Origin of the sequence: Sphingomonas lutea (genome assembly GCF_014396785.1) — a bacterium.
GTDB classification, from domain to species: Bacteria; Pseudomonadota; Alphaproteobacteria; order Sphingomonadales; family Sphingomonadaceae; genus Sphingomicrobium; species Sphingomicrobium luteum.
Map to the genome: position 1 here is coordinate 1173320 of NZ_CP060718.1, position 222603 is coordinate 1395922.

234 protein-coding genes, 2 tRNA genes, 1 other RNA gene, 4 pseudogenes and 2 riboswitches (2 of these 243 only partly in view) are annotated in these 222603 nt (G+C 64.4%); of the genes and pseudogenes, 136 read left to right on the forward strand and 105 right to left on the reverse strand.

Annotated features, from left to right (window positions below):
• Positions 1-1104 carry the 5' portion of a toxic anion resistance protein gene (locus tag H9L13_RS06045; protein ID WP_187539910.1) on the reverse strand. 102 nt of this gene lie to the left of the window's left edge, so 1104 of the gene's 1206 nt are visible here — the first part of the coding sequence; the start codon lies at positions 1102-1104; the stop codon falls past the left edge of the window.
• A gap of 223 nt (positions 1105-1327) precedes the next feature.
• Between H9L13_RS06045 and H9L13_RS06050 the strand changes: the two genes are divergently transcribed.
• Genes H9L13_RS06050 through H9L13_RS06060 form a run of 3 tightly spaced genes read left to right on the forward strand, consistent with a single transcriptional unit; the run spans position 1328 to position 3509 of the window.
• Complete coding sequence (locus H9L13_RS06050; protein WP_187539912.1) at positions 1328-2599, forward strand: pilus assembly protein TadG-related protein; 1272 nt, start codon at positions 1328-1330, stop codon at positions 2597-2599.
• Positions 2596-3087, forward strand: coding sequence for a TadE/TadG family type IV pilus assembly protein (locus H9L13_RS06055; protein ID WP_187539914.1), 492 nt, complete (start codon positions 2596-2598; stop codon positions 3085-3087). The genes H9L13_RS06050 and H9L13_RS06055 overlap by 4 nt, the downstream gene beginning before the upstream one ends.
• On the forward strand, positions 3084-3509 hold the full coding sequence (locus H9L13_RS06060) for a TadE/TadG family type IV pilus assembly protein (RefSeq protein WP_187539916.1): 426 nt from the start codon (positions 3084-3086) through the stop codon (positions 3507-3509). The genes H9L13_RS06055 and H9L13_RS06060 overlap by 4 nt, the downstream gene beginning before the upstream one ends.
• Here the strand turns inward: H9L13_RS06060 and H9L13_RS06065 are convergent.
• On the reverse strand, positions 3506-4267 hold the full coding sequence (locus tag H9L13_RS06065) for an enoyl-CoA hydratase-related protein (protein WP_187539918.1): 762 nt from the start codon (positions 4265-4267) through the stop codon (positions 3506-3508). The genes H9L13_RS06060 and H9L13_RS06065 overlap by 4 nt on opposite strands.
• Before the next feature lie 84 nt (positions 4268-4351).
• Between H9L13_RS06065 and fsa the strand changes: the two genes are divergently transcribed.
• The 4 genes from fsa (at position 4352) to H9L13_RS06085 (ending at position 6894) form a co-directional block, all read left to right on the forward strand.
• Positions 4352-5002, forward strand: coding sequence for a fructose-6-phosphate aldolase (fsa, locus tag H9L13_RS06070; protein ID WP_187539920.1), 651 nt, complete (start codon positions 4352-4354; stop codon positions 5000-5002).
• A gap of 143 nt (positions 5003-5145) precedes the next feature.
• Positions 5146-5304, forward strand: a complete 159-nt coding sequence (locus H9L13_RS06075) for a Flp family type IVb pilin (protein WP_187539922.1) — start codon at positions 5146-5148, stop codon at positions 5302-5304.
• Between the two features lie 112 nt (positions 5305-5416).
• On the forward strand, positions 5417-5986 hold the full coding sequence (locus H9L13_RS06080; RefSeq protein WP_187539924.1) for a DUF484 domain-containing protein: 570 nt from the start codon (positions 5417-5419) through the stop codon (positions 5984-5986).
• Complete coding sequence (locus H9L13_RS06085; protein ID WP_187539926.1) at positions 5962-6894, forward strand: tyrosine-type recombinase/integrase; 933 nt, start codon at positions 5962-5964, stop codon at positions 6892-6894. Before H9L13_RS06080 ends, H9L13_RS06085 begins: the two co-directional genes overlap by 25 nt.
• On the opposite strand, the gene H9L13_RS06090 is transcribed toward H9L13_RS06085, so the two are convergent.
• From H9L13_RS06090 to rsmI, 4 genes are read right to left on the reverse strand one after another with little or no spacing between them, the layout of a single operon-like run.
• Entirely contained in the window at positions 6895-7497 is a 603-nt protein-coding gene (locus H9L13_RS06090) for a DedA family protein (protein ID WP_187539928.1), read from the reverse strand. It lies immediately after the preceding gene.
• A complete protein-coding gene (gene gshB, locus H9L13_RS06095) occupies positions 7494-8456 on the reverse strand; it encodes a glutathione synthase (RefSeq protein WP_187539930.1) in 963 nt (320 codons plus the stop codon). The genes H9L13_RS06090 and gshB overlap by 4 nt, the downstream gene beginning before the upstream one ends.
• Positions 8457-8488: 32 nt before the next feature.
• Positions 8489-8839, reverse strand: coding sequence for a YraN family protein (locus tag H9L13_RS06100; protein ID WP_187539932.1), 351 nt, complete (start codon positions 8837-8839; stop codon positions 8489-8491).
• Positions 8836-9669 (reverse strand): 16S rRNA (cytidine(1402)-2'-O)-methyltransferase, encoded by an 834-nt coding sequence (rsmI, locus tag H9L13_RS06105; RefSeq protein WP_187539934.1) that lies wholly within the window; start codon positions 9667-9669, stop codon positions 8836-8838. Before rsmI ends, H9L13_RS06100 begins: the two co-directional genes overlap by 4 nt.
• 85 nt (positions 9670-9754) lie before the next feature.
• On the opposite strand from rsmI, the gene H9L13_RS06110 reads away from it, so the two are divergent.
• The gene (locus tag H9L13_RS06110; RefSeq protein WP_187539937.1) at positions 9755-10144 is read left to right on the forward strand and encodes a hypothetical protein; all 390 of its coding nucleotides are present in this window, start codon (positions 9755-9757) and stop codon (positions 10142-10144) included.
• On the opposite strand, the gene hemW is transcribed toward H9L13_RS06110, so the two are convergent.
• The 3 genes from hemW to rph all read right to left on the reverse strand — a co-directional run bounded on the left by hemW (position 10071) and on the right by rph (position 12757).
• A complete protein-coding gene (gene hemW, locus H9L13_RS06115; protein WP_187539939.1) occupies positions 10071-11315 on the reverse strand; it encodes a radical SAM family heme chaperone HemW in 1245 nt (414 codons plus the stop codon). The two genes, H9L13_RS06110 and hemW, sit on opposite strands and share 74 nt — an antisense overlap.
• Before the next feature lie 102 nt (positions 11316-11417).
• Complete coding sequence (gene rdgB, locus H9L13_RS06120) at positions 11418-12044, reverse strand: RdgB/HAM1 family non-canonical purine NTP pyrophosphatase (protein ID WP_187539941.1); 627 nt, start codon at positions 12042-12044, stop codon at positions 11418-11420.
• Positions 12041-12757: a ribonuclease PH gene (gene rph, locus H9L13_RS06125; protein WP_187539944.1), complete on the reverse strand. Its 717-nt coding sequence runs from the start codon at positions 12755-12757 to the stop codon at positions 12041-12043. The genes rdgB and rph overlap by 4 nt, the downstream gene beginning before the upstream one ends.
• Before the next feature lie 191 nt (positions 12758-12948).
• On the opposite strand from rph, the gene hrcA reads away from it, so the two are divergent.
• Both hrcA and grpE read left to right on the forward strand, forming a co-directional pair.
• Positions 12949-13983: a heat-inducible transcriptional repressor HrcA gene (gene hrcA, locus H9L13_RS06130; RefSeq protein ID WP_187539946.1), complete on the forward strand. Its 1035-nt coding sequence runs from the start codon at positions 12949-12951 to the stop codon at positions 13981-13983.
• Positions 13980-14540, forward strand: a complete 561-nt coding sequence (grpE, locus tag H9L13_RS06135; protein ID WP_187539948.1) for a nucleotide exchange factor GrpE — start codon at positions 13980-13982, stop codon at positions 14538-14540. Before hrcA ends, grpE begins: the two co-directional genes overlap by 4 nt.
• Here the strand turns inward: grpE and H9L13_RS06140 are convergent.
• The 4 genes from H9L13_RS06140 to H9L13_RS06155 form a co-directional block, all read right to left on the reverse strand.
• Positions 14537-15697, reverse strand: a complete 1161-nt coding sequence (locus tag H9L13_RS06140; protein WP_187539950.1) for an FAD-dependent oxidoreductase — start codon at positions 15695-15697, stop codon at positions 14537-14539. The two genes, grpE and H9L13_RS06140, sit on opposite strands and share 4 nt — an antisense overlap.
• The gene (locus H9L13_RS06145) at positions 15681-18308 is read right to left on the reverse strand and encodes a TonB-dependent receptor (RefSeq protein WP_223176490.1); all 2628 of its coding nucleotides are present in this window, start codon (positions 18306-18308) and stop codon (positions 15681-15683) included. Before H9L13_RS06145 ends, H9L13_RS06140 begins: the two co-directional genes overlap by 17 nt.
• 136 nt (positions 18309-18444) lie before the next feature.
• On the reverse strand, positions 18445-19128 hold the full coding sequence (locus tag H9L13_RS06150) for an aquaporin (RefSeq protein WP_235091239.1): 684 nt from the start codon (positions 19126-19128) through the stop codon (positions 18445-18447).
• Entirely contained in the window at positions 19125-19589 is a 465-nt protein-coding gene (locus tag H9L13_RS06155; protein ID WP_187539952.1) for a vgr related protein, read from the reverse strand. Before H9L13_RS06155 ends, H9L13_RS06150 begins: the two co-directional genes overlap by 4 nt.
• A gap of 140 nt (positions 19590-19729) precedes the next feature.
• Here H9L13_RS06155 and H9L13_RS06160 point away from each other — a divergent pair, with 140 nt between their 5' ends.
• The 4 genes from H9L13_RS06160 to H9L13_RS06175 all read left to right on the forward strand — a co-directional run bounded on the left by H9L13_RS06160 (position 19730) and on the right by H9L13_RS06175 (position 22646).
• On the forward strand, positions 19730-19966 hold the full coding sequence (locus H9L13_RS06160; protein ID WP_187539954.1) for an acyl carrier protein: 237 nt from the start codon (positions 19730-19732) through the stop codon (positions 19964-19966).
• A 129-nt stretch (positions 19967-20095) separates the two neighbouring features.
• A complete protein-coding gene (gene fabF, locus H9L13_RS06165) occupies positions 20096-21355 on the forward strand; it encodes a beta-ketoacyl-ACP synthase II (protein ID WP_187539956.1) in 1260 nt (419 codons plus the stop codon).
• Between the two features lie 5 nt (positions 21356-21360).
• Positions 21361-22317, forward strand: a complete 957-nt coding sequence (gene mltG, locus H9L13_RS06170) for an endolytic transglycosylase MltG (protein WP_187540195.1) — start codon at positions 21361-21363, stop codon at positions 22315-22317.
• Positions 22314-22646 (forward strand): hypothetical protein, encoded by a 333-nt coding sequence (locus tag H9L13_RS06175; protein ID WP_187539957.1) that lies wholly within the window; start codon positions 22314-22316, stop codon positions 22644-22646. Before mltG ends, H9L13_RS06175 begins: the two co-directional genes overlap by 4 nt.
• A gap of 8 nt (positions 22647-22654) precedes the next feature.
• On the opposite strand, the gene H9L13_RS06180 is transcribed toward H9L13_RS06175, so the two are convergent.
• The 3 genes from H9L13_RS06180 to H9L13_RS06190 all read right to left on the reverse strand — a co-directional run bounded on the left by H9L13_RS06180 (position 22655) and on the right by H9L13_RS06190 (position 24846).
• Positions 22655-22867, reverse strand: a complete 213-nt coding sequence (locus tag H9L13_RS06180; RefSeq protein WP_187539959.1) for a hypothetical protein — start codon at positions 22865-22867, stop codon at positions 22655-22657.
• A 94-nt stretch (positions 22868-22961) separates the two neighbouring features.
• Positions 22962-23324 carry a MarR family transcriptional regulator gene (locus H9L13_RS06185; protein ID WP_187540197.1) on the reverse strand — a complete coding sequence of 121 codons (363 nt, stop codon included), beginning with the start codon at positions 23322-23324 and terminating at the stop codon, positions 22962-22964.
• Positions 23325-23454: 130 nt separating this feature from the next.
• Positions 23455-24846: a leucyl aminopeptidase family protein gene (locus H9L13_RS06190; protein ID WP_187539961.1), complete on the reverse strand. Its 1392-nt coding sequence runs from the start codon at positions 24844-24846 to the stop codon at positions 23455-23457.
• Positions 24847-25034: 188 nt separating this feature from the next.
• On the opposite strand from H9L13_RS06190, the gene petA reads away from it, so the two are divergent.
• The 4 genes from petA (at position 25035) to H9L13_RS06210 (ending at position 28568) form a co-directional block, all read left to right on the forward strand.
• Positions 25035-25622 carry a ubiquinol-cytochrome c reductase iron-sulfur subunit gene (gene petA / locus H9L13_RS06195; protein ID WP_187539963.1) on the forward strand — a complete coding sequence of 196 codons (588 nt, stop codon included), beginning with the start codon at positions 25035-25037 and terminating at the stop codon, positions 25620-25622.
• A 14-nt stretch (positions 25623-25636) separates the two neighbouring features.
• Positions 25637-26953: a cytochrome b gene (locus tag H9L13_RS06200; protein WP_187539965.1), complete on the forward strand. Its 1317-nt coding sequence runs from the start codon at positions 25637-25639 to the stop codon at positions 26951-26953.
• A 15-nt stretch (positions 26954-26968) separates the two neighbouring features.
• Positions 26969-27892 carry a cytochrome c1 gene (locus tag H9L13_RS06205; protein ID WP_187539967.1) on the forward strand — a complete coding sequence of 308 codons (924 nt, stop codon included), beginning with the start codon at positions 26969-26971 and terminating at the stop codon, positions 27890-27892.
• Positions 27893-27992: 100 nt separating this feature from the next.
• Entirely contained in the window at positions 27993-28568 is a 576-nt protein-coding gene (locus H9L13_RS06210; RefSeq protein ID WP_187539970.1) for a hypothetical protein, read from the forward strand.
• Between the two features lie 3 nt (positions 28569-28571).
• Here the strand turns inward: H9L13_RS06210 and H9L13_RS06215 are convergent, their stop codons facing one another.
• Entirely contained in the window at positions 28572-29033 is a 462-nt protein-coding gene (locus H9L13_RS06215; RefSeq protein ID WP_187539972.1) for a MaoC family dehydratase, read from the reverse strand.
• Between the two features lie 104 nt (positions 29034-29137).
• Here H9L13_RS06215 and H9L13_RS06220 point away from each other — a divergent pair, with 104 nt between their 5' ends.
• The 3 genes from H9L13_RS06220 (at position 29138) to H9L13_RS06230 (ending at position 34092) form a co-directional block, all read left to right on the forward strand.
• A complete protein-coding gene (locus H9L13_RS06220) occupies positions 29138-30679 on the forward strand; it encodes a tetratricopeptide repeat-containing sulfotransferase family protein (RefSeq protein ID WP_187540199.1) in 1542 nt (513 codons plus the stop codon).
• Positions 30680-30767: 88 nt separating this feature from the next.
• The gene (locus H9L13_RS06225) at positions 30768-33476 is read left to right on the forward strand and encodes a TonB-dependent receptor (RefSeq protein WP_223176491.1); all 2709 of its coding nucleotides are present in this window, start codon (positions 30768-30770) and stop codon (positions 33474-33476) included.
• Between the two features lie 46 nt (positions 33477-33522).
• Positions 33523-34092 (forward strand): phosphatase PAP2 family protein, encoded by a 570-nt coding sequence (locus tag H9L13_RS06230; RefSeq protein ID WP_187539974.1) that lies wholly within the window; start codon positions 33523-33525, stop codon positions 34090-34092.
• 25 nt (positions 34093-34117) lie between these two features.
• On the opposite strand, the gene ychF is transcribed toward H9L13_RS06230, so the two are convergent.
• The gene (ychF, locus tag H9L13_RS06235) at positions 34118-35218 is read right to left on the reverse strand and encodes a redox-regulated ATPase YchF (protein ID WP_187539976.1); all 1101 of its coding nucleotides are present in this window, start codon (positions 35216-35218) and stop codon (positions 34118-34120) included.
• Positions 35219-35319: 101 nt separating this feature from the next.
• On the opposite strand from ychF, the gene H9L13_RS06240 reads away from it, so the two are divergent.
• Complete coding sequence (locus tag H9L13_RS06240) at positions 35320-36315, forward strand: DUF4440 domain-containing protein (protein WP_187539978.1); 996 nt, start codon at positions 35320-35322, stop codon at positions 36313-36315.
• Here the strand turns inward: H9L13_RS06240 and H9L13_RS06245 are convergent, their stop codons facing one another.
• Complete coding sequence (locus H9L13_RS06245; RefSeq protein WP_187536927.1) at positions 36316-36888, reverse strand: TIGR02466 family protein; 573 nt, start codon at positions 36886-36888, stop codon at positions 36316-36318.
• A 44-nt stretch (positions 36889-36932) separates the two neighbouring features.
• On the opposite strand from H9L13_RS06245, the gene H9L13_RS06250 reads away from it, so the two are divergent.
• Positions 36933-38717, forward strand: a complete 1785-nt coding sequence (locus H9L13_RS06250) for a TIR domain-containing protein (protein ID WP_187536928.1) — start codon at positions 36933-36935, stop codon at positions 38715-38717.
• Here H9L13_RS06250 and pth read toward each other — a convergent pair.
• From pth to H9L13_RS06270, 4 genes are all read right to left on the reverse strand, one after another.
• Positions 38677-39252: an aminoacyl-tRNA hydrolase gene (gene pth / locus H9L13_RS06255; RefSeq protein WP_187536929.1), complete on the reverse strand. Its 576-nt coding sequence runs from the start codon at positions 39250-39252 to the stop codon at positions 38677-38679. The two genes, H9L13_RS06250 and pth, sit on opposite strands and share 41 nt — an antisense overlap.
• Positions 39253-39377: 125 nt before the next feature.
• Entirely contained in the window at positions 39378-40055 is a 678-nt protein-coding gene (locus tag H9L13_RS06260) for a 50S ribosomal protein L25/general stress protein Ctc (RefSeq protein WP_187536930.1), read from the reverse strand.
• A 120-nt stretch (positions 40056-40175) separates the two neighbouring features.
• The gene (locus tag H9L13_RS06265) at positions 40176-40973 is read right to left on the reverse strand and encodes a TraB/GumN family protein (protein WP_187536931.1); all 798 of its coding nucleotides are present in this window, start codon (positions 40971-40973) and stop codon (positions 40176-40178) included.
• A 238-nt stretch (positions 40974-41211) separates the two neighbouring features.
• Positions 41212-42114 carry a TraB/GumN family protein gene (locus H9L13_RS06270; RefSeq protein WP_187536932.1) on the reverse strand — a complete coding sequence of 301 codons (903 nt, stop codon included), beginning with the start codon at positions 42112-42114 and terminating at the stop codon, positions 41212-41214.
• Positions 42115-42232: 118 nt separating this feature from the next.
• Between H9L13_RS06270 and H9L13_RS06275 the strand changes: the two genes are divergently transcribed.
• Together H9L13_RS06275 and glyS are read left to right on the forward strand one after the other, a co-directional pair.
• Positions 42233-43099, forward strand: coding sequence for a glycine--tRNA ligase subunit alpha (locus tag H9L13_RS06275; RefSeq protein WP_328282568.1), 867 nt, complete (start codon positions 42233-42235; stop codon positions 43097-43099).
• The gene (gene glyS, locus H9L13_RS06280; protein WP_187536934.1) at positions 43099-45102 is read left to right on the forward strand and encodes a glycine--tRNA ligase subunit beta; all 2004 of its coding nucleotides are present in this window, start codon (positions 43099-43101) and stop codon (positions 45100-45102) included. The genes H9L13_RS06275 and glyS overlap by 1 nt, the downstream gene beginning before the upstream one ends.
• Here the strand turns inward: glyS and H9L13_RS06285 are convergent.
• The 8 genes and pseudogenes from H9L13_RS06285 to H9L13_RS06320 all read right to left on the reverse strand — a co-directional run bounded on the left by H9L13_RS06285 (position 45099) and on the right by H9L13_RS06320 (position 52604).
• A complete protein-coding gene (locus H9L13_RS06285) occupies positions 45099-45419 on the reverse strand; it encodes a hypothetical protein (RefSeq protein WP_187536935.1) in 321 nt (106 codons plus the stop codon). The two genes, glyS and H9L13_RS06285, sit on opposite strands and share 4 nt — an antisense overlap.
• A 97-nt stretch (positions 45420-45516) precedes the next feature.
• Positions 45517-46514: pseudogene (locus H9L13_RS06290) on the reverse strand (type II secretion system F family protein).
• Between the two features lie 10 nt (positions 46515-46524).
• Positions 46525-47490 carry a type II secretion system F family protein gene (locus H9L13_RS06295; RefSeq protein ID WP_408022127.1) on the reverse strand — a complete coding sequence of 322 codons (966 nt, stop codon included), beginning with the start codon at positions 47488-47490 and terminating at the stop codon, positions 46525-46527.
• Between the two features lie 59 nt (positions 47491-47549).
• A complete protein-coding gene (locus tag H9L13_RS06300; protein WP_187536937.1) occupies positions 47550-48818 on the reverse strand; it encodes a pilus assembly protein CpaE in 1269 nt (422 codons plus the stop codon).
• A 2-nt stretch (positions 48819-48820) separates the two neighbouring features.
• Positions 48821-49441: a CpaD family pilus assembly protein gene (locus H9L13_RS06305; protein WP_187536938.1), complete on the reverse strand. Its 621-nt coding sequence runs from the start codon at positions 49439-49441 to the stop codon at positions 48821-48823.
• 29 nt (positions 49442-49470) lie between these two features.
• Positions 49471-51039 carry a type II and III secretion system protein family protein gene (locus H9L13_RS06310; protein WP_235091247.1) on the reverse strand — a complete coding sequence of 523 codons (1569 nt, stop codon included), beginning with the start codon at positions 51037-51039 and terminating at the stop codon, positions 49471-49473.
• A gap of 1 nt (position 51040) precedes the next feature.
• Positions 51041-52087 (reverse strand): Flp pilus assembly protein CpaB, encoded by a 1047-nt coding sequence (cpaB, locus tag H9L13_RS06315; protein WP_187536939.1) that lies wholly within the window; start codon positions 52085-52087, stop codon positions 51041-51043.
• Between the two features lie 46 nt (positions 52088-52133).
• Positions 52134-52604 carry an A24 family peptidase gene (locus H9L13_RS06320; protein ID WP_187536940.1) on the reverse strand — a complete coding sequence of 157 codons (471 nt, stop codon included), beginning with the start codon at positions 52602-52604 and terminating at the stop codon, positions 52134-52136.
• A 51-nt stretch (positions 52605-52655) separates the two neighbouring features.
• Here H9L13_RS06320 and H9L13_RS06325 point away from each other — a divergent pair, with 51 nt between their 5' ends.
• On the forward strand, positions 52656-53729 hold the full coding sequence (locus H9L13_RS06325; RefSeq protein WP_187536941.1) for an NAD(P)/FAD-dependent oxidoreductase: 1074 nt from the start codon (positions 52656-52658) through the stop codon (positions 53727-53729).
• Positions 53730-53776: 47 nt separating this feature from the next.
• Positions 53777-54181, forward strand: a complete 405-nt coding sequence (locus H9L13_RS06330) for a DUF6491 family protein (RefSeq protein ID WP_187536942.1) — start codon at positions 53777-53779, stop codon at positions 54179-54181.
• Here H9L13_RS06330 and rnhA read toward each other — a convergent pair.
• Both rnhA and ispH read right to left on the reverse strand, forming a co-directional pair.
• On the reverse strand, positions 54178-54606 hold the full coding sequence (rnhA, locus tag H9L13_RS06335) for a ribonuclease HI (RefSeq protein ID WP_223176502.1): 429 nt from the start codon (positions 54604-54606) through the stop codon (positions 54178-54180). The two genes, H9L13_RS06330 and rnhA, sit on opposite strands and share 4 nt — an antisense overlap.
• A 25-nt stretch (positions 54607-54631) precedes the next feature.
• Positions 54632-55576 carry a 4-hydroxy-3-methylbut-2-enyl diphosphate reductase gene (gene ispH, locus H9L13_RS06340; RefSeq protein WP_187536944.1) on the reverse strand — a complete coding sequence of 315 codons (945 nt, stop codon included), beginning with the start codon at positions 55574-55576 and terminating at the stop codon, positions 54632-54634.
• Positions 55577-55666: 90 nt separating this feature from the next.
• On the opposite strand from ispH, the gene H9L13_RS06345 reads away from it, so the two are divergent.
• The 9 genes from H9L13_RS06345 (at position 55667) to H9L13_RS06385 (ending at position 63633) form a co-directional block, all read left to right on the forward strand.
• The gene (locus tag H9L13_RS06345; RefSeq protein WP_235091248.1) at positions 55667-56299 is read left to right on the forward strand and encodes a hypothetical protein; all 633 of its coding nucleotides are present in this window, start codon (positions 55667-55669) and stop codon (positions 56297-56299) included.
• Between the two features lie 78 nt (positions 56300-56377).
• Positions 56378-56471: riboswitch (glycine riboswitch) on the forward strand.
• Position 56472: 1 nt separating this feature from the next.
• Positions 56473-56543: riboswitch (glycine riboswitch) on the forward strand.
• A gap of 61 nt (positions 56544-56604) precedes the next feature.
• A complete protein-coding gene (gene gcvT / locus H9L13_RS06350; RefSeq protein WP_187536945.1) occupies positions 56605-57741 on the forward strand; it encodes a glycine cleavage system aminomethyltransferase GcvT in 1137 nt (378 codons plus the stop codon).
• Positions 57741-58112, forward strand: coding sequence for a glycine cleavage system protein GcvH (gcvH, locus tag H9L13_RS06355; protein WP_187536946.1), 372 nt, complete (start codon positions 57741-57743; stop codon positions 58110-58112). The genes gcvT and gcvH overlap by 1 nt, the downstream gene beginning before the upstream one ends.
• A gap of 105 nt (positions 58113-58217) precedes the next feature.
• Positions 58218-58961, forward strand: a complete 744-nt coding sequence (locus H9L13_RS06360) for a class I SAM-dependent methyltransferase (protein WP_187536947.1) — start codon at positions 58218-58220, stop codon at positions 58959-58961.
• On the forward strand, positions 58961-60319 hold the full coding sequence (gene gcvPA, locus H9L13_RS06365; protein WP_187536948.1) for an aminomethyl-transferring glycine dehydrogenase subunit GcvPA: 1359 nt from the start codon (positions 58961-58963) through the stop codon (positions 60317-60319). Before H9L13_RS06360 ends, gcvPA begins: the two co-directional genes overlap by 1 nt.
• Positions 60316-62010 carry an aminomethyl-transferring glycine dehydrogenase subunit GcvPB gene (gene gcvPB / locus H9L13_RS06370; protein WP_187536949.1) on the forward strand — a complete coding sequence of 565 codons (1695 nt, stop codon included), beginning with the start codon at positions 60316-60318 and terminating at the stop codon, positions 62008-62010. Before gcvPA ends, gcvPB begins: the two co-directional genes overlap by 4 nt.
• The gene (locus H9L13_RS06375; RefSeq protein WP_187536950.1) at positions 62007-62489 is read left to right on the forward strand and encodes an ABA4-like family protein; all 483 of its coding nucleotides are present in this window, start codon (positions 62007-62009) and stop codon (positions 62487-62489) included. The genes gcvPB and H9L13_RS06375 overlap by 4 nt, the downstream gene beginning before the upstream one ends.
• A 63-nt stretch (positions 62490-62552) precedes the next feature.
• Positions 62553-63185 (forward strand): DUF938 domain-containing protein, encoded by a 633-nt coding sequence (locus tag H9L13_RS06380; protein WP_187536951.1) that lies wholly within the window; start codon positions 62553-62555, stop codon positions 63183-63185.
• Positions 63186-63219: 34 nt separating this feature from the next.
• Complete coding sequence (locus H9L13_RS06385; protein ID WP_187536952.1) at positions 63220-63633, forward strand: PilZ domain-containing protein; 414 nt, start codon at positions 63220-63222, stop codon at positions 63631-63633.
• Positions 63634-63641: 8 nt separating this feature from the next.
• Here the strand turns inward: H9L13_RS06385 and H9L13_RS06390 are convergent, their stop codons facing one another.
• Complete coding sequence (locus H9L13_RS06390) at positions 63642-64283, reverse strand: PilZ domain-containing protein (RefSeq protein WP_187536953.1); 642 nt, start codon at positions 64281-64283, stop codon at positions 63642-63644.
• Between the two features lie 329 nt (positions 64284-64612).
• Here H9L13_RS06390 and H9L13_RS13045 point away from each other — a divergent pair.
• Positions 64613-64768, forward strand: a pseudogene (locus H9L13_RS13045) (aspartyl protease family protein); the annotation flags it as partial.
• A gap of 55 nt (positions 64769-64823) precedes the next feature.
• The gene (locus tag H9L13_RS06400) at positions 64824-65462 is read left to right on the forward strand and encodes a retropepsin-like aspartic protease (RefSeq protein WP_244954797.1); all 639 of its coding nucleotides are present in this window, start codon (positions 64824-64826) and stop codon (positions 65460-65462) included.
• A gap of 699 nt (positions 65463-66161) precedes the next feature.
• Here H9L13_RS06400 and H9L13_RS06405 read toward each other — a convergent pair.
• From H9L13_RS06405 to H9L13_RS06445, 9 genes are read right to left on the reverse strand one after another with little or no spacing between them, the layout of a single operon-like run.
• Positions 66162-66584, reverse strand: a complete 423-nt coding sequence (locus H9L13_RS06405; RefSeq protein ID WP_187536956.1) for a hypothetical protein — start codon at positions 66582-66584, stop codon at positions 66162-66164.
• A gap of 3 nt (positions 66585-66587) precedes the next feature.
• Positions 66588-67034: a lasso peptide biosynthesis B2 protein gene (locus H9L13_RS13050; protein WP_187536957.1), complete on the reverse strand. Its 447-nt coding sequence runs from the start codon at positions 67032-67034 to the stop codon at positions 66588-66590.
• On the reverse strand, positions 67012-67290 hold the full coding sequence (locus H9L13_RS06415; protein WP_187536958.1) for a PqqD family protein: 279 nt from the start codon (positions 67288-67290) through the stop codon (positions 67012-67014). Before H9L13_RS06415 ends, H9L13_RS13050 begins: the two co-directional genes overlap by 23 nt.
• Positions 67287-68156, reverse strand: a complete 870-nt coding sequence (locus H9L13_RS06420) for a hypothetical protein (RefSeq protein ID WP_187536959.1) — start codon at positions 68154-68156, stop codon at positions 67287-67289. The genes H9L13_RS06415 and H9L13_RS06420 overlap by 4 nt, the downstream gene beginning before the upstream one ends.
• Positions 68153-69274, reverse strand: a complete 1122-nt coding sequence (locus H9L13_RS06425; RefSeq protein ID WP_187536960.1) for a methyltransferase domain-containing protein — start codon at positions 69272-69274, stop codon at positions 68153-68155. The genes H9L13_RS06420 and H9L13_RS06425 overlap by 4 nt, the downstream gene beginning before the upstream one ends.
• A gap of 35 nt (positions 69275-69309) precedes the next feature.
• On the reverse strand, positions 69310-69708 hold the full coding sequence (locus tag H9L13_RS06430; protein WP_187536961.1) for a lasso RiPP family leader peptide-containing protein: 399 nt from the start codon (positions 69706-69708) through the stop codon (positions 69310-69312).
• A gap of 15 nt (positions 69709-69723) precedes the next feature.
• Positions 69724-71610: an asparagine synthetase B family protein gene (locus tag H9L13_RS06435; RefSeq protein ID WP_187536962.1), complete on the reverse strand. Its 1887-nt coding sequence runs from the start codon at positions 71608-71610 to the stop codon at positions 69724-69726.
• A complete protein-coding gene (locus H9L13_RS06440) occupies positions 71607-73367 on the reverse strand; it encodes an ABC transporter ATP-binding protein (protein WP_187536963.1) in 1761 nt (586 codons plus the stop codon). The genes H9L13_RS06435 and H9L13_RS06440 overlap by 4 nt, the downstream gene beginning before the upstream one ends.
• Positions 73300-74412, reverse strand: a complete 1113-nt coding sequence (locus H9L13_RS06445) for a nucleotidyltransferase family protein (protein WP_187536964.1) — start codon at positions 74410-74412, stop codon at positions 73300-73302. Before H9L13_RS06445 ends, H9L13_RS06440 begins: the two co-directional genes overlap by 68 nt.
• A 404-nt stretch (positions 74413-74816) precedes the next feature.
• Between H9L13_RS06445 and H9L13_RS06450 the strand changes: the two genes are divergently transcribed.
• Genes H9L13_RS06450 through H9L13_RS06485 form a run of 8 tightly spaced genes read left to right on the forward strand, consistent with a single transcriptional unit; the run spans position 74817 to position 81711 of the window.
• Positions 74817-75980, forward strand: a complete 1164-nt coding sequence (locus tag H9L13_RS06450) for a glycosyltransferase family 4 protein (RefSeq protein ID WP_187536965.1) — start codon at positions 74817-74819, stop codon at positions 75978-75980.
• A 13-nt stretch (positions 75981-75993) separates the two neighbouring features.
• Positions 75994-77037: an EpsG family protein gene (locus H9L13_RS06455; RefSeq protein WP_187536966.1), complete on the forward strand. Its 1044-nt coding sequence runs from the start codon at positions 75994-75996 to the stop codon at positions 77035-77037.
• A gap of 22 nt (positions 77038-77059) precedes the next feature.
• Positions 77060-77941, forward strand: coding sequence for a glucose-1-phosphate thymidylyltransferase RfbA (gene rfbA, locus H9L13_RS06460; RefSeq protein WP_187536967.1), 882 nt, complete (start codon positions 77060-77062; stop codon positions 77939-77941).
• The gene (rfbC, locus tag H9L13_RS06465) at positions 77934-78485 is read left to right on the forward strand and encodes a dTDP-4-dehydrorhamnose 3,5-epimerase (RefSeq protein WP_187536968.1); all 552 of its coding nucleotides are present in this window, start codon (positions 77934-77936) and stop codon (positions 78483-78485) included. The genes rfbA and rfbC overlap by 8 nt, the downstream gene beginning before the upstream one ends.
• Positions 78486-78488: 3 nt before the next feature.
• Complete coding sequence (gene rfbB / locus H9L13_RS06470) at positions 78489-79556, forward strand: dTDP-glucose 4,6-dehydratase (protein WP_187536969.1); 1068 nt, start codon at positions 78489-78491, stop codon at positions 79554-79556.
• Positions 79553-80440 (forward strand): dTDP-4-dehydrorhamnose reductase, encoded by an 888-nt coding sequence (rfbD, locus tag H9L13_RS06475; RefSeq protein WP_187536970.1) that lies wholly within the window; start codon positions 79553-79555, stop codon positions 80438-80440. Before rfbB ends, rfbD begins: the two co-directional genes overlap by 4 nt.
• A complete protein-coding gene (locus H9L13_RS06480) occupies positions 80437-80634 on the forward strand; it encodes a hypothetical protein (RefSeq protein WP_187536971.1) in 198 nt (65 codons plus the stop codon). Before rfbD ends, H9L13_RS06480 begins: the two co-directional genes overlap by 4 nt.
• Positions 80635-80640: 6 nt before the next feature.
• Positions 80641-81711 carry a glycosyltransferase family 4 protein gene (locus tag H9L13_RS06485; protein ID WP_187536972.1) on the forward strand — a complete coding sequence of 357 codons (1071 nt, stop codon included), beginning with the start codon at positions 80641-80643 and terminating at the stop codon, positions 81709-81711.
• Positions 81712-81715: 4 nt separating this feature from the next.
• Here H9L13_RS06485 and H9L13_RS06490 read toward each other — a convergent pair whose 3' ends face one another.
• Both H9L13_RS06490 and H9L13_RS06495 read right to left on the reverse strand, forming a co-directional pair.
• Entirely contained in the window at positions 81716-81868 is a 153-nt protein-coding gene (locus H9L13_RS06490; protein WP_187536973.1) for a hypothetical protein, read from the reverse strand.
• A 73-nt stretch (positions 81869-81941) separates the two neighbouring features.
• On the reverse strand, positions 81942-82145 hold the full coding sequence (locus H9L13_RS06495; RefSeq protein WP_187536974.1) for a hypothetical protein: 204 nt from the start codon (positions 82143-82145) through the stop codon (positions 81942-81944).
• A 4-nt stretch (positions 82146-82149) separates the two neighbouring features.
• On the opposite strand from H9L13_RS06495, the gene H9L13_RS06500 reads away from it, so the two are divergent.
• The 13 genes from H9L13_RS06500 (at position 82150) to H9L13_RS06560 (ending at position 93061) form a co-directional block, all read left to right on the forward strand.
• Positions 82150-82506, forward strand: a complete 357-nt coding sequence (locus tag H9L13_RS06500; protein ID WP_187536975.1) for a hypothetical protein — start codon at positions 82150-82152, stop codon at positions 82504-82506.
• Between the two features lie 126 nt (positions 82507-82632).
• A complete protein-coding gene (locus tag H9L13_RS13055) occupies positions 82633-82749 on the forward strand; it encodes a cupin domain-containing protein (RefSeq protein ID WP_187536976.1) in 117 nt (38 codons plus the stop codon).
• Between the two features lie 150 nt (positions 82750-82899).
• Entirely contained in the window at positions 82900-83994 is a 1095-nt protein-coding gene (gmd, locus tag H9L13_RS06510) for a GDP-mannose 4,6-dehydratase (RefSeq protein ID WP_187536977.1), read from the forward strand.
• 4 nt (positions 83995-83998) lie between these two features.
• Positions 83999-85531 (forward strand): oligosaccharide flippase family protein, encoded by a 1533-nt coding sequence (locus H9L13_RS06515; protein WP_187536978.1) that lies wholly within the window; start codon positions 83999-84001, stop codon positions 85529-85531.
• Positions 85528-86253: a class I SAM-dependent methyltransferase gene (locus H9L13_RS06520; protein ID WP_187536979.1), complete on the forward strand. Its 726-nt coding sequence runs from the start codon at positions 85528-85530 to the stop codon at positions 86251-86253. Before H9L13_RS06515 ends, H9L13_RS06520 begins: the two co-directional genes overlap by 4 nt.
• A gap of 39 nt (positions 86254-86292) precedes the next feature.
• Positions 86293-87366 (forward strand): glycosyltransferase family 4 protein, encoded by a 1074-nt coding sequence (locus H9L13_RS06525; RefSeq protein ID WP_235091302.1) that lies wholly within the window; start codon positions 86293-86295, stop codon positions 87364-87366.
• On the forward strand, positions 87363-88436 hold the full coding sequence (locus H9L13_RS06530) for a glycosyltransferase family 2 protein (protein WP_187536981.1): 1074 nt from the start codon (positions 87363-87365) through the stop codon (positions 88434-88436). The genes H9L13_RS06525 and H9L13_RS06530 overlap by 4 nt, the downstream gene beginning before the upstream one ends.
• On the forward strand, positions 88433-89470 hold the full coding sequence (locus tag H9L13_RS06535; protein ID WP_187536982.1) for a glycosyltransferase family 2 protein: 1038 nt from the start codon (positions 88433-88435) through the stop codon (positions 89468-89470). Before H9L13_RS06530 ends, H9L13_RS06535 begins: the two co-directional genes overlap by 4 nt.
• A complete protein-coding gene (locus H9L13_RS06540) occupies positions 89467-90441 on the forward strand; it encodes a GDP-mannose 4,6-dehydratase (RefSeq protein WP_187536983.1) in 975 nt (324 codons plus the stop codon). Before H9L13_RS06535 ends, H9L13_RS06540 begins: the two co-directional genes overlap by 4 nt.
• Positions 90442-91686: a class I SAM-dependent methyltransferase gene (locus H9L13_RS06545; protein WP_187536984.1), complete on the forward strand. Its 1245-nt coding sequence runs from the start codon at positions 90442-90444 to the stop codon at positions 91684-91686.
• Between the two features lie 186 nt (positions 91687-91872).
• Positions 91873-92067, forward strand: coding sequence for an asparagine synthase-related protein (locus H9L13_RS06550; RefSeq protein ID WP_235091255.1), 195 nt, complete (start codon positions 91873-91875; stop codon positions 92065-92067).
• A gap of 140 nt (positions 92068-92207) precedes the next feature.
• Positions 92208-92618, forward strand: coding sequence for a hypothetical protein (locus tag H9L13_RS06555; protein ID WP_187536985.1), 411 nt, complete (start codon positions 92208-92210; stop codon positions 92616-92618).
• 41 nt (positions 92619-92659) lie between these two features.
• A complete protein-coding gene (locus H9L13_RS06560; protein WP_187536986.1) occupies positions 92660-93061 on the forward strand; it encodes a hypothetical protein in 402 nt (133 codons plus the stop codon).
• Positions 93062-93100: 39 nt separating this feature from the next.
• Here the strand turns inward: H9L13_RS06560 and surE are convergent, their stop codons facing one another.
• A complete protein-coding gene (gene surE / locus H9L13_RS06565) occupies positions 93101-93874 on the reverse strand; it encodes a 5'/3'-nucleotidase SurE (RefSeq protein ID WP_187536987.1) in 774 nt (257 codons plus the stop codon).
• A gap of 272 nt (positions 93875-94146) precedes the next feature.
• Here surE and dksA point away from each other — a divergent pair, with 272 nt between their 5' ends.
• Entirely contained in the window at positions 94147-94611 is a 465-nt protein-coding gene (gene dksA / locus H9L13_RS06570) for an RNA polymerase-binding protein DksA (protein WP_187536988.1), read from the forward strand.
• Between the two features lie 38 nt (positions 94612-94649).
• Here dksA and H9L13_RS06575 read toward each other — a convergent pair whose 3' ends face one another.
• The gene (locus tag H9L13_RS06575) at positions 94650-94817 is read right to left on the reverse strand and encodes a DUF465 domain-containing protein (RefSeq protein ID WP_187536989.1); all 168 of its coding nucleotides are present in this window, start codon (positions 94815-94817) and stop codon (positions 94650-94652) included.
• A 162-nt stretch (positions 94818-94979) separates the two neighbouring features.
• On the opposite strand from H9L13_RS06575, the gene H9L13_RS06580 reads away from it, so the two are divergent.
• From H9L13_RS06580 to H9L13_RS06595, 4 genes are all read left to right on the forward strand, one after another.
• The gene (locus H9L13_RS06580; protein ID WP_187536990.1) at positions 94980-95177 is read left to right on the forward strand and encodes a DUF465 domain-containing protein; all 198 of its coding nucleotides are present in this window, start codon (positions 94980-94982) and stop codon (positions 95175-95177) included.
• Between the two features lie 88 nt (positions 95178-95265).
• Positions 95266-95772, forward strand: a complete 507-nt coding sequence (locus H9L13_RS06585) for a DUF1465 family protein (protein WP_235091257.1) — start codon at positions 95266-95268, stop codon at positions 95770-95772.
• Positions 95750-96934, forward strand: coding sequence for an iron-containing alcohol dehydrogenase (locus H9L13_RS06590; RefSeq protein ID WP_235091260.1), 1185 nt, complete (start codon positions 95750-95752; stop codon positions 96932-96934). The genes H9L13_RS06585 and H9L13_RS06590 overlap by 23 nt, the downstream gene beginning before the upstream one ends.
• Positions 96931-97365: an acyl-CoA thioesterase gene (locus H9L13_RS06595; RefSeq protein ID WP_187536992.1), complete on the forward strand. Its 435-nt coding sequence runs from the start codon at positions 96931-96933 to the stop codon at positions 97363-97365. The genes H9L13_RS06590 and H9L13_RS06595 overlap by 4 nt, the downstream gene beginning before the upstream one ends.
• On the opposite strand, the gene H9L13_RS06600 is transcribed toward H9L13_RS06595, so the two are convergent.
• Positions 97362-98318: an NAD(P)H-dependent flavin oxidoreductase gene (locus H9L13_RS06600; protein WP_187536993.1), complete on the reverse strand. Its 957-nt coding sequence runs from the start codon at positions 98316-98318 to the stop codon at positions 97362-97364. The two genes, H9L13_RS06595 and H9L13_RS06600, sit on opposite strands and share 4 nt — an antisense overlap.
• On the reverse strand, positions 98315-99310 hold the full coding sequence (locus tag H9L13_RS06605) for a GDP-mannose 4,6-dehydratase (protein WP_187536994.1): 996 nt from the start codon (positions 99308-99310) through the stop codon (positions 98315-98317). The genes H9L13_RS06600 and H9L13_RS06605 overlap by 4 nt, the downstream gene beginning before the upstream one ends.
• A 53-nt stretch (positions 99311-99363) precedes the next feature.
• Here H9L13_RS06605 and H9L13_RS06610 point away from each other — a divergent pair, with 53 nt between their 5' ends.
• From H9L13_RS06610 to H9L13_RS06625, 4 genes are read left to right on the forward strand one after another with little or no spacing between them, the layout of a single operon-like run.
• Positions 99364-102957: a hydantoinase B/oxoprolinase family protein gene (locus H9L13_RS06610; protein WP_187536995.1), complete on the forward strand. Its 3594-nt coding sequence runs from the start codon at positions 99364-99366 to the stop codon at positions 102955-102957.
• A complete protein-coding gene (locus tag H9L13_RS06615) occupies positions 102954-103745 on the forward strand; it encodes a DUF969 domain-containing protein (protein WP_187536996.1) in 792 nt (263 codons plus the stop codon). The genes H9L13_RS06610 and H9L13_RS06615 overlap by 4 nt, the downstream gene beginning before the upstream one ends.
• Positions 103742-104695, forward strand: coding sequence for a DUF979 domain-containing protein (locus tag H9L13_RS06620; RefSeq protein ID WP_187536997.1), 954 nt, complete (start codon positions 103742-103744; stop codon positions 104693-104695). Before H9L13_RS06615 ends, H9L13_RS06620 begins: the two co-directional genes overlap by 4 nt.
• Complete coding sequence (locus H9L13_RS06625; protein WP_187536998.1) at positions 104692-105690, forward strand: DUF2891 domain-containing protein; 999 nt, start codon at positions 104692-104694, stop codon at positions 105688-105690. The genes H9L13_RS06620 and H9L13_RS06625 overlap by 4 nt, the downstream gene beginning before the upstream one ends.
• Here the strand turns inward: H9L13_RS06625 and H9L13_RS06630 are convergent.
• From H9L13_RS06630 to H9L13_RS06640, 3 genes are read right to left on the reverse strand one after another with little or no spacing between them, the layout of a single operon-like run.
• A complete protein-coding gene (locus tag H9L13_RS06630) occupies positions 105669-107063 on the reverse strand; it encodes an efflux transporter outer membrane subunit (RefSeq protein WP_187536999.1) in 1395 nt (464 codons plus the stop codon). The genes H9L13_RS06625 and H9L13_RS06630 overlap by 22 nt on opposite strands.
• Positions 107060-110248, reverse strand: a complete 3189-nt coding sequence (locus H9L13_RS06635; protein ID WP_187537000.1) for an efflux RND transporter permease subunit — start codon at positions 110246-110248, stop codon at positions 107060-107062. Before H9L13_RS06635 ends, H9L13_RS06630 begins: the two co-directional genes overlap by 4 nt.
• A gap of 3 nt (positions 110249-110251) precedes the next feature.
• Positions 110252-111493 (reverse strand): efflux RND transporter periplasmic adaptor subunit, encoded by a 1242-nt coding sequence (locus H9L13_RS06640; RefSeq protein WP_187537001.1) that lies wholly within the window; start codon positions 111491-111493, stop codon positions 110252-110254.
• A 258-nt stretch (positions 111494-111751) separates the two neighbouring features.
• Between H9L13_RS06640 and H9L13_RS06645 the strand changes: the two genes are divergently transcribed.
• Together H9L13_RS06645 and H9L13_RS06650 are read left to right on the forward strand one after the other, a co-directional pair.
• Positions 111752-112249, forward strand: a complete 498-nt coding sequence (locus tag H9L13_RS06645; protein ID WP_187537002.1) for a sterol desaturase family protein — start codon at positions 111752-111754, stop codon at positions 112247-112249.
• A 3-nt stretch (positions 112250-112252) separates the two neighbouring features.
• On the forward strand, positions 112253-112993 hold the full coding sequence (locus H9L13_RS06650) for a sterol desaturase family protein (RefSeq protein ID WP_187537003.1): 741 nt from the start codon (positions 112253-112255) through the stop codon (positions 112991-112993).
• Here the strand turns inward: H9L13_RS06650 and H9L13_RS06655 are convergent.
• The 3 genes from H9L13_RS06655 to crtY are packed head-to-tail and all read right to left on the reverse strand — an operon-like array spanning position 112965 to position 116463.
• Positions 112965-113846, reverse strand: a complete 882-nt coding sequence (locus H9L13_RS06655) for a phytoene/squalene synthase family protein (RefSeq protein WP_187537004.1) — start codon at positions 113844-113846, stop codon at positions 112965-112967. The genes H9L13_RS06650 and H9L13_RS06655 overlap by 29 nt on opposite strands.
• Positions 113843-115321 carry a phytoene desaturase gene (locus H9L13_RS06660; RefSeq protein WP_187537005.1) on the reverse strand — a complete coding sequence of 493 codons (1479 nt, stop codon included), beginning with the start codon at positions 115319-115321 and terminating at the stop codon, positions 113843-113845. Before H9L13_RS06660 ends, H9L13_RS06655 begins: the two co-directional genes overlap by 4 nt.
• Positions 115318-116463: a lycopene beta-cyclase CrtY gene (crtY, locus tag H9L13_RS06665; protein WP_223176434.1), complete on the reverse strand. Its 1146-nt coding sequence runs from the start codon at positions 116461-116463 to the stop codon at positions 115318-115320. The genes H9L13_RS06660 and crtY overlap by 4 nt, the downstream gene beginning before the upstream one ends.
• A 59-nt stretch (positions 116464-116522) precedes the next feature.
• On the opposite strand from crtY, the gene H9L13_RS06670 reads away from it, so the two are divergent.
• Positions 116523-116948 carry a DUF2141 domain-containing protein gene (locus H9L13_RS06670; RefSeq protein ID WP_187537007.1) on the forward strand — a complete coding sequence of 142 codons (426 nt, stop codon included), beginning with the start codon at positions 116523-116525 and terminating at the stop codon, positions 116946-116948.
• Between the two features lie 60 nt (positions 116949-117008).
• Positions 117009-118181, forward strand: coding sequence for a sulfotransferase family protein (locus H9L13_RS06675; RefSeq protein ID WP_187537008.1), 1173 nt, complete (start codon positions 117009-117011; stop codon positions 118179-118181).
• On the opposite strand, the gene H9L13_RS06680 is transcribed toward H9L13_RS06675, so the two are convergent.
• The 4 genes from H9L13_RS06680 to H9L13_RS06695 form a co-directional block, all read right to left on the reverse strand.
• Positions 118178-118822 (reverse strand): response regulator, encoded by a 645-nt coding sequence (locus H9L13_RS06680; protein ID WP_187537009.1) that lies wholly within the window; start codon positions 118820-118822, stop codon positions 118178-118180. The genes H9L13_RS06675 and H9L13_RS06680 overlap by 4 nt on opposite strands.
• The gene (locus H9L13_RS06685) at positions 118819-119967 is read right to left on the reverse strand and encodes a sensor histidine kinase (RefSeq protein WP_187537010.1); all 1149 of its coding nucleotides are present in this window, start codon (positions 119965-119967) and stop codon (positions 118819-118821) included. Before H9L13_RS06685 ends, H9L13_RS06680 begins: the two co-directional genes overlap by 4 nt.
• Positions 119968-120050: 83 nt before the next feature.
• Positions 120051-120659: a redoxin domain-containing protein gene (locus H9L13_RS06690; protein ID WP_187537011.1), complete on the reverse strand. Its 609-nt coding sequence runs from the start codon at positions 120657-120659 to the stop codon at positions 120051-120053.
• Between the two features lie 43 nt (positions 120660-120702).
• Entirely contained in the window at positions 120703-122784 is a 2082-nt protein-coding gene (locus tag H9L13_RS06695; protein ID WP_187537012.1) for a protein-disulfide reductase DsbD family protein, read from the reverse strand.
• Between the two features lie 233 nt (positions 122785-123017).
• On the opposite strand from H9L13_RS06695, the gene H9L13_RS06700 reads away from it, so the two are divergent.
• Positions 123018-124949, forward strand: a complete 1932-nt coding sequence (locus H9L13_RS06700; protein WP_187537013.1) for a TonB-dependent receptor — start codon at positions 123018-123020, stop codon at positions 124947-124949.
• A gap of 9 nt (positions 124950-124958) precedes the next feature.
• Here H9L13_RS06700 and H9L13_RS06705 read toward each other — a convergent pair whose 3' ends face one another.
• The 5 genes from H9L13_RS06705 to H9L13_RS06725 form a co-directional block, all read right to left on the reverse strand.
• Complete coding sequence (locus H9L13_RS06705) at positions 124959-125303, reverse strand: hypothetical protein (RefSeq protein ID WP_187537014.1); 345 nt, start codon at positions 125301-125303, stop codon at positions 124959-124961.
• Between the two features lie 11 nt (positions 125304-125314).
• Positions 125315-126514, reverse strand: coding sequence for a copper resistance protein B (locus H9L13_RS06710; RefSeq protein WP_187537015.1), 1200 nt, complete (start codon positions 126512-126514; stop codon positions 125315-125317).
• Positions 126511-128073, reverse strand: a complete 1563-nt coding sequence (locus tag H9L13_RS06715; RefSeq protein ID WP_187537016.1) for a copper resistance system multicopper oxidase — start codon at positions 128071-128073, stop codon at positions 126511-126513. The genes H9L13_RS06710 and H9L13_RS06715 overlap by 4 nt, the downstream gene beginning before the upstream one ends.
• 87 nt (positions 128074-128160) lie before the next feature.
• Complete coding sequence (locus H9L13_RS06720) at positions 128161-128421, reverse strand: hypothetical protein (RefSeq protein ID WP_187537017.1); 261 nt, start codon at positions 128419-128421, stop codon at positions 128161-128163.
• Between the two features lie 43 nt (positions 128422-128464).
• Entirely contained in the window at positions 128465-128791 is a 327-nt protein-coding gene (locus H9L13_RS06725) for a hypothetical protein (RefSeq protein WP_187537018.1), read from the reverse strand.
• A gap of 339 nt (positions 128792-129130) precedes the next feature.
• Between H9L13_RS06725 and H9L13_RS06730 the strand changes: the two genes are divergently transcribed.
• Genes H9L13_RS06730 through hisIE form a run of 8 tightly spaced genes read left to right on the forward strand, consistent with a single transcriptional unit; the run spans position 129131 to position 135965 of the window.
• Complete coding sequence (locus tag H9L13_RS06730) at positions 129131-129463, forward strand: YerC/YecD family TrpR-related protein (protein ID WP_187537019.1); 333 nt, start codon at positions 129131-129133, stop codon at positions 129461-129463.
• On the forward strand, positions 129453-130343 hold the full coding sequence (gene hisG / locus H9L13_RS06735) for an ATP phosphoribosyltransferase (protein ID WP_187537020.1): 891 nt from the start codon (positions 129453-129455) through the stop codon (positions 130341-130343). Before H9L13_RS06730 ends, hisG begins: the two co-directional genes overlap by 11 nt.
• Positions 130340-131632, forward strand: coding sequence for a histidinol dehydrogenase (hisD, locus tag H9L13_RS06740; protein WP_187537021.1), 1293 nt, complete (start codon positions 130340-130342; stop codon positions 131630-131632). Before hisG ends, hisD begins: the two co-directional genes overlap by 4 nt.
• The gene (gene hisC, locus H9L13_RS12615; RefSeq protein ID WP_223176435.1) at positions 131633-133297 is read left to right on the forward strand and encodes a histidinol-phosphate transaminase; all 1665 of its coding nucleotides are present in this window, start codon (positions 131633-131635) and stop codon (positions 133295-133297) included.
• Positions 133294-133872, forward strand: a complete 579-nt coding sequence (hisH, locus tag H9L13_RS06750) for an imidazole glycerol phosphate synthase subunit HisH (RefSeq protein ID WP_187537022.1) — start codon at positions 133294-133296, stop codon at positions 133870-133872. Before hisC ends, hisH begins: the two co-directional genes overlap by 4 nt.
• Complete coding sequence (locus H9L13_RS06755; RefSeq protein ID WP_187537023.1) at positions 133869-134588, forward strand: 1-(5-phosphoribosyl)-5-[(5-phosphoribosylamino)methylideneamino]imidazole-4-carboxamide isomerase; 720 nt, start codon at positions 133869-133871, stop codon at positions 134586-134588. Before hisH ends, H9L13_RS06755 begins: the two co-directional genes overlap by 4 nt.
• Positions 134575-135339 carry an imidazole glycerol phosphate synthase subunit HisF gene (gene hisF / locus H9L13_RS06760; RefSeq protein ID WP_187537024.1) on the forward strand — a complete coding sequence of 255 codons (765 nt, stop codon included), beginning with the start codon at positions 134575-134577 and terminating at the stop codon, positions 135337-135339. The genes H9L13_RS06755 and hisF overlap by 14 nt, the downstream gene beginning before the upstream one ends.
• Positions 135315-135965, forward strand: coding sequence for a bifunctional phosphoribosyl-AMP cyclohydrolase/phosphoribosyl-ATP diphosphatase HisIE (gene hisIE, locus H9L13_RS06765; RefSeq protein ID WP_187537025.1), 651 nt, complete (start codon positions 135315-135317; stop codon positions 135963-135965). Before hisF ends, hisIE begins: the two co-directional genes overlap by 25 nt.
• Here hisIE and H9L13_RS06770 read toward each other — a convergent pair.
• Positions 135916-136848 (reverse strand): inositol monophosphatase family protein, encoded by a 933-nt coding sequence (locus H9L13_RS06770; RefSeq protein WP_187537026.1) that lies wholly within the window; start codon positions 136846-136848, stop codon positions 135916-135918. The two genes, hisIE and H9L13_RS06770, sit on opposite strands and share 50 nt — an antisense overlap.
• Positions 136849-137128: 280 nt before the next feature.
• Here H9L13_RS06770 and H9L13_RS06775 point away from each other — a divergent pair, with 280 nt between their 5' ends.
• From H9L13_RS06775 to H9L13_RS06825, 11 genes are all read left to right on the forward strand, one after another.
• Positions 137129-138448, forward strand: a complete 1320-nt coding sequence (locus H9L13_RS06775; protein WP_187537027.1) for a tyrosine-type recombinase/integrase — start codon at positions 137129-137131, stop codon at positions 138446-138448.
• Entirely contained in the window at positions 138445-138819 is a 375-nt protein-coding gene (locus H9L13_RS06780) for a hypothetical protein (RefSeq protein ID WP_187537028.1), read from the forward strand. Before H9L13_RS06775 ends, H9L13_RS06780 begins: the two co-directional genes overlap by 4 nt.
• 75 nt (positions 138820-138894) lie before the next feature.
• Complete coding sequence (locus H9L13_RS06785) at positions 138895-139086, forward strand: helix-turn-helix transcriptional regulator (protein WP_187537029.1); 192 nt, start codon at positions 138895-138897, stop codon at positions 139084-139086.
• Position 139087: 1 nt separating this feature from the next.
• Positions 139088-139294 (forward strand): hypothetical protein, encoded by a 207-nt coding sequence (locus H9L13_RS06790; RefSeq protein ID WP_187537030.1) that lies wholly within the window; start codon positions 139088-139090, stop codon positions 139292-139294.
• Positions 139291-140136, forward strand: coding sequence for a bifunctional DNA primase/polymerase (locus tag H9L13_RS06795; RefSeq protein WP_187537031.1), 846 nt, complete (start codon positions 139291-139293; stop codon positions 140134-140136). Before H9L13_RS06790 ends, H9L13_RS06795 begins: the two co-directional genes overlap by 4 nt.
• Positions 140137-140335: 199 nt before the next feature.
• The gene (locus H9L13_RS06800) at positions 140336-141652 is read left to right on the forward strand and encodes a YfjI family protein (protein ID WP_244954836.1); all 1317 of its coding nucleotides are present in this window, start codon (positions 140336-140338) and stop codon (positions 141650-141652) included.
• Positions 141649-142083, forward strand: a complete 435-nt coding sequence (locus H9L13_RS06805) for a hypothetical protein (protein ID WP_187537033.1) — start codon at positions 141649-141651, stop codon at positions 142081-142083. The genes H9L13_RS06800 and H9L13_RS06805 overlap by 4 nt, the downstream gene beginning before the upstream one ends.
• 54 nt (positions 142084-142137) lie before the next feature.
• Positions 142138-142440, forward strand: coding sequence for a hypothetical protein (locus H9L13_RS06810; protein WP_187537034.1), 303 nt, complete (start codon positions 142138-142140; stop codon positions 142438-142440).
• A 162-nt stretch (positions 142441-142602) separates the two neighbouring features.
• The gene (locus H9L13_RS06815) at positions 142603-145137 is read left to right on the forward strand and encodes an MrcB family domain-containing protein (RefSeq protein WP_187537035.1); all 2535 of its coding nucleotides are present in this window, start codon (positions 142603-142605) and stop codon (positions 145135-145137) included.
• Entirely contained in the window at positions 145134-146198 is a 1065-nt protein-coding gene (locus H9L13_RS06820; RefSeq protein WP_187537036.1) for a 5-methylcytosine restriction system specificity protein McrC, read from the forward strand. The genes H9L13_RS06815 and H9L13_RS06820 overlap by 4 nt, the downstream gene beginning before the upstream one ends.
• Before the next feature lie 363 nt (positions 146199-146561).
• Complete coding sequence (locus H9L13_RS06825) at positions 146562-147734, forward strand: ComEC/Rec2 family competence protein (RefSeq protein WP_187537037.1); 1173 nt, start codon at positions 146562-146564, stop codon at positions 147732-147734.
• A 333-nt stretch (positions 147735-148067) separates the two neighbouring features.
• Here H9L13_RS06825 and H9L13_RS06830 read toward each other — a convergent pair whose 3' ends face one another.
• The 3 genes from H9L13_RS06830 to H9L13_RS06840 form a co-directional block, all read right to left on the reverse strand.
• Positions 148068-148679, reverse strand: coding sequence for a DUF2726 domain-containing protein (locus tag H9L13_RS06830; RefSeq protein WP_187537038.1), 612 nt, complete (start codon positions 148677-148679; stop codon positions 148068-148070).
• A gap of 127 nt (positions 148680-148806) precedes the next feature.
• Positions 148807-149640: a hypothetical protein gene (locus tag H9L13_RS06835; RefSeq protein WP_187537039.1), complete on the reverse strand. Its 834-nt coding sequence runs from the start codon at positions 149638-149640 to the stop codon at positions 148807-148809.
• A gap of 16 nt (positions 149641-149656) precedes the next feature.
• A complete protein-coding gene (locus H9L13_RS06840; RefSeq protein ID WP_187537040.1) occupies positions 149657-150298 on the reverse strand; it encodes a hypothetical protein in 642 nt (213 codons plus the stop codon).
• A gap of 108 nt (positions 150299-150406) precedes the next feature.
• Between H9L13_RS06840 and H9L13_RS06845 the strand changes: the two genes are divergently transcribed.
• Both H9L13_RS06845 and H9L13_RS06850 read left to right on the forward strand, forming a co-directional pair.
• A complete protein-coding gene (locus tag H9L13_RS06845) occupies positions 150407-151099 on the forward strand; it encodes a hypothetical protein (RefSeq protein ID WP_187537041.1) in 693 nt (230 codons plus the stop codon).
• Positions 151100-151281: 182 nt separating this feature from the next.
• On the forward strand, positions 151282-152415 hold the full coding sequence (locus H9L13_RS06850) for a hypothetical protein (protein WP_187537042.1): 1134 nt from the start codon (positions 151282-151284) through the stop codon (positions 152413-152415).
• Between the two features lie 62 nt (positions 152416-152477).
• Here H9L13_RS06850 and H9L13_RS06855 read toward each other — a convergent pair whose 3' ends face one another.
• A complete protein-coding gene (locus H9L13_RS06855) occupies positions 152478-153194 on the reverse strand; it encodes a hypothetical protein (RefSeq protein WP_187537043.1) in 717 nt (238 codons plus the stop codon).
• Positions 153195-153270: 76 nt separating this feature from the next.
• Here H9L13_RS06855 and H9L13_RS06860 point away from each other — a divergent pair, with 76 nt between their 5' ends.
• Positions 153271-154188, forward strand: a complete 918-nt coding sequence (locus H9L13_RS06860) for a DUF2971 domain-containing protein (protein ID WP_187537044.1) — start codon at positions 153271-153273, stop codon at positions 154186-154188.
• A gap of 35 nt (positions 154189-154223) precedes the next feature.
• Here H9L13_RS06860 and H9L13_RS06865 read toward each other — a convergent pair whose 3' ends face one another.
• Positions 154224-155084 (reverse strand): DUF2971 domain-containing protein, encoded by an 861-nt coding sequence (locus H9L13_RS06865; protein WP_187537045.1) that lies wholly within the window; start codon positions 155082-155084, stop codon positions 154224-154226.
• Between the two features lie 64 nt (positions 155085-155148).
• On the opposite strand from H9L13_RS06865, the gene H9L13_RS06870 reads away from it, so the two are divergent.
• The gene (locus H9L13_RS06870; RefSeq protein ID WP_187537046.1) at positions 155149-155595 is read left to right on the forward strand and encodes a hypothetical protein; all 447 of its coding nucleotides are present in this window, start codon (positions 155149-155151) and stop codon (positions 155593-155595) included.
• Here H9L13_RS06870 and H9L13_RS06875 read toward each other — a convergent pair.
• The 9 genes from H9L13_RS06875 to H9L13_RS06915 all read right to left on the reverse strand — a co-directional run bounded on the left by H9L13_RS06875 (position 155562) and on the right by H9L13_RS06915 (position 163374).
• Positions 155562-156626 carry an RES family NAD+ phosphorylase gene (locus H9L13_RS06875; RefSeq protein WP_187537047.1) on the reverse strand — a complete coding sequence of 355 codons (1065 nt, stop codon included), beginning with the start codon at positions 156624-156626 and terminating at the stop codon, positions 155562-155564. The genes H9L13_RS06870 and H9L13_RS06875 overlap by 34 nt on opposite strands.
• Before the next feature lie 136 nt (positions 156627-156762).
• Positions 156763-157473 (reverse strand): hypothetical protein, encoded by a 711-nt coding sequence (locus tag H9L13_RS06880; protein ID WP_187537048.1) that lies wholly within the window; start codon positions 157471-157473, stop codon positions 156763-156765.
• A gap of 216 nt (positions 157474-157689) precedes the next feature.
• Positions 157690-157765, reverse strand: a tRNA-Lys gene (locus tag H9L13_RS06885).
• Positions 157766-157875: 110 nt separating this feature from the next.
• Positions 157876-158988, reverse strand: a complete 1113-nt coding sequence (gene rodA, locus H9L13_RS06890) for a rod shape-determining protein RodA (protein WP_187537049.1) — start codon at positions 158986-158988, stop codon at positions 157876-157878.
• Complete coding sequence (gene mrdA, locus H9L13_RS06895; protein ID WP_235090726.1) at positions 158985-160922, reverse strand: penicillin-binding protein 2; 1938 nt, start codon at positions 160920-160922, stop codon at positions 158985-158987. Before mrdA ends, rodA begins: the two co-directional genes overlap by 4 nt.
• Entirely contained in the window at positions 160919-161155 is a 237-nt protein-coding gene (locus tag H9L13_RS06900; protein WP_187537050.1) for a hypothetical protein, read from the reverse strand. Before H9L13_RS06900 ends, mrdA begins: the two co-directional genes overlap by 4 nt.
• A gap of 29 nt (positions 161156-161184) precedes the next feature.
• The gene (locus H9L13_RS06905; protein WP_187537051.1) at positions 161185-161439 is read right to left on the reverse strand and encodes a hypothetical protein; all 255 of its coding nucleotides are present in this window, start codon (positions 161437-161439) and stop codon (positions 161185-161187) included.
• Positions 161439-162317: a rod shape-determining protein MreC gene (locus H9L13_RS06910; RefSeq protein WP_187537052.1), complete on the reverse strand. Its 879-nt coding sequence runs from the start codon at positions 162315-162317 to the stop codon at positions 161439-161441. Before H9L13_RS06910 ends, H9L13_RS06905 begins: the two co-directional genes overlap by 1 nt.
• 13 nt (positions 162318-162330) lie before the next feature.
• Entirely contained in the window at positions 162331-163374 is a 1044-nt protein-coding gene (locus H9L13_RS06915; RefSeq protein WP_187537053.1) for a rod shape-determining protein, read from the reverse strand.
• A 150-nt stretch (positions 163375-163524) separates the two neighbouring features.
• Here H9L13_RS06915 and mutL point away from each other — a divergent pair, with 150 nt between their 5' ends.
• The 4 genes from mutL to H9L13_RS06935 all read left to right on the forward strand — a co-directional run bounded on the left by mutL (position 163525) and on the right by H9L13_RS06935 (position 166918).
• Positions 163525-165312, forward strand: a complete 1788-nt coding sequence (gene mutL / locus H9L13_RS06920) for a DNA mismatch repair endonuclease MutL (protein WP_187537054.1) — start codon at positions 163525-163527, stop codon at positions 165310-165312.
• Positions 165313-165371: 59 nt separating this feature from the next.
• A complete protein-coding gene (locus H9L13_RS06925) occupies positions 165372-166064 on the forward strand; it encodes a hypothetical protein (protein WP_187537055.1) in 693 nt (230 codons plus the stop codon).
• 69 nt (positions 166065-166133) lie between these two features.
• Positions 166134-166679, forward strand: a complete 546-nt coding sequence (ppa, locus tag H9L13_RS06930) for an inorganic diphosphatase (protein WP_187537056.1) — start codon at positions 166134-166136, stop codon at positions 166677-166679.
• A gap of 65 nt (positions 166680-166744) precedes the next feature.
• Positions 166745-166918, forward strand: coding sequence for a hypothetical protein (locus tag H9L13_RS06935; RefSeq protein ID WP_187537057.1), 174 nt, complete (start codon positions 166745-166747; stop codon positions 166916-166918).
• A 9-nt stretch (positions 166919-166927) separates the two neighbouring features.
• Here H9L13_RS06935 and ilvC read toward each other — a convergent pair whose 3' ends face one another.
• Entirely contained in the window at positions 166928-167902 is a 975-nt protein-coding gene (ilvC, locus tag H9L13_RS06940; protein WP_187537058.1) for a ketol-acid reductoisomerase, read from the reverse strand.
• Positions 167903-167913: 11 nt separating this feature from the next.
• A pseudogene (gene miaA, locus H9L13_RS06945) lies at positions 167914-168830 on the reverse strand (tRNA (adenosine(37)-N6)-dimethylallyltransferase MiaA).
• Here miaA and serB point away from each other — a divergent pair.
• Entirely contained in the window at positions 168799-169707 is a 909-nt protein-coding gene (serB, locus tag H9L13_RS06950; protein WP_235090732.1) for a phosphoserine phosphatase SerB, read from the forward strand. The pseudogene miaA and the gene serB overlap by 32 nt on opposite strands.
• On the opposite strand, the gene H9L13_RS06955 is transcribed toward serB, so the two are convergent.
• Entirely contained in the window at positions 169708-170586 is an 879-nt protein-coding gene (locus tag H9L13_RS06955; RefSeq protein ID WP_187537060.1) for an SPOR domain-containing protein, read from the reverse strand. It abuts the gene before it with no gap.
• A 135-nt stretch (positions 170587-170721) separates the two neighbouring features.
• Between H9L13_RS06955 and H9L13_RS06960 the strand changes: the two genes are divergently transcribed.
• The 3 genes from H9L13_RS06960 to H9L13_RS06970 are packed head-to-tail and all read left to right on the forward strand — an operon-like array spanning position 170722 to position 173392.
• Positions 170722-171444 carry a ParA family protein gene (locus tag H9L13_RS06960; protein WP_187537061.1) on the forward strand — a complete coding sequence of 241 codons (723 nt, stop codon included), beginning with the start codon at positions 170722-170724 and terminating at the stop codon, positions 171442-171444.
• A gap of 12 nt (positions 171445-171456) precedes the next feature.
• Positions 171457-172071 carry a hypothetical protein gene (locus tag H9L13_RS06965; protein ID WP_187537062.1) on the forward strand — a complete coding sequence of 205 codons (615 nt, stop codon included), beginning with the start codon at positions 171457-171459 and terminating at the stop codon, positions 172069-172071.
• Between the two features lie 4 nt (positions 172072-172075).
• Positions 172076-173392: an SPOR domain-containing protein gene (locus H9L13_RS06970; protein ID WP_187537063.1), complete on the forward strand. Its 1317-nt coding sequence runs from the start codon at positions 172076-172078 to the stop codon at positions 173390-173392.
• On the opposite strand, the gene H9L13_RS06975 is transcribed toward H9L13_RS06970, so the two are convergent.
• Genes H9L13_RS06975 through H9L13_RS06985 form a run of 3 tightly spaced genes read right to left on the reverse strand, consistent with a single transcriptional unit; the run spans position 173389 to position 175855 of the window.
• Positions 173389-174264 carry an aspartate carbamoyltransferase catalytic subunit gene (locus H9L13_RS06975; RefSeq protein ID WP_187537064.1) on the reverse strand — a complete coding sequence of 292 codons (876 nt, stop codon included), beginning with the start codon at positions 174262-174264 and terminating at the stop codon, positions 173389-173391. The genes H9L13_RS06970 and H9L13_RS06975 overlap by 4 nt on opposite strands.
• An 11-nt stretch (positions 174265-174275) precedes the next feature.
• Positions 174276-174758 carry a Holliday junction resolvase RuvX gene (gene ruvX / locus H9L13_RS06980; RefSeq protein WP_187537065.1) on the reverse strand — a complete coding sequence of 161 codons (483 nt, stop codon included), beginning with the start codon at positions 174756-174758 and terminating at the stop codon, positions 174276-174278.
• Complete coding sequence (locus tag H9L13_RS06985) at positions 174746-175855, reverse strand: DUF3089 domain-containing protein (protein WP_187537066.1); 1110 nt, start codon at positions 175853-175855, stop codon at positions 174746-174748. Before H9L13_RS06985 ends, ruvX begins: the two co-directional genes overlap by 13 nt.
• A 106-nt stretch (positions 175856-175961) precedes the next feature.
• Here H9L13_RS06985 and H9L13_RS06990 point away from each other — a divergent pair, with 106 nt between their 5' ends.
• The 9 genes from H9L13_RS06990 to H9L13_RS07030 all read left to right on the forward strand — a co-directional run bounded on the left by H9L13_RS06990 (position 175962) and on the right by H9L13_RS07030 (position 185076).
• Positions 175962-176357: a DUF3597 domain-containing protein gene (locus tag H9L13_RS06990; RefSeq protein WP_187537067.1), complete on the forward strand. Its 396-nt coding sequence runs from the start codon at positions 175962-175964 to the stop codon at positions 176355-176357.
• A 415-nt stretch (positions 176358-176772) separates the two neighbouring features.
• Complete coding sequence (locus H9L13_RS06995; RefSeq protein WP_187537068.1) at positions 176773-177231, forward strand: MgtC/SapB family protein; 459 nt, start codon at positions 176773-176775, stop codon at positions 177229-177231.
• A gap of 85 nt (positions 177232-177316) precedes the next feature.
• Positions 177317-177604, forward strand: coding sequence for an Asp-tRNA(Asn)/Glu-tRNA(Gln) amidotransferase subunit GatC (gene gatC / locus H9L13_RS07000; RefSeq protein WP_187537069.1), 288 nt, complete (start codon positions 177317-177319; stop codon positions 177602-177604).
• Positions 177601-179064: an Asp-tRNA(Asn)/Glu-tRNA(Gln) amidotransferase subunit GatA gene (gatA, locus tag H9L13_RS07005; protein ID WP_187537070.1), complete on the forward strand. Its 1464-nt coding sequence runs from the start codon at positions 177601-177603 to the stop codon at positions 179062-179064. The genes gatC and gatA overlap by 4 nt, the downstream gene beginning before the upstream one ends.
• Before the next feature lie 91 nt (positions 179065-179155).
• Positions 179156-180625, forward strand: coding sequence for an Asp-tRNA(Asn)/Glu-tRNA(Gln) amidotransferase subunit GatB (gatB, locus tag H9L13_RS07010; protein WP_235090734.1), 1470 nt, complete (start codon positions 179156-179158; stop codon positions 180623-180625).
• Between the two features lie 89 nt (positions 180626-180714).
• A complete protein-coding gene (locus H9L13_RS07015) occupies positions 180715-182331 on the forward strand; it encodes an alkaline phosphatase family protein (RefSeq protein WP_187537072.1) in 1617 nt (538 codons plus the stop codon).
• A gap of 104 nt (positions 182332-182435) precedes the next feature.
• The gene (locus tag H9L13_RS07020) at positions 182436-183215 is read left to right on the forward strand and encodes a hypothetical protein (protein WP_187537073.1); all 780 of its coding nucleotides are present in this window, start codon (positions 182436-182438) and stop codon (positions 183213-183215) included.
• Entirely contained in the window at positions 183215-184432 is a 1218-nt protein-coding gene (locus tag H9L13_RS07025) for a M48 family metallopeptidase (RefSeq protein WP_187537074.1), read from the forward strand. The genes H9L13_RS07020 and H9L13_RS07025 overlap by 1 nt, the downstream gene beginning before the upstream one ends.
• Positions 184433-184443: 11 nt before the next feature.
• Positions 184444-185076 (forward strand): hypothetical protein, encoded by a 633-nt coding sequence (locus tag H9L13_RS07030; protein ID WP_187537075.1) that lies wholly within the window; start codon positions 184444-184446, stop codon positions 185074-185076.
• A 126-nt stretch (positions 185077-185202) separates the two neighbouring features.
• Here the strand turns inward: H9L13_RS07030 and H9L13_RS07035 are convergent, their stop codons facing one another.
• Entirely contained in the window at positions 185203-185421 is a 219-nt protein-coding gene (locus H9L13_RS07035) for a hypothetical protein (protein ID WP_235090736.1), read from the reverse strand.
• Between the two features lie 93 nt (positions 185422-185514).
• Here H9L13_RS07035 and H9L13_RS07040 point away from each other — a divergent pair.
• From H9L13_RS07040 to H9L13_RS07060, 5 genes are all read left to right on the forward strand, one after another.
• Positions 185515-185599 (forward strand) — tRNA-Leu (locus H9L13_RS07040).
• Between the two features lie 84 nt (positions 185600-185683).
• Positions 185684-187306: a trigger factor gene (gene tig, locus H9L13_RS07045; RefSeq protein WP_187540216.1), complete on the forward strand. Its 1623-nt coding sequence runs from the start codon at positions 185684-185686 to the stop codon at positions 187304-187306.
• Positions 187307-187404: 98 nt separating this feature from the next.
• Complete coding sequence (locus H9L13_RS07050) at positions 187405-188388, forward strand: glycosyltransferase family 2 protein (RefSeq protein WP_187537076.1); 984 nt, start codon at positions 187405-187407, stop codon at positions 188386-188388.
• A gap of 78 nt (positions 188389-188466) precedes the next feature.
• The gene (locus H9L13_RS07055) at positions 188467-189141 is read left to right on the forward strand and encodes an ATP-dependent Clp protease proteolytic subunit (RefSeq protein WP_280528180.1); all 675 of its coding nucleotides are present in this window, start codon (positions 188467-188469) and stop codon (positions 189139-189141) included.
• A 385-nt stretch (positions 189142-189526) separates the two neighbouring features.
• Positions 189527-189700, forward strand: a complete 174-nt coding sequence (locus H9L13_RS07060; protein WP_187537077.1) for a hypothetical protein — start codon at positions 189527-189529, stop codon at positions 189698-189700.
• Between the two features lie 90 nt (positions 189701-189790).
• On the opposite strand, the gene H9L13_RS07065 is transcribed toward H9L13_RS07060, so the two are convergent.
• Together H9L13_RS07065 and H9L13_RS07070 are read right to left on the reverse strand one after the other, a co-directional pair.
• A complete protein-coding gene (locus H9L13_RS07065; RefSeq protein WP_187537078.1) occupies positions 189791-191059 on the reverse strand; it encodes a hypothetical protein in 1269 nt (422 codons plus the stop codon).
• Positions 191060-191114: 55 nt separating this feature from the next.
• Positions 191115-192956 carry a tetratricopeptide repeat protein gene (locus H9L13_RS07070; protein ID WP_187537079.1) on the reverse strand — a complete coding sequence of 614 codons (1842 nt, stop codon included), beginning with the start codon at positions 192954-192956 and terminating at the stop codon, positions 191115-191117.
• A 174-nt stretch (positions 192957-193130) separates the two neighbouring features.
• Here H9L13_RS07070 and recA point away from each other — a divergent pair, with 174 nt between their 5' ends.
• A complete protein-coding gene (recA, locus tag H9L13_RS07075) occupies positions 193131-194204 on the forward strand; it encodes a recombinase RecA (protein WP_187537080.1) in 1074 nt (357 codons plus the stop codon).
• Between the two features lie 79 nt (positions 194205-194283).
• Here the strand turns inward: recA and H9L13_RS07080 are convergent, their stop codons facing one another.
• The gene (locus H9L13_RS07080) at positions 194284-195513 is read right to left on the reverse strand and encodes a multidrug effflux MFS transporter (protein WP_223176437.1); all 1230 of its coding nucleotides are present in this window, start codon (positions 195511-195513) and stop codon (positions 194284-194286) included.
• A gap of 105 nt (positions 195514-195618) precedes the next feature.
• Between H9L13_RS07080 and H9L13_RS07085 the strand changes: the two genes are divergently transcribed.
• From H9L13_RS07085 to H9L13_RS07110, 6 genes are read left to right on the forward strand one after another with little or no spacing between them, the layout of a single operon-like run.
• Positions 195619-196446, forward strand: a complete 828-nt coding sequence (locus tag H9L13_RS07085; protein WP_187537082.1) for a class I SAM-dependent methyltransferase — start codon at positions 195619-195621, stop codon at positions 196444-196446.
• On the forward strand, positions 196443-197255 hold the full coding sequence (locus H9L13_RS07090; protein WP_187537083.1) for an agmatinase family protein: 813 nt from the start codon (positions 196443-196445) through the stop codon (positions 197253-197255). The genes H9L13_RS07085 and H9L13_RS07090 overlap by 4 nt, the downstream gene beginning before the upstream one ends.
• A 49-nt stretch (positions 197256-197304) precedes the next feature.
• On the forward strand, positions 197305-198627 hold the full coding sequence (locus H9L13_RS07095) for a dicarboxylate/amino acid:cation symporter (RefSeq protein WP_235090740.1): 1323 nt from the start codon (positions 197305-197307) through the stop codon (positions 198625-198627).
• A complete protein-coding gene (locus H9L13_RS07100) occupies positions 198624-199424 on the forward strand; it encodes a TIGR01459 family HAD-type hydrolase (RefSeq protein ID WP_187537084.1) in 801 nt (266 codons plus the stop codon). Before H9L13_RS07095 ends, H9L13_RS07100 begins: the two co-directional genes overlap by 4 nt.
• On the forward strand, positions 199421-200380 hold the full coding sequence (locus H9L13_RS07105; RefSeq protein ID WP_187537085.1) for a phospholipase D-like domain-containing protein: 960 nt from the start codon (positions 199421-199423) through the stop codon (positions 200378-200380). The genes H9L13_RS07100 and H9L13_RS07105 overlap by 4 nt, the downstream gene beginning before the upstream one ends.
• The gene (locus H9L13_RS07110; protein ID WP_187537086.1) at positions 200377-201498 is read left to right on the forward strand and encodes a glycosyltransferase family 4 protein; all 1122 of its coding nucleotides are present in this window, start codon (positions 200377-200379) and stop codon (positions 201496-201498) included. The genes H9L13_RS07105 and H9L13_RS07110 overlap by 4 nt, the downstream gene beginning before the upstream one ends.
• Here H9L13_RS07110 and H9L13_RS07115 read toward each other — a convergent pair.
• The 5 genes from H9L13_RS07115 to H9L13_RS07135 form a co-directional block, all read right to left on the reverse strand.
• Positions 201495-202853: a lipopolysaccharide biosynthesis protein gene (locus H9L13_RS07115; RefSeq protein WP_187537087.1), complete on the reverse strand. Its 1359-nt coding sequence runs from the start codon at positions 202851-202853 to the stop codon at positions 201495-201497. The two genes, H9L13_RS07110 and H9L13_RS07115, sit on opposite strands and share 4 nt — an antisense overlap.
• A 142-nt stretch (positions 202854-202995) precedes the next feature.
• Positions 202996-205020 (reverse strand): elongation factor G, encoded by a 2025-nt coding sequence (locus tag H9L13_RS07120; protein ID WP_187537088.1) that lies wholly within the window; start codon positions 205018-205020, stop codon positions 202996-202998.
• A gap of 144 nt (positions 205021-205164) precedes the next feature.
• Entirely contained in the window at positions 205165-205995 is an 831-nt protein-coding gene (locus H9L13_RS07125; protein WP_187537089.1) for an alpha/beta hydrolase, read from the reverse strand.
• A gap of 49 nt (positions 205996-206044) precedes the next feature.
• Positions 206045-206953 (reverse strand): RNA polymerase sigma factor RpoH, encoded by a 909-nt coding sequence (gene rpoH / locus H9L13_RS07130; RefSeq protein WP_187537090.1) that lies wholly within the window; start codon positions 206951-206953, stop codon positions 206045-206047.
• 70 nt (positions 206954-207023) lie between these two features.
• Positions 207024-207878: an RluA family pseudouridine synthase gene (locus tag H9L13_RS07135; protein WP_187537091.1), complete on the reverse strand. Its 855-nt coding sequence runs from the start codon at positions 207876-207878 to the stop codon at positions 207024-207026.
• Positions 207879-208158: 280 nt separating this feature from the next.
• On the opposite strand from H9L13_RS07135, the pseudogene H9L13_RS07140 reads away from it, so the two are divergent.
• The 9 genes and pseudogenes from H9L13_RS07140 (at position 208159) to H9L13_RS07180 (ending at position 215775) form a co-directional block, all read left to right on the forward strand.
• Positions 208159-208679 (forward strand): annotated as a pseudogene (locus H9L13_RS07140) (histidine phosphotransferase family protein).
• Between the two features lie 75 nt (positions 208680-208754).
• Complete coding sequence (locus H9L13_RS07145; protein WP_187537092.1) at positions 208755-211088, forward strand: chemotaxis protein CheA; 2334 nt, start codon at positions 208755-208757, stop codon at positions 211086-211088.
• On the forward strand, positions 211085-211525 hold the full coding sequence (locus tag H9L13_RS07150; protein ID WP_187537093.1) for a chemotaxis protein CheW: 441 nt from the start codon (positions 211085-211087) through the stop codon (positions 211523-211525). Before H9L13_RS07145 ends, H9L13_RS07150 begins: the two co-directional genes overlap by 4 nt.
• Before the next feature lie 58 nt (positions 211526-211583).
• Positions 211584-211949 carry a response regulator gene (locus tag H9L13_RS07155; protein ID WP_187537094.1) on the forward strand — a complete coding sequence of 122 codons (366 nt, stop codon included), beginning with the start codon at positions 211584-211586 and terminating at the stop codon, positions 211947-211949.
• A gap of 82 nt (positions 211950-212031) precedes the next feature.
• Positions 212032-213063: a chemotaxis-specific protein-glutamate methyltransferase CheB gene (cheB, locus tag H9L13_RS07160; RefSeq protein ID WP_187537095.1), complete on the forward strand. Its 1032-nt coding sequence runs from the start codon at positions 212032-212034 to the stop codon at positions 213061-213063.
• Positions 213054-213926, forward strand: coding sequence for a CheR family methyltransferase (locus H9L13_RS07165; protein WP_187537096.1), 873 nt, complete (start codon positions 213054-213056; stop codon positions 213924-213926). Before cheB ends, H9L13_RS07165 begins: the two co-directional genes overlap by 10 nt.
• 32 nt (positions 213927-213958) lie before the next feature.
• Positions 213959-214639, forward strand: a complete 681-nt coding sequence (locus H9L13_RS07170) for an N-acetylmuramoyl-L-alanine amidase (RefSeq protein ID WP_187537097.1) — start codon at positions 213959-213961, stop codon at positions 214637-214639.
• A 37-nt stretch (positions 214640-214676) separates the two neighbouring features.
• Positions 214677-215101: RNase P RNA component class A (gene rnpB / locus H9L13_RS07175), an RNA gene on the forward strand.
• A gap of 137 nt (positions 215102-215238) precedes the next feature.
• On the forward strand, positions 215239-215775 hold the full coding sequence (locus tag H9L13_RS07180) for a J domain-containing protein (protein WP_187537098.1): 537 nt from the start codon (positions 215239-215241) through the stop codon (positions 215773-215775).
• On the opposite strand, the gene H9L13_RS07185 is transcribed toward H9L13_RS07180, so the two are convergent.
• The 8 genes from H9L13_RS07185 to pspA all read right to left on the reverse strand — a co-directional run bounded on the left by H9L13_RS07185 (position 215772) and on the right by pspA (position 218878).
• The gene (locus tag H9L13_RS07185) at positions 215772-216188 is read right to left on the reverse strand and encodes a SufE family protein (RefSeq protein WP_187537099.1); all 417 of its coding nucleotides are present in this window, start codon (positions 216186-216188) and stop codon (positions 215772-215774) included. The genes H9L13_RS07180 and H9L13_RS07185 overlap by 4 nt on opposite strands.
• Before the next feature lie 109 nt (positions 216189-216297).
• Positions 216298-216540 carry a hypothetical protein gene (locus H9L13_RS07190; RefSeq protein ID WP_187537100.1) on the reverse strand — a complete coding sequence of 81 codons (243 nt, stop codon included), beginning with the start codon at positions 216538-216540 and terminating at the stop codon, positions 216298-216300.
• Entirely contained in the window at positions 216537-216824 is a 288-nt protein-coding gene (locus H9L13_RS07195; RefSeq protein WP_235090747.1) for a hypothetical protein, read from the reverse strand. The genes H9L13_RS07190 and H9L13_RS07195 overlap by 4 nt, the downstream gene beginning before the upstream one ends.
• Complete coding sequence (locus H9L13_RS07200; RefSeq protein ID WP_235090749.1) at positions 216821-217165, reverse strand: CD20-like domain-containing protein; 345 nt, start codon at positions 217163-217165, stop codon at positions 216821-216823. The genes H9L13_RS07195 and H9L13_RS07200 overlap by 4 nt, the downstream gene beginning before the upstream one ends.
• A gap of 11 nt (positions 217166-217176) precedes the next feature.
• Complete coding sequence (locus tag H9L13_RS07205; RefSeq protein WP_187540222.1) at positions 217177-217464, reverse strand: hypothetical protein; 288 nt, start codon at positions 217462-217464, stop codon at positions 217177-217179.
• A gap of 36 nt (positions 217465-217500) precedes the next feature.
• On the reverse strand, positions 217501-217830 hold the full coding sequence (locus H9L13_RS07210) for a PspC domain-containing protein (RefSeq protein ID WP_235091306.1): 330 nt from the start codon (positions 217828-217830) through the stop codon (positions 217501-217503).
• 79 nt (positions 217831-217909) lie between these two features.
• Positions 217910-218203 (reverse strand): envelope stress response membrane protein PspB, encoded by a 294-nt coding sequence (gene pspB, locus H9L13_RS07215; protein WP_187537102.1) that lies wholly within the window; start codon positions 218201-218203, stop codon positions 217910-217912.
• Between the two features lie 6 nt (positions 218204-218209).
• Positions 218210-218878, reverse strand: a complete 669-nt coding sequence (gene pspA / locus H9L13_RS07220) for a phage shock protein PspA (protein WP_187537103.1) — start codon at positions 218876-218878, stop codon at positions 218210-218212.
• A gap of 166 nt (positions 218879-219044) precedes the next feature.
• On the opposite strand from pspA, the gene pspF reads away from it, so the two are divergent.
• Positions 219045-220091: a phage shock protein operon transcriptional activator gene (pspF, locus tag H9L13_RS07225; protein WP_187540224.1), complete on the forward strand. Its 1047-nt coding sequence runs from the start codon at positions 219045-219047 to the stop codon at positions 220089-220091.
• On the opposite strand, the gene H9L13_RS07230 is transcribed toward pspF, so the two are convergent.
• Positions 220088-220648 carry a urate hydroxylase PuuD gene (locus H9L13_RS07230; protein ID WP_187540227.1) on the reverse strand — a complete coding sequence of 187 codons (561 nt, stop codon included), beginning with the start codon at positions 220646-220648 and terminating at the stop codon, positions 220088-220090. The two genes, pspF and H9L13_RS07230, sit on opposite strands and share 4 nt — an antisense overlap.
• Positions 220649-220788: 140 nt before the next feature.
• Between H9L13_RS07230 and H9L13_RS07235 the strand changes: the two genes are divergently transcribed.
• A complete protein-coding gene (locus H9L13_RS07235; protein ID WP_187537104.1) occupies positions 220789-221442 on the forward strand; it encodes a superoxide dismutase in 654 nt (217 codons plus the stop codon).
• Here the strand turns inward: H9L13_RS07235 and H9L13_RS07240 are convergent.
• Positions 221432-222193: an ABC transporter permease gene (locus tag H9L13_RS07240; RefSeq protein ID WP_187537105.1), complete on the reverse strand. Its 762-nt coding sequence runs from the start codon at positions 222191-222193 to the stop codon at positions 221432-221434. The genes H9L13_RS07235 and H9L13_RS07240 overlap by 11 nt on opposite strands.
• A 120-nt stretch (positions 222194-222313) precedes the next feature.
• A protein-coding gene (locus tag H9L13_RS07245; protein ID WP_187537106.1) for an ABC transporter ATP-binding protein crosses the window boundary here: on the reverse strand, positions 222314-222603 show its 3' end. Its footprint extends 649 nt past the window's final position; the window shows 290 of its 939 coding nt (coding positions 650-939); the start codon falls outside the window, past its right edge — the gene reads right to left on this strand; its stop codon occupies positions 222314-222316.

Sequence of the window (222603 nt, forward strand, 5' to 3'; positions counted from 1 at the left end):
CTTGCCGAGCGTGTCGACGGTCTGCTTCATATTGCCGAGCGCCTGCAGCTTGAACTGATCGATCTGGTCCATCGTGTCGTAGATGTTCTGGAAGGCGCGCTGCAGCGTTTCGAGAGGGATGGTCGAGCTCGCGGCTTGCTCGTGGATTGCACCCGTCTGAGTCCGCAGCATCTCGCCGGTCGAATCGATCATGCCCGCAGTCGTGGTGTTGAGCGCGCTGATTTGCTGAAGCACCAGTTTCTGGTTGGTCATCGCCTGGGCGACGGTCACCGCAGTGCGCAGCGCCGCGACCGTGGTAGTCGACGCGCGGTCGACGCCCTTCACCAACTCGACATTGTTCTTCTTGACCAGGTCGAGGGCGAGATAGCCCTGGACCGTCACCGCCATCTGGGTCAGCAAATCGGTAGTGCGCTGGCGCGTATAGAATAACGCCGTCTCGCGGATCGCCTTGGCCTTGGCCGGATCGGTCGCGTCGAGCTCATTGGCTTTGTCCTCGAGCTTGCGGTCGAGCGAGCGGGAGATGTGCACCATCTGCTCGAGCTTGTGCATCGTCTTCCACAGGCCCGCGCGCTCGGTGTCGATCGCGGCATTGTCCATGAGCAACTCGTCCTTGCCATTGGCGAGGCTGCCGAGGATCTTAGAAATGTGCGTCTGCGAGCTGCGATACTTGTCGAAATATTTGTCGACGCGATTGCCGAACGGGATGATGCCAAGCAGCTTCCGCGTCTTGGTCGCTTCCTTGGGGTCGAGCGATTCGACCGTCCGGCGAAGCTCGGTCAGGTCGGCGCCGATGCCGGTGTCCTTGTCGATCGCCTTCACCGGGCGGTCGAGGAAGCGGTTGGACGCCCCCGCCGCCTCGGCAATCTCCTTGCGGCCCATGGCGGTCAGCTGATCGACCTTCTTGCCGAAATCGGGACTGTTGGAATCGAGCGCGGCGAGTTCATCGACAAACTGGCCGACGCGCTTGTCGAGCTCGGTCGTTTCTTCGGACTTGAGCGGGACCAGGCCGGCGGCTTCCGCGGGCGCGATCGGCTGCAGTACCTCGGGCGGGTCCAGCTTCAGCTTCGTCGCGGTCTTGGTGTCGCTCGCGGGTTCGGTCGCCATCGTCATTCCTTTCGCTGCGCTGCGCAACGTTCCGCCGCCAACGGTGAACGGCCACGGCACGCTGTGCAAGAGCCTTGCCGTGTATTATAGGTGTAAGACACAGTTTCGCAAGGGAACCTCCCGCGGATTCATGGTCAACGGCGATTAACCACAGGCCTCAACGGTTCGCTCACCACAGTCAGGCTAAGTCGCTGCCGAAGCGCACAAAATGTGTGGGGATCCGATGACCTTCTGGAAACGGCTAATCAAGGACAAGCGCGGCAATGCCTTGGTCCTCGCGGGCGCGGCACTGCCGCTGGTGATCGGCTCGGCCGGTCTCGCCAGCGACACCATCCAATGGGCGTTGTGGAAGCGGCAGCTCCAGCGCGCGGCCGACTCCGCGGCACTCGCCGGCACCTACGCGCGCGTCCAGAACAACGCCGGCCAGACCGCCGCCCAGGCGGTGGCGAATGACCTGACGCGAAACAATCACGTCGGCTTCGCCCTGCTCAATCCGCAGGAAGTCACGTTCCCGACCAGCGGCAGCTGGACGAATGGCGTGCGGGTCGAGCTCGAAATCCAGAAAAGGTTGAGCTTCTCATCGCTGTTTCTTCCCAATCCGCCGATCATCCGGGCGGCGGGGACGGCGGCAACGATCGCGACCGGCGTCTATTGCGTCGTCAGTCTGATCGATAGCGGAGTGACGGGGATCACGTCGACCGGCAACAGCACGCTGAACCTGGGCTGCGGCATGATCACCAATTCCAATTCGCTGAGCGCCGCGATTGCGACAGGCTCGTCGCAGGTTCATGCGACCCCCGTCGCGGCGGTGGGCAACGTTCCGCCGAGCTCGCACTGGAATGGGGCGGAACTGCTTCCCTACACGGTCAAGCAGGAAGATCCGTATGCGACGAAGGAGCCGCCCAAACCGTTCGGCCCTTGCCAGGGCAGCGCGAGCCGTCTGCGCAATAATCCGGGGAACACGATCGACCGTACGGCCGACCCCGCGGGAAGCGTACAATGCGTTAGTGAGATCGACATCAAGGGGACGCTCAACCTAGGCAGTGCGACCTACGTTATCGACGGCGGCAACTTCAGCGCCGGAGGTCAGGCCAAGATCAGCTGCACCGGCTGTACGATCATCCTGTCCAACAGCAGCGGCGGTTCCACGGCGAATATCGGCACGGTCGACATCAATGCCGGAGCCGAGATCAAAATGACCGCACCGACAAGCGGAACCTACAAGGAAATCCTGTTTTTCCAGGATCGGCGAGCGCCGCAGTCGACGACGATCACCAACAAGATCAACGGCAATTCCAATTCGGTGATGAGCGGCGCCTTTTATTTTCCGAATCAGGCACTGGACATCAACGGTACCGCCAACCTCAACTTCACGTGCGCCAAATTCGTGTCCTACATCGTGTCCTTCTCCGGCAACGGCAGCATCAACAACACCTGCACCGGGGGTTATGGCGGGGGCGCGATCATGGGCAAGCACGTCCGGCTGGTGGCATGATGCGCGCGCCCTCCTGCATCGGCCGCGACGAGCGCGGCGCATCCGTCATCGAGCTGGCGCTGACCGCGCCCTTCCTGGCCGCGATGGTCATCGGCATGGTCGACATCAGCCGCGGCTACAATGCCAAGCTCGAGCTTGAGCAGGTGGCTCAGCGCGCGATCGAAAAGGCCATGCAAGGGATGCAGGGCGACGAGTCCCAAAGTATCTTCCAGGGGTTGCGGGCTGAAACCGCCGCTGCCGCCGGCGTCCCGACGAACGCGGTGCAGGTGCGATACTGGCTGGAGTGCAACGGCGTTCGCCAGAACAACAATGTCGCCACCCAAGCGGCAGACTATGAGAAGGTCTGCCAAAACGGGCAGGTTTACTCACGTCACCTGAACGTCCGCATCGAAAAAGCCTACGTGCCGATGTTCGAAACGCGCTTCCTGGGGTCGAACGCCGACGGGTCCTTCACCCTGGTGGGCGAAGCGGGGCTGCGAGTCCAATGACCGTCTTGAAGCACTTGCGGCGCGATGAGCGCGGCGCAGCGATCATCGAAATGGCGATCGCGATGCCGACCTTGCTGCTGTTTCTTTACGGCATTTTCCAGGTCGGCGTCGCGTTCCAGGCCAAGGCCGGCATGCAGCATGCGCTCGGTGAAGGGGCGCGTTACGCCACGCTCTGCTACAACCCGACGATTGCCAACGGGTGCACGGTTCCGACCAACGATCAGATCAAGACGCGCATCAACGAACGCGTATTCGGAACGAAGGTCGGTACCTATAGCGACCCCGTCGTGACCAACGGCCCGGCCAACAGCGGGTACCGGACGCTCAGCGTCACCTTCACCATGACGCCCAACTACTTGTTCTTCAACGGGCCGCCGGTCAACATCACGGAGACCAAGCGGGTCTATATCGCCGGCACCTAAGCTTTTGCCCGCGCCGCGAAGAAGGCGGCGATGGCCTGCTTGACCTCGTCCGATTGAAGCCGCTCGGCGAAGTGGCCGTTCTCCAGCTCCATGCGGTCGAGCACCGCGGCCCGGTCGACCCGGCGCAGCAAGGCTTGCGTCTGGCGCATCGCCTCGGCCGGCTTGGCGAGAACAGTGGCGACCAGGCGATCGCGAAGCGCGCGCGCCTCGCCTCTCTCGGCCACATGGCTGGCCAGCCCCATCGTCAGCGCCTCCTCGGCCCCGAACGGCTCGGCCAGCAGCAGATGCCGCGCGGCGCGCCGGCGCCCGGCGAAGTCCGGCATGATCAGACTGCTCGCAGCCTCCGGCACCAGCCCCAGGTCGACGAAGGGCAGATGAAAGCGGCACCCGCGCTCGGCGACGACAAGGTCGCAATGCATCAGCATCGTCGTGCCGATGCCCACCGCATTGCCCTGCACGCAGGCGAGGATCGGCACAGCGTTGTCGGCTAGCGCGCGCAGATAACGCCAGACGGGCAGGTCGCCCACCCCAGGGTCGGGCCGCGCGGAAAGGAAATCGGCGAGGTCGTTGCCGGCGGTGAAGTCCTCCCCGTCGCCCTCCAGCGTAATCAGGCGGACGGTCGGATCGTTCGCGGCGGATTCGACCGCGTCGGCCAGCGCGGCGTACATCGCGACGGTGATCGCGTTGCGCCGCTCAGGCCGGGCGAGGGTGATGGCGAGCACCGCGCCGGCCCGCTCCACCTTCACATGGTCGGTCATCGCACTCTCCTTCGCGAATCACCATGACGGCCTCGCAGGCCGCCGCTATTGGCCCTCTCAGCACGATCACCTCGGGGACCGCAAATGAAGTTCTTCGCCGATACCGCCGAAATCTCCGAAATCCGCGATCTGGCCGCGACCGGCCTGCTCGACGGGGTGACGACCAACCCCAGCCTGATCCACAAGGCGGGGCGCAATTTCCTCGAAGTGGTGCGGGAAATCGCCGATGTCGTCGAAGGGCCGATCTCGGCCGAGGTCGTCGCGCTCGATTATGACGGCATGATGCGCGAGGCCGAGGTGCTGCGGAAGATCGCCAAGCATATCGCGATCAAGGTCCCGTTGACGCCCGATGGCCTCAAGGCGTGCCGTGCGCTGACCTCGGACGGCACGATGGTCAACGTCACCCTGTGCTTTTCGGCGGCGCAGGCGCTGCTTGCGGCCAAGGCCGGCGCGACCTTCATCTCGCCCTTCGTCGGCCGCCACGACGATGTCGCGTTCGACGGGATGCAGCTGATCGCCGACATTCGCCTGATCTACGACCATTACGAATTTGATACGCAAATCCTGGTCGCTTCGGTGCGTCACCCGATGCATGTGGTCGAAGCCGCCAAGATCGGCGCCGACGTAATGACCGCGCCGCCCAAGATCATCTGGCAACTATTCAAGCACCCGCTGACCGACGCGGGCATTGCCAGCTTCCTCAAGGACTGGGAATCGACCGGGCAGAAGATCTGATCGCGGCCAACCGCGCTTAACCTCTCGGAAACCCTTGGAAGTAACGCTTTCTCAACGGCTCACGGCCTAATTTCGTCGCATCCTGCGAAGTGGACTGCAGGTGAGGCGGCAAGCGCCTCTCTTGGAACCAAGGAGCGAAGACCATGAGCAAGTTTCTCAAGCTGATCAAAAATTCGAAGGGTGCGACCGCCATTGAATACGGCCTGATCGCGGCCCTGATCGCCGTTGCTGCCATCGCTGCGATGCAGAACATCGGCACGAAGCTCGGCACGACGTTCAATAACGTTTCGAACGAGCTGTAAGACTTCGCTGCTTCGGCAGCGAGACGGGGGGCGGCGGTGCCGAAAGGCGCCGCCGCTTTTCGTTTGTCTGCCTCAGTAGGAAATTAACTGCTTCGGGCGTATCCAAGGGCAAATGGGGCAGGTGATCCAATTCGAAGAGCGCGCGTTGGCGAGCCTGCAGGCGCGGCTTGGCGCCGCCCAGGAAGCCAATGAGGATTTGATCGCTTTTGCCCGCGGTCATTCTGGCGCGGTAAGCTCGATCCACGCCGCGGTCCTTGCCGCGATCGACGCGGACGGAATGGAGCGCCTGTTCCACGTCGTTGCGCAGGAATGGCCGCTGATCCTGGGCATCGACGCGGTCGCGCTGTCGTTGGTTGTGGGTGAGCAGGGCTTCCGCGCCGACGGCTCCGGCGTGCAGCCGGTCGATCCCAAGATCCTTCTTCGCGCCATCCGTCAGGTCAACGGCGTCGAAATGCGCAGCGTGGCGCGCGGCCACCCCTTGTTCGGCCCGGCGAGCGGATTGATCCGCGCGGAGGCCCTGGTCCGCATCGATTGCGAGCCGCCGCTGCCGTGCGGGCTGCTGGTCCTTGGCCAGCGCGATTCGCTCAGCCTTGACGCGCGGCATGGTTCGGAATTGTTGATGTTCCTTGGCCACAGCCTCGCGTCTATGATCCGACGGTGGCTGATCGACCCGCAGAGCTAGGCGTAGACGAACCCCGCGGCCTCGCGGCCCGATGGGGCGGGCATTTGCAGCATGACCGGCGACGCTCCTTGCACACGGTGCGCGCTTACGTCGCGACCGCGCATCGGCTGATCGATTTCCTCCAGGCGCATCGCGGCGGGCCGGTTTCCACCGCCGATCTTGGCACTTTGGCCGCGGTTGATCTGCGCGCTTTTCTGGCGCACCGGCGCGGCGAGGGGCTTGGCCCTGCCTCGGCCGCGCGCGAGTTGTCGGGGGTGCGCGCCTTCCTGAAATATGTCGCGGAGCAGGACGGTCGGGTCGCGCAGCTGCCGCGAACGCGCGCGCCGCGTCGCCCACGCACCCTCCCGCGGCCTGCATCGCCCGAAGATGCGATGGGCTTGGCCGAGGATGCGGCGGGCGCGGCCAGTCAGGCGTGGATCGGTGCGCGCGACCTTGCCATCCTGCTGCTGCTTTACGGCGCCGGCTTGCGGGTTGCCGAAGCCCTGTCGTTGACTGCCCGCGCGCTGCCGCTGGGCGCGACTCTCCGGGTCACGGGCAAAAGATCAAAGACGCGGATCGTGCCCATCGTCCCCGCGATCCGCGAGGCGATCGACGATTATGTGCGCCAGTGCCCATATCCGCTCAGCGGTGACGCACCCCTGTTCGTCGGCGCGCGCGGCGGGCCGCTGAACCCGGACCTGGTGCGGCGCGCGGTCGCCGCGGCGCGGAAGCGCTTGGGGCTTCCCGACAGCCTGACTCCTCACGCACTGCGCCACAGTTTTGCTACCCATTTGCTCGCGCGCGGCGCGGACCTGCGTGCACTGCAGGAATTGCTCGGCCACGCCAGCCTCTCCTCGACGCAGATCTACACGGCGGTGGACGCGGCGCGCCTGCTCGACGTGTATCGCCACGCGCATCCGCGCGCGTGATTAGTCGAGATCGACTTTGTGCAGGATCAGCCGGAGCAGGTAGCCGCCGACCAGCAACACCAGCACGATGTTCGACACCGGCGTGATCCACTGGTCGATGTCGGCATAATTTTCGCGCAGCTTGTAGCCTGCGACAGCTAGCAGGGTCGTCCAGATCGCGGTGCCGATGGTCGATGCGATGACGAAGTTGCGGAAACGCATGTCGAGCAGACCGGCGGGAACCGAGATGAGCGAGCGGATGGTCGGCATGACGCGCCCGACGAGGACGATCCACACGCCGTAGCGGTCGAACCAGCGATGCGCTTTCTCGACATCCTTCCAGTTGACCGTCAGCCACTTCCCGTGGCGCTTGACGAAGGGCTTGAGGCGGTCGTGGCCGAGAGCGCGGGCGGCAAGGTACCACAGGATGTTGCCGAGCATCGCCCCGGCGGTCCCCGCGGCAATGGCGAAGGGCAGATAGATGCGGCCCTGCGCCGCGGCGATGCCGGTCAGCGACATGATCACTTCAGACGGGATCGGCGGGAAAACGGTTTCCAGAAACATCAGGAAACCAACGCCAAGGTAGCCCGACTGCTCGATCAGGCCGAGAATCCAGTCGCTCATGCGGCGGCGCCGGCATCTACGCGCCGTTCGATCGCGTCCCAGATCATCCCGGCAGTGTCGGTCCCGTTGAACTGGTCGATTGACACGATGCCGGTGGGCGAGGTGACGTTGATTTCGGTCAGCCAGCGGCCGCCGATCACGTCGATGCCGACGAACAGCAGGCCACGGCGCTTGAGCTCGGGCGCAAGCGCGGCGCAAATCTCGCGCTCGCCGTCGGTCAGCTCGGTGCTTTCGGCGGTGCCGCCGGCGGCGAGGTTGGAGCGGATGTCGCCCTTGGCCGGGCGGCGGTTGATCGCGCCGGCGACCTCGCCATCGACAAGGACGATGCGCTTGTCGCCGTCGGACACCTCGGGAAGGAAAGCTTGGAGGACGTGCGGTTCGCGATAGGCGGCGTTGAACAGCTCCAGTAGCGGCGCGAGGTTGGCGCCGTCGCGGCCGATCTTGAACACCGCTTTTCCCGCATTGCCATGCAGGGGCTTCAACACCGCTTCGCCATGCTGGGCGAGAAACTCCCGAGCTACGCCGAGGGAGCGCGTGATCGCGGTCGGCGGCATGAAGCGCGCGTAATCGAGCACCCAGATTTTCTCAGGCGCATTGCGGACGGCAGCAGGGTCGTTGACGACCAAAGTGTCGCCCTGGATTCGTTCGAGCAGGTGCGTCGCGGTGATGTAGCCAAGGTCGAACGGCGGATCCTGGCGCATCAGGACGACGTCGACGTCCTTGCCCAGATCGAGGATTTCGAATGCGCCCAGGCGGAAATGGTCCGCCGCGTCGCGCTTCACGCTAACGGAATGCGCGCCGGCGAAGACGCGGCCGTCCTGATAGGTCAGCGCATCGGCCAAATAATGATGAAGCCGATAACCGCGCTCCTGCGCCGACAGCATCAGTGCAAAGGTCGAATCCCCGGAAATATTGATGCCCTCGAGCGGGTCCATCTGCACGGCGACGCGAAGCGGCATGGACGGGCGCCTAGGCGAGCGATTTTCCTTTGTCACCCTTGCCACACGTCCTTGAGATGCGTCGGCAAGCGGCCCGGGACCATGAACATGGCGTCGATGCGCACATCGTCGTCGGGGCGCATGAAGCGCGGCGCGATCCGCTCGGCGGCGACGGCGACCCGCCGCAAGCGCCAGTCATCGAGCGCGAATTCGGCATCGTTTGATGTGGCGCGCGCTTTCACTTCGACGAAGGCCAGCGTCTTGCCGCGGCGGGCGACGATGTCGACTTCGCCACCCGGAACGCGGGCGCGGCGGGCGAGGATCCGCCAGCCGCGCAGCCGCAGGTACCAGCAGGCAAACGTCTCGGCGCGCCGCCCGCGCTGCTCTGCTGCCTTTCGAGTCATTTGGCGCGTTCGAGCGCGCGAGCGTAGGCGCGTTTGCGGGGGATGTTGAGCAGTTCGGCGACCTCGGCCGCCGCGCGCGACGGGGACAGCCGCGCCAGCGCCTCATCGAGCGCGGCATCGAGCGCGTCGTCGCTGGCTTCGGACGCTGCCGCAGGCGGGGCAACGACGATGACGATCTCACCCTTCGGCGCGGTCGAATCATAACGCGCTGCAAGGTCGGCAAGGGTACCGGTGACGCATTCTTCGTGCAGCTTGGTCAGTTCGCGCGCGACCACTGCTTCGCGCTCGCCCAGGCCATCCGACATTGCGGCGAGGCTTTCGCCCAAGCGCGGGCCGCTTTCGTAGAACACCAATGTCGCGCGAACGCCGGCAAGTTCGGCAATCGCGTCGGCGCGGGCCTTGGCCTTGGCGGGAAGGAAACCGGCGAACAGGAAGCGGTCGCTGGGCAGGCCGGCGATGCTGAGCGCCGCGATCGCTGCACTTGGGCCGGGAACGGCGAAGACCTTGTGACCCGCGGCGCGGGCATCGCGAACCAGCTTATAGCCGGGGTCGGAGATCAGCGGCGTTCCCGCGTCGCTGACCAGTGCCACCGCCTTGCTGCCGAGCCGCGCGACGATCGCTTCGCGACCACGCGCTTCGGCATGATCGTCGTAACGCTGGAGCGGGCGCTTGGCACCGGCATGGGCGAGCAGCTTGCCGGTGACGCGCGTGTCTTCGGCCAGGATCAATTCGGCGCGGCGCAGCACGTCGGCAGCGCGTGGGCTGAGGTCGCCGAGATTGCCGATTGGCGTCGCGACGACATAAAGGCCGGGGGCGAGTTCGCCGGTCATTCGGGCGGCACGGATAAGCCCTTCCAAAGACGCGAAAAAGGAGTCATCGTGCCGACTCTGTAGTCAACGCCTGGGGAGAGGTGCAGTGATTGCAATTTTGGGCGCGTCCGCGCTTGCGCTGGTGGGGCTTCAGGCGGGGATTGCGGCGCCGACCGATGCCTTCCGCGGCTGCCTGCGCGAAGCGAGCGCGAAAGCCAGCAACGAGAAGATCGGGGCGGACGCGATCGAAGGATATTTGCGGACAAATTGCAGCGTGCAGATGGACGCGCTCAAGGCCGCAGTCGTGGCCTTCCGGGTCAAGAACGGAATGGCCAAGAAGGCGGCGGCCGAAGACGCGACAATGACGGTTGACGATTATGTCGCGACCCCGGTCGAGAAGTATAAGTTCATGGCCGAGCAGCTTACCGCAAAACCGCAAGGCGTTGCGATGACTCCGGCTGCGCAGCCCGCGGCGGCGGAGCCGAAGAAGCAATAGGCGCGGCCAACGCGATCTCGCCAAGGATCGCGTCGAGAAGCAAGCGCCCGGCGCCGGTGAGGCGGATGTGCGAGCCCTGCCGTTCAAGATGGCCGGAGGCGGCGAGGCGATCGACCCGCGCCCAGTCGACGATTCCCGCGAAGCCGAAGCGCGCGGCGAGCGCGTCAGCGTCGATCCCCTCGCGCAGGCGCAGCCCCATCACCAGGGCCTCGTCGGCGCTTTCCCCAGGCGATAGCCGTTCTTCCTCGACGATGCCGTGGCCGTTGCGGGCGACGGCGGAGAGGAAATTTTCTGGCTTGCGATGGCGCACCGTGCGCAGGCCGAGCCGGCGGCCGTGCGCGCCGGGGCCGACCCCGACATAATCGCCGTAGCGCCAGTAAGTGAGGTTGTGACGGCTCTCGTGTCCGGGGCGGGCGTGATTGCTGATCTCATAAGCCGGCACGCCCGCGGCCGATGTCATGGCGTCGGTTAGTTCGAACAATGCGGCGGCGGGGTCGGTGTCGAGGGGTAGGAAATCGCCCTTGCCGACCATCGTCGCGAAGCGCGTACCGGGCTCGATCGTCAATTGATAAAGCGAGAGATGCGACGTCCCGAGCGCCAGCGCGCGTTTGAGCGTCGCCGCCCACGCCGCCTCACTGTCACCCGGCAAGGCGTAAATCAGGTCGAAGCTGACCCGGTCGAAATTGCGCTGGGCGATGTCGAGCGCACGCAGCCCTTCGGCCGCCGAATGGGCGCGGCCAAGGAAGGCGAGGGCGGCATCGTCGAAACTCTGCAGGCCGAGCGAGAGGCGGTTGACCCCCGCGGCGGCGAGATCGGCGAAGCGCGCTGCTTCCACCGAATTGGGATTGGCTTCGAGCGTGATCTCGATGTCGGCGGCGGCGGGCCAATGCGCCTGTGCCGCCGCGATCACTGCGGCGACCGTATCGGGCGGCATCAGCGAGGGCGTGCCGCCGCCGAAGAAGATCGAGACCAGCCGCCGCCCGGGCAGCAAGCGCGCTTCGTGAGCAAGGTCCGCGAGGAGCGCATCGCGCCACGAAAGCTGGTCGATTCCGCCCCGAACATGGCTGTTGAAGTCGCAATATGGGCACTTACTGACGCAAAACGGCCAGTGGACGTAGAGCGCGAACGGCGCTGCGCCCTCTGTGGATCGGTCTAACGTCACTGAAGTCATGGTGTGCAGCGCTTTTGGCGTGACTTTAAGCCTGGACGCGCGGGTTCGTTTAAGCGTCGAATTCGACCGCGGGCCATGGACGCGAACGTCGCAGATGAAATCCTATTTTTGAAGAGGATCTTCCCGCAACGCGGCAAGGAATTTGCCGAAGGCGTCGGCGCGGTGGCTCATCGCATGCTTCACCTCGGGATCGAGCTCGCCGAACGTCTGGTCGTGGCCGACGGGGATGAACATGGGGTCGTAGCCGAAACCGCGGTCGCCGCGCGGCGGCCAGACGAGCGTGCCGTCGACGCGGCCCTCGAAGGTCTCGGCCTGACCATCGTTGGGCCAGGCGATCGCCAGCGCGCAGACGAAATGCGCGGCGGGCGCGGCATCGGGCTCGGTCGCTTCGGCTTCGGTCCACACGCGCTCCATCGCGCGCATCCAGTCGCGATTTCCATCCGCGTCCTCGGCCCAGCGGGCAGAAAAGATGCCAGGCCGGCCGTGGAGGGCGTCGACGCACAGGCCGCTGTCGTCGGCCAGCGCGGGCAAGCCGCTGAGGTCGGCCGCCGAGCGCGCCTTCAAGTCGGCATTGTCGGCGAAGCTGTTCCCGATCTCCTCGGGTTCGGGAAGGGCAAGCTCCTCGGCGCCGACGGCTTCGACCCCGAGTGGCGCGACCAACGCGGCAATCTCGCGCAGCTTGCCCGGATTATGGGTGGCGATGACGAGCTTTCCGCCAATCGGCCTCATTTGCCGGTCGCCTTCAGTTGCGCCTGGAAGATCTCCGAGCAGCCGATGCGGGCGAGGCGAAGCAGGCGGAGCAGCCCTTCCTCATCGTAGCATTCGCCTTCTGCCGTGACCTGCGCCTCGACGATCGATCCGTCGGCGGTGAGCACGAAATTGCCGTCGCATCCCGCAGCGCTGTCTTCGATATAATCGAGGTCGAGCACAGCCGTGCCGTTGTGGATGCCGCAACTGACCGCGCCGACCTGCGTGCGGATGGGGTCGCTGGGAAGCGACTTGGCCTCGATCAATTTGTCGACCGCAATCCGCAGCGCGCACCAGGCGCCCGAGATCGCGGCGGTGCGGGTGCCGCCGTCGGCCTGGAGCACGTCGCAGTCGACGACGATCTGGCGTTCGCCCAGCGCCTTCAGGTCGACCACCGCGCGCAGCGAACGGCCGATCAGCCGCTGGATTTCCTGCGTGCGGCCCGATTGCTTGCCCTTGGCTGCCTCTCGATTGCCGCGGGTATGGGTAGCGCGGGGGAGCATGCCATATTCGGCTGTGACCCAGCCCTGGCCCTTGCCGCGCAGGAAGGGCGGCACTTTCTCCTCGACCGAGGCGGTGCACAGGACGCGCGTGTCGCCGAACGAGACGAGGACCGAGCCTTCGGCGTGACGGGTGAAACCGGGTTCGATTCGGATTTCGCGCATCTGGTCGGGTGCGCGGCCGGAAGGTCGCATGGGGTCTCCTGATACTGGTGTGCGCGCCTCCTAGACCGGCGTGCCTATCTGCACAAACCCGCTCATGCTGAGTAGCGGCGTATCCGCGTATTGAAGCACGGACCTTCGATACGGGCCTTTGGCCCTACTCAGGATAAGCGGTGTTCTATTAGCGACCCTAAGCCACTAGGTTCCTCGCAATGACGGACCGCATGACCCAACCCATCGGCGAGCTTAGCGACCGGATGCGCGAAATCTTCGGGCTGGTGGTCGATGCCTATCTGGCGCGTGGGCTGCCGGTGGGGTCGAAGGCGCTGGCGGGGAGCATCAGCCTGTCGCCTGCGTCAATCCGCGGCGTGATGTCGGAACTCGAGGAGCGCGGGTTGCTGACCCATCCGCACACCTCGGCGGGCCGCGTGCCGACCGAGAGCGGACTCCGCCTGTTCGTCGACGGGATAATGCAGGCATCGGCCCCCGATCCGCGCGAGCGCGCGGAGATCGAGCGGCGGATCGTGCGAGACCAGCCGATCGAGGACGCCCTTGCGGCGGCTTCGGCGGCCTTGTCGGGTCTGTCGCAGGCGGCGGGTGTCGTGCTCGCGCCCAAGCATGAGATGCGATTGAAGCAGCTGTCGTTCGTGCTGCTGAGCACGACGCGCGCGCTGGCGGTGCTGGTCGGGTCCGACGGCAGCGTCGAGAACCGCATCGTCTCGCTCGACGCCGGGATGGCGGCGGGCGCGCTGGCCGAGGTCAGCAATTTCATCAATGCGCGGCTGGCCGGACTGACGCTGGCCGAAGCGGGCGAGCGGCTGCGCGCCGAAATCCGCGAGCGCAAGGAAGCAATCGATTCGGCCGCGGCCGAGCTGATCGCTTCGGGGCTTGCCGACTGGAGCCAGGACCAGGCGCGCCGCCCGGTGCTGATCGTGCGCGGCCAGGCAAATCTGATCGACGACCATGCCGCGGAGGACCTTGACCGCGTCCGCCGGCTGCTCGACGAACTCGAGGACAGGCAGGAGATCGCGCGCGTCCTCGACGGTGCGCGCGACGCGCCGGGATGCCGGATCTTCATCGGCTCCGAAAACCGGATGTTCGCGCTGTCGGGCTCTTCGGTGATCGCCGCGCCCTATCGCGGGAGCCAGGGCGAGGTGGTCGGCGTTGTCGGCGTCATTGGGCCAACGCGGTTGAACTACGCGCGCGTGGTGCCCATGGTGGATTTCACTGCGAAAGCCCTGACGAGATTGATGGCATGATCGAGACGACCAAGGACGAACAGGAACTGCATGACGAGGCGGAGGCACTCCGCCAGGAGACGGCCGAGAATTCGCCCGAGCTGCAGGAGCATGACCAGCTGGCCGAGCTCCAGCGCCAGCTCGAGGAGGCCAACAGCAAGGCGCTCTATGCGGCGGCCGAGGTGCAAAATGTGCGCCGCCGGCTGGAGGCGGAGAAGAGCCAAGCGTCGACCTATGCCGCGGCGCAGTTTGCGCGCGACATGCTGGCGATCAAGGACAATCTCGACCGCGCGTTGGCCGCGGTGACGGCGGAGTTGCGCGAGGACAAGGTTGCGAGCCAATTCCTGGCGGGCATCGAAGCGACTTCGCGCGAGCTCGACGCGGTGTTCGCGCGCAACGGCGTGACTCGGATCGAGGCCAAGGGCGAAATGCTGGACCCGCATCGCCACCAGGCGATGATGGAAATGCCGAGCGACGCCGAGCCGGGCACGATCGTCGAGGAAATGCAGCCGGGCTACATGCTCAAGGACCGCCTGCTGCGGCCGGCATTGGTCGGCGTTGCAAAGAAGCCGGACTAATGAACCTCGCGCTGGTGGGTCTCGCTCTTGGTGGCGAGGCTGAAGCGCGGCTCGGGGTCGGCTGACCCAAACAGCCGCGCGGCCGCGTAACGGCCGACCTCCGGCCCGTGCTTGAAGCCGTGGCCCGATCCGCCGCCCACCAGCAGGACATTGTCCCAACGCGGGTGCAGGTCGATCAGGAAATCGCCGTTCGAGCTGTTTTCATACTGGCAAACCTCGGCGCCAATTAGGGGTGCGCCGCGTAGTTCGGGGAAGCGGCGGTCGCGGAAAGAGATGACCTCGGCCAGGGCAGAGTCGCTCGGGCGGCGGTCCTGCGTGTCGGGGTCGACTGGCGGCCCGTGCGCATCATGCGCGAACTTGACGCCGCGCCCTTCGATATCGGGCGTGCCGTAGAACAGGTCGCCGGTGCTGAAGTCCGCCCAGCCGGGCAGGGCGGCGGGGCTGAAGTCATTCTCGCCTGCGCGCGCTGCGAAATAGAACACCTCCTGCCGGGTCGGGCGGATGCGCGCGCCGATGACGTCCGGGAAGAGCTTGGGCAGCCACGGGCCGGCGGCAAAGACGAAGCGGTCACCGCTGATTCGCTCGCCGCCGGCGAGGCGAATGGTGTCGAGGCGATCACCGGCAGGGGGTTCGACCGCGCCTTCGAGAAAGGTCCCGCCATCGCGGACGAAGCGCTCGACGAGGGCCTGCACCGCGCGGCGGGCCATAAGGACGCCGAAGCCGGGTTCGTGCAGGCCAACCGCGACCCCGTCGAAATCGATCATCGGGAAACGCCGCTGCAGCTCGGCGCGGCCCAGCTCCTCGATCGGCAGGCCGAGCTCGCGATGCACCTCGACCGCGCCGTCGAAATAGTCGTCGCGGACGTTCGAAAAGAAGAGGACGCCGCCGGGAATGAAGATCGGCAGGCCGGCCTGATCACTCAGCGCCTTCCACTGCGGCAGACTGTCCCAGGCCATGCGGGTGTAGATGGCGTCGCGGCCGTAGCCAGCGCGGATCAGGCGGGATTCACCGCCGGACGAAGCGCGGCTGTGCGCCGGCGAATGCGCTTCCACCAGCGCGACCCGGTGGCCGCGCTGGTGGAGATGGTGGGCCGTCCACGCGCCGAACGCCCCGGCGCCGACGACGACGATGCGTTCGGCGTTACCGACCGCGCTCACCGCTTGAGGGCGGCGGGGGTGGCGGAGGCGGCGGCGGCGGCGCCGGCTCCATCGCGGGCGGCGGAGGCGGGGGCGGAAGTACCGGCGCGGGCGGCGGCGGAGCGGCCGGCTCGGCACCGAACTTCTTGCGCACGGTCAGCCCGATCGTGCGCGGCTGTCCAACCAGATAGCCGAAGCGGGCGCGCTTGCCGCGTTCGCGGTCGATCGCCAGCTTGGGATTCACGTCGAACAGATTCTTGACGTAAAGTTGCACCTCGAGGCCGTTGTCCCAGTATACGCCGCCCGTCAGATTTGTGACCGTGTAGGACGGCAAACGCAGCGAACCGAAGTCGAGATCGGTCGTGCCGAAAATGCCTGTGGCCGGATCGTAAAAGATCGCCGGGTTGCCGCCAGCGGCAGACAGGGAGCCGGCGCCAGCGACCTGATCCGCAGGCTCGCCAAACCGGTTTCCGATATGCTGCACGCTACCGGTCACGGACCATTCCGCGCTGTCGTTGAGACGCTGACCATAGGTCGCGTTGGCCGAAAGCTGGAACTTGGGCACGGTGGGAAGGCGATTCCCCTCCTCGATGCCCCCGAGGACATCGCCCGCGCCGGTCAGAACGGTGGAGTCGAACTTGGCGCTCTGGATGTTGGCCGCGATCGACAAGTCGAGACCCGGCATCGGACGCGCCGAGAATTCAGCTTCGATGCCGGTCGAGTGCGCCTTGGGGACGTTGAAGACGATCCGCGACGAGCAGCTGCCCGCCGTCTGTGTGACCTGCAGATTCTTGATCTTGTTGTGGAAGACGGCCGAATTGAACGTGATCCCGCCGCGGCTGTATTTGACCCCGGCTTCGTAGTTCCACAGCGTCTCGTCCTTATACGCGCCCTGGCCGCCGAACACGTCGAGATCTTCCGGCGTGCACAATGGAACGTTGAGCGGGTCGTTGGTGCCGCCGAGACGGAAGCCCTTCGCCGCCTGGACGTTCACGCTGAGATTGCGGTTCGGTTCCCACGTGGCGATGACCCGCGGGCTGAAACCATTGGACTTTGCGCGGTCGCCGAGGCTGACGACGAGCCCCGAAAAGAAGCCGCCCGAGATGAAATCACGCTCTTCCTTGAAGCTGTAATAGCGGCCGCCCGCAGTGATCTTGAACTGACCGAAGTCGTAGCTGCCCTCACCGAAGATCGCTCGCTGCCGGATGTCGTAGGGCAGTTCGGCATTATAGGGCGAATTAGCCGCAAAGCCCTGCGACACCTGCGCTTCGGTCTTGGGCACGCCAGGCGACTGGCAGAAGGTCGGATCGCCGGCGATGATGCACAGGCCGTTGATCGCTTGCTGCGAGAATGTGCCTTCGACTCCCGGCGTCGGCAGGGTCTGCGAATAGTCGCGTTTGATGTTCGTCAGGAACCCGCCGACGACCCACTGGAAGGGTCCATTGCCGGTCGAGGCGAGCCGGAGTTCTTGCGTGAATTGCTTGAGCTTAGTGGTGTCCAACAGTTCAGAGTCGAGGTCGATCGCCGCAGGAGAGACGCCAAGTCCGTTGAACGACACGAAGATCGAGTCGGTCAGTGCCGAGGCGTCCCGGCTAACCAGAATGTCGCGATTGAGATAGCTGCTGACACTGGTCAATTCGACCGGGCCAAAGTCATAGCTGGCGACCAGATCGGCGAGCCACGTCTTGTCGCGAAACTTCTCCCGGAACTGGAGATATTGCTCGCGCTCGTCGAGGGTATCGCCGCCGGTCACGAATGCGTTGTTGGAGAGGATGTATTCGTCCTGACGGTTGAACCCGCCGGTATCGACCTTCTGATAGACGATGCGCGGCGTGATTTTGAACTCGGGCGTTGGCTGGAACAGCAGCGCCGCGCGGACGCCGTAGCGATCGCCGTCGTTGACGTTGTTCTTGTCGTACGGCCCGATCGAATCGATGAAGCCGGGGAAATGCGTCCCGTAGGCGACAACGCGCACGGCCGCGGCCGGGCCCATCGGCAAGTTGATCGCGCCTTTTAGCGAGCCGCCGACGCCGCCATCCTTCACCGTATTGATGTCGGCTTCGACCATGCCCTCAAGGCGCTCGACGTTGGGCTGGTTGGTGATGTAGCGGACGGTGCCGCCGACGCTACCCGACCCGAACAGCGTGCCCTGCGGGCCGCGCAGCGTTTCGACGCGGTTGAGGTCGAACAGGTCGAAGTCGGGCGTGAAGAGCGACATCGAGGTCACCGTCTCGTCGAGATAGACGCCGACCTGTTCCTTCACCCCCGGCTGGTCGCGCGCGATCTGGCCGGCGGACACGCCGCGTACAGAAACCTGGCTTTGGCCGGGACCGAGGTTCTGGACGGTGAGGCCGGCGACGTTGCGGCTGATGTCCTCGATCGTCTGGGCATTGGCGCGCTGGAGGTCTTCCTCGGACTGCGCGTTTATCGAAAAGGGAACGTCCTGGACGCGACTTGCGCGCTTGGTCGCGGTGACGATGATTTCGTCTTCCGCAAAGACGTCGGGGGCGGGCTGGGCAGCTTCGGGCGGTTGGGCGGTTTGTGCGATGTCCTCCTGGCCGGTCTGCGCGGCCGCGGGAATCGCGAACGCCAGAACAGAAGTGCCGATGAGCAAGGCTGCCGAAATGCGCATGAGTTCCCCCTTATGTCGTCTGCGCGACTTATGCCCGAAACGATCGGCCGTCAGAAGGGAGAGCGGGGCGTCCGAGCCAGTTCGTTTCGGCTGTGTTGCAAGTTGGTTACAGGGGCGTGGCGTACCCCCAAAGGGCTCAGCGCCGGTCGAACAGCTGCCGCGCGATGACGGCGCCAAACGCGGCACCGAGCAGTTGCGACGCCACGAACATCGGGACATCCGCCAGCGCGATGCCCGCGAAGGTATCCGACAAACTGCGAGCGACAGTGATTGCTGGGTTGGCGAAGCTGGTCGACGAAGTGAACCAATAGCCCGCGGTGATATAGAGCGCGACCGATGCCGGGACCCATGCCGGCCGGTGCCGAACAGTGCCCAAAACGGTCAGCACGAGGCCGAAGGTGGCAACGAACTCGCCCGCCCACTGCCCCACGCCCGTGCGGGTCTTTGCGGACAGTTGGAGGAGCGGGAGATCGAGCATCAGGTGCGCGGCCCACACGCCGAGAATGCCAAAGATGAGCTGGGCCCCAATGTAGGCGGCGGCGTCGCCCCACGGCAATTCACCGCGAGACGCCGCCACAAGGCTCACCGCCGGGTTCATATGCGCGCCCGAAATGGGGCCGAGCATGGTGATCAGCACGAACAGGATTGCGCCGGTGGCAAGCGTGTTGCCGAGAAGCGCAATGGCAACGTTCCCGCCCGCCAGACCCTCCGCCATGATCCCGGAGCCGACCACGGTGGCGAAGAGAAAGAAGGCACCGAGCGCTTCGGCTGTGAGGCGCTGCGACAGTGGCGGTTGATGGGGCAGGTGAGATCTCGTCATGCGCAATTACCCACATCGAAGGGAAGCAAGGTGCGCGGTGGGAAAAGCGGGGGGCGGCCGCCGTTGTGAGCGAGGAAAGCGTGACGGACGATCTCGGCCTGCTGCTCGAGGCCGTAACGGTAGAAGGGGCGGTCGGGGACGAGGTTGTAGCGGTAGCGGCAGAAGGGGTGGCGCATCAGCGGCAGATAGAAGCGGCCGCGCGTCTGCGCCTGCCAGACATGGGTCAGCTCATGGATGAACAGGCCCTGCCGGTGCAGCGGCTCGGCAGCGAAGTCCTCCGACCACAGGTCGTCATGCGGGTGGAAGTGGACGTTGCCGGTGGGCGCCATCACCGTGTTGCGGGGCTGAAACGGCCACCATTTGCGCCGCAGCATTCGGACTCCGGAATAGTCGATCGCGTCGCCGAACACGGTTCGGGCAAGCGCGATTTCGCCGGGCGTCAGGGGGCGGTCGACCGTCATTGCGGGGACCCGGAGGCGGTGGAGCAAGTCATTGCGACGCTGGATTGCTTCGCTGCGCCCGCAATGACAAGTCGGGCCACTTGCCGGGTCAAATCCGCATCGCTAGGGCATCGCCAAAGCAAAAACGGAGGAAACGTCACATGAGCGAGACTGCCGATCGGGTGAAGAAGATCGTCGTCGAACATCTCGGCGTCGAAGCGGACAAGGTGACCGAGGACGCGAGCTTCATCGACGATCTTGGCGCCGACAGCCTCGACATCGTCGAACTGGTCATGGCTTTCGAGGAAGAATTCGGGGTCGAGATCCCGGACGACGCTGCGGAGAAGATCACCACCGTTCGCGATGCGATCGAATATATCGACCAGAACAAGGGCTGAGCGGTCCCCGACCGTTCGTCCTGAGCTCGTCGAAGGACTGCCCTTGATCCGGCGTCACTTTACGGCAAAGCAAGGCTTCGACAGGCTCAGCCCGCACGGGTCTGGGCCTGTTGATTTATGGAGAGCAGGATGCGGCGTGTCGTTGTAACCGGACTGGGCCTCGTCACCCCGCTGGGTGCCGACGTCGAAACCACGTGGAAGAACATCCTGGCGTCCAAGTCCGGCGCGGGGCCGATCACCCGGTTCGACGCGAGCGACCAGAAGTGCCGCATCGCCTGCGAGGTGAAGCCCGCCGACCATGAATATGGCTTCGATCCGGGCAAGCGCGTCGATCACAAGATCCAGCGCCAGGTCGATCCGTTCATCGTCTACGGCATCGATGTCGCAGGCCAGGCGATCGAGGATGCCGGGCTGGAGGACATGCCGGAAGCGATGCGGCTGCGCGCCGGCTGCTCGATCGGGTCGGGCATCGGTGGATTGCCGGGAATCGAATCCGAAAGCCGGGTGCTCGCCGAAAAGGGGCCGGGCCGCGTCTCGCCGCACTTCGTCCACGGGCGGCTAATCAACCTCGTCTCGGGCCAGGTATCGATCAAATACGGGCTGATGGGCCCCAATCATGCGGTCGTCACCGCGTGCTCGACCGGCGCGCATTCGATCGGCGATGCAGCCCGGATGATCAAGGATGACGACGCCGACATCATGCTCGCGGGGGGCGCCGAAGCGACCATCTGCCCGATCGGCATTGCCGGCTTTGCCCAGGCACGCGCGCTCAGCACGGCGTTCAACGACCAGCCCGAAAAGGCAAGCCGCCCGTACGACAAGGACCGCGACGGCTTCGTCATGGGCGAGGGCGCGGGCGTGGTGGTGCTCGAGGAATATGAGCACGCGAAGAAACGCGGCGCGAAAATCTACGCCGAGGTCGTCGGCTATGGCTTGTCGGGCGACGCCTATCACGTGACCGCGCCGCATCCCGAAGGGTCGGGTGCATACCGGTCGATGGAAATGGCGCTCAAGAAGTCCGGGCTGCAGCCCAGCGACATCGATTATATCAACGCCCACGGCACCTCGACCCCGCTCGGCGACGAGCTTGAGCTGGGCGCGGTGCGCAAATTGTTCGGCAATGCCATCGGATCCCTATCCATGAGCTCGACCAAGTCGGCGATCGGCCATTTGCTCGGCGGTGCCGGCGCGGTCGAGAGCATCTTCTGCATCCTGGCCATCCGCGACCAGATCGTGCCGCCGACGCTCAATCTCGACAATCCGAGCGAGGGGACGGCGGGCGTCGACCTCGTCCCGCACAAGGCCAAGGAACGGCCGGTGCGCGCGGTCCTCAATAACAGCTTCGGCTTCGGCGGCACAAACGCCAGCCTGATCATGAAGGCGGTGTGAGGAAGCTGCTGCTGATCGGCGGCGCGGGGCTGGTCCTTGCAGCGCTCGCCGCGCTGTACCTGTTCTGGTGGGCGCCGGGCCCCAAGCCCGGGCCGCACACCATCGTCGTCGAGGAAGGCGCGACGATGACCAGCGTTGCCCGCCAGCTTGAAGGGCAAGGCGCGATCCCCGGGTCGGCGCGCAGCTTCTCGCTGATCGCGCGCGTGCTCGGCTCGGGCGATCCAGTGCAGGCGGGTGAGTTCGAGATCCCGAAAGGCATGAGTGGCGCGAAGGTGCTCGACCTGTTGCAGCATGGCCGCCCGGTGCAGCGCCTGATCACCGTGACCGAGGGGATGCCGTCGATCATCGTCGCGGAAAAGATTGCGGGGGTTCCCTATCTCACGGGCGCGGTGCCGCCGATCGCCGAAGGATCGGTCCTGCCCGACAGCTACGGCTATAAGCGCGGCGAGACGCGCGCGGCGGTGGTCGCGCGGATGCAGGCAGCGATGACGCGGACGCTCGACGCATTATGGGTCAAGCGGACGCAGGATTGCCCGGTGTTGAGCAAGGCGGAAGCGGTCACCCTGGCCTCGATCGTCGAAAAGGAGACGGGCAAGCCCGCCGAACGGCCGACGATTGCCGGCGTTTACTGCAACCGGCTGAAGATCGGCATGAAACTAGATGCCGATCCGACGGTCATTTACCCGATCACCAAGGGCAAGCCGCTGGGCCGCCGAATCCGCCGGTCGGAGCTGATGGACGATAACGGCTACAACACCTACCGCCGTCCCGGCCTGCCGCCGGGACCGATCGCCAATCCGGGGCGCGAGAGCATTGCCGCGGTGCTGAGGCCCGCATCGACCAAGGCGATCTATTTCGTCGCCGACGGGACCGGCGGTCATGTCTTTGCCGAGACCTTCGCACAGCACCAGGCCAACGTCGCGAAATGGTATGCGCTGCGCCGCCAGCGGGGTGAGATGTGAGTAACCGGGGAATCACGCGCGGCCGGATGTTCGTCGGGGCCTTGGTCCTGCTGACCGCAATCATCACCTGGGCTATCGCGACATGGCTCAACCCCTATGGCGAATCGAGCGAAGCCGGCACCGAATATGTGAAATCGACCGTCGCCATCGTCATGCGCAATGGCGCGATCGCGACATTGGGCCTGTGCGCGCTTGCCGCTTATTTGCTGTTCCCGACGCGTCGGCCGCAATGGCCCGCGCGCGACTGGGCAATCCTCGGCATCCTCGCGCTGCTCGTGGTGAGCAGCCTGTATCGCCTGGTGTGGCTCCAGACGTCAGTGATGAATTAGCGTCGCCCCTAGCCGTCCAGCGCGATGCTGGGGACGTAGCCGACGCGGCGGTCGATACCCGCATAGCCCCACGCCCAGCCCAACGTATCGTCGAGCAGGTCGAACGGCTCGCCAGGGGCGAGGTCGCGAATCGCGTCACCCCCGTCGCTCGGCGTGGCTCGCAAGGTGGCGGCGCTGCGCACGGTGCGGTTAACCGGCTCGGCGTAATGGGATGCGATCACTCGGCCGGCGAGCGCGGAGTCGGCGAGATCCTTGCGATAGGCGTGGGTCGTGGGGTCGGGTGGGTCCGATCGGCCGCCCAGCGCGAAATCGATGTCAGCGTTGGTGCGCGAAGGCCGGCGCTTGCCCGATGATCGGCCGGTGCGCGGCGGGGGCGGGGTGTCCGTCGCCGCCTTCGCGGAGGTTGCGCTTGAAGCCTTCAAGGAAATCTGCCCCAGTGCTGGTGCGGACGACAAAAACGTTTCGCCGATCGTCCTGATCGCGTTCGCGGCGCAGATAGCCCAGCGCGCCAAGCGTATTCAAGGCGCGGGTCACGACGGGCTTTGACACGCCAAGAACACGCGCCAGACCTCGAACCGTATGCGGACCAGGCGTAAGATAGACGAGCATGAGCAAGGCCATCTGGCGATTGGTCAAATCGGGCTCGCCAGAGCGGACGTAGGCGATCAAGGCCTTCATCCAGCCGGAAAGCGAAACCTCGGCCATGCCTTAACTCCGTTTATTGTCGCGGTGTGCGATCTAAACCGGCAAGGCGCGAAATTGTTGCACCGCAGTGACGAGTTTTGCCCGATTTTTCGGGCGTTTCGCACTATTGGCGGGGATAAGTCCGCTCGAGATGACGGAAGACGGCACGGAGGCCAAGCGCGTCGCCCCCCTTGGGACGGCCGGGCTTGGCCGAGTCACGCCAGGCGAATGTGTCGAAATGCGCCCAGCGCACCGAATCGGGGACGAAGCGCTTCAGGAACATGGCTGCAGTGATGCTTCCCGCCATCGGCGAGCCCGAGGCGTTGGCGAGGTCGGCCAGGTCGCTTTTCAACATGTCGTCATACGGATCCCACAGCGGCATGCGCCACAGCGGATCCTCAGTTTCCTCCGACGCCTGGCGAAGACTTTCGGCGAGCGCATCGTCGTTGGCGAACATGGCCGGAAGATCGGGGCCAAGCGCGATGCGCGCGGCGCCGGTCAGCGTGGCGAAATCGACGATCAGCTCCGGCTTGCCCTCCGCTGCATGGTCGAGCGCGTCGGCGAGGATGAGGCGGCCTTCGGCGTCGGTATTGTCGATCTCGACGAACAGGCCCTTGCGTGAGCGCACCACGTCGCCGGGGCGGAATGCGTCCGCAGAAACCGAATTTTCAACTGCGGGGATGAGCAGGTGAAGCCGCACCGGCAGGCGCGCCGCCATCACCAGGCGGGCGAGGGCGAGGGCGTGCGCCGCGCCGCCCATGTCCTTCTTCATCAGGCGCATGCCCGAGGCGGGCTTTAGATCGAGGCCGCCGGTGTCGAAGCACACGCCCTTGCCGACGATGGCGATGCGCGGATGGTCCGGCTTGCCCCATTCGAGCTCGATCAGGCGCGGTTCGCGGCCCGGCGCGGCGGCGCGGCCGACGGCGGCGATCAACGGGCAATCGCGCGTGAGATGTGCGCCGGAGGTGACCCGCACCTCCGCTCCGTTGCCGGCATCGCGCACCGCCTGCTCGATCTCGGCCGGGCCGAGATCGCCGGCGGGCGTATCGACGAGGTCGCGGACGAGCGCAGTCGCCTCGGCCAGCTGGACATGCCGCGCGATCCGCGCCGCTTCCCCGGTCACCAGCACCCTCGGCCCGACAGGATCGTCCTTGGGCTTGGCGCGGAAGCGGTCGAACCGGTGCTGGGCGAGAAGCCAGCCGAGCGCTGCCTTGCCGGGGTCGCCCTGCGCCAGCCTGTAGGTGCCCTCGGGCAGGCTCGCGGCGAGCTTGGCCAGGCACCAGGGCGACAGCGCCGCCACGTCCTTGACCGCGCCGACCACTTCGAAGTCGTTGCCGCGCGGCAGGATGGCAAAGGCGCAGCCGGTCTTGCCGTCGAACCGGTGGGCTTCGAGCAAGGCGCGGTCTTCGGCCGGGCGGCGCTTCGCCCAATCGGCGAAACCGTCCTTGTCGACGAGGTGGATCGGCCGGGCGCCCTGGCCACGGTCGGCGACGATCAGCGAGGCGAAATCGGTCATTGCCACCGACTAGCGGAGCGAATGCGCGGGCGACAGCCCGGGATCGGCTGACAGACGTGTTACAGGGCCTTGGCAGCCTTCCAAGTGGCCGCTATCAGGCCCGCCAATCGCACCGGGTCCGCCCGGCGCGCCGTCGCTTAGGACCCTTATTTCCGGGTTCGTGCACAGCAGTGTCAAAAAGGGTGAACATGGCCACGCAGGCACCGTCCGCTGAGGGTTCTCAAGTCACAGGCACAGGTGCGGGCGGTGAAGGCGAAGGCGTTCGTCGCCGCGACTTTCTGAACGTCGCCGCGGTCAGTTTCGCCGGCGTCGGCGCCGTTGCCGCAGTCGCGCCGCTCGTGGTGCAGATGGCGCCGCCGGCCGACGTGCTCGCGCTGTCGACGACCGAAGTGGACATCTCCAAGATTCAGCCGGGACAGGCGATCAAGACCAGCTGGCGCAAACAGCCGGTCTTCATCCGCAACCTCACGCCGGCCGAGATCCAGCAGGCCAATGCGACGCCGCTGGGCGAGCTTCGCGATCCGCAGTCGCTGGCCGACCGGACCAAGCCCGGCCGGCAAAATTGGTTGGTGACGTTGGGCGTGTGCACCCACCTCGGCTGCGTCCCGCTGGGCGTCGGCGAGGGTGAAAACCGCGGGCCGTACGGCGGGTACTTCTGCCCGTGCCACGGTTCCGCCTATGACACCGCCGGCCGCATCCGCACCGGCCCGGCGCCGCTCAACCTGGCGGTTCCGGAATATGCATTCAAATCACCGACTGTCGTTCAGATCGGCTGAGGGGGCAGAGCAGAATGAGCTTTTCCTGGGCAAAGCCGTACGAACCCAAGACGGGACTGGGCCGCTGGTTCGACGAGCGCCTGCCGCTGCCGCGGCTGGTCTATGGCGCCATCGGCGGCGGGTATCCGGTGCCGCGAAACCTTAATTATTTCTGGAACTTCGGCGTCCTTGCCGGTGCCTTCCTGATGATCCAGATCGTCACCGGCATCGTGCTTGCGATGTGGTATTATTCCAGTGTCGACGGCGCCTTCAATTCAGTCGAGCACATCATGCGCGACGTCAATGCGGGGTGGATGATCCGCTACCTGCACATGAACGGCGCCAGCTTCTTCTTCATCGTTACTTATATCCACATCTTCCGCGGCCTTTATTACGGGTCGTACAAGGCGCCGCGCGAACTGGTGTGGATGCTCGGCCTCGTCATCTACCTGCTGATGATGGCCACGGCCTTCATGGGCTATGTGCTGCCGTGGGGCCAGATGAGCTATTGGGGCGCGCAGGTCATCACCGGCTTCTTTTCCGCCTTTCCGGTAGTGGGTGAACCGCTTCGCGTCTTCCTGCTCGGCGGCTTCGCGCCGGACCAGGCAGCGCTGACGCGCTTTTTCTCGCTCCACTATTTGTTGCCGTTCGTGATCGCAGCCGTCGTGATCCTGCACATCTGGGCACTGCACATTCCGGGGTCGAGCAACCCGACCGGGGTCGACGTGAAGACCGAAAAGGACACGTTGCCCTTCCACCCCTTCTACACCGCCAAGGATGGCTGGTTCGCCGCCGCCTTCCTCGCGCTGTTCGCGCTCGTCACCTTCTTCGCGCCGAACATGCTTGGCCACCCGGACAATTACATCCCGGCCGACCCGCTGGCGACGCCGGCGCACATCGTGCCCGAATGGTATTTCTGGCCGTTTTACGCGATCCTGCGCGCCTTCACGGTCGATTTCATCCTGCCGGCCAAGCTATGGGGCGTGCTTGCGATGTTCGCCGCGATCCTGCTGCTGTTCTTCCTTCCGTGGCTCGACAAGTCGCCGGTGCGGTCGGGCAGCTATCGCCCGGTGTTCAAGCGCTTCTTCTGGATCCTGGTCGTCGACGTCATCATCCTTGGGATCTGCGGCGTAAAGCCGGTCGAGCAGCCGTGGATCGCCATCAGCCAGGTCGCGACCATGTACTATTTCCTGCACTTCCTCGTGATCTTGCCGCTGATCGCGAAGTTTGAAACGCCCTTGCCGCTGCCGAATTCGATTACCGAAAGCGTCCTTCACGGCGAGGCGGCGGAGGCAGCCCCCGCCGGGCAATCACCACGGCCGGGATCGGTCGCTACGGCAACGGCCGAATAAGGGGACAGACGGGTCATGGTCCGGTTCATCGGTTTCATCGTCGGCCTCGGTCTGGCCGGCATCCTTCTGATCTCGCTCTTCGTCGGCGCGGCGGACTATTTTTCCACCCCGCATGAGGAGACGGCCCAGCACGCGCTGCACGAGCATGCCAAGCCGCTCAAGCTGGCGAGCGACGGCCCCTTCGGCCATTTCGATAACCAGCAACTGCAGCGCGGCTTCCAGGTGTACAAGGAAGTGTGCGCAGCCTGCCACGGCCTGAGCCTCGTGTCGTTCCGCGACCTGGCGGCGCTCGGCTACGAGGAGCCCGAGATCAAGGCGATCGCCGATCAGTGGGCGACCGAGGTGCCGAGCATCAATCCGGACACCGGCGAAGCGTCAACGCGCAAGGCAATTCCGTCCGACCGTTTCCCGAGCCCCTATGCCAATGCGGTCGCGGCTCGCGCGGCGAACAATAATGCGCTTCCGCCCGACCTGTCGCTGATCACCAAGGCGCGAGAGGGTGGGGCAGCCTACACCTATTCGCTCCTGACCGGCTACCGGCCGCAGACCGCGGACGAGGTCAAGAGGTTCCCCGACGCCAAGACTCCGGCGGGGCTTCACTACAATCCTTATTTCCCGAACCTCAACATCGCCATGCCCCCGCCGCTCACCAGCGAAGGTCAGGTGACGTATGCCGACGGCACGAAGTCGACTGTCGATCAGATGGCGAAGGACGTCACGGCGTTCCTGGTGTGGACCGCCGAGCCGAAGCTTGAGAACCGGCACGCGACGGGCCTTGCCGTGGTGATCTTCCTGATCGTCGCCAGCATCCTTGCCTATTTCGCCTATCGGAACATCTGGGCCGAAGCGAAGCGCAAGGTGCGCGTGACCGGGGCGCTTGACCCCAAGAACCAGGCGAAGAGCCGCGCGGCGAAGGGCGAAGAGGGCATCGCGGGCTGAGCCCGCGCTTCATCTGCGGGAAAGCTGCGCAAGCGTAGAAACAGAGCGAGCACGCGCGAGTCGCCGTGCGCTTTGAACCTTTTACCTGTGCAGGTGTGTCATGCGTAATTTGAAACTTGGTCTGGTCGCTGCGGCGGCGGTCGCGCTCAGCGGCTGCGGCTATGGTTTCGGCCCAGGGCTTGGCGTCGGCGTCGGCTACAACAGCGGCTACGGCGGCTATTACGGCAATTACGGCGGCTATGGATACAGCCCGTATGCCGATCCCTATTTCGGCTACGGCTCCCGTTATTCGTACGGCTACGGCCCATACGGCTATAATTATGGCGGGTACGGATCGCCCTACGGCGGCGGCTGGTACAACGGCTATTATTATCCGGGCAGCGGTTACTACGTCTATGACCGCGACCGCACCCGGCGTCGGTTGAGCGACGCCGAGCTGGCGCAATGGCGCCAGCGCGTGTCGTCGACCCTGGCCGACCGCATCCGCGAACGCCGTGGCGACACGATCGGCACGCAGAGCGTTCGCCGTATCCGCACCGACAGCGTCGAGCGCGCGCCGCGCTCGACCACCCGCATGTCCAACGGCGAAGGTCGTGAACGCGTGCGTGAGTCGCTTCGCCAGCGCATCGAACAGCGTCGCGCCGAGCGCGCCGCTCGCCAGCGCGACGACAATTAAGGACTAATCCGCCGGCGTGCCTTCGGGCCGCCGGCGGATCAGCACGATTGACGTGTAGCGCATGACCGGGACGCCGTCCTGGTTGGTGACCGTCGTTTCTGTGCGGACGGCGCCAATATCGGGCTTGCTGCGCGAGGGCGTCTTTTCGACGATCTTGCCATGCACGGAGAGCGTATCGCCGGGATAGACGGGCTTCAGCCAGCGCAGGTCGTCGATCCCGGGTGAGCCGAGGCCGGCTTGCTCATGATCCACCGAATAGCGTGCCAGCACGGCCATCGTCATCGCGCAGGTGTGCCAGCCGCTCGCCGCGATCCGCCCGAAGTGCGTCTTGGCGGCTGCTTCATCGGATAGGTGGAAGGGCTGCGGATCGTATTTGCGGGCGAACTCCAGCACTTCCTCCCGCGTCACGTGGTAGACGCCGAAGTCGGTTTCCGCGCCCACTTCCAGATCTTCGAAATATCGCATGGTGCTGGCGCATAGCGGGCGCGCCGGCTTCGCGCTACGAAACCGCCGTGGCGAGCGAAATCCAAGCGAACAACCGATGGCATCCGCGCCTGATCGAGGCGGCTATGGCGCTGAACGAAAACCGTCTGGATATCGCCGAGCGCCTGCTCAAGCCGCATCTCAAGGAAGATCCGTTCGACGTGCGTGCGATCCGCATGTTGGCCGAACTTGCGGCGCGAATCGGCCGGCTGAAGGACGCCGAGACCCTGTTGCGCCGCGCGCTCGAGATTGCGCCAGATTTCACTGCCGCCCGCGCCAATCTGGCGATGGTGCTTGGCCGGCTGGGCCGTCCGGCCGAGGCGTTCGAGCTGCTTGACGAGATCCTGCTCGCGGAACCTGACGGACTTGGCCATCTCAACCTCAAGGCGGCGACGCTGGGCCGCCTGGGTGACTTCGAAGAGGCGCTGAAACTTTACGAGGAGGTCCTGCGGCGTGTGCCGCGGCAGCCGCGGCTGCTGATGAGCTATGGCCACATGCTGAAAACGGTGGGCCGGCAGGACGAATCGGTCGATGCCTATCGCAAGGCGATCGCGTTCCAGCCGACGCTTGGCGAGGCTTGGTGGAGCCTCGCCAACCTCAAGACCGTGCGCTTTGGCGCGGACGACATTGCCGCCATGCGTAGCGCGCTGGATGCCCCCGACCTCAAGGACGACGACCGCTTCCACCTCGACTTCGCGCTCGGCAAGGCCCTGCACGATGCCGGCGAGAGCGACGCGGCATTTGCCCACTACGCAGCCGGAAACGCGCGGCGGAGGACCTACCACCCGTTCCATCCGGGTGAGTTGACGGCGCTGGTCGACCGTTCGATCGCGCTCTTCACAAGCGAGTTGCTTGCGAGGCCCGGCGGCTCCGCCGCGCCCGATCCGATCTTCATCCTGGGGATGCCGCGGGCGGGTTCGACGCTGGTCGAGCAGATTCTGTCGTCGCACAGTCAGGTCGAAGGGACGGCGGAATTGCCCGACATGCCTGCGCTTGCGCGGGGACGGGGCAGATATCCCGCGTCCGCGGCCGACATGACGGACGAGGAGCGGAAGGCGACTGGTGAATCCTACCTGGAGCGTACCGCCATCCAGCGGCGGACCGATCGGCCTTTTTTCATCGACAAATTACCCAACAACTGGATGTTCGTGCCCTTCATCCATTGGGTGCTGCCCAATGCCAAGATCGTTGATGCCCGTCGTCACCCGCTGGGCTGCTGCTTTTCCAACTTTCGCCAGCACTTCGCGCGCGGTCAGGACTTCACCTACGACCTCGTCGACCTTGGCCGCTATTACGCCGACTATGTGCGTTTGATGGCGCACGTCGATGCCGTGCTCCCCGGGCGCGTGCACCGCGTGATCTACGAGCGCATGGTCGACGATACTGAAGCCGAGGTCCGGGCGCTGCTCGACTATTGCGGGCTCGAGTTCGAGCAGGCGTGCCTTGATTTCCACAAGACCGAGCGCGCTGTTCGCACACCCAGTTCCGAACAGGTTCGGCAGCCGATCTATCGCGACGCGAAAGACGAATGGCGCGCGTATGAGGCGCACCTGGGACCACTCAAACGGGCTCTGGGTCCCGTCCTCGATACCTATCCGGATGTACCCGCGACCTTATCGCAACGGTAGCGCAACAATCGTTCTGCCGGATGCCGAAGGCATGTTGACAAGGCGCGGCCGCTCTGTCGCAATCCCGACATAAACAGAGGGGAATGGAATGACGGACCGCACGTCGCGTTTGGTTGTGATCGGGTTGCTGGCGTCAACGGCAATGGGCTCCGCAGCCTTCGCCCAGGTCTCCACTTCGCCGGCCGACGCGACGCCCGAGTCGCCGACGACGCAATCGCCCGCGCCGGGGACGAACGCCACCAACGTGACGTCCAACCCCGCCGTTCAGCAAGCGCAGGACGGGCTTGTCCCCGACGAAACCGAGATCATCATCACCGCGACCAAGCGCGAGGAAAACCTGCAGGACGTCCCGATCAGCGTGCAGGCAATCGGCACGCGGCGGCTCGACCAGCTGAACATCTCCAACTTCGAGGATTATACGAAGCAGCTTCCGTCGGTCAGCTTCCAGACCGCGGCGCCGGGCTTCACGACCGTTTACATGCGCGGCGTCGCCACCGGCGGCGACGGCAACCATACGGGGTCGCTTCCGTCGGTTGGCTTCTACCTCGACGAGCAGCCGGTCACGACGATCGGGGGAACGCTCGACGTCCACATCTACGACATTGCCCGGATCGAGAGCCTCGCCGGACCGCAGGGCACGTTGTACGGCGCCTCTTCGCAGGCGGGCACGATCCGCATCATTACCAACAAGCCGGAGATCGGCGTTACCGCGGGCCGCGTGGATGCCGAACTGAATAGCGTCGCGCATGGCGGAGTCGGGGGCAGCCTCGAAGGCATGATCAACTTGCCGATCAGCGACCGCATGGCCTTCCGCGCGAACGTCTTTTACCAGCGCGACGCCGGCTACATCGACAATGTGTTCGGGGAGCGGGCTTATTGCGGAAGCAAGGTCTTTGGCCCGGACGGGGACGATGACGATCTCCTCCCCGATTTGATCGGATGCGATCGCACCGATGGTATCCAAGTCGATAATGCCGCGTTCGTCGACGACGATATCAACGTCAACAAGACCTATGGCGGCCGTGCGGCGCTGAAGATCGATCTTGACGATAATTGGACCGTCACGCCCCAGATCATGCACCAGAACAGCAAGACGCGCGGCGTCTGGTTCTTCGACGATCGTCTGGGCGACCTGGAGACGCAGCGGTTCCGTGAAGAGCCGGCCAAGGACAAGTTCACGCAGGCCGCGCTCACCGTCGAAGGGAAGGTCGGCAACTTCGACATCACCTATGCCGGCGCGTACATGCATCGTCCGAATTCGGGTGTCAGCGACTACACCGACTATGCCGACGCTTATGATGCTTATTACGAGAGCGTCGGCGGCATCGCGAATTACCAGTATTTCGTCGACGATGCGGGCGGTCCCATCGACATCCGCCAGTACATCACCGGCGGCAACAACTTCAAAAAGCTAAGCCAGGAACTGCGCGTCGCATCGCCGCAGGAGAATGCGCTGCGGTTCATCGGCGGCCTGTTTTACCAGCGGCAATCGAATGACATCCTGCAGGAATATCGAGTCGACGACCTTGCCGCGGACCTGTCGGTCAACGGTCGTCCCGGAATTTTGTGGCTGACCAAGCAAAAGCGCATCGACCGGGATTATGCCATCTTCGGAGAGCTGAGCTTCGACGTTACGCCGCAGATCACGCTGACGGGCGGCGGACGCTATTACAAGTTCGACAATACCGTGTTCGGTTTTGCCGGCTTTGGCCGTGACCCCTTGTTCATCCAGGATGCTGACGGGGACCCGCTGCCCGGCTCGCCGCCGCCGAATGCGGTCGGAAGCACCCGGACCGGCGTTGCCCAATGTTTCACCGTCGATGGCGATTCCCTGCGCGAATCACAGATCGGTGGCACCGACACGACCCTCATCCTCGACGGCAAGCTTGATGGGACGCCCTGCATCAACGTCGCCACCTTCGAAAATGGGGAGCTCAAGCCCAAGGCGAGCAAGGACACGGGCTGGACCTATCGTTTCAACGGCACATGGAAGCCGCGCGACGGGCTAATGTTCTATGCGACTCGGTCGAAAGGCTATCGACCGGGCGGCATCAACCGCCAGCCGGGCCTGGCGCCGTACAACGCCGACTTCCTGATCAACAATGAGCTTGGCTGGAAGACGACCTTCGGGCCGTTCCGCTGGAACGGCGCTATCTACCACCAAGTGTGGGAGAAGTTTCAATTCAGCTTCCTCGGCGAAAACAGCCTGACCGTGGTGCAGAACGGGCGCGATGCGCGGATCAACGGCATCGAAACCGACATCAACTATACCGCGGGCGGGCTGACGCTGAATGCCGCGGCGGCCTTCACCGATGCCAAGACCAAGGACAATATCTGCGGAGTCGCCGCAGATCCGGAGCCCGATTGCGACCTCATCCTAGTCGAGGACGACCCACTGACGGTGGAAGATGAGGAGGAGCGGGACGAGATCGTCGCGCCCAAGGGCACGCGCCTGCCGATCACGCCCAAATTCAAATTCTCGGCGACCGCGCGCTACGCCTGGAACATGGGCGCGGGCCGGGCGCATGCGCAAGCCGGTCTGTCATACCAAGGTTCCGCGCGCTCCGCCTTGCGCACGGACGACCAGGCGATCACCGGGACACTTAGATCCTACGCCCTGGTTGACCTGTTCACAGGCTATACGTGGGGCAATTACAACGTCGAACTGTTCGGCACGAACATCTTCGACAAGCGCAACGAATTGTCGCGCGGTGTCGGCTGCAGCATCTGCACCAACGTCCGCATCTATCCCGGGCGACCGCGCACCTTCGGACTGCGCGCGGGGATGAAGTTCTAGCGCCGGTGGTGGACCCATCGCCGTGCTGGCGCGTCTGGCACGGCTGATGGACCGTAACAAAGTTGTCATGTTGGCGGCGCTGCTCGCGCTGTGGCTGGTGATGTTGCTCGGCGGCGCCGGCGATGTCGATCGCGGGCTGCTGCTCAAGGCCTATTCGGCCGACCACGCCGTGCTCGAGCCGGTGGCGCGTTTCATCACCTTTTTCGGTGAGTGGTACACCGCCGTCGCGTTCACGCTGGCGGGCGCGGGGTGGATGGCGTGGCGCGGCCTACGGCGCGAGGCGTTCATCCTGCTCATCGCCTGCGCCACCGGCCGGATCCTCGTCATCCTCGAAAAGGACTGGTTCGCCCGGCTACGCCCCGACGAGCATATGCGCCTGGTTGAAGTCAGCTCGCATTCTTTCCCCAGCGGGCATTCGAGCAACGCGATGATGGTCTATCTGGGGATCGCCCTGCTCGGCTTTACCGGGCGCGCCAGACGGATCGCCATGGGCGTTGCGCTGGCCTTGATAGCCGCCGTCGGGGTCAGCCGGCCGATGCTTGGCGTGCATTGGCCGAGCGACGTCGTGGGTGGCTGGTCGTTCGGGCCTTCTGGCTGCTGTTCATCATCTGGCTGAGCGACTACCTGGCCCCCGCGGGCCGTCAGACGTTGAAGCGGAACAGCATCACGTCGCCGTCCTGAACGACATATTCCTTGCCCTCGGCGCGCATCTTGCCAGCGTCCTTGGCACCCGTTTCGCCGTTGCAGGCGAGATAGTCGGCATAAGCAATCGTCTCGGCGCGGATGAAGCCGCGCTCGAAATCGGTATGGATCGCGCCGGCGGCCTCGGGCGCCTTGGCGCCGTTGCGTACCGTCCAGGCGCGTGATTCCTTGGGGCCCGCGGTGAAGAAGGTGATGAGGCCGAGCAGTTCGTAGCCGGCGCGTATGACGCGCGTCAGGCCGGTTTCCTCAAGGCCGAGGTCGGCGAGGAAAGCCTGGCGCTCCTCCTCGGGCAGGGTGGCAATTTCGGATTCGATCGCGGCGGAGACGACCACGGCCTTGGCGCCTTCCGACGCCGCCTTTTCAAAGACCTTCGCGGAGAGCGCATTGCCGTCGGCCGCATCGCCTTCGTCGACATTGCAGACGTAGAGCACGGGCTTGCCGGTCAGCAGCTGCGCGCGGTGGAGCGCGCGGGCTTCCTCGACATCCTTGGGCTGGGTCAGCCGCGCGGGCTTGGACGCGCGCAACAGCTCGAGCGCTTGACCGAGCACCGAGGCTTCGATCTTGGCGTCCTTGTCGCCCTGCTGGGCCTTCTTGACGAGATTTGGGACGCGCCGCTCGAGGCTGTCGAGGTCGGCGAGCATCAGCTCGGTCTCGACCGTCTCGGCATCGGCGATGGGATCGACGCGGCCCTCGACGTGCGTGACGTCGCCGTCCTCGAAGCAGCGCAAAACGTGGACGATCGCATCCACCTCCCGGATGTTGGCGAGGAACTGGTTGCCGAGCCCTTCGCCCTGGCTGGCGCCGCGAACGAGGCCGGCGATGTCGACGAATTCGATCTGCGTTTCGATCGTCTGGGCCGACTTGGCGATGGCCGAAATCTTCTGCAGCCGCTCGTCCGGCACCGCGACGCGGCCGACATTGGGCTCGATCGTGCAGAATGGATAATTGGCCGCCTGCGCCGCCGCGGTTTCGGTCAGCGCGTTGAAGAGCGTGGATTTGCCGACGTTCGGCAGGCCGACGATGCCGCAGCGAAAGCCCATAAGTGCGAAAAGTCCTAACGGTGGATGAAGCGCGTCGTAACGCGAAGTTCAGCGCCCCCTAGGCAATCCGCAGTACGATTTCCACCATCATGGATTTGTCGATGCGCAACCTGCCTGTCCTGCTTGCCGCCTGCGCCAGCTTTACTGCTGCCGTGCCGGCCGCTGCGACTGTGTCTCCGCCGACCAAGGAAGACATCATCATTTCAGGCAAGCGCCAGGCGCTCGAAGAGCGTGCGCGCGTCGCGTTCAGCGATCGCGGCCTGATCGAGAAATTGCGCGACTGGCGCAAGAATTGGGGCTTCATACTGGTCGGGGACGAACGGTCAAAGGCGCCGCCGCGGCTGCTGATCAAGGACGAATATGGATGGTACGAAGTCCGCCCAGGTCAGACCAAGCGCCTACCGCAGCCGCTGGGCCACGAGCTCAACCGCCTGCTGAGCAAGAGCGACCTGTGGGCCGAGGATCCCTATAACTTCAAGGCGGCATGCCGCGGGACCCCGCGCTATTTCGTCGTCATGCATGGCGGCCAGGACCGGTTCGGGCGGCTGGGTTGCGGCCCGGAAGGTATTGCCGCGCGCGTAGCGCGAACGGCAGAGGCTCTTCGCGTCCTCCCCGGCGAGGTGCGGACGACCGCCACGCCTCAGCCCGAGCAACGGCCGCGTCCGCCCGGCGCCCCGGACGTTTACTGGAAGGCGTCGAGCGAGGTCACGGCACAGATCTTCGAAATGGCCGCGGCGTGGGACCGCAAGACGTTCGCGGGCTTCGTCGAACCTTATGCCGAGGACGCCATCGTCGAGCGCCCCGACGGGGTGACGCGGGGGCGCAAGGCGATCGTCGACTGGGCGCGCTATTTGCAGAATTGGGACGGGCCTTATTCGCCGGACGACCGCAAGTTGGCCGTCCACCAGATCGTGAGCAAGGTGCAGCCGGGCGTCGGCGTGTTCTACACCACGCATGAATTCCGTTGGGAGGAGGGCGGCAAGCCCCTGCGCCAGACCTACAGCACCCTCTGGCGCGATTACGGCGGGCTGTGGCGGATCGCGCATGAGCGGATCAGCGAGGTCAAGCCTGTGACGGCACGCCAGCCGATCCGCTGATCAGCGGAAGTTGAAGCTGACGCTGAGGCGCTCGCTCTTGCTGGTGCCGGAACGCACTTCGTGTCGGAGCCAGCTTTCCCACAGCAGCAACAGGCCGCGGCGCGGCTCGACTGTAACGAAGGTGTCCGGACGCGTCGGTGCGGCCATCATCAAGGGCAGGCGAGGGTCTTCGAAGCGGATCGCGCCCGCGCCGCGCGGGACCTCGACATAAAGGGTGCCCGAGATCACGCTGTGCGGGTGGATGTGTCCACTATGTTGTCCACCGCCTTTCAACAGATTGACCCACAGGCTGTCGAGCTTTGGCTTGGCACCGTCGAATGCGCACTCCTTGGCGAAGGCAGCTGCATGTTTGGTCAGGAGCCTCGCCAAGTCTGCGAAGGCGGGGTCGCGCCGGGGCAGGTCGTCAAGCGAGGCGTAGCTGGTGTAGCCGCGGTAGGCGTGGTCGGCGCTCCAGCGGCGCCCGGCGTCATCGTCGGTCGCCAGGCTTCGAATCGACCGGGCCAGCTCGCCCAACAGCGCGTCGTCGCCGATATCGGCCTCGTACAGCTCGGTAGCGAAAAGTGCCCGCGTCATGACTCCTCGTTAGAGTCCTGATATCCGGTGCGAAAGGGGCAGGGATGGGCCACGTCTTCATCTCCTACGCAAGGCCGGACGAAGCCAGAGCGTCGCGCGTTGCCGATGCGCTTCGCGGACAAGGCTACGAGGTGTGGCGCGACGACGAATTGCCCGCGCACAAGGCCTATACCGAAGTCATCGAAGAGCGGCTGAAATCGGCGCAGGCCGTCGTCGTCCTGTGGTCTGCCGAGGCAGTGAAGTCCGAATGGGTGAGGGCGGAAGCCGATGTTGCCCGCAACGCCGGGACGCTGATCCAGGCGACCCTCGATTCGTCGATGCCCCCGCTGCCGTTCAATCAGATCCATTGCGCGCGGATCGAGGGCTGGACCGGCGATCCCAAAGCCGCCGCCTGGGCCAAGCTGAGCGCGAGTGTCGCGGCGCTTGCCGGGCCAACGGCCGCGCGAGAGGAAGGACGGCGCCCGCCGCGCCGCGAGCGGTCGATCGCCGTGCTGCCCTTCCAGAACATGAGCGGCGACCCGGAGCAGGAATATTTCAGCGACGGGATCAGCGAGGACATTACCACCGACTTGTCCAAGATCTCCGCGCTGCGGGTGGTCGCGCGGAACACTGCCTTTACCTTTAAGGGTCAGTCGGTCGACGTGTGCGAATGCGCGCGCAAGCTGAACGTCAGCCATGTCCTTGAAGGCAGCGTCCGCAAGGCCGGCAACCGGCTGCGCATCACCGCGCAGCTGATCGACGGCGCGACCGGCGACCATCTGTGGGCCGAGCGCTATGACCGGGAATTGACCGACATTTTCGCCATCCAGGACGAGATCACCAAGGAGATCGTCGCAGCGCTGAAGTTGAAGCTGCTGCCCGAAGAAAAGAAGGCGATCGAGGAGCGCGGTACGAGCAGCGCCGAGGCGTACAATTACTATCTGATGGCCAGGCAATATTGGCTGACCGGCAATCATGGCGACAGACGCCGCGAGGAAAGGGTCGTCCGGCTGTGCGGGCGCGCGTTGGAAATCGACCCGCAATATGCACAGGCATTGGCACTCATGGCGCTGGCCCAGATCAGCCTGCGGTTCGGCTTCGGCGATACGACGCAGGACGGCTTGCCCACGGCCGAAAAGGCGCTGGCGATCGATCCCAGCATTGCCGTCGCCCATTCGGCCAAGGCGCGCTTCTTCCTTGAACAAGGAAGGCATGCGGAGGCTAACCGCGAAATCGCCCGAGCGCTCGAGCTTGAGCCTGAGTCATGGGAGGTGAACAAGGAGGCGGGGCGGGTCAGCCTCTCCCAGCGGCGGATCCCTGAAGCGACGCGTTTTTACGAGAAGGCCGCGCAGCTCATGGAAGGCGACTTCCACACCTGGGCGATGCTCCTCACTTGCTATGAGGCCGCCGGCGATCGGGACAAGGCGCGGCACGCCGGCCGAATGATGTTCAGTGAAGCGCAGAAAGCCCTGGAAAAGGATCCGAGCAATGGCGCCGCCCTGGGGATCGCGGCGGGCGGCCTGGCGGCTATGGGCGAGGTCGAGCGCGTCAAGGAGTGGATCGACAAGGCGATGCTGCTCGACGGCGGCAACCTCAACATGCGCTACAATTTCGCCTGCGTCCTCGCGGCGCAGCTAAACGACGTCGAGGGTGCGATCGCATTGCTGGAGACCACCATCACCCGCGCCTTGAGCAGCCAGGTCAGGCTTGCGGCGACCGACCCGGACCTCGACAATCTCCGCGGCAATCCGCGTTTCGAAACGATGCTTGCCGACGCCCAACGCCGCGTCGGTCTGGCACCGGGATCGCCTAATCCGACCCCTGAAGCCGAAGCGCCACCTCGCTCATGAAGCGGGCGTCATTGCCTTCGGCGAGCCAGCCGGCCTCGCTGGCGATCGCGGCGAGGAGGTCCGCCAGCGGCTCCATTTCCGACTTGGCGTAATTGCCGAGGACGTAATTGGTCACCCGATCCTTGTGCCCCGGATGGCCGATGCCGATGCGCACGCGGCGGAAATCGGGGCCGAGCGCGGCATTGATCGAGCGCAGGCCGTTATGGCCCGCGACCCCGCCGCCGACCTTCACCTTGACCTTCATCGGGGCAAGGTCGAGCTCGTCATGGAATACCGTCAGCGCGTCCTCGTCGAGCTTGTAGAAGTGCAGCGCCTGCTGAACTGAATCGCCGCTGACGTTCATGAAGGTCTGGGGCTTGAGCAGGAGGATGCGCTGCTGCGCGATCCGCCCTTCGGACACGAGCCCGCGAAACTTCTTCTGCCACGGGCCGAAGCGATGGGTGTCGGCGATAAGGTCGGCCGCCATGAAGCCGACATTGTGCCGGTGCATCGCATATTGCGCGCCGGGATTTCCAAGGCCGACCCAGATTTGCACGAACTTAACGCCCTCCCCCTCGATGGGGGAGGGTTGGGAGGGGGTGCGGGTGGAGACCGCGCAGCCTATCCGGAGGCGTCACCCACCCCAACCCCTCCCCATCAAGGGGAGGGGCTCGCTCATGATCAGGCGTCTTCGCCGCCTTCTTCCGATCCGCCTTCGGCCCCTTCGCCCTCTTCACCATCGACGGTCGGGACGGCGTCAGCCTCAGCCGCTTCGTCTTCTTCCGACTTCATCGCCGACGGGGCGACGATGGTGGCGACGGTGAAGTCTTCTTCCGTGTTCGCCGGGGTCACCCCGTCCGGAAGCTTGACCGCGCTGATGTGGATCGAATCGCCGATCTCCAGCCCGTCGAGCGGGATGTGGATCTCGCTCGGGATGTTGGCCGCGTCGCAGACGATCTCCAGCTCGTGGATGACCGTGTTGAGCACGCCCCCGCGCTTGAGGCCCGGCGAAGCATCTTCGTTGTCGAAGCGCATCGGCACCGCCACGTTGACCTTGGTGTGCTCACTGATGCGCAGGAAATCGACGTGGATCGGGCGGCTCGACACCGGGTGGAAATCGATCGCCTTGGGCAATGTGCGCGTGGCCTTGCCGCCGACGTCGATCATCACGACCGAGTTCATGAAGTGACCCGACGAAAGCATCTTCGACAGAAGCTTTTCTTCGACGTGGATCGACAGGGGATCCTTCTTCTGGCCGTAAACCACGGCGGGCACCCGTCCGTCACGACGCAGTTCGCGGGAGGCTCCCTTGCCAGCCCGGTCGCGCGTCTCGGCGGGCAGCGTCAGCTGTTCGCTCATTTTTGCGGTATCCTCGAATAAAAGTGACTTCCCGCCACGCCTCCAGGGATGACCACGGCCGGGAAGGGCGCGCCCTAGTCCAGGGCGGCGCAAAAGCAAGTTTGCGGCGGCCCGCGGCGCTTAGTTGAGGCGGGAAGACTCGATGCCCATTTCGGCCAGGCGGACGAGAACGCTGTCCTTGCCCGCGAGATGCCCGGCGCCGACCGCGACGAACACCGTGCCAGGGGTCTGCATCCGCGCCGCGATCCAATCGGCCCAGCGCGAGTTCCGCTCCGCGAACATCATGCGGTAGAGATCGGGCGACGAGCGGCGCAATTGGTCGATCATCTGGACGAAGATCGCCTGGTCGCCACGCTTCCATGCATTCTGCAGTTCGACCATCGCCTTCGACAGCGCAGGCATCGCGCGCTGCTCGGCGGGACGTCCGCCGGGTGCCGCCTTTGCCGGGGCGGTGGCTGGCATGCGCGCAAACATGGCGAGCTGCGATTCCAGGGTCTCCAGGCCTTCGACCGGCTTGCCCGCGTCGTCGGCGGCGCGGCGAAGCACCATGTCGGCACCGTGGGCGACGCTTAGGCCCTGCGACTTGCCGGCCTTGATCGCCATCTTGGTCGTGCCCAGGAAAGAAGCGGAAGTGGTGACTTGCGGGCCCGGAAGCGCCGGCGGCGGACCGGCGAGGGCCGGGTCCGACGCGGGCTCGGGAATGACCGTTTCGAGCACCAGTTCAGCCGATTGATCGAAGGCGGTACGGACGTCGTCGTTGAACCAGTCGGGCTTGCCATCGAGTGCGTGGAAGGTGCCGAAGATGTAAACCCGGGTATCGCCGTCGGCGACTTGGAAGATCGCTGGTTCGGCATCAGGCAGGGACGCCGCCCCGGGAGACGCGGCCGCGATCGCTGCAGCCAGAGTCATGATTCCCATCCGTCAGCCCTCCCTCAAAAGGCCGAGCCGGCACGGTTGGCGAAACGCACAGGAATGGCGCCGCGGACACCCGCTTGCCAGGCGCCCCCACGCCGACATTCCCGTCGCGTATCGAACCCCCCAGCCCGACACCCTCAAGCGAGCATGGTCACTAAGGCGTTAAGAAATGTCTAGCGAATTCCACGCATTGTGAATTTAAAGCGACGAATTGAGACGAGCGCCGCCGCGCCACCGCGAGTTACTGGACGCGGCGCACCTTGAACCCGCCGTCCTTCAGCATGTCGATCAGCGAATCGCGCCCCGCGAGATGCCCTGCGCCCACCGCGACCATGACCGACCCCGGGGTAGCCATCCGCCGCTGCACCCAATTCTTCCAATTGGCATTGCGGCGCTTCATCAGGATTTCCTGCAACGCGGGCGAGGCCGCCATCTGCTCGTTGAAGGTGCGGGCAATTGCCTGGACGTCGCCACGCGACCAGGCGGCGACCATCGCCTGGAATTCCTTGCTCATGTCCTGCGGCGGCTCGATCGCGCCTTCGAGCAAGGCCCGCTGCGCCGGTTCGGGAAGCGCGTCGAAAAAGCTCAACTGATCGCGGTTGGTTTCGAGCTGCCCGACCGTCTTGCCCTGCTGGGTGAAGGTGGTGCGGAGCGCGGGTTCGACCCCCTGGCCGGTCTTGAGGCCCATTTCGCGAAATTGCGTGCCGAGCAGCATGAACGCCGCGGCCCACGTTTCCATGCCGTCGAAATTGGCGCGCGGAATGCCGCTCTTGGCGATGGCGGCCTCCAGCGCAGCGCGCTTGGCGGCGGGAACGCGCGCGGTGATCGGCGGCTGGCCCTTCGAAAAGCCCAGGCCGGCGAGCGCACCGAGCATTTCGTGCGGATTGCTTTCATCGACGATGGTTTCGACGACGAGCTGCTGCGAGCCCGCCACCGCTTGTTCGAAGCGCGGGGTGCGCCAGGCATAATTGTCGGGCAAAAGGTGGATGGTGCCGAACAGATAGACCGTCGTGTCGGAATCGCTGACTGCCCACAACGCCGGCTTGGGCGCGGGCGCCTTGGCCTGTGCGGGGGCCAGTGGCGCAGCGGCGAGGAGGCCCATCGAAACAGCGGCCAAAGCCCGCCGCAGCAGAGATCGGATCACAGGCGTTCGTCCTTTCGCGGCGATACGTGGGGATCAGCGGTAAGGGGCGCAAGCTTAACGGCCAGTTGCACGGCATCGCGGCATCGGCCAAAGCCGCGGCTTCACGCTAACCGTACGGATCGATCGCTTGAGCCTGAGTTTCCAGGACCTGATACTGACGCTGCATCGCTATTGGGGCGAACGCGGCTGCGTCATCCTTCAGCCTTACGACCTGGAAATGGGGGCGGGGACATTCCATCCGGCGACGGTCCTGCGCGCGCTCGGCCCCGATCCGTGGCGCGCCGCCTATGTCCAGCCGTGCCGCCGGCCAACCGACGGTCGCTATGGCGAAAACCCCAACCGCCTGGGGCACTATTACCAATATCAAGTGGTGCTGAAGCCAAGCCCGAAGGATCTGCAAGAGCTTTACCTCGGCAGCCTCGACGCCATCGGCATCGACTTCACCAGGCATGACATCCGCTTCGTCGAGGATGATTGGGAAAGCCCGACGCTGGGTGCCTGGGGCCTCGGCTGGGAAGTGTGGTGCGACGGAATGGAGGTCACCCAGTTCACCTATTTCCAGCAGGTCGGCGGGTTCGAATGCCGGCCGGTCACAGGCGAGCTGACCTACGGGCTCGAGCGGCTGGCGATGTACATCCAGGGCGTCGATAACGTCTTCGACTTGCGCTTCAATGACGCCGGCGTCAGCTACGGCGACGTGTTCCTGGCAAATGAGCGGCAGATGTCCGCTTACCATTTCGAGACCGCGAATACCGAGGCGCTGTTCGACCTGTTCCGCAAGGCAGCCGCGGAATGCGAGAATTGCCTGTCGAGCAACCTGCCGATCCCCGCCTACGAGCAGGCGATCAAGGCCAGCCATGTGTTTAACACGCTGCAGGCGCGCGGCGTGATCTCGGTCGCTGAGCGGCAGGCGTACATCGGCCGTGTGCGCGACCTGGCGAAGGCGGCATGCGGGGCATGGATCGAGCGGGGGAAGGGCGTCTGATGGCCGACTTCCTGCTCGAACTGCTGTCCGAGGAGATCCCGGCGCGGATGCAGGCGCGGGCGCGCAATGATCTGGCGAGGATGTTCGCCGAACGCCTCGACGAGGCGGGCCTGGCGCGGGGCGCGGTGGATGTGCATTCGACCCCGCGGCGGCTGGTGCTCGTCGCGCGCGATGTCGCCGACCGGACCGAGGCGTCGCGCGAAGAGATCAAGGGCCCGCGCACCTCCGCCCCCGATCAGGCGCTCGAGGGCTTCCTGCGCAAGACTGGGCTGACGCGCGACCAACTGGCGGAGCGCGACGGGGTCTGGTTCGCGATAATCGCGCGCGAAGGCCGCGCCGCTGCCGACGTCATTGCCGAGGCGGTGCGGCGGATCGTCACCGATTTCCCCTGGCCCAAGTCGATGCGCTGGGGCGACGGCGACCTGCGCTGGGTGCGGCCGCTGCAGGGAATCGTTGCCTTGCTCGGCGAGGAAATCGTGCGGATCGAAATTGACGGCGTGACTAGCGGCGCGAGCACGGTCGGCCACCGCTTCCACCATCCGGGACCGATCACCATCGGCAGCGCCGACGATTATTTCGAGAAATTGCGCGCCTGCCACGTGATCGTCGACCAGGACGAGCGCGAACGGATGATCCGCGAGGGCGCGGCGAAGGCCGCGGCGGATGCCGGGCTGAGCCTGATCGAGGACGAAGGGCTGGTGGTCGAGAATGCGGGGCTGACCGAATGGCCGGTGCACTTGCTCGGCCGGTTCGATCCCGAATTCCTTGACGTTCCGCGCGAAGTGATCGTGCTCACGATGCGCACCAACCAAAAGTATTTTGCCTGCGCGGGCGCGGATGGCGGGCTGGCCCCGGCGTTCGTGTGCGTCGCCAACATCGACGCGAAGGACGGCGGCGCCTCGATCGTCGAGGGCAACAAGCGCGTGCTCGCCGCGCGCCTCGCCGACGCGCGCTTCTTCTGGGAGCAGGACCTGAAGGTGCCGCTCGAGGAGCAGGCTGCGAAGCTTGAGCAAATGCTGTTCTACGAAGGGCTCGGTTCGCTACATGAGAAGGCGGAACGCGTCGCGCGCCTGTCCCGCGAGATTTGCACGCATTGGTTTAAGGAACGCGATCCCGATACGGCTTATCGTGCCGGACTGCTTGCGAAGGCGGACCTCGCTTCGGCCATGGTTGGAGAGTTTCCCGAACTGCAGGGTGTGATGGGCAGTTACTATGCGGAACGTGGCGGGGAAAAGCCGGGCACCGTCGCTGCTTTGCGCCAGCAGTATCAGCAGTCGGTTGAGGGCTGCATCCCGGCTTGCGTCGCGCTGGCCGACCGGATCGACACACTCGCCGCGTTCTTCGCCAGGGGGATCAAGCCGACGGGATCGAAAGATCCGTTTGCGCTCCGTCGCGCCGCGCTGGGCATCATCCAGACGATCATCGTGAACGGAACGCGGCTACGTCTGCGTGAGGCGTTCGGCATGGCTGAAGCCAAGGTCGACCAAAAGGAGATCATGGATTTCTTCGCCGATCGCCTGAAGGTACAGCAGCGCGAGGCTGGTATTCGGCATGACCTGATCGACGCCGTCTTTGCGCTTGGCGGCGAGGATGACCTCATCCGCTTGCTCGCCCGGGTGAAGGCGCTGCAGGCGTTTGTGGAGACGCCCGAGGGACGAGACCTCCTCGCGGGTTTCAAGCGGGCGGCGAATATCCTGAAGAAAGAAGAGGGCAGTTGGACCCCGGATCAAGTCCGGGGTGACGGTGAAGTCGCGCCAGAGGAGGCGGCGTTGGTTGCAGCGCTTGATGCGGCGGAGCCGAAGGCTTCGGCCGCGATCGAGGCCGAGGACTTTACCGCGGCGATGGCTGCACTCGCGTCGCTGCGCGGGCCGATCGACGACTTTTTCGACAAGGTGACCGTCAACGACCCGGACGCGGGCACACGGGCGCGTCGGCTGGCGCTGCTTGCGCGATTCCGTGACGCGGTGAACCGCGTCGCGGATTTCTCGAGGATCGAGGGCTAGGCTCTCCGATCGTCGGTCGGGCGACGGTCGGCGCTGTCGCGGACGCCGTCACCGTCGATGTCCCGCGAGGTCGGGCCGCCGCGCGCCGCGGCGCCGCGCAGGCTGTCGCGTTCACGCCATTCGCGTTCCTGGTTGGCCCAATTCTGCTCGCGCTCCTGGTGGGCGCGCTCAAGCTCCTTGCGGCGATCGATTTCCGCGTTGTAGCGGGTCTTCCACTTCTTGCGCCCGCCGGCGGTGAGGAACACGCCGACAAGAAGCCCGAGGACGAACACTAGGGCGCAGATCACCCACAGGTTCGGATCGTTCATGATATTCATTCCGCATCCCCAACAGCGCTGGTGTTGAGGCGACTACGCTCGGGCGGGCCGCTGCGTTCCCCAAGCGCCCCCGGGCACGGCCCGGGGGACGAAGGGATCAGCCGTTGATGAAGCTGTCGCTGATCGAGCAGGCAGCCGGCCGAGGATGACGATGAACAGCACCGGCAGGATGAAGCAGATCAGCGGCACGGTCATGATCGCGGGCAAGCGGGCAGCCTTCTCCTCCGCGCGCATCATTCGGGCGTGGCGGAACTCTGCAGACAGCACGCGCAAAGCCGAAGCGAGCGGCGTACCGTACTTTTCGGTCTGGATCATGGTCGTGACCACACCGCGCACGGCCTCCAGGTCGACACGGTTGGCCAGGTTCTCGAACGCCATGCGGCGCTCGTTGAGGAAGCCAAGCTCAATCGCAGTGAGGCCGAATTCGTCGCCAAGCTCAGGATAGGCCTTGCCGAGTTCCTTGGACACACGGGCGAAGGCGGCATCGACGGTAAGGCCCGCCTCGGCGCAGATGACGAGCAGGTCGAGCGCGTCGGGAAGACCCTTGCGGACCGCGTTGCTGCGCTTGGTCACCTTGTTCTTGAGCCAGATGTCCGGTGCCTTGTAGCTGCCGACGAGCGAGCCCGTGACGGTCATGTAGCGGCGCAGCGCCGACCAATCGGGGAAGACGTCGAAGACATAGATAGCGAGGATCGCGCTGATCCCGATCACCACCGGCAGCACGAAGCGCGCGAAGATGATGAAGAACGCCAGGTCCTTGGTGCGGATGCCGGCCTGCATGAGGCGCAGCTGCGTCTTCTTGATCTGGTCGTCCTGCAGCATCTTGAAGCTGCTGAGGATCGAGCGGACCCGGTCGGCCGCTTCGTTCTTGTTGGTCAGCTTCTTGCGCTTGTTGGTCGAGGCAACGATGCCCGCTTTCAGCTGCTCGCGGCGCTCGTTCAGGGCCTTGACGCGGCGCGCCATCGGGTCGCGCACCGTCGTCGCGGCGTAAATGGCGAGGAGCACGGCGAAGGTTGCGACGGCGCTGAGCACCGTCGCGATCCAGATCACGTCGAAGCCGAGAAGGGTAGGGCCAGTTGGCGGCGGTGCTTGCACGTCTTCCCCCTCAGATTTCGAAGTTGACCATCTTGGCCATGATGAGCACCCCGATGCTCATCCATACCAAGCCGCCAAGGCCGGCCACCATCAGCCGCTGGTCGGTGAAAAAGCCGTCCATGTATCCCGGGTTGATGAACCACACGAGGCCAAAGACGATGAAAGGCAGCGAGCCGACGATGTAGGCCGAAGCCTTGGATTCCGAGCTCATCGCGCGGATCTTCAGTTTCATCTGCGCGCGCTTGCGCAGCACGTCGGCAAGGTTGGAAAGGGTCTCGGCCAGGTTGCCGCCGGTCTCGCGCTGGATGGCGAGCGTGATGACAAAGAACTGGAATTCCGGTGTGCCCAGACGATCCGCCGTTTCCTGAAGCGCCGCTTCCATCGTACGGCCAATTTTCATCTTGTCCGACACCGCCCGGAATTCGACGCCGACCGGCCCTGAAACCTCACCGGCAACGATTCCCAGGGTCTCCGTGATCGGAAGGCCCGAGCGAAGTCCGCGCACCATCAGCTCAATGGCGTCAGGGAAGTTCGTATTAAACTTGTTCACACGCCGTTTGATCATCCGGCCGACGACGAAATAGGGCACGCCGATGCCGACGAAGAGGCCGAACATCGCTGACAGCAGGAACGGCGCGCCGCGGAACGTCAGAAGACCCGCGACAACGACGATCACGCCAAGGCAGATCGTGGCATATTTCGCCAGGCTGATTTCCTTGCCGGTCATCTCCAGCCGGCGGCGAAGAAGCGCGGGCTTCGGGATCAGGGTCGAGGCATAACCTTCGATCCGGCTGTTCCGCTGGGCCATGAGCTTGCGAATCTGCGCCTGCGCATTGCCCGCAATGACGTCGCCGTGCCGTTCCTTGACGAGTTCCATGCGGCGCTTGAGCGCCTTTGATGCCGACGGCCCCTGAAACGCCGCAATGGCGAGCAGAAGGGCGCTACCGACGCCAGCCAGGATGATCCAGAAGAGCATGATCGCCTTCGCCTCTCGTCAATTCCGCCAGTGCCTAAGCCCCGGCGAACGGTCACTTGCTAGGCTGCCTGCGCCTTCGGCTTGGACAGCTTGGACATCAGATTGTCGACCAGCGACTTGGCGCCGGCCGCCGCGCTGGATTCCCCCGTCGCACCCTCTTCGCTGCTATGGTTGAGAACCATTCCCGACAGGGTGGAGAAGGGCGCGGCCATCTTGCCGCCGGCGACTTCCGCCATCGGCTTGCCAAGCTTGGCCGCCTGGGCGGCGAGCTTGGCGTCGTACGGGAAGACCAGGTCCACGCCTCGTTCGATCGACTGCTCGAAATCCTTGCGGCTGATTTCCAGAGCGCCGCCTGAGGGGACGCCATTGGCAACCACGATCACCTTGGTCTGCGGCGCGTTCGACTTGAGCCAGGCGAGCACCCGGATGGTGTCACGCGTGGCTGCCAGCGTCAGCTCCGCGACGACGACCGCGACATGCGCGTCGTGAACGAGGTGCGGGTACTGGATCATCATGTGCCGGGGCAGGTCGAGCACCGTCGATTCGAAGGCGTTGCGCATTTCTTCCTGCAACTGGAAGAACGCGGTGCCATCGGTGACCAAGGGCTGGTTGATCGGCGCTTCCGCCGACAACACCGACAGACGCTCGTTGGCGCGAACCATGGCGCGTTCGATGAACAGGCCGTCGATGCGGCTCGGATTCTCGATCGCGTCGGTGAGGCCGCGGCCCGGTTCCAGATCGAGCGCCAGGGCGCCGGTCCCGAAATGGACGTCGAGGTCGAGCAGCGCCGTCGAACGGTGCGCACGTTCCCCAAGCAACCAGGCGATCGAAGTCGCCATGGTCGAGGCGCCAACGCCGCCGCGGACGCCGATCACGGCGGCCATGACGTGCGGCTTGTCGGCCTGTGCTTCACCGCGCGGACCCGACAAGATCATCTGCGCATGCGCGAACGTGTCGCGCAGCTGATCCACCGTGAACGGTTTCAGCAGATAGTCGTGGATGCCGCTGGCGACCAGATCGCGGTACAGGCGCACGTCATTGACGGTACCTGACGCGATGACGATCGTCCCCGGCTCGCACACCTCGGCGAGGGCATTGATGTCGCTGAGCGGATCGCCCGATTCGGACAAGTCCACGAACAGGATGTTCGGGCTGGCCGAGACCGAGAGCGACTGGACCGCGTTTCGCAGTCCGCCCTTGTTGACCTTCTCCGGACTCCAGCCGTGCTCAACCGCGACGGGACGGAGCATGTCCGCCGTCGCATCGTCACAGACGAAGGCGGTGAACGGATCGCGCAGACCAGCGCGTGACTGAAACGGAGCGTTCATGCTTAATTGCCCTTCGTATTGACGCTTTGCAGACCCTTGGCACCGGTCGGCGGAGCGCTGCGATACATCTGGATGGCCCGCGCGGCGGTCGACGCGTCCTGCACGCCGTTGCCCTCGCGCCCATGGATCAGGTCGACCGGATCCGCGATCATCGCCGCCAGATTCGAACTCACGGCGCAGCCGAAGTTGGACATCTGCTTGTTGGCGAAATTCGGCTGGGCCTTCGTATCCCAATTGGGACAGCCGGGGACTTCGGCACGGCGGCGGCTGACAATCACGCGGACTGCGTCCGGGCGCACAGCGCCAGCAACCACGGGGGCCCCGGGTTGGACCATCATGCCGTAACGACCGGCGACCTGGGCAACCCGCGCACGGGCGTCGTCGGAAAACGGCCCGTCGACGTAAAGCGTATCGCCGTAACCAAGACCGAGGCCCTGAAACCAGCCGTCGAGGCGTTCGGCCTCACCTGGGGCGAGCGAACCACCTGGGGCAGCCGCGTCGAACACGAAGTCCTGGCTGGTCACAACCGGCACGTGAACCGTTGCGAGTCCGCGCTCGGGCGTGTCCGTCTTGCACGCCGCGACCGTTGCGCAAAGCGCGATGAGGAGCAGTTTGGAACGCATCGTGGCATCCTTCCTGAAAGAGGCGCGGGTCACAGCTTGAAGCCCGGAGCGACGGCGGCCGCGCCGCCGATTGCAGGGGCGCTGCTCATCGCCGGGGACGGCAGCGGCTGGGCCGGAATGGCCGTCGGCTGGACACCGCGAGGTCCGGAAACCCCGTCGTACGTCTTTCCTTCGAGGATACGATCGGTATCCGTCGGCACCCGGTAGCCGTCCGTCGGCAGCGCAAGCTGCTTGGACGCAGGCCGGACCAGGTACGGCGTCACGATGATGACCAGCTCCGTCTCGTCCCGGCGGTAGGCGGTCGAGCGGAACAGCGAGCCAAGGATCGGCAAGTCGCCGAGGAACGGCGCCTTTTCGACCGTGTTGGTCACGCGGTTGCGAAGGAGGCCGCCGATCATGAACGATTGGCCCGAGCCCAGTTCGACCGTGGTTTCGGCGCGACGCGTGGTCAGCGCCGGGACCAGGAAGTTGTTGAGCCGGACGGCGCCTTCGTTGGACAGTTCGCTGACTTCCGGTCGGACGCGCATCGAAATGCGGCCATCCGCCAGAACGATCGGCGTGAAGGCCAGGCCGACACCATATTGCTTGTATTCGATGGTGATCGATCCAAGCGACTGAGACACCGGGATCGGGAATTCGCCGCCCGCGAGGAAGCTTGCGGTTTCGCCCGACAGCGCAGTCAGGTTCGGCTCCGCCAACGTCTTCACGCTGCCGTCATTTTCGAGCAGGTCGAGGGTGCCGAGCACGTCGAGGCCAAGGATCTTCCCGAACATGCCGATGGACGTGCCGTCGGCGATGGTCTTGAAGCGAACGCTGTCCGTCCCCGGAAGGGCGCCCGTGATCGGATCGATCTCACCGGTGATCGTGCCGCTGATGGGATCATAAACCCCAGGAACGGTGCGGATCGATCCGGGATCGCCGCGGCCGATGCCGCCAAGCAGGCCGCCGCTCCGGTCGCGAGTCAGCAGGTTGACGCCGACCTCCTTGATCAGCGTGCGGTTGATTTCAGCGATGCGGACGCGAAGATTCACCTGCAGCGGAGTCGCCGTCTTCAGTCGGTTGATCGGCACGATGTCGAGCACATCGCCATCTTTCTTGCCGGGATTGAGGTAGGCGGCGACCAGGGCTTGCGCCTGCGCCGCATCTTCCGGCGAAGCGACCGTCCCGTTCATTACCGCGACCTGCCCGATGGGCGTCACAGTGATGTTCGATTCGGGCATTGCGGCGCGAAGCACCTCGTTGACCGATGACAGGTTCTGGCTGACACGGACGTTGGTCGCGTAAACTACCGACCCGTCGGCCGCCGTCGCGATCAGCGTCGCTTCGCCGGATTTCTTCCCGAACAGGTTGAGCTGGCGCGCGTTGGTCACGTGGACATCGGCAACGTCGGGGTTGGATACCCACACGTCGGCAATCTTGCGCGGCGCGTTGACGACCTGGCCTTCGCCGATCGACAGGACCGTCACGCCGCTGGGGCGATAGGTCCGCGACGACTGGGCGTCCGCCGGAAAGGCCGTGCCGACGGTGCCCATGGCGATGGCCAAAGCGGCGAAGGCCGTGCCGAGGCGTGCCCGGCGAGTGATGTTGCGATTGGTCATGTTAGCGAGCTCCCACCGGAACGACGGTGACATTGTTGCCGCGAGTGACTCGGACAGCGGGTCCGGTCGGAGCGGGCGCGGCGCCGGGTGCTCCTGCGATGGCTTGGCCAAGTCCCTTGCCGAAGCCGGCCATGGCTGCCGCCATTTTCGAAGCTTCGTCCTGCTGGCGCGCAGGCACGGTACGGCGCTGGAAGCGCGACACGTCGCCACCCGTGCTGAAGGTCGGGTTGGCATCGAGAGGCCGATTGGCGACGGCGAGCAGCATCTGCCGCTCCTGCGCCGGGTTGACGCCCGCCGGAACCTTGACCTCACCGGCTGCGACTGCACGCTCCAGCTCGGCCGTGCTGTCGGCGATCGAGCGCAGGGACAGCGACAGGGTGCCGACGCTCTGGGCGACGACGATCTTCTCGGCCAGGCGGGGCGTGACTTCGATGGTGACATTGGAGAAGGTCCGGACCTGGGTCTTGCCTTCCGCGTCGGTGCTGCTGATGCGCTGGTCGGTCGCAAGCACGCGAATGTTGCGAACGATGGTTTCGGATACCTTCAGCGGGTCGCCGTCACCGCCACCCTTCACTTCCTGGGTGAGCACCATGTCAACGCGATCGCCCGGGAAGACGAAGCCGGCGACGCCGGTCGAGGCATTCACGGGAACGGTGATGGCGCGCATGCCGGGGCTCAGCGCCGCGGCTAGGAAGCCACGATCGTTGGGACCAACGAGCGAGCCGCGCGTGGCCGGCTGGCCAGCCGTCAGCGCATAGCGGACGACGGTGCCCATCAGCGCCTTGGGGTCGCCGTCGGGCGCGCCTTCGACATAATAGGCACCCTGCATCAGTTCCTTGGGCCACGGCTGATAAGCGAAGCTTTCGGCGTCGATGATCGTGCCGACCGGCAACGACTTCTTCGCGACCAGAACCTTGGGTCCGTCAGGGACGGGCGCGGCCTGAGCCTGCTGCGCCCCAGCACCAGCGAACATATTCTTGGCCATGACCGCGGTGACGACCGCAATGACCAGCGCTCCTACGAGCAGAGCGATCTTCTTTACATTCATGGCGCTATCGCCTCCCCTTCGAGGGCCCCCAGTTCAGCCTCACACATCAGGCAAATTGGTTAAGAAACCGTTGGGCGAGAATGACGAGACCACCGGACGCAATGGCGACCCCATATGGAATTTCGGGCTTTCCCGGCCGATTCTTGAAACGGTGCCAGGCGACGATCCCCAACGTCAGCACGCCGCCCGCGACCGACATCAGGACCAGCATCTTTATGGTCGCATAAGGCGGGAACCACAGCGCGAGCGCTGCCGCGAGCTTGACGTCGCCGCCGCCCATGAGCCCTGCATAGAAGGTCGCGGCGAACAGCAGGAAGACGACGACGGCCGCCGCGACCATCAGCACGATCTGGCCGAAGGTGAATTGCGCCGCATACCAATAGAGTGGCGCGAGCAACGCGACGGCGAGATTCAGCTTGTTGGAAATCGTGAAGGTACGAATGTCGACGACCGCGGCGATCACCAGCAGCAGCGCCAGGATTCCCATCAGAATTCCGGTAAAGGCGACGTTGATCATGACCGCCACCCCTAGACGGCGCGGCTTTCCAATTCGTAACCGGGCCACGCAATGCAGGATTGGGACGTCATCATCATTGGCGGCGGGATCGCCGGAGCGAGCTTGGGCGCGGCCATCGCGGAAGCGCGCCGGACGCTGATCGTCGAGGCGGAGGCGCACTGCGGCTATCATGCCACGGGGCGATCGGCAGCCTTCTGGCTGGAAAGTTACGGGGGGCCGCAGGTGGCGAAGCTCACCGCCGCCTCCCGCACGTTCCTTGAAGCGGGCGGGTTCCTGCGGACACGCGGAGCGCTTCACGTTTCACGGACCGGGCCGCCGGAGGCGCCGGTGGGGGTCGATTCCCGGCCGATCGACCGCAACGCCCTCGAGCGGATGCTACCCGGAATCCGGCCCGAATGGCGGCACGCGATTCTGGAGCCAGGGTGCGCGGATATCGACGTCGCGGCGCTTCACGCTGCCTTCCTGGCCGACTTCCGAGCGTGCGGCGGGATTGTCGAGCCGGGCCGGCGGCTGGCCCGCGCGCATCGCGACGGCGGCCGCTGGACCGCGCACTTCGACGATGGGGACACGCAAACGTCGGCCGTCCTCGTCAATGCCGCCGGCGCGTGGGCCGATGCCGTGGCCGAGGCCTGCGGGGTGCCGCCACTCGGCCTGGCCGCCAAGCGGCGAACGATGGTCCAGCTTCGCGTCGGCCAACCGGGCCTGCGCGACCTGCCGCTGGTCGACGATCCTGAGGGCACCTTTTATTTCAAGGGCGAGGGCGACCGTACGATCTGGCTCAGCCCGCATGACGAGATCGCCACCGACCCATGCGATGCGGCGCCGGAGGAGATCGATGTCGCCATCGCGATCGACCGTTTCGAGCAGGTGGTGGACTGGCCGGTCGAGGCCGTCGAGCGGCGCTGGGCAGGCTTGCGCACCTTCGCGCCCGACCGGCTCCCGGTCTATGGCTTCGACCCCCGCGCCGACGGATTCTTCTGGTGCGCGGGGCAGGGCGGGTTCGGGATTCAGACGTCGCCCGCGGCCGCGCGGATGGCGGCGGCGCTGCTGACCGGCGATCCGCCCGATCCGATGGTCGCGCATATCAATGCGGCGACGTTCGCGCCGGGGCGCTTTGCGCCGTGACGGCACCGGCGGCGACCGTGCGCGTTTCAGACGCGAAGGAGCCGATAATGAGGTGGACCGCAATCACGCTCACCAGCCTGGGCCTGGCCACAGCGTCGCTCGCCGCCGTTGCCGGACTTCCCGCAACGCCGAGCGCAGCCCAGCCGGCGCGGCAATGCTTCAACGCCTCGGCCATTCGCGGGTTTGAAACGCTTCCCGGGGGGCTCGTGCTGATGCGCGCCGGCGGCAACCGCACCTTTGCGCTGCAAACGCTGGGCGACTGTCCCGACTTGAATTGGGCGCGCGGCATCGGGGTGCGGACCTTCGGCGGCGGATCGTGGATCTGTTCGGGCCTCGACGCGCAGCTGGTCGTGCCGAGCCCGATTGGCGCACAATATTGCGCGGTACGCGACGTGCGCTGGATCAGCCGGGAGGAGGCCCGCGCCCTCCGCCAGAGCCGACGCCGGCGCTAGGTCGCCGCTTTCTGCCGGTCGGCCGCCGCGCAGGCGAGGGCATCGACGCGATCGTTTTCCGGATGGCCGCTGTGGCCCTTTACCCAATGCCATTCAACGCGGTGCGGCTCGGACGCCTCGATTAGCGCCTGCCAAAGCTCCGCGTTCTTGACAGGTTTCTTGTCGGAGGTACGCCAACCGTTCTGCCGCCAGCGATGAATCCACTTGGTGATTCCATCACGGACATATTGGCTGTCGGTATGGAGCTGGACACGGCACGGGCGCTTGAGCGCTTCGAGCCCGCGAATGGCGGCGAGCAATTCCATGCGATTGTTAGTCGTCAGCGGCTCCCCGCCCGACAGCTCGCGTTCCTTGGCATCCGTGCGAAGAAGTGCGGCCCAACCGCCCGGTCCCGGATTGCCGCGGCACGCGCCGTCGGTGAACATCTCGACAGCAGGCAGCGACGTCACGTCAGGCGACAAGCTCACGCGGCAGTTTGAAGACCATTCGTTCTGGATTGTGGTCGGCTTCTTCCTCCGTGACGTGGAAGCGCTCCTCGAGCGCTGTCATCACCTCCCGAACGAGAAGCTCGGGGGCGGACGCACCGGCCGTGAGGCCAATCGTGTCGGGCTGGCCGAGCCATTCCCAATCGATATCGCGTGCGCGCTCGATCAGCCGGGCGGGGACGCCGAGCCGCTCAGCGACCTCGGCGAGACGAAGCGAATTGCTGCTATTGGGCGCGCCGATGACCAGGATCCGTTCGCATTTCGCAGCGATCGCCTTGACCGCCGCCTGCCTGTTGGACGTGGCGTAGCAAATGTCCTCGCTGCGCGGCGCCAGAATGTTGGGAAAACGCGCCGTGAGCGCATCCACTATCTCACGCGTATCGTCGACTGAGAGCGTCGTTTGCGTAAGGAAAGACAGATTGTCGGGATCCGCCACCTCGATCTCTGCGACGTCCTCCACCGATTCCACCAAGGTCATCGAACCCGGCGGCACCTGTCCAAACGTGCCGATCACTTCGGGGTGGCCGGCGTGGCCGATGAACATGATGTGCCGCCCGTCCTTGATCAGACGTTCCGCCTGCCGATGCACCTTGGACACAAGCGGACAAGTGGCATCGACGTAAGACAGTCCACGCCCTTCGGCTTCCGCAGGCACTGACTTGGGCACGCCATGCGCGGAGAACACCACCGGACGGCCATCGGGCACGTCGGCCAAGTCCTCAACGAAAATGGCGCCCATGTCGCGCAGGCGATCGACGACGAAGCGGTTGTGGACGATTTCATGCCGGACGTAGACCGGCGCGCCATAACGTTCGAGCGCGAGCTCGACGATCTGGATTGCGCGGTCGACCCCGGCGCAGAAACCGCGCGGGGCCGCGACCAGCACGCGGAGATGGGGAAGCTCAGCCATTGCCGGCCCATGTAAGGCATCGCTTGCAGGCATAGAAGGGGCTTCCTATGAACGCCGCACCGCACCAGGCCGCCAAGGAATTCTCCCACCGTGAAGCTTCGTATCGCCGCTTTTATCGCTTTGACCGTCCTTAGCGGGTGCCGCACCCGCGGCGATTTCGTCGATGGCGGCGTCTATGCCATCCGCAGTTCCTGCCCGATCGCGGCGGTGCCGGCCGGCACGGGCGACGTGACGCTCTTCAATCCCGCTGGAAGCACGGATTCGACCGCGATCGACGTCACAGCGGCAATCAGCGATGTCCGTGCTGTCTGCCAGGAGGCTGGGGCCGATATGGTGTCGACAGTGACCTTCACGGTCACGGCGCTGCGCCGCGATGCTGGGCCGGCGCGGCAGGTGGTGCTGCCTTATTTCGATGTCGCGCTTCAGGGGGGCTCCCGGATCGTCGCCAAGCGCGTCGGCCAAGCCGTCATCAATTTCCCGGCCGGCAGCTTGCACGGCTGGACCCGCGTCCAGGCGAGCATTCGCGTCAACCGCGCCGCGGCGACCCTTCCGGCCAATGTGCGCGCCATCCTGACGCGACCGCGCAAGGCGGGGGATACGCAGGCGGCGGTTGATCCGCTGGCCGATCCCGGTGTGCGCGCGGCGGTTGCCAATGCGACGTTTGAACATTTGGTCGGCTTCCAGCTGACGCAGGACCAGCTTCGCTACAACGCAACGCGCTAGCATTTCACCGAAAGGCCGCGTTGACTCCGTCCGTGGCGCCAGCCAAGGCACCGCGGTCGCCGGACGCGCAAGCGCCCGGAAGGCCGCGCGGGAGAGTTTGCAGCGAAAGCTGCGACGCCGAAGGAGCAACCGCCCCCGGAATCTCTCAGGCACCCAGGACCGCGCGCGCCTGACAGTCTGGAAAGTGTCCCGGTCATTCGGGGCCGCCGAAGGGGTAAAGCTCTCAGGCGCTAGGGACAGACGGGGGCGATGGCCGATGCGCCCGTTTCGGGCGTTGAGCCGTCGTCACCTGATGCGGAGCGCCCATGAGCCAGGACGATCATCACCCGACCGACGCAGCGCCGCTTGCAAAACTGCCGCTCGATGCGTGGCATCGCGCCCACGGCGGGCGGATGGTGCCTTTCGCGGGCTACGAAATGCCTGTGCAATATGAAGGCATCATGGCCGAGCATCTGTGGACGCGCGAAAATGCCGGCCTGTTCGATGTCAGCCATATGGGCCAGCTGCTGATCCACGGCCGCGGCGCCGATGCGGCGCTGGAGAAGCTGCTCCCCGCCGACCTTCTCGGCCTGGGCGACATGAAACCCAAATATTCGCTGCTGCTCGATGACGACGGCGGGATCATCGACGATCTGATGGCGACGCGGCGCGGCGACGATTTCTACGTCGTCGTCAACGGCGCTACCAAGCATGGTGACATCCAGGAATTCGAGCGGCGGCTGCCCGGCGGGGTGGTTGTTGACCACATGAAGGAGCAGGCGCTGCTCGCGCTTCAGGGGCCGAAGGCGGCGGAGTTGCTGGAAGGCATTGTGCCGGGCGTGGGCGAGCTTGGCTTCATGCAGGGCCGCGCATTCCACTGGGACGGACAGCCGCTGTGGATCAGCCGTTCGGGCTATACCGGCGAGGATGGGTTCGAGATTTCGGTGCCCGCAACGCAGGCCGAGAAGCTGGCGGACGCCCTCGTGGCCAACGATGCCGTGAAGCCGATCGGGCTTGGCGCGCGCGATTCGCTGCGGCTCGAGGCAGGATTGCCGCTCTATGGGCACGACCTCGACCGGGCGACGACGCCGGTGATGGCCGGGCTCAACTTCGCGATCAACAAGCGCCGCCGCGCCGAGGGCGGCTTTCCGGGAAGCGTTCGCATCCTCGCCGAGTTGGAGAATGGCCCGATCCAAAAGCGCGTCGGCCTGCTCGTCGAAGGCCGCCAGCCGGTGCGCGAGGGCGCGATGGTCCTCGACCGGGAGGCGAATGAGGTCGGCAAGGTCACCTCGGGCGGTTTCTCGCCCTCGCTGCAGCGACCGATCGCCATGGCCTACGTTCCGGCCGCAATGGCCGAGCCGGGGGCGCAGGTGAAGCTGTCGCAGCGCGGCAAGCTGTTTGCCGCGACCGTCGCGCCGATGCCGTTCGTCCCCCACAAATATCACCGCAAGGGAGCCGCTTGATGAGCCTCTATTTCACCAAGGAGCATGAATGGATCCGGGTCGAGGGCGACACCGCGACCATCGGCATTTCCAACCACGCGCAGGAAGCGCTGGGCGACATCGTCTTCGCCGAGGTGCCCGAAGCCGGCCGCAAGGTCAGCAAGGGGCAGGAGGCCGCGGTGGTGGAGTCGGTCAAAGCCGCAAGCGACGTCTACGCGCCCGTGTCGGGCGAGGTGGTCGAGGGCAATGCCGCGGTTGCCGACGACCCGTCGCTGGTGAACAGCGACCCCGAAGGCGAGGGCTGGTTCTTCAAATTGAAGCTCGACGATCCGGGTGAGGTCGAGGGGTTGATGGACGAGGCCGCCTATCGCGAGTGGATTGCGACGCTGTGATATTTCGCTTGCCCGCCGCCCTTTTCCGTTCGTCCCGAGCGAAGTCGAGGGACGCGCGTGCACAGGTGCCTCGACTGCGCTCGGCACAAACGGAGCGAGGGTGACGTGAGACCAACCTCGACCAGCGATTGGGATGCCGCGGATTATGCGCGGGTGGGTGGTTTCGTGCCCGCGCTCGGCCAGGCCGCGCTCGACCTCCTCGACCCGCAGCCGGGCGAGCATATCCTCGACGTCGGCTGCGGCGACGGGTCGCTGACCTTGAAGATCAAGGAAGCAGGCGCGGATGTCGTCGGCATCGACAACAACCTCTCGATGATCGCTGCGGCCAAGGCAAAGGGCCTCGATGCGCGGCTGATGGATGCCGCCGATCTCAAGTTTGCGGAAGCGTTCGACGCGGTATTCTCCAACGCCACCTTGCACTGGGTGCTCGACAAGGAGCGTGCGGCGCGCGCGATCTGGTTCGCGCTCAAGTTCAAGGGCCGCTTCGCCGGCGAGATGGGCGGGGAGGGCAATCTTGCCCATCTGCGCGAGTCGCTCGACGACGTGCTGGTTGCCAGCGGCTACGGCCCGCCGACCTATGCCGCCAACTGGTATCCGAGCGTCGAGGAGTTCGTCGCAATTTACGAGGCGGCGGGATTCAAGGACATCGACGCGCGGCTGATCGAACGGCCGACTCCACTCGAGCATGGCGTCGCCGGCTGGGTGACGACCTTCCGCAAGGGCTGGCTCGACCGCGCCGGCGTGCCGCAGGCCGAGCGCCAGGCGATCGCCGACGCCGTCGCCGACCGCGCCGGCACCCAAACCGCCGATTACGTCCGCCTCCGCTTTACGATGAGAAAGCCGAACTGATGCGTTACCTGCCCCTCTCTGATGCCGATCGCAGCGCGATGCTACAGGTCGTCGGCGCCGGATCGATCGACGAATTGTTCAAGGACGTGCCGGCCGAAGCGCGGCTGACGGGGCCGATCCACGGCCTGCCGATGCATGCGTCCGAAATGGCGGTTGAGCGGCACATGATCGCTTTGTCGCGCAAGAACATGGCGGCGGGCGACGTGCCCTTCTTCCTGGGTTGCGGGGCGTACAAGCATCACATCCCGGCGAGCGTCGACCATATCATCCAGCGCGGCGAGTTCCTCACCAGCTACACGCCCTATCAGCCCGAAATCGCGCAGGGCACGCTGCAGATGATGTTCGAATTCCAGACGCAGGTCGCACGCCTGCTCGGCTGCGAAGTCGCCAATGCGTCGATGTACGACGGATCGACCGCGATGTGGGAAGCGATCCTGATGGGTCACCGCATCACGCGGCGGAACAAGACGATCGTCTCGTCTGGCGTTCACCCGCATTACGTCAATGTCGCGACGACGATGGCCAAGTTCACCGGCGACGCGCTCGATACGTCGCTGCCCGAACTCGACGCCACCAGCGATGTCGAGCGGCTGCTGGGCAAGATCGACGGCGAGACCAGCGCGGTCGTCGTCCAATATCCCGATATCCTCGGCCGGATCACCGACCTGACGCCGATTGCCGAGGCCGCGCATGCCGCCGGCGCGCTGCTGATCGCGGTGATTACAGAGCCGGTCGCGCTGGGGCTGATCAAGTCGCCGGGCGAGATGGGTGCGGACATCGTTGTCGGCGAGGGGCAAAGCATCGGCGTCGGGCTTCAGTTCGGCGGACCGTACGTCGGCCTGTTCGCCTGTCGCGAAAAGCATGTCCGCCAGATGCCCGGGCGGCTTGCGGGCGAGACGGTCGATGCGGAGGGAAAGCGCGGCTTCGTGCTGACGCTCTCGACGCGCGAGCAGCATATCCGGCGCGAAAAAGCGACGTCGAACATCTGCACCAGCTCGGTGCTGTGCGCGCTCGCCTTCACCGCGCACCTCACCTTGCTCGGCGAGAAAGGGCTGCGGCAGCTGGCACAGTTGAATCACGCGCGCGCGTGCGAGGTGGCGGCCCGGCTCGTCGCGATTCCGGGTGTCGAGCTGGTCAACGACGGCTTCTTCAATGAATTCACGCTCCGGCTTCCGGTCGAAGCGCGGCCCGCAGTGCACGCGATGGTCGAGCGCGGGGTGATCGGGGGGATCTCGCTTGGGCGGCTCTATCCGGGGATCGACGCTCTCCAGAACGGGTTGGTGGTCGCGGTTACGGAGACCGCGACCGACGCGGATATCGATGCGCTGGAAGCCGCGCTGAAGGAGGTGGTGCGATGACCGTCAATCCGTCGGGCTGGCGGCCCTCGACCCCCGCCAATGCTGAAGGCGAAGCGCAGACGGTGACCGGCAATCGCGCGCTGATGCTCGAGGAGCCGTTGATCTTCGAGATGGACGGCGCCGACACGACTGGCGTCGATTTCGACGAATTCCTCCCCGGGACGGGGAGCGGGACCAGCGAAGCTGGGGGAGGGGCCGGCGTGACGGGCTCCAGCCCCCCTCCGTCAGCGCTTCGCGCTGCCACCTCCCCGTCCCGGGGAGGATCGCGCATCGGCGGCCTCGAACGCACCGCGCCCATCGGCCTTCCCGGCCTGTCCGAGCCCGAAACCGTGCGCCACTACACGCGCCTGTCGCGGCAGAATTATGCGATCGACCTGGGCCTGTTCCCGCTCGGATCCTGCACCATGAAGCATAATCCGCGCTTGAACGAGAAGGTCGCGCGGCTGCCCGGCTTTGCCGACGTCCATCCGCTGCAACCGCAGGAGACGGTGCAGGGCGCGCTCCAGGTGATCAACGAGCTGGCCTTCTGGCTGCTCGACCTGACCGGCATGCACGGCGTGGCGATGAGCCCCAAGGCGGGCGCGCATGGCGAGCTGTGCGGGCTGCTGTGCATTCGCGCGGCACTCGAGGCGCGCGGCGACAAGCGCGAAGTCGTGCTCGTCCCCGAAAGCGCGCACGGCACCAATCCCGCGACCGCCGCTTTCGCTGGCTATCGCGTGGAAAACATCCCGGCCAATGCGGCGGGGCGGGTCGATCTTGACGCCTTGACGTCACGGTTGGGGCCGGACGTCGCGGCGGTGATGATCACCAATCCCAACACCTGCGGCCTGTTCGAGCCCGACATGAAGCGGATCAGCGACGCGGTCCACGCCGCGGGCGCGTTCGTCTATTGCGACGGTGCCAATTTCAACGCGATCGTCGGCAAGGTCCGTCCCGGCGACCTTGGCATCGATGCGATGCACATCAACCTCCACAAGACCTTTTCGACCCCGCATGGCGGCGGTGGACCGGGGTCGGGGCCGGTGGTCGTGTCCGAAGCGCTGGCGCCCTACGGTCCGCTGCCCTTCGCGGCCAAGATGCCCGATGGTAGCTTCAAGATCGTGGAGGAGGAAAGCGCGGCCGAGATGCACCCCGAGACATTCGGGCGCATGACTGCGTTCCACGGCCAGATGGGCATGTTCACGCGCGCGCTGACGTACATCCTCAGTCACGGCGCCGACGGCCTTCAGCAGGTGGCCGAGGATGCGGTGCTCAACGCCAATTACATCCTGCGCAGCCTCGAAGACGTGCTCGATGCGCCGTTCGCAGGCAGCGGGCCGTGCATGCATGAGGCCATCTTCTCCGACAAAGGCTTCGCCGACGGCGTCAGCACGCTCGATCTCGCCAAGGCGATGATCGACGAAGGCTTCCACCCGATGACGATGTACTTCCCGCTGGTGGTCCACGGCGCGATGCTGATCGAGCCGACCGAGACCGAGTCGAAGGCTGGCCTCGACCAGTTCATCGCCGCGCTGCGCTCGATCGCCGAACGTGCGCGCGCCGGCGACCCGGCGATGAAGGCCGCGCCCGTGCACGCGCCGCGCCGCCGCCTCGACGAAACACTGGCGGCTAGGAAACCGGTATTGAGCTTCCGACAGCCCGCGCCCGACGCCGCGTCTGCGGGCCTGAAGGAACCGGTGGGCGGCGGGTGAGCTGGGCCGGCCTCTTCGGACTGACGAACGTCATTGCCCTGATCGGTTGGGCGCTGCTTGCGGCGCTGCCGCGCGGGCCCAAGGTCTATTCGACGGTGATGTACGCTGGGGTGGCGATGCTGTGCCTGGCATATGCCGCGATATTCGCGGCGCTGTTCGGCGGGTTCGTCGACCCGGTGCGCGTGCCCGGCGCGCCGGTGCCCGACCTTGGCGATTATTCGGTACGCGGCCTTCGCACCTTGTTCATGAGCGACGGTGCGATCGTGCTCGGCTGGACGCACTATCTGGCGTTCGACCTGTTCGTCGGCCTGTGGATCGCGCGCGATGCCGATTTGAAGGGATTTTCGCGCTGGGTGCAGCTGCCCGTGCTGTTCCTGACCTTCATGGCCGGGCCGATTGGCCTGCTCATTTGGCTCGTGATACGCGAGCGGCGGGCGCAGCAGGCGGCGAGAGCGAATGGCGACCGAGCGGCCCGATAAATTCACCGGCGCGGCCCTACCATTTGCTAGGCCGGTCAGGACGCCGCTTTCTTGCGAATGCGCATGAGCGACGAGCGGCGCTTTTACGAGCAGGAAAAGGCGGGCAAGCGCCGCTCGGCACCCGCTGCGCAGCGCAACCGCGAGCCAATTGCAGAGGTACTTCGCGCCTGGCTGCCGGCGACCGGACTCGTCCTCGAAATCGCGAGCGGCACGGGAGAGCATGCGATGTTTTTTGCCGAGCGCTTTCCTGCGCTCGATTGGCAGCCGAGCGACGTTCACCCGGACGCGCTGGCCTCGATCAACGGCTGGCGCGCCCAGAGCGATGTGAGCAATCTGCGCGGGCCGATCCTGCTCGACGCGGCGGCTCCGGACTGGCCGATCGAGCGGGCCGATGCCGTGCTCAGCATCAACATGGTGCACATCAGCCCGTGGGCCTCGGCGATCGGCTTGATCGACGGCGCCGCGCGGTTGCTCGGGCCGGGGGCGCCGCTGATCCTCTACGGGCCGTGGCTGAAGGACGATCTGCCGACCGCGCCGAGCAACGCAGCGTTCGATGCCGACTTGCGCCGCCGCGACCCAGCTTGGGGGCTGCGCCGGGTCGAGGACTTCGCCGAAGCAGCGGCGCGTGCGTTCGATCTGGTCGAAGTGCGGTCGATGCCCGCCAACAACATGATGCTGCTTTTCAAACGGCGTTAAATGAAGCTTTACCCCCCGCCTGTATGGCGGGCGGATGGACGAGAGCAGCATGTCGCACAATCGGCGGTCGCGCCGGGCACCGGTGCTCCTGGCCGCTACCGTGGAAGTCGCGGGCGTGCCGCAGCGCGTCAACCTGCGTAACCTGTCGTCGGACGGCGCCCTGATCGAGGGCGATCATCTGCCGATCGAAGGATCGACCGCATTCTTCCAGCGCAACGATCTGCGCCTGAAAAGCCAGGTGATCTGGGTCCAGGGCCGCTTTGCCGGTCTGGCCTTTGCCCGCAATCTCGAACCCGAAGAAGTGTTGCGCAATGTGCCCAAGCCCCGTCCGCGTATGCAGCCGGAATTTCGGCGTCCGGGACTTGCCTGTCGGCCATTGACCAACGACGAAAAGCGCATGGTCGAGCGGTGGATGACCATGTCACCGATGGGTTCACCAGGCGATTAAACGTCGCTTCAGGATGCCGCGCGACGGTTGTCCTGCTGCCCGCGAAGCCAGCTCACAAGCATTGGCAGCCCCAACGGACGGGTGAAGTGGATGCCATGCGCCGCGCCATCCTTCCACCGGACGATCCCCTGTGCCGGGGGCAAGTCGATGAGCGTGATCACGACCGATGCATTGACGGTGAGGTTCGCCGCGCCGACAACCATCATTCCCCCCTGCGAGATATTGGCGCCGGTCATCCGATGCACGGTACCGTCTTCCCGAACCCAGGCGGTGCAATTGACCTCAACGCGCGGAATGCGCGGGCGCGGTCCATCTCCCGCCGCGGAAATCAGGTCGACGATGTCGATCGGCGCGTCGAAAGTGACGCCGGCGAAGTCATACTTGATCCATCGGACATAGCCCGAGATCTGCTCGCCCTGCTTAAGTTCGACGGATAACCGCGTACCCGCCGCAATGTCCGAATAGATGCGGATCATCATGCCGCCGGCGGAAACGTTGCGAATCAGGCAGAGCTCGCGCCGGTCGGCGAGGATGAGCGAGCCGACTCGAAGCAGACTCACATGGCGCTCGTCGTGGCGGCGCTTGAGTGGGCACGGCGCGTCTCCGCCCAAGGAATATAGGGTCGTTTCAACCGGCCGTTCGTCCAGCATGCACTCTTCCCCGATATTGCTCGACCCGGCGCGTCGCTTGGTCGAACCGGCCATACGTTACGGGCAAGGCTAGGTTAGGGGTCTTACCAGTTGGTTGCCGTGGCGCCGCCGTGGTGGAAAATGCTTCGATTTCGGCGGGGAAGCGGCGAAAAGGCGGAGAAAGCGAAATGCGAACGATGACAGCACTGGCTTCGCTCGCGATGTCCTGGGGCGCGCTTGCGGCCAACCCTCTCCCGCCAACGACGCTTGAGGCGGTCAGTGAGCCGGGCGAGATCGATTCGACAACCCAGACGCAGGATATTCGGTTCGAGAGCGATCGGGCTAACCGCATGACGGTGCCCGTACGGCTCGGCCAGGGCACCTATCGCTTTCTGGTCGATACCGGCGCGGACCGCACCGCAATTTCTCATCAACTGGCAAAAGACCTCAACCTGCAGGCGGGGCCGATGGCCACGTTGCACAGCGTGACCGGGATCACCTCCGTTGCCACTGCGACTGTGCCCGCCCTAGGGCTGAGCCAAAGGGAAGTGCGCATCGTCGATGCCCCTTGCTGGACCAGTCGCATATGGGGCGGACGGCATCCTGGGTGTGGATTCGTTGCGGTCGCAGCGCATTCTGTTCGATTTCGATGCGCAAACCATGTCCATCGTCCCCTCCGCCCGACCCGATTTCGAGCGAGAGCCCGGAAGCATTGTCGTCCGTGCCAGCCGCCGAAATGGCCGTCTGGTCATGACCAATGCCCGCGCCGATGGCCGCCGGATCAACGTCGTGCTCGACACCGGTTCGGAGATCACCATCGGCAATGAGGCTTTGCGGCAGGCGATGCTCAAGAAGCGGCAGCTGACCGATTCCCATCGCGTTGAAGTGCATTCCGTCACGGGTCACAAGATTGCCGGCGATTACATGCGGTTGAAACGGCTGGAGATCGGTGGAGTCGAGCTCAATGACCTTGCCATCATTTTCGCGAATGCGCACACGTTCAAGAAGCTTGGCCTTCAGGATAAGCCCGCAGTGCTTCTCGGCATGAATGCGATGCGGGCATTCAAGAAGGTGTCGATCGACTTTGCCAACCGCAAGCTTCGTGTCGTCCTGCCCAACCAAAGCGCGACGGACATGAGGATCGCAAGCTTGCCGCCCAGCCTGCGGCCGGCTGTCCAGCGAACCGGCCTGCGCTATTAGGACGCGCGGATTTGCGGTTGGAAGGGACCGGGGCGCGGGCGCGCGGGAAAAACAAACTGACAATCTTCGGTCACGATAAGGCTTCGCGAAATGCGCCAGTACGCATTGGGGTGCGCGTAGCGGAAAAGCCCGGAAACCTCAGCGCCCGCGCCCCGTGGGTTGCGAGGGTAAACCGAACATTTCGGCGCCTACGACGATGGACGAGCTCCGTCGAACGACCAGAACTGTATGATGAGGGGGAGGGCTTTTGTAGCGCGTCGAGAGGCGCTTCAGGGGGAGGGCGCCAAAAGCAGGACGAAGCGCTTGAGTTGTAAGCTGGCGAGGTCTGACAATTTTCTCCAAGGTCCCGCAGGCACGCAGCCTTGCCTAGGCTGATAATGCTTGTCTTGCGCGAAAGACTAAAAAACTTTCGCAAATGTCCGACTCACCGCCCCTGGGTACGGGGCCATTCCTGCTCGGTGCCCGGCTGCCGATGTCTGCCGATCGAATGCGCTCATGTTCGGAACGGATGGAGGCTTAGGCCTCAAGCCGTCAGACTGCTGGGTGTTAAGTTTATGCGCGTTTTATCATCAGATGCAGCACAGAATAGGAGAACGGAATTTTGAGTTGAAATTCGAAATCTCAATGTCCCAATTGGCCCGAGAATTCGCGTGGAGATCTCCACATTGGGCCAAGCTTTCCAAGATGTGAGTATTCTAGCTAAGGCGAAGGAGTATATGGCCGATCCATCATCGCGCTCTCTCGCGAAGCCGCGAGTCGCTCCGCTGGCGAATCCAAGCGTGTGCCGAACAACGCCGGTCGCAACCGGGTCACGGCCAGCAAGATCGTAGGCAGCAAGATAGTGAGCACGATGTCCTTGGCACCTTCGCCAAATTGCATTCCTGGGCTTGGCCAGCGCTCGACGCGCAGATCGACCACTTCATTGGCCAACGCGAAAGCCAACACTGCAGCCCAGGGCAGCCAGGACGCTACGGTTCGGCGAAGGAGTGATGCAGCGATGAGCTGGATCAGGACCCCGATAACGACGTGCAAACCATCATGGCTAATTGCTAGCGCATGCTCAATGAACAGCTTGCTCTCATACCACCCGGCAGTGGTGTGCGATAATTTGATGTCGAACATGGTTCAGCCTCGAGGTAGCAGGGGCAGGTAGTCGCGCACATCACCTCCGGTTACGACGGTGTCGCCGGAGATGAGCCAAGCATGAGCCTCAAACGGATTGGCGCCGCTCTCGCGAATCCCGATTGCCACCCTAGATGGAATGCCGTGACGTCGGAGCCAGCGCTGTGCAGCAAGCGCTTGGATCAGGCAGTCGGCGCGCCACGGTACCCGGTAGCAGGCGCGCGCGATCGCAATGCCCACGCGATCAATCGTCACGTGAGGGTGATATGCGCGGGCGTGCGTGGGAGTATCGATGGCTGTCTCGAGCATCGTCTGAACGCTAGCGCGTCGGAGCGTCAACCGCGCACGGCCCAGTTCAACAGTTGCTGTTGCGAAATCGAGCCAATCCCCCCAGGTTAGGGAGAGAATGCTGCGCGATCGTGTCCGTTCATGCAGCGATGATAATCTCATTAGTTCTCAAGTCTTCTAGGAACCGGCGCGTGTCTTCCTCGACCTGCGCCAAAGGTGCATCATACTCCCTAGCGATATTCGAACAGATCTGCCGAACGCTTTGACCTTCGTTCATCCCCTTCCAAATCCGAGAGGCTAATGGGTCCATTCCGTAATAGGTCCCGCGCTTTATCTGCAGCAGGACTAGTTCGTTTCCAACCGCGTTGGCGAAGGCGTCAGGAGAGGGCTGCCACGCTTGATCAAGAATATCAGTCATGCAATTCCCTTATTTCCGGTAGCAACCGCCCCGGTAGCATGGTCTGTCACCGCTGCAATTACCTCAGGCAAGCCACTGTAGGACCGAGGGTAATCAATGCGGTAACAATTCACCGCGTCAGCCAGCTGGGTGAGCGCGTGGAAGTGCTCTCGATGGCGCCGCTCGTCGTCGAAATCCAGAATGAAGGCGTGACTGATCAATAAGGGGATTGCTGGCAATGCCGCGAGCGGCTTGATGGCTACGCTGCTCGTTTCGTCCGAGCCCAGCAGATAGATCGCCCGGAGCGGTAGTGGGTGCACTTGAAAAGGAAGCGCAGGGCCGGTGCTCAGAAGCTGCTTTTCCTCCTGCTCGGCCGAAGATCCTTGCGCATCATGCAGGAGCGCAAGTTGGCTATCCCGCCAAAGCCTCAGCGCGGGGCGATTTGGGTTGGCGATGAACGTCGGGCCCGACCGTTCGATCCAGACACCGTCATCGGTTAGGAACGGATTGCCGGCACGCGCAAAGGCAGCCGCCAGCGTGGACTTGCCCTGGCCCGACGAGCCCACGAAGGCCACCGCAGCCTCCGAGACCGCCACAGCGCTTCCATGCAGCACCAGCTTCCCATGGTGGCTTCCTAGCAAGGGAAGGACCTGGTTGTAATAAAGCCCGTCGATGACGTTCTCGCTCGCGCCATCGCAAGGGAAGCAGGTCACGTCCGAGGATTCCAAGTTGACGATGAAGTCCGCTCGGTGCGGGAAGCGAAGCAAATATCCGCCGTCGGTCCGATAGAAAGAGAGGGTAACGACGCCCGACTCGACGATCCATTGGTGGTAAGGCGATTGCGGTAACGGCCCCTGCGCGCGGCACGGCTCCAGATTGAGCCTCATCCCTTGATGTTCCTGGAAAGCTCGAGTTCGGCAAGGCGCCTGATCTCATCCCGGCTGGCAAAAAGGTCGGGATGAGTACGGACGAGGTCCTCGACAATTTGATCGGTCGTTCGAACACCATCGACATATTGCAGCAGTGCTTTGCGAAACGCTCCGACAGGGCTCAGCTCCGCAACCTTGGGGCGGGTCGCCGGAAGCGTGCCGGGACCTATGATCATGCTGTGCCACGTCGACTGCCGATGGCGTTCTCCCGTCCTCGGCAGGCGAATCGTCCATGCGAGCAAGTTCGTGTCGGGCCTGAACACAACGCTCGCTTCAAGCGCGTCGCCAGCCTGTACGGCAACGGGACGTTCGAACGGAAGGAAAGCTTGGTCGCGCTTTATCGCATTTCCATCGAACGGTGAGTTGGACATCGAGACGGTCGCGGAAAGCGTGCATTCGAACCAGCTGACTAGCCCGTCGATCACGCCGTCGCGCTTCGCACGGAGCGTGGCCTCAAGCGTTAATTGCTCCGAGTTATCCTGATAGAGATCCAATCGACCGACCTGGGCGGCTTCGGACAGGATGTCGTCCGCGCAGAAAGTCCGCGGATGTTTCATGTTGACGCCATGTTCGCGGAGCCAGCGATACTCGGCAGGAATGTTTGGTTGGCCCCACTCCTCGGCCTTCGTTCGGCACTGCGGCGCGTTCGCAGCGGCGAGGAAGAGTTGAAGACCTTCCGGAAGGATATTTCCGCCCGGCTTGAGGAAGCGCCGTCGGGCATCGCCCAATGTGTCGAGAATGCCGTAATCCACGCCGAAATGGCCGACGTGATCGCAGACGATGAGATCGACTTGTTCGGGAATGGTCGCACGGAAGCTCCGCTCACGAACACACGTATATCGGTCCGAAAGCCCCAGACGGGTCATGGTTTCACGAGCCAGTTCGATCGCATCTGTCTGGTCGATGCCCCAGACATGTCCTGCACCCGCCTTCAGACAGAGCAGGCCTAGGATGCCTACGCCGCATCCAAGGTCGAGAACGCGGTCGCCGGGCCGAACCGTCTCGGCAATTGCTTTGCAAAACAGTTGCAGGCGTACCTCATCGCTGAGGTACTCCAAATGTTCATCGAGAAGCACAATCGCAAAGGCGAAATCAGACGGGGCGATTGGCGTCAGGCGTGACTGATCCCCAGCATGCCATAATCGACACGGCGATAGCCGTTGGTGCCTACCGACACGGCGGCCGGCAAGACCTGCGCGACCTCGTCAGCCATGACACCGAACTGGCGCCCAACGCCGCAGGCCGCCTTGAAGGCGGGCTTGAAGTCGAAAAGGTAAAGGCCGATCCCAAGCGGGTGATCCCCGACGCGAACGACGTTCTCCTTAGCCGCAGGATCCGACGTCATCGTCATTCCGGCAGTTGTACCCCCATCTGCTCCGGATCCCTCCCCGGTACGGGTGAGATCGCGGACATTGCCGAAGACGGTGAGTTTAGGCGCCTCGTACGCCGCCTTCACAGCTTCGAAGGCTTCATTCTGATCAGGAAGGCCGTTCGATTGCAGATCGTCCATATCGTTAATTCCTCGCTAACATTCTTGCTCGGAAAGCAAATCCCCAGCTGTCATGCATCCAAAGATGCCCCACAACTTCCAAATGGGATTTCCTTCGTAAGACTCCGAGCGGTACGTGTCGAATAGTCGGTCTACCCCGCTTAGATCAAGATAACTCCTGACATCGGGTTTGGAGCCCTCGAAAAGATTTGCCATTCCGTCCAGCTGTCGGGCGAATGCGACGGTAAACTCCGCTTTAGTCATCCGATCGACCACCATGTCTGGCAGAAGGCCCGCAAGCGCCCGGCGATGCGTGTACTTGCCAATCGTGGCCTTTCTCTTGATTCGGTCGGGCGTAGCGAACGCAAATTCAATGAACCGCCTGTCGTGCAACGGGCTTCGCGGTTCATACCCAGCACGAGCGGCCAGCTTGGTACCCAGATCGCTCGCGAAAGCCGAATAAGCATTGTTCAGCCATCGGCTGACCCCCCGCCGGTCGATGAACGTGCTGGCCACTACATCTGTGCCAGAAGCAGTGCGGCGGGCCGCTAGCAGCGACCTGAGTTCGGGCGATAGCCAATATGCCTCGTCGCGCCCCGATGCCGAAACCCGCCTGATGGTCCGAAGAGCCTTCCAAAGTGGAGGCGGGAGGAGTTCGGTGGGGCCGAAACGCAAGAACCACCAGGCGGTTTTGGCAAGACCGACGCTGGCGATGTCCTCGCGCAGACTTCGGCCAAGTCCAGACCAATCATGCGCGGCCAGTTGCTCGGCATAGTAAAGCAGATTGCCTTCGAGCCACTCATCGCCGCCGCTGCCGTTCAAGATGACGCGGCATCCGTCGCCCGTGGCCGCGGCCGCCATGCCGAGGCCCATCGCGCCATTCGGATAGGGCGGAATGTCGCAGTCGGCGCGGGAGCGCTCCTGGAACCAGCGTCGAGGGGGGAGGAAGGGCGGAACTTCCGCGATCGCTTGCCGGCTGTGCTGGCCAACGGCCCGGGCAAAGGCGATCTCGTCTGCCTCGCTACCCGTTTCTTCGAACTTGAGCGTGTAGCCCTTCAACGCCGGTGCGAGGAGGCGCCCCTCGTGCTGCAATTTGCTGGCTACCGCGAACACGGCGGACGAATCCAGCCCGCCGCTGACCTCACAGCCCAGACGAAGGTGCGACCGCGAGGATCGTCGCACACAATCGAACAGCAGCGTTCGGTAATGCTCGACGTAATCGTCGTCGTTCCTATAGTGAACGGTCACCCGTGACGGGGGCGACCAGTATTTGGAGCGCACCATTCCGTCCGGATCCGCGCTTAACGCGTACGCGGCCGGGAGGCGCAGCACTTCCTGCCAGATCGTCTCATCCTTGCTGAGCACGATGCCTGCCATCAGCTCCGCGAACATTCCGCGGTTGGGACGCGCTTGAACGCCCCCTGCAAGGGCGCCGGCGATGTCGGAGGCAACAATCAGTCGTTTTCCGTCCCAATGATAATGGAGGGAGCGGCGCCCGGCGTGGTCGCGGGCGCAAAATGCGCGTTGCCTTCGTGAATCCCAGAGGACAAAGGCAAACTCTCCTTCGATGTGGTGCGGGCATTGCTCGCCCCAGATTTCATATGCTCGCAGCACCAATTCGGAATCGGATCGCGTTCGCAAGCGTGCCGAGCGAGAGAGCAATTCGCGGCGAAGCTCCTCCCAATTGCTGAGGGTGCCATCCATCACAAGAACGATCGAGCCGTCGTCGGACTGCAAGGGCTGGCGCTCCTGGAGTGACTCCTTTGTGGTGCGCAGCATGCAATGGCCGAGGGCGGCCTGCTGGCTTGTCCAATGATCGATGCAGTCAGGGCCGCGATAGGCCATGGCTGACGTCATTCGCGCGATGAGATCCGGATCTACTGGACGACCATCAAAGTAAAATATGGCGGCGATCCCGCTCACGCGGAGACCTTTTGAAGCCGTCGCTCGTCCGCCCTGAGTTCCCGGATTCGGCCGTCTTCGAGCGTCACGATACGATTGGCCAGGGCAAGCGTAGCGGGCCGGTGCGTGACTAGGATCACCGTGCGACCGTGAAGCGCATCGTTGCAGGCATCGATAAAGGCCTCTTCGCCCTCATCGTCAAACATCGAGGTGGCCTCGTCGAATATGATGATTGCCGGGTCTTTGATCAGTGCGCGCGCCAGCGCAATCCGCTGCCGCTGACCGCCGGAGAGGCGAAGCCCGCAGTCTCCAATGACCGTGTCCATGCCGTAGGGCAGGGAAGCGACGAAATCGAGCGCCTGAGCCAGCCGAGCGGCATCATCGATCATCTGTTGCGATGCACCGACCGCTCCGAACGCAATATTCTCCCTGATGGTGGCGTTGAACAGGAGTGCGCTCTGCGGAACCAGACCGATTCGGTCTCGCAGCGCGCTCAGGCCCATGGTCCGGCTATCCTCGCCATCGACGAAGATCGCGCCGACTTGCGGGTCGTAGTAGCGCATTAGCAGATTGATCATCGCGGTTTTGCCGGCACCGTTCGCGCCCAGGATGGCAATCCTTTCCGCAGCGCCGACCCGAAGATCGACACCGGTCAGGACGGGGTCGCGCCCAGCATAAGCAAAATGGACATTGCGAAATTCAATCGCCCCGTGCGCACGCGGTCGGCGCGATGCTTGGGCTGCCCCGACATCCTCAGTCGGCTCGGCCAGGACCGCACTGAGTCGGGCGAGCGCCCCGCGGGCCGTTTGAATTTGGCCGTAGAGGTGCGCCAGCGACCCGACCGGACGCGTGAGTAAGGCGGCGTAGAACATGAAGCTGAACAGCTCGCTGGCAGTCATCCGGCCGTCCGAAACGTCGTGGCCCGCGAACCATAGGACGGCCAAGGCGGCAAAAGCGGCTATCAAGCTAATCAGGGGGTCTAGGGCCGCGTAGATCCGGCCCTGCCGAACCATCAGGCCCTCAAGCTTGCGAACCGTCTGGCGATAGCGGTCGTACTGAGCCGCTTCCTGGCCGAAAGCCTTGGTCGCGGGCACGATCTGCAGCGCTTCGTCCGAAAGCGCTATTGCTCGGGCGTCGGCCTGCTGGATCTGCACGGCAAGGCCTTGAAGCCGCCGACCGACGATCTTGGTGGCGAGGTAGAAAAGGGGAACGATGGTCGGGATAAGAAGTGCTAACCGCGCGTCGATGGTGAACATGACGATCATGGCCCCGATCGCAGTCAGCAGGCGAGCTGGAACTGCCACTAGGGTGACCGCGACGAATTCGCTCAGTTTGGCGATTTCGATCGTCATGACGGCAAGCATGTCGCCTTTGCCCCGGCTGTCGTGGAAAGCCATCGGCAATCGCTGCACATGATCGAAAATACGCTCGCGAAGCTCGGCAAGCAGGGCCGCGCTCATTCGAACCATGCGGTCGGCGGTGAGGAAGCTCAGCATTGCAATCGCAACGAGACAGGCGGCAAGGACGCCAACCGCCCCTTTCAAGGCGCCCTCTTGCCCGGTGACCATGGTGCCCAAAAGGTGTCCGGCCATCCAGGGAACGACGAGAAGTACCACAGAACTCGCCGTGGTGAGGATCACCAGCAGCAGAAGCCGCGCCATATGCTGACGATTGAGGCGGAGGATCCGGAAGATCGGCATAGGGTGTGTGCTATCGTCGCGGTCTTGCAAGTTCGGCAAGCCGCCGCAGATACAGGCTGGGCAGCGGGCGATGCTCAAGCGCGCGATATTTGGCGCGCATGAAGCCTGCACTGGGGAAGGCGCGGGCGGTCAAGTAACGGAGTTTCCGACCAATTCCCCGGACTGCCCACCAATCGAGCCATGCGCGGCGCAATTGGCCACCGCTGAAATATCGCGACGACTTGGACATCAGCGCCGATTCGACCCACTCAGGTGCAACTGGGCCGACGCGGTCGGAAGCGGCAACAAGGCCATCGCGGCAGATCCGGGCAACCTGTTTGCTTTGCGCCAGCCGGCAAAATTCACGCCACTCAATTTCGGAGATCGATCGGCCGATTAGCGCGATGTCCCACAGCCAGATCAGTCTATTGCCGCCGTAATATGTCTCGCCACCGACGAAATAGGGGGCGCAATCATGCAAGCCACGATGCAGTAACGCATGAAGAAGCATCATCGGGCGGCTCGGAGCTCGGGCGGTTGCTGACAATCGAGGCAATGGACGCGCACCTGCGAACCAATCGTCGACCGAGAACATGCGATCGACTGCGGGCGTGTTCATCGCGCGCCAGTGGAGATCGATGCAATGCGTCGAGTTATCGGGCGCGAGCAAAAGCCAACTTTCCTGGAATCGCAGCTCGGGGGGAAGAAAGCCATGATCTGACGGCGCCTCAAATCCACAATTGGTCAACAAGGAACGAGCGCATTGAAGATTCCGCTCGTGAATAAGAAGGTCGGTGTCGGCGCGTGCCCGTTCGGCAGGATTTTCGTAAAGATCGTAAGCGAGTGCGGTGCCCTTAAGCAGAAGGGTCGGGATGTCCGAGTCGGCAAAAGACTTCAGCAATGGTCGGAGCACCGCCGCGTGCTGGAGCTCCCACATGGCCTGATCACGTGCGTCCGCGCGGACTTGCTCGCTAAGCTCCGCCGGCCAATTCGCGACAAGATCATCGCTGACCATTTTCGTCCCGATACCATGATAGGCGAGGTGCTGTAGCGCGGCATTGGCCGGAATGTCGGGCGGAAGGGGCTCCGCTCGACGATTGCGCAATGCCTTTGAAAAGACGATGTCCAGTGCCTCATTTTTCATAGCTGGCGCATCCTGTAATCGACTTTCGCAGCCACGACATCACTGATTGGTGCTATCAACGCGGCGGCCATTCATGCTGGCAGTGGGACGAAATGAGGGGAAGCATCAATGCGAGGTGCGGAGCGGGGATTATTCAATCGAGGAACAATCGTCATCTCTGCAAGAACACTTGGGAATACCAGTTGTGACCGGTTAAGCACGTAAGTAAGAGAAAAGAGCTTTGAGCCTGTCGTGGTGGCACCTGGAGGTTGCGGGGGCAGTCGGGCACTTGAGGATCTTGGTTTAAACCTATCAGCGAGGCAGTTGATCGTGCCGGGATCAATCCCGTGCGCCACCGTGTTTCCAAGTTCTAAAGTGCCTGCGTCCGATCGCGCCCTCACTTGGGCCAAGGAGAGTGCAAATACGTGAGCCAAAATGTCGTCATCACCGCCAATAGCGCCTGGTACATCGCGAATTTCCGCGCCGGCTTGGTTCGGGCGATTGCGGAGCGCGGAATGACGCCGGTGCTGATTGCACCGCCCGACGCGTCGGCGCCGTTCAGCGAGGCGGAGACGATCACGCTCGAGCTGGAGCGGTCGGGCACCAATCCGGCGCGGGATGCCGGCTTGCTCGGGGCGTTCGTGCGCGCATTTCTAAAGATACGGCCCGCCGCGGGGTTCAGCTTCACCATCAAACCCAACATCTATGCTGCCATCGCGGGACGGATGCTCGGCACACCAGTGATGCCCACCGTCACCGGCCTTGGAACGGTTTTCATCAAGGGCGGCGGGCTGATGGGCCTGGTCGAGCGGATGTATCGCTTCGCCTTCAAGCGCTGTCCGGTGGTGTTCTTCGAAAATCGCCACGACCTAGACACCTTCGTCGAGCGAGGGATGGTTGACATCTCGCAGGCGCGGCTCGTTCCTGGTTGCGGGGTGGATTTGGAGCGGTTTGCGGCGACTCCCCTGCCGCAGGGGCGGTTCACATTCCTGCTCGTCGCTCGCCTCCTACGCGACAAGGGCGTGGGCGAGTATGTCGAAGCGGCGCGGATCCTTCGGGACAAGGGGATCGCTGCCAATTTCCAGATTCTTGGTCCGCTGGACGTAGGCAACCGCACGGCCTTCGCGCGTGAAGAGGTCGATCGGTGGGCCGCACACGGTCTAATCGATTATCTGGGCGAGGCGGCGGACGTCCGGCCTTTCCTCGCTCGGGCAAGCGCGATCGTCCTGCCCTCCTATCGCGAGGGGCTTCCGCGAGCGCTTCTCGAGGGTGCGGCGATGGGCCGGCCGCTAGTCGCAACCGACGTCCCCGGCTGCCGCGACATCGTCACCGACAAGGTCGACGGCTTTCTTTGCCAGGCGCGCAGCGGGCCTTCTCTCGCTTCGGCGATGGAACGTCTGTTATCCCTGTCGCGGGACCGGCAGGCCGAGATGGGGAAGGCGGCAAGGCGGACGGTCGAGCAGCGCTTTGACGAGCGCGGGGTCGTCGCGACCTATCTCGATGCGCTTGATTGCCACGGCTTGCAGAGTCTGCCAGCGCTCTCTCGTCGCTCCCCGGCGCTGGCCGGCGACCCGACGTCATCCAGCTAGAGGCTTTTCTCGTTTGGCGGCTTACTGGTTCCTGTTCGGCTTTGCCGCGTGCGGCGCGATGCTGGAGGCTCAGCGCGCGCCGAGCGCACCACGGTCAATCAACGTCCTTTGGCTTGTGAGTGCTCTTGCGATCGCGACGATGGTCGGTCTTCGCGACGAAGTCGGCGCCGATTGGATCAGCTACATGCAGATGCTTGCGGGAGCCGGCCGAAGCTCGTTCGGCCGCGCTCTCGAGATTGGCGACCCCGGGTACCAGCTGATCAACTGGATGGCGTATCAACTCGGCGGAGGCATCTATCTCGTCAACATAATCTGCGCCACCCTCTTCGTCTGGGGGCTGTTCCGGCTTGCCGGCACGCAGCCGCGGCCATGGCTCGCGCTGCTGGTCGCGGTGCCTTACCTCATCATCGTCGTCGCAATGGGCTATACGCGCCAGGCGGTTGCGCTCGGGATCTTGATGGCCGGCCTCGCGAATTTCGTCCGTGGCGGGTCGACCATCCGAATCCTGCTTTACGTCGCCGTCGCCGCGCTGTTTCACCGAACCGCGGTGATCGCTTTCTGCCTGGTCGCCTTGGCCTCGGAGCGCAGTCGTTTCATCAACGTCTTGATCGCCATCGCGGCCAGCTACTTCCTCTACGACATCTTCATCAGCGGCGAGATCAACGGCCTGGTGGAGCGCTACATCGAGGCGAAATATTCCTCGCAGGGCGCCGCGATCCGGATCGCGATGAACATGTTTGCCGCAGTGCTTTTCTGGCTGGCCGGCAGCCGCATGGAATTTTCGGAGCGGGAGCGGCGATTGTGGCAGAATTACTCGCTTGCCGCCGCAGGCCTCCTGTTCCTGCTGTTGGTGTTGCCCTCGTCGACCGCGGTCGACCGGATGGCGCTCTACATCCTGCCGCTACAGCTTGTGGTGCTGTCCCGCCTGCCGCTCGCCATCGGGCAGTTCACGGGGAAAATCGCCGTTGCGGGCTATCTGCTTCTGGTGCAGTTTGTGTGGTTGAACTTCTCCCAATACGCCAGGTACTGGGTGCCCTATCAGTGGGTTTTGTCATGAGCCGAAGTCGATTGGAGCGTCTGTGAAGGGTATTGTCCTTGCCGGTGGAAGCGGGAGCCGGCTGTACCCCGCGACGCTCGCGGTGTCGAAGCAGCTGCTTCCCGTGTTCGACAAGCCCATGATCTTTTATCCGCTGGGTGTGCTGATGCTCGCCGGAATCCGCGAGATTCTCATCATTTCGACGCCAACGGACTTGCCGCGCTTCGAAGCCCTGCTGGGCGATGGCACGCGGTATGGGATCCGCCTGTCCTATGCCACCCAAACGGAACCGCGCGGCCTGGCCGATGCCTTCATCGTCGGCCGCGAATTCGTCGGCGACGATCCCGTCGCCCTGATCCTGGGCGATAACATCTTCTATGGCGCGGGCCTCAGCCAGCTCGTCCAGCAAGCCGCAGCTCCGCAGACCGGCGCAACAGTCTTCGCTTATGCGGTGGAAGACCCCGAGCGTTATGGCGTCGTGGAGTTCGACAAGGCGGACGGCCACGCCGTTTCCATCGAGGAAAAGCCGTCGGAACCGCGATCAAACTGGGCCGTCACCGGTCTCTATTTCTACGACAATGACGTGGTCGATATTGCCGCCGGCCTGGCCCCGTCGCATCGCGGCGAGATCGAGATCACCGACGTGAACCGCGCCTATCTAGCGCGCGGAGACCTGCGTGTGGCACAACTCGGACGCGGCTTTGCCTGGCTCGATACCGGGACTCACGACAGCTTGCATGACGCCGGGTCGTTCGTCCGCACGATCGAAAAGCGCCAGGGCATGAAGATCATGTGCCTGGAAGAAATCGCGTTGGAGCTGGGCTATCTAAGTCCGGCAGACCTGCGCTCGGTGGCGGACAAGCTCGGCTCCACCGATTATGCCGACTATCTCCGCCGCCGCGCGACCGAGCACGAAGATGCTTGAGGTTCGCCCGCTTGGGCTGGAGGGCGTGCTGGAGATCATTCCGCGAAAGCATGCGGATGAACGCGGCTTCTTTTCCGAAGTGTGGCGCGAGGACGCGTTGAAGGATGCCGGCGTCGACGTCACTTTCGTCCAGGACAATCATTCTTTTTCCAAGACGCGCGGCGTTGTGCGCGGCCTTCATTTCCAACTGCCGCCCTTTGCACAAGACAAATTGGTGCGGGTCACGCGTGGCGCGATCTTCGACGTAGCCGTCGACATCCGTCGCGACTCTTCAACCTACGGACGCTGGGTCGGGCTGACCGTTTCCGCGGCGCAGTGGAATCAAATCTTTATTCCAAGGGGGTTTGCCCACGGCTTCCTCACCATCGAGGACGGTACGGAGGTCGTCTACAAAGTAAGCGCTCCCTACAGCCCGCAGCATGATCGCGGCCTGCGCTTCGATGACCCTGCGATTGGGGTCGATTGGCCGCTCGACGGCGAACCGCTTCTTTCTTCCAAGGATACCGCGGCGCCGTTGCTCGCCGATCTTGAGACGGGCTCTTAAGGCATGACCGCGATCAAATCGGTTCTCGTCACCGGCGGCGCCGGCTTTATCGGCAGCGCAGTCTGCCGCCTACTGGTTGGTGCGGGCTACCAAGTCACCAATCTCGACAAGCTGACTTACGCTGCTGACTTGAAGTCGTTGCGCGAGATCGAGGACGCCGAAAATTACCGCTTCGTCGAGGCCGACATTTGCAATGGCGCGCGCATGGTGGAGCTGCTGGCCGATGTACGGCCCGATGCGATCATGCATCTTGCGGCGGAAACGCACGTCGACCGGTCGATCGACGGTCCGGGTGTGTTCGTCGAGACGAATGTTTTCGGTACGGTCGCCTTGCTGAACGCGGCGCTCGAAAATTACCGCGGCCTCGACGGTGAGCGGCAACAGCGCTTCCGTTTCCACCACGTGTCGACTGACGAGGTGTTCGGCGACCTGCCTTTGGACTCGGGCATCTTCACCGAGGAGACGGCATATGCGCCGTCATCCCCTTATTCGGCGTCAAAGGCCGCAGCGGACCACTTCGTTCGCGCCTGGCACGAAACCTACGGCCTGCCGGTGGTGATTTCGAATTGCTCCAACAATTATGGGCCGTTTCACTTCCCCGAAAAGCTCATCCCGCTAATCATTCTCAACGCCCTCGAAGGGCAGCCGCTGCCGGTATATGGGGACGGGCAGAATGTTCGCGACTGGCTGTTCGTCGACGATCACGCCCGGGCGCTCGAGGCGATCCTGACGCGCGGCCGCGTCGGCGAAAGCTATAACGTGGGCGGGCGCGCCGAGCGTTCCAACCTTGAGGTCGTGCACGCCGTTTGCGACCTTCTCGACGCGCGCAAACCACTGTCGGATGGCCGCCCGCGGCGCGACCTCATCGAATTCGTGAAGGACCGTCCTGGGCACGATCGCCGCTACGCGATCGACCCAAGCAAGATCGAGCAGGAGCTGGGTTGGCGGTCGGAGGAGACGTTCGAAGCCGGGTTGGCGAAGACCGTCGACTGGTTCATCGCCAATGAATGGTGGTGGGGGCCGATCCGAGCGCAACGTTATTCGGGGGCGCGGCTAGGCGGCGCCAAGTGAAGGTTTTGGTCACCGGGGCGCAGGGCCAACTGGCCCGCGCGCTTAAGGAATATGCCGCCTCCCGCCTAGACCTTGATTTATATGCCGTCGGACAGCCTCAGCTCGATCTGGCGGAAACGGGCGGCATCGAGCCTTTGATACACGACCTGCGCCCCGACGTGGTAATCAACGCCGCGGCTTATACCGCCGTCGACCGGGCCGAGCGTGAGCCTGAGATGGCATTCAGAATCAACGCCGCGGCGGCTGGGGAGGTCGCGAATGGCGCGGCGTCGATCGGCGCGCCCATCATTCAGATTTCCACGGATTACGTCTTCGATGGTACGGCCACCGCGCCTTATTCGGAACAAGCGCCGACCAATCCCATCAACATTTACGGCCGGTCCAAGCTTGCAGGGGAGGACGCGGTTCGGGCCGTCAACGCGCAGCACCTCATTCTGCGAACCTCTTGGATATTCAGCCCGTTCGGCCACAATTTCGTGAAAACGATGCTCCGTCTTGCCGAAGATCGGGACGAGGTCTGTGTTGTGGCCGACCAGTTCGGCTGCCCGACAAGCGCGGATAGTCTTGCACTGGCAGTCGGCTGCGTCCTCGATCGCTGGATGGGTGGGGCGTCAACCGGCTTGGGACAGACCTACCACGTGGCCGGAACGGGTGCCTGCACCTGGGCGGATCTTGCCGAGGAGGTGTTCGGTGCAAGTGCGGAGGCCGGGGGGCCCTCGGCAAAGGTGATCCGTATCACGACGGAAAAGTTCCCGACCCCTGCGCCGCGCCCGCGTTACAGCGTGCTCGCCAGCGGCAAGTTCGCGGCGGAGTTCGGCGTCGTGCTGCCCTCATGGCAAAGCCTGACCCGGCGCGTCGTCACTCGGCTGGCCGCCGGCCAGTGAGCCAGGGAATCCTCTACGTCAGCTATGACGGAATGCTCGAACCCTTGGGCCGGAGCCAAGTGCTCGCTTACCTCGAGCTGACCGGCGACGACGCACTTCCGGCGCGCTGTCGCCATACCGCGGTTGACCTATTCTCGCTGGGTCGCGGCGTTGCGGCTTATGCGCGGATTTACGATCAGATGGCCGCCAGCTGATCGCAAATGCGCATCATCGCCTTCACCAAATATGATCGCGAAGCGGCGAGCACGCGGCAGCGGTTCCTGCAATATGGTCCCGCGCTCGCCGCCGCCGGAATCGCGCTCGACCATCGTCCGCTGCTCAGTAGCGCTTATGTCCGCAGCCTTGCAACGCACGAGGGTTTCTCGCGGGTTGAAATTGCCAGGCGCTACGCCGCGCGCTTGTCCGACTTGCTCGCGCCGCGCCGGCCCGGCGACATCTTTTGGGTCCATGCCGAGCTGTTTCCCTTCCTGCCATCGGCGGTGGAGCGGCTGGTGTTCCGACCGGGCGCGCCGGTGGTTTACGACTGGGACGACGCAGTCTTCGTGCCCTATCAGGAACATCGCCGCGCGCTTGTCCGGGGTGTGCTGGGCCGCAAGTTTGAACATGTCCTGGGCAAGGCTGCGGCAGTGACTTGCGGCAATGCTTACCTCCGCGATTATTGCGCGCGCTTCTGCGAGCGCAGCATGATCGTCCCGACGGTCGTCGATACCGATGTGTACCGGCCGGCGGAACGCGGGGAGGGGCCGCTGACGCTTGGCTGGATCGGTTCACCCTCGACCTGGGTCAATGTCCGGCCCCTGCTGCCGACGCTTGCGCGATTCTGCCACGAGCATGGCGCGCGCTTCCGCGCCATTGGTGCGGGGAAGGTGGCGGCGGGCGATGCATCCGAAGGGCTCGAACTGGCCGATTGGGCCGAAGCAACCGAGGTTTCGGAGGTCCAGCGCTTCGACATCGGCATCATGCCATTGATCGATGGGCCGTTTCAGCGCGGCAAGAGCGGTTACAAGCTCATCCAATATATGGCGTGCGGGCTGCCCACGATCGCCTCGCCAATTGGCGTCAATAGGCAGATCGTGACTCATGGCGAGACGGGATTGATCGCGTCGAGCGCCGATCAATGGACCGAAGCGCTCACGGGGCTCGCCGGCGACGCAGCGCTCAGGCGGCAAATGGGGCAGGCGGGCCGGGCGCGCGCCGTGGAATCCTATTCGCTGGCGTCACAGGCGCCGCGGCTGGTCGACCTGTTCAGGAGCGTCGCCGGTTCGGGCTAGATCTTCAGGCCGCGAAGCACCGGTGCGATGCCTGACCAATCGTCGACGAATCCGGCGAGGTCGTCTTCGCGCCGTTGCGCTGGAACATTGCCGCGACCGCGGACAGGCGCTGCGGATTTTCGAACCGTGGCGAGAACATATTGAACGTGTCGAGCACGACCCACTCGCGCGGCGCCTCCAGACACAGTCCGTGCGGAATCGTATTAGGTCGAGCAGGGGCATGAAACGTGTCAGCGCGCCAGCTTGGCCGCGCGCAGGCCCCCCGAGACGTGGACATCAGCCATCCGACGTTCTTTTCGATTAGTTTGAGCAGACGCACGTGATCCATCCATTTGGTTGGCGGTCGCAGTATTAGCGTGAAACTGGGTCCACAAACCGCGCATCGGGTAGAAATCCAGGACAATCTCGCCGCCCGGCCGCGCCTTGGCGATCATCGTCGTGACCGACGCTTCGAAGTCGGGGGACGCTGAAGCACGCCCAGGCAAAACACCTTGCCGAACCGATTTCAATGGGCACGTCCTGTCGGGCGATGTCCTTGCGCTCGACAGCAAGGATTGGCTGGCGCGGTCGACCAGCGACACAACCGTTTGTGCCGTCGGCTTAGAGCTGATGATCGTCGTCGTCACGCTCGATGCCGCGTTTGCTGCCTCGATCGATTCAGCGCAGCAGGTCCAGCGGGAGGTCGAACAGCTTGGCGTGTCGGGGCACAAACGCACAGTCGAGCCGGCGCAGGTCGCCCGCCCGTGGGGCACCTACGAGAGGGTCCGCGCTTCCAGACCAAGCCGATCATCGTGAGGCCGGGCAGCGGCTTCCGCTGCGAATGTATTACCACCGGTCGGAGCATTTTGATCGTGGTCAGCCGCATGGCCGAGGTGACGGTCGACGAGTGGAAAACCAGTCGACTACATCCCGGGGGGCACGGTGCACCGGCTTGGCCAAGCCGGCCGGCTCCCGTTGCACCTGATCGAAGTGCAGTGCGGCAGCAATCTGGGCGAGGATGACGTCGTTCGCCCCGAGGATACTTATGGGCGCGGATAGGGGCGCGGCCAGCGAGCTCGGAACCGCTCCTGAGCCGGCACCGTGAGAGGTGACAGCCCGTTGGTGCTTGAATCCCTTGCAACATGAAGGCATCAGCGTCCCGCCCAGGCTCTCGGAGCCGCGACAGCTTAAAAAAGGTTCGTTCTCAACATGCTCGACGCTCGCAAGACCGCGCTGATCACCGGCGTGACCGGCCAGGACGGCGCCTATCTGGCTGAGCTGCTGCTCGCCAAGGGCTATGTGGTCCACGGGCTGAAGCGCCGAGCATCCTTGTTCAATACGTCACGGATCGACCATCTTTACCGCGACCCGCACGAGGAGGACGTGCGCTTCTTCCTCCACCATGGGGACTTAACCGACTCGAGCAACCTTATCCGCATTCTGCAGCAGACCCAGCCCGACGAGGTCTATAATCTTGCGGCGCAGAGCCATGTCGCAGTGTCGTTCGAAGTGCCCGAATATACCGCGAACGCCGACGGCTTAGGCACGCTTCGCTTGCTCGAGGCAATCAGGATCCTCGGAATGGAAAGCAAGACGCGCTTTTACCAAGCGTCGACGTCCGAGCTGTACGGACTGGTCCACGAGACGCCGCAGACCGAGAAGACGCCATTCTATCCGCGTTCGCCCTATGCAGTCGCCAAACTGTATGGCTACTGGATCACGGTCAATTACCGCGAGGCCTACGGGCTCTATGCCTGCAACGGAATTCTGTTCAATCATGAGTCGCCGCTACGCGGCGAGAATTTCGTCACGCGCAAGATCACGCGTGCGATGGCGCGGATCAAGCTTGGTCTCCAGGACAGGCTCTATCTCGGCAACCTCAACGCCTTGCGCGACTGGGGCCATGCGCGCGATTATGTCGAGATGCAGTGGCTGATGCTCCAGCAGGAAAATGCCGAGGATTATGTCATCGCAACCGGCGTCCAGTACAGCGTGCGGGACTTTGTCGCCGCCGCCGCGGCTGAACTAGGCATCAGTGTGCGCTGGGACGGCAACGGCGTGGAGGAGAAAGGTTTCGACTCAGACGGCAATTGCATCGTGTCGGTCGACCCACGCTACTTCCGTCCAACCGAGGTCGAAACCCTGCTCGGCGACGCGACCAAGGCTCGGACGAAGCTTGGGTGGAGCCCGAAGATCAGCTTCGAGGAGATGGTGCAAGAGATGGTCCGCGAGGACCTGCGCACGGCAGAGCGCGACGAGTTGGTGAAGAAGCACGGTTATCACGTCAACGACTTCCACGAATAGGTTGGTGAGCCTGCGCTGGAACTTGGCGGCCGGATTAGCGCAATCCGTCTGGACCGCATTGATCGGGCTCGCTGTCGTTCCCTTCTATCTGACGTATCTCGGGCTCGAGCCATACGGCCTCATTGGATTCTTCATGTCGATGCAGGCGCTATTCGCTCTGCTCGACATGGGCCTGACCCCTACGATGAACCGGGAGGTAGCACGGTGCCGCGCCCTGGGCGACAACCGCGACGCGCGCAACCTCCTGCATAGTTTGGGGATCGCATTCTGGGTCGTTGTCGTAGCGATCGGGGCGACGACAGCATTCCTTGCGCCGTTGATTTCTTCGCATTGGCTAGGCGAAACCAGCCTGCCCCCGGGAGTGGTCTCTCGCTCAGTCGCGCTCATGGGCATCGTCATCGCGCTCCGCTTCCCGGTGGGGCTGTATACTGGCGCACTGATGGGCGGAGAGCGCCTCGTCTTGGTCAGCGGCATCGGCATCTTCATGGTCACTTTAGCCAATGTCGGAGCGATTGTGGTGCTGGCGCTCGTATCTCCGACGATCGAGGCCTTCTTCGTCTGGCAGGCGGTCGTCGGGCTGGTCTGGGTGGCGACGGTTCAGATCGCGGCCTGGCGAGTGCTGTCGGGCAACGAACCCGCGCGCTTCGACAGGACCGGCCTGAAGCGCGTATGGCGTTTCTCGGCAGGAATAGGGGGCACTGCACTCTTCGGTACGATCTTCATCCACAGCGACAAGATCCTCCTGGCCAAGATCGTGTCTCTTGAAGAATTGGGCCAGTACACCCTGGCCGGCCTAGTGGCGCGATGCCTGTATTTGTTTCTGTCGCCGACCTTCAACGCCATCTATCCGCGCCTCACCGCGCTGTATACTAACGGCGACATCGCCGGGATGGTCAGTCTCTACAGGGATGGTACGCGACTTTTGATGGCGATTGTCTTTCCGGTCGCGGCCTACGTGGCGGTCTTCTCCGTCGAGCTGGTGACACTTTGGACAGGCAATGCGCAGCTCGGGGAAAGCCTGTTCTGGGTCCTTTGCTACCTGCTCCTGGGGACAGCCCTGAACGGGGCGATGCACTTCCCGTATGCGCTGCAGCTGGCAGCAGGCAAAGCTCACATTCCGCTGATCATCAACAGCACCCTGATCTTCACCTACATACCGCTGCTCCTGCTCCTTTCGACCGATTACGGCATCACCGGAGCCGCGGCGGCCTGGGCCATCCTCAATGGGTTTTACGTCTTCTACGGGACATGGCTAACGCACCGCGAGATACTCAAAGGGGTCGGGTCGAGCTGGCTGATCCGCGACGTGGGCCTGCCGTTCATCGTCTCGGCAGTGCTGGTCCTTATGGGTGGAACTTTGATGCATTCGGCGATCGGATCGCCGTACACCGCGCTGGCGATCGGAGCCCTGTTGCCGTTACTGGCGTTCGGTGCCCTTGTGGCAACCTCGCACTCTTTCCAAGCGCTGGGTGAGGCCCTGCTGCCCCGCTGGATCATGAAATCGAAAACAGAAAGTAAGGGTAACGCATCATCATGAGCATGGAAGTTCTTCAGAACCGACAGCAGATCGAAAGTTCGCGCCGTGAGCTTGTCCGGTGCGGCCTTTCAGCCGTGCCCGGGCCCGTAGAGAAAAAGGTCAAGGAGCTGATTACCCGCTCCCGTTTAGCGCGTCCGCTGATCGTAGGCGATGTCGTCAAGAGTTGGGACGTCCTGAAGACGGTCCGCTTCCTCCAGGAGAAGATCCAAAAGTCCGACCCTGTGCTCGATATTGGCTGTTACGCCTCGGAGGTGATAGTTTCCCTACATAAAGCGGGGTTCGCCGATCTGACAGGGATTGACCTCAACGCCGAGCTACGTCGAATGCCACATGCGGACTCCATCCGATACGTCCAGGGAGACTTTTTGGAAACTCCCTTCGAAGACGCCTCGTTCGCGGCCGTGGCATCTATCTCCGTCATCGAACACGGTTTCGACGCGGCCAAGCTACTATGCGAAATCGCCCGCATACTCCGACCTGGCGGATATTTCACCGCTTCCTTCGACTATTGGCGCAAAAAGGTAGATACTAGAGAAACACGGTTCTTCGACATGGACTGGCTGATCTTCTCGGAAGATGATGTTAGGGCGATGATCGATGTAGCGCGAGCAAACGGCTTTAAGCCTATCGGCGATCTTCGCTTCGAGACTTCGCAGAAGGCGATCAGCCACGGCGGATTCGAATACACCTTCGGCTGGATCGCCCTGCAGAGGTCGAGCTGACGGATGCGGGTATTGCTCGTCACGGGCTCGTTCCGACCTATGCGATGCGGGGTAGGCGACTATACTCGCCGGCTAGCGGGCGCATTAGCGGCCCGTGGCGACCTTGAGGTAGCTGTCCTCACCAGCAAGAGTGGAGAAGGCGAGCCTCCAATCGGTGTTCAGCGGTTTGCAATTGTCGACCACTGGAGCTTAGGAGCAGCGAAGACTGTCTGGAGACTGCTGAGGAGCTGGCGGCCGGCCGTCGTGCACCTCCAATATCCGACCCAGGGATACGGGTCGGGACGCCTGCCGCATTTCTTGCCACTCCTCGCCTGGGCTTCGGGCGCTCGCGTGGTCCGGACGCTGCACGAAGTGACTACTTGGGACAGGCTGGCGAGCGTAAAGCAGGTGGTCACCTTCGCCCTCCAAGCACTGGCGCCGGGAACGCTGATCGTTGTCCGACCCTCGTACCGTAGCATGCTCCACCCCTTGCTCGCTTGGATGACCCGTCCACGGCGCTATGTGTTCGTGCCAAGTGCCGCCTCCCTACCGCGCAGCAGCCTTCACGGAGATTCTTGGGAGCGCGTTCGCTCGAGTTATCTAGGGGGAAAGCAACGGCTCATCGTCTTTTTCGGTTTCCTGTACCCGCCCAAGGGTGCCGACCTCCTGTTTGAAATCGCCGATCCGGCGACCGATCGACTGATCTTCGCCGGCGCAACGGGATCGAATGATGGCTATGTACGTAAGATTCGCGAACTAGCGGCGAGTGAGCGTTGGCGGGGTAGGGCGGAGGTCGCCGGCTATCTCCCAGACGAGGACGCAGCTGACCTGCTGACGGTCGCCGATGCAGCTGTGCTGCCCTTCCGAGACGGAGGCGGACCATGGAATACTTCGATCCTTGCCGCCATCGAGCAGGAAACGCCGGTCATTACGACGGCCCTGGATGGTCCCCGGGAGGACTCAGAACGCGGCATCTATTTCGCGCGGCCGGGCAACATTGAAGAAATGAAGAAAGCGCTCGACCGGCTGGCTAGTCCCTCCGCTAGGCGCCCGCCGGTGATAGCCCGCAGCGATCCCTGGAGCGAGGTTGCTGCTCGCCATGTCGCCATCTACCGCGGTGGTAGGAGGAAATGACCACCGCATCTCCTAACGGAACATCTCGCCTCCCGCGGCTCTCGATATGCATTCCAACGTACAACTTTGGCCAATTCATAGGCGAGACACTAAACAGCATAATTCCTCAACTCACTGACGAAGTGGAGGTCGTTGTCGTCGACGGGGCCTCCACGGATGAGACTGAGCTGGTTGTGCGGGAGTTCCAACGGCTTTGCCCTGCGATCCGATATGTGAAGCTTCCACAAAAAGGCGGCATCGACCGCGATATGGCAACTGCCGTGGAGCTGGCTGAGGGAGACTATTGCTGGCTCTTCAGCGCGGACGACATCATGTTTTCCTGTGCGATCCGCACTGCACTGAATTGCACGAGGGGCGGGGATGACGTGTATCTCTGCACTCACGGAAATAGCGGCTTCGACCTGACTCTCCTGGCGCCGGATTATCCGGCATTTCGACGGCATAAGCGCTCAAGGTTCGAGTTGGACGATCCGGAATCGAGAAGGCGCTATTTTGCACTCGCTGCGACATCAGAAGCCTTCTTCAGCTTTATGGGAACTATAATTCTGAAGCGAGCTAAGTGGCGTTCCGTACCTCTGAACGAGGAGTATGTCGGCACCTGCTGGGCCCATGCCGCTCGGCTCTTGGCGATTGGCAAGACTTCTCTCACTGTGACCTATCTCGCCGAGCCGCTACTTACCCGCCGTGACGGGAACGATTCTTTCGCTGGTGGCGGTGTAGTCAAGCGCTTTGCTTTGGCCATTGATGGGTACAATCGTATCGCCGAAGACCTTTACGGACGCGGCAGCGAGGAGGCCAAGCACGTGCAGCGGGTCATCCGCGGCGAGTTTGGTATTCGTCATTTTCTCTGGACAAAGGAGCTGACTCGCCAACAACCGGCGCGAGAAAGCCGGGAAGAGCTAGATCGCCTCGCCAAACGCAATTTCCGAAATGGACGGCTGCGCGGCAACGTCGAATACCTGGTATATAGATTGCTACCTGCTGCTCCCGTGTCCTTGGCAATCAAGGCGTTTCGGTCGGCGAGAGCGCAGTTGAGGAGGCTGCCTGCGAGACAAGGGCCGGGGAGATGACCCGCCTGTCCATTTGCATGGTGACCCGCAACCGCGCCGGCTTCATCGGCGAGACGCTCGACTCCATCCTTCCCCAGCTCACTCCCGATATCGAATTGCTCGTCGTCGACGGTGCGTCCACCGATTCTACGCCCGAGGTGATCGCGCGCTACCAGCGTAACTACCCCGCGCTGCGTTATTATCGGGAGGAGACCAATTCGGGGATCGACGGCGATTACGACAAGGCGGTCGGCTATGCCCGCGGTGACTATTGCTGGCTGATGCCCGACGACGATTTGCTGAAGCCCGGCGCCGTCGCGCGAGTTTTTGAGTTGCTGTCGGAGGAACCGGAGCTGGTGCTGGTCGACGCCGAGGTCAGGGACGTCAAATTCGAGCGCCTTCTTGTCCCACGCCGCCTCTCGTTTTCAGGAGTGCGGCGTTACGGCCCGGGAGATGCCGATCGTTTCATGGTGGATGCCGGGGAGATTCTCTCATTCATCGGCTGCACGGTCGTGCGTCGCTCGTTCTGGGAGGCGAGGGATCGCAAGCGGCATTATGGCAGCTTCTTCGTCCACGTTGGGGTCGTGTTTGAAGCGCCGCCACGTTCGGCAATAATTTGCGGTGAAACGCTGATGAGCATCCGATACGGCAACTCAATGTGGACGCCGCGCCGCTTCGAGATCTGGGCCTTCTCATGGCCGAAGCTGATTTACGAAGCGCGCGGATATTCGGACGAGGCCAAGCGAGCGCTCATGCCCCGGCCGCCGTGGCGCGACCTCAAGCAGATGATCAGCTTTCGCGCCCGTGGAGCTTATGGACGTCGGGAGTATCGGCAGTTCCTGAGCAAGCGCCGCCTCGGCGCTATGCGGCCGATATTGTCGCTCATGGCACTGGTGCCGGGTAAGCCGCTGCACATCTTGGCGACGCTCCTTTTCGTGATGCGTCGCCAAATCTGGGCGCCCGGATCCTATGAATTGGTGCGCTGCAGTCCCTATTCGAATGCCGCCAGCCGATGGATCGCGCGCAAGGCGGGTCTTGTCGACGCGAGCCCATGACAGCCCGAGAGAAGGTGGCGCTGATTACCGGCGTTTACGGGCAGGATGGAAGCTATGCGGCCGAGCTGCTGGCAGCGTGCGGCTACAAGGTGGTGGGAACGACGCACAGCCGTGGCGGCCACCCGGCGGCGAACGCGATGGCGGTCGAAAGCTGGAATCTTCGGGACGAGCAGCGCCTTGGCGAGATCGTCGAGCGCCACCGCCCCAGCGAAATCTTCAATTTCGCCGCCTATTCGACAGGGACCGGCATGTATGACGACCCTGTCGGGATCTGCGAGGTGAATGGCCTTGCCGTCCTGAAGATCCTTGAGGCCATCCGTGCAGTCGATCCGAGTATCCGCTTCTGCCAGGCCTCAAGCAGCGAGATGTTTGGAGAGCCGGTCGCGAAGCCGCAAAGCGAGCTGACGCCCTTCAATCCACGAAGTCCCTATGGCGCAGCCAAACTCTATGCCCACAACATGATCGGGATCTACCGGACCCGCTTCGATCTTTTTGCCTGCTCGGCGATCCTGTTCAATCACGAGAGCCCGCGTCGGACGCAGAACTTCGTCACGCGCAAGGTCAGCCGCGCCGCCGCGGCGATCAGTCTCGGTCTCGAGCAGGCCGTAACGCTCGGCAATCTCGATGCGCGGCGCGACTGGGGCTTCGCCGGGGATGCCGTCCGGGCCATGCAGCTGATGCTGGCAGCGGACGAGCCCGAGGATTATGTCGTCGCGACCGGAAGGACCCAATCTGTGCGCGACTTGTGCGAGGTCGCCTTTTCCCATGTGGGGCTCGACTACCGCGACCATGTTCGCGTAAACGCGTCCGACTTCCGGCCCGCCGAACCTCGGCAGCTGGTCGGGGACCCATCCAAGGCGAAGCGGAAGCTGGGCTGGGAGCCCACGATTGGCTTTGAAGCGCTCGTTCAGATGATGGTGGATGCCGATCTTGACCGCCTCCGTGCGGCAAATACGACTACTGGAGCCTAGATGTACACGAAGATCGACCAGTGCCGCATCTGCGGGAATCGGGAATTGACGCGGGTCCTCGATCTTGGCGAGCAGATGTTGACCGGCGTCTTCCCCGCCGAGCGCGGTGCAGATGTCACCGTCGGGCCGCTGCAATTGGTCAAATGCATCGGCGGCGAGAGGACGTGCGGACTGCTGCAGCTGCAGCACAACTACGATCTCGGCGAGATGTACGGCGAGAATTACGGCTACCGGTCGGGGCTGAACCCGAGTATGGTCGCCCATCTCAGGCGCAAGGTCGAGCGCATCGCGGGGCTCGTGAGCCTCGAGCCGGGCGACCTTGTAGTCGACATCGGGAGCAACGACAGCACAACGCTGCGCGCCTATCGGCAGGACGGCCTGACGCTCGTCGGGATCGACCCGACCGGGCTCAAGTTCCGCGAATATTATCCGGAGCATGTCGCGCTGATCCCCGACTTCTTCTCCGCGGCCCTGCTCGAGGAGCGCTTCCCGGGCCGAAAGGTCAAGGTCGTGACCTCATTCTCGATGTTCTACGATCTACCCGCCCCGATGGAGTTCATGCGCCAGGTCGAAGGCGTTCTGACGGACGACGGAATCTGGGTGTTCGAGCAAAGCTATATGCCGACGATGCTGGAGACCAACAGCTACGACACGGTGTGCCACGAGCATCTCGAATTCTATGCGCTGCAGCAGATCAAGTGGATGGCTGACCGAGTCGGCCTCCGGATCGTCGATGTCGAGTTCAACGACGTCAACGGCGGCAGCTTCTCGGTCACGGCTGCCAAGAGTGGCAGCAACGATGCCCTGCCGCCGCAGATCCAGGCCATTCTCGACGCGGAGGACGCTGCCGGTCTTTCGACGCTCGAGCCCTATCGCGCGTTCGAGGAGCGGGTCCGCGCCTCGCGCGCCGAGTTGCTCGCATTTGTCGATGCCGCACGCGCGGAAGGCAAGATCGTCGCAGCGCTGGGCGCATCGACCAAAGGCAATGTCCTCCTCCAATATTGCGGCCTGACAAACGAGCGGATTAGTGCGGTCGGAGAGGTCAACCCGGAGAAGTTCGGCTGCTACACGCCCGCCACGTGGATCCCGATCGTTCCCGAGCGCGAGTTGCTGGCGCAGCATCCCGATTACCTCATCGTTCTGCCCTGGCACTTCCGCCGCTTTTTCGAGCAGTCACCTGCCTTCGCCGGGACGCAGCTCGTATTTCCGCTGCCGACGCTTCAGGTTTCCAGGTCAGTTCCTTAAGTCTGACGCCACCGCCGAACAGCCGCTTGACGTCGAAGCGGTCCACCAGCGAGCCAGCGATCAGTTGGCCCGGCGCGTAAACCCAAAAGAAAGCAGAGCCTGCGAGGCCGAACTCGGTGGCGCTTCGCGCGTGCCGCAGCCGGTCCGCAGCCTGATCGTCCGCTCGGCGACTGGCTGAAGGAGCCGTTGCGACCGTGGGCCGAGGATTTCCTGTCGCGGCAGCGCCTTCGTGACGGCGGTTGGTTCGATGCCGCACTGGTGCGGCGCCGATGGGAGGCCCATCTCAGCGGACGGCGGGATTCGGCTTATGCGATCTGGGCGCTCCTGATGTTTCAGGCCTGGCTGGACGGCATTCACGATACTGTCTCACATGCGGCGTAATCGTTCCGCAACCGTTTACTAATCCATCATGGTGTGACCACTAAACCACTATGGACAAATTGAGTTTTTGAGCCGAAACGGCACTTTGCAACTTTAATTCGAATCGAGTGTTGTCGGAGCGTTCGGGTGAGGAGAGTTTCATGAGTATGTTGCGGTCGAATCCCATTGTGGGGATTCTTGTAGCTAGTTCTCTAATCGCCAGTTCGACCACCGCGGTTGCGGCGACCCCGACTGCTGCTCCACAAGTCAATTCCTGGGCGGCGCTTAGCGCCCTCAGCGGCGGAGCACCGGCGGCAGCGCTTTGCGGTGCGGCTGCAGTTGCTGCAGCGGCGGCTCAGGCAGCGCCGGGCTGCGTCCTTCCCATCGCCGACGCAGCGCCTCCAGTCGTCAACCAGCCCCCGACTCCGGTTCCGGTTCCGCCGGTTGAGCCGATCGGTGGCGGCTTCGCATTCAACCCGCTTTACCTGGCGCTTGGCGCCCTCGCGGCTGGTGCGTTGATCTATTTCCTGATCAACAACAACGACGATGAAGAAGACGAGAGCCCTGAATAAGCCTCGCGGAAGTTCAGCCGAGTTCAGAAGGGATTAGCGTCATGAAAAGTGGGTTTATCGTTCGCGGCTCCATCGCACTTATCGCCGCCACGGCGCTTCCGGGTGTAGCGCTGGCGCAAGGCTGGTCGCCGGGCGCTGAAGTCGTGGGCCAGGCCCTGCAGGTCACCACAAATGGGACGACCAACACCGTTTACCTCGACGCCGGCGGTGCGGCGCGTATCGTTACGCCGGGCGGGAATACGGTTCCCGCAACTTGGTCGGCCGCCAATGGGCAGCTTTGCCTGAATACTGGAGCAGCGCAGGAGTGCTGGGCGTACAATTCGCCTTTCCAGGCGGGCCAGCCGCAGACGCTAACCAGCTCTTGCAACTCATCGTCGACCTGGCTCGCATCGGCAACCAACCAGCCGCAGATGCCGAGCAGTGGCGGAGAGCGCGGTCGCTAAGACCCGACGACAATTTCAAAGACCTTCTTGCGGCTGCGTCTATGGCGCGGCCGCAAATTTTTTGTCCAAGTTTTCCAGCGATTGTTCGTGCGTGAGGTCCAGGTGAAGCGGCGTCACCGAGACGAAACCGTCCGCAATGGCTTCCAGGTCGGTGGAATGTCCGGGAGTTTCGACCATCGGTCCTAATCCGAACCAATAGTAATCATAACCCCGAGGATCGGTCCGCTCCACGATCCGCAGGCGGCCATAGTCGCGCAGGCCCTGCCGACAGACACGAATTCCACCGACCTCTTCGGGCGGAAGCGCGGGAAAGTTGACGTTGACCAAGGTCCGCGGCGCCATCGGGAATTCCAGCAACGGCGCCAAGGCCTTCACAGCCCATGCCTCCGCGGCGGCAAAGGGGACCGTGTCTCCCAGTCCTTCGCGCGAATAGGCTTGGCTGAGCGCGATAGAGGGCACGCCGGCCAGCGCGCCTTCCATCGCCGCCGACACCGTTCCCGAATACGTGACGTCCTCGGCCAGATTGGCGCCGCGGTTGATTCCCGACAGGATCACGTCGGGCGGCGCATCTTTCATGACGTGGGCGAGCGCTAGCATGACCGCGTCGGTCGGCGTTCCAGTTACGGAAAATCGGCGTTCACCGTGGCGGCGAAGGCGGACCGGCTGAGTCAGGGTCAAGGAATGGCCCGCACCCGATTGTTCTTCGGCCGGCGCGACGATCCAGATGTCGTCCGACAAGGTGCGCGCGACCGATTCAAGGATTTTGAGTCCGCGCGCATTGACGCCGTCGTCATTGGTAAGGAGGATGCGCATGTCGCGCGCGCTATGGCCGGACAGGGTCCGTCGCACAACGCCCGTGTCGAATTGCGCCATATGCGCAACAGCCGGGCGATTTCTTCACTGACCCTTGGTAATTTCTTGTTCAGGCAATCGGGCGCAATTATAGGCCTGCTCGGGGATGTCCGATTTTCCGGTCCTAAGTGACGGGAAAGTTGGGAGTAAATGCCTCCCGCTGCCCCCGGTCAGCCGGCTGCAGCAGGCGGCGGCGTTGAGGTCTTTCGGGGCCAGTGCGGGGAGGGGTTTTTATGGCTACGGCACTTGTCGACCTTTACGGCGGCGACTTCGAACCATTCGATCGGATCATTCTGACCGAGGCCTACCGGCCTTCGGACGATGAGGAATTCATGTGCGGCAAGCACCGCGCCTATTTCCTCCGCAAGCTCAAGGCGTGGAAAGAGGCGATCATCGAGGAGTCTCGACAGACGATGGCGCAGCTCCAGGTCGACTCGCTTCGCGAGCCCGACCTTGCGGACCGCGCATCGAGCGAGACCGATTGGTCTATCGAGCTTCGCACCCGCGACCGTCAGCGAAAGCTGATTGCCAAGATCGATTGCGCGGTACGCCGTCTTTACGAAGGCGAATACGGCTATTGCGAAGTTACCGGTGAGCCGATTTCGCTCGCCCGGCTCGAAGCTCGGCCGATCGCGACGATGACGCTGGAGGCGCAAGAGCGCCACGAGCGGATTGAAAAGGTTTCCCGCGACGACTGAGCAGGGATGCGGCGGCGGGTGCCGCCGCGCCTTGGATATCAGTGATGGACGAAGTGGCCCGCCATTTGGTCCTTGAGCTTCAGCTTTTCTTTCTTGAGGCGGTGGAGAAGATCGTCGTCGGGATGGGCTCGATGCTCTTCTTCTTCAATGAGAGCGTGCAGCGCGGCGTGCTTGGATTCGAGTTCCTCGGCGATTGCCTTGTCCATTGGTGCCTGTCCTTTCGCAAAGCTGGTGTCACCGCTGCGCAATAAATCACGTTTTTCGGTCTTTGTCTCGGCCCTCCGCACCGGTTGCCGATGCACAGACCCGGATCGTCGTTACGGCTTCCCTTCCCGCAGGCGCCCGGCTTGCGCTAGGTTGACGACTTCATGAACGATGATGAACCGACCCCTGATCTCGACGCCCTAAAGGCCGAGCACCGGATGCTCGACGAACGCATTCGCTTGCTGTCGGAGGAAGGGGTGGCGGACCAGCTCGAGCTTGCTCGGCTGAAAAAGCGCAAGTTGCTGCTCAAGGACCAGATCCAGCGGATCGCCGATTCGAACATTCCCGACATCATCGCCTGACGCGCCTTCGACCTGTCTCACTGCGGGACAATTTGCCTCCGCTAGCCGTCCAATCTCCGGACTCAGGCGTTTCCGTTTCATGGGAACAATGGCACTCTTCCCGTTCATGGACGACTCGGACCTGCCAGGCACGCAAGTGCGCATCACGTCGCGGCTGATCGACGCCCTCTACACGGAGGCGATGCTCCTGGCCGATGAGGCCCGATCGTATTTCGACGACGTCGGCCGCGACGAGCGCGCGGCGCTCGATCCGTTCACGCGAGTCGGGTTCGCCTGCGAATCGCTCAAGGTGACGACTCGCGTGATGCACATTGTCGCCTGGCTGTTGACGCAGCGCGCGATCGATTCGGGTGAAATTCCAATGCGGCCCGGGCATCGTCCCGAACGGCGTCTGGGCAATGCGCAGGACAGCGATCCGGCGGTCGTCACCCAATTGCCGGCCGAGGCCCAGCGACTGATCAACGCGAGTGCCGACCTTTATGCGCGGGTCAAGCGCATCGACGAGGGTGAACACGAAACGAATGCACCTCAGAGTCCGGCACGTGCCCTGATGGGCCGCTTAGAGCGGGGACTTGTCGGAGATCGGACGGCCTGATCTAACCTGCGCCACCATGCGCAGCTTCGCCTTTTATCCCGGGCCGACCTTGCTGGCCGGCGCGGGCCAGACCGAAACGCTTCTCGCGCGCCTCCCGGGAGGCCCGGTGCTGCTGGTCACGGATGCCGAATTGCGTCGTCTCGGCCTTGCCGAAGCGTTGCTTGCGGCGCTCGCGAGAAGCGGCAGAGAAGTGCGCCTTTTCGACAACGTCGAGGCTGATCCTTCGCGCGCGACATTGCTCGCCGCGGTTGCCGCGGGGCGCGCGGCGGAGGTGGCCTCCGTGATCGGCTTCGGGGGCGGCAGCCCGATGGATGTGGCGAAACTTGCCGCTTATTTGATCGGGGCGGGCGACGATCTCGACGCCATCTGGGGCGTGGATGTCGCGCGCGGCCCGCGGCTTCCACTGGCCTTGATCCCAACCACCGCCGGCACCGGATCGGAAGCCACGCCGATTTCGGTGATCACCTGCGAAGGCGGTGTGAAGCTCGCCGTCAATGCGCGCCCGCTGGTTGCGGATGTCGCCTTACTCGACCCCGAACTGACGATCGCGCTGCCGCGTCATGTCACTGCGGCCACGGGTATCGATGCCATTGTCCACGCAGTCGAGGCCTTTACTTCGGCACGGCTCAAGAACCCCGTGTCGGACGCCTTGGCACGGGAGGCTCTGCGCCTGCTGACCGTCAATCTCGTGCGTGCGTGCGATGCCCCCGAAGACCTCGATGCACGTGGCGCGATGCTGCTCGGCGCGCATCTTGCCGGGTTGGCCTTCTCCAATGCGCCCGTCGCCGGTGTCCATGCTTTGGCCTATCCGCTGGGTGGGATGCATCATTTGCCGCATGGCCTCAGCAACGCGCTGATGCTGCGGCCCGTTCTGGAGCACAATGCCGAGGCGGCGCGTGAGCTTTATGCCGAGCTTGCACCCATCGTCGATCCGGCATGTGCGAACGCTGGCACGCAGGGCAGGGTGCGCAGCCTCATCGACGGGCTCGAGCGGCTGTGCGTGGCGACCGGCCTCAAATTGAAGTTGCGCGACCACGGCATCGCGCAGGACGACGTGCCGCGCCTGGCGAGCGAAGCGATGAAGCAAACCCGGTTGCTGGTGAACAATCCGTGCGAGATCAGCGAGCGTGATGCGCGGCGCCTTTATGAGGCTGCCTGGTGAGCAAGGCCGCGCCGGTGACGCGCGATCAATTCAAAGTCTGGCGGACCTTTACCACGCGCTGGTCAGACAATGACGCTTACGGCCACGTCAACAACACCATCTACTACCAATGGTTCGACAGCGCGGTGAACGCCTGGCTGGTCGAACAAGACATGCTCGACATCGCGCACGGCGATCCCATCGCGCTCGTCGTGGAAACGCGCTGCACCTACGCCGCGCCGCTCGCCTTTCCGGGCGAAGTCGAGGTGGGCCTGTCGATCGCCGAGCTCGGCCGGTCGAGTATGCGCTATCGCATCGGCATATTCGCGCCGGGTGCGGCGTCGGCGGCGGCGCATGGCGAATTCGTTCACGTCGCGGTCGACCGGGCTAGCCGGACTCCGGTGTCACTGCCCGACGCATGGCGGCAGAAGCTGGAAGCGATCCTGGCCTAGCCGCAGAGCCGGCGCTTCGCCGCTTCATATTCGGCAGCGAGCCGATCGACATAGGCCGCCGCGGACTGGACGCGGTCGATGACGCCAATGCCTTGCCCGCAGCCCCAGACGTCGCGCCACGCCTTGGCCTTGCTGCCCTCGGCGCCGAACTTCATCGCCGTTGGATCGCTGCTCGCCAGATTGTCGGGATCGAGCCCCGAGGCAATGATCGATCCGCGCAGATAATTGCCGTGCACGCCGGTGAAGAGGTCGGTGTAGACGATGTCCGCCGCGCTTCCCGACACGATGCCCTGCTTGTAATCGTCGCTGGCCCGCGCTTCCTCCGTCGCGATGAAGGGCGACCCGATATATGCGAGGTCGGCACCGGCCGCCTGCGCCGCGAGCACCGCGCCGCCGGTTGCGATCGATCCCGAAAGCAACAGCGGCCCATCGAACCACATGCGGATTTCCTGGACCAGCGCGAATGGCGACCAGCGCCCTGCATGGCCCCCTGCACCCGCGGCCACCGCGATTACGCCGTCCGCGCCTTTCTCGATCGCCTTTCGCGCGAAGCGGTCGTCGATGATGTCGTGAAGCGTGATCCCGCCCCACGAATGCACCGCTTCGTTAAGTTCAACACGCGCGCCGAGCGAGGTGATGACGATCGGCACCTTCCATTTGGCGCAAACATTCATGTCCTGCTCGAAGCGGTCGTTGGATCGGTGGACGATCTGGTTGACCGCGAACGGCGCCGCCGGCCGCTCGGGATGATCGCGGTCCCAGGCGGCGAGTGCCTCGGTGATCTCGTGCAGCCATTCGTCGAGCTGCGACGCGGGCCGCGCATTCAGCGCGGGGAAGCTGCCGACGATGCCGGCCTGGCATTGGGCGATGACCAGCTTGGGATTGGACACGATGAACAAGGGCGCGCCGATCACCGGCAGGCGCAGGTTCTGGAGGATTGGGGGAAGGCTCATGCGATGCCGTGGTAGCGGCGATACCAGTCGACGAACAGCGGCACGCCCTGATCGATCGTTGTCGCAGGGCGGAAGCCGTGATCACGCTCGATCGCACTGATGTCGGCGTAGGTATCCTTGACGTCGCCAGGCTGCATCGGCCGCGGATCGATCAGCGCTTTCTTGCCCGTCGCCTGCTCGAGCAATTCGACGACGCACATCAAATCTTCACTGCGGCTGTTGCCGATGTTGTACAGCGCGTGCGGACTTCGGCTGCCGCCTGCCTTGACCGCATTGTCGTCGGACGGTGGCGTATCGAGGCAGGCGATTACGCCGCGAACAATATCATCGATGTACGTGAAATCGCGCCGCATTTGCCCGCCGTTGTTGAGCGGCAGCGGCTCGCCCGCGAGCAAAGCCTTGGTGAAAATCCACATCGCCATGTCGGGTCGGCCCCACGGGCCGTAGACGGTGAAGAAGCGCAGCCCGGTCGAGGGGAGCCGGAAGAGATGTGCATACGTTTCAGTGAGAAGCTCATCGGCCTTCTTTGTCGCGGCGTAGAGCGACAGTGGATGGTCGACGCGATCCTCGACGCGGAAAGGTAGGCTGTCATTGCCGCCATAGACGGAGGATGACGACGCATAGACGAAGTGGCGCACCTGCCGTGCCCGCGCGAGTTCGAGCATGTTGGCGTGACCGACGAGGTTCGACTGCACATAGGCTTGCGGGTGGTCGAGGCTGTAGCGCACCCCCGCTTGCGCGCCGAGGTGAACGATGCGCTCAAAGTCCGCGGGAAGCGTGCCGAGTGCCGTAGCATCCGCGAAGTCCATCTCGACAAAGCGGAAGTCGCTGCCGAATTGGCCTTTGAGTTCGTCCAGCCGCGCGCGCTTGAGCGCCGGGTCATAATAATCGTTGAGGTTGTCGATGCCGATGACCGTGTCGCCGCGCGCGAGCAGCGCGTGCGCAGTCGCCGCGCCGATGAACCCCGCAACTCCGGTGACGAGAATGGCCATGCGCGCGCCATAGGGGGTGCAGGACGTCGCCGAAAGGCCTTAGAGGCAGAAGTGTGGAGCGTAGCTGGACATTCGCGATCGACCGCGGCGGGACGTTTACCGACGTCATCGCGCGCTCCTCGGACGGCCGCCTGCGCGTCGAGAAGCTGCTTTCCGAAAACCCCGGGCAATATGCAGACGCCGCGCTCGAGGCGATCCGCCGGGTCACCGAGGAAGAAGGCGGTAAGGTCACGCAAGTGCGGATGGGAACGACCGTTGCCACCAACGCCTTGCTCGAGCGCAAGGGCGAGCGCGTGGCGCTGGCGATCACGCGCGGCTTCGGCGATGCCTTGCGCATCGGCTACCAGGCGCGGCCGGAGATTTTCGCACGGCACATCGTGCTGCCGACGATGCTTTACGCGCACGTTGTCGAAATCGCTGAGCGGGTCGACGTGAACGGCGCGGTCGTCATGCCTTTCGACGAGGCCCAGGCACGCGCCGCGCTTGGGGACATCCGCGCCGAGGGAATCGACGCGCTGGCCATCGTGCTGATGCACGGCTGGCGCTATCCCGATCACGAGGCGCGCCTCGCGACAATCGCGCGCGACCTTGGCTTCACTCAGGTGTCAGTCAGCCACGAGGTCGCGCCGCTGATCAAGCTTGTCGGGCGCGGAGACACGACGGTTGTCGATGCTTACCTCTCGCCCGTGCTGCGTCGTTACGTCGATCGCGTCGCGGCGGGTTTGCCGGACGCGAGCGACCTCCACTTCATGCAATCCAACGGCGGGCTCGCCGAAGCGAGTGCGTTCCGCGGCAAGGACGCAATCCTGTCGGGCCCCGCAGGCGGCGTAGTCGGCATGGTCGCGGCGAGCGCCCCGCACGACGGCGATCACCTCATCGGCTTCGACATGGGCGGCACCTCGACCGACGTGTCGCATTACGCCGGCCAGTTCGAACTGGCCGACGAAAGCGTGGTCGCAGGCGTACGCGTGCGGGCGCCGATGATGCAGATTCACACCGTCGCCGCGGGCGGCGGTTCGATCTGCCGCTTCGACGGCATGCGCTTCCGCGTCGGTCCGGAATCCGCCGGCGCGAACCCAGGGCCCGCTTGTTACCGCAACGGCGGGCCGCTCACGGTGACCGACTGCAACCTATTGCTCGGGAGGATCGACCCCGCGCAATTTCCCGCGGTGTTCGGGCCGAATGGCGACCAGCCGCTCGATCCCGCGGCGGCCCGCGCGCGCTTGCAGGAGGTCGCGGACCAGTTGGGTGGCACCAAGAGGGCCGAAGACATCGCGCGCGGTTTCGTCGAGATCGCGGTCGACAATATGGCCGCCGCGATCCGCAAGATCTCGATCGCGCGAGGCCATGACGTCACCCGCTACACGCTCGCCTGTTTCGGCGGGGCGGGCGGGCAGCACGCCTGCCAGGTCGCCGATGCGCTGGGCATGGAGCGGATCCTGATTCACCCGCTCGCCGGCGTGCTGTCGGCCTATGGCATCGGCCTCGCAGACGTGAAGGCGATGCGCGACATGAGTTGGCTGCGGCCGCTGTCCGAGGATTTTGGGCCGGCGCTGGAGAAGCTCGGGGAGGCCGCGCGGACTGCGCTAATCGAGCAAGGGATCGCGGTCGAGCGCGTTGAGCTCCTCCGACGCGCGCGGCTGCGGGTCGCGGGCAGCGATACGACGCTGGAGCTGTCGATTGCCGAGCCCGGCGAAATGCGCGCCGCCTTTGCCCGATTGCACAAGCAGCGGTTCGGATATTGGGACGAAGGTGCGGAAGTGATCGTCGACGCGCTTGTCGTCGAGGCGGTCGGCACATCCTCCCCGGCGGTTGCCGGGGAGGGGGTCCATGCGCAGCATGGTGGAGGGGTTCTGGCGGAAGAAGAACCCCTCCACCGCTCTTCGAGCGGTCCCCCTCCCCGAGAACTCTCGGGGAGGATTGAGGGCCCCGCGCTCATCTTCGATCCGACCTCGACTATCGTCGTTGAACCCGGATGGCGCGCCGAACGCGCGTCGGACGGCACGCTCATCCTGACCCGCGCCGTCCCGCTCCAGCGCGACAAGGCGATCGGCACCGACGTCGACCCCGTGCGACTCGAGATTTTCAACAACCTCTTCATGGCCATCGCCGAGGAAATGGGCGTCGCTCTGCAGGCCACCGCGACCAGCGTGAACATCAAGGAGCGGCTCGATTTCTCCTGCGCCATCTTCGACGCCACCGGCGCGCTGATCGCCAACGCCCCGCACATTCCGGTGCACCTCGGCTCGATGGGCGAAAGCATCCGCACGATCATGGACGCGCGCGGGCAGGGGCGCGACGGCCGCGGCATCCGACGCGGCGACGCCTATGTACTCAACGACCCCTATCGCGGCGGCACGCATCTGCCCGACATCACGGTGATCGTCCCCGTTTTCTACTCCTCCCCGGGACGGGGCGGGGGACTACGAAGTGGTGGAGGGGTTGGGGGGCAGCCCGACGCTTATGTCGCTGCCCGCGGCCACCATGCCGACATCGGCGGGGTTGCGCCCGGATCGATGCCGCCCGACAGCCGCAGCATCGATGACGAAGGCGTGCTGATCGACAATGAGTTGCTCGTCGACGAAGGCCAATTCCGCGAGGCCGAGATGCGCGCGATCCTGGCAGCGGGCGATTGGCCGGCGCGCAGTCCCGACCGCAACATCTCCGACCTGAAGGCGCAACTCGCCGCCTGCGTGCGCGGCGCCGACGTGCTCGTGCAAACGGCGCGCGATTACGGCGCGGAGGTCGTCGCGGCCTATATGGATCACGTGCTCGCCAACGCCGAGGAATCGGTGCGGCGGCTGCTCGATCGGCTCGACGACGGCGCGTTCACTTATGAATTGGACAATGGCGCGCAGGTCCAGGTTGCGATTACCATCGACAGGGCGTCGCGCGGGGCGACATTCGATTTCACCGGGACGAGCGGCCAGCTGCCTGACAATTTCAATGCGCCTTATTCGATCGTCCGTGCCGCCTCGCTTTACGTCATCCGGACGTTGATCGACGATCCGATCCCGATGAATGACGGCTGCCTGCGGCCGGTGACTCTCGTGGTCCCGGAGGGGTCGATGCTCAAGCCGAGCTATCCTGCGGCGGTCGTCGCGGGCAATGTCGAAACGAGCCAGGTCGTCACCGACGCGCTGTTCGCGGCCACCGGGCGGCTTGCGCCGAGCCAGGGGACGATGAACAACTTCACCTTCGGCAATGAGGCGCACCAATATTATGAGACGATCGCGGGAGGATCGGGCGCGGGCCCCGACCATGACGGGACGAGCGCGGTGCAGACGCACATGACCAACAGCCGCCTGACCGATCCCGAGATTCTGGAAACGCGGCTGCCCGTGCGGCTTGACCGCTTCGCCATCCGCGTGGGCTCGGGCGGGGCAGGCGCGCATCGCGGCGGCGACGGCGTCATCCGTGAACTCACCTTCCTCGAACCGATGCGCGCCAACATGCTCGCCAACCGCAGACGGGTCGCGCCGAAAGGCATTCACGGCGGCGAAGATGCCGCCCCCGGCCGCAACTGGGTCGAGCGCGCGGACGGCTTGGTCGAAGAGCTGTCCGCAACCGCGGCCGCGGACATGCAGACCGGCGACCTCTTCGTGATCCACACCCCGGGCGGCGGCGGCTACGGGAGAAAGGCATGAATTACTGGCCCCTCCTTGGCATTGCACTCGTCGTCCTCGGCTTTGCCTTGCGCATGAACCCGATGATCGTCGTGACCGCCGCGGCCATCGTCACCGGGTTGCTCGCGGGCATGGACGGGGTCGAAGTCATCTCGACGTTCGGCAAGGCGTTCAACGACAACCGCATCATCGCCATCGTGTGGATCGTGCTGCCGGTGATCGGCCTGCTCGAACGCTTCGGGCTGCAGCAGCAGGCGGCGGCGGTGATCCGCCGGATGAAAAATGCCACGACCGGCCGCTTGTTGATCCTCTACCTGCTCTATCGCCAGATCACCGCGGCGATCGGGCTCCACTCGACCGCCGGGCATCCGCAGACCGTCCGCCCGCTGGTCGCGCCGATGGCGCTCGCCGCAGCGGAGAAGCAGCATGGCACGCTCGACGAGGACACCGCGGAAAGCGTGAAGGCCTATTCCGCCGCGACCGACAATGTCGGGCTGTTCTTCGGCGAGGACATCTTCTTTGCCATCGGATCGATCGTCCTCATCCAGGCAACGCTCGCCACCTACGGCTACGACCTCGCCCCGCTCGAGCTTGCGTTATGGGCGATCCCGACCGCGATCCTTGCCTTTCTGATCCATGGCGCGCGGCTGCTGTGGCTGGATCGGTCGCTTGCAACATCCGCCCCGGCAGTTGTCGGGGAGGGGGACCATCCGAGGGATGGTGGAGGGGTCCTGGACGGCCGAAGAACCCCTCCACCGCGCAATGCGCGGTCCCCCTCCCCACGAACTCGTGGGGAGGATGAGCAATGATCACGCTGCAATGGCTCTACGCGCTCGCGGGCACGATGTTTGCGGCCTTCGCGATCCTCTCCGCGCTCGACCGCGGGCACTCGAAGCGTTTCGGCAATGCCGCTTTCTGGGGGCTCATGGCGCTCAGCCTGCTCGGCGGTGACGTGATCGGCGATTTCGGCAACGGCCTGCTCGTCCTCGGACTTGCGGGGCTCGCCGGCTTTGGATTTATCGGTCGGAGCCATCCGCCGACCACCAGCGTCGAGGAACGGCAAGGCTGGGCCGAAAAGCTAGGCAACAAGCTGTTCCTGCCCGCGCTAATCATTCCCGCGACTGCGCTGATCGGGACCCTAGTTTATAATTACACCGCCGTTGGCGACCTCGGCTGGATCGAGGCCAAGCGTGAAACCTATGTCTTCCTCGGGCTCGGCGTCCTGCTTGCGCTCGCAACATTGTTCGTCTGGCTCCGCCCGCCCGCGATTGCCCCGTTGCAGGAGGGCCGCCGGCTGATCGACGCGATCGGCTGGGCCGCGGTCCTGCCCCAGATGCTCGCCGCGCTCGGCGTCCTATTCGCCGCCGCCGGCGTCGGGGAGATCATCGGATCGGCGACGCGCTCGGTCATACCCGAAGGCAGCATCTTCCTCACGGTGGTCGTGTTCGGGGTCGGCATGGCCTTGTTCACGATTATCATGGGCAATGCCTTCGCCGCCTTCCCGGTGATGGCCGCGGCGATTGGCGTGCCGCTTCTGATCAAGGCCTATGACGGCGATCCGGCAGTGGTCGGCGCGATCGGGATGCTGGCCGGTTTCTGCGGGACGTTGATGACCCCCATGGCGGCCAACTTCAACCTCGTCCCCGCTGCCTTGCTCGAGCTCAAGGATCAGTACGGCGTGATCAAGCGCCAGATCCCGACCGCGCTGCCGCTGCTCGTCGCCAACATCCTGCTCATCTACTTCCTGGCGTTCCGATGAGGCTCGACCAGGCTCTGGCGTCGCGCATGGCAGGCATCGCGCTTGGCCACGTGCGCAATCCCTATCCATACAAGATGGACCATGTCCTCGCAGGCGACGAAGATGCGCGCCCGCCGCGCCATTTCCACCCGATCTTTTTCGGCAGCTTCGATTGGCACAGCTGCGTCCACGGCTGGTGGACGCTGCTGACGCTGCGGCGAATGTATCCGGACATGGCCGAGGCGGCGCGGATCGCCGACCTCGCCGACGACAGCTTCACGCGCGACAAGGTTGCGGGTGAGCGCGCCTATCTCGACCGCCCGACCAGCCGCGGGTTCGAGCGTCCCTATGGCTGGGCGTGGTTGTTGTACCTGCACCTCGAAGCGACGCGTCACTCGGATCGGCCGTGGGCATCCGAGCTGGAGCCGCTCGCGCGCGCCTTTGCCGACCGTTTCCGCGATTATCTCAAGATCCTGACCTATCCCATTCGCGTCGGCACGCATTTCAACACGAGCTTTGCGATCGTCCTCGCCCTCGAATGGGCGGACTCCTTCGACCCCGACCTTGCGGCGATGATGCGCGAGCGCGCACGCGGCTGGTTTGGCGGCGACCGCGATTGCCAGGCATGGGAGCCGGGCGGCGACGAATTCCTATCCTCAGCGCTGACCGAAGCGTATTGCATGGCGCGCGTCGACGAAGCGGGTTTTGCGGCCTGGTTCGCCGCTTTCCTTCCGCACCTCGCGCAGCGTCAGCCCGCAACCCTGTTCACGCCTGCAACCGTCAGCGACCGGAGCGACGGCAAGATCGCGCATCTCGACGGCTTGAACCTCAGCCGCGCCTGGTGTTGGCGGGGTGTCGCGCCGTTGCTGCCCGGTGACGATGCCGCGATCGCCCTACACGCGGCCGAGGAACATCTCGCCGCCGCGCTGCCGCAGATTTCCGGCGACTATGCCGGGGAACACTGGCTGGCGAGTTTCGCGCTCCTCGCGCTGCTTCAGCCCGCGGGCGCCGACTGAAGCAAGGCATCGCCGCCGAGCGCTTCGTACAAATCGACGCTGTTCTGCGCTGCGGTCAGCTGGGTCTGCACCAGCGCGCGCTGCGCCGAGTAGAAGGAGCGCTGCGCGTCGAGGCTGGCGAGGAAGTTGTCGATCCCCGCGCGATACCGCGCTTCGGTCAGCAAATAGGTATCGCTCGCCGCGATCCGCTGCCGCTGCCGCGCGGAAATTTCGTCGTTAAGCGTGCCGCGCCGCGCGAGCGCATCGGCGACTTCGCGGAACGCGGTCTGCACGGCTTTCTGATAGGTCGCGACCGCCGCATTGCGCTGCGCTTCGGTCAAGCGCACGTTGGCGCGTCCGGCGCCGGCCTGGAAAATCGTGTAGCTGACGTTCGCGCCCGCGCTCCAGGCGAACGCCCCGCCGGTGAACAGGCTAGTCAGCGCGCTGCTCGCCAGCCCCGCAAGGCCCGTCAGCGAAATGCGCGGGAACAGCGCAGCGCGCGCCGCGCCGATCTGGGCATTGGCGGCACGCAACTGATATTCGGCTTCAAGCACATCGGGTCGCCGCAGCAGGATATAGCTGTCGATTCCCGGCGGAAGCGCAGCGATTGTTCCCGCCGCTTGTTCGATATTCGGCGCGAGCAGTGCCGGATCGATCGGCCCGCCGACCAGCAACTGAAGCACGTTGATGTCCTGCGCGACGGCGGTGCGTTGTTGCGCGAGGTCGGCCTGCGCCTGGGTCAGGATCAGCTCGGCCTGGCGCAGATCGGTGCGCGGCGCGATCCCGCCCTCAAGCCGGATGCGGGTCAGGCGCACGCTCTTCTCCGCGCTCTCGGCGGTTTGCCGTGCGATCAGCAGCAGGCTCTGGTCCGCCGCATGCGCCAGCCAAGCGCTGGCGATATCGGCGACCAGGGTGATGCGTGTTGCGCGCGCGCCCGCTTCGGTGGCGAAATAGCGTGCGCGCTCGGCATTGGTCAGCGACCGCAACCGGCCGAACAGGTCGATTTCAAAATTGGACACACCGGCGCCGAGGTTGAAGCTGGCGTCGGCTGAGGAATCTTCGGCGGCGCGGATTTCCGCGCCGCCGCTGGCATCGACTTGCGGCAATTGGTTGGCGCGCTGGATGCGCACCCGCTCGCGCGCCGCGGCGATGTTGGCCGCGGCGACGGCAAGGTCGCGGTTGTTCGCCAAAGCCTGCGCGATCAGCGTCTGCAGCCGCCGATCCTGGAACAGCTGCGTATAGGTGACCGCGGGAAGGGCGGCCTCGCTCTGGCGCAGATAGGCATCACCCACCGGCCATGACGGCGGGATCGCCGAATTGGGCGCGACATAACGCGGTTCCATGGTCGCGCAGCCGCTGGCCAGCAGGGCAAGGATTGAACCGGCGCGCCTCATGCTTGCGCCGGCCGCCGCTGGCGGAAGCGTTCACGGACGTACTTCGCGCCATCGCGCACGCCGCGCCGCACGAGCACGAAGAACAGCGGGATGTAGAAGACCGCCAGGATCGTGGCGGTCAGCATGCCGCCGATCACCGCGGTGCCGATTGCGAGGCGGCTGTTCGCGCCCGCGCCGGTCGCCAGTGCCAGCGGAAGCACGCCGAAAATGAACGCGAAGCTGGTCATCAGGATCGGCCGCAGACGGATCCGCGCCGCTTCGATCGCGGATTCGAGCACGCCCTTGCCCTGCCGCTCGGCGCGCTCGGCGAATTCGACCATGAGGATCGCATTCTTTGCCGATAGACCCATGGTCGTGATCAGTCCGACCTGAAGGTAAACGTCATTCTCCAGCCCGCGCAGCGTCACCGCCAGGATCGACCCGACCAGCCCAAGTGGGATCACCAGCAGTACGGCGACCGGAATCGACCAGCTTTCGTAAAGCGCGGCTAGGCACAGGAAGATGACGATCAGCGAGACCGCGTAAAGCAGGGGCGCCTGGCCCGACGATTGACGCTCCTGGTAGGATTGGCCCGACCAGGCGACCGCGACGCCGGGATATTTGGACGCTTTCTCCTCGACGATGTCCATCGCTTCGCCCGAGCTGACCCCGTCGGCGCCCTGGCCCTGGATTTCGTAAGCGGGATAGCCGCCAAAGCGCGCGACGCTGGTCGGCGTCGTCGTCCATTCGGTCCGCGCGAAAGAGGAGAACGGCACCATCTCGCCCCGGTTGTTGCGCACGAACCACTGGTCGATGTCGCTCGGCGCGGCGCGATATTGCGCGTCCGATTGCACGTACACGCGCTTGACTCGGCCGCGGTCGATGAAGTCGTTGACGTAGCGACCGCCCCAGGCTGACGACAGCGTGTTGTTGACGTCGTTCGGGCTTAGTCCAAGCGCGGCCAGCCGCTGCTGGTCGATATCGACCTTGAGGCTGGCAACATCGGGCAATTCGCTCGGCCGGACCGAGGTGAGGCGCGGATCGCCCGACGCTTCGGCGAGGAATTTGTCGCGCACGGCCTGGAATTCTTGCGGGCTGAGGCCGCCGGTATTCTGGAGCTGGACCTGGAAACCGCCCGACTGGCCGAGCCCGCGGATCGCGCCGGGCACAAGCGTGAACACCTGCGCATCGCGAAGCCCGCGGAACGCCGCCGATGCACGCTCGACGATGGCCGGCGCGCTATTCTCCTCGCCCTTGCGCTTGTCGTAATCGGCAAGGTTGATGAATGCCTGGCCGCTATTCTGGCCGGCCGCGCCCTGGCCACCGCCGGCGACGGTGAAATAGGTCCGCACATTGTCCTTTTCCGGACCGCGCAGGAAATAGCTTTCGACCGTTTCCTGCACTTGCGCGGTCCGCGTCATCGTCGCCCCCGACGGCAGGCGGAACTGGACCTGCGCCGCACCCTGGTCTTCGCTCGGCAGGAAGCCGGTCGGAAGGCGCCAGAACAGGAAAATAAGCAATGCGCAAATCGCTGCGTAGACCGCCAGGAACAGCCACTTTCGATCGACCGCCTTGCCGACCGTGCCAACGTACCAGTTGACCAGCCGATCGAACCCGGAATTGAATTTGTTGCGGGCCTTTTCGACGATGTGAGCGGCGCGCGGCGCCTTGCGTCCGAACCACGTCTCATCGACGCCGGCATGCGTCGGCTTGAGGAGGTTGGCCGCGATCGCCGGGCTCAGGGTCAGCGCGACGAACACCGACAGCACCATCGCCGACACGATGGTCGCGGCGAATTGGCGGTAGATGACGCCGCTCGACCCACCGAAGAAGATCATCGGCAGGAATACTGCCGACAGGATCAGTGCAATCGCCACTAGCGCCGTCTGGATCTGGCTCATCGACTGGATCGTCGCTTCGCGCGGCGACATGCCCGGATTCTCGTGCATCAGCCGCTCGACATTCTCGACCACGACAATGGCGTCGTCGACCAGCAGGCCGGTCGCCAGCACCAGCCCGAACAAGGTCATGGTGTTGATCGAAAAGCCGAGCATGTAGAGGATCGCGAATGTCCCCAGCAGCACCACCGGCACGGCGACGAACGGGATCAAGGTCGCGCGCCAGCTTTGCAGGAAGACGAACATCACGATGACGACCAGCACGATCGCCTCGAGCAGCGTCTTCACTACTTCCTCGATCGACAGCTTGATGAAGTTGGTGGTGTCGTTGGCGTAGGCGTAATTATACCCCGCCGGCATGTTGGGCGCGATCGCTTCGACCTTCGCCTTGACCAGTTCGGCGGTGCGCAAGGCGTTTGCGCCGGGTTCGAGGAAAATGCCCATGCCCGCGCCGGGATGGCCGTTGACCCGCGTGCGGACCGAGTAATTTTCCGCGCCAAGTTCGACCCGGGCAACGTCGCCCAGCAGCACGCGCGCACCCGACGGGTCCGACTTGACGATGATGTTGCGGAATTGCTCGGGCGTCTGCATCCGCGACTGGGCAGTCACCGTCGCATTGATCATCTGCCCTTGCGGCTGCGGCATCCCGCCGACTTCGCCGGCGGCGATTTCCGTATTCTGGGCAGTGATTGCGGAGATCACGTCGCTCGGCATCAGCTGGAAGCTCGACAGCTTTTGCGGATCGAGCCAGATGCGCATCGCATAGGGCGCGCCGAAAACGTTGACGTCGCCGACGCCGTCGGTGCGCGACAGATCGTCCTGCAAATTGGACGTCAGCCAATCGGAAACGTCGAAGTTGGTGCTCTTATCGGTCTCGTCATAGACGCCGACAATCATCAGGAAGTCGGGCGAGCTTTTGGTCACCGTGACGCCCTGCTGCTGCACCTGGGCGGGCAGGCGCGCCACCGCTTGCTGGACGCGATTGTTGACCTGCACCTGCGCGATGTCGGCATCGACCGCCTTGTCGAAGGTCGCGTTGATGCTGACCTGCCCGCGCGCCGTCGACGAGGATGAGAAATAGAGCAGCCCGTCGATGCCCGTCAGCTGGCGCTCAAGCACCTGGGTCACGCTATTCTCGAGCGTTTCCGCCGACGCGCCGGGATAGCTTGCGCGGACGTTGATCTGGGTCGGCGCGACGTCGGGATATTGCGCGACCGGCAGGCTGACGATCGCGCCCGCGCCCATCATCATGATGATGATGGCGATCACCCAGGCGAAAATCGGGCGATCGATGAACAGCCGCGACATGCGCTAGCGGCCTGTTCGGTTGGCGTTTGCGCCCGCGGCGCCGACACCGGGCGGACGCAGCCGCTGCGGCGCGCTCGCCGGGACAGGGCGGATTTCCGCGCCGTCGCGTAGATTGTTCAACCCTTGCGTAATGACCCGTTCGCCAGGCGCCAAGCCCTGGGTCACGACCCAGTTGGTGCCTTGCGTGCGGTCGGCGACGACCACGCGCTGCACCGCCCGGTTGCCGGGCCCGACGACGAACAGCGTCGCATTGCCCCTGGGATCGCGCGTCACCGCCTGCTGCGGGACCAGGAAGGCCGCAGTGTTGACCGCCTGCGCGAACTCCGCCGTCACGAACATGCCGGGCAGCAGCAGCGACTGCGGATTGGCGAAGCGCGCGCGCAAGGTCACAGTGCCCGTTTCCTGGTTGACCAGCACCTGGCTGAACTCGACCGTGCCCGAATAGCCGTAATAGGATCCGTCGGGCAGCTTGAGCCGCACCTGCGCGGTGGTCGGCGCCGTGCCGCCCCGCGCCAGGGCCTGGCGCAGGTTAAGCAGGTCGGCAGCCGATTGCTGGATGTCGACGAACACGGGGTCGAGTCGGGCGATCGTCGCCAGCGCATCGGCCTGGTTGGCGGTGACCAATGCGCCCTCGGTAAAGTTGGACAGGCTGATGCGCCCGCTGATCGGAGCGGGAACGCGCGTGAAACGCTGGTCGATCTGCGCCGACCGCAGTGCCGCGGCGCTTTGTGCGACGGCGGCGTCGGCCTGGCGCGCCTGCGCCAGCGCATCGGTATATTCCTGCTTGGAGATCGCCTCCATCTCCGCCAGCGGGCGATAGCGCGAGGCGCGCGTCCGCGCCGCTTCCGCAGTAGCGCGGGAGCTTTGCAGCGCGGCCTGCGCCTGCGCGGCCTGGGCATTATAGACGCTAGGGTCGATCTGATAGAGCGTCTGGCCCTGCCGCACAAATGAGCCTTCGCGGAACAGGCGGCGCAGAATCACGCCCGAAACCTGGGGTCGCACTTCGGACACCTGGTAGGCGGCAACGCGGCCGGGGAGCGACTGCTGGATCGCCGCACTGCCGGGCTTGACGACCACGAAGCCGACCTGCGTCGGGCCGCGCGGACCGCCGCGCCCGCCCGGACCGCCGGCTTCGGCCTCCTCCCCGCCGCCGCAGGATGCGAGAAGGACAGCCGCCGAGGCGACTGCAAGCAAGTTTCGGAAAGGGCGGCGCTTGGGAGTGCGGCGCTCGTCCTGCAAAATCATCTGGCTCCGATTAGCTAGTGGCGCCCACGCGCCTTTCAGGAATTGATATCCGTTTGCAACCCGAGTGTGAAAAACTGAAGACAAGCCCTCGCGACCCTTCGACAAACGGCCCCCCGTCAATCGACGAACGCCCTAAAAGCGGGCACAGCCATGTGCCTAAGTCACTGAATTCACTACGGACCAAGTGCCATTAGTCATGGCCTGCGCGGGCGCTAAATTCCTTGGGTTGACGCAGCAATGGAGTATAAGGCCCATATCATGAGCGTTGCCGCCGGTATCCTGTTGTTTTTGGGAACAATTCTCCTGATGGAGGTTGTTGCTAACGTCACTCATCGCTGGGTCATGCACGGCCCCGGCTGGTTCCTCCACCGCAGTCATCATCGCCATCGCGAGGGCATGTTCGAGGCCAATGACCTCTATGCCGTCATCTTCGCCGTCCCTTCGATCGCTCTGCTGTACGGCGGCGTCCAGCTCGACTGGGGGGATTGGGCGACATGGGTCGGGGCCGGCATCGCCGCCTATGGCGCGATTTACTTCGGGTTCCACGACGTCATCGTCCATCAGCGGCTGTCGCACCGCTACGTCCCGCGCTCGCCGTACATGAAGCGGATTGTCCAGGCGCACCGGCTCCATCACGCGACCGAAAACAAGCATGGATCGGTCAGCTTCGGTTTCCTCTGGGCGCCGCCGCCCGAGGTGCTCAAGCGCCAGCTGGCCGAAAGCGAGCAGGCGCGGATTCGCGCGCCGCGGCGCTAGCTTATGGGGGCGGGGATCATTCTGTCGGTCGTGGCGATGACGGCGATCGTTGCCGTGCGCTATCTTGTCACCAGCGGCGGCTTCGCCTGGCTGACAAGCCGACGTTCGCCCGGCCTTTACGCCGGCCGCTCGCCCCAAATCCGCAAGGAGGTCGCCTGGTCGCTGGCCAGCGCGATCATCTACGGCGCGCCGGCCGGCCTGCTCGCCTGGGGCTGGAAGACGCATGGCTGGACGCGGATTTATTCCGATGTCGCCGATTATCCATTGTGGTGGCTGCCGGCGTCGGTGGCGATCTACCTCTTCCTTCACGACACCTGGTTCTACTGGACCCACCGCTGGATGCACCGGCCGGCGATCTACAAAAGGATGCACGCCGTTCATCACGCCAGCCGCAACCCGACGGCCTGGACCGCGATGAGCTTCCATCCGTGGGAATCGGTGACGGGCGCGGTGCTCATTCCAGCGCTCGTACTGCTGATCCCCATCCACTACGGCGCTCTGCTCTTCGTGCTGACGGTGATGACCGTGATGGGCGTCACCAATCACATGGGGTGGGAGATGTTTCCGCGCTGGCTGGTCAATGGCCGCGCGGGACAGTGGCTGATTACCGCCAGTCACCACCAGCGCCACCACGAGAAGTATTTGTGCAATTTCGGCCTTTATTTTCGCTTCTGGGACCGGCTGTGCGGCACCGATCGCGGATTGGGCGACTTCGCTACCGTCCCGCTGCCCCGCCGAACGTAGCTTCGGCCAGGCTCGGCGCGACATAAGCGAGCTTGCGCAGCTTGCCGACGCTGACGCGCCGGTCCCACGCCGCCGGCCCCAGCGCCGCCACCCGCCGACCGATCGCACCATAGATGCGCAGCGCCGTCAGCACCGCAACGCGCGATCGGAACGGCAGCTGATCGATCCCGCGCCGGGCGCTGGCTTCGTAGGTTTCGACCGCGGCAACCAGACGCGCAACGATTGACTGCAACGCGGTGCCGTTCTCGGGATCGAACAACCGCTCCGGCGTCACCTCCGCGTCGGCTAGCCAGTCGGCCGGCAGATAGCAGCGGCCATTGTCATGGTCGTCTCGGATATCGCGCAGGATGTTCGACAGTTGGAAGGCGATGCCGAGGTCGGCGGCGCGCTCCAGCGTGACGTCGTCGTCGGCCGGCACGCCCATGACGATTGCCATCATGCAGCCCACCGTGCCCGCGACGTGGTAACAATACTGCGCCAGCGCCGCTTCGTCGCGTGGGCGCCAGCCGCTTTCGTCGAGCGCAAAGCCTTCCAGGTGATCTTCGATGAAGCGTGCCGGGATCGGGCGCTCGCGCAACAATTGTTCGAGGGCGAGAAACGGCAGCTCGTCGGGCGCTTCGTCCGCCATCGCCAGCCGGGTCTTGGCGCGCAATGTCGCGACATCGCCGCGCGTCCCGCCGCCAAAGCCCAGCGTCTGCCCGTCGGCGACGTCGTCGCAGTGGCGGCACCAGGAATAAAGCAGCCACGACCGCTCGCGAGTCACCGGGTCGAACAGTCGGCTGGCGGCGCGGAACGACTTGGAGCCGTTGTGGATCGCCTCGCGAGCGCCGGCCACGATCTCCGCGCGGGTCACTGCGCCAGATCCGCAATGACCAGCCCCGCCGTCGCCTTGGCGCTGCCCACCACGCCCGGAATGCCCGCGCCCGGGTGCGTGCCCGCGCCGACGAAATAGAGGTTGCGCACTTTCTCGTCGCGATTGTGAACCCGGAAATAAGCGCTTTGCGTCAGGATCGGCTCCAGGCTGAACGCCGACCCCAGATGCGAGCGCAACTCGGTCTCGAAATCCGCCGGCCCGAAGTGAAAATGAGGTCCGATATTCTGTCGCAGTCCCGGGATCAGCCGCTCCTCGATGATGTCGAGCACGCGCTCGGCATAACGCGGGCCCTCCTTCGCCCAGTCGATCGTGCCCTTGCCGAGGTGCGGCACGGGCGCGAGCGCGTAAAAGGTCGATCGCCCCGGCGGCGCCATCCCCGGATCGGTGACGGTCGGGTGGTGGACGTAGAGCGACGGATCCTCCGCCAGCGTCTCGCCCTTGTAAATCTCATTGACCAGCTCGGCATAGCGCGGCCCGAACAGGATGTTGTGGTGCGGGATGTCGGGGAAGGTGCCCTCGGTCGAGAAGTGCACCACGAACAACGATGGCGAAAAACGCTTGCGCCGCAGCCGCGCCTGCGACCTTTTTGCCGATGCGTGGCCGAGCATCGCATAAGTGCGCAGCACGTCGCCATTGGAGATGATCGCATCGAACGGTTTCGACAAGCCAAAAGGCGTCACGACCCGCGTTACCCGGTCGCCATCGGTAAGAATCTCTTTGACCGGCTCGTTCAGGTAGAGGGTGCCGCCGAGCCGTTCGAAATGCGTGACCATCCCGGCGATCAGCCGATTGGTGCCGCCGCGCGCGAACCACACGCCGCCGTCGCGTTCAAGCTTGTGGATCAGCGCATAAATCGCGCTCGTCGTCATCGGATTGCCGCCGACCAGCAGCGTGTGGAATGACAATGCCTGGCGCAGCTTCTCATTGTGCACGAAGCTCGACACGACCGAATAGACCGATCGCCAAGCCTGGTAGCGCATCAGCTGGGGCGCCGCGCGGAGCATCGACTTGAAGTCGAGGAATGGGACGGCGCCGAGCTTGACGTAGCCTTCTTCGAACACGCCGGCCGAATAAGCGAGAAAGCGCCGGTAACCCTCGACATCGCGGGGATCGAGCGCGCGGATCTGCTCGGCCAGCTTGGCGTCGTCGTCGAGATAATCGAATACCGTCCCGTCGGGCCATGACAGACGGTAGAAGGGGCTGACCGGCAATAGCTCGACATCCGCCGCCATGTCGTGCCCGCTGAGCGTCCACAATTCGCGGAGGCAAGCAGGATCGGTGATGACCGTCGGGCCGGCATCGAAGATGTGGCCGCCCTCATCCCAGAAATAGGCGCGCCCGCCGGGCTTGTCGCGCGCTTCGATGACCGTGGTCTGGATGCCCGCCGATTGCAGCCGGATGGCCAGCGCAAGGCCGCCGAAGCCCGACCCGATGATTGCCGCCGTCTTGGTCATGCGGCCTCCCGGAAGATTGCGGACAAGGCCCGGCCGATGGGGACCGGCGGCTTTCCGGTGAGGACGCGCAGTTTGTCGAAGGCCGTCAAACGGCCTGCATAGAAGCGCGCGATGGGTCCCGGCGGCAGCCGATAGAAATGTTCGAGCACGCGATAGCTTTGATCGGGTTCGGCGGCGCGGAACAGCATGCGGTTGAGCAGTCGATAAAAGCCGCGCTCGCGCCACATCTTGGCACCACGCGCGCGCAGGCCAGTGGTAAGGGCGGCAGCGGAATAATCGGTCTGCGCCGCAAGCCACGCGGCGTTGGCCGCCGCATCGGGCAGCGAATAGCTAGTGGTCGGGTGGAAGAAGCCGCCGCGCAGGCCGAGACGGGGAATGGGGTCGCTGTTCGGCCACAAAGCGTCGAAGTCGCCGCCCATCACCACCGGCAACACACCATGCTCCTCATCCTCGACGGCTGGTTCGCCGGCGCCGAGCGCCGCTGCCGCCTGTTCGAGCCGTTGGCGAAGCGCGTCCCGGTCGAGCGCCGCGCCGGCCGAATAGTAGGTGTCCTCGATCAGCACCTGCGTGGCGCTCATCGGCAGATAATAGACGAAGCGGTAGCCATCGTGCTGCGGCACGGTGGCGTCCATGATGATTGGCCGCGCCACCTTGTGGGGCGTCGGGAAGCGATACAGCCGCCCGACGAACTTCTGCCAGCCGAGCTGCTGGCCAGGCATCGGCCCCGGCCCACGCGCGTCGATCACGGCGTCGGCGGCGATCGTCTCGCCATTCGCAAGCTGTACCTCCGTCGGGCCGAAGCCGGCGATCTCCGTGCCCAGTCGATACTGCGCGGGCCGGAGGCTCCCTTTGAGCGCAGCATCAAGCGCGGCCGAGCGAATGCTGTTGTAGCCGATCGGGATGGTTCGGCGGCGGCGGGGGAAGCGGATTTCGTGGTCGGTCCAGCGCACCGCATCGATGCCGTCGAGCACCCATCGCGTATCCGGCGGAATGTCGGTATCGAAGAAGGACCAAGTGTGGTTGCCGCCGAAATCCGCGCCCTGGTCGATGACCAGCAGCTCGACCTCGGGCCGGCGCCGTGCCAGCGCAAGCGCCGCCAGCCCGCCTGCCAGTCCTCCGCCGGCAATGACGATCCGGCTCACGAAGGCTTGATCCGACGGCGCTTGGCGAAACCGGCATGACACTGATAAGTCGACACTCGATGTTCCGCCTTGCTGCTCCTGCTTTCGCCCTGTTTCTCATCGCGGCCAGTCCCGGGACGGCCACGGTAGAGGTCGATATCTCGGGCCTTCGCAATATGCGAGGGCAGATCCATGTCTGCATCACGCAGAACCCCGCCTATTTTCCCGATTGTCGCAAGGACCCTCGCGCCATTCGGCAAAGCGCCCCTGCGACGACGCGCGAATTGCGGTTCACCGGCGTCGCGCCCGGCCGATACGCCGTGACCCTGTTTCACGACGAAAACACCAACCATCGCCTGGACACCGCCGTCGGTATTCCGCGCGAAGGCTTCGGATTCTCGCGCAATCCGAAAATCCGCTTCGGTGCGCCCAAATTTGATGCAGTGAGCATTGAACTCGCCCCCGCCTTCACCCGCACGGCAGTGCACATGCAATACCTGCTTTAGAACTTATGGCGGTGCGCGCTGGACGGGAAACCCTGGCGAGGGACCGTCGTTGAGCCGCCAATGCGCGACGATCCTCAGCATCGGCTAGCAGCGCCCGCGTTCCTTAGCCGCGCGCTCGAGGCGGCGTGGCGGGCTGGCGCGCTGTCTCGCCCTGCACTCGACAAAACGGCGCTGATCCGAACTGCCACGGCGCGCGAGCGGGGTGAGCTTCAGGACGGCGCTTGGGAAGCGCGCCTTGCGTTGCTGACGGCGGATCTGGAACGGCACGCCGATTTGAACGCGCTTGGGCGAACGATTGCCCACGGGCAATTGGTCGGCCTCCTCCGACAGCGTATCGCGGCGGAGCGGTTATGGCGGGAACGGCCGGAGATCGGGGAGGTCGACATCCGCGCGCCGGTCATCATCCTCGGCCATATGCGGTCGGGGACGACGCGGCTTCACCGCCTGCTCAGTGCCGACCGCCGCTTCGCCCACACCCGCTTGCACGAAACGCTCAGCCCGATGGCCCGGTCGCCACGTCGCGCAATCGCGCGGGCGATCGGGGTGCAGGCGCTGCTGTCGGCCTGCAACCCGGAATTGCGGCGCATCCATCCCAGCAGCCCACGCGCCGCGGAGGAGGAGTTCGGCCTGCATGCAGTGTCGCTGCACGGCGCGATGTTCGAAGCGCAATGGCATGTCCCGAATTTCGCGCGCTTTTGCGAGCAGGCCGACCGGTCTTGGGTGTATGCGGAATTCCGCCGCGTCCTGCAGACGCTTCGCTGGCGGAGGAAAGACCCGGTCGAACGGGTTCAGTTGCTCAAGGCGCCGCAGTTCATGGCTGACCTCGATACCGTGCTGAGCACCTTTCCCGATGCCCGCATCCTCTACGTCCGGCGCGATCCGGCGGAGGTCGTCGCCTCGACCGCGTCGCTGGTGTGGAATCAACGGCGGGTCCAGTCGAACGCGGCGGACCGCGCGGCGATCGGCCAGGAATGGCTCCGCCGCTCCCGCCTCCGCGAAAGCGCTGCAAAGGCCTCCCTCGCGCGTCATCCGCATGTCCCGATCCTCCACGTCGACTACGGCGACGTCAGCCGGAATTGGCGGTCGGAGATCGCGCGCATCTACGATTTCCTCGGCTATCCCCAGCCGCGCGGCGCGATCCGCCGGATGGCGGCGGTGGCGACGGCATCGTCGCACCACGGCCATCATTATTCGCTGGAGCAGTTCGGCCTGTCCGAGGCGCGCGTCGCCTAGTTCAGGTGGCCCTGCTGGATCGCCTTGAGGGCGGCGCGAGTGCGGTCGCGGGCATCGAGCTTGAGCAGAACATTGGAGACGTGGTTTTTCACCGTTCCTTCGGCGAGTGCGAGCAGGTCGGCGATTTCCTTGTTGCTGTAGCCGGCGCAGATCAGGTGGAGCACTTCGCGCTCGCGCACGGTAAGAGATTCCGTCATTTGATGCTCGTCCGGCTCGGCCGGCTTGCGGCGAATCGCGGACATCAGGCTTTCGGTCATCGCCGGCTGGTACGCGGTCTTGTTGCTCGCCAGCGCCCGGATCGCCTGCGCCAGATCGTCCAGCGACACATCCTTCAGCATGACGCCTTTGGCACCGGCCTTGATCGCGGCGATGACCGCATCGCCATCGTCGAACGTGGTCAGCACCAAAGTCGGGGGCAGGGCGTCCCGCTCACGTAGCGCGTCCAACACCTCGATCCCGCTCATGCGCGGCATTCGGATGTCGAGGAGAAGGACGTCGGGCTTCAACTCGGGCACGGTCCTGACCGCTTGTTCCCCATCGCTCGCTTCGCCGATCACTTCGATATCGGGGACGAGCTCCAGCAGGCCGCGCACGCCCTGGCGGACCAGCATCTGGTCATCGACGAGGACGACTCGGATCATGCGAGTTGCGGGGTGCGTTTCGGCAGCCAGGCATCGATGGTGAAGCCGACGTCGGGCCCCGGCCGGACGGCGAGCTTGCCGCCCAGGCCTTCGAGCCGTTCGCGCATGCCGAGCAGGCCGGATCCAGGCGCGGTCGTCTTGGGACGGACCTGCCCATCATTGCGCGCAACCAGCCGCACGCCATCTCCGTCCGACGTCACTTGCAGCCAAAGATTCTCGGCTTGGGCATGACGGACGGCATTCGTGACTGCCTCTTGCGCGCAGCGGATCAGCGCGTGCGCCTGTTCAGGATCGACTTGGACGCCGGCCGCGATCGCAACATGGATCGTTGGCGTCGGCACGGTCTTGGCCAGCGCGTCGAGCGAAGTCTTGAGATCGCAGCGCTCGGCTTCGCGCAGGGTCGCGACAACGTCACGCACCTTGCCAAGCAGGGTTCGTGCAAGGCCTTTCGCCTGAAGCACATGGTCGTTGGCGCGTTCCGGTTCGGCGACGTTGCTGGCGATTTCGAGCTGGAGGCCGAGCGCGGTCAGCTCGTGCCCCCAAGCGTCGTGGAGCTCGCGCGAAATGCGAAGCCGCTCGGCATCGCGCACATTGTTGGCGATGATCGCCTGCGCCGCCTTGAGTTCGCGATTGGCCTGCGTCAGCTCGCGCGATGCTTCGGCTTCGCGGCGCAAGGCCTGCGCGGTGAAGACGAACAAAAGTTGCAGCGCGCCGGACTTGGTCAGCACCCAGCACAAGTCCGGGTTGAGCGATTGCGCCAGCGTGCCGATGATCGCCAGGTTCTGGAAGGCGATCCAGCTTAGCGCCTTGCCCGGCGTGGTCAGCATCCCGACCTGCCACGCGATCACGACCAGAAACGACGAAATCCCCGCCCAGGGCACGATTACCGTCATCGCGACGACGGCGGCAAGCTGGACGGACAATAGCGCCCAGTGCACGTTCGTGCGCAGCTTCATCGTCATGGCGGCCAGCACCGCCAGCCCCATCACCGCGAAGGGGATGAAGAAGTAGGGCGACACCGTGACATCGCGGATCGTCCCTCCGGCGGAAAACTCTTTCCACACCGGCCAGCCATACGAAAGCCAAAGGCCAAGCGCTGCGACGCAGAACGTCCAGTGATGCCGCTGTTCGAGTTTATTGGTCATGATCCGATGCTGTCATAGTGGTGCGAACAAGACCATAGGCCGAAGGTCATGGGTTCCCCCGCGACCTTCGGCCGTCCGGCCGATCAGCTATCCGAATATTTGACCGCGCAACCATAGGGGCGGCTGCTGGCCACGGACACGGCCTTGCCCGCCTTGATTTCGGACAGGGCGGCAAGGACGTGGTTGCGCGCGCCCGCGACATCGGCCGGGCGCGGGGTCGGCTTGTCGTCGATCCCGCCGGCATAAACCAACGTGCCGGCCTTGTTGATAATGAACAGGTGCGGCGTCGTCTTGGCATCGTACAGCTTGCCAACCACGCCGCGCGGGTCGAGCAAATAGGCGGTCGGCTTCGCGCCCGCGCTCGCCAGATGCGCCTTGGCCTGTGCGCCGTTGACGTGGCCCTGCTTGCCCGGCGCGCCCGAGTTGATCGACAGCCACACGACCCCGTCACGCGTCGCGGCGGCCTGCGTCTTCTGCATGTTGCCGCTGCCGTAATGCTTTTTGACGAAGGGGCATTCAGGGTTGTTCCACTCGAGCACGACGGTCTTGCCGCGGAACGAGGAAAGCCGCACCGGCTTGCCGTTGACATCGGCGGCGGTGAAATTCGGCGCGGGCTTGCCGACTACAGGTGCCGCCGAAGCGGGAACGGCGATCATGGCCAAGGCGGTAAAGGCAGTGAGCATCGACTTCATCTGACGGTCCTTTCTGTCATGTGTGTTTTCCCGGGATTCATGGTCAACTGACCAGCGAGACCAGCTGCGATGTCGTCAGCACCTGAGGCAGCACTTCGACCGGCTGCCCCGGACGATAGTAGAGGTAGAGCGGCACGCCCGAGCGTCCGTGCTTTTCGAGGAAGCGGCCGATCGCCGCGTCGCCCCGGGTCCAGTCGCCGACCAGCACCGCAACATTCTTGTCCGCGAACGCCTTGATCACCTGGTCGCGCTCGATCGCGGTCTTTTCATTGACCTTGCACGTCACGCACCAGTCGGCGGTGAAATAGGCGAACACCGGGCGCCCCTCCTGCTGAAGGGCGGCAAGGCGGGCTTCGGTAAACGGCTCGGACTTGAGCGCGTCGCTCTGGCTCGCCGCAGTGGCAGGCTGCGCTGCCGCGACGGGAAGGAGGAATAGCGCCGCCGCCGCTGCGGCGATCGCGGGCGCAAGCGGCAGCCACGCGCCGCGTCGCCCTTGCCGCCGCCCGACCCACCACAAGGCGAGCGCGAGTAGCACGGCCGCGGCAAGCCCGAGTGACATGGCATCGACCCCCGCCTGCCGGCCGAGGATCCACGCCAACGCAAGCGCGGTCAGGAACATCGGCACCGACATGATCCGGCGGAACCGGTTCATCCACGCGCCGGGCTTGGGCAATTTCCGCCGCAGCGCGGGTACGAAGCCGAGTAGCAGGAAGGGCAAAGCCAGGCCGAGGCCGAGGCCGGCGAAGACCGCCAGCGCCGCCGGCGTCGGCAGGACCAGCGCCGCGCCCAGCGCCGCGCCCATGAACGGGCCGGTGCACGGTGTCGCGACGAACGCCGCCAGCGCGCCCGTCCAGAATGCACCGCTCGTCCCGCCCTTCGCCGCAAGCCGCCCGCCGCCCGTCAGCGCGGGAAGCTCGAACAGGCCGGCGAGGTTGAGCGCCACCGCGGTAATGAGGAGAAGAAGTACCAGGATCACCCGCGGATCCTGCAGCTGGAACGCCCAGCCCGCGGACGCGCCGCCCGCGCGGATCGCAAGCAGCGCCGCGCCCAGCGCCAGGCAGATAAGCACCGCGCCGGCGGTATAAGCGAGGGCTTCGCGCTTCGCTGAGCGTTCGTCGCCGCCCGCCTTGGCCAGGCTGATCGCTTTCAGGCTGAGGATCGGGAAGACGCAGGGCATGATGTTAAGCAGCAAGCCGCCGACTAAAGCGCCGAGAAGCGCGAAAAGGATGGCGGAGGAATCGACGCTCGCCGATGCGCCGCTCGCTGCGGTGAGCGGTTCGCCGGCCGGGGGGACGGCGCCCGGCACCGCGTTCAGCGAAAGGCCGATTCCGTCGCCGACCTTGAGCACGCCTTCGACTGCACCCAGCGTTGCCCCGGCGGCGCCTGCGTCGGTCTCGATGATCAGCATGTCGCCGGCGCGCGAGAAGGTCTGCGTCGCCGCATAGGCGAGCGCCCCATCGGTCAGCGGGTAGAAATAAGGGTCGTCGACGGCGAGGCCGGCGGGGACGGGCACAGCCAGACGGAAGCGATTGCCGGCCATCGCGAATTTCGCCGGTGAGCCGAGCGGCTTGGGAAGCGCCTGCCGGAACCCATCGAACATCGCGCGATTGGCCATCGGGCCGGGGCGCGGCCCCACCGTCAAGTCAAGCGCGACCTTGGCGGTTTCGGGAACGCACACTTCCTTGGTGCAGGCGAGATAGTCGACCGTCGCGCGGAGCGGCAACTTGGTCCCCGGCGCGATGTCGGCGGGCACCTTGACGTCGATCAGCTGCGCATAATCGCCTTCATAGACGTAGTTCATCAGCCCGCCGATCACGAGCCGATGCGGGACCGGATACTGGATCGGCCCGGCGGTCACGCCGGGCGGGAGGGTCCAGTCGATCTGCGTTTCGATGCCGCTGTCACCGGGGTTCTTCCAATAGCCATGCCAGCCCTTGTCGGGCCGCATCATCAGTGCGAGCGTGATCGTCTCGCCCGGCACCGCCACCGCATCTTCCGCGACGAGGCGCGAGGCGATCGCATTCTTGCCCGGCGTCGGCAGCTGGGCATGGCTCGCCGTCGTCACGAACAGCGCCGCAAGCAGCGCCAGCCAGAGATGCAGAATTGGTCGGTTTGCGACGGCCATAGCGGAAAATTGCCACTTTCGAGGGTGCGTTACCATATGCCGAAGGTCACGGTCGTTGCGTACGACCTGTGGCATGGGATTGATGAACGGCAACCGCACCGTTGCTGCAAGCTGCCACGAAGGCTGTGCTCGCAGCCATATGCCGAAGGTCACGGGTCTTGGAAGCGACCTGTGGCACTTATTGCCGGACATGTTGGCGGACAAAAGGGCCAGACCCTTTTGAAAGTCTTGCCATGTTTCGCATCATCAGTGTCGCAGCCGCTCTGCTCGCCTCCGCCGCGCCTGCCTGGGGACAGCGTGCCGGCGAAAATGCTGTCGAAAGCGCCAGCGATGCGTTCGGCACCAGCGTCGGCAATGAAAAGATCGGCTTGTATAGCGCCACCGACGTTCGCGGCTTCAGCCCGATCACCGCCGGCAATATCCGCGTCGAAGGGCTTTCGGTGACCGAACATGGCGGCTTTACCAGCCGCGTCGTCAGCGGATCGACCATCCGCGTGGGCTTGACCGCCCAAGGCTATCCCTTTCCGGCGCCGACCGGGATCGCCGATTATGCGCTGCGCAATTCCGGCAACGACGCCGTGTTCAGCCCGGTCGTCTACGTCGGGCCCAATCGCGGCTTTGCGGTCGACCTCGATGCCCAGCTCCCGATCGTCCGTGACCGCCTCAGCCTCGCGGCGGGGGTCAGCTATCGGTATGAGGAGAATTTCATCGGGGAGGATGGCCGCCAATTGCAGGGCGGCGGCGTCTTGCGGTGGCGGCCGAGCGACGGTGTCGAGGTCAAGTCCTTCTATGGGCGAATGAACTTCGCCGACGACCGGACGATCGGCCAGATTTTCACCGCCAGGCCCTATCTGCCACCAAGAATCGATCGCCGCTTTTTCGGCCTCGACTGGGCGCTGAACCAGGTCGACCGGCAATTCTTCGGGAGCGTCGCCTCGGTCCAGCTGACCGACGATTGGCAGGTCCGCGGCGGGCTGTTCCGCTGGAAGAATGAAGGCGCCAACCTGACCGAGCTCTACCGCAACACGAAGCCGGACGGTTCGGCCCAGCGACAGCTCATCGCGACCCGCGATCAGACGCAAAAGTCGAACTCCGGCGAGCTGCGCTCGTCCTATGGGCTTACCGAAGGCGACCGGCGGCACACCCTGCACTTGGCGGTGCGCGGGCGCGACACGAAGCGGGCGTTCAACGGCGCCGACGTGCGCGACCTTGGGCCGACGGTGATCGGCATCGACAACGACGTGGCCGAGCCCGAGTTCGACTTCAAGCCGCTGTCGCGGGACGAGGTCCGTCAGGTGACTGCCGGCATCGGCTACGAATTGCGCTGGCCGGGCGTCGCCGAGCTCAGCCTGGGCCTGCAGAAAACCGACTATCGGAAGACGACACACGTGCCCGGCCTGGAGCCGCTGGTCACGCGCGATCGGCCGTGGCTGTACAACGGCACGGCCGCGATCCACGTCACCGACAAGCTGGTGGCCTACGCCGGCACGACCCGCGGGCTGGAGGAGAGCGGGACCGCGCCCGCCAACGCCGTCAACCGCAGTTCCGCCCCGCCGGCCCTGCGCACCAGCCAGCGCGACGCGGGTTTCCGCTACACCATCATGCCGCGGCTAAGCCTGGTCGCGGGCCTGTTCGACGTTCGAAAGCCCTATTTCAACCTCGACCAGGACAAGGTCTATCGGGAGCTCGGAACGGTCCGGCATCGCGGCATCGAACTGTCGCTGGCGGGACAGCCGATTACGGGCTTGAGCGTCGTCGCCGGCGGCGTGCTGCTCGACGCCGATGTCTCGGGCGAGGCAGTGGACCTCGGCATCATCGGACCCAAGCCTGTGGGCACCACCGCGCGCGCACTGCGCGCCAATTTCGATTATCGCGTGCCCGGCTTCGATCCGCTGTCGATCGACCTCGGGAGCACGCACACCGCGGGGAAGATCGCCAGCACGCTCGAATATGGCGAGCTCGGCGGCGCGCAATTGCGCACCGATTCGCGCACGACCTTCGATTTTGGCGCGCGTTACCGCTTCAAGGCGGGCGCGATCCCCGCGACGCTCCGCGCGCAGGTCACCAACCTGTTCGACACCTACGGCTGGGACGTGTCGTCCAACGCCGGCTTCCGCTTCATCGACAAGCGCCGCCTGCTACTCAGCCTGGCCGCGGACATCTGACGGCCTGGGTCAGCAGTGACCCAGAGCGCGATGTTCGGCGGTGCACGTCGGCGTGGCGGCGGCCGGCGGAGGCGGCGGCGCGGGCGCGGCCGGCTTGGCCTTGGCCGGGGCCGGCTTGGGTGCCGCGGCCTTGGGCGCCGGCTTCGCGGCTTCCGGCTCGGGACGTGCCGGTTCCGCCGGCGCGGCGGGGGCGGGCTCCGTCGCGGGGGCAGGGGCAGCCGCATTCTCCACCGGTTCGGGAACGACCGCATTCGCCGCATTAGCCACCGCAAGCTCGTTGGCCGGTTCGCTCGGGGCACCGCAGGACGATAGCAACAGGGCTGTCACCGTCAGCGGCAAAAATACAGATCTCATGTTCAAACTCCTCAAAACCAGAAGCGGACGCCGGCCAGCAGGCTGAAGCCGTCGGTGCGTTCGCCTTCCGCACGGCGGAACACGCGCGTGTCGCCGAACGCGCGCTCATATTTGACGCCGACGTAAGGCGCGAACAACGGCGACAGCTGGTAGCGAAGCCGGAGGCCGACTTCGGCATCCGACACGCCCGCGCCAATCCCAAGCTCGGGAATATCCTGCGCCGACAGATGGATTTCGGCGCGCGGCTGCAGGATCAGTTTCTGCGTGATGCGAAGGTCATATTCCGCCTCGGCGCGCGCGGTCAGCTCGCCCTTGGTCGACAGGAAAGCGGTGCCTTCAACCTCCCACCAATAAGGCGCAAGCCCCTGGACGCCGAGCGCCAGATGTGTGCGGTTGGGGCCGGGCTGCGGATCGAAACGAACGCCCGCCTGAAGGTCGAACCACGGGTCGATCGCATGGCTCCATAGCGCCTGCACCTCGATATGTTCGGGCTTGGCGCGCCAGTCGCCCTCGACCTCGCTCTTCAGCCAGAGCTTATCGATATCGCCGCCGTACCAGGCTTGCGCGTCGAGCAGATAGCCGTCGCGCCCATTGCGGATGCGCGTCTCGGCACGATCGACGAGCAACTTGGACGCTGCCATCCCGCCATGTTCCTCGCGCAGGATATTGCGGCTGCGCGCCATGGCATCGCCGAAGACGGTGTCCGCGGCATGTGCCGGACCCGATGAGGCCGCGGGCGGCGGGGGGAGGATCGGAATCTCCGGCCCTGCCGCGGCCTGGCCCATATTGTGTCCGGCATGGGGGTCGCCGCTCCCCGGCTGCGCGGGCAAGGTGCAATGGCCCATCGCCGCATGTTCGGGCGTGCAGGTCGATGGCTGCGGCGCAGGCGCCGCGGGTGGCGGGGCAGGGGCGGGCAGCTTGCAATGGCCCATCGCGGCATGCTCCGCCGTGCACGTCGATTGCGGTGCGACCGTTGGCGACGCCGCCGCGGGCGCCGGCATTTTGCAATGCCCCATTGCGGCATGTTCGGCCGTGCAGCTTTGCGCGGGCGGTGTCGCGACCGGCGCAGGCATCTTGCAATGGCCCATCGCTGCATGTTCGGGCGTGCACGTGGCAGGTGACGCGGCCGGTGCAGCGCCGCTCGGCGCTGGGGACTGAGCAAGCGCCGGACTTGCGGCGCCGGCAAGGAGCAGAGCGACAAGGATCCTCATGCCGCACCTCCTTCCAGCGGGCGGACGGTGACGACGCGCATCATCCCGGCGTGCATGTGATAGAGCATGTGGCAGTGAAACGCCCAGTCGCCCGGCGCATCGGCGGTGAGGTCGAGGTCGACAAACGCTCCCGGCAGTACGCGCACCGTATGCTTGAGCGGCTGATGCCCGGGATTGCCGTTGACGATCTCGAAGAAGTGGCCGTGCAAATGCATCGGGTGGGTCATCATCGAATCGTTGATCAAGCGCAGGCGCACGCGCTCGTTCCGCGCGAAGCGATAGGGTTCGGGGTTCTCGCTCAGTTTCTTGCCGTCCATCGACCACATGAAACGCTCCATGTTGCCGGTCAGGTGGATGTCGATGCGGCGCGTCGGAACGCGCGTGTCGCTGTTGGGCTTCAATGAAACCAGGTCATTGTGGGTCAGCACCCTGTGGCCGACATCGTCGAGGCCGATTCCGGGATGGTCGTTGCGGTTGACCGGCATCGGCGCGATCATGTCGACGCCCGGGCCGACCTTGAAGTCGACCTTCGATTTATCGCGCATGTCATGGTCCATCGGCGCGGCGGACGCGCCGCCGCCATGCGCCGAATGGTCCATCCCGCCCATGCCCATCCCGGCCATGCCCATGTCGGCCATGGTCAGCGTCGGCCGCGGGCGCAGGCCCGGCACCTCGGCGCGCATGCCGGCGCGCGGCGCAAGCGTGGCGACACCCATGCCCGACCGGTCAATCCCTTCCGCCACGAAGGTGTAGGCGCGGTCCTCGGGAACGACGATGAGATCGTAGGTCTCGGCATTGCCGATCTGCAGCTCGTCGACCTCGACGGGGCGAACCTCGATCCCGTCGGTGGCGACTACCATCAGCTTGAGGCCGGGAATGCGGATGTTGAAGATGGTCTGCGCCGCCGCATTGATAAGGCGCAGGCGCACCCGCTCGCCGGGACGGAACAGCCCGGTCCAATTCTCGCGCGGGCCATGGCCGTTGATCAGATAGGTGTAAGTCGCGGCCGTCACGTCCGAAATGTCGGTCGGGTCCATGCGCATCTTAGCGAACATCGCCGCGTCGGCGGGCGACACCTTGTCCGCGCCCTTGTTGCTCAAGGTGCGCTTGTTGCGGTTGAAAAACCCGCCTTCCTGCTTGAGCCGGGTGAAGACCGTGTGCGGATGCATGAAGGTCCAGTCGGACAGGACGATCACATGCTCGCGGTCATATTGCACCGGGTCGGGCCCGGCGGGATCGATCACGATCGGCCCGTAATGGCCCATTTGCTCCTGCAGCCCGCTGTGGCTCAACCGCACCTTCTGCCCTTCCCTGAGGCGAATGAGCGGGGCCGGGATCGTCCCGTTGATGGCGATTGCGTGTCCGGTCCGTCCATCCACCGGGAAACTGGTTTCGGCGACTGTCAGGCGAATATCGGTGCCGCTGAGCGTGCCCGTGCTTTTGGTCGCCACGCCGTGGCTGACACGCTTGGCCCATGCGGGTTGCAGCCCGGCCGCCGCGGCAAGCGCGGCGCCGCCGCCGATGAAGGCGCGGCGGTTCAACGAAAGCAATTCAGTCATATGATCTCCACGCCCTATGCGAGCGCTCGAAGCAAATCATTTTGCATGGGTGGGAAAGGGCGCCGCCACCCGGCGACGCCCCCCAAATCAATGGCCGGCGTGGCCCTGGTGGGCGGCGGCGTCGGCGGATGCCGGCTTGGCCTCGGCTTTGTCCATGCACGCCATCTTGCCGTCCTTGCCCTTCATCGTCTCGCAGCATGCCTTGCAGTCATGCTTTCCCTGCTGGTGCTGCGAATGATCCGTGCCCGCCGGCATGGCGTGCCCCGCATGGGGATCCGCCGCGGGCGCGGCCTGGGCGAAGGCGGGAACGGACAATGTCAGCGCGATTGCGCCAAGAATGATCTTCATCTGAATTCTCCGAAATTTGCTGAAATGCACGTGGGATCGTGTTTCAGCCGCGCCTCGGAGGGGGCGTTGCGATTTCGGGCACGATCCCGGCAAAGGGCACGGCGATTGCGGCGCTGCGCGGGAGCGACGGCTTCAGCGCGGGTGCCGGCACTGGCGATCCGGCCACCGCGATCGCCGCGCACATCGCCTGGCAGTCCATCTGCGACGACGAAGGCGCCTCGCGCTCGGCCGGCTGTTCGTCGCAATGGCCCATCGCCATTGCGGCATGCCTGGCCGGCATCTCGGACGCGCTTGCCGGCATCCCGCCCATGCCGAATGGCATTAGCACGAGTGCAACCAGCGTCAGAAACTTGAGGAGCACCGATGTCATGTGCGCCGCCTTTACCCGCGTGCGCCTTGCCCCACAATGACTGGCGTGGGGCGACAGCCGGTGCGGGAAGGAATGGTGGACGCACTAGGGCTCGAACCTAGGACCCGTTGATTAAAAGCGCTGTCCCGAGCTCTTCGTCGATTCCGGTTCGAGCAGTCATTGGCTTCTGCTTTCGACTCGAAGCGGACGTCTCATCCCACGCTGCTGGCTCTGCTCCCAACGTCGCATCGGAATTCCAACGCCCGGACACCGACCAAAGCCGGTGTCCCGATGGCTTGACCAAGCCGCGAGAGTTTGTATTTACGTGATATCGTATTAATACGTTGGAACAAGCTGCTGATGCCGACAGATAAGAAGCGCCGGGTTACACCAAGCCGCGAACCCGAAGTCCTGCTCGATGACCTGTGCAACGCGCTGCTGACGCCCAGCGGCCGTGAGGAAATGCGCAACCTCCTGCGGGACCTCTGCACGCCCGCCGAGCTTCGTACGCTGGCTGAGCGCTGGCACGTTGCCCGCCTGCTGGACACGACGGAAATGCCGTATCGCGACATCCACCTTGCAACCGGTGTGAGCACCACCACGATCGTTCGCGTCGGCCGCTTCCTTCGCCTTGAGCCGCACCAGGGGTACCGCCGCGCCATCGACACGCTGGGCGCGCGCAATGCTCGCTGATCGCACCCGACTTCATATCGCGCTCCAGAAGTCGGGGCGCCTGTCGGACCTCAGCCGTGATCTCCTTCGCGACGCGGGCTTTCGAATCCAGCGCAGCAAGAACAGCCTGACGGCGCGGGTCGAGAATTTCCCCGCGGAGCTGATGTTTGTGCGCGACGACGACATCCCGACGTTCGTGAGTGACGGGGTCTGCGAGTTCGGGATCGTCGGACAGAACGTTCTTGAGGAATTTGCGCTCGGCGCGGATGAGCAACGCTACGAGGTGCTCGCTGAACTCGGCTTTGGCGGCTGCAGCCTCAAGATCGCGGCGCCCGAAACACTCGCTTACGATGGTCCCAAGTCGCTCACGGGGGAACGCATTGCGACGTCCTATCCTCGGATTGTCCGCCGCTATCTGGCCGAACAGGGCATCGACGCGAAGATCGTGAAGATGAACGGCGCCGTGGAATTGGCGCCGCGGCTGCAGATCGCCAATTTCGTTTGCGACCTCGTGTCTACGGGTGCCACGCTCGAGGCCAACGGACTGCGGCCGGTCGAGACGGTGCTCGACAGTCAAGCCGTGCTGATCCGCACAACGAAGATGTTGGACGATACTCGCAGCAAGCTCTCCGCGGGGCTGCTGACCCGCGTCGACGGGGTGCTGACGACCAAAGAATCGAAATACATCATGCTCAACGCCACCGGCCAGTCGTTGCAGCAGATTACATCGCTACTACCCGGCGCGGGGGCGCCTACCATCGTGCCGCTGCACGGTCGGCCAGGGCAATTCGCTGTCCACGCCGTCTGCCAAGAATCCGTGTTCTGGGAGACGCTGGAGCAGCTCAAGGGTGCCGGCGCGTCGGCAATCCTCGTTGTCCCAATCGAAAAGATGATGATGTGAACACCTACGAGTGGAACGCGCTCGACGGGCGAGGCCGCCGCGAGGCGCTGGCCCGCCCGGAGCAACGCGGCGACGCGAGGCTGACTGCGGCCGTGGAGGAGGTCGTCGCCGCCGTGCGCGAGCGCGGCTGGGACGGCCTGTCCGCCGTTGCGCAGCAGATCGATGGTTGGGAACCGTGCCCGGTGGAGGTTGCGCCGGTGGCTGCGGTCGCCCGTCGAACCTTGGCGCCTGAGCAACTCGCGGCGATCGAGCTGGCGGTACGCAACATTCGCACCTTTCATGAGGCCAGCAGGCCGCCCGACATTGCGGTGGAAACCGCGCCGGGGCTGTTGGTCCGCAAGGTGTGGCGGCCGATTGACCGGGTCGGCCTTTACGTGCCCGGCGGAGCGACGCCTCTGTTCTCGACGCTGTTGATGCTGGCGATCCCCGCACGAACCGCGGGCGTAGGCGAGATCGTGACGGTCACGCCACCCCGCAGCGACGGCAGCCTCTCGCCGCTCGTCGCGCTCGCTGCCGAGCTGTGCGGAATTGAGGCGATTTGGACAGTCGGGGGCGCCCAGGCGGTGGCGGCGCTTGCTTTCGGCGCCGGCCCGATCCCGAAGGTCGACAAGATCTGCGGGCCGGGAAACGCCTGGGTCGCCGAGGCAAAGCGGCTGGTGGCGAGCATGGCCGGCGGACCGGCGATCGACATGCCCGCCGGCCCGAGTGAGCTGATGGTCATCGCCGATGCCGATGCCGATGCGGCCAGGGTCGCCGCCGATCTGCTGAGCCAGGCCGAGCATGACGCGGCGGCCCAAGTCCTTCTGGTCACGCCCTCGGAGGCGTTGGCGGGGCGCGTGCTTGCCGAAGTCGACGAACGGCTTCCGCGGCTGCCGCGCGCCGCAATCGCGCGGGCTTCGCTTGAGCAAGGGCGAGTGGTGCTGACGGCCGATCTCGCGGAGGCGGTGGAGGTCGCGAACGTCTACGCGCCCGAGCATCTATCGCTCGCTGTCGCCGATGCGGAAGCTTTCGTCCCGCTCGTGCGCAATGCCGGCGCGGTGTTCGCCGGCGGGGCGGCGGCCGAAACGTTCGGCGACTATCTAGGAGGCTCCAGCCACGTGCTCCCGACCGATGGTGCCGCGCGCGCCTGGAGTGGCGTCGGCGTCTACACTTTCCTCAAGGCGATGAGTGTGTTGTCAGTGTCGCCCGAAGCGGCTCGACGGATCTCGGCCCCGGCCGCCTTGCTCGCGCGGTTGGAAGCGCTCGAGGCGCACGCTTTGGCTGCCGATGCCCGGCTGGAGCGCGTGTAGATGAGCTCGCTTGCGGAGCGTCTGGCGCGGCCGGAGATCCTCGCGCTAGAGCCATTTGACATCGCGGCCCAGGCGAACTCCGCCTTCGGCCCCGACGCGATCAAGCTCGATGCGAACGAAAATCCATTTTCACCGCTGTCGGATGGCCCGTTGGCGGCGGGGCTCAATCGCTATCCTGAGCCACAGCCCGCGCGGCTGACGCGGGCGCTTGCCGCTCTCTATAACGTCGTGCCGGAGAATCTCGTCGTCACGCGCGGCGCCGACGATGCAATCGACGTGCTGGTGCGCGCCTTCTGCAGGGCCGGGGAGGATGCTGTGGCGATTCCGTCACCGACATTTTCGGCTTATGCGCATTTTGCGAGGCTCCAGGGTGCGCGCATCATCTCCGTGCCGCTGGGCTCCGAGTTTGAGTTCGTCCCAGCCGACTACGTCGCGGCTCTGAGGGACGCGCCGGGCCTGAAGCTTGCCTTCATTTGCTCGCCCAATAATCCGACCGGCAACGCGGTCGCCCCTGAGCAGGTGCTCGAGGTCGCCGACAGGTTACTGGACACGATCGTCGTCCTGGACGAGGCCTATCTCGAGTTCGCGTCGGTGCCGAGCCTTGCGGCCGAAGCGGCGAAGCGCCCGAACCTGGTGGTGCTGAAAACCCTTTCGAAGGCATTCGGCCTGGCGGGTGCCCGCGTCGGCTGCGCGATCGGTAACCCTGAGCTGATCGCGATCGCTGCGCGGGCATTGCCTCCTTACCCGCTGCCCAGCTTGTCGGTGGAAGCGGCGATGGCCGCGCTCGCGCCGTACAGACGCCCGATCCACGAGGAACGCATTGCGCGAATTATCGCCGAGCGCGAGCGGATGGCGCCGCTGCTCGCAGCCTCCCCGATCGTTCGCTCGGTTCGCACCGGCGGTGGCAACTTCCTGTTCCTCCAGGTTGAGGAGCCTCAGGTTCTTGCGGAGAAGCTGCGAGGGCTGGGCATTCGGGCGCGGTTCCGGCCCAATGCCGCGCCGGGTGGGGTTCGCCTGACGATCGGCTCCGAAGGGGAAAATGCGGTTGCGCTGGCGGCGTTTGGGGTCCCAGCCGCGTCGGCGCCCGATCGGCGAGCGGAACTGGTGCGCGAGACCAAGGAAACGAAGATTGCCGTGGCGGTCGACCTCGATCGCGCCACTCCCCGGCGCATCGAAACCGGAGTGCCGTTCTACGACCACATGCTCGACCAGGTTGCCGCGCATGGCGAATTCAGCCTGATCCTGACCTGCGCGGGCGACCTCGACATCGATGCGCACCACAGCGTCGAGGATTGCGCGATTGCGCTCGGCTCCGCGCTTTCGCGCGCGCTCGGCGAGCGTCGCGGCATCGGCCGTTTCGGCTTCACCCTACCGATGGACGAGGCGCAGGCGCAGGTGCTCATCGATTTATCGGGCAGACCCTATAGCCGGTTCGAGGGCAGCTTCGAGGCCAGCCACATTGGCGCCTATCCGACCGAAATGACTAGCCACGTCTTCCGCTCGCTCGCCGACAGCATGAACGCCGCGATCCACGTCAAGGTCGAAGGCGAGAACGACCACCACAAGACCGAGGCTTGCTTCAAGGCGTTCGGCCGCGCGCTTCGCCAGGCGGTTCGGCACGAAGGCGATCCGGCGCTGGCGCCTAGCACCAAAGGCGTGCTGTGAAGCTGGTGATCGTCGATCTCGGCTGCGGCAATGTCGGATCGGTCCGGCACGCTTTGAGGCGGTTCGGGATCAAGCCGGTCGCGAGTTCGGACGCCGAGGAGATATCGCGCGCGGACAAGGTTCTGCTGCCGGGCGTCGGCGCGGCCGGCTACGCGATGGAGCGCATCGACGCGCTGGGCCTGCGCCAGACGTTGACCACGCTTCGCCAGCCGGCGCTCGGCATTTGCCTCGGAATGCAGCTGCTGTTCGAGCGTAGCGAGGAGGCGGGTGCTGCGTGCCTCGGGATCATTCCCGGTCAGGTGCGGGCTTTGCAACCCACGCCGGGTTTCCCCGTGCCGCACATGGGTTGGACCCGCGTCGAGGTGCGGGATCCCGGCATCGGCATCGACGACGGCGAATATTTCTACTTTGCCCACAGCTTCGTCTGCGATGACGGGCGCGCCACCGTGGCCGCCGCCGATTACCTCCGGCCGATCCCGGCTGTAATTCGGCACCAGAATTGGCTCGGCGCCCAATTCCATCCCGAACGGTCCGGCCCCGCCGGTGCGCGCTTTCTGCAAAGCTTTCTGCAATGATCGTTTATCCGGCAATGGACCTGATGGGCGGGCGCGTCGTGCGCCTTCGCCAGGGTCGGTTTGACGAAGCGACCGACTATTCCGCCGACCCCGAAAGCGGGCTTCGCGCATTTGCCGTCGCAGGCGCCGAATGGGCGCACGTCGTCGATCTGGACGGCGCCCGGGCGGGCGAGCCCGTCCAGCATGAGCGCATCGCCCAGCTCGCGCGCGGCTTGCCGCTAAAACTGCAGGTCGGCGGGGGCGTGCGTTCGCGCGAGCATGTCGAACATTTGCTCGATTCCGGCGTGGAACGCGTCGTCGTCGGCAGTGTCGCCGTCCGCGCGCCGGAAATGGTGCGTGACTGGATCGCCGCCTTTGGTGCGGAGCGGATTACGCTTGCGCTGGATGTTCGAATGACCGCGGCTGGTCCGCAGGTTGCCGTCTCCGGCTGGACGGAAGTCACGGATGCAAGCCTGTGGACCGTGGCCGATTACTTTCCGGGAGCGCGCCATTTGCTTCTGACCGACATTGCCCGCGACGGCGAACTCGCCGGGCCGAACTTCGCGCTGCTCGATGATGCCGTAAATCGGCTTCCCCAGCTTGAGGTTCAGGCTTCCGGCGGCGTGTCGTCGCTGGTCGACATCGAGCGCCTGACCACCTCCGGCGTCATCGTCGGCAAGGCGCTTTGGGAGGGCCGTGTGCAGCTTGAGGATGCGATCGCTCGTGCCCGCGCGTAGGATCATCCCCTGCCTCGACGTGAAAGATGGGCGCGTGGTCAAGGGCGTCCAGTTCCGCGACCACCGCGACGCGGGCGACATCGTCGAACAGGCCCTTCGCTATCGCGACGAGGGCGCCGATGAGCTCGTCTTCTACGACATTTCCGCAAGCGCCGAGGGCCGCAGCCTGGACCTGTCTTGGGTCGGGCGGATTGCCCAAGTGATCGACATCCCATTCGCGGTTGCCGGCGGGATCCGCACTCGCGATTCGGCCGCCGCTTGCCTCGGCGCCGGGGCGGACAAGGTGTCGATCAACTCACCAGCGCTCGAACGGCCCGAGCTGATCGACGAGCTTGCGAGGGACTTCGGCGCGCAATGCGTGGTGCTTGGTGTCGACAGCTTCGAGGACGGCGGCGACTATCGCGTGAAGCAATATACCGGCAATCCCTTGACCACCCGCGATACACGCCGCCGGACGCTCGACTGGGCGCGGGAGGCGTGCAGCCGCGGCGCCGGCGAGATCGTGCTCAACTGCATGCGGCGAGACGGCGTTCGCACGGGATATGACCTCGCCCACACGACCGAGGTGGTCGAGGCAGTCAGCGTCCCGGTCGTGGCGTCGGGCGGCGCGGGCGAGCCCAGGCATTTCCGCGATGCGTTCAACGCCGGCGCGAGCGCAGCGCTCGCTGCGACTGTGTTCCACGATCGCGTGATTTCCATTCCGGACCTCAAGGAGTTTCTCGCCACATGCGGGATCGAAATGCGCCGCTGACCAGCGCCGAAGTCGATGGGCTCTCTTGGGACAAGATGGACGGACTGCTGCCGGCAATCGTGCAGGGCCGCGCCTCGGGCCGGGTGCTGATGCTGGGTTATATGAATCGCGAGGCGCTACAGGCGACGCTCGAAAGCGGGTTCGCGACTTTCTTCAGCCGCTCCAAACAGCGGCTGTGGCGCAAGGGTGAAACCAGCGGCAACGTCCTTGATGTGCAGGCGGTGACCAGCGACTGTGATGGCGACTCGTTGCTCGTGATCGCCGATCCGCACGGGCCGACTTGCCACGAAGGCAGCCTGAGTTGCTTCGGCGACGCCTGGCTGCGCGGGCCCGGCTGGCTCGCCGAGGTGTCGGCGATTGTTGCCGAGCGCGCGGCCTCGGGGGAAGACTCGAGCTACACCCGCCACTTGCTCGAGGGTGGAGCGGAACGCATCGCGCAGAAGATTGGGGAGGAAGCGGTCGAGCTGGCACTCGCGGCGGTAACACGCGACGCCGCGGGCTGTGCCGAGGAGGCGGCCGACCTCCTCTATCACCTTGTCGTGCTGCTTCAGGTGCGCGGAATGGAGTGGGAGCAGGTCATCGAAGTGCTCCGCCGCCGACACTCGGCGGCACCGCCATCTGAATGACGTCCACGGCGGCTTCGTATAGCTGCGGCGTCGCCGCCGCGATCACCCGTCCGGCGGCAAAGTCGGTGCCCCCCGACCAGTCTCCGAACACGCCTCCTGCGCCCCGAACCACTGCAACCAGCGCGTGATAGTCATGGGGCTTAAGGGCGCATTCGACGACGAGGTCAATCGTGCCAGCAGCGAGCCGCGCGTAGGCGTAGCCATCGTGGCCGTACCGAGTCATCCGCACCGCGCGCCGGAGTCCGGCAAAAGCGTCCTCCGCCTGGCCAGCGAACAGGAACGGGTCCGTCGTTGAAAGCCGCGCCTGTTCAAGCTCGGTGCAGCCGCTCGATTGAAGCGCTGCACTGATGCCGGCACGCTCGCACCAGGCCGCGGCGCCGTCGCCGACGTAGCGCTCGTCGAGGCGGGGCGCGTCGATGATCCCGAGCACCGGCTGCCCGTTTTCGAGCAACGCGATAAGTGTTGTCCAAGTGGGAAGGCCGCAAACGTAGGAACGCGTGCCGTCGATTGGATCGAGGCTCCAGCTATAGGGACTGCTGCCGAGCTGTTCGCCGAACTCCTCTCCCGCGAAACCGTGCTCGGGATACGCCTCCCCAATCAGACGTTGCATCGCGTTCTCGGCGGCTCGATCCGCTTCTGTCACAGGGTCGAAAAGGCGCGCAGCGCCCTTGTTTTCGACCGCAATCATTCCCGTCGCGGACGCTAGGGTGACCAGCCGCGCTGCATCGGCGAGATGTGAGGCGAAGTTGCTGAGTTCAGGCGTGACCATGACGGAAGTTGGGTGAAGATGCGCCGCCGCGCGGTCAAGCAACAGTGAGGTCGAGCGCGCGCGGCGCAACGTACGATTTCGCCCCATTCCGAACCTGCAGCGGTCGTCGAGCATGCCGCCACGAATCTGGTACCCCAGTGGTACCCTGGCGCGACTGAGGATCGGTAAAAAACCGCTAAGTGACTGAAAAATGGTGGACGCACTAGGGCTCGAACCTAGGACCCGCTGATTAAGAGTCAGCGTCAGTACAGAGCGGCGGCGACGGCAATCATACCTTAATCGTTGTCGTACTTAGTTTTTTGTCATCACCCGTTTTCAGAACTCGTCGCAAATCTGATTGCTAGTGATTGCTATGTGATTGCTGACGATGGTATCAGCTGACCTAGTGAGCACGGTGAAGATCAGCAAAACTGAAGTGGATGCGGCGAAACCGGGTCTCGCAGACGCTTTTCTTTGGGATACCGAACTGAAGGGCTTTGGACTGAAAATCACTCCTGCGGGCAGCAAGGTCTACATCTACCAGTATCGAGTTGCCGAGCCGAAGAAGGCGGCGCGGACGGCGGCTAAGCGCTACACCATCGGAAAGCATGGCGATCCTTTCACACCTGCGATGGCAAGAGAGAAAGCGAAAGAGCTCGCCGGAAAGGTCGCGGCCGGCGTTGACCCCAGGGAAGAGGAAATCGAAAAGGCGGCCGCGAAGCGTAAGGCCATCGAATTGGCTGAGGAAAAGGCCCGGCTCGAAGACGAGCTAACGTTTGAAAAGCTGACTGCTCTTTGGCTCCACGAATATGAGCATGAAAAAGAGCGGCGACCTTCGAGCGTCCGCCTTGCACGACTGGTGGTGCAAAACCACCTCCGGCCTTTCCTCAGAGGCAAGCCGTTTCCACACATCGATCGAAGTGATTTGCAGCGCGTGTTAGATGCGATTCCCGTCGAGCGGCGTGGCATCAGGCGAGCGGTCTTCACTTATGCGTCAGTTTTGTTCGGATGGGCGACCAAGCGCGGTGACATACCTGATAATCCGCTCTCGCAGATGGCAAAGCCCACTGCGCCTAGAGCTCGCGACCGGGTCCTCGACGACCGCGAGCTTGCTCTGATCTGGCAAGCCAGCACGACATTAGGCCGGCCGTTTGGACCATTTTTCCGGCTGCTCATTTTGACAGCTCAACGTCGCTCGGAAGTTGCCGAAATGCGTTGGCAAGAGCTTGACCGGAGTGCCGCGACGCTAACTATTCCAGCTGAGCGAGTGAAGAACCGCAAAGCCCACATTGTGCCGCTGTCGCCGCTGGCGATTGCCGAACTTGACGCCGTTGCTGGCGTGGAGGGTGCAGAAGAGCCGCGATGGCCGACTGTAGGCGTAGTTCTAACGACCACCGGCACAACCGGTATTAGCGGCTTCACTAAAGCCAAGCGGGCGCTAGATGCTGTCGTGGCGGATTGCAGTGAAGGCAAGGCGCTCCCTGATTGGCGCGTTCATGATATTCGGCGCACGGTGGCCACCGGCTTTCAGCGGCTTGGTGTCCGCTTCGAAGTCACAGAAGCTGTATTGAACCATATCAGCGGTTCAAAAGCTGGAGTTGCAGGCATCTATCAGCGGCATGACTGGGCTTTGGAAAAGCGTGATGCCCTCAACGCTTGGGCGCGTCACATCGAAGAGCTCTTAGAAACGTCTGGCCGCTCAGAGATCTTGCGTCTCGAGGGAGCGGGAGCGTGATTGATATCGCCCAGATTGAACCGGTTGTCGCGTCCATGCACGGGGATCAACGCGACCTGGTGGAGTTGCTGCGCTCTGGCAAGCCGCTTTGCCAGTCTGTGCGAGAATACCTTGCGGATGAATTAGAGAGGCTGCCCCCGGACCGTTTCAGGCAGAGAACGAAGGTCAACCGCGACGTTGCTCGAGAAGATTACCGCATCCATGTGCTTGTGAGGGAAGCGAAGTGGATGTTGAACGTAGGCGCTGGAGCAAGTTTAGACGCTCACGTTTCCGACAGAGCGGCACTTGATTGGCTGGCCGAGCAGGGCATCGAGATTGAGTCCGAACGCCTGAACAACGCGAAGCGACGGCGCAGAGCAGCAGGGAAGTAAGCTCCGACTGCGGCTTACTGTGCGCCCATGACAACAGCAGATTAGCACTGGTGCCACCTGATCACGGAGGCACCAATGAGAGAATTATATAAGACGCCTGAGGCCGCGGAGTTTCTGCGGCTTGGGAAGCCTACACTTGAACGACTTCGCCTCACTGGGGAGGGGCCTCGATATTGCAAGTTAGGTGGCGCTGTCCGCTATCGCCGCTGCGACTTAGAGGCATGGCTCGAGAGCTGTCTGACTCGCTCCACCAGCGAGGTAGCGTGAGATGGGCGGCTTGTTCGAGGATGACACACCGCCGGCGGATCAGCCGTATTCAGTTTTTGAGCGGCACTCCCTGTTTTTGGTGCGGGTGCCCCACGGCGTGCCGATCAAAACGAATGGCCTGGTGATCGCGGAATGTGCACCCATTCCCACCGACGATTACCTCGACATGCTGATCAACAGAGCCCTTCGCGATCGGTCGGGCACATGATTAGCAGTGAGAATCAGCTAGTCGCACGTACATACTGCGCGTCAGACGTACCCGTCTTTCCGTGTAAGGAGGCGGGCGAGGGTTCAAAAAGCCCGTATGTGGCCAATGGTTTCCATGAGGCTACTGCTCGCCTCGACAGACTGAACGATTGGGCAGCGAAGTATCCGACCGCGATTTACGGCCTGCCATGCTCGGCCAACAACGTGTTAGTTCTTGATGCCGACCGTCACGGGAATGGTGACGGCGTTGCCAATGTTATGGCAATATATGCGCAGCATGGTTTTGACTGGAGGTCGGTGCCGGCCGTCCACACGCCCCGGGACGGGCTGCACTTCTTCTTTCAGAAACCGAAGACTCTGGGGAAGACCAAAGGCCGGCTCGCAGACGCCGTCGATGTCCGAGACAATGGCTATGTCATCGCGCCGGGCAACAAACTGCCAGACGGACGTCGCTATGCGATATTAAATGGCACATTAGAGCAACTCGTGTCTGCAATCGCTAATCGAGCATTGCCAATAATGCCCGATTGGCTGGTTACAGCCGTGTTGCAGCCATATCGGGTGCCATCTCGTTCGAGCGTGCCGGCAACGCCAGAAATCGCCACCAATCAGTTAAGCGGCTTGATCCAAGCGGTGGTCAGGGCGCCCACCGGCAGCCGGAACCGGCTACTCTTTTGGGCGGCCTGTCGGCTCGGCGACTTCGTAGATGCAGGCGTCGTGCAAAGAGATGTAGCATTTGCCTTGCTCTTTGAGGCTGGACAGCAAGCCGGATTGAGCCGCCGCGAGGCACAGGCGACTTCATTGAGTGGCCTTCGCCGCGGGGAGCTCGGCCGTGGATGCTAGCACTGCTAATCCGGCCAATTGGACGCGCGAAGACGCTACCGCTTTTGCGCAGACGCAAGCCGCCGAAGCGTCGGTTCCTCCCGAGAAGCGGCCGCTGTTCCGAGATCCTCCAGCGGCGCAACCGTTCCCGGTTACAGCGTTAGGGCCACTGGGAAATGTGGCATTGGCACTTCATCATCGCACTCAAGCGCCCGTCGCTATGTGCGCGCAATCTGCTTTGGCCGCCGCGACCTTAGCCGTCCAAGCGCAACGCAACGTAGAATTGCCGGGTGGCGGCTGTAAGCCCCTCACGGGATTCCATGTGACAATCGCTGACAGTGGTGAACGCAAGTCCAGCGTCGATCGAATTGCTTTGGCTCCCGTGCTGCGGGTTGAAGAGGAGTGGCGGCAAGATTCCGAACGTGACCGCCTCTCGTACATCAACGCCAAGGCTGCATGGGACACTGGGCGCGATCGGGCCAGACGTACCAAAGGCGATGTGGCGACCATCCGCGCGGCTCTTGACGCTGTTGGACCTGAGCCGAAGGCACCGCCGCATCCGATGCTACTCGTTGCAGACCCGACGCCAGAAGCGCTGACGTTGCACTTAGCTCTGGGCCGTCCAATGGCAGGGGTCTTCACGGCGGAGGGTGGTCTGCTGATTGGCGGTGCGGCTTTCAACGACGAGGCGAAGATGAGGACAGCAGCGTTGTTCAACACTCTTTGGGATGGGGATGCCATCAGGCGTTTGCGTGTCGGAACTGGTGAGATGTTTCTCCCTGGGCGGCGCTGCTCGGCGCACTTGATGCTGCAGCCAATCGTCGCTGAGGCGCTCCTTGCTGATCCCCTTTTCGAGGGCATTGGGTTCTTAGCACGAACACTGATTGCGGCGCCCAGTAGCACGGCGGGAACGCGCCTCTATCGCGAACCCAACGGCGGTGATGACGCAATATTGGCTGATTACAATGCGCGGCTGACCCACTTGCTGAAGCGGCAATTCATAACGCGACCTGACATGCCCGATGCGCTGGACCCGCCCGTGATGCGGCTGCATCCTGAAGCAAAGGTCGCGTGGATCGCTTTCCATGATCTGTGCGAACAGGCGATTGCACTCAATGGGGGTCTCTCAACGGTCCGACCCTTTGGTGCCAAACTCGCAGAGCATGCCGGCCGGCTCGCGGCAATTCTCACGCTGTATGACAACCCGGATGCCATGGAGGTCCCGTTAGTAGCGATGCAGTGCGGGGTGACGCTCGCCACGTACTATGCCAACGAGATGTTGCGGCTGCACGGTGGCGCATCGATTTCTCGTGAGCTTCGAATCGCACAACGATTGCTCACTTGGTGGCAGAGCCAACGGGACCCCATCCTGCATCTCGCGATGATCTATCAGTTTGGGCCCGTCGAGCTGCGGGACGCCAAATCTGCACGTGCTGCCACAAAGATTCTCGAAGAAAGTGGGTGGGTTCAACGCTTGCCGCCAAATACGATTGTCGACGGAAAAGCTCACAAAGAAGTGTGGAGGCTTGTGCCATGAGCCACGACAAAGTTGCCTGGCCTAGTTTGCCGGCCGGCGCCGTCAGTCCCGCTGATGAGACCGCCAACTTAGCCGCGTCGGCCCCCGTGCATGAGGAGGCGCGGGACGCGCGTGGCCGTTTCCTAACGGGCAATAGCGGGGGCGGTCGGAGGAAGGGGAGCCGCAATCGGCTCACGGAAACGTTCATTGCGGCGATTGAAATTGACTTCGCTGAACACGGACCCGATGCACTGGCGCAGCTGCGCGGGGATGATCCAGCAACCTATCTGCGCATCATCGCTTCCCTCATACCGCGGGATCTGATCCTCAAGCGCGAACAAAGGCCAGACTACTCCGAACTTAGCATTTCCGAGCTTGAAGAGTTGCTTGGACGCGAGCGTGCGAACGGAAGTTTTTCGCGTGCGCTGCAACAGGCACGGCATGGCTATTAAGGCCGCGGAGTGAACCAGCTAGGAACTGTTTGCAGGGACGGGTAGGCGTCGAAAATGGCAGAGCTGAAAGAGATCTCCATTGGTATCGCTCAAGTTCTTCAAAACTCGAAGATTCCGGAACCTCTTCCAGTCCAGCTCTGGAATGAACCGGCAGCGAACGCCGCCAGTCTCGTCCGCCACGTCATCGATGAGTGCATTGATGCCGGTATCTCGTTGGCTGCCGTGCGCGTGGACGAAGACTGCTGGCATGCATGGGTCCTGGATGGTCTTGAGCCGGCGCACCGCGGAGTGCCGCTTCAACGAGATCGCCAACTTCGACAGACCGTAGAATTTTACAGGTTCCCGGCCGCAGCTTGAGCTCCGCGCCGGTCTGATGAAAAACCATCGAAAACGCGACGTTTCGCATTCCAACACTTTCCGCCTGCACTCATGAGCTCAGTTGATCGGCGGTAGCACTGGGCCCTCAATCCAGCCTAAGCTGCTGCGAGGGAACAGGCATACGCCGGGAGAGGTAACTGAATGAGCGTGAACCTGCTCACGAGCCGTGAGGCGGTCTTAGAAGCGATCCGAGAGTGGGACGAACTAGGCCGCAGTGCTTTTCTTCAGAAGTATGGTTACGGCTCTGCCAAGTCGTATTTCGTGCAACACGACGGCAAAGCTTATGACTCGAAGGCTATCGCCGGTGTGGCCGTGGGTAAACAGTTCCCCGATCGCGGCCCCCTCCGCAATGACGAGTTCTCGGGCGGCGAGGTGGTCAGGCAGAAGCTCTCCGCGTTGGGCTTCGAATTCGTAACAGAAGTGAAGATCACTGCAGCCGACCTCTCGTTGTTAGAGAGCTCCCGAGCCAAGGGCCGGTATGCAGACCTCAGTGATGACGAGCGGCAGGCGTATATCCGCATAACCAGCGCTTTGAAGGAAGTTGGGGCCGCCGTCGTCGCCAGTCTTGGCCAGTCAGACTACGAACTGAAGCTAACAGCTGGATTCAACCTGGGGAGTGGAGTTCGAGGTGCTGTCCCAAAAGATCTTTGGTTTGGCATCTACGCCAAGGAGAACGCCGAGGCGTTTGTCGGCAATCCCCAGCTCTTCATGATTGTCTCGACCCGCGGGGTGGAACTTGGGTTCGCGCCATCCACACATCCCAGCGGGTTCTCGGCTAGCTCCATCAAGGCTAAGATGCGCGCTGCAGCCCCGAAGATTTATGATTTGATCCCGAAAAGCGGGTCCCAAGTCGCTCGAGAGCTAGAGCCTTCGCTTGAACAGTCGGGTGGTTGGTTCTTACGGCGCCAAACACGCCTTCAGCCTCAATCCTCTGATTTCAATGGTCTGTCCGATTGGCTCGATTACCTGCACTCCGCCGCGGGCAGGGCTAATGCAGGCGGTAGTATTTCTAGGTACCTGCTCCCTGCTGAACTCGAGGGTCGCGATCTCCTTTCGGAAGCGCTTGAAGCTGCTGAGATCTTTAGACCGCTCATGGAGTTGGTGAGAGCTGATCGCACACCAAATTCAACGGTCCATCCCGACACGACTCCTTTCGCAACGTTGATGGCGCGCTTTCTCTCGGAATTCTCCGATGCCCGCTCTCAACCGTTCGCTGTGATTCAGCCTTTGTGGAGTGCTGCAAGTCACCTTCGCCAGTGGCTTGAGGATCTCCCTCCTGTCGCCAAGCGACCAGATCTGACGGTGAGCTGGAGCGCTGGGAAGGGCGTCTGGGCCAGGGTTCCCTGGATCTCGATCCTAAACCGCAAGGTCACAACTTCCACACAACGCGGACTCTACTGCGTGTTCCTAATCTCACAGGACTTATCGTCGGTTTATCTGACGTTGGCTCAGGGTGTGACCGATCTCAACAACGAGCTCGGGCCAGCTCGTGCAAACGAGGTGTTGAGTGAGCGCGCCTCGAACTTTCGCTCGGGCATCTCCGAGTTGGCGGGGGCGGGCTTCATCCTCGATAACGATGTAGATCTGAAATGCGACGGCCGCCTGGCTCGCGGCTATGAGCAGAGCGTCATCGCGTATGTGAAATACGATGCGACTGCACTTCCGACCGATGCCGAACTTAACTCGCACCTCGAAGCTTTGCTCGCGGCCTATGATGAGCTGGCGCGGTCCGTTGTTACAGGCGACCTCACCCCGGAAGCCGAACCACTTTCCCCGGATCATTCCGACGGGGTGGATATGCCGCCGTTTACAATCGACGATGCAATGGCTGAGCTCTTCCTACCTCGCGAAGAGTTCGAACGCATTCTGAGCACGTGGGTCCGCAAGAAGAACATAGTACTGCAAGGGGCGCCAGGCGTAGGCAAATCATTCATTGCAAAGCGACTGGCCTACGCACTCCTCGGGGTACGAGACGCATCTCGTGTTGAGACGGTGCAGTTCCATCAATCCTACGGATACGAAGATTTCATTCAGGGGTACCGGCCCACGGTTGCCGGAGGTTTCGAACTAAGAGACGGAACGTTTTTCAGATTTTGCCAGCGGGCAGCCAACGATCAAACCCGGCCATATGTTTTCATCATCGATGAGGTCAATCGCGGCAACCTTTCGAAGATCTTCGGCGAACTGATGCTTCTAATCGAGCCCGATAAGCGATCCCGAGAGTGGGGTGTGAGCCTCGCATACAGTGCTGATGGAGATCCGCGATTTTACGTGCCGCCCAACCTTCACATCATCGGCATGATGAACACGGCGGATCGTTCGCTTTCCATGGTCGACTACGCCTTGCGGCGACGGTTTGGGTTTTTTGACCTCGAGCCCGGCTTCACCTCGCCAACCTTTCGCGCACATCTCACTGACAAGGCGATCGGCGAAGAGGTCATTGACTGGGTGATAACCCGCATGACCGCCCTGAACGATGACATAGCTTTGGACACGACAAACCTCGGGCCCGGGTTCCGTATCGGCCACAGCTTTTTTGTTCCTAATGAACCAGTAGCCGACGGAACGGCATGGAGCCGCTCGGTCATGGAGACAGAGATTTATCCATTGCTGAGAGAGTACTGGTTCGACGACTCGGCGAAGGCAGAGAGCTGGTTCGCACGGCTAATCTCATGACGATCCCGATCCGTAACCTGTATTACCTTTTCACGTATGCTTGGGCTCGCTTCCCGGCGGGCAATGAGATTCCGGTGGGCGTCGACGAGTGTCCTGACCTACACAACTTGCTTGCTAAGCTGCTGATCGACGGGACCAATCGCCTGATACGGAAGGGCTTAGATCGCGGCTACGAGACCCGACGTGAGGACCTGCGCTCGCCCAAGGGCCGGCTCATTCTCGATGAGATTGTCAAACGCCAGACGCTTCAGAGGGGGCAGGTCGTATGCGAGTATGACGAGCTCATACGCGACGTCCTGAACAATCAGATCCTGAAGGCTGCGGTGCGAATGCTCGCGCGAGCTGACGCGCTCGAGAAGGTATATCGACACGAGTTAAGGCTCATCGCTCGTCGTCTGGAAGACGTTTCGGACATACACCTTCAGGCGGCTTGCTTCCGGCGCGTGCAGCTCTCTCGGAATACCCGTCAGTACGGTCTGCTCCTGCAGATATGCGAGCTGGTCTTTCGCTGCCTTCTGCCGGAGGAGTCAGGCGGCGGCGCACGCTTCGCGGACATCCTTAACGATGAGGTGCGGATGTCTACTGTGTTCGAGGAGTTTCTGAGGAACTTCTACGCTCACGAGCAAGACCGCTTCACTGTCGGCAGCGAGGTGATGACTTGGGAGGCCAAGGCGCTAACACCGGGAGCTCTCTCATACCTGCCCACGATGCGTACCGATCTGACGCTGCGGTCACCCGATCGGATCGTCGTTGCCGACGCCAAGTACTATACGAGCACCTTAGCGCACTACCACGGTGGCTCGAAGGTGCACTCGGGCAACTTGTACCAGCTTTACACCTACCTCAGGCATATCGCCGCTCAAACACCCGCAGCACAAGCTGACGGCCTTTTGATTTACCCAGCGGTAAAAACCAGTCTGAGACTGGACTACGAGCTGCCCAACCACCGCATCCGCGTAGCTACCGTCGACCTCGCGCGGCCGTGGCAAGAGATCCATCACGAGCTGCTCGATTTGCTACTTGGTGATTTCGCGACGACTGATAGCGTGCTCGCCGCTTGAGCGATGATACGACAGTCAATTCCCGAGCAAGAACAGCTCCAGTGACTTCGGACTCTCGATGGCTGCTTTGACGCCCGACGAGGTCAGCCTGATCAAGACGATGCTCGCGCTAAAGCCCGAGCTTTCCAAGCAGGACATCCTTTCGTATTTTACTCGACCCGGCCGGCACATTAATCACGCCCGCATTGGGGAGATCGAGAACCGAACTCTTCACCCCGCTGTTCCCCCGGCACCGCTACAGGCAGCTTTGGCTTATATGGCTACCCGTGCAGCCCTCCCGTACCCCGACGCCAGCCAGTTTATTAGTGTAACGGTGAGCCCGGCGCCGTCTCTTGGGGCAGTTGCGTTGCTCGACGTTTCCTGGTGGCCGGTGGGCCAAGGCCTCTTTATGACCGGCCGCCTTGCTGGTGTTCGGGGGGCCAATTCAACTGGGTTTACGACTGTGGCTCGACTTCGGGCGCCGCGGAGCGAGATGTCGCCATAGGTACCTACAAACGCCAGCTAGACGCTCAAACAATCGACCTTGTCACACTGTCGCATTTCGACAGCGACCACATCAACGGCATCGTTGAGTTGATCAAGGGTCTGCGTGTGCGCACCCTGTTACTTCCCTATATCCCGCTTTGGCAGCGACTCCTCATTGCGATCGGGCAAGGAGTGACTGAGGCGGACGCTCTATTCGGTTTTTACCTCGATCCTGCCGGCTACCTCGCCTCTTCGGGCGGCGACTTCGGCGAAATTGTCTTCGTACCTTCTGCGGGGCCTGACGACGTTGTGCCTCCGGCGGAGGAGGGATTTGATCCCGATCTACCGATCGAGGGTGGCAAGCCGGAGTACGGGGATCCACCGCCCGAGAGCGACGCAGATCCAATACTGTCCGGTACCTCCAACATCCAAGTTCGTTTTCTTCGCCCCAGCGGACGGATTCTGATCAGCACGCTTTGGGAGCTCGTGCCTTACAACGACGCTTCAATGCAGCCTCTCGCAACGACGAAATTTGTGAGCCGTGCAAGTCGGGTCTCGAGGTTTCTACTGAACAACCCGGTCCGGCGGAAAGCAGCACTTGCGACGCTCAAACGAGTCTACCAACGCACATTCGGCGCGGGCCCCGGACCTGCGAATCTGATTTCGCTGTTTCTTTATTCTGGCCCTATCGGATCGCGTGTACGGTTTGACACGGTTGCTGCGACTGCTGCGTTCGATCGCCAGTGGGGCCAGGCCAATCTTGGGCAACTCGCAACGGGGGACGGCTACCTCGACACGCCCGCGCGGCTCCACGCACTTCAGCGTTTCTACTCGACCAGTCGATTACAACGTGCTGGGCTATTCCAAGTCATGCATCACGGTGCGCGGGATAATTGGCACGCTGGTCTTGGCGCGATCTTCAAACCGGCCGCGAGCGTTTTCTCATCCGATCCTGACTACACGCACGGCCACCCTCATGCCGAGGTGTTGCGGGACTTTTGGCCATGGCACCCAATCCAGGTCGACAAGTCGTCCGGCTTTGAGCTCGTGGCTCTTCTGCGCATAGCGTGAATCTATCTGCCGAGAACGCTCACAGTGCTAACGTGCTAACCACGACAGTAAGTTAGCAGCTTTAGCATCCTTAGCAGGCACATGTATAAGATCGCGCTGACTGCTATCTGATTGCTAATCAATCTTGGGGCCGCCGCCATCGGGGCGGACTGCCGACAAGTTGCTGAGATTGCTAACTTATCTCGTGTGGCTTGGACTCGCATCGCTGATTTACAATCAACGAGTCCTTTCTCTTTGCCGTGTGCGGTGAAAGACGGGGGCGGGGGGTCGGGAGCAAAATGTCTGCTTTGCGTGAAAAGCGTACGCGAGGAACGCCCCATCTCTTTGAAGTTGTCAGTGCGAGGCAAGCCGCTCCACCACTCGCCGCAACTCGGCGGGTGTGTCGCCGGCGACCACCTCGACATAGCCGATACCGGCGCGGCGAAGCGCTTCCTTCTTAACGGCATCACGCGCGGCTGTGGCGTGGGCGCCTTTGAAGTGCGCGCCGCCCTGATACTCAATGGCATGTAGCGGCCTACACTCATCATCAACGATCAGAAGATCGACTCGCTTCGAGTTGATGCAGGCGTATGCGGCTTTGTCGTCGCACTTGAGAATCTCGCCAAGTGACACTTGCGCCATCACCTGCCACCCGGGACGTAGATCAATGACCCACTTGTCGATGGCCTTGAATAGTCGCGCCTCGCTCTTATTGAGTAACGGTTGTGGCTTGAACTCGGCCTTCATCACCGTGCGGAGCTGGTCTGCCGCATCAGGTATCTTTTTAGGCAATGTATCGTGCTTGGGTTGGAGGTGTAGCAACTCGCCGCGCTGCTCTTTGCCGCTGCTGTCTTTCCGACGCCGCCATTCGGCACGGCGCTGCTTCGCCATCGCTTTTTCAAATTGCACACCGGCAAAGAGGCCGATGACGAATGCAATGGCAAAGCCAATGAGTTCAGGTGACATCGGCCTATGTTCGAATAACAGCCGCTGAGCGTCAATTGCTGTCAGCAATTGCTCAACCCAATCACAATGTGATCCAGGAGCGCCGCATCTGGTAGCTGGATCCTCATCGTGTTCGTGGCCTACATCATCAACGAGAGGTCCGCAGAAGCGTACGAAGCGCTATCGTGGGCGCAATCGCCTCGCCTATTTCAAGCCCGTCTCTAAGGCCTGGAATGCGATCATCTTTTTTCCCAGGTGCTGTGAGACCGGTCACAGCTACGAAGCTGCAGTCGATAGCCAAGCGCGGCTCTCGAAATACTATCGCGCTGCCGCATTTTACCCACTTCGGCGGGACGCCGTCCTCAAACATCGCCGTATCGACGAACATGCTGGGGCCGCCGAGGCCGGCACGCGAACCTGCGCTGTCAGCTACGTATGAACGCGTAAACGCGAAGTTCGCCTGCAACTGAGGGATACCGTCTGAGTAGCGTTGGATACTCGCTGCTTGGCGTACTGCCTCAGCAGCACTGACTTTGCCGGCCGTCAGTTCAGCGAGAATCATGCCAACCCGCCGTTCGGCATCGTCAATCGCGCGCCTGCTCCCTCTCGCACGAAATCCAAGTCCCAGAACCATCCTAGCACCAGGCCAGCGATTTCGGTCCTCGTTCTCCGAGATTGCCTCGAACAGCTGCTGGGACCGCTGGAGAAAATCATGCGTGACGCCGTTGTCCCGCAGCGAGAGGTCCCTGTAAGCGACCGCGCCGTCGTTGATAACCAGGGTCCTGTAGTAGCGACCGCTGTGATCGGCGACGATTCGGTGGAAAGTCCGCAGCCGTGTGACCGCCTCCTTCGCTCGCGGGTCGATGGGGTTCAGCTCGGCGTCGGCGATCATCGAGCCGTAGCCGAGCAGGTCAACCCATGCTGTAGCGGAGATACAAAAGGGTAGCGCGCCTGATCGCGAGCGCGAGATCGTGGTGGGCATGGTGCCTGAGCCGTCTTCAGCTCAGACGCAGCGTTTGGGAGTTAGTGCCCTCCACCTCCACCCGGAATATGCATCCGCCCGCATCAATCTCAAATACATGGCGCACGAAGCCTAGGTATAATGTCGCGGGTGCCGGTGCTATCTCGCTGCTACGCTGCATTTCCTGGAGACTGGCGAGATCGCCAGCGTGAAGGAGGCGGTAGCTGAGCAGCTGCAGGCTTGGTGGCTCAGCGCCAAGTTCGGCCGTGATGGCCTCCACTGCGATCAACGCCGCACCTTGCCGGTTCAGGTAAGCAGGAATCCGAAGAAGTGGACGCAGCCGCGCTGCAAGCTTCGGCCAAGCTTCGAGACCGTCTTGGATAGGCTTGCCTGCGAAAAATAACGCTGCGATCCAAATCCAGTTCGGCACCTCCGTGGTCGCTTTAAGGAGCGTCAGGAACGCCGGCAAATCGGCACCGGGGCCAATGTTGCCGTCCTCAAAGCGCTGCCCGAACTCGTTCTCAAGCGCCAGACGGAACTGCTCTCGGTCGCGCTCCCACTCATCATCCTCCGACCTTCCGTAGGTCTTGTCGACTACGGCGACTAGGATGTTCCCCTCATCCTCAAAAGCTTGGAGATTTTCGTCGTGAGGGAAGGGCTGATTGATCCATCCTGTCATGATTGAGGTCCCTAGCGCAGCTTACGGGGGAGGTCATCTTCACAGCGTCGGTGCAAGCTCTTCCGAGTAGGCAATTGCTTCCGCTATTGGGAGTGCAGGAGAATTGGGATGGCGCGAAAAGGCAAAGCGGACTCGGTTGAGCCAGTGTCAGCCGCAACATCGCACCCCAGGCAAAAGACGCCTTGGTGGAAGAGAGCCTGGGCGGCCCCCGCGGCGTTGGCCGCTGTGCTCACAAGCGTGGTTCTCATCCTACAGAACACACGAGCGCTGCCAGGTGAATTCCGGAAGACTTCTGAGCAGTTCTTTCAGTGGTATGGCGATTACGATGCGTGGAAAGGACACTGGACCAACGCCACTGAGGGGCTGGTGGACGTTGCCGAATTAAACCTCTCAAAGGACCGTTTTCGTCTCAACATAGATGCAAGCGCCGGTGGTGCCATTGCGGGATCTCTTGCTACGAAGGGAATCTGTGAGAGGCTGCCTTTCTTCGAGGAGCTATTGGTCGAAGGTACCATCTCAAGCGCAAGCAGAGCAGAGATCACTGCCTTCGACTTCGTGGGTGGAAAGAGAACAGCGTTTGCGAGTGCCACCCTACGCCGTGATGGTGATGTGATGACAGTCAGCGCCACCAACGATCCTGCAGGCGTCTTCCCCAAGGAAGCTCGAATTGCTCTTGATCCCGACGACGACTTAAACCTTGCCGGAGAGCAAGAGCCGCTCTGCGCAGATAAGAAAGAAAGGTTCATCAGGGGTGCGGTGGATGATGTGCCCCAGCTCAGGAAAAGTAAATCCGTACCCTGATACAAGCTGGGCGCAGGATGGGCCCAGACATCGGCGATTCGAATGTGACAGCCCTTCCTGCCGCAGCCGTCATCGGATGGCCATCGCCTGGTGCAATATGTCAGTAGCTTCCCGTACCGACGTTGATTCGAGTGTCACAAAGAACAACTACTCGCGACTTGGCGCGAGAGGACTGACGCTCAATGGCTGAGCCCGATGACGACCTTCTGCACGTCCGGCAGAACATTTTCGCAGCGGTGCTACTTAGGCTGGCGTATCTCCGCGGGTTCGAACCTCCGCCGGAGAGAAATTTCATCGGTCAGCGCTACATCGAAGATCCTGCGAAGGTGCGGTGTGTCATAGGCGCACTGTTCATGTTCCCAGGAGAAGTTGAACCTTTTGAGTATTATGAGAGAGGAGTCCATGTAACAGTTCAGCAGCATGGCCCCATTTTACATGTAGAAATCGACCGGTTTATTTCCCAACTTCTTTGGGACGATCTCAGACTTCTCGGCGAAGGACAGGAATTCGTTGTAGGCTATTTGTCTACACTAATGCCGAGCTTAAATCGGCGTCTGTTAGACAACAGGTATATGAGAGGCCACCTTCTCTCACGGACCTTTGCTGTCTTCGAAGCGGTTGACCTTCACATAACTGTTGGATCGAGACGACTATGGATCCACTGGCCTCCAAGCCTTCCGCCATTCCCTCCGACGGTCGCTCTTTCCGGATTAAATTTACCCACATATGTAAGAGATTACATCGATAGTATCGCGGCGTACTTCAGGCATGAATATGACGATTGCGTCCGCCGAGTGATAACTGCAACAGAAAACTTTATGGACGCCCACCGATGGCGCGCAAAGCCTCTGAGCCTTCTACACAACGTTCTTGGCATGTTTAGTGTCAGACAGAAGATGGGTAGTTCATTTCGAGGAAGACTTAGGAATAACTTGGATCTAACAAAAATTAGTGGAACGGTACTGCACGAAAACCTATTACTAGTCTATTCTCTAAGGAATAGAATAGTTCACAATGGATACAGAATGGCTAGTAATAGCGCAGAGTTTTGCGATAAGGCTGTTATTTCACTTTATTATCTACTTAGTAGGCACTGTACTGACGATAGGGTCGTGGAATACTTGTTCACTTTACACCAGCAATACTTCTTACATAAGAACTTACTTGGTCAGCTACTTGACCTCGATAGGATTGCCAGATGGAACCTTGCTGAGCGCCCGGATGGCGAGATACTCGACGTAGACGATCCTGAGGCCATGGATGAGTTCTTTTTCGGATCAATCCGTTTCACGGACGCGGACCGCCGGTCGGTCTAAGGCATCATAATGAAGGGCCCATCGACCGACGAGTACGGTACAGGGGCATCGTCAGTGAGCGGCTAGTGAATGCACCCGAACCATATTGATCCCAGCCATTTCTCTGCCGCTCGGACGACTGACGGCGGGCAATTTTGCGAGATGCTGAGGCCAAAGGGGTGCATAACAGGTTCCCAGTTTTCAGCTTCATGATCCGGGTGCACGGGCTTCCCACCGAGCGCATATCGAAGGGATGCCCATAATTTAAAATCAAGCTCAACCTCGGGCGCGTACAGCGGGTCGGCCGTTGCCACGTATTTTGTCACGTGTCCCAGTTCGCTCAGAATGATCCCAGAAATTGTATGGGCTGCACAGTCCGCGAGCTGGATGCCGAGCACCTCACGCGAATCGCAATTCATGTGGACCGTCCATCCACTGACGGGAGCGCTTCCACTCCGAAGGCCCGCGTCCAGGAAAATTGCACCGACGGGGACATCGAGGGATTGAACGAGCGATATAGCTTCACCACCAATTTTCGCGCGCTCATCTATTCCGCAGATCGCAACGGCAATTTTGCAAGTTTGGAGTAGTTGCCAGCGCAATTCGTCCCGAAGTGCCTGGCGCAGTGGATCTCCGGCCATGGGTGCACTACTCTTGAACTCGTCAATGCCCGGACGAAGCCCGGCCCGTTGCAGCGCGGATTCGATGGCCTCATCGGGAGGAACGTCCGACCAGACAGCCGCGGCGAGGATGAAGCCTGCGCGTGTGTGTATACTTTCATCGATATAGACGAATGACATGGTGGCGTTCGCACCTAGCGCGGACCGCTGAAGAAGCCCAGTTGTCGCCTTTCGGGCCAGACAATAGACGCGAGTGATGATAGGGCAGAAAGCTGACGACCAAGAGACCGTGTTCCGCCGGCTCTACAGGCCGGGAGGCGGTACACCGCTTTACCATTACTGCAACACACCGAGCTTTCTTGCCATCCTGGAGAGCGGCAAGCTTCGCTTTAGCGACGCAAACATGATGAACGACGGCAGCGAAGGGCGCTACGGCTATGCCTTATTTGAGCGCGCTGCCAACGCGCTCCTAGACATGGCTACCGACAACCCGGTGCTCGAGGGCCTCGATGCCGCTTTTTTCGACAAGATAGACGCGTACTTGTCGCCGAAGCAGCTTCACAGCCATCCTATCATCGCATGTTTCTCCAAGAGCCCGGACGTTCTCAGTCAATGGCGAGCCTATGCAAGCGATGGGCAAGGCTGGAGCATCGGTTTTCCCGCGTCTGCGCTAGCAGCGATGCCCGTCTCGCTGCTCGAGGTTCTCTACGACCCAGATCAGCAGCTGCGGGAAGTGCGCAATCACCTCGGTGCGATGTATGCCATCTGGAAGGAGTCTGAAGATCGCGAGCTGACCTCCATCAGGACCGAAGTTGCGCTTTTTGCAAGCTGGCTACACGCATACAAGGATCCTACGTTCGCCGAAGAGCAAGAGGTTCGCGCATTGCATGAACTTCGAGTCGACATTGGTGAGAACGGCCTCCTACTTGTTGACGAAGGCGGGGTAGCGGAAGGAGCTGAGGTCGGTGGTGAGACTGTCCAGTTTCGGACCGATGGTACGAGTATCACGGCATTTGTGGACATCCCCTTCCGTGCCGGAAAGGGCGGCGAGATAATCGAGCTGTGGTTCGGACCGCGCAACAACAATGGTCTTGGGAACGCACTTTATCCCATGACCCAGTATGGACATCCCGGCGTTCGCCTGCGGCACTCTGCGTCATTCTATAGGGGGTGATCAAGTTCCGTCGGCGACGTCTGTGCCAGCTTCGATCAAAGAGGGCTGGCGGCCTTCACGGCCAGGCCTGCCGAAGCCCGCAAGAGCTCGTCAAATTCAGTACTGCCGCGGGCAATCGCGGGCCCGAGAGTGATGCTTCGGATAGCGCAACCGCGGCGCGTCTGAAGCGGGAGGCTGATGAACGGCGTAGGCCCGTGCGCTCCCTCACGGGCCCCTACCTCGAGGGACGGCAAGGCGTTTCCGAGCTGATCCTGCCCGCCGACATCAAGCCAGGCGCCGCCGGACTCAGCCCGGACCAGCAGCCGAGAGATTCGGATCTCCTTTTCGCGGGCGAAATCCGGATGTTTGAAGGCGAATAGGTCGCAGACGAGGAATTGAGCGAGCTCCCGCAGAGCGGCGATGTCGTTGGGCTCTTCCTCGAACTGGGTCTGCAGCATTTCAAATCCCGCCGATGAAAACGCGTCGAAGTTCGCACGGTCGTAGACAACCCTCCGCATCGCGACCCCTGCTTCTGCAGCAAGGAGAGATGCGTCGAGCCCGATGGCGCAGCCTGTGCCCTCAGCACCGTATTGCCTCCATTGATGCGCGTCGTTGTCATCCGGTGACAGGCAGCCGATGAACATCTTGGTATTTTGCTCAAGACCGATCAGCGCCGCGCTCAGGACGAGACGTGGGGTCATGTCGAGGTAGCGCTGGCGGGATCGATGATTCTCGAGAAAGCAGGAGCGCGCATAAGCATATTCTCGAGGATCGTTCATGCGGGTGAAGTCGGATAGCCAGAGCGCCTGGCTACCCAGAATGCCTTTGGCTGCCGCGATGCTTGTATAATGATAAAGGATCGTGCCCTCTCCAGGCTCGAAGAAGTGCGCAAGCGCGGGCGGTGGGGCCCTCACCACGGTGAGATGCGCCGCCGGATCGGAGTCATGGCGTCGCTCTCGAAGTCAGAATAGGCCTCGGTACATGCATCCTGTTTCCCTAATCTGCCGCAACGCGCCCGGCGAGGCTGTCGATCTAGTCGAGCGCTTTTTTCATGAGGCTCGCCTCGATACACGACTGTTCGTCTTCGGATCGGATCCAGACAAGAACGCTGAGGTGGCGGCGGAGCTAGCGGAAGTGAGCCTGGGCGCTGCGGGCGGCTTAGAGGTGTGGCTCGTTCCAAGCGCCTTCACCCGAATAGAGCAGGAGGGGCAAGAAACGGCAATGGAAGCGCGTGCTTTCCTCGGCCTCCCGAATTCCGAGAAAGCATCACAAAGGTTGCTTATCTTGCTCGATGACGACGAGTTGTCTCCCGCGACCGTTCACGTGTTGAGATTGTCGGACCTGGTGGGAGGTCGCATTTCACCGGATGAATTTCGCGCTCGTTTGCAGGAAATTCAGAACACGACTGGTCCGAAGCCTAAGTCGTAGGAGACTTTGCGGATTACGAGCCGGTTAATCCCGGCAACGTCCACCACTTTGTTAGCCACAGGCCTGCCGAACAAAGCGATATTCTCAATGATCTTCGAGCGCTCATAGCTGTGAGCGCTGTCCAACCTGCGCAGCGACAGACCATAAACAGTTTCGAACGGCACTGACCCGGTTCTCAGCACGCTGAAGTAAGAGGGATAGATCATACCATCGAAGCCTCTGTCCCTGGTGGCCCGTGCGATGGCGCGCGTCGTTTCGTAGGATTTGCTGCTGCCGAGAAACAGCATAAGCACGGCCAGGTCGAGGCTCTCGAACTCCGTGCCCTCCTCCTTCAGGATCGCGGAAAGATCGAGGAGGCGGAGGGGGCGCCGGGCACTGAGACTGGCGGCGTAAAGCTCGTCTCCGGCGATGAAACGGCTCTCGTGGACGCAGATGTCAAGGTCCTGCGATCCATAGAATATCGGATATCCGGGTGCGTCTAGGCGCCCTTTCCCGTAGCTTCCTTCGGGCGGTGAATCATACTGCAATGGGTCGCCGGGCCGCTCGGGCTGTTTTCGGACTCTGAAAAAGATGTCTCCTGGCGCGAGTTCGACCTTCGGGAATAGGTCGAGCATGCGGGCAATTTCGAAGCCGCGGTGCTTGGGATCAAGTAGTCGTTGCAGCGGCTCGATATGTCCCAGCATCCAGAGCCTGGGGCCATAGTGGAAGAGGCCGATCCCGGCCGCCTTCTGGATGAGCTCTACGTCCTTAGTGAGATTGGGGTCTGGATCGAGCGACCCCGTTTGCATCTCGTTGAACTGAATCGCCGGCGCTCCGCCAAAATCTACGGCGAGCATGCTTCCGCGTACGAAGAACATGTCGGCAAGCCACAGCAGCTCCGGACGCCGAAGGAGGTGCTTCGAGGTGGTGCCGCAGTTCGGGCAGCGGAGTTCAGGCGACGTGACAGCGGCCGCAGTGCGCTTCAATCCCTCGTCGAGAAAACAATGAGCGCACAGCAGCGGCTCGCCTAACTCTTCCTTTTCCTCGCTCATCAGACCAGTCGGCCTTTCGCATCGAGGACTTGGTCCTCGGCCATACGTAGCAGCCGGTCCACTTGCGCCTCAGGAGTGTTTACGGGGCCGGAAGACAAATCAGAATTATTGCCATCGTCGTCCGAGCAATAGCGCTTCAAGACTGGGCCTCTGAATGGTCTTCGAAGGGCCACGGATCCATTTCAGTGGGCCCGGACAAAGAGGATATTGCCAGCCAAAAGTCAGAGACGGACTGTGCATAGGCTTCCAACCGGTCCACCGAAATCGCAAGCTCGCTGGCAAGATCGTCAAGGCCGCCTTCGGACTCAGGGTTCGGCGGATTAAGCCAGATGTCCGGTCGCAGAGCGTTTAGCCGGAGCGCCGACGGTCCATCGCCGTGACGCACTACGTTTCCAACCAGGACAAGCTCATGAAGGAGCTGCCCGCCGGCGAGGTCTGCCATACGTCGGCCGCGCAACTCGAAAAGTAAGTCATCCAGTTTGGGGGTGTTGGCGATTTGAATCCGGCGCAGTAGCGCAACTGGTCGATCCAATTCCTTCGCGCAAAGTCGTAGCCATCGACGAAAGTGCGACTCCCACACTGACTGAACAGCGAGCGCCAGGTGCTTGTTCAGCTGGGCAAGGGCAAGTTCCACCCGCAGGTTGTGAGATCCAACTGCACTTGGGTCGATCAGCTTGGCGGAGAGCGCAGCGGCAGCGTGATGCACTACGTATTCCTGGAAATACGAGAACTCGAGGACGAAAGAGGCGATTTCTCGATCAGCTTCAAGGACGGTCCAAGAAGGCGCAGTTTGGGCCTCTTTTTCGGAATTCTTTGGTTCGCAGCGAGAAGAGTCTCCGGGGCTCACGTCGATCTTTGTAGGAGGGGGCCGCCTACGAAGTCGATAGAGACGAAATGCGCGCCAGCAATCCTTCGTGTAAATCGTTCCACATCGGCATTTAGGGCCTCTGCGCTTGTAACAGGCGCTTTCGCCGAGTCTGCTGTTTTGCTTGCTATCTGATTGCTAGGCTCGTGCGTGCCCGCGCAATCCGTTGCAAAACCATTGCTAAGTTCTTGAAAATAATGGTGGACGCACTAGGGCTCGAACCTAGGACCCGCTGATTAAGAGTCAGCTGCTCTACCAACTGAGCTATGCGTCCCCAAGATGACCTGGGCTGCCGTGAGGCGGATGCGCGCGGCCGCTTGCGGTCACTGCGCGGCGCGCCGGTAGCATGGCGCCAGATGGGGCGCAACCGCTGCCGCTTCAAGATCAGTCGAGGCGCGACACCGTCCGCTGCTGCCGCTCGAGCGCCATCAGCAGCCCGAGGCAGAACATCACCGTCATCACCGCCGATCCGCCATAGCTGATCAGGGGCAAGGGCACGCCCACCACCGGCGCCAGGCCCATCACCATCAACAGGTTGATTCCGGAATAGAAGAAGATGCACGCGGTGAGTCCCGCCGCGGCGAGCTGCGCGAAGCGCGTGCGGGCATTGATGCTGACCCGCATGCCCCACAGGATCACCGCACCGAAGGCAAGGATCAGGATGGTGCCGCCGATGAAGCCCCATTCCTCGACCAGCGAGGCAAAGGCGAAGTCGGTGTGGCCCTCGGGCAGATAATCGAGATGGCTCTGGCTGCCGTTGAGAAAACCTTTGCCGGAAAGCCCGCCCGAGCCGATCGCGATCTTCGACTGCGCAATGTGATAGCCGGTTCCGAGGGGGTCGCTTTCCGGATCGAGGAAGGTGTCGACGCGCTTCTTTTGATAGCCGTGAAGCATCTGGTAGACGAAAGGCGCCGCGACCGCGACCGCGCCGGCGGGCGCAAGGAAGACCCAGAGCGGAACGCCTGCCAGATACATCACGGTCAACCCGCAAAAGACGACCATCAGGCAGGTGCCAAGGTCCGGCTGGACCAGGATCAGCGCGGCGGGCACGCCGAGGATCACCAGCGCGGGCCAGATCGCGCGCCACTTCTTGATCTCGCTCGCCGGGACCAGTTCGTAGAATCGGGCCAGCGTCAGCGCTATGGCCGGCTTCATGAATTCGGACGGCTGAAGGCGAATGGGCCCGATATCGAGCCAGCGCTGCGCCCCCTTGGCCGCGAAGCCGAGAACCTCCACGCCGATCAGCATGATGACGATTGCCGCGTATGCAGGAAAGATCAGCGCCTTGATCGTTGCTTCGCTGACGTAGGAAATGGCGACTGCGGCGCCGAGGAAAAACAGGAAGATGGAGCCTTGCTTCATCGCCCACGGCTGCGGCGATCCGCCCGCGGCCGAATAGAGGACGATGACCCCAAAGAGGGCAATGCCGGTGATCATGAAAATCAGCCGCCACGGCAGCCGCGCCAGCGGCCGAGGGATGATCGCAGACGTGATCATGCGCGCGGCACGGCGGCGGCGCCGAGGGCCGCGGCCTTGATCGCTTCGGCGCGCCTCTGCGTGCGCTCGGCCAGCGTGCCGCCCCATTGCTGTTCGAGCCCGGCGAGCGAAGCGAGCGCTTTCTGCCGATCGAAAAGGAAGGTCAGCGCGTCCTTGGCGACCGGCGCCGCGGCGCGGGCGCCGCCCATGCCATGTTCGATCACGACGGCGCCCGCATAGCGCGGCTTGTCGGACGGTGCGAAGAAGACGAACAGGCCGTGGTCGCGATATTTCCAGTCGCCCCCCTGACCGCGCGTTGCGCTGGCGGACAGGCGGCGAACCTGTGCGGTTCCCGTCTTGCCGCTCATCTGGATACCTTCAAGCGGTAGCCGGCTAGCGCCCGCGGTCCCGTCGCCGTTCACCACTTCCCACATGCCGCCGCGCACGGTTTCAAGGTGCTTGGGATCGAATCCAAGCAGCGGCGCGGGTGAATCGTGCACTCCCAGAAGCATCGGCTGCACGTTGCGGCCGGAGGCGATGCGGGCGGCCATGACCGCCAGCTGCAGCGGATTGACGATCAGAAAGCCTTGGCCAATCGACGCGTTGAGCGTGTCGGAGCTGGTCCAGTCCGGGCGTTCGACAACGCGGCGGTTCGTCTCGAATTTCTTGGCCTTCCAGGCACTATCGGGAACGGTGCCGTAATTCTGGCTGACCACCGGCAGGTCGAACTTGGCGCCGAGGCCAAGCAACTTGGCCGTCGGCGCGATGTTGTCGTAACCGATTCGGTTACCCATAGCGTAGAAATAAGTGTTGCAGCTCTTGGCGATGGCGCGGCGCATGTCGACGCTGCCGTGCCGCCCCAGGCAGCGGAAAAAGCGGTTGCCGAGCTGGTAGCCGCCCGGGCAGTTGATCCGCTGCGACGGGTCGATGCCAGCCTTGAGGATCGCCAGCGCACCCATCGGCTTGATCGTCGACCCTGGCGGATAAAGGGAGTTGAGCACCTTGTTGCGCAACGGTTGGCGCTCGTCTTCTGACAGCATCTTCCATTCGGTTCGGCCAATGCCGTCGGAAAAGCTGTTGGGATCGTAGGCCGGCATGGACACCATCGCGAGAATATCGCCGGTCATGCAGTCCATGATGACGCAGGAGCCCGATTCCTCGCCCATGCGGCGGGCCGTGAATTCCTGCAGGTCGGCATCGATCGCCAGCTGGACGGTGCCGCCGCTGCGATCCGGCTTGGGCTCCAGCTCGCGCACCAGCTTGCCGCGCGCGGTCAGCTCCACGCGCTGCCCGCCGGGCACGCCGCGCAACCGGCTCTCGAGCGTTTCCTCAAGCCCCTCCTTGCCGATCTTGAAGCCCGGCGTGATCAGCAGCGGATTCTTTTCCTTCTCATATTCGGCGGCGGAGGCGGCGCCGACGTAGCCGATCAGGTGACCGACGGCAGGCCCGGCCGGGTAATATCGCGAAAAGCCGCGCATGGGCTGGACTCCGGACATCTCCGGCAGGCGCACCGTGACCGCGGCATAATTTTCGTACGGCACATTTTCCGCGACTTGGACGGGCCGATAGCCCTTCGCCGCCTTGAGCTCGTCCAGGACGCGCTGGAAATCGTCGGCGGGAAGATCGAGCAACTGGCGGAGCATGGTCAGTGTCTGCGCCGGACGCTCAAGCTGATCGGGAATGATGTCGACGCGAAAGTCGCTGCGGTTGATCGCGATCGGCTTGTTACGCCGATCGACAATCCAGCCGCGCCGTGGCGGGACGATGATAAGCTGGACGCGGTTGCTTTCGGATAGCAGTTGATAATGCTCGTTCTCTGCGACCGACAGCCATCCCAGGCGCCCGATCAGCACCGCGCCGACGCCTGCTTGGCCGAGGCCCAGCAGCATCATCCTTCTGGAAAAGGTGATGCTCTGGTGTGTCGTGGTGAAGCGGCGAGCGCTTTCCATCTTCATCGCCGGAGCCTCCACTGATCGATCCGGGAGACAATCCAGGCGACAACGGGGAAGGCGAAAGCGGCGACCAGCACCGGCGCAAGGATGCGGCTGAACGGCACTGCTGCGCCCGTCGCCGCGGCGACCTGCCATTCCAGCCATTCGTGGACGAAGATGAACACGGCGGCCAACCCCCACTCAATCCAATAATCGCGCCACATCGTACGGCGGTCGATCAGGTCGAGCGCGAGCATGGTCGCACTCCACAAGGCGATCGAGAAGCCTATCGGATGCCCGTTGAACAGATCGTTGACGAGACCGAGGGGGCCGCCCACCACGCCGGCCACGGATCCGACCGCAGCAACCGCCAGGCCAGCAGGACCAGGAAGGCGAAATCGGGGAACCAGCCGCTCATCGACACGATCGGCATGGCGGCAAGGAACGATGCCGCTACGACGCTGATTGCAGGGATGTAAGCCGCAAACGGGGCAGGTCCGTCGCCGATGCGGCGGCGCGAGGCGAGGGCGGCGCGGACCATCAGGGCGTCTCGGGTTCGGTGCCCCGGCTTTCGGCGGCGACCGCCGCAGGCTCGTAGGGCGCCTCGACAATCGCGAAGCTCGTCGTTGCCGGGTCGGCCAGGGGCACGGCGACGGCGCCGTCGTCGTCCAGCTTAACGACGCGCGCAATCGGCACCAGCGGCGGATAGAGGCCACCGGTGCCCGACGTGATGATGATGTCGCCGCGCCGGAAGGGATTTCGGCCGACTTCGAGCGGACGGACGTCGATTGTCCCATCACCGCGCCCTTGCGAAATGACGGGAATGCCGCCGCGCAGCAGTCGCGCGGGGACGATGTTGGCGCGATCGGACACAAGCAGCACGCGCGACGCGAGGTTGCCCGCGTCGACGATCCGCCCGACCAGCCCGTCGGGGGAGCGTACCGGCATGCCGACGCGAACGCCGTCCTGCTTGCCGGCAGAAAGGATGGCGAAGCGGCGCGGGCTGCCGAAGGACGAGCCGACGATGCGCCCCGTTGCGACGACGGTCTCGCTGCGCTCGCGCAATTGCAGGGTCGCCTTGAGCTGGCGATTCTCCTGAACGATCGCGCGCGCCTCGACCATGCGGCGCAGCATCGCCTGCCGTTCCTGCTTGAGCTTGCCGTTCTGCCGCGCCGCGTCCCAATAATCCCCGGCGCCGGAAAAGACGCCTTGAGTCGTTGCAGTGACCTCGCTCAGGGCGGTCGTCACCGGGCCGGTGATGTCCAGCGCCGCGCCGCGAATGTCGGCGAAGGTGCGCGGCGCGACCATTGACATGATGAGCAGGACAAGGCCGACGACGACCCCGCCAATGACGGCGATCAGACTGAAGAATAGCCCGTATTGCGCGCGACGCGACCAACCGGGGCGCGCGGTCGCCATGCTTATGCCCTAGCTAGGCCGTCTGCAGAACGCCGCGGAACTGCTCTTCCTCCAGCGCGCGGCCGGTGCCGAGCGCGACGCAGGTCAGCGGGTCCTCGGCGACCGTGACGGGCAGGCCCGTCTCGTCGCGCAGCACTTCGTCCAGTCCCTGGAGCAGCGCGCCGCCGCCGGTCAGGACGATGCCCTGGTCGCAAATGTCGGCGGCCAATTCCGGCGCGGTATTCTCAAGCGCGATGCGGACGCCCTCGACGATCGTTCCGACGGGTTCGGACAAGGCCTCGGCGATCTGGCCCTGGTTGATGCTGATTTCCTTGGGCACGCCGTTGACCAGATCGCGGCCCTTGATGTGCACCGTCTTGCCGATGCCATCCACGGGCGGCTTGGCAATCCCCACTTCCTTCTTGATCCGCTCCGCCGTGGCCTCGCCGATCAGGAGGTTGTGGTTGCGGCGGACGTAGGACGAAATCGCCTCGTCCATCTTGTCTCCGCCGACGCGCACCGAGGTGGTGTAGGCAAGGCCGCGCAGGGACAACACCGCGACTTCGGTCGTGCCGCCGCCGATATCGACGACCATCGATCCGATCGGCGCGGTCACCGGCATGTCGGCGCCGATCGCCGCGGCCATCGGCTCTTCGATCAGATAGACCGCGCTGGCGCCCGCGTTCGACGCGGCGTCGCGGATCGCGCGGCGTTCGACGCTGGTCGATCCCGACGGCACGCAGATCACGATTTCCGGGAAGCGCCAGGCGCGCATCTTGCCGCCATGCACCTTGTGGATGAAGTGCTTGATCATCTGTTCGGCGACATCGATGTCGGCGATCACGCCATCGCGTAAGGGGCGGATGGCCTCGATCTGGTCGGGGGTCTTGCCCATCATCAGCTTGGCGTCTTCGCCGACCGCCTTGACCTTCTTGACGCCGTTGATCGTTTCGATCGCCACCACCGACGGCTCATTGAGGACGATGCCACGCCCGCGGACATAGACCAACGTATTGGCCGTCCCCAAATCGATCGCCATATCGTGGGACATCCACTTGAACCAGCGCGTCCAGAACATTCCTACCCCGTCTCTCGCTATTCCGAAAAGCCCCGGTCAGCGACGTCGAGGCTTAACTTTCGCTTGAACCCTATCCATTGAACGCGGTCTGAATTTTCGCGAAAAATCAGTGCTTCGCCGGCCGCTTCGGATTGGGATACAAGCCTTAACATGTCAATAAGAAGGCTGCCGCCGGACCTCATCAATCGCATTGCCGCCGGGGAGGTGGTGGAGCGGCCCGCGAGCGCGCTCAAGGAACTCATTGAAAACGCGCTCGACGCGAGCGCCGCGAATGTTGCGATCCGGCTTGCCGCGGGCGGTCTGGAACGGATCGAAGTTGCCGACGATGGCTGCGGCATGTCTCGCGAGGACATGCGCCTCGCGCTCGAACGCCATGCCACCTCCAAGCTGCCGACCGACGCGATCGATGAGGTCAGCAGCTTCGGCTTCCGCGGCGAGGCGCTGCCGTCGATCGCCAGCGTTTCGCGCCTGACTCTCGAAAGCCGGGTGCGCGGCGCTGACGGGTGGCAGATCGCGACCGATCACGGCGCCGAGGCGGGCGAGGGACCCGCGGCGCTTCCGCCGGGCACGCGCATCCGCATTGACGGTCTGTTCGACAAGGTGCCCGCGCGCCGCAAGTTCCTGCGCTCCCCGCGCGCCGAATATGCCGCTTGCCTCGACGCGGTGAAGCGCCTCGCAATGGCGCGCAGCGATGTCGCCTTCACCCTCGACCATGACGGCCGCCGCATCCTCACGCTGCAGCCCGCCGAGCCGCCGGCGCGCGTCGCCCAGCTCCTCGCGCATGAGCTCGACCGCCATGGCGTCGGGATCGACTGCGTCCGCGACGGTCTTCGCCTCACCGGGGTAATCAGCCTGCCGACCTTCAACCGCGGCGTCGCCGACCAGCAATATTTGTTCGTCAATTCGCGCCCGGTGAAGGATCGCCTGCTCGTCGGCGCCCTGCGCGCCGCCTATCGCGACCTCATCGCCCGCGACCGCCACCCCATCGCGGCCTTGTTCCTCGAAGTCCCGTCGGGCGAGGTCGACGTCAACGTCCACCCGGCAAAGACCGAAGTCCGCTTCCGCGACCCGCAAGCGGTGCGCGGCCTGATCGTCGGCGGCCTGCGCAACGCGCTCGATGAACAAGGCCAGCGCAGCGCGGCGCGAGAACAGGTTGCGGCTGCGGTCAATTGGCAAACTCCCTCTCCCCAGCGGGGAGAGGGCTGGGGTGCGGGGGCTGCGCCTTATGAGGAAATGCACGGAACCCCCTCACCCTTACCCTCTCCCCGCTGGGGAGAGGGAATGCTTGCCGAAGCGCCGCGTCTCTTCTCGACCGCCCCCGCCGCCCGCGCCGAGCCCGCCGTCGAGCCCGTCCCGACCCACCCGCTCGGAGTCGCGCGGGGGCAGGTTGCGGCAACCTATATCGTCGCCGAAGCCGAAGACGGCCTCGTCATCGTCGACCAGCATGCCGCGCACGAACGCCTGGTGCTCGAACGCATGCGCGCCGCGCGCGAAGGGGGCGCGGTCGCGCGCCAGGTGCTGCTCATGCCCGACGTGGTCGATCTTGACGAACCCGATTGCGACCGCCTCGAAGCCGCCGCGGCCGACCTTGGCGAGATGGGCCTCGAAATCGAGCGTTTCGGCCCCTCGGCGATGCTCGTCCGCGCGGTCCCCGCCGCGCTCGGCAAGACCGACGCCGCCAAGCTCCTCGCCGACCTTGCCGGCGAGATCGCCGAGCTCGGCGGCCCGCTCGCGCTGCGCGACAAGCTCGATCTCGTCGCCGCGACCATCGCCTGCCACGGCTCGGTCCGCGCCGGCCGCATCCTTTCGGTCGCCGAAATGAACGCCTTGCTGCGCGAGATGGAAGTCACCCCGCGCTCGGGCCAGTGCAATCACGGCCGCCCGACCTGGGTGAAGCTTGGCCATTCGGAAATCGAAAAGCTGTTCGGACGGCGGTAGCCGCGTCCCATTGCAGACCGATGGTCTTCTGTTAGCCTCCGCTGCGAACGGGGGTGTTCATGCGTTTTCTGTTGCCCAAGCGTCTCGATGGCTGGCGCATGTTCCTCGGCGAGGTGACCGTCATCGTGCTCGGCGTGGCGATCGCGCTCGGCGCCCAGCAACTGGTCGAGGACGCGCACTGGCGCAGCGCCACGCGGGAGGCGGTCGCGGGCATGACTGCCGATGCGCTGGGGGAGCGTGGCGCGATCATCGCCCGGTATCAGCAGCGCCATTGCATCGATCGTCGCCTGAACGATCTCGCCACCTTGTTTGCGCGCCACGATCGCGGCCAGCCGATCGGCCCGATCAACCGCGTCGGCCGGCCGTTCTACAGCTTCGGCAGCGCGCCGTCGTGGGAGGTGGCGGTGGCCGACGGATCGGTAGCGCGCCTGAGCTTCGACCAGCGGCAGAAGTTTGCCAATGCGTTCGACATTTACGAGGCCTTCGCCGAACAGATGTGGGAGGAGAAGCGTGCTTGGCAGCAGCTGCAGATGCTCAACCACGTCGCGAGCTTCACCCCCGCCGACTGGTCGGAGGCGCGTTTGGCCTTCATCCTGGCGAACGATTTCCAGACCAGTTTCCGGATCACGATCCCGCAATATCTCGCGGAGTTTCGCGTATTCGGGCCGGGCGGCCCCGAAGCGCAAGGCAATGCCCAAAACCGCTTCACGACCGAGTTGTGCAAACCGCTGTTCGCCACGGCATCGCCCTAGCCGGGGGGCACGGCCTCACGCCTCATCACCTTGTTACCCGGCGCTGCGCTCTTTAGGGGAAGCGCCGCCATGAACATCGACCTCATCCCCGTCGGCGACGACCCGCCCAACAGCGTCAACGTCATCATCGAAGTCCCGGTCGGCGGCGAGCCCGTGAAATATGAATTCGACAAGGCGTCGGGCGCCTTGTTCGTCGACCGCATCCTTCACACGCCAATGCGCTATCCGGCGAATTACGGCTTCATTCCGCACACGCTCTCGCTCGACGGCGATCCGATCGACGCACTGGTGATCGCGCGCTCGCCCTTCGTTCCGGGCTGCGTGGTGCGCGCCCGGCCGATCGGCGTCCTCAACCTCGAGGACGAGCATGGCGGGGACGAGAAATTGATCTGCGTCCCGGTCGACTCCACCTTTCCTTATTACTCGGACATCGGCGAGCAAAAGGATCTGCCTTCAATCATCCTCCAGCAGATCGAGCATTTCTTCACCCATTACAAAGACTTGGAGGAAGAGAAATGGGTGCGCGTCGGCCGCTGGGGCGATGCCGATGAAGCTCGGCGCCTGCTGACGGAAGCGATCGCACGCGCCAAGGCCAATCCGTCGCACGGCGGTTGATTCAGCGGGCCGCGACTTGTGCGAGGATTCCTGCTAATAACATCGCCGTAGCGAGGAGCCGGGCCATGCAGGACAACGATCGCGTTTATTGTGCGCAACGTGCCGCCGAGGAGCAGGTGCTTGCCGCCGCGGCCCGCGATCCCGGCGTGGCCGAGGCCCATCGCAAGATGCAGCGCGCCTATCTCGAACGCGCAAGCGTCGGAGCGCGGCCGATGATGGCGAGCGAGACCGTCGGTTAGGGTTCAGACCTAGTCTGGCTTGGCCGACAGCTTGCGATAGGCCGCCTCGATCGGCGTTTCGCGGGCGTCGCGCCGCGCGGCCTTCAATCGCGGGTACGCCGCCAGTTCCTCCTCCTGAAGCGCATCGGCGAACTTGCCCGCGCGGACTTCGCCCAGCACGTCGCGCATGCGCGTCCGCACACCCTCGTCGATGATTCGACGTCCGCCCAACGTCGCTCCTAGCTCGGCGGTATTTGAGATCGCCTCGCGCATGCCCGCGATTCCACGAGCTTCGATCAGGTCGGCGAGCAGCTTGAGTTCGCCGACGCATTCCAGATAGGCGATCTCGGGCTTGACCCCGCCTTCGACCAAGGTTTCGAAGCCGGCGACCAGCAATTCGGGAACGGCGCCCCAAACCACCGCCTGTTCGTTAAAGAGGTCGGCTTCGGCCTCTTCGGCAAAGGTGGAATGAATCAGGCCCGCACGACCGCAACCGATGGCGCGTCCATAAGCCAAGGCGATCTTGCGGGCTTTGGGCCGGGCATTTTCGGGGACCGCCCACAAAGCGATCATCCCGCGGCCGTCCTTGTATAGGGAGCGCAACGCCGTGCCCGGTCCCTTCGGCGCGACCAGGAAGATGTCGAGGTCGCCGCGCGGTTTGACGAAACCGAATCGGATCGACAGGCCATGACTGAAGCCAAGCGCTGCGCCCTGCCGAAGGCGCGGCTCGATCGCTCGATAGAGTTCGCCGTGAATTTCGTCCGGAGCCAGCAGCATGACGATATCCGCGCTGGCGACCGCCTCGTCGACCAGCTCGACCTCCAGGCCCAACGTCTCCGCGACGGCCGCGTTAAGCGAGCTGGGCCTGAGACCCACGACCACATTGATCCCGCTGTCCTTGAGGTTGAGCGCCTGGGCGCGGCCCTGGTTGCCGAAGCCGATGATCGCCACGCGCTTGCCGTCGAGAACGGTGGCGTCGATGTCGGCGTCGCGGATCATGTGCATGGGGAATTTGCCTAGGCCGATCGCTTCAGCAGTTCCAGCGCGCGCTCGTCGAGCACGTCGGTGAAGCGTGGCCAGTCGGCGGGCGGCTGATGCGCGAACCAGGTATATTGCCGCTTGGCGTAGCGCCGGGTCGCCTGCTGGCCCGCGGCGACCGCCTGATCGCGCGATAGCTCTTTCCGCAGGAATGCCGCGATCTCGGACACGCCGATTGCACGCATCACCGGCAAATTGGGATTCAGGTCGCGGGCGAGCAGTCGTTCGACCTCTTCGACGGCGCCCCCGTCGAACATTGCGGCGAAGCGCTCATCGCAGCGCGCATAAAGCCAGTCGCGGGGGGGAGGAGGATCAGCGGCCGAAGCTCGACGTCCTTGCCGATTCCGCCGGTACGCTCGCCCTGCCATGCGCGCAGGGTCCGGCCGGTCGACAGCACGACCTCCAACGCGCGCGCGATGCGGGTCTTGTCCGCGGGCTTCAGGCGCGCCGCGGCTTCCGGATCATGTTGCGCCAGCTTCACGCCCGCTTCTTCCGTCGGCATCTCTCGAACCGACTGGCGCACCGCGGGATCGATCGCGGGCACGGGCGCAATGCCGTCAAGCAAGGTGCGCAGATAAAGCCCAGTCCCACCGACCATGATCGGCAGCCGTCCCCTATCATGGATGCCGGCGATCTCACTTCGGGCCATGTCCGCCCAGTCCGCGGCGGAGCAGGGCAGGGCGCCGTCGCGCACGCCGTAGAGGCGATGCTCCGCCCGCGATCGGTCCCGGTCGGTCGGTGCGGCGCTCAGGACGGGCAAGTCGCGGTAAATTTGTGCGCTGTCGGCGTTGACGATCACGCCGTCATTTTGTTCTGCAAGGGCAAGTGCCAGTGCCGACTTGCCGCTGGCGGTGGACCCGGCAATGACGGCCAACGGAGGTTTTGAGGACGGCATGGCGATTGCGACGCTGATAGCAGCAGGACGGCTCAATGACAGGCTTGTGGATCGCGCGCTGGCGCAGCTGCGTGAAGTCGATCCCAAAGCGCGTTTCCTGCAATGGATCGACGAGGGCGACGCCGTCGATCTCCAGGTCGACACGCCGACGAACGCCGCGCGCTGGGCGCTCGACGGGCTCCCCGAAGTCGACGTTGTCGTCCAGCCTGAGGAACATCGCTTCAAGCGCCTGCTCGTCGCCGACATGGATTCGACCATGGTCGGGCAGGAATGCCTCGACGAACTTGCCGACTTCGCCGGCCTGAAGCGGGAGATCGCCGAGATCACAGAGCGTGCGATGCAGGGCAAACTCGACTTCAAGGCCGCCCTGCGCGAGCGCGTGGCGATGCTTTCCGGGCTCGATGAAGGCGCGATCCGCCAGTGCCTTGCCGAGCGCGTGGTGCCCAATCCCGGGGCGGCGACCCTGGTGCGCACCATGCGCGTCGGTGGCGCGCATTGCATCCTGGTCACCGGCGGCTTCGTGTCGTTCGCCGAGCCTATTGCCAAAATGCTCGGCTTCAACGCCATCCGTGCCAATCGCCTATTGTTCGACGGCAGCCAGCTCAGCGGCTCGGTCGAGGATCCGATCGTCGACGCGCAGGCCAAGCTTGATGCCTTGGTCGAGGCGCGCGGCGAGCTCGGGCTCGATCGCGACCAGGTCCTTGCGATCGGCGATGGCGCCAACGACCGTCTGATGATCCAGGAAGCCGGGCTTGGCATCGCCTACCGCCCCAAGCCGGCGCTCGCCGAAGTGGCCGATGCCTGCCTCAATCACCATGGCCTCGACGCCCTGCTGTGGGCCCAGGGGATCCGCCGCAAGGATTGGGTGAGCGGCTGATTACTTCGCCGTGACGGGGAAGCAGGCTTGGTCTTTCAAGCTGTTGCACGCCGCCTGCGCCGCGGCGCGGCTGGGGTAGGGGCCGACCTGCAGGCGCGTGACCGGACCTGCGGCAACATAGAATGGCGCCCGGCCCGGCAGCGCGCCCGCGACCTTGCGATAGAGCGCTTCCGCCGCACCGCGCTGGGAGAAAGCGCCGAGCTGGATGCGCCACGCACCGCCTGCCGTGGGTGTGGGTGACGGTGCTGCCGGTGCCGCGGCTTGCGTCGGCGGCTTGGCCGCGGATTTCGCTTTGACCGCGGTTGACGGTGGCGGCGCGGCCTTGGCCTTGGCGATGGCCAGCGTCACCGCCTTCTTGCGTTGGTCGAGGGGCAAGATCTGGTCGAGCTCGGCCAGCGTCGCTTTCGCTGGTGGAAGTCCCTGCGCCGCGGCGCGGCTGACGTAGGCGTAGCCCAGCACCGGGTCGCGCGGCAGGCTGTCGCCGTTGAACAGCGCCGTGCCGTAGATCAGCATTGCGCGCGCATCGCCGCGCTCCGCCGCCTGGCCGAGCCAGCGCAGCCCGGAAACCTGGTTGCCGTTCTGGAACAGCATCAGCCCAAGCGTCGTCTGCGCGTCGAGATGCCCCTTGCGGGCCGCGCGCTCGAGCCAGGTTTGGGCCGCGGCGAGGTTGATCGTCACGCCCCGGCCAAGGCGATAGGCTTGCCCGAGATTGAACGCGGCATCGAGGTCGCCCTTTTCCGCAAGCGGCCGCCAGATATCCACCGCCGCCGCGTAGTCGGCTTTTTGCCAGGCATCGATCCCGGCTTTCACGGACTGCGCCGCCAGGGGCGCAGTGGGAATCGTCATTGCCGCCGCGGCTGCCAGACACAGGAAACGCATGTCCATTCTCACCTTGGCCCAAGCCTAGCGCACGGGAACGCCGGGCGAAATACAACCTGGCATCGTTAACCAGATTTTAGATGCTTCGGTGCCACTCCGATGCCTGAACATGCGTCATTGGGCGAGGGGAAGAGCATGCGCGTCTTGGCTATGGCATCGCAGAAGGGCGGATCGGGAAAAACGACCCTGTCCGGCCATCTTGCGGTGCAGGCGCAGCTGGCAGGGGCGGGTCCTGTCTGCCTGATCGACATCGATCCGCAAGGCAGCCTGGCCGATTGGTGGAACGAACGCGATGCCGAAATGCCGGCCTTCGCGCAGACCACCGTTGCCCGGCTCGCTTCCGACCTTGAGGTTCTTCGCCAGCAGGGCTTCCGCCTTGCCGTCATCGACACCCCGCCGGCCATCACCATGGCGATCCAAAGCGTCATTGCCGTTGCCGAGCTGATCGTCATTCCGACCCGCCCCAGCCCGCACGACCTGCGCGCCGTCGGCGCCACGGTCGATTTGTGCGACCGCGCCGGGAAGCCCTTGATCTTCGTCGTCAACGCGGCGACGCCCAAGGCCAAGATCACTTACGAAGCCGCTGTCGCACTGTCGCAGCACGGCACCGTGGCCCCGGTCACGCTTCATCATCGCACCGATTTCGCCGCTTCGATGATCGATGGGCGCACGGTGATGGAAATCGATCCCAACGGCCGCTCCGCCAAGGAAGTGGTCGAGCTGTGGGATTATATTTCCGACCGTCTCGAAAAGAATTTCCGCCGGACGGTGTTCGCGGCGCCGGGTGCGGCGCCGGGGATCAGCCCGGCCAGTCCGCGTCCGGTCGGTGGCTTCGGCCGCCGCGTCGTGGGTCAGTAAGGGGGCCCCCTCGTGAGCGAACCCAAACCCTTCGCCTCCCTTTCTTCGGGCCTCCTGGCTCGCAAGGGTGCGGCGCGCCCGGCGATGAAGCCTCAGGGCTTCGGCCAGATGGGCGGCGGCAATCTCGAGGATCTCGGCTGGAACGACATGGGCTTCGAACCGCCCAAGCCGGCGGTGGTGCCGATCCGCGACGAGGATCATGACGCCTTCGGTCAGGAGATCGAGGATCAGCCGCGCGTCCATTCCACGGGGCTGACGCCGGTGCAGTCGCCGGTGCACAGCCAGCAATCGGAACTCGCCGGCCGACTGGCGGAAACCGGCGATGCCGACGAGGATTTCGATGAAACCGCCGAGCCGGCTGAGGCCATTGAGCCTTCACCGATGCCGGCCCTCGCCATTCCCGCGCCCGCGCCGCGTCGTGCGCCGCGCCCGCGCGCTGCGCCCGGATCGAAGGGGAAGGCGGCCTTCACGCTGCGGCTCGATCCGCAACGCCATTTGAAATTGCGTCTGGCCTGCGCCGTTGGCGGTCGCTCGGCGCAACAGATCGTGACTGACGCTCTCGACCAGCTGCTGGGGGGTATGCCGGAGCTCGAGGGCATGGCCGAAAAGGCCAAACGCAAGGGGTAATCCAATGTCGAATCCGTTTCGCTTCGCTTCTACCGCATCGTTCATTGTGCTTGCCTCAATGACGGCGGGCTGCGCGGGCACGCCGAAGCAGACCGTCACCACCTCCGGGTTCGGCGGCAAGGCGAACGGGGAAATCGGCTATGCCACCCGCGCGCTCACCGCTCTGTCCTCGGGTGATGTGGGCACCGCGATCAATTACGCCGAAAAGGCGGTCGAAAAGACGCCTGACGATGCGGGTTTCCGGGCCTTGCTCGGCAACAGCTATTTCGCCGCTGGGCGCTTTGCGTCGGCGGAAGCAGCCTATCGCGATTCACTCACCATCTACGCCCAGCAGCCGCAGGTGCTGCTCAAGCTCGCGCTGTCGCAGGTTGCGCTTGGCAAGACCGACCAGGCGGTGAGCTTCCTCCACTCTGCCCAGGGCATGCTCGATCCTGCGGATTATGGTCTCGCCTTGGCACTCGCGGGACGCCCGTCGGATGCGGTTAGCATTCTCGATGCGTCGGCACGGCTCCAGAATGCGGATGCTCGTGTTCGCCAGAACCTCGCGCTCGCTTACGCCTTATCGGGCAATTGGTCGCAGGCGCGCATCGTCGCGGCGCAGGACGTCAGCGCCGACAAGCTCGACGCCCGCATCCAGGAATGGATCAGGCTCGCCAATCCGGCCAAACCGCATGATCAGGTGGCCGCGCTGACCGGGGTGGTCCCAGCCGCGGTCGACGCGGGCCAGCCCGTTCGCCTTGCGCTCCGCCCGACGGCAACGCGTACGGCCGAAGCACCGAAGAAAGCCGATCCGGCGTTCGTCGCTGCCTCTGCGCCGCAGCAGGTCGCTGCCGCCGAGTCCGCCCCGACCTTCGTGCCGCCGCCGCCCCCGCCGCCAGTCGTCGAGGCGCCGCCCCCGCCGCCGCCACCGGCGCTGGTTCCCGAATTTGTCGCCGCGTCGGCGCCCGAAGCGGTCTACACCGCGCCGCTGCCGCCGGCGAAGCCCGTTGCCCGCAAGGCGTCCGCCCCGGTGCGCAAGACTTCGGCCGTGCTGCGCAGCGGCGGCTCCAAGGCCGTCGTCCAGCTCGGCTCCTACCGCTCGCCCGAACAGGTGTCGGCGGGCTGGGCCACGCTGACCCGCCGCTATCCCGCGCTTAAATCCTATCTGCCGATGCGTGCGCGCTTCGATTCGCCCAAGGGCACCTTCTGGCGCTTGTCGATCCAGGGGTTCGGCAGCCAGAGCGAAGCGCAGGCCCGGTGCCAGGTGCTCAAGAGCCGCGGCGGCGCCTGCTTCGTCCGCACCGTCGCGGGCGATGCGCCGGTGCGCATGGCAAGCCGCTAAGCCAGCAACATCTCCAGGCAGGCCATGCGCGTGGCCACACCCATTTCGACCTGAAGCGCGATCAGCGATCGCGCTGGATCGTCGGCGACGACGTCGGCGATCTCGACGCCGCGGTTCATCGGTCCGGGGTGAAGCACGACCGCGTGCCGGTCCGCCAGCGCCAGCCGCTCGGGCGTGAGGCCGTAGAGCCGCAGATATTCGCCCGGCGCGTCGCCCAATTCCTGCTCCTGCCGCTCGCGCTGGACGCGCAGCATCATCACCACGTCGGCGCCGCCGATCGCGTCCTCGACGGAAACCGTAGCGACCTCCGCCGGCAATAACTCCGGCGGCCCCGACAGCCGCACGTCGGCACCTAGCCGCCGCAGCAGCTTGGCGTTCGATCGCGCGACACGGCTATGCTTGATGTCGCCGACGATCGCGACCTTGAGGCCCTCGATGCGGCCCAGCCGTTGCCGCAGCGTGGCGGCATCGAGCAAAGCCTGCGTCGGATGCTCGTTGGTCCCGTCGCCGGCATTGATCACCGGCGCGTCCATGATTGCCGCAACTTCGGCCGGCGCCCCATTCTCGCTGTGTCGCAACACCAGCAGGTCGGGCCGCATCGCGTTCAGCGTGCGCGCCGTGTCCTCCAGCGTCTCGCCCTTCTTCACCGACGAATGTTCGACCGACAGCGAGATGGCGGCCGCGCCGAGCCGATGCGCCGCGGTCGCGAACGACATCGCGGTGCGCGTCGAGTTTTCGTAAAAGACGTTGAAGACGATCCGCCCTTCCAGGCCGCCGACCGTCCGCCCGACTTGCGGATGGATCGCCAGCGCGCGGTCGAGGATGCGCGCGATCTGCGCGTCGCTGAGGTCGTCGATCGAAAGCAGGTCCACGAGCGCGGGGACTAGCTGCCGTCGCCCATGTTGACCAGTGCATCGATTGCGCCTTGCAGGATATGCGCGGCGGCGAGTGCATCCACCTTCTCCGCACGCCGCGCCCGGCTGACGTCGGCGTCGATCATCGCCCGCTCGACCGCCTGCGTCGACCAGCGCTCGTCCCACAGCAGGATCGGCAGCTGAAGCGGGCCGAGATTACGCGCGAACGCGCGCACCGATTGCGTCCGAGGACTGTCGCGGCCGTCCATGCTGAGCGGCAGGCCGACGACCAGCCCGACGACATGCTCGCGCGTCACGAAGGCCGTCAGCGCTTCAAGGTCCTTGGTGAATTTCGCTCGTTGGATCGTCTCTGCGGGCCCGGCGAAATGCCACCCCGCGTCGCAGATGGCGAGGCCGATGGTCTTCGTCCCGACATCGAGCCCGGCGAGCTTCCCGCCGTCACCAAGCGCGGCATGGAATTCGGCGCTAGACGCAGTGACTAACGTTGCCACGCCGCGATCCGCCGCCGCGCGTCTTCGCGCACCGATGCCCAGAACAAGGCGTAGTCATAGACGTGATGATTGTTGCCCGGCAGGACAAAGGCCCCGAGCGGCGGGATCGCACCATCGATTAGGAGCAGCCCATTGTCGCACCGCGCGCCAACCCGCCCGGGCTCGATCGTGGCGCTCGCCAAATCGGCGCTTGGCACCAGCGTGCCAAGGTTGGCGCTTGGCGGCGCGGCGCCGCCCGCGGTGCCGGTGATCGGGTTGACGCACAGCATGTCCTTGCGCTCGCGCTTCATTCCGGTCGGACCGAGGGTGCCAACCCACGCGTCCGTGATCAGGTCGGGATTGGCGGGCTGCCCGAAGCTTTGCCAGGACAAGACGCAGCCGGTCTGATCAGGCCTCGAGCAGCCGGGCAGGCCGATTGCCGGCAAGTCGGCCGCGGTACTCAGCGGCCACCCGACGACATAAGCGGCGACCAGCCGCCCCTTCACCGCACCGGCCCGCTCGCGCAGCAGGCGTGACAGGTGCAGCGCGCCCTGGCTGTGGGCGGCCAGGATCAGCGGGCGTTGCGGGTTGCGCCTGACAAATGCGTCGAAGGCTGCGGCAACATCGGCATAGGCCAGGTCGAGCGCCTTCTGCGCATCGTCGCTCCGCAGCAGGAAGGCGCCATAGGCCGCCTGGCGATAGCGCGGCGCCCACACCGTCGCATCTTGGGCGAACACGCTGGCCTGGCTTTGCACGAACAGGCGGGTGCGCGCTTCGGTCTGCGCGTCGGGGCGCATCTGGGCGTTCCAGCTGTCGCGCGACAAATAGGTCGTCGGGTGAACGTAGAAGACGCTGACATCGTTCGCCGACGGCTCGGTGGAACCCGCGTCATTTTCCGGGCGCCAATGGGACGGATTGTCGGGCAGGTCGGCCGACGCCAGCCAATTCTCCGCCCGGCTGTAATCGGGCGCATCGCTGGTCGGCGGCGGCGCGAAATGACCCTTGGGCGTCGCCTGGCTAATCAGGACGCGCTGCCCAAACTGAAAAATCGCAAACGCCCCCGCGACGCCCAGCAAGGTGAGGACGAAAATGACGATGAGGAATCGGCGCGCGCACATGAGGCGGGGGCGTTACGGGCGAGCGTGCAAGTCGGCAACCGCAGCGGCGGGAAAGAAGCGCCCGCGCGGCGCGTTATCGCAGCTCACATCAGGCAAGGGCGAGCGCATGAGCATTTTCAGCAAGATCAAGGACGCGATTTTCGGGCGCAAGGCGGAGGCCAGGCCGGCGCCGCAGCCGGTTCCGCAATCCACCGACGCGACCACCTCGGCGCCCACCGCGCCAACCTTCAATCCCACGCCGGAAACGGTCGATGTCGGCGCGGTGCTCGCCAACCTCGCCCAGGCGAAGGGTGGCGGCGGCAATTACAAAACCTCGATCGTCGACCTCTTGAAGCTGCTCGATCTCGATTCGAGCCTGGCCGAGCGCAAGGAGCTGGCCGCGGAGCTCAACGTCAACGCCGGCGATCCTGGCAGCGCCGAGCAGAATATCGCCCTTCACCGTGCGGTGATGCAGAAGCTCGCTGAAAATGGCGGGATCGTCCCAGCGGACATGCGCGACTGAATCCGCTGGGAGGGTGGTCCCATTTGCGGACCGCCGCCTTTCATCTGGAATCGGCTCGAGAGACTTCGGAGCGCCAATTTTTGGCACGCGACGCGCGAGGATTGCGTCCACTTGGCAACGGAGCACGCTAAATTCGTAGCGCTCGAAACCCCGCCGCGGCCGATGGGCGGCCTAAGGGTTGCTTCGAACGCCGGATCGAACCGCTATGGAAGAACGGAAAATCGTCGCCGGGGCTCAGCAGGAGATCAAAGACGCGGCCGTTTCGCGGCGGGAACTGCGCGACCAACTCCGCGAGACGTCGCGATCGAAGCCGGCGGGCAAAGCTGCCGGCCTCGCAAAGAGCAGGAAGCCGGGCCTCTACTGACCCATCGGTCCGCATATTGCGGAAGCTTGGCGCGTGGGGCAGGGCGCCGGGATGCCCACCTTCAGTGATTTTGGATTCACACCCCTTCCGCATCTGATTGCGATGGCGGTCGCCTATGTGCTTGCACTTCCGATCGGCTGGAACCGCGAGCAGGAGGAGCGCAGTGCGGGCCTGCGCACCTTTCCGCTGGTCGCCGTCGCGACCTGCGGCCTCATCGAGGGCACCGAATCGCTCACCGCCGACAGTCCCGAAGCGATGGCGCGGATTATCGAAGGTTTGATCACTGGCATGGGCTTCATTGGCGGCGGCGCCATTCTGCGGCTTGAAAACAGCGTCAAGGGAACTGCCACCGCGGCTAGCTTGTGGATTACAGGCGCGATCGGCGTCGCCGTCGGCGTGGGCAGCTTCGACGTTGCCGTGCTTCTGTCGCTAGTGACCGTGGTGACCCTGTGGGCGTTGCCGCCGCTGAAAAAGCTTACGAAGGACGACAAGAAGTCTCGCGGCGAATGACCGGCATGCGGCCGCTTGCCGCCTTCCAGACCCGCCGCTATCGACCCCCAAGCGTCGCTCGGCGATGCGTCCTAACGAGAGTTGCATGTCCGTCAGCATCGACCAAGTTCGCCACATCGCTGGGCTCGCGCGCATCGCCATGAGCGATGAGGAGCTCGCGCGCCTCGAGCCCGAACTCAACAACATCCTTAGCTGGATCGAGCAGTTGTCCGAAGTCGACACCGACGGCGTCGAACCGCTTGCCACCGTGATCGACCAGAAGATGCGTCTGCGCGAGGATGCGGTGACCGACGGCGATTGCCGCGACGACGTGCTGGCCAATGCGCCGAAGCCCGAACACGGCTTCTTCGGCGTTCCCAAGGTGATCGAATGACCGACCTCACCAGCCTGACCATCGCCCAGCTGCGCGACGGCATCGCCGGGCGCCAGTTCAAGGCGCGCGAAGTCGCCGAGGCCTATAATGCCGCCGTTGCCGGGGCGACGACGCTCAACGCTTACACCGTCACGACGCCGGACGACGCGCTCGCCGCCGCCGATGCCGCCGATGCAGGGCAGTCGAACGGTCCGCTCGCCGGCATCCCGCTCGGCATCAAGGATCTTTTCGCGACCAAGGGCGTGGACACCACCGCGGGCAGTCACATCCTCAAGGGCTTCAAGCCGACCTACGAAAGCACCGTCACCGCGAACCTGCGCAAGGCCGGCGCGGGGATGCTCGGCAAGCTCAACATGGACGAATTCGCCATGGGCTCGTCCAACGAAACCAGCACCTACGGGCCGGTCATCAGCCCATGGCGGCGGCAAGGCAGCAATGTCGGCCTGACCCCGGGCGGCAGCTCGGGCGGGTCGGCGGCGGCGGTCGCCGCGCGCATCGCGCCCGGCGTCACCGGCACCGACACGGGCGGCTCGATCCGCCAGCCCGCGGCGTTCACCGGGATCAGCGGGATCAAGCCGACTTACGGCCGCTGCAGCCGCTGGGGCGTGGTCAGCTTTGCCAGCTCGCTCGACCAGGCGGGGCCGATGGCGCGCGACGTGCGCGATTGTGCGATCATGCTCGAGGCGATGGCCGGCTTCGACCCCAAGGACACGACCTCCCTCGATCTGCCCGTGCCGCAGTGGGAAGCGGGCCTGTCGAGCGATCTCAAGGGCAAGCGCGTCGGCATTCCGAGGGAATATCGCATCGACGGCGTTCCCGCCGAAATCAATGCGCTGTGGGACCAGGGCATTGCCTGGCTCAAGGATGCGGGCGCCGAGATCGTCGAGATCAGCCTGCCGCACACCAAATATGCGCTGCCGACCTATTACATCATCGCGCCCGCCGAGGCCTCGTCCAACCTCGCGCGCTTTGACGGCGTCCGCTACGGCCTCCGCGCCGAGGGCGGCGAGAGCCTGGCCGACATGTATTCGCGCACCCGCGCCGAAGGTTTCGGGGCCGAGGTCAAGCGGCGGATCATGATCGGCACCTATGTGCTGAGCGCCGGCTTCTACGACGCTTACTTCACCAAGGCCCAGCGCGTCCGCGCCCTCATCAAGCGCGACTTTGTCCAAGCCTTCGAGCAGTGCGACGTCATCCTGACGCCGACCGCGCCGAGCGCTGCCTTCGGCATCGGCGAGACGACCGACCCGCTGGCGATGTATTTGAACGACGTGTTCGCCGTTCCCGCGAGCCTCGCCGGCCTGCCCGCGATGAGCGTCCCCGGCGGCCTCGACGCGCAGGGCCTGCCGCTCGGCCTGCACCTGATCGGTCCGGAGCTGGACGAACAGATCGTGCTCAATGCGGGTCTCGCAATCGAAGAACGCGCGGGCTTCACCGCCCGTCCGGAGAAGTGGTGGTGAGTCGCCTCAACCGTTCGTCCCGAGCGAAGTCGAGGGACGCTGGCAGGACGTGTCTCGACTTCGCTCGACACAAGCGGGACGGGGTAAGACCGTGACGACAGACTATAGCATCAAGGGCGAAACCGGGGACTGGGAGGTCGTGGTCGGGCTTGAGGTCCACGCGCAGATCACCGCGACCGCGTCCAAGCTCTTCTCCGGCGCGGCAACTGCGTTCGGCGCCGAGCCGAACACGCAGGTGTCGCTGGTCGACGCCGCGATGCCGGGGATGCTTCCGGTCCCCAACAAGGAATGCATCCGCCAGGCGGTGCGCACGGGCATGGCGATCGACGCAGTGATCAACCGCTGGAGCCGCTTCGACCGCAAGAATTACTTCTACGCCGATCTGCCGCAGGGCTATCAGATCAGCCAGCTCTATCACCCACTGGTCGGCCCGGGCGAGGTCGAGATCCTGATCGATCCCGCGGACGAGAACAGCACCAAGCAGATCGGCATCGAGCGCATCCACGTCGAGCAGGACGCGGGCAAGCTGATGCACGACCAGCATCCGACGATGTCCTACGTCGACCTCAACCGCTGCGGCGTCGCGCTGATGGAGATCGTGTCGCGCCCCGACATGCGCTCGCCCGTCGAAGCCGGCGCGTACCTGCGCAAGCTGCGCGCGATCCTGCGCTACGTCGGCAGCTGCGACGGCAACATGGAAGAAGGATCGATGCGCGCCGACGTCAACGTCAGCGTGCGAAAGCCCGGCGAGGAGTTCGGCACGCGGACCGAGACCAAGAACGTCAACAGCGTCCGCTTCGTCATGCAAGTCATCGAGCATGAGGCCAAGCGCCAGGTCGATCTGATCGAGGAGGGCGGCAGCGTCGTCCAGGAAACCCGGCTGTTCGACCCTGACAAGGGCGTGACGCGCACCCTGCGCACCAAGGAAGACGCGCACGATTACCGTTACTTCCCCGATCCCGATTTGCTGCCGTTGGAGCTCGACGACGCCTTCCTCGACGAATGCCGCGCGAGCCTGCCCGAGCTGCCCGACGCCAAGCGCCAGCGTTACGAAGGCCATGGCATCACGCCCTACAATGCCGGCGTGCTGACCGCCGAGGTCGAGATTGCGCGCTGGTTCGATGCGTTGCTCGAAGAGGGCGTGGAGCCCAAGCAGGCAAGCAACTGGGTCGTCGCCGAGCTGTTCGGCGCGCTCAACCGCCGCAACGAAAGCATCGCCGACACGCCCATCTCTCCCAAGGAAGCCGCGGAGCTGCTCAAGCTCGTCGCCGACGGGACGATCAGCGGGACGATCGCCAAGCAGGTGTTCGAGATCATGCTCGAAACCGGCATCGCGCCGTCGGTGATCGTCGAGGAGCGCGGCCTCAAGCAGACCAGCGACACCGGCGCGATCGATGCCGAGATAGACCGGATCCTCGCCTCCAACGCCGACAAGGTCGAACAATATAAAGCAGGCAAGGAAGCCCTGTTCGGCTTCTTCGTCGGGCAGACGATGAAGGCGATGCAGGGCAAGGCCAATCCGCAAGTGGTCAACGAGCGGCTTCGCGCCAAGCTGTCTTAAGTTCGTCATTGCGAGGAGCGTAGTGACGCGGCAATCCATCGCGGCGTTGCCCTGGATTGCTTCGCTGCGGCCGCAAAGACGGAGTGACCATGCCTAAGCTTTTCCTCGCCGCAGCTGCCCTCCTCGCCGCATGCGCGCCGCCCGCGGCACAGGCGCAGGGCGGGCCGCCCAAGCTGCTCATCGTCATTTCCGTCGATCAGCTGTCGGCCGACCTGTGGGACGAATATCAACCTGTATTCACCGGCGGCTTTGCCCGGATCGCTTCAGGCGCGGTGTTCCGCAACGGCTACCAAAGCCACGCCGCGACCGAGACTTGCCCGGGTCATTCGACGATCCTTACCGGCCGCCGCCCGGCGACCACTGGCGTCGTCGCCAATATCTGGTTCGACGGCAACGCGCCGCGCCGTGACAAGAAGATCTACTGCGCCGAGGACGAGCGCGCGCCCGGCTCGACCTCCACGAAATATGTCGTGTCGCCCGAACATCTGCGCGCTCCCACGCTCGGCGACTTGCTCAAGCAGCAGACCCCCGCCAGCCGCAACGTCGCCGTCGCAGGCAAGGATCGGTCGGCGGTGATGATGGGCGGCCGCAACGTCGACCAGCGCTGGTACCCTAGCGGCACGCGCTTCGTCACCGACCGCACCGGCGCTGCCGTGCCGGCCAGCGTCACGCGCGCCAACGCCTTCCTTGCCCGCACCATCGCCGCCGCGCGCCCGCCGTTGACGCCGTCGCCCTTCTGCGCCGGCAAGGCGCGCAGCTTTGCGATCGCTGGCGGCGGCAAGCCCACCGGCAGCGGCCGCCTCGCGCGCGCCGCGGGGGATGCCTCGGCCTTCCGCGCCTCGCCCGAATATGATGCGACCGTGCTCGCGCTCGCCGCCGGGCTGATCCAGGAATTGCGGCTGGGGCAGGGGAGCGCGACCGACCTCATCTCGATCGGCCTCGCGGGCACCGATTATGTCGGCCACACCTACGGCTCGGGCGGGCAGGAGATGTGCCTGCAACTGACTTCACTCGACCGCGACCTCGGTGACTTCTTGGCCGCGCTCGACCGCTGGGGAATCTCCTATGCCGTGGCGATGACCGCCGACCACGGCAGCCTCGACATTCCCGAGCGGCTTCGGGCGAAGGGTGTCACCGATGCGGCCTGGATTGACCCCGATCTCGATTCGGAAGCGCTCGGCCCGCGGATCGCGCGCGAGACCGGGCTCGGCGGCCCGATCATCGCGTTCGGCTCGACCGGCGACGTCTTCCTCGATCCCGCGCTCAAGGGTGCGGCGCGCAGCAAGGCGAGCAATGCGTTGCTCGCTTTCTATCGCCGTCACCCGCAGGTGCACACGGTCCTGACCAGGGACGACATTGCGAAAGCGCCGATGCCGGACGGGCCGCCCGACCGCTGGAGCGTGACCGACCGCGTTCGTGCGTCGTTCGATCCGCAACGCTCGGGCGACCTCTACGTGGTGCTCAAGCCGCATATCCAGCCGATCGCCGACACCCGCAGCGACGTCTCCACGCACGGCAGTCCGTGGGACTATGACCGCCGGGTGCCGGTGATCTTTTGGCGGCCGGGAACGCCAGGCGCCGCGTCGGACCAGCCGGTCGAGACGATCGACATCATGCCGACCCTCGCCGCGATGCTCGGGATTGCCGCAGGTCAGGTCGACGGTCGCTGCCTTGCTGTTCCGGGCGCATCTTGCGGATCGCGCTAAGCTTCTAAGAATAGACGCTTTTCTTTCATCCTTAGTTCAGGCATGACTCGCCAGGGCACGGGCGGGGAAGGGCCGCGCGTGCGCGCTTGGCGGGGAGCTTTAGTATGCGGAAAACCACCATTGCTCTGGCTGCGCTTGCGCTCGCCGTGCCGCTCGGCGGCTGTGTCGAGACGCGGCAATATGCCGATGTCCAATTCACCCCGCCGCAGGGCCAGTACCGGCTTCTCGTTCTTCGTCCCGATGTCACCGTCGGGTCGCTGACAACCGGGGGAATGGTCGAGCCGCGCGCCGATTGGACCGAACAGGCCCGCACCAACATCATCGCCGCCTTGCGCGCGCAACAGGCGACGCGCGGCGGCGAGACGCTGATCCTCGATCGCCGCAACCAGCTTCAAGGCGTCAGTGCCGAGGAAGTCGCCGAGGTCGAGCGGCTGTTCTACGCGGTTGGCCAGTCGATCGTGCTCCACAAATATCTCGGCGAATATCTGCCGACCAAGCGCGGCAAGGGCCTCGACTGGACCCTCGGCCAGGACGCGGTGAAGCTCGGCCAGAAGACCGGCTATGATTATGCCCTGTTTCTCCACGCCGAGGATCAGGTCGCGTCCACCGGGCGCGTCGCGCTCGGCGTGATCGGGCTTGCCGGTTGCTTCGTCGGCTTCTGCGCCCCCAACGTCGGCGGCGCCACGCAGATCGATTATGCAGGGCTGGTCGACCTCAAGACCGGCGAAGTCGTCTGGTTCAACGTCGTTCGCGCCGGAAGCCAGGTGCCGGGAATCAAGTTTGGTGAATTGCGCACGCCCGCGGGCGCCGCGCAGATGGTCGAACGGCTGCTCGGGCGGATGAAGCCCGGCCAGGCCGTCCGCCAAGCGATGGAGCGCCGCTGATGTGCCGCAATCATGTTGATCGCCGCTCGCTGCTGATCGGCGGGGGCGTCGCCGCCGCATCCCTCACCACCGGAGTCGCGCACGCGCGCGTCCGCCCGCAGGACATGGTGCCGCTGGTCGGTCCCGGCTTCCGGCCGACCGACAAGGACGAACAGGGCCTGTGGCAGCTGATGGATCGCGCCGAGGAGGAGATCGCGGGCTCGAACCTGCTGATCAAGGACCCGGCGCTGACCGGCTATCTCGGCGACCTCATCGAAAAGGTCGGCGGTCCCGCGGCCAAGGATTTTCGCATCTATCTGGCGCACATCCCCGATTTCAACGCGATGATGTTTCCGAGTGGCTTTTCGGTCATCTATTCGGGACTGCTGCTGCGCGCGCGCAATGAGGCGCAGCTGGCGGGCGTGATCGCGCACGAAACGGCGCACTTCCTGCGCCGCCACATGATCCGCAGTTGGCGCGACCAGCGGCGCAAGACCGATATCTTCGCGATCGGGTCGATGGTCGCCGGCGTCGGCGGGGCCGCGGGCGGGGTCAACGTCGGCGATTTCGTCCAGCTCGCGCAGCTTGGCACGATCCTGTCGCTGTTCACCTACAGCCGCGGGATGGAAGCCGAGGCCGATGCGATGGGCGCCAAGCTTCTCGCCGAGACCGGCTATCCGCCGATCGAAATGGCCAATGTGTGGGAGCAGTTGATCGGCGAGGAAGCGGCAAGCGCGCGCTACCGCCGCAAGCGCCGCCGCCGCGGGTCGCTGTTCGATACTCACCCGTCGCCGGATTCGCGCATGGCCGACCTGCGCATCTCCGCCGCGGAAGTGACCGTGCCCGGCCGCGCCTACGACAATCGCCGTGCGCAATATCTGTCGACCATCGCGCCCATTCGGCAGATGCTGCTCGACGATCAGGTCAAGCTCAACGATCCGGGCGCGAGCACCTATCTCATCAACACCTTGGCGCGCGATGGCTGGAACGGTCTTATGCGCTTCTACGAGGGCGAGATCTGGCGGTTGCGCAATCGCCCGGGCGACGATGTGCGCTCGAGCCAGAGCTATGCCGCGGCAGTGATCTATCCCGATGCCCCGGCGGACGCTTTCCGCTGGCACGGCATTTCGCTGCTCAAGGCGGGCCGGTCGGGTGAGGCCCGCACCGCCTTCGCGCGCTATCTGACGATGAAGCCCGACGCGCCCGACGCCGCCTGGGTGCGGCAGATGATGGGTTGAGGGGGATGACGATGAAGAATTTCGCCAAGATCGGCCTGCTTGCGGCCGCCGCTTTCGCTCTCCCGGCCTGCTCGAGCCTTGGCGCGGGCGAATCCGGCTTCAGCAGTTTTGCCGCGGTCCAGGTCAAGCGCGTCTCGGTCGGCGACGGGTCCCTGTCGGTCGTGGCGCCGCGTCCGTGGAATCGCACGCGCCCGCTCGGCTACGTCGATATTCGCGTAGTCGAGGATTGGACGCTGAACGGCCCCTATCTCGACGGGATCAGCTTCGTCAGCGGGCTCAAGAACGACCGCTACCTCGTCTATCAGCGGCGCACGACGTCGCAGCAGGTTCCCAAGTTCCGTTCGAACATGACGCCGCCTGAGATTGCGGCGATGATCGAAAGCCTGTTCCGCGTTCGCGGCGGCGCGATCGAATATCGAACGCTCGGAATCGCTCCGCGCCCGTTTCTCGGGACCAACGGCTTTCAATATGATTACGAGCACCTCGACACCGACGAACTGTGGCGCAAGGGCCGCGCGGTCGGCGCCGTGATCGACGGTCGGCTGTACCTCATCCTGCTCGACGCGGCGCGATCGCATTATTACCCCGCGACGCTCCCCGATTTCGAGGCGATCGTCGCGTCGGCACAGCTGCGGCGGGGGTAGCTCCGCAAACGCGCAACCTCGTTCGTCCTGAGCGGAGCGCGGAGCGCGCAGTCGAAGGGCGCGTGGCACGGACGTTGAACCAGCGCCCTTCGACAAGCTCAGGACGAACGAAGTGAAGGCGAGATACTAGCTCACCGGCGAAATCGGCGTCGTGGGCGGTGCAGTCCCGGGCGTCGACGGCGACGGCACGTCGATATCCGGTCCCTGCGGCGGGGTTTCGGCGGGCGCCTCGCTCGGCTGGCCGGGCTCGGACGGCTGGGCGGGCTGGCCCGGCTGGGGTTCGACCGGGTCATTGGCCGGGCTGGGGTCGGGCTGGCCGTCGGGGAAGGGGGGCAATTGCTGCATGATGGTGTAACTCCTCGCGCAATCAACGCCTTTCGCCCGCCCCGGGTTGCCCGAGCGGCGATCCTTGCTATAGCCCGCAACCTTCGCGGCCGCGCGCGCGTGGCGGAACTGGTAGACGCGCTGGATTTAGGTTCCAGTATCGAAAGATGTGGGGGTTCGACTCCCTCCGCGCGCACCATCGCAGCGCGCAGCCTGTCCGGGGGACAGGCGAGCACTGCGATCGCGCGCATCGTGGCCATTTTGTGTGGGATTTTGAGACGTGATCAAGACGGTTGAGACTGAAAACGAGGGCCTGAAGCGCGCCTTCATGCTGACCATCCCGGCCGAGGATATCGAGGCCCGGCTCGACAAGGAGGTCAAGCGCATCGCGCCGCAAGTGCGCATGCCCGGCTTCCGCCCCGGCAAGGTGCCGCCCAACCTCATCCGCAAGATGCACGGCGAATCGTTGCAGCGCGACGCGCTCGCCAACGCCGTCCAGGAAGGCGTGCAGGAACTGCTCGAAACGCAGAAGGTCCGCCCCGCGCTCCAGCCGCAGGTCGAGCTCGACGAGAAATATGAGCCCGGCAAGGACGCCGAAGTGCGCGTCAGCCTCGAAGCGTTGCCCGACCTGCCCAAGCCGGACATCGACGGCCTGACGCTCGAGCGTTTGACGATCGCCGCCGACGAAGCGCAAGTCGATGAGCAGCTCAAGCAGATCGCCAGCGCCACCAAGCGCTGGACCGACGCTCCCAAGAAGCATGTCGCGGCGACCGGCGACCAGGTCATTGTCGATTTCGTCGGCCGCGTCGGCGACACCGAATTCGAGGGCGGCACCGGCACCGACATGCCGATCGAGCTTGGCTCGGGCGCGCTCATCCCGGGTTTCGAGGATCAGCTGGTCGGCGCCAAGGCGGGCGACAAGCGCGAGGTCAAGGTGACCTTCCCCGACGATTATCCGGCCGAGAATTTGAAGGGCAAGGCGGCCGTCTTCGACGTCACCGTCAAGGCCGTGAAGACCGCTGGCGAAAATGCCATCAACGATGAGCTGGCGACCTCGCTCGGCCTCAAGGATCTCGACCAGCTGCGCGGCCTTATTCGCGACCAGCAGGGGCAGGAGCTGAACGCGCTGACCCGGACGCACATGAAGCGCCAGCTGCTCGACCAGCTTGCCAACCGTCATGATTTCGACGTGCCGCAATCGATGGTCGATGCCGAATATCAGAACATCCTGAACCAGCTGCGCCACGAAGCCAGCCATGAGGCCGATCCCAAGGCCGCGCTGGCGGAAATCGAGAGCGAAGCGAGCGAATATCGCAAGATCGCCGAGCGCCGCGTGCGCCTCGGCCTGCTGCTGTCGGAAATCGGCGCCGCGAATAACGTCCAGGTCAGTGAGCAGGAAATGAACCGCCTGATCGGCCAGGCCGCGTCGCAATATCAGGGCAAGGAGCGGCAGCGCTTCCTCGACTATATCCAGCGCGAGCCGATGGCCGCGGCCCAGCTTCGCGCGCCGCTCTACGAGGACAAGGTCGTCGACTTCCTCTTCTCGAAGGCCGACGTGACGGAGCGCGCCGCGACCCGCGCCGAGGTCGAAGCCGACCTCGAGAGCGAGGAAGGCCATGTCCACGGCCCCGGCTGCGGCCACGACCATGCCGCCAAGCCCGCCAAGGGCAAGAAGGCCAACACCAAGGCGGACACCAAGCCTGCCCCGAGCAAAGCCGGGGGGCCCAAGCCCGCCAAGCCCGTGAAGGACGGCGCGGGCGCGAAGGCTCCCGAAGCCAAGGCCAAGCCTGCGGCGAAGGCCGACGCCAAGCCCGCCAAGGCTGAAGCGAAGCCTGCTGGCAAGGCCGAAGCCAAGCCTGCTGCCAAGGCCGCTCCCGCCAAGAAGGCACCCGCCAAGAAGAAGTAATCGTCACCCCGGGCTTGACCCGGGGTCCACCTTTTTCCACCCCTGCAAGGACAAGGTGGATCCCGGACGAAACCCGGGATGACGGGGGTCGCGCAGTCATGCAGCAACAACAAGCACGCATTGCCGTCGTCCTGCCCTGCTACAATGAGGAAGCGGCGATCGCGCTGACCGTCGCGGGCTTCCGCGACGCGCTGCCGTCCGCAATCATCTACGTCTACGACAACAACAGCCGAGACCGCACGCGCGAGGTCGCGGCCGCGGCCGGCGCGGTCGTCCGCGTCGAGCGCCAGCAGGGCAAGGGCCATGTCGTCCGCCGCATGTTCGCCGATATCGAGGCCGACGTGTACATCATGGCCGACGGCGATCTGACCTACGATCCCAAGGCCGCGCCGGCGATGGTCGAGCAACTCCTGGCCGAGGAGCTCGACATGGTCGTCGGCACCCGCCGCCATGAGGAGAAGGACGCCTATCGCGGCGGCCACGTCCTCGGCAACAAGGTCTTCACCGGCCTTCTCTCCGGCCTGTTCGGGCGCAGCTTCAGCGATATCTTTTCGGGCTACCGCGTCTTCTCGCGCCGCTTCGTCAAAAGCTTCCCCGTCCTCTCCTCGGGCTTCGAGATCGAGACCGAGATGAGCGTCCACGCGCTCGAGCTGCGCATGCCCGTGGGCGAGGTCGAAACCGCTTATGCCGCGCGGCCCGAGGGGTCGGAAAGCAAGCTCTCCACCTTCCGCGATGGCTGGCGCATCCTCAAGACCATCGCCACCCTCTACCGGATCGAGCGGCCCGTGCTGTTCTTCGGCAGCGTCGGCGCGCTCCTGCTCGTCGCCGCGATCATCCTCTCGGTTCCACTGGTGATCACCTATCTCGACACCGGCCTGGTGCCGCGCTTCCCCACCGCCATCCTCGCCACCGGCCTTGTCATCATCGCCGTGCTCTGTTTCTTCGCCGGCCTGATCCTCGACACCGTCACGCGCGGCCGGCGGGAGATGCGGCGGCTCGCCTATCTGTCCATCCCCGGCCCCCGCGACGAGCGCGGCGCCCACAATCCGCCCCTGCATTTGCAGGGGAGGGGGACCAGCTGAAAGCTGGTGGAGGGGCCCCTTCGTCGCGGCTTCGCCGCTTGAACCTTCCCGCAATCCGCCCGATGTAGTGCGGACCACATTCAAGGATCCGCTTCACGTGCCAGACCATCAGGACATCGTTTCGCAGCTCGTCCCATCGTTATCGAGCAGTCCAACCGGGGCGAGCGCAGCTTCGACATTTATTCGCGCCTGCTGCGTGAACGGATCGTCTTCATCACCGGCCCGATTGAGGATCACATGTCCTCGCTGATCACCGCCCAATTGCTCTTCCTCGAGTCCGAAAACCCGAAGAAGGACATCTTTATGTACATCAATTCGCCCGGCGGCGTGGTCACCGCCGGCCTCGCGATCCATGATACGATGCAATACATCCGGCCCAAGATCAGCACCGTGTGCATCGGCCAGGCCGCGTCGATGGGCAGCTTCCTCTTGGCGGCGGGCGAACCCGGGATGCGCGTTGCGCTGACCAACAGCCGCATCATGATCCACCAGCCCTCGGGCGGCGCCCAGGGCATGGCCGCCGACATCGAGATCCAGGCCCGCGAAATCCTCCGCATGCGCCAGCGCCTCAACGAGCTCTACGCGAAGTACACCGGCCAACCGCTTGAGGCGATCGAGAAAGCCATGGACCGCGACAAATTCCTCGAAGCCGACGAGGCGAAGGCGTTCGGGATTATCGACGAGGTGTTCGATACCCGGCCGGATGCTGGGGATGATGCGGGGACTGGGGCGGGGGAAGTGACGCCGGCTTGAGCGCCCGAGCATAAGGGAGCGTTTGCGCCAGCAAACGGGAGCTTATGTCGAAGAGAGCGCGAATGCCGGCCAGCGGGTCGGCATAGCCGAACCCGACTGACGTCACGGATTTACTCCGTGACGGCTCTTTTCACCATTGGTCGAAGAGCCGTCGCACGCCCGACCGGGCGGGGCGGCTCGCCTCAAGCGAGCCGAACCCGGCCGACGCGGTCATGCGATCCGCTCGCGTGACCCAGTCCATTCGCCCCGAAGGTCGCTAAGCTAAACATCTCGTTAGGCAGGGCGCCAGGGCGCCTCACGCTCGTGTCTCGTCGGGTGGCTGCTTACCTCTATCCGAACGAGCTCCCAATTGAACTTTGTCAGGTCAGCTACCAAGTGCCGGGTAGTGCAGGGCGCGCTCCGCCGCCACGTCACCAAGATGGAGCGCAAGGAGCTCGATACCGTCATTGCCGCGCGTAAACAGGCCGATCTGGACGCCCAAAACGCCTATAATGCGGAGCTAGAAGCGCTTCTCGAAAAAGGAAAAGCCGCGCGAATCCCGCGCATTGCGTTCATTTGACCCGCTTATCGTCACACCAAAAGCGCCGCACTCCATGACAATGATGACTTTAGCGATGCGCGGGAATGAGGCGTCCGGCCGCGACCAGCCTCACAGCAGACGCGCGATCCATTTCGGCAGCGGGCGGATATGCCCCTCCGGCGTGCGGCACAGGCCGAAGCTGAGCTTGGTTCCCGCGGGGCAGGCCGCGGCCGATGGGACGGGCGGGGGCGGGGTGAGCACGCATGTCCCGCCGCCGAAATTCTCGGCGCATTTGGCGAGCACCTTGCGCGCTTGGCGCTCGTTCAGCCCATACGATTCGCGCAGCTCGCGCATCGACTGGGCGTTGCTGCTGGCGGAATATTGCGCGCGGTCGGCGGCGGTGCTGCGCGTGGCGTTGATCGCGATGACCCGGCCCGCGCCGCACGCCTTGCGGATCGGCGCGACCAGCTCGGGCGCGGTGACTTCGGCGATCGATCCCATGAACACCACCTCCTCGCCGACGCGGGCATAGCCGGGCGTCTCGCCCGTGCCGAAGGCGAGATAGCCCGCGCGGTCGACGAACAATTGCTCGCCGAGCGGGAACTGGACCAGCGCATCGCCCTGGTCGGGTGCGCGGAAGCAGCCGTCGCGAAGCACCACCTTGGCCTGGCTGTTGATCGCATTGACCAAGCCGACCGGGCGGTCCGACCGTGGGAAGATGCGCACCAGCGGCGCGATCGACGGGGGCAGGGGCCGGTTGAGGTCGCGCGCCGATTGCGTGACTCGGAACTCCAGCTTGACTGCGTCGGGAATGGTCACGCCCTTCCTGGCGACGAGCGCGCGGAATTCGGCTTCGGGCACGTTGATCTCGATATCGGCGCGGTTGGACTTGCTGCCGTAGCCGCCGCCGGCGATCACGCGGTCGTCGCGAAAGGTGGTCATCATGAAGTCGAGCGCACGTTCGAGCTCGGCCCTCGAATAGCGCACCTCGGTCGCGAAGAAGCGCGGGTGCTTGGTATATTTGGCCAGCGTCCTTTTGCCGTCGCGGAGGAAGCGGAACACGACGTGGGGGTCGCCGTCATTCTCGAAATAGAGGTCGACGAAGTTGCCTTTCTCCGCGACCCGCAGCTTGCGCGCGAGCGCCCGCACGTCGCCGCCGACCTTGTTCTGGAATTCGCCCGCGCGGCGGAATTGTTCCTGGTCTGCAATCTGCGCGGCCGTCGGCGGCTTCGGCTCGCCCGCGACGGCCGGGGCGAAGTGCGCGGGCGGGGCGTCGAGGATCGTCGCATGGCCGCCCGAGCCGATCGTCGCGCCGCGCGGCGCCAAGGATCCCGCGGGCGCAGCCGCTTCGCTGCGCCCGCACGCCGCGGTAAGCATCAGCAGAGCGAAAATGGTCATATGTTTGAGCATCTTGGGCAGGATGCTTGCCGCGCCGTTAGCGGCCGATGAATGCTTATCGCCGAACGACCATGCGGCGTGCCCGGTTCAGCTCCGCCCACCTCGGCGCCAGCTTCAGCGCCGCGTCGTATTTGGCTTGCGCCGCGTCACGCTTGCCCTGCGCGGCAAGTGCGTCGCCCCAGTATTTCAGCGGGTCGGCCCAGTTGGGCGACAGCTCGGCGGCGCGCGCGAAGCGCTGCTCAGCGCTGGCCCAGCGGCGATGCTGACTAAGCAGGCGGCCCCAATCGACATAAGCGGCGGGCAGGCGCGGGCCCTGCCGCACCGCTTCCGCAAACCAGCGCTGCGCCGCCGCTGCCTCGCCCATCGCTCGCGCAGCCATCCCGCGCGCGCGGACGCAATTGTAACAGTCGCGCGGCATCCTGCCGGCGAGCGCCGCCGCTTCATCCGCGCGCTTGAGCATGACCAGCGCCTCAACCTGCACCGGCCAAGCATATACCGGCGCCGAATTACGATGATACGCGCGCTTCGCCTCACGCGCCGCAGTGGCGGACTGAAGGGTTGCCAGCGCTTGCGTCAGCGCCGGCGAGGGGCCGCGCAGCATCTCGCCCGATAGCTTGTACTCCGCCGCCACGGCCGCTCCTTCTTCTGGCTGCTCGCCGCTTTTCGGCAGAGCACGGATGGCGAGCGCCGGCCCCGGGTCGCGCCGCAGCAGCGCGAGCGATGCGCGAAGTTCGTCGACATATTGGCTGTAGCTGCCGGGGGCGCGGACAACGCAGGCGATGCCTTCTTCGAGGCGGGCAGCGTTGCGCATGATCTCGCCGGTGCTGGTCAAGCTGCTGCAGCGGTTGGCTGCGGCAATCCGCGGATCATATTGGTTGGTCGCCTTGCTGCTCAATTCCGCTTCGAACGCATCGAATGCCTCCTGGTCGCGCCCCATCAGGCGGAGCGCTATGGCGAGGTTGCCGCGGGCCGGGGTCATCTCAGGGTCGATCGCCAGCGCATTGTGTGCCGCGCGCGCCGCATCGGCGAAGAAGCCCATTTCGCGGCGGTCATAGGCCAACCCGCTAAACGCCCATTTGCGTTCAACCTCGGACGGGTCGGCGGTCAGCGCGGTCAGCAAGGCATAGCGCTCGGCTTCGCGCTCGGGGACTCGACCGACATACACCGCGTGGCGATAGGGCTGGGTACGCTTGAAGATCAGCTCGGCGCCCTGCGCGATCAGCGCATCAAGATCGCCTTGCGAGCTGACGAAGCGCTGCCCCGAAGCGGTGCCGACGCGCGCCGTGAGCGCGAGGCCGCCGCCCAGGTCGATGACCTCTCCCGAAATCCGCGTCTCCTTGCCCAGCCAGCCGCGCAGCACCTTCCACACCTGGTCGGTGGTCGCGCCGGTGTTGGGAATGTCGATCTTGAGTTCGTCCTCCCAATTGTTGGCGTAGGTCGATGCTGCACGGACCGATTCGGTTCCCTCCTGCATCTCGGCCAGCTTATCGAGCACCTGGGTCGCAACGACCTCGCCGGTCAAACCGCGCGCAGCGAGCGCGGGCGGGACGCGGAAGCTCTGCACCACCAAGGCATCGGAGCGCGAGGCGCGGATGACCACCGCGGCAATAACGCCGACGATCGCCAGCGCAGCGATGGCGAGGATTGCCCAAAGTGCCGCGCGCACACCTTCGCCGACGCGGCGCAGCTTGAGTTCGCCGCACTGGGCATGGGCAAGCTCGGCCTGACGATCGATCAGCTTGGCATGTTTCTCGAGGACGCTGCGCGCGGCGTCGGGAAGCGGCTTGCCCGAAGACGCGACGGCCATCGCGATTTCGACTGGATCGGACGTGCTCGGGAGTTCATCGCGCAGCGGGGTGGTGCGCGCCTTGGCGCGGCTTGCGGTCTTCGTCGCCATCGGTGCGCCCCCTACGCGGACCATGCGGCCCGGTCGTGAAACTAACAGGCCGGCGCGAAAAGCCAATGGCAGCGAGACTCACTTATGTTCTGCTATTGTTCTGCACGAACAAATCAGATACGACCGCATAATCACGGGCGGTGCTCGGCCGCCGATTGACGGGAGATTGAGGTCATGGCAGCGCAGTTGAAAGTCATCGGCAGCACATTGGAAAATTCAGGCATGGACCGGCAGAAGGCGCTCGAAGCGGCGCTCGCCCAGATTGATCGCGCGTTCGGCAAGGGTTCGGCCATGAAGCTGGGCAGCCGCGAGCAGATCGAGATCGAGACGGTGTCGACCGGCAGCCTCGGGCTGGACATCGCGCTTGGCGTCGGCGGCCTGCCGCGCGGCCGGGTGGTTGAAATCTACGGGCCGGAAAGCTCGGGCAAGACGACACTCGCGCTCCACTGCATTGCCGAAGCGCAAAAGGTCGGGGGCACCGCGGCCTTCGTCGATGCCGAACATGCGCTCGACCCGATTTATGCGCGTAAGCTGGGCGTCAACATCGACGAGCTGATCGTGTCGCAGCCCGATACGGGCGAGCAGGCGCTCGAGATCGTCGATACGCTCGTCCGTTCGAACGCGGTCGACGTGCTGGTGATCGATTCGGTCGCCGCGCTCGTGCCCCGCGCCGAGATCGAGGGCGAGATGGGCGACCAGTTGCCCGGCCTCCAGGCGCGCCTGATGAGCCAGGCGCTGCGCAAGCTCACCGGTTCGATCAGCCGTTCGCGCTGCACCGTCATCTTCATCAACCAGGTGCGGATGAAGATTGGCGTGATGTACGGCAATCCCGAAACCACGACCGGCGGCAATGCGCTCAAATTCTACGCCAGCGTGCGCCTCGACATTCGCCGCACCGGTCAGATCAAGGATCGCGACGATATTGTCGGCAACACGACCCGCGTGAAGGTCGTCAAGAACAAGGTCGCGCCGCCGTTCAAGCAGGTCGAATTCGACATCATGTACGGCCAGGGCATCTCCAAGGTGGGCGAAATCCTCGACCTTGGCGTCAAGGCCGGCGTCGTCGAGAAATCGGGCGCCTGGTTCAGCTATGATTCGATCCGAATCGGCCAGGGCCGCGAGAATGCAAAAATCTATCTGACCGAAAATCCCGACATCGCGCGGCGCATCGAAAACGCCATCCGCGGCAACAAGGAAGAAGTCGGCGAGGCGCTGATGGTCGGCGGACCGGACGACACGGACGCCTAAGGTCTCCCCGGCCGGGCGCGCTCGCGACTTACGGCGCGTCCGGCCCCCCTTCAGCTTAGCCCCTTAACCAAGCTGCTCTTCAGCCGAGATCGTCGGGAAGGCAGGGCGGATCCTCGATCCGTTTGCCGGTGTCGATGCGAATGGGCGCGAACAAGGCTCGTGGCTCGGTGAAGAGGATGAGGACGAACGTCAGCGCGGCGCACAGCGCGGTGCCGACGATGAACGGGGTCGCGGTGCCGTCGAACGCCTGGCCGATGACGAAACCGATGATCGCCGCGCCGATCGTCCCGACCACGCCCTGGACCGACGCCGCGGTGCCCGCGATCGGCGCCATATGCTCCATCGCCAGCGTGCCGAGGTTGGACGAGGTCAGCGCGAAGCAGCACATCGCTAGCGCCTGGAGGATGATGAAGCTGGTCAGCGTCTCATGCCCCGACAATGCAATCGCGGCGTGGATGGCGGTGACCACGACAAACGCCGCTGCGGCGCCATGGCCGACGCGGCGAAGGCCGAAGCGCCCGACGATCCGGCTGTTGGTCCAGGATGCGAGCGCCATCGGCGCCGCGATCCCGCCGAACACCAGCCCGATCAGTTCCGGCCGGCCGAAGGCATCGAACACGATCTGCTGAATAGAGGAGATGTAGGCAACCAGGCTGGCGAAGGTCACCGTTAGCGCCAGCGTATAACCGCGCGACTGCGGCTCGCGCAGCGTCTCCCACGCCGCCCCCGCCATCTCGCCAATCTTGAGCGAGCGGCGGAATTCGGGGTGCAACGTCTCGGGCATGCGCAGCCACGCCCAGGCCAGCATGATCAGCCCATAGCCCGCAAGCACGATGAAGATCGCGCGCCACGGGGCGAACAGCAGGATCGCCTGCCCGATGCTCGGCGCCAGGACGGGCACGACCATGAACACCATGAACACCAGGCTCATGACCCGCGCCATCTCTTCGGATTCGAACAGGTCGCGGACCATGGCCACGACCAGCACCCGGGTCACCGCCGCCGACGCGCCCATCGCAACGCGGCTTGCAATGAGCAACGCGAAGCTGCCCGCGATCCCGCACAGCAAGGCGAAGATGGTGTAGAGCGCGACCCCCGCGGCCAGCACCGGCCTGCGCCCGAAGCGGTCGGCCAGCGGACCCCAGATAAGCTGGGTCGACCCGAAGCCGATCATGTAGGCGATCACCACCAGCTGCCGCCGATTCTCATCCGCTACGCCGAGCGAGCGGCCAATATCGGGCAGCGCTGGGATCATCGCATCGATGGCAAAGGCGTTCAGCGCCATCAGCCCGGCGAGCATCGCAGTCATCTCGCGCCGTCCCGGCGGGCGTTTTGCCCCCGGTTGCTGGGTTGTCGGAAAGGTCATGGACGGCCGCTGCTGGCGCAGGGGCGCGGGACATGCAAGGAGGAATGGATGAAGCCGCCCGATTGGTCCGGCGCCAGCGGCGACGCATGGGCGCAGCACTGGCGGTCCACCGACCGCGCGCTTGCGCCCGTCGGCGCCGCGCTCGACGCGGCGATCGCCGCGGCCGCGCCGCCCGGTGCCTTTCGCGCCTTCGATGTCGGCTGCGGCCCCGGCACGACCGCGCTCGCACTGGCCGAGCGGCGCGGCGACGCGCACGTCATCGGTTGCGACGTGTCCGCGCCGCTTATCGCCATCGCCCGGGCGCGCGCGGAGGATATCGCCAATGCGGAATTCCTGGTTGGCGACGCGGAAGCGGTCGTGGCCGCGCATGCGCCATTCGACCTGATCTTTTCCCGCCACGGCGTGATGTTCTTCGGCGACCCGGCCCGGGCTTTTCGAGGGTTGCGCGGAGCAGCGGCGCCGGGCGCGCATCTCGTCCTCTCCTGCTTCCGGGCATGGGACGCCAATCCCTGGGCGTCGCTGCTGGAAGCGGCCGCCGCAGGCGCCCCAGCCACGCCGCCCGAATCCGGGCCGGGCGCGTTCGCCTTTGCCGACGCGGAAGAGGTCGGCGACATGTTGGCGCAAGCCGGGTGGGCGGCCGCGGAAGCAACCGCGCTGGATTTCGACTATGTCGCGGGGGCCGGGGAGGATGCGGTCGAGCAGGCCGTTACCTTCCTCACCACCATCGGCCCCGCATCGCGCATCATCGCCGAGCTGAATGGAGACGCCCGCGCGGCGGCAGTCGCGCGCTTGCGCGACGCGCTGCGCGCACGCCTTGGCGATTATCGGGTCGTGTTTGCGGGCGCGGCCTGGATCTGGACGGCGCAGGCCGCATGAGCGCCGCCCGCCCGACGATCCGCCTGATCGGCCTGCCGACCGACAGCCACAGCTCGTTCCTGCGCGGCAGCGCGGCGGGGCCGCCGCTGATCCGCGCCGCGCTCCGTTCCGACCACGCCAACATGGCCGCCGAAAGCGGGGTCGAGCTTGATGCCGACGTTACGGTCGAGGATGCGGGTGAGCTCGCCCTCGACGAAGGCGCGGCCGACTTCGATCGCATCCGCGATGCCGCCACGCAGGCTGCGCGCGACGAGGTCGTGCCCATTTTCATCGGCGGCGACCATATGGTGACCAACCCCATCGTGGCCGGACTGGTCGCCGTGCACGGCCCGGTCAACATCCTCCACTTCGACGCCCATCCCGATCTTTACGCCGACTTCGAGGGCGATCCGCTGAGCCATGCGTCGCCCTTCGCGCGGATCATGGAGCGGGGCGATGCGCAGCGTCTGGTCCAGGTCGGAATCCGCACGCTCAACGCCCACTGCCGCGCGCAGGTCGCGGTGTATGGCGTCGAGGTTGTGGAGATGCGCGACTTCGCGCCCGATCGAGTGCCGGTCCCGCACGCGCCGCTGTACATCAGCATCGACCTCGACGCGCTCGACCCGGCTTTCGCGCCGGGGGTCGCGCATCACGAGCCGGGCGGGCTGTCCGTGCGCGACATCCTGTCGGTGCTGCATCGGGTGCGCGTGCCGATCATCGGCGCCGACGTGGTCGAATATCATCCGCAGCGCGACATCCACGGCATGACCGCCACGGTCGCTGCCAAGCTGGTCAAGGAACTGGCCGCGCTCAGCGTGCCGCGCGCTTGACTTTCGTGGCCATGCCGCGATGCCAGAGCCCGAGAACAGGGGAGTAAGCATGGCGGAAACGGTGAAGAAGCGCGGGCTGGAACTGCAGTGGCAGATGCTGATCGGCTTCCTGGTCGGCCTGACTCTCGGCCTCATTGCCTATAGCGTGCAGCGCGACGCCGCGTGGGTCGAATTCGTTACCACCTACATCACCACGCCGATCGGCCAGATCTTCCTGCGCCTGATCTTCATGCTCGTCATCCCCTTGCTCTTCTCGGCGCTGGTCGTCGGCATCTCGGAGATGGGCGAAGTCCGCTCGCTCAAGCGCGTCGGCCTGCGCACGCTTGCCTATACCGTGATCGTGTCCTCGATTGCGGTCGCGGTCAGCCTGGCGGCGGTCAACATCTTCCAGCCGGGCGCCGGCGTCGACCGCGCCGCCGCATCCCAGATGCTCGAGGAGTCCGCCGGCCGCGCCGGAGAGATCGTCAAGGCGGGCGCGGAGCAGCCGTCGGGCGTCGATGCCTTCGTCAACATCATCCCCAACAACCTCGTCGAAGTGATGGGCAGCAACAGCGCCATCCTGTCGGTGATGTTCTTCGCTCTCTTCTTCGGCATCGGGCTGATGCTGACCAACACGCCCAATTCGCGCGCGCTGCAGCGCGGCTTCGAAGGGCTGTTCGACGTGTCGATGCGGCTCATTCTGCTGGTCATCAAGCTCGCGCCGATCGCGGTTGCCTGCTTCATGTTCAACCTTGCCGCCTTGTTCGGCTGGGACCTGCTGATCCGCTTGTCGGCCTACGTCGGGGTCGTCCTGCTGGCGCTCGCGATCCAGATGTTCATCGTCTTCCCCACGCTGCTTGCGACCCTGGGCAAGAAGAACCCGCTGCAATTCTTCCGCCAGACGCAGGAGGCCAGCCTGATGGCCTTTTCGACCGCATCGTCGAACGCGACGCTGCCGACCGCGCTGCGCGTGGCCGAAAACAATCTCGGCATCCCGCGCCGCATCGCGCGCTTCGTCCTGACCATCGGCGCCACCGCCAACCAGAACGGCACCGCGATGTTCGAAGGTGTGACGGTGCTGTTCCTCGCCCAATTCTTCGGCGTCGAATTGTCGCTCGGCCAGCAATTGATGGTGATGCTGGTGTGCATCCTTGGCGGGATCGGCACGGCGGGCGTGCCCGCGGGCTCGCTGCCGGTGGTCGCACTGATCCTCGCCATGGTCGGGATCGATCCGCAGGCGATCGCCATCGTGCTCGGGGTCGACCGCTTCCTCGACATGTGCCGCACTACGCTCAACGTCGTCGGCGACCTCGTCGCGGCGCAGGTGATTTCAGCGCGCGAGCCGGAGCGCGAGGCGGTCCAGCCGGCGGAAACGGCGGCGCAGACGGGGTGAGCTTTCTCGACGCGCTGCCCGAGCGCTATCGCCTGATCCTGTGCGATGTGTGGGGCGTGATTCATGACGGTCGGCGGCTCTATCCGGGCGCCGCGGAACGGTTGCGGCAATGGCAGGCGCAGGGGCGCTGCGTGATCCTGGTGACCAACGCCCCGCGCCCCGCCGACGCGGTCGAGTCCTATCTGGAGCGCGTCGGCATGGCGGACCGCGCGTGGGACGCGGTTGCGTCGAGCGGGGAGGCGGGGATTACCGCACTCGAGAAGCTTGGCCGTCCGGTTGGCTTTGTCGGCACGGGTATGGATCGGGAGATTCTCGAAGCGCGCGGGATCGCGGTCGACGAGAGCGGGGTCGCCGATCACGTCGTGTGCACCGGCTTTGCCGACAAGCAGGAGCGGGTGGAGGATTATGGGGACGATCTCCGCGCGATGGAGCGGCGCGGCGCGACGTTGCATTGCCTCAACCCCGACCGGGTAGTGGTTTATGGCGGCGCGCTTTACCCCTGCGCCGGGGCGCTTGCCGATGCCTATGAGGCGATCGGCGGGACGGTGCGCTGGTACGGCAAGCCCTATCCGGCGATCTACCAATATGCGCTGGCGCAAGGCGGCGAGCCCGCGCCCGGCGAGGTGCTGGCGATCGGTGACAGCATCCAGACCGACATGGCGGGTGCGCACGCGATGGGGTTCGACACCGTCTTCGTCCGCGGCGGGATCCATGCCGAAGACGACATTGCCGCACTCGCCGCCGAACATGGGCTTAGTGACTGGACGCCGGTCGCAATCGTGGATTCGATCGGATGAAGGCGTATTTCGGCGGCCCGGACTTGCCGGCGCGCGCACTCCGCGACCTGCTCCAGGCGCGCGTCGAGGGCGTGCCTGCTGGGGGGACCATCGACTGGATGACCTATTATTTCCGCGACGAGGCGCTCGCCGATGCGCTGGTCGCGGCGAAGCGGCGCGGCGTTCGCGTCCTGGTGCGCCTGGAAGGCAAGCCACGCCATCGCGGCGCCAACGACGCGGTGATCGCCCGGCTGCGTGCGGGGATCGGCGAGGGGCTGAAGGTTGAAACGCGGCTGTTCGGCGCCTCGCATCTTCACACCAAGCTCTACGCCTTCGGCGGCGACCGCCCGCACGTGCTGGTCGGATCGTTCAACCCGTCGGGCAACGATCCCGAAGATGTGGCGATCATCGCTGACATCGGCGACCAGGATCGGGGTCATAATCTACTGGTCGAGATCGACGAGCCCGCGCAGGTGCAGGCGCTGCTGACCCATGTGCGCGACGGAACGCATCTCGACGGGCCAAACGCCTTCTCCTTTCCGCGCGGGATTGCCAGTCCGCTCGACCGCCGGATCGCGGCGCTGGGCCGGGGAGCGCACCTGCGCATTGCCGCGTCGCATCTGCGCGATGCGGGCGTCGCGCGGCAACTCAAGCGGCTCGCCGCAAAGGGCGCGCGAGTCGAAGTGCTGACCCACCACACGCGGCGGCGAACGCCCGACCGGCTGATCGCGCAACTTCGCAGGGGGAGCGTGCACAGCTTGCGCTACCACCATCCGGAAGAGCTGCCGATGCACGCCAAATTCATCCTCGCCGAGGATGGAGCGCGGCGCTGGAGCGCGTTCGGAAGCTACAACCTGACCCGCACCTCGCGATGGCTGAACCAGGAGGTGCTGATCTTTTCCGACGATGCCGCGCTGTGGGGGCAGCTCGATGCGCGCTGGGCGTCGATCCTGGCCGAGCCGTGGGTCGCGCCGTGAACATCGTCATGATCGACAGCCATGCCGAGATCGAGCGCGGCGGGGCGATCCAGTGCGCGCGGCTCGCCGCGACGCTGGCCGAGCGCGGGCACGAAGTGACCTGCGTGTTCGACAGTGCGGCGCGCGCCTCGGGCAAAGTATCGCCCGAATGGGCACGGATGGAGCGAGCCGGAGTGACCGTCCTGCGCCGGCCGCTCAAGAGCCTTGCTGCGATGCGCCGCTTCCGTCGCGAGCTCGACGAAATCGGCCCCGACATCGTCCACACGCACAAGAATGGCGCGCTCTATTTCCTCGCCGGCGCGACGCGGAATCGACGCCGCTTCGGCTGGGTCGCCAATCGCGGCACCGAATATTCGCTGCTGCGCGAGCCGCCGGCCTGGGCGATCCATCGCTTCTGGGTCGACCGCATGATCCCCGTCGCCGATGCGGTGAAGGCGCAGTTGATCCGCGACGGCATCCCCGAGGCGCGGCTGCGCACGATCTACGGCAGTTTCGATGTCGGGCGGTTCGATCCGGCGACATCGGGCGCAAGCCTGCGGTCCGACTGGGGGGTGGCCGAGGGTGTGCCGCTGATCGGCATGGCCGCTTCGTTCAAGAGCCGGAAGAAAGGGCAGAGCGACTTCCTCAAGGCCGCCGCACAGGTGCTCACGCACATTCCCGACGCCGTCTTCGTCCTTGCCGGTGACGGACCGTCGGAGCGCTGGCAGAGACAGGCGCGCGACCTTGGCATTGCGCAGAACGTCCGCTTCCCCGGCTTCGTCACCGACATGCCCGCGGCGTTGGCCGCAATGGACGTCGCGGTATGCGCCTCAACCCGAGGGGAGGGGCTGACGGGCTCGGTCCGCGAAGCGCTGGCGATGGCGCGGCCGGTGGTGTCGACCGACGTCGCGGGCAATGGCGAACTCGTGCGCGATGGCGAAACCGGGCGTCTCGTCCCGCCGCGCGACCCCGCGGCGCTCGCCGCTGCGATTACGCAGCTTCTGAGCGACGGCGAGGCGGCGGCGGACATGGGCGCGGCGGGCCGCGAGCTGGTGCTGCAGTTGTGCACCGACGCTTATCGCGCCGCGCGCGTCGAGGAATTGTATCGCGATCTGCTGGCCGAACGCGCCTCGCGCTAGTCGAGGTTCGGCGCCTCGCTCTGCCGGAGTTTCCCGGTGTCCGCGGCGACGGTCGCCGGCTTGCGCACCCGCCGATATTCCGAGCGCAGCTGCAACATCAGCGTGATCACCGTCACGGCATAGCCGATGACGAACGCGACCGCGGCGCCGATCACGCCGAGCTGCCAAGCGAACGGCGCGACGATCAGGAAGAAGGTCCCGGTGCCGATCAGTCGCGCCTTCAGCGGCGCATCGGCGCGGTCGAGCGCGTAGAGCATCGGCGCGAGCGGGAAACTGAACACGCCCATTAGCGGCACCAGCAGCAACACCATCAGCACCGAATAGGCGCCGACGAACTCCTCGCCGAACAGCAAACGGACGAGAGTCTTGCCCCCGACGAGCAGTATGAGGATCGCGATGATGGCGACCGCGCCGGCGAGCGCGGTGCTGCGCAGCATCAGTTTCCACGGACGCTTGGTGGTCAAATCCATGCGCATGATTTCGGGGTAAAAGGCTTTTGCGAGCTGGTCGGCCGGGCGCTGCGCGCTGTCGGCCAGCGCCGATCCGACGCGAAAGAGGGCGGCGCCCGCGGGCCCGAGCAGGCCGCCGACGACCAGGCGCGCGATCGGGCTCCACGCGGCCATCACGCTCGCGGTCAGATTGACGTTGATCGCGAAGCGCCACGCGCCGGGAAGCGCGGTCGGCTTGAGTGTCGGGCGAATGCCCTCGAGCAGGCCGCGTCGGCGCAATTCGCGCCAGCCGAGGAACCACAGGAACAGGAGCCCGAACAGCTCGGTCACGTACCAGATGATCACATAGGTCGCGAACGGCGCCTTGGTCAGGAAGGCGCCGGTGGTGAGGATCGCGCGGGCAATCGGCGCCGCGGTCGTCTGCCAGCTGATGAGGTCGAACCGGTCGAGCGAGCGGAGCACGCCCGTCGGCGTCGCCCCGGCCATGAGGGGCAGCAGCGTGCAATAGAGCATCGCCAGCCACAAATGCTGTTGCTCGATCCCGAACCAGCCGCCGATCAGCGGCAGGAGCAGGACCGCGACGAGCATCCCGCCGATGCCGCTGATCACGTCGAGCGCGAAGGCGAAGCCGGTCGAGGTCTTGAAGTCGTCCGAGCGCCCCTCGTTGAGCGCAAGGCCACCGTAGCGCACGATCAACTGCCAGGACTCGAATTTGCTGAGCCCGCTGACGGCCTTGGCGTAGCTCGTGATGAGCACCAACGTGCCGAACAGCATCAGCCCAAGCCCGCGCCCGGTCATCGCCAGCGTGGCGATCGAGGCGACCGCCGCGACCGCCTTGGAAATGCCAAGATAGCTGCTGTTCTTGAGCAGCGAGCGCAGGTGCTGGTCTTTGAACCAATGCTTCACGACAGGTTGGTTAGGGCCAGATCGGCCGTCCGCCAACATTCGTTCGTCCTGAGCGAAGTCGAAGGGCGCAGCATCGGCGCCCGAGCCGGACTACGTGCCTGCGGCACTCCGCTCAGGACGAACGGATCCGATCGCTGCCGATCTAAGCCGGCTCGGCAACCCTCTGCGTCACCTTCTCCGCCAACGGGCCGTTGAGCTCGGCAAGGTGGTCGAACTCGGCCTCGTAGGTCGCCAGCCCCTGGCTCTGAGAGCGCAGTTCCGCTTCCAGCCCGGCAAGCTCTGCCTCTGGGATCATTGCCTCGATCCGGTCCCATCCGGCCCAGCCGTCGCGCGGGCCGAGGCCGAGCATCTGGCCGCGGCGTCCGGCGATGGCCGAGGTAATCCGGCTCGTCGCACTCGATGGCGAGACGACGATCAGCTTGTGCATCGGTTCGAGCAAATGCGGCTGCGCGGCGCCGAGGGCTTCCTGCATCGCCAGCCGGCCCGCGAGGCGGAAGGCGAGTTCGCTGCTGTCGACGCTATGATAGCTGCCGTCGACCAAAGTCACCGCGCAATCGACGACTTCGAAGCCGAGCGGGCCCTTGCGCATCGCTTCGCGCACGCCTTCCTCGACCGCCGGGATCCATTGCTTGGGCACCGATCCGCCGTGAATTTTCTCCTCGAACTGGAAGCCTTCGCCGCGGCCGAGCGGGCGGATCTCGATGATCACGTCGCCGAACTGGCCGTGGCCGCCCGACTGCTTCTTGTGGCGGCCGTGCTGGCGCACCGGCTTGCGGATCGATTCGCGATAACCAATTGCCGGTGGATGGCTCTTCACCTCGACCCCGTAGCGGCGCTTGAGGCGGGCCAGGACGGTATTGAGATGTTCGTCATTGACCCCGCGCAGGCGCATTTCGTGCGCGGCATCGTCATGTTCGACGATTAGCCCCGAATCCTCTTCGGCAAGGCGCTGAAGCGCGCCGGACATCTTGACGTCATCCTTGCGATCGGCGGGCTCAATCGCGACTGCGCAATTGCGCGCCGGAAACTCGACGTCGACCGCCGGCGGCAGAGCGCCGGTGCCAAGCCACTGGCCGACTTTGACATTGTCGATCTTGGCCACGGCGACAACGTCCCCGGCACGGCCTTCATTCGTCTTTTGCGTCTTTTCGCCCTGGACCTTGAACAAGGATCCGATGCGCGCATAGCTGCCGTCGTCGGCCTTGGCGTCGGATCCTTCGGTGATGCGGCCACCCAGCACGCGCGCCATCGCCAGCCGGCCGATTGCGCCGTGGACCACCTTGAAGACATACATTGCCGGATCGCTCACGCCGAGGCGCGCGGCGGCGGCCTGCGCGGTGGGCGCTTCGTGGCGAAGTGCCTTGAGCAAGCGGCGCACGCCCCACGAGCTTACGGCCGAGCCGAACAGCACCGGCACGCCAAGGCTCTCGCCGGTTTCGCGTGCGAGGTCGTGCAGGATGCGCTCCTGGCTCGGCGTTTCGTCCATCAGCAATTGTTCGAGCAATTCGTCGTCATGGTCGGCGAGCTGTTCCAGCATGTGAGTGCGCGCCTCGACCTCGCGGTCCTGCAGCTCGGCGGGGATTTCGATCCGCTCCGATTCCTGGCCGGCGCGATATTTGAATGCACGCTCGAGTGCGAGGTCGACGAAGCCGTTGACCTTCTCGCCATCCCGGATCGGGATTTGCCGCGCGATCAAGGGCGAAACGCTCATCGGCTGAAGTGCGGAGAGAAGGTCGCGGATGCGGCCATGCGCCTGGTCGATGCGGTTGACGAAGACGATGTGCGGAATGCCAAGCTCGTCGAGCGCGCGCAGGGCCGGGGCGGCGAGGGGCGCGCGCGCCGGGTCGGGATCGACCACAACGATCGCTACATCGGCCATTGCCAACGCGCGCGCGCCATCGGCGGCGAAACCGACCGAGCCGGGGCAATCGAGAATGGCGAAGTCATCGCCGAGATATTTGAAATTGTAGAGGTTGAGCTCGGTCGATCCGCCGCGCTGGCGGCTTTCGGGGCTCGAATCGCCGATGCTGGAGCCGTTGGCGGTCGATCCCAGGCGGTCGGTGGTGCCGGCGGCGAAGAGCATCGCCTCGGCCAGGCTGGTCTTTCCCGCGCCGGCGGGTCCCACCAGCGCGATCACTCGGTTACCTTTGGTGGATTCTCCAGCCATGCGACTCTCCCTCCGTCCGTTTCCGGGCGCGCGAGTCGCAGGCGAAAGGCGCTCGGGCGCCGATGTGAGGATTTCACCGTCCGCCTGTTTGGCGCGCTTGGCAAGAGGGTTCGTTACGGGGGCGTCGCGCGTAGGGTCAGACGCCTAGTTCGTGAGGAAGAGCTGGCGCATCGCTGCGCGATAGGCGTTCGCGGCATCGGCCGAGTGCGTCCCGCCGGGGATGTCGATTCGCGTCAGCTTCCACGGCGTCCGCCGCGCATTCCAGTGGCTGAACCATTCGCCGGCCTTGATGCGCCGATCCGGATATTCCTCTGTCCCGACCGCGACGAGCAGCTGGAGGTCGGGGCGGGTTGCCGCCGGCGCCGCACCGAAGAAGATGTCCTCGCCCGGGGTCCAGGACGGATTGCTGGCAATGCGCGCCCAGAACAGGTCGGGCTGTTTGAACGCCGAATAGAGGATCAGGGCGCCGGCGCGCGACTGGCCGAACAGGATGCGTTTCGCCGGATCAGCGCGGTAGCGGCCCTCGACCTGCGGGATCAGCTCGCGCTCGAGGAAATTGTGGAAGTCGGCGATCCGCGATTCCCCCGGCTTCACGTCCGGTCCTAAAGGCATGAAGTCGATGTGCCGTCGATTGATCGGCTTGTCGAACGACCCGTAGGCGATGCCGACCACGATCACCTCGGGCATCTTGTCGTCGATCGTCAGGAAGATGTGGTTGCCACCGACGACCGGGAACAGCGAGTCACCGTCGAGCAGATAGACGATCGGATAGCGCCGGGCCGGGTGCGCGGCATAGTCCTGCGGCAAGCGGACATAGATGTGGTAATCGTGACCGGCCTCGCGCGAGCGGAACGGAAAATAGTCACCCCGGAGCGCCGGCAGATGGTCGAGCGGAGTGACGGCCGCGCGCGGCGGAGCAGGGGTCGCGCAACCCGCCAGCAACGCCGCTGCGAAGACGCCAAGGATGATCCGCATCCGTCCTCCGAGCGCTGAACTTACGCCGGAGGATTGCCCGCGCAATCCCTTACGCCGCCGGCAGTAGCCTGCGCTCGCCCGCGAGCCGCAGCAGGCCCGCCTGCAGCTTTTCGAACGCGCGTACTTCGATCTGGCGGATGCGTTCGCGGCTCACGCCATAGACCTGGCTCAGCTCTTCAAGCGTCTTCGGCTCGTCGGCCAGGCGCCGTTCCATCAAGATATGCCGCTCGCGGTCGTTCAGATTCTCGAGGGCATTCATCAGCAGATCATGGCGGACCTTCGCTTCTTCGTCTTCCGCGATCAGCTCGTCTTGCAGCGGGCCGTGGTCGACCAGGAAATCCTGCCACTGCGCTTCGCCGCCCTCGTCGCCCTTCAGCGGGGCATTGAGGCTGGTGTCGCCGCCCATGCCCATGCGGCGGTTCATCGAAATGACCTCGTCCTCGGTCACGCCAAGGTCGGTGGCGATCTTGGTCACCGCTTCGGGCTTGAGGTCGCCTTCCTCGAACGCGTCGATCTGGTTCTTCATCCGCCGCAGGTTGAAGAACAACTTTTTCTGCGCGGCTGTGGTGCCCATCTTCACCAGGCTCCAGCTGCGCAGGATGAATTCCTGGATCGACGCGCGGATCCACCACATCGCATAGGTCGCGAGGCGAAAGCCGCGGTCGGGCTCGAACTTCTTCACGCCCTGCATCAGCCCGATATTGCCTTCACTGATCAGCTCGCTGACCGGCAAGCCGTAGCCGCGGTAGCCCATGGCGATCTTTGCCACGAGCCGCAGGTGCGAATTGACCAGCTTGGCGGCCGCGTCGGTGTCCCCATGCTCGCGCCAGCGCTTGGCGAGCATATATTCTTCCTCGGGCGAGAGGATCGGGAATTTCTTGATCTCGGAGAGATAGCGGTTGAGTCCGGCCTCCCCACCGGACGCGGGGAGCGAGACGATATTCTTGCCCTGTGCCATATTGTCTTCGTCTTCCTCCCTTGGCGGGCGGGCCGGCAGAACCGGGGCCGCGCCCTTAGCTTGTTAACACTTATACACCAAGCGCCTTGAACAGTTCCTGCATGTCGCTTGGCATAGGGGACGAAAACGACAGTTTACGCTTCGTCACCGGATGAATGAATCCAAGCTCCGCAGCATGCAGCGCCTGGCGAGAAAATTGCAGATCATTCAATATCTTGCGGTGGTCTTTTCCGGCGCGGCCATAAACAGGGTCGCCCAGCAAAGGATGGCCGATCGAAGCCATGTGCACGCGTACCTGATGCGTCCGCCCGGTTTCCAGACGGCATTCGACCAACGCGGCGTTCCTGAGCAACGAAAGGCGGGTCCAGTGCGTGACTGCGCGCTTGCCCCGCCCATCGGCGACGATCGCGATCTTCTTGCGGTCGGCCGAAGAGCGCGCGAGCGGGGCATCGATCGTGCCGTCCTTTGCCCTGGGCACGCCGTTGACGATCGCCAGATAGCGGCGGTCGATCGAATGCGCCGCGAATTGCCGCGCGAGACCTTCATGCGCAACGTCGGTCTTGGCGACAACGAGCAGCCCTGATGTGTCCTTGTCGATGCGATGGACGATTCCGGGCCGCGCGACCCCGCCGATTCCCGACAGGCTCCCTCCGCAATGGTGGAGCAATGCATTGACCAGGGTCCCGTCGCGATTGCCCGCAGCCGGATGGACAACGAGGCCCGCGGGCTTGTCGACGACGAGCAGATGCTCGTCCTCGAAAGTCACCCGCAGCGGGATGTCCTGAGCCTCATTATGCGCCGGCTCGGGCTCGGGCACGGTCAGCGAGAAGACCTCGTCGCCGCGCACCTTGCTTGCCGGATCGCGGATCGCGCCACCACTTAGCGCGCCGCTGCGAACCAGCGCCTTCAGCCGCTCGCGCGACATGGTCGGGACAGCAGCCGCGAGCGCGCGGTCCAGACGCCAGCCGGCGTGTGCCGGCTGCAGCCGGATGTCGATCGTATGATGGCCCCCATGCCCGGCCGATATGGGTCGGAAAGGTGCGGGTTCAATCCTTGCGCAATGTTAAACTCTGACGCACTAGGCGGCGATGAACGCGGTCGATCTCGCCAGCCTGCTTTGTTCGCGGCTTTGTCATGATCTGATGTCGCCGGTCGGCGCCCTCAACAACGGCATCGAACTGCTCTCTGATGAGCAGGATCCGGACATGCGCGAAAAATGTCTCGAGCTGCTCGCCGACAGCGCGCGCGCCTCGGCCAGCAAGTTGAAATTCTTCCGCCTCGCCTTCGGTGCTGCGGGTGGTTTCGGCGACGATGTCGACACGCGCGAAGCGCATGCTGCGCTGGAGGGCGTGTTCGGGCCTGAACGACGGATCGAGCTGGGCTGGCTGGTCGAGGGCGACAAGCTGCCCAAGGGCGCGGTGAAGCTGCTGCTCAATCTCGCGCTGCTTGGCGGGGATGCGCTGGTGCGCGGCGGCCGGCTCGATGTCGGGGCGGAGCGGCGCGACGGCGCGATCGAATTGGTCGTGCGGGGGAAGGGCCGCGCATCCTGCTCGATCCCGCATTGCGCGAAACATTGGCCAAGGGCGCTTCGTCCGGAACGGTCGAGCCGCGCGCCGCGGGCGCCTGGCTCGCGCACAGCCTCGCCGCGGAAGCAGGCGGTTCAATCCGGCTGTCCGATCCCGAAAGCGAAGTGCTGATGATCGGGGCGACGTTGCCGCAAGCCTGAAGCGGCGCACGACTAACGGCGCATTAACTCCTCCCCGGCATAAGCGGGCGACACGCCGGGGGAAGTCACGCACCGATGGACGATCTGATCGCCGATTTCGTCGCCGAATGCCGCGAAATGCTCGAGGCCCTGGGCGGGGAGATCGTGGCTTGGGAAGCGCAGCCCGGCGACCGTGCCCGGCTCGACAGCATCTTCCGCTTTGTCCACACGGTGAAGGGCAATTGCGGCTTCTTCGAATTCCCGCGGCTCGAGGCGCTCAGCCATGCCGCCGAGGATGCGCTTGCCGATGTCCGCGCCGGCCGCCGCCAGGCCGATGGCGCGCTGGTCAGCGCGGTTCTCGCAGTGATCGACCGCATCGGCGAAATGGTCGCCGCCATCGAAGTGGGCGAGGACATGCCCGCAGGTGATGACAGCGCCTTGATCGAGGCATTGGAGCCCGGCGCCGAAGTCGTTGTGGCTCCCGTCGCAGCCGTGCCCGCCGACGGGCAGAAAGCCCCCGCCGCGCCGCGCACCATCCGCCTGTCCGTCGAGCTTCTCGATCGCGTGATGAGCACCGTGTCCGACATGGTGCTGGCGCGCAACGAACTCGCTCGCCGGTTGCGCGAGGCGCCCAACGACGTGTCGGTCGACGGCGCCTTCGAGCGGTTGAGCGCGATCATTGCCGACATGCGCGACGCGATCACCCGCACACGCATGCAGCGTATCGAAAACCTGTTTGTCGGGCTTCCGCGCATGGTCCGCGATCTCAGTGCGGAGCTCGGCAAGCAGGTGCTGGTCGATATCGAAGGCGGCGACGTCGAGCTCGATCGGGAAATGATCGAGATGATTCGCGATCCGCTGACCCACATCATCCGCAACGCGGTCGACCATGGCATCGAAACGCCGGCCGACCGTTTGAAAGCGGGTAAGCGTGAGATCGGCCTGCTCGCCGTGTCGGCGCGCCAGTCGGGGAACCAGATCCTGATCGACATCCAGGACGACGGCCGCGGCATCGATGGCAAGAAACTGGTCGAAAAGGCGATCGCGGCCGGGACAGTCGACAAGGCGGCCGCCGCGCTCTTCTCGCCGCGAGAGCAGCTAGCGCTGGTCTTCGAAGCGGGCTTGTCGACCGCCAAGGCAGTGACATCGATTTCCGGCCGCGGCGTGGGCATGGACGTTGTCCGCTCGAACGTCGAGCGGATCGGCGGCATCGTCGAGGTCGACAGCACGCCGGGGCAGGGGACGCGCATGACCCTGCGCGTTCCGCTGACCTTGACCATCATTCCCGCGCTGACCGTATCGATCGATGGCCAGCATTTCGCCATTCCGCGCTCGGCGATCGATGAGATCGTCCGCGCCAACGGCGAATCGGTCACGCTCGAGCATGTCGGCGGTGCCGGCATCGCCACCATCCGCGGCCGCCGTGTGCCCGAAGTGTCGCTGGCCGACATCCTCGGGCTCCACAGCGACGTGCCCGCCGAGGAGCGCACTTTGATCGTCCTTCGTCCCGCCGGCGGAGATGTCTATGCCCTCGCCGTCGACCGCATCCACGATCACGAGGAGCTGGTGGTCAAGCCCGCCGCGCCTGCAGTGATGGCGACCGGCATTTACGCCGGCACGACACTCGCCGATGACGGTAGCCCGATCCTGCTGTTTGATCCGGCTGGCCTCGCCGAAGTCGGCGGCGTTCGCCTCGAAGCGCAGGAACGCACGGCGCGCATTGCCGAGGCCTCGGAAAGCGCGGAAGCCGCGGCGCAATCCGTTCTCTTGTTTCACGGTCTCGACGGCGCTCGCCGAGCTTTGCGCCTCGCGGTCGTCGACCGGATCGAGGAAGTTCCGGCAAGCGCGGTCAGGCAGGCGGCGGGACAATTGCGGGTCCAACTTGGCGATTCAATTCTTCCCCTTGCCGGGGCCACGAACATGGACTTCGCCGACGGCAAGGTGCGCCTGTTCCGCCTCAACGATGGCGTTCACGAAGTCGGCTACGCCTTTGCCGACGTGATCGATTTTGCGGCGATCGACAATGACGTCATCCATGCCGGACGTGAAGGCGAGGTCAGCGGGGTTTCGCTAATCAACGGCGAGCCCGCCGAATTGCTCGACGCGCATTGGCTGTTCGCCAATCATGTCGGCGCCGCCGCGCGGCCGGCCGAACCCCTGGTCTGCCGCCTGCCGGGCGATGACCCGTGGATGCAGAACATGCTCCGGCCAATGGTCGAGGCGGCTGGCTATCGCGTCGTCGGCGAGCAGGACGATGTCGCCGCCGATCTCGTCATTGCCGCCCAAGGCGCAAACGCGCCGGCCGATGGCACACGTACGATCTGGCTGCGCGGCGAACCCGAAGCTTCGGGCAAAAAGGACGAGAGCATTTATCGTTACGACCGCGCCGGTCTGCTGATGGCACTCAAATCCGCAGGAGGCGCAAAATGAGCGAGCTGTTGCTGGTCGTAACCATCGGTGGCGAGCGCGTTGCTATGTCCGCCGCGGCCGTCGAATCAGTGGTCGAGCTCGATGCGCTGACGCCGGTGCCGCGCGCGGCACCGCATGTCGCCGGCCTGTCCGCATTGCGCAGCCGAGTGCTGACGGTGATCGATTGCATGCGCTCACTCGAACTGGGTGAAACCGATTGCTCGGACGGCATCCGCGAAGCTGCGGTGGTCGAGCTGGATTCGCACCATTACGCCTTGATCGTCGACCTGGTCGAAGACGTCGTCGAGGCCTTGTCGGAGCCGGTCCCAGTGCGCGCGTCGATGGCCGCAGGCTGGGCGCGCGCTTCGAAGGGAATGATAGAAACCGAGCAGGGGCCGCTGCTCCTGGTCGACGTCGGCGCGCTGATCGCAGGCGCCGAGACCAAGGCTGCCGCTTAAGGTCTTCGTTACCCTTGCCGATTACAGCCGTGGTCCAGGGTTTGTGGGAAGTCGAACCATGAAGAGTTGCTTGATCGTCGATGACTCGAAAGTGATCCGCAAAGTGGCGCGGCACATTCTCGAGACGCTCGAGTTCGAAGTCGAAGAAGCCGGTGACGGACAGGAAGCGCTGTCACGGTGCGAATCCAAGATGCCGGACGTTGTCCTGCTCGATTGGAACATGCCGGTGATGAGCGGCATGGAGTTTCTGAAGCTGCTTCGGCAGCGCGGTCACAGCGACCAGCCAAAGGTGGTCTTCTGCACCACCGAAAACGACATGGTGCACATCCGCGCGGCGCTGGAAGCGGGCGCGGACGAATATGTGATGAAGCCGTTCGACCGCGAAACGCTCCACATCAAGCTGCAGCTCGTCGGCGTCGCCTGAGCCGCTGATCGTGGAGCGGGCGCTCGCCAGATCGCGGGACCGCTTTCCGGAGCCCAAACGCGCACACCGCCGCATCCGGCTGATGATCGTCGATGATTCGATGGTCGCCCGGGCCGTGCTGTCGCGAATGATCGAAAGCGATCCGGCGTTCGAAATCGCCGCCGTTGCCGCCACCGCTGAGGACGCGATCGACGCATTGCGTGCGATCCGCGTCGACATCGTCCTGCTCGATCTCGAAATGCCCGGCGCCGGCGGGCTCAAGTCCCTACCGGGAATTATCCGCGCTGCCGCTGGCGCCAAGGTGATGATCGTTTCCTCGCTTGCCGAGGAAGGCGCCGAGCAGACCGTCGCAGCGCTTGCGCTGGGCGCTGCGGACACCTTGCCCAAGCCAGGCACGGGCCGCTTCAACGGGCGCTTCTCCGAAGTCTTGCTTGGCAAGCTGCGCGCGCTCGGCTTTGCGGGCGGCGTGACGGTTGCGGTGCCGGCGTCGATAGGGATCACCGCGCCGCTGCGCGCCATGCCGTCGGATCCGATCGACCTGCTGGCGATCGGCGCGTCGACCGGGGGCATCCACGCGCTGGGCGCGCTATTCCAGGCTTTGCCGCGTCGCATCGGCGTCCCGATCCTCGTTACGCAGCATCTTCCCGTCGCCTTCATGAACGTGTTCGCGCGTCAGCTTGGCGCCGCCGCGGGCCGTGAGGCAATCGTTGCCGAGGATGGGATGGCGCTTGTACGCGACCGGATCCTGCTTGCGCCGGGCGATGCGCACCTCACGGTCGAAGCATCGCGCGACGGACCCGTGGTTCACCTGGTCGAAGGCCGCAGCGCAAGCGGTTGCATGCCTTCGGTCGATCCGATGTTTGCGTCCGCCGCCACGGTCTTCGGACGCGGTGCGCTCGGCGTGGTGCTTACCGGCATGGGCCGCGACGGAGTCGATGGCGCGGCGCGTCTGGTTGCATGCGGCGGCGGCGTCATCACGCAGGACGAAGCCAGTTGCGCCGTCTGGGGCATGCCGCGCGCGGTGCTCGAAGCTGGGCTCGCCTGCGCCGTGCTGCCGCCCGACAAGATCGCGCGCCGCATTGCCGGTAGGACCGGGGATTCGGCGTGCAAATAAGCGATAGTTCGAGCCGCATTCTCGCCGGCCTTCTGGAGGCGCGGACGGGCCAGCAATTGACGATGAGCCGCCGCTGGCGGATCGAGACCGCGCTGTCGGGCCTGCTCCGCGAACGCGGCATTGCTACGCTTGACGAGCTCATCACCATCCTCGTCATGGGCAAGGAGCCGAGCTTGTCGCAGCGTGTCGTCGAAGCCCTGCTCAACAACGAAACCTACTTCTTCCGCGACCGCGCGCCGTTCGACCTACTCGCGCGGCATGCGCTGCCCGAGCTTGCGCAGCGCCGCGCCGATAGCCGCCGAATCCGCATCTGGTCGGCGGGCTGCTCGACCGGACAGGAAGTCTATTCGCTTGCGATGCTGTTCGCCGATGAACCGGAGACGTGGCGCGGCTGGACGGTCGACATCCTTGGCAGCGACGTTTCCACCGCTTGCGTCGATCGCGCGCGGAGCGGCACGTACAGTCAGTTCGAAGTTCAGCGCGGGCTCGGCATCAACCAGATGATCAAATGGTTCGAAGAATGCCCCGACGGCTGGCGCGCGGCCGAAGCCTTGCGCAAGCCGATCAGATTCCAGGTGCACAATTTGCTCGAGCCGCCGCCGCACCCGGGGGGCTTCGATATCGTGCTGTGCCGCAACGTCCTGCTCTATCTCAGCGCCGACAAGAAAGCGCTGGCGTTCGAACGGCTGGCGTCGGCAATGGCGCCCGACGGCTGGCTGATGCTGGGCGCGGGGGAAACGGTGATCGGCCAGACCAACAAGCTTGGCGCCGACATCAAGGCGCGCGGGCTGTACCGCCTGACCGGCGGCGACATCCAGACCGAAAAGCGCGGCGGTCCCGATCGCCGAGTTGCGAGGGCTTGACCCAAGCGCGGTTGCTGTGCGCCTTATCGCGCATGAATTTCGTCGATTGCCCATCGCCCAATTGCGACGAGCGCCAGCTGCCGGTCTCGATGATCGTACTGCACTACACCGGTATGCCCGATTGCAAGGGCGCGCTCGACCGCATGACCTCCCCTGAAGCAAAGGTCTCGGCGCATTATTGCGTGGACGAGGATGGGACCGTCTATCACCTCGTCGATGAGGCGCGGCGGGCGTGGCACGCCGGCCGATCGCACTGGCGCGGCGTGACCGACATCAACTCGGCCAGCGTCGGGATAGAAATCGTCAATCCGGGACATGAGTTCGGCTACCGTCCCTTTCCCGATGAGCAGATTGCGGCGCTGATCCCGCTCGTCGCCGACATCAAGGAACGGCACGGCATCGGGCGCGGCAACGTCGTCGGCCATTCCGACATCGCGCCCGCGCGCAAGGAAGACCCGGGGGAGCTGTTCCCATGGGAGGCGTTGGCCAAGCGGCGCCTGGCGCTGCCCAGCCCGACCCGTGACCTCATCGATCCTTATTGGACCGACGCCGGCTTCCTCCTCGCGCTCGAACGTTTCGGCTATGACGTGACCGACCCGCAAAAGGCGGTGATCGCCTTCCAGCGCCGCTTCCGCCCGGACATGATCGACGGCATCATCGACGGCGAGTGCCGCGCCAAACTGCTCGCGCTCCTGCTGCCGCGTCCGCAGTGACTGTGCAGCGCGGCTGACTTCGCTTATATTGCCCGTGCCAGAGGGCCGGGCGATCGCTGGCCTGCGCTGACGCTGCGGTTGACTTGAACATGGACTTGTCAATCGAGCCTTTGCGCAGGGGAGAGGAAAGTCCGGGCACCATGGGACTGCGGTGCCGGGTAACACCCGGCGGTCCGCGCGCAAGCGGGGATCAGGGACAGTGCCACAGAAAGCATTCCGCCCGCCTTCGGACGGGTCAGGTCGAAAGGGTGCGGTAAGAGCGCACCGCGGGACTGGAAACAGGACCGGCACGGTAAACCCCACCGGGTGCAAGACCGAATAGGGGCGGCATATGGGCCTGGTCCTGGCCCGTCGCCCGGGTTGGTCGCTTGAGGGGCAGGGCAACCTGTCCCCTAGAGGAATGATCGCCCATCCGTCCTTCGGGCCGGTGGACAGAACCCGGCTTACAGGCCCTCTGGCAACTTTTCCTACTCGAAGATGCAAAGCAGAAAGTGAAGGCACGAAGGGCACACGCCCGCCTTCGTGACTTTCCTTCATTCTCGTGCCTTCGCTTGAAATCGTACATTTGAAAGCCAGCTCGCGCTGGCTAGTGGGAGGCAATGGCAAAGCAGAGCAGATCGAACGACTGGGGCTTTCCCCGCTGGCGCTCCTACGGGAAGTCGCGCGAAGCCGCGCGCGTGCGCCTGTGCGATCGCGAGGGCTGTGGCGAGATCGGCGACCGGCCCGCGCCCAAGGCGCCCAACAGCCCGGAACGCTGGTACTTCTGCCTCAACCACGCCGCTGAGTACAATAAAGGCTGGAATTACTTCGCCGGCCTCAGTCCCGAGGAAGCGGCGAAGCGCGCCGCGGAGGAAGAACAGGACGCGTCCGCTTACAAGCAGTCGGCGCAGTGGAAATGGGCTGGCCCGGGCGACGGCAGCCGCAGCCGTGACGAAATGCGCGCGCTCGACGCGCTGGAGCTCGACAGCGACGCGGACTTCACCGCGATCAAGGCCGCGCACCGCCGCCTAGTGAAGGAAACGCACCCCGACGCGACGCCGGGGGACGAAGTGGCGGCCAAGCGCTTCAAGGAAATTCAGGCCGCCTACGATGTGCTGAAAAAGGCCGAGGAGCGGAAGGAAGGGAAAGCGGTCTAGGCGGCGTCAGCGTAACGCTGCGCGGTTTCGCGGATCAGCGCGATCATGTTGGGGATGCCCTGCGTGCGGTTGGCGCTGAGGTGCTTGCCCAGCTCGAACGGCGCGAGTTCCGCCTTGAGGTCCAACTGGGCGACCTCCGCGGCCGGACGATCCTGCACTGCAGACAGGATCAGCGCGACGATGCCTTTGGTGATCGCGGCATTGCTATCGGCAAGGAAATGGAGCTTGCCGCCTTCCACCATCGGATAGACCCAGACCGAAGCCGAGCAGCCGCGCACCTTGCTTGCGTCGGTCTTGAGCGCGTCGGGCATCGGCTCGAGCTGTTTGCCAAGGTCGATCAGCAAGCGATAGCGATCCTCGCCGTCAAGCAGGTCGAATTCGTCGTAAATGTCGTCGAGCGGGGGAAGGGCCACGCCGCGGCCCTTAGAGCCGAATCCCGGTCATTGCGAGGGTCGAAAGACGAAGCAATCCAGCTCCGGAAGAACGTGGATTGCTTCGCTCCGCTCGCGATGACGGCGGCATTTACCGGTCGCGCAAATCCTCGATTTCGCGCGAAAGGCTGTTTTCTTTTTCGACGGTGATGCGCTCGAGCACCTTTAGGCGCTCCTTCAGTTCCTTGACCTCGTCGCGAAGGCGCAAATTCTCCGACCGCTCCTGCGGGTCGATCTGATCGTTGCCGCGTCGGTTGTGGCCGTATTTGGCGCGCAGCACGGACGCAATCATCACCGCAACCACGATGATCGCGACCATCTCAAAGGGGTTCATTTCACTTTCTCTCCGCTTTCGATCCGAGGGCGATCGCGCAGTGCTTCGATCTGTGCTGCCGTCTGCGCGCCGCCGTCGGTGACGATCTGCTCAAGCACGCGCAGGCGCTGCTCGAGTTCCCCTGTGCGAGAGGCATATTGGGCGGCTTTCTCGGCCGCAAGCCGAGCATCGACATCCAGCTTGCGGGTCCGATAGCGGAAGTAGGAAACGGCGACGACCATCAGCAGCAGGACGGGAAGTCCGACGACGATGAAGGCAATCAGCGCCTCGCCGGGGCCCATCATGCGCGTCCGCCCTCGTCGATCGTGAGCGCGTCGATCTCGCGCGCCAGCGCATTGGGCTGGTCGGTGACGATGCGTTCGATGTTCTGCAGGCGATCTTTGACCGATCCGATTTCGGCGCGGAGCTGCGCATTTTCATTGGTCAGCAACTTGATGCGTTCCGCCGCTTCGCGATCCGTCTTCGGATGGATCGGCGTCCCCCAACTCGATTCCAGAGGGTATCCGTTCTTGATTCGCAGCCAGGTCGTGAACATCCAACCGCCGACGCTCACCACCACGATCGCTAGGACGATCGGCAGATTGGCACTAACAAACTCGAAAACTGCCTGTGTTTCAGGATCCATTGCATTTTCCTTTAGCGAAGGCTGTCGATATCTTCGGACAATCGCTTGGCCGGATCGGTGGCGATCCGCTCAAGAACCCTAAGGCGAGCTTCCAACCGATTGACGGTCGCGCGCAGCTGGCTGTTTTCTTCTTTCAGCGCCGCGGTGACTTTTTCGTCGCCCTTTATCGGGTGCACCGCCCTGCCGCAGTCATCGGTGAGCGGATACCCGTGCTTGGCACGGATCGCCGTAGTTATGATCCAAGCAATCATGCTCATCGCGATGATCGCCAGGACGAAGCCGGGCCCTCCGAAATTCATGTCCATCGTTCCCCGTTCGATTTTTCCAAGACAAGGTTAGCGCAATTGCTCGATCTCTTTGGCGAGCGAGCGGTTTTCGGTGGTCACATAGCTTTCGATGTCGGCCAGGCGCCGATCGATGTCGCGCATGCGCGAGCGGATGTCCTTGGCCGTGCGGGTCGGTGACGCGCGCACGCCCTGCCAAAACTGGCGGTCCTCGCGGTTCTCATAATCCAGCGCGCTCGGCTTGGTCGGCGTGACGAAGCCGGCGATGAAGTAGAAAGGCAGAACCGAACCGCCGCTCATGAACACCGTGGCGATAAAGCAGACGCGAACCAGATTGACGTCGAACCCGGTATAGTCCGCGATGCCCGCGCACACGCCCATGATCTTGCCGTTGCGCTTGTCGCGGTAGAAGCGCGTTCGGCTCGCCGGCTGCTCGGTCAGATAGCCCCGATCGTCGCGATTATCGTACACGCTCATTCTCCTCAGGCAGCAGGCGGTGAGGCTCGCGGCCCGGCAGGCATTGCTGCCGCCAATTGGGATTCTCCGCCGTCATGATCCGCTCGATCGTGCACAGCCGGTCGTCGAGCCGCCGCGCCGCGTCATGCAGCTGGTCGAGCAATTGCTCATCGCTGTCGGTCAGCGTCTTCGCCTGCTTCCACTTCGTCATATAGTGGAAGATCAGCCACGGCAGGCCGATGAACAGCGTGATGATGGCCAGGCCGCCCATCATCATTCCCATGATCTCTTCTTCCATTGCCCCTTACTTTCCCTTGGCCTTGATCGCGGCCTTCATCGCTTCCAGCTCCGCATCGACCGCCTCGGCGGCCTTCAGCTCGGCAATTTCTTCCTCCAGGCTCTTCGGCCCCGTCATGCCCAGCGCATCGGCGCGCCCCTCAGCAAAGTCGGCGCGGCGCTCGAGCACTTCGAAGCGCGAGAACGCATCTTCGGTGCGGCTGCCGTTGAGCAGCTCACTGGCCCTGGCGCGCGTGACGGCGCTTTCGAAGCGTGCGGCGATCGCATTCTGGCGAGCGCGCGCTTCGCGCAGCTTGTTCTGCAGCTTGCCGATATCGCCCTCATAACCCTTCAGTGTCGCTTCGATCTGGCCGATTTCGCTACGCAGGCCCTCCGCCATGTCGGCGGCCTTCTGCCGCTCGATCAGCGCTGCCTTTGCCAGGTCTTCGCGATCTTTCGACAGCGCCAGCTCGGCCTTTTCGGTCCAGCTTTTCTGCAATTCGTCGAGGCGGGTGAGCGCGCGGCGCATCTCCTTCCCGTCGGCGATGCAGCGTGCGGCCGAGGCGCGCACTTCGACCAAGGTCTCTTCCATTTCCAGGATGACCATCCGGATCATCTTCGCAGGATCTTCCGAGCGGTCGAGAAGCTCGGTAATGTTCGCTGCGAAAATGTCCCGCGATCGCGAGAAAATTCCCATTCAGCACTCCATGTTCAAAATCAGGGCCCTAAACTTACGGCTCACCATTCAAGCCCTGTGCCAGTTCCACAAAAACCACACACAATCGTGAGAATCGCCATTTTGTCGGCGAAACGAGATGGAAAATCCTTGCCAAATGGTGGGATTCGCCACCAACAAACGGCACATGGAGCGGGCGGAACAATTCATCGGGCAAAGCCTTGCGTTTCTCGACGCGGTTGAGCGGACCAGCCGCGCCGCGCCTCTCAATCGCCCTGTCCTGGTGATCGGTGAGCGCGGCACTGGCAAGGAGCTGATCGCCGAGCGCCTGCATCACTTGTCCTCGCGCTGGGCGGGGCCGCTGATCGTAATGAACTGTGCGGCGCTGCCGGAAAATCTGATCGAGGCCGAATTGTTTGGCCACGAGGCGGGCAGTTTCACCGGTGCCGCCAAGACTCGCCACGGCCGCTTCGAGGAGGCCGACGGCGGCACGTTGTTCCTCGATGAACTTGGCACTCTGTCCATGCCGGCACAGGACCGGCTGCTACGCGCGACGGAATATGGCGAGATCACGCGCATTGGCGCCTCGAAACCGATCTCGGTCGACGTTCGGATCGTTGCTGCGACCAATGAAAACCTTCCTTCGCAGGTGGAGAAGGGCAAGTTCCGCGCCGACCTGCTCGACCGATTGTCGTTCGAGGTCATCACCTTGCCGCCGCTGCGGGCGCGCGAAGGCGACGTGCCCGTCTTGGCCGAGCATTTCGGGCGCCGCATGTCGTCAGAGCTCGAATGGTCGAACTGGCCCGGGTTTTCGCCGCGCGCGATCGCGGCGATGGAAAGCTATCATTGGCCGGGCAACGTCCGGGAATTGCGCAACGTCGCCGAGCGCGCCGTTTACCGCCACGAGGACCCCGAACGCCCGGTGGAAGAGATCATGTTCGACCCCTTTCATTCGCCGTGGGCACCGTCGGCTGGCGTCTCACCGGCAAGTCGGCCTGTCGCCCCGCCAGCTGAAGCTGATGCCGCAGTGACAGCGGACGCGCCGGCGCCGACGATGCCGTCGACCACGACCAGCGATTTCCGCGCCGCCGTCGCCGAATATGAGCGAACGCTCCTTGTAGATGCCCTCAACCGCAACCGCTTCAACCAGCGCGCCACTGCGGCGGCGCTCGGCTTAAGCTACGATCAGCTTCGCCACGCGCTGAAGCGCCACAAGCTGCAAGACGCGAGCTAGTAGCGGAACGCCGTCATTGCGTAGAGCATCGGGATCGACAGCATGGTGTTGACCCGCGACGTGATCATCGCCGTCCGAGCCGACGCTGCCTTGGTCGCGTCATCCGCTTCGACCAGCCCGAGCGCGCGTTTCTGGTTGGGCCAGATGATGAACCACACGTTGAACGCCATGATCAGCGCCAGCCACATGCCCGTGCCGATCAGCTGGTAGCTTTGCTGCAAGGTCAGCGCTTCGACCAAATAGCCTTGCACATAGGCCAGCAGCGCGCCCGTAAGCACGGTCAGCGCCGCGCCCCAGCGGAAGAAGAACAGAGCGTTGGGCGCGATATATTTGGACACGCCGGGCTTCAGCTCCGCCGGCACGGTCGGCATCGTCGGAATCTGCACGAAGTTGAAGTAATAGAGCAGGCCGATCCACATGATGCCGAAGAAGACGTGGAGCCACTGCAGCAGGGCCGACGCGTTGATCTCGTCGACGTGGAAAATTGCCATGAGGCCGATCGCCAGCGCGATCCCGATCCCGATGACGAGGTGAAGATTTTCGAACAGCTTGCCCATCATTTTCCCCCTTCGACTGGCGCCGCGTGGCGAAAACTCTGAACGGTCGCGCAATGAAGCGCAAGACGCGGTAAAGTGCGGAGCCAGTTGCGGCGAGCAACGTTCTGAGGAAAGCAATCCTCATCCGTCAGGAGCCGACCATGACTTTCCAGCTGCCCGATCTGCCCTTCAGCAAGGACGCGCTTGCCCCGCACATGTCGGCCGAAACGCTGGAATTTCACCACGGCAAGCATCACCGCACTTACGTCACCAAGACCAATGAGATGCTGGAGGACAAGCGCGAGCTGCGCGGCGCCTCGCTGGTTCAGGTTATCCGCGATGCCCAGAGCCAGGGCGAAACAAAGCTATTCAACAATAGCGCGCAACTGTGGAACCACAGCTTCTTCTGGCAGTGCCTTGCGCCCGCCGAGGGGCAGAAGCCGACGGGCAAGCTCGCGCATCTGATCGACGATGCGTTCGGCGGGGCCGAGGCGATGCTCGAGAAATTGCATGCCGAGGCGGTCAACCATTTCTCTAACGGCTGGGCGTGGCTGGTGCTCGACAAGGGCGCGCTGCGCATCACCTCGCTCCATGATGCCGACACGCCGCTGGTTCACGACGGGATGGTTCCGCTCTTCACACTCGATGTGTGGGAGCATGCTTATTACATCGACTATCGCAACGAACGCCCGAAGTTCGCCAGCGCGGTGCTGCAGAACATCGTCAACTGGGACTTCGTCGGCGAGAACCTCGACAGCAAAGGTGTCGAACGCGCCAACCAGGAGGGTGCCCGGCTGACCGAACCTACTGCTTAAGGCGATATCCGGTCCGGAAGATCCAGGCGATAACGGCCAGGCATGTCAGCATGAATGCGAACGTTGCCGCCAAGCTGACCCCGAATGCGACGTCGGCTGTGCCGAAAAAGGTCCAGCGGAAGCCGTTGATCAGATAGACCACCGGATTGAACAAGGTGATCGAGCGCCAGGGCTCGGCCAGCATGTCGATCGAATAGAATGCGCCGCCGAGGAAGGTCAGCGGGGTGATCACCAGCAGGGGGATCACCTGCAATTGCTCGAACCCCTTGGCCCAGATGCCGACGATGAAGCCGAACAGGCAAAAGGTGATGGCGACCAGCAGCAGATAGACCAGCATCAGCAACGGATGCTCGATGCGCAGGTCGACGAACAGGTGCGCGGTGACGAGGATCACCAGCGCGACGCTCATCGCCTTCGTCGCCGCCGCGCCCACATAGCCGATTACCGTCTCGATCGCCGACAAAGGCGCAGACAGGATTTCGTAGATGGTGCCGGTGAAGCGCGGCATGTGGATGCCGAAGCTGGCGTTGAAGATGCTTTCGGTAAACAGCGACAGCATCATCAGCCCGGGCACGATGAACGCGCCATAGGCGATGCCGTCGATCTCGGTCATCCGGCTGCCGATGGCTGCGCCGAAGACGATGAAATAGAGCGAGGTGGTGATGACCGGCACCGCGAGCCCGGTCCAAAGCGTCCGCTTGAACCGGTGCATCTCGAACTTGTAGATCGCCCAGATCCCGCGCCAGTTCATGCGCGTTCTCCGGACATTTGGACCCCGTTCGTCCTGAGCGGAGCGAAGCGAAGTCGAAGGGCGCCCTTCGACTGCGGCGCTACGCGCCTCCGCTCAGGACGAACGATTGGGGGAGAGGGCTCATGCCGCCGCCTTCTTCTCGTGGATCAGCCCCACGAAAATGTCCTCGAGGCTCGATTGCTTGGTGTCGAGATCCTTGAAGGCGATCCCCGCGTCGCGCATCGCCGTCAGCAGGGAAGGGATGCCCGTGCGCTCGGCCTTGGCGTCAAATTCATAGACCAGGGTCGATCCGTCGTCCGCAAGCTGCGGGCTCCATTGCGCCAGGGCCGGCGGAACCGTCGCCAGCGGCTCGGTCAGTTGCAAGTGGAGGATCTTGCGGCCGAGCTTCTTCATCAATTCGGCCTTCTCCT

Coding starts and splice junctions, on each gene's coding strand:
- H9L13_RS06050 (WP_187539912.1), top strand. CDS start 1,328: ATGACCTTCTGGAAACGGCTAATCAAGGACAAGCGCGGCAATGCCTTG.
- H9L13_RS06055 (WP_187539914.1), top strand. CDS start 2,596: ATGATGCGCGCGCCCTCCTGCATCGGCCGCGACGAGCGCGGCGCATCC.
- H9L13_RS06060 (WP_187539916.1), top strand. CDS start 3,084: ATGACCGTCTTGAAGCACTTGCGGCGCGATGAGCGCGGCGCAGCGATC.
- H9L13_RS06065 (WP_187539918.1), bottom strand. CDS start 4,267: ATGACCGACCATGTGAAGGTGGAGCGGGCCGGCGCGGTGCTCGCCATC.
- fsa (WP_187539920.1), top strand. CDS start 4,352: ATGAAGTTCTTCGCCGATACCGCCGAAATCTCCGAAATCCGCGATCTG.
- H9L13_RS06075 (WP_187539922.1), top strand. CDS start 5,146: ATGAGCAAGTTTCTCAAGCTGATCAAAAATTCGAAGGGTGCGACCGCC.
- H9L13_RS06080 (WP_187539924.1), top strand. CDS start 5,417: ATGGGGCAGGTGATCCAATTCGAAGAGCGCGCGTTGGCGAGCCTGCAG.
- H9L13_RS06090 (WP_187539928.1), bottom strand. CDS start 7,497: ATGAGCGACTGGATTCTCGGCCTGATCGAGCAGTCGGGCTACCTTGGC.
- gshB (WP_187539930.1), bottom strand. CDS start 8,456: ATGCCGCTTCGCGTCGCCGTGCAGATGGACCCGCTCGAGGGCATCAAT.
- H9L13_RS06100 (WP_187539932.1), bottom strand. CDS start 8,839: ATGACTCGAAAGGCAGCAGAGCAGCGCGGGCGGCGCGCCGAGACGTTT.
- rsmI (WP_187539934.1), bottom strand. CDS start 9,669: ATGACCGGCGAACTCGCCCCCGGCCTTTATGTCGTCGCGACGCCAATC.
- hemW (WP_187539939.1), bottom strand. CDS start 11,315: ATGACTTCAGTGACGTTAGACCGATCCACAGAGGGCGCAGCGCCGTTC.
- rdgB (WP_187539941.1), bottom strand. CDS start 12,044: ATGAGGCCGATTGGCGGAAAGCTCGTCATCGCCACCCATAATCCGGGC.
- rph (WP_187539944.1), bottom strand. CDS start 12,757: ATGCGACCTTCCGGCCGCGCACCCGACCAGATGCGCGAAATCCGAATC.
- hrcA (WP_187539946.1), top strand. CDS start 12,949: ATGACCCAACCCATCGGCGAGCTTAGCGACCGGATGCGCGAAATCTTC.
- grpE (WP_187539948.1), top strand. CDS start 13,980: ATGATCGAGACGACCAAGGACGAACAGGAACTGCATGACGAGGCGGAG.
- H9L13_RS06145 (WP_223176490.1), bottom strand. CDS start 18,308: ATGCGCATTTCGGCAGCCTTGCTCATCGGCACTTCTGTTCTGGCGTTC.
- H9L13_RS06150 (WP_235091239.1), bottom strand. CDS start 19,128: ATGACGAGATCTCACCTGCCCCATCAACCGCCACTGTCGCAGCGCCTC.
- H9L13_RS06155 (WP_187539952.1), bottom strand. CDS start 19,589: ATGACGGTCGACCGCCCCCTGACGCCCGGCGAAATCGCGCTTGCCCGA.
- H9L13_RS06160 (WP_187539954.1), top strand. CDS start 19,730: ATGAGCGAGACTGCCGATCGGGTGAAGAAGATCGTCGTCGAACATCTC.
- fabF (WP_187539956.1), top strand. CDS start 20,096: ATGCGGCGTGTCGTTGTAACCGGACTGGGCCTCGTCACCCCGCTGGGT.
- H9L13_RS06185 (WP_187540197.1), bottom strand. CDS start 23,324: ATGAAGGCCTTGATCGCCTACGTCCGCTCTGGCGAGCCCGATTTGACC.
- H9L13_RS06190 (WP_187539961.1), bottom strand. CDS start 24,846: ATGACCGATTTCGCCTCGCTGATCGTCGCCGACCGTGGCCAGGGCGCC.
- petA (WP_187539963.1), top strand. CDS start 25,035: ATGGCCACGCAGGCACCGTCCGCTGAGGGTTCTCAAGTCACAGGCACA.
- H9L13_RS06200 (WP_187539965.1), top strand. CDS start 25,637: ATGAGCTTTTCCTGGGCAAAGCCGTACGAACCCAAGACGGGACTGGGC.
- H9L13_RS06205 (WP_187539967.1), top strand. CDS start 26,969: ATGGTCCGGTTCATCGGTTTCATCGTCGGCCTCGGTCTGGCCGGCATC.
- H9L13_RS06210 (WP_187539970.1), top strand. CDS start 27,993: ATGCGTAATTTGAAACTTGGTCTGGTCGCTGCGGCGGCGGTCGCGCTC.
- H9L13_RS06215 (WP_187539972.1), bottom strand. CDS start 29,033: ATGCGATATTTCGAAGATCTGGAAGTGGGCGCGGAAACCGACTTCGGC.
- H9L13_RS06220 (WP_187540199.1), top strand. CDS start 29,138: ATGGCGCTGAACGAAAACCGTCTGGATATCGCCGAGCGCCTGCTCAAG.
- H9L13_RS06225 (WP_223176491.1), top strand. CDS start 30,768: ATGACGGACCGCACGTCGCGTTTGGTTGTGATCGGGTTGCTGGCGTCA.
- H9L13_RS06230 (WP_187539974.1), top strand. CDS start 33,523: ATGGACCGTAACAAAGTTGTCATGTTGGCGGCGCTGCTCGCGCTGTGG.
- ychF (WP_187539976.1), bottom strand. CDS start 35,218: ATGGGCTTTCGCTGCGGCATCGTCGGCCTGCCGAACGTCGGCAAATCC.
- H9L13_RS06240 (WP_187539978.1), top strand. CDS start 35,320: ATGCGCAACCTGCCTGTCCTGCTTGCCGCCTGCGCCAGCTTTACTGCT.
- H9L13_RS06245 (WP_187536927.1), bottom strand. CDS start 36,888: ATGACGCGGGCACTTTTCGCTACCGAGCTGTACGAGGCCGATATCGGC.
- H9L13_RS06250 (WP_187536928.1), top strand. CDS start 36,933: ATGGGCCACGTCTTCATCTCCTACGCAAGGCCGGACGAAGCCAGAGCG.
- H9L13_RS06260 (WP_187536930.1), bottom strand. CDS start 40,055: ATGAGCGAACAGCTGACGCTGCCCGCCGAGACGCGCGACCGGGCTGGC.
- H9L13_RS06265 (WP_187536931.1), bottom strand. CDS start 40,973: ATGGGAATCATGACTCTGGCTGCAGCGATCGCGGCCGCGTCTCCCGGG.
- glyS (WP_187536934.1), top strand. CDS start 43,099: ATGGCCGACTTCCTGCTCGAACTGCTGTCCGAGGAGATCCCGGCGCGG.
- H9L13_RS06285 (WP_187536935.1), bottom strand. CDS start 45,419: ATGAATATCATGAACGATCCGAACCTGTGGGTGATCTGCGCCCTAGTG.
- H9L13_RS06295 (WP_408022127.1), bottom strand. CDS start 47,490: ATGCTCTTCTGGATCATCCTGGCTGGCGTCGGTAGCGCCCTTCTGCTC.
- H9L13_RS06300 (WP_187536937.1), bottom strand. CDS start 48,818: ATGAACGCTCCGTTTCAGTCACGCGCTGGTCTGCGCGATCCGTTCACC.
- H9L13_RS06305 (WP_187536938.1), bottom strand. CDS start 49,441: ATGCGTTCCAAACTGCTCCTCATCGCGCTTTGCGCAACGGTCGCGGCG.
- H9L13_RS06310 (WP_235091247.1), bottom strand. CDS start 51,039: ATGACCAATCGCAACATCACTCGCCGGGCACGCCTCGGCACGGCCTTC.
- cpaB (WP_187536939.1), bottom strand. CDS start 52,087: ATGAATGTAAAGAAGATCGCTCTGCTCGTAGGAGCGCTGGTCATTGCG.
- H9L13_RS06320 (WP_187536940.1), bottom strand. CDS start 52,604: ATGATCAACGTCGCCTTTACCGGAATTCTGATGGGAATCCTGGCGCTG.
- H9L13_RS06325 (WP_187536941.1), top strand. CDS start 52,656: ATGCAGGATTGGGACGTCATCATCATTGGCGGCGGGATCGCCGGAGCG.
- H9L13_RS06330 (WP_187536942.1), top strand. CDS start 53,777: ATGAGGTGGACCGCAATCACGCTCACCAGCCTGGGCCTGGCCACAGCG.
- rnhA (WP_223176502.1), bottom strand. CDS start 54,606: ATGTTCACCGACGGCGCGTGCCGCGGCAATCCGGGACCGGGCGGTTGG.
- ispH (WP_187536944.1), bottom strand. CDS start 55,576: ATGGCTGAGCTTCCCCATCTCCGCGTGCTGGTCGCGGCCCCGCGCGGT.
- gcvT (WP_187536945.1), top strand. CDS start 56,605: ATGAGCCAGGACGATCATCACCCGACCGACGCAGCGCCGCTTGCAAAA.
- gcvH (WP_187536946.1), top strand. CDS start 57,741: ATGAGCCTCTATTTCACCAAGGAGCATGAATGGATCCGGGTCGAGGGC.
- gcvPA (WP_187536948.1), top strand. CDS start 58,961: ATGCGTTACCTGCCCCTCTCTGATGCCGATCGCAGCGCGATGCTACAG.
- gcvPB (WP_187536949.1), top strand. CDS start 60,316: ATGACCGTCAATCCGTCGGGCTGGCGGCCCTCGACCCCCGCCAATGCT.
- H9L13_RS06380 (WP_187536951.1), top strand. CDS start 62,553: ATGAGCGACGAGCGGCGCTTTTACGAGCAGGAAAAGGCGGGCAAGCGC.
- H9L13_RS06385 (WP_187536952.1), top strand. CDS start 63,220: ATGGACGAGAGCAGCATGTCGCACAATCGGCGGTCGCGCCGGGCACCG.
- H9L13_RS06390 (WP_187536953.1), bottom strand. CDS start 64,283: ATGCTGGACGAACGGCCGGTTGAAACGACCCTATATTCCTTGGGCGGA.
- H9L13_RS06400 (WP_244954797.1), top strand. CDS start 64,824: ATGCCCCTTGCTGGACCAGTCGCATATGGGGCGGACGGCATCCTGGGT.
- H9L13_RS06405 (WP_187536956.1), bottom strand. CDS start 66,584: ATGTTCGACATCAAATTATCGCACACCACTGCCGGGTGGTATGAGAGC.
- H9L13_RS13050 (WP_187536957.1), bottom strand. CDS start 67,034: ATGAGATTATCATCGCTGCATGAACGGACACGATCGCGCAGCATTCTC.
- H9L13_RS06415 (WP_187536958.1), bottom strand. CDS start 67,290: ATGACTGATATTCTTGATCAAGCGTGGCAGCCCTCTCCTGACGCCTTC.
- H9L13_RS06420 (WP_187536959.1), bottom strand. CDS start 68,156: ATGAGGCTCAATCTGGAGCCGTGCCGCGCGCAGGGGCCGTTACCGCAA.
- H9L13_RS06430 (WP_187536961.1), bottom strand. CDS start 69,708: ATGGACGATCTGCAATCGAACGGCCTTCCTGATCAGAATGAAGCCTTC.
- H9L13_RS06445 (WP_187536964.1), bottom strand. CDS start 74,412: ATGAAAAATGAGGCACTGGACATCGTCTTTTCAAAGGCATTGCGCAAT.
- rfbC (WP_187536968.1), top strand. CDS start 77,934: ATGCTTGAGGTTCGCCCGCTTGGGCTGGAGGGCGTGCTGGAGATCATT.
- rfbB (WP_187536969.1), top strand. CDS start 78,489: ATGACCGCGATCAAATCGGTTCTCGTCACCGGCGGCGCCGGCTTTATC.
- H9L13_RS06485 (WP_187536972.1), top strand. CDS start 80,641: ATGCGCATCATCGCCTTCACCAAATATGATCGCGAAGCGGCGAGCACG.
- H9L13_RS06495 (WP_187536974.1), bottom strand. CDS start 82,145: ATGATCGCCAAGGCGCGGCCGGGCGGCGAGATTGTCCTGGATTTCTAC.
- gmd (WP_187536977.1), top strand. CDS start 82,900: ATGCTCGACGCTCGCAAGACCGCGCTGATCACCGGCGTGACCGGCCAG.
- H9L13_RS06520 (WP_187536979.1), top strand. CDS start 85,528: ATGAGCATGGAAGTTCTTCAGAACCGACAGCAGATCGAAAGTTCGCGC.
- H9L13_RS06525 (WP_235091302.1), top strand. CDS start 86,293: ATGCGATGCGGGGTAGGCGACTATACTCGCCGGCTAGCGGGCGCATTA.
- H9L13_RS06530 (WP_187536981.1), top strand. CDS start 87,363: ATGACCACCGCATCTCCTAACGGAACATCTCGCCTCCCGCGGCTCTCG.
- H9L13_RS06535 (WP_187536982.1), top strand. CDS start 88,433: ATGACCCGCCTGTCCATTTGCATGGTGACCCGCAACCGCGCCGGCTTC.
- H9L13_RS06540 (WP_187536983.1), top strand. CDS start 89,467: ATGACAGCCCGAGAGAAGGTGGCGCTGATTACCGGCGTTTACGGGCAG.
- H9L13_RS06545 (WP_187536984.1), top strand. CDS start 90,442: ATGTACACGAAGATCGACCAGTGCCGCATCTGCGGGAATCGGGAATTG.
- H9L13_RS06555 (WP_187536985.1), top strand. CDS start 92,208: ATGAGTATGTTGCGGTCGAATCCCATTGTGGGGATTCTTGTAGCTAGT.
- H9L13_RS06560 (WP_187536986.1), top strand. CDS start 92,660: ATGAAAAGTGGGTTTATCGTTCGCGGCTCCATCGCACTTATCGCCGCC.
- surE (WP_187536987.1), bottom strand. CDS start 93,874: ATGCGCATCCTCCTTACCAATGACGACGGCGTCAATGCGCGCGGACTC.
- dksA (WP_187536988.1), top strand. CDS start 94,147: ATGGCTACGGCACTTGTCGACCTTTACGGCGGCGACTTCGAACCATTC.
- H9L13_RS06575 (WP_187536989.1), bottom strand. CDS start 94,817: ATGGACAAGGCAATCGCCGAGGAACTCGAATCCAAGCACGCCGCGCTG.
- H9L13_RS06580 (WP_187536990.1), top strand. CDS start 94,980: ATGAACGATGATGAACCGACCCCTGATCTCGACGCCCTAAAGGCCGAG.
- H9L13_RS06585 (WP_235091257.1), top strand. CDS start 95,266: ATGGCACTCTTCCCGTTCATGGACGACTCGGACCTGCCAGGCACGCAA.
- H9L13_RS06600 (WP_187536993.1), bottom strand. CDS start 98,318: ATGAGCCTTCCCCCAATCCTCCAGAACCTGCGCCTGCCGGTGATCGGC.
- H9L13_RS06605 (WP_187536994.1), bottom strand. CDS start 99,310: ATGGCCATTCTCGTCACCGGAGTTGCGGGGTTCATCGGCGCGGCGACT.
- H9L13_RS06615 (WP_187536996.1), top strand. CDS start 102,954: ATGAATTACTGGCCCCTCCTTGGCATTGCACTCGTCGTCCTCGGCTTT.
- H9L13_RS06620 (WP_187536997.1), top strand. CDS start 103,742: ATGATCACGCTGCAATGGCTCTACGCGCTCGCGGGCACGATGTTTGCG.
- H9L13_RS06625 (WP_187536998.1), top strand. CDS start 104,692: ATGAGGCTCGACCAGGCTCTGGCGTCGCGCATGGCAGGCATCGCGCTT.
- H9L13_RS06630 (WP_187536999.1), bottom strand. CDS start 107,063: ATGAGGCGCGCCGGTTCAATCCTTGCCCTGCTGGCCAGCGGCTGCGCG.
- H9L13_RS06635 (WP_187537000.1), bottom strand. CDS start 110,248: ATGTCGCGGCTGTTCATCGATCGCCCGATTTTCGCCTGGGTGATCGCC.
- H9L13_RS06640 (WP_187537001.1), bottom strand. CDS start 111,493: ATGATTTTGCAGGACGAGCGCCGCACTCCCAAGCGCCGCCCTTTCCGA.
- H9L13_RS06645 (WP_187537002.1), top strand. CDS start 111,752: ATGAGCGTTGCCGCCGGTATCCTGTTGTTTTTGGGAACAATTCTCCTG.
- H9L13_RS06650 (WP_187537003.1), top strand. CDS start 112,253: ATGGGGGCGGGGATCATTCTGTCGGTCGTGGCGATGACGGCGATCGTT.
- H9L13_RS06660 (WP_187537005.1), bottom strand. CDS start 115,321: ATGACCAAGACGGCGGCAATCATCGGGTCGGGCTTCGGCGGCCTTGCG.
- H9L13_RS06670 (WP_187537007.1), top strand. CDS start 116,523: ATGTTCCGCCTTGCTGCTCCTGCTTTCGCCCTGTTTCTCATCGCGGCC.
- H9L13_RS06675 (WP_187537008.1), top strand. CDS start 117,009: ATGCGCGACGATCCTCAGCATCGGCTAGCAGCGCCCGCGTTCCTTAGC.
- H9L13_RS06680 (WP_187537009.1), bottom strand. CDS start 118,822: ATGATCCGAGTCGTCCTCGTCGATGACCAGATGCTGGTCCGCCAGGGC.
- H9L13_RS06685 (WP_187537010.1), bottom strand. CDS start 119,967: ATGACCAATAAACTCGAACAGCGGCATCACTGGACGTTCTGCGTCGCA.
- H9L13_RS06690 (WP_187537011.1), bottom strand. CDS start 120,659: ATGAAGTCGATGCTCACTGCCTTTACCGCCTTGGCCATGATCGCCGTT.
- H9L13_RS06695 (WP_187537012.1), bottom strand. CDS start 122,784: ATGGCCGTCGCAAACCGACCAATTCTGCATCTCTGGCTGGCGCTGCTT.
- H9L13_RS06700 (WP_187537013.1), top strand. CDS start 123,018: ATGTTTCGCATCATCAGTGTCGCAGCCGCTCTGCTCGCCTCCGCCGCG.
- H9L13_RS06705 (WP_187537014.1), bottom strand. CDS start 125,303: ATGAGATCTGTATTTTTGCCGCTGACGGTGACAGCCCTGTTGCTATCG.
- H9L13_RS06710 (WP_187537015.1), bottom strand. CDS start 126,514: ATGAGGATCCTTGTCGCTCTGCTCCTTGCCGGCGCCGCAAGTCCGGCG.
- H9L13_RS06715 (WP_187537016.1), bottom strand. CDS start 128,073: ATGACTGAATTGCTTTCGTTGAACCGCCGCGCCTTCATCGGCGGCGGC.
- H9L13_RS06720 (WP_187537017.1), bottom strand. CDS start 128,421: ATGAAGATCATTCTTGGCGCAATCGCGCTGACATTGTCCGTTCCCGCC.
- H9L13_RS06725 (WP_187537018.1), bottom strand. CDS start 128,791: ATGACATCGGTGCTCCTCAAGTTTCTGACGCTGGTTGCACTCGTGCTA.
- H9L13_RS06730 (WP_187537019.1), top strand. CDS start 129,131: ATGCCGACAGATAAGAAGCGCCGGGTTACACCAAGCCGCGAACCCGAA.
- hisG (WP_187537020.1), top strand. CDS start 129,453: ATGCTCGCTGATCGCACCCGACTTCATATCGCGCTCCAGAAGTCGGGG.
- hisC (WP_223176435.1), top strand. CDS start 131,633: ATGAGCTCGCTTGCGGAGCGTCTGGCGCGGCCGGAGATCCTCGCGCTA.
- H9L13_RS06755 (WP_187537023.1), top strand. CDS start 133,869: ATGATCGTTTATCCGGCAATGGACCTGATGGGCGGGCGCGTCGTGCGC.
- hisIE (WP_187537025.1), top strand. CDS start 135,315: ATGCGGGATCGAAATGCGCCGCTGACCAGCGCCGAAGTCGATGGGCTC.
- H9L13_RS06770 (WP_187537026.1), bottom strand. CDS start 136,848: ATGCTCGACGACCGCTGCAGGTTCGGAATGGGGCGAAATCGTACGTTG.
- H9L13_RS06785 (WP_187537029.1), top strand. CDS start 138,895: ATGAGAGAATTATATAAGACGCCTGAGGCCGCGGAGTTTCTGCGGCTT.
- H9L13_RS06790 (WP_187537030.1), top strand. CDS start 139,088: ATGGGCGGCTTGTTCGAGGATGACACACCGCCGGCGGATCAGCCGTAT.
- H9L13_RS06795 (WP_187537031.1), top strand. CDS start 139,291: ATGATTAGCAGTGAGAATCAGCTAGTCGCACGTACATACTGCGCGTCA.
- H9L13_RS06800 (WP_244954836.1), top strand. CDS start 140,336: ATGTGCGCGCAATCTGCTTTGGCCGCCGCGACCTTAGCCGTCCAAGCG.
- H9L13_RS06805 (WP_187537033.1), top strand. CDS start 141,649: ATGAGCCACGACAAAGTTGCCTGGCCTAGTTTGCCGGCCGGCGCCGTC.
- H9L13_RS06810 (WP_187537034.1), top strand. CDS start 142,138: ATGGCAGAGCTGAAAGAGATCTCCATTGGTATCGCTCAAGTTCTTCAA.
- H9L13_RS06815 (WP_187537035.1), top strand. CDS start 142,603: ATGAGCGTGAACCTGCTCACGAGCCGTGAGGCGGTCTTAGAAGCGATC.
- H9L13_RS06820 (WP_187537036.1), top strand. CDS start 145,134: ATGACGATCCCGATCCGTAACCTGTATTACCTTTTCACGTATGCTTGG.
- H9L13_RS06830 (WP_187537038.1), bottom strand. CDS start 148,679: ATGTCACCTGAACTCATTGGCTTTGCCATTGCATTCGTCATCGGCCTC.
- H9L13_RS06835 (WP_187537039.1), bottom strand. CDS start 149,640: ATGCCCACCACGATCTCGCGCTCGCGATCAGGCGCGCTACCCTTTTGT.
- H9L13_RS06840 (WP_187537040.1), bottom strand. CDS start 150,298: ATGACAGGATGGATCAATCAGCCCTTCCCTCACGACGAAAATCTCCAA.
- H9L13_RS06845 (WP_187537041.1), top strand. CDS start 150,407: ATGGCGCGAAAAGGCAAAGCGGACTCGGTTGAGCCAGTGTCAGCCGCA.
- H9L13_RS06850 (WP_187537042.1), top strand. CDS start 151,282: ATGGCTGAGCCCGATGACGACCTTCTGCACGTCCGGCAGAACATTTTC.
- H9L13_RS06855 (WP_187537043.1), bottom strand. CDS start 153,194: ATGTCATTCGTCTATATCGATGAAAGTATACACACACGCGCAGGCTTC.
- H9L13_RS06860 (WP_187537044.1), top strand. CDS start 153,271: ATGATAGGGCAGAAAGCTGACGACCAAGAGACCGTGTTCCGCCGGCTC.
- H9L13_RS06870 (WP_187537046.1), top strand. CDS start 155,149: ATGCATCCTGTTTCCCTAATCTGCCGCAACGCGCCCGGCGAGGCTGTC.
- H9L13_RS06875 (WP_187537047.1), bottom strand. CDS start 156,626: ATGAGCGAGGAAAAGGAAGAGTTAGGCGAGCCGCTGCTGTGCGCTCAT.
- rodA (WP_187537049.1), bottom strand. CDS start 158,988: ATGATCACGTCTGCGATCATCCCTCGGCCGCTGGCGCGGCTGCCGTGG.
- mrdA (WP_235090726.1), bottom strand. CDS start 160,922: ATGAAGATGGAAAGCGCTCGCCGCTTCACCACGACACACCAGAGCATC.
- H9L13_RS06900 (WP_187537050.1), bottom strand. CDS start 161,155: ATGCTCGCGCTCGACCTGATCGACCGCCGTACGATGTGGCGCGATTAT.
- H9L13_RS06905 (WP_187537051.1), bottom strand. CDS start 161,439: ATGGTCCGCGCCGCCCTCGCCTCGCGCCGCCGCATCGGCGACGGACCT.
- H9L13_RS06910 (WP_187537052.1), bottom strand. CDS start 162,317: ATGGCGACCGCGCGCCCCGGTTGGTCGCGTCGCGCGCAATACGGGCTA.
- H9L13_RS06915 (WP_187537053.1), bottom strand. CDS start 163,374: ATGTTCTGGACGCGCTGGTTCAAGTGGATGTCCCACGATATGGCGATC.
- mutL (WP_187537054.1), top strand. CDS start 163,525: ATGTCAATAAGAAGGCTGCCGCCGGACCTCATCAATCGCATTGCCGCC.
- H9L13_RS06925 (WP_187537055.1), top strand. CDS start 165,372: ATGCGTTTTCTGTTGCCCAAGCGTCTCGATGGCTGGCGCATGTTCCTC.
- ppa (WP_187537056.1), top strand. CDS start 166,134: ATGAACATCGACCTCATCCCCGTCGGCGACGACCCGCCCAACAGCGTC.
- H9L13_RS06935 (WP_187537057.1), top strand. CDS start 166,745: ATGCAGGACAACGATCGCGTTTATTGTGCGCAACGTGCCGCCGAGGAG.
- ilvC (WP_187537058.1), bottom strand. CDS start 167,902: ATGCACATGATCCGCGACGCCGACATCGACGCCACCGTTCTCGACGGC.
- serB (WP_235090732.1), top strand. CDS start 168,799: ATGACGGCCAACGGAGGTTTTGAGGACGGCATGGCGATTGCGACGCTG.
- H9L13_RS06955 (WP_187537060.1), bottom strand. CDS start 170,586: ATGCGTTTCCTGTGTCTGGCAGCCGCGGCGGCAATGACGATTCCCACT.
- H9L13_RS06960 (WP_187537061.1), top strand. CDS start 170,722: ATGCGCGTCTTGGCTATGGCATCGCAGAAGGGCGGATCGGGAAAAACG.
- H9L13_RS06970 (WP_187537063.1), top strand. CDS start 172,076: ATGTCGAATCCGTTTCGCTTCGCTTCTACCGCATCGTTCATTGTGCTT.
- H9L13_RS06985 (WP_187537066.1), bottom strand. CDS start 175,855: ATGTGCGCGCGCCGATTCCTCATCGTCATTTTCGTCCTCACCTTGCTG.
- H9L13_RS06990 (WP_187537067.1), top strand. CDS start 175,962: ATGAGCATTTTCAGCAAGATCAAGGACGCGATTTTCGGGCGCAAGGCG.
- H9L13_RS06995 (WP_187537068.1), top strand. CDS start 176,773: ATGCCCACCTTCAGTGATTTTGGATTCACACCCCTTCCGCATCTGATT.
- gatC (WP_187537069.1), top strand. CDS start 177,317: ATGTCCGTCAGCATCGACCAAGTTCGCCACATCGCTGGGCTCGCGCGC.
- gatA (WP_187537070.1), top strand. CDS start 177,601: ATGACCGACCTCACCAGCCTGACCATCGCCCAGCTGCGCGACGGCATC.
- H9L13_RS07015 (WP_187537072.1), top strand. CDS start 180,715: ATGCCTAAGCTTTTCCTCGCCGCAGCTGCCCTCCTCGCCGCATGCGCG.
- H9L13_RS07020 (WP_187537073.1), top strand. CDS start 182,436: ATGCGGAAAACCACCATTGCTCTGGCTGCGCTTGCGCTCGCCGTGCCG.
- H9L13_RS07025 (WP_187537074.1), top strand. CDS start 183,215: ATGTGCCGCAATCATGTTGATCGCCGCTCGCTGCTGATCGGCGGGGGC.
- H9L13_RS07030 (WP_187537075.1), top strand. CDS start 184,444: ATGAAGAATTTCGCCAAGATCGGCCTGCTTGCGGCCGCCGCTTTCGCT.
- H9L13_RS07035 (WP_235090736.1), bottom strand. CDS start 185,421: ATGCAGCAATTGCCCCCCTTCCCCGACGGCCAGCCCGACCCCAGCCCG.
- H9L13_RS07050 (WP_187537076.1), top strand. CDS start 187,405: ATGCAGCAACAACAAGCACGCATTGCCGTCGTCCTGCCCTGCTACAAT.
- H9L13_RS07065 (WP_187537078.1), bottom strand. CDS start 191,059: ATGACCATTTTCGCTCTGCTGATGCTTACCGCGGCGTGCGGGCGCAGC.
- H9L13_RS07070 (WP_187537079.1), bottom strand. CDS start 192,956: ATGGCGACGAAGACCGCAAGCCGCGCCAAGGCGCGCACCACCCCGCTG.
- recA (WP_187537080.1), top strand. CDS start 193,131: ATGGCAGCGCAGTTGAAAGTCATCGGCAGCACATTGGAAAATTCAGGC.
- H9L13_RS07080 (WP_223176437.1), bottom strand. CDS start 195,513: ATGACTGCGATGCTCGCCGGGCTGATGGCGCTGAACGCCTTTGCCATC.
- H9L13_RS07085 (WP_187537082.1), top strand. CDS start 195,619: ATGAAGCCGCCCGATTGGTCCGGCGCCAGCGGCGACGCATGGGCGCAG.
- H9L13_RS07090 (WP_187537083.1), top strand. CDS start 196,443: ATGAGCGCCGCCCGCCCGACGATCCGCCTGATCGGCCTGCCGACCGAC.
- H9L13_RS07095 (WP_235090740.1), top strand. CDS start 197,305: ATGGCGGAAACGGTGAAGAAGCGCGGGCTGGAACTGCAGTGGCAGATG.
- H9L13_RS07105 (WP_187537085.1), top strand. CDS start 199,421: ATGAAGGCGTATTTCGGCGGCCCGGACTTGCCGGCGCGCGCACTCCGC.
- H9L13_RS07120 (WP_187537088.1), bottom strand. CDS start 205,020: ATGGCTGGAGAATCCACCAAAGGTAACCGAGTGATCGCGCTGGTGGGA.
- H9L13_RS07125 (WP_187537089.1), bottom strand. CDS start 205,995: ATGCGGATCATCCTTGGCGTCTTCGCAGCGGCGTTGCTGGCGGGTTGC.
- rpoH (WP_187537090.1), bottom strand. CDS start 206,953: ATGGCACAGGGCAAGAATATCGTCTCGCTCCCCGCGTCCGGTGGGGAG.
- H9L13_RS07135 (WP_187537091.1), bottom strand. CDS start 207,878: ATGTCGCGCGAGCGGCTGAAGGCGCTGGTTCGCAGCGGCGCGCTAAGT.
- H9L13_RS07145 (WP_187537092.1), top strand. CDS start 208,755: ATGGACGATCTGATCGCCGATTTCGTCGCCGAATGCCGCGAAATGCTC.
- H9L13_RS07150 (WP_187537093.1), top strand. CDS start 211,085: ATGAGCGAGCTGTTGCTGGTCGTAACCATCGGTGGCGAGCGCGTTGCT.
- H9L13_RS07155 (WP_187537094.1), top strand. CDS start 211,584: ATGAAGAGTTGCTTGATCGTCGATGACTCGAAAGTGATCCGCAAAGTG.
- cheB (WP_187537095.1), top strand. CDS start 212,032: ATGATCGTCGATGATTCGATGGTCGCCCGGGCCGTGCTGTCGCGAATG.
- H9L13_RS07170 (WP_187537097.1), top strand. CDS start 213,959: ATGAATTTCGTCGATTGCCCATCGCCCAATTGCGACGAGCGCCAGCTG.
- H9L13_RS07180 (WP_187537098.1), top strand. CDS start 215,239: ATGGCAAAGCAGAGCAGATCGAACGACTGGGGCTTTCCCCGCTGGCGC.
- H9L13_RS07190 (WP_187537100.1), bottom strand. CDS start 216,540: ATGAACCCCTTTGAGATGGTCGCGATCATCGTGGTTGCGGTGATGATT.
- H9L13_RS07195 (WP_235090747.1), bottom strand. CDS start 216,824: ATGATGGGCCCCGGCGAGGCGCTGATTGCCTTCATCGTCGTCGGACTT.
- H9L13_RS07200 (WP_235090749.1), bottom strand. CDS start 217,165: ATGGATCCTGAAACACAGGCAGTTTTCGAGTTTGTTAGTGCCAATCTG.
- H9L13_RS07205 (WP_187540222.1), bottom strand. CDS start 217,464: ATGAATTTCGGAGGGCCCGGCTTCGTCCTGGCGATCATCGCGATGAGC.
- H9L13_RS07210 (WP_235091306.1), bottom strand. CDS start 217,830: ATGGGCGTGTGCGCGGGCATCGCGGACTATACCGGGTTCGACGTCAAT.
- pspB (WP_187537102.1), bottom strand. CDS start 218,203: ATGGAAGAAGAGATCATGGGAATGATGATGGGCGGCCTGGCCATCATC.
- pspA (WP_187537103.1), bottom strand. CDS start 218,878: ATGGGAATTTTCTCGCGATCGCGGGACATTTTCGCAGCGAACATTACC.
- pspF (WP_187540224.1), top strand. CDS start 219,045: ATGGAGCGGGCGGAACAATTCATCGGGCAAAGCCTTGCGTTTCTCGAC.
- H9L13_RS07230 (WP_187540227.1), bottom strand. CDS start 220,648: ATGGGCAAGCTGTTCGAAAATCTTCACCTCGTCATCGGGATCGGGATC.
- H9L13_RS07235 (WP_187537104.1), top strand. CDS start 220,789: ATGACTTTCCAGCTGCCCGATCTGCCCTTCAGCAAGGACGCGCTTGCC.
- H9L13_RS07240 (WP_187537105.1), bottom strand. CDS start 222,193: ATGAACTGGCGCGGGATCTGGGCGATCTACAAGTTCGAGATGCACCGG.